Source organism: Acinetobacter pittii, assembly GCF_022449185.1.
GTDB lineage: Bacteria > Pseudomonadota > Gammaproteobacteria > Pseudomonadales > Moraxellaceae > Acinetobacter > Acinetobacter pittii_I.
Map to the genome: position 1 here is coordinate 230,686 of NZ_JAKUKO010000001.1, position 230,686 is coordinate 461,371.

Annotated in this window: 209 protein-coding genes, 9 tRNA genes and 3 pseudogenes (2 of these 221 running past the window's edge); 124 read left to right on the plus strand and 97 right to left on the minus strand. The window is 38.5% G+C overall.

Annotated elements, in window-relative coordinates:
- Positions 1 to 281, minus strand: partial view of an HTH-type transcriptional repressor FabR gene (fabR, locus tag MKX14_RS01045; RefSeq protein WP_032053128.1) — the 5' end (the start) only. It extends 415 nt beyond the left edge of the window; 281 of the gene's 696 nt are visible here — the first part of the coding sequence; its start codon is at positions 279 to 281; its stop codon lies off the left edge, out of view.
- Between the two features lie 140 nt (positions 282 to 421).
- On the opposite strand from fabR, the gene MKX14_RS01050 reads away from it, so the two are divergent.
- Both MKX14_RS01050 and MKX14_RS01055 read left to right on the plus strand, forming a co-directional pair.
- Positions 422 to 1,492 carry a ferredoxin reductase gene (locus tag MKX14_RS01050; protein ID WP_108011358.1) on the plus strand — a complete coding sequence of 357 codons (1,071 nt, stop codon included), beginning with the start codon at positions 422 to 424 and terminating at the stop codon, positions 1,490 to 1,492.
- 12 nt (positions 1,493 to 1,504) lie between these two features.
- Positions 1,505 to 2,599 (plus strand): fatty acid desaturase family protein, encoded by a 1,095-nt coding sequence (locus MKX14_RS01055; RefSeq protein ID WP_002118415.1) that lies wholly within the window; start codon positions 1,505 to 1,507, stop codon positions 2,597 to 2,599.
- A gap of 50 nt (positions 2,600 to 2,649) precedes the next feature.
- Here MKX14_RS01055 and MKX14_RS01060 read toward each other — a convergent pair whose 3' ends face one another.
- Positions 2,650 to 3,351, minus strand: a complete 702-nt coding sequence (locus tag MKX14_RS01060) for an SIMPL domain-containing protein (RefSeq protein ID WP_005803821.1) — start codon at positions 3,349 to 3,351, stop codon at positions 2,650 to 2,652.
- A 467-nt stretch (positions 3,352 to 3,818) separates the two neighbouring features.
- On the opposite strand from MKX14_RS01060, the gene dat reads away from it, so the two are divergent.
- The 3 genes from dat to MKX14_RS01075 all read left to right on the plus strand — a co-directional run bounded on the left by dat (position 3,819) and on the right by MKX14_RS01075 (position 8,445).
- A complete protein-coding gene (gene dat, locus MKX14_RS01065; protein WP_002118718.1) occupies positions 3,819 to 5,192 on the plus strand; it encodes a diaminobutyrate--2-oxoglutarate transaminase in 1,374 nt (457 codons plus the stop codon).
- Between the two features lie 2 nt (positions 5,193 to 5,194).
- Positions 5,195 to 6,727 (plus strand): pyridoxal phosphate-dependent decarboxylase family protein, encoded by a 1,533-nt coding sequence (gene ddc, locus MKX14_RS01070; protein WP_057062827.1) that lies wholly within the window; start codon positions 5,195 to 5,197, stop codon positions 6,725 to 6,727.
- A 287-nt stretch (positions 6,728 to 7,014) separates the two neighbouring features.
- Positions 7,015 to 8,445, plus strand: a complete 1,431-nt coding sequence (locus MKX14_RS01075) for an aldehyde dehydrogenase family protein (protein ID WP_240281546.1) — start codon at positions 7,015 to 7,017, stop codon at positions 8,443 to 8,445.
- Between the two features lie 70 nt (positions 8,446 to 8,515).
- Here MKX14_RS01075 and MKX14_RS01080 read toward each other — a convergent pair whose 3' ends face one another.
- Positions 8,516 to 9,001 carry an Lrp/AsnC family transcriptional regulator gene (locus MKX14_RS01080; protein ID WP_004700117.1) on the minus strand — a complete coding sequence of 162 codons (486 nt, stop codon included), beginning with the start codon at positions 8,999 to 9,001 and terminating at the stop codon, positions 8,516 to 8,518.
- Positions 9,002 to 9,135: 134 nt separating this feature from the next.
- Between MKX14_RS01080 and MKX14_RS01085 the strand changes: the two genes are divergently transcribed.
- The 8 genes from MKX14_RS01085 (at position 9,136) to blp2 (ending at position 21,225) form a co-directional block, all read left to right on the plus strand.
- Positions 9,136 to 10,857, plus strand: coding sequence for an alpha-keto acid decarboxylase family protein (locus MKX14_RS01085; RefSeq protein WP_240281547.1), 1,722 nt, complete (start codon positions 9,136 to 9,138; stop codon positions 10,855 to 10,857).
- 141 nt (positions 10,858 to 10,998) lie between these two features.
- Positions 10,999 to 12,378, plus strand: a complete 1,380-nt coding sequence (locus MKX14_RS01090) for an amino acid permease (RefSeq protein WP_240281548.1) — start codon at positions 10,999 to 11,001, stop codon at positions 12,376 to 12,378.
- Positions 12,379 to 12,856: 478 nt separating this feature from the next.
- Positions 12,857 to 13,888, plus strand: coding sequence for a substrate-binding domain-containing protein (gene sphX / locus MKX14_RS01095; protein ID WP_240281549.1), 1,032 nt, complete (start codon positions 12,857 to 12,859; stop codon positions 13,886 to 13,888).
- A 99-nt stretch (positions 13,889 to 13,987) separates the two neighbouring features.
- Positions 13,988 to 15,367, plus strand: a complete 1,380-nt coding sequence (gene pstC, locus MKX14_RS01100) for a phosphate ABC transporter permease subunit PstC (protein WP_240281550.1) — start codon at positions 13,988 to 13,990, stop codon at positions 15,365 to 15,367.
- Complete coding sequence (gene pstA, locus MKX14_RS01105; protein WP_039759455.1) at positions 15,364 to 16,761, plus strand: phosphate ABC transporter permease PstA; 1,398 nt, start codon at positions 15,364 to 15,366, stop codon at positions 16,759 to 16,761. Before pstC ends, pstA begins: the two co-directional genes overlap by 4 nt.
- A gap of 13 nt (positions 16,762 to 16,774) precedes the next feature.
- Positions 16,775 to 17,677: a phosphate ABC transporter ATP-binding protein PstB gene (gene pstB / locus MKX14_RS01110; protein WP_005067963.1), complete on the plus strand. Its 903-nt coding sequence runs from the start codon at positions 16,775 to 16,777 to the stop codon at positions 17,675 to 17,677.
- A 147-nt stretch (positions 17,678 to 17,824) separates the two neighbouring features.
- Complete coding sequence (gene sohB / locus MKX14_RS01115) at positions 17,825 to 18,787, plus strand: protease SohB (protein WP_002118820.1); 963 nt, start codon at positions 17,825 to 17,827, stop codon at positions 18,785 to 18,787.
- Between the two features lie 254 nt (positions 18,788 to 19,041).
- Positions 19,042 to 21,225, plus strand: coding sequence for an Ig-like repeat protein Blp2 (gene blp2, locus MKX14_RS01120; protein WP_240281551.1), 2,184 nt, complete (start codon positions 19,042 to 19,044; stop codon positions 21,223 to 21,225).
- Between the two features lie 39 nt (positions 21,226 to 21,264).
- Here the strand turns inward: blp2 and yjdF are convergent, their stop codons facing one another.
- The 9 genes from yjdF to MKX14_RS01165 all read right to left on the minus strand — a co-directional run bounded on the left by yjdF (position 21,265) and on the right by MKX14_RS01165 (position 28,807).
- Positions 21,265 to 21,903 (minus strand): DUF2238 domain-containing protein, encoded by a 639-nt coding sequence (yjdF, locus tag MKX14_RS01125; protein ID WP_032035861.1) that lies wholly within the window; start codon positions 21,901 to 21,903, stop codon positions 21,265 to 21,267.
- A gap of 79 nt (positions 21,904 to 21,982) precedes the next feature.
- Positions 21,983 to 23,371 (minus strand): adenylosuccinate lyase, encoded by a 1,389-nt coding sequence (purB, locus tag MKX14_RS01130; protein WP_002118712.1) that lies wholly within the window; start codon positions 23,369 to 23,371, stop codon positions 21,983 to 21,985.
- Positions 23,372 to 23,426: 55 nt separating this feature from the next.
- Positions 23,427 to 24,158 (minus strand): high frequency lysogenization protein HflD, encoded by a 732-nt coding sequence (gene hflD, locus MKX14_RS01135; protein ID WP_068563452.1) that lies wholly within the window; start codon positions 24,156 to 24,158, stop codon positions 23,427 to 23,429.
- A gap of 13 nt (positions 24,159 to 24,171) precedes the next feature.
- Positions 24,172 to 25,305, minus strand: a complete 1,134-nt coding sequence (mnmA, locus tag MKX14_RS01140) for a tRNA 2-thiouridine(34) synthase MnmA (protein WP_005073282.1) — start codon at positions 25,303 to 25,305, stop codon at positions 24,172 to 24,174.
- A 4-nt stretch (positions 25,306 to 25,309) separates the two neighbouring features.
- Positions 25,310 to 25,798: an NUDIX hydrolase gene (nudJ, locus tag MKX14_RS01145; RefSeq protein WP_032063058.1), complete on the minus strand. Its 489-nt coding sequence runs from the start codon at positions 25,796 to 25,798 to the stop codon at positions 25,310 to 25,312.
- A 144-nt stretch (positions 25,799 to 25,942) separates the two neighbouring features.
- Positions 25,943 to 26,494, minus strand: coding sequence for a gamma carbonic anhydrase family protein (gene yrdA, locus MKX14_RS01150; RefSeq protein ID WP_240281552.1), 552 nt, complete (start codon positions 26,492 to 26,494; stop codon positions 25,943 to 25,945).
- A 90-nt stretch (positions 26,495 to 26,584) separates the two neighbouring features.
- Entirely contained in the window at positions 26,585 to 27,733 is a 1,149-nt protein-coding gene (gene dacC / locus MKX14_RS01155; protein WP_046812547.1) for a D-alanyl-D-alanine carboxypeptidase PBP5/6, read from the minus strand.
- A gap of 126 nt (positions 27,734 to 27,859) precedes the next feature.
- Positions 27,860 to 28,282 (minus strand): MCR_0457 family protein, encoded by a 423-nt coding sequence (locus tag MKX14_RS01160; RefSeq protein WP_080947738.1) that lies wholly within the window; start codon positions 28,280 to 28,282, stop codon positions 27,860 to 27,862.
- Between the two features lie 153 nt (positions 28,283 to 28,435).
- Complete coding sequence (locus MKX14_RS01165) at positions 28,436 to 28,807, minus strand: MCR_0457 family protein (protein ID WP_240281553.1); 372 nt, start codon at positions 28,805 to 28,807, stop codon at positions 28,436 to 28,438.
- 101 nt (positions 28,808 to 28,908) lie between these two features.
- Here MKX14_RS01165 and surE point away from each other — a divergent pair, with 101 nt between their 5' ends.
- From surE to aaeR, 3 genes are all read left to right on the plus strand, one after another.
- Positions 28,909 to 29,679, plus strand: coding sequence for a 5'/3'-nucleotidase SurE (gene surE / locus MKX14_RS01170; protein WP_206218159.1), 771 nt, complete (start codon positions 28,909 to 28,911; stop codon positions 29,677 to 29,679).
- A gap of 111 nt (positions 29,680 to 29,790) precedes the next feature.
- On the plus strand, positions 29,791 to 30,618 hold the full coding sequence (gene nlpD, locus MKX14_RS01175; RefSeq protein WP_240281554.1) for a peptidoglycan DD-metalloendopeptidase family protein: 828 nt from the start codon (positions 29,791 to 29,793) through the stop codon (positions 30,616 to 30,618).
- Between the two features lie 102 nt (positions 30,619 to 30,720).
- Positions 30,721 to 31,650 carry a LysR family transcriptional regulator gene (gene aaeR / locus MKX14_RS01180; protein WP_046812550.1) on the plus strand — a complete coding sequence of 310 codons (930 nt, stop codon included), beginning with the start codon at positions 30,721 to 30,723 and terminating at the stop codon, positions 31,648 to 31,650.
- Positions 31,651 to 31,701: 51 nt separating this feature from the next.
- Here aaeR and ycbZ read toward each other — a convergent pair whose 3' ends face one another.
- Positions 31,702 to 34,320 (minus strand): Lon protease family protein, encoded by a 2,619-nt coding sequence (gene ycbZ / locus MKX14_RS01185; RefSeq protein WP_005067989.1) that lies wholly within the window; start codon positions 34,318 to 34,320, stop codon positions 31,702 to 31,704.
- Positions 34,321 to 34,485: 165 nt separating this feature from the next.
- Between ycbZ and MKX14_RS01190 the strand changes: the two genes are divergently transcribed.
- From MKX14_RS01190 to rpmE, 4 genes are all read left to right on the plus strand, one after another.
- On the plus strand, positions 34,486 to 36,678 hold the full coding sequence (locus MKX14_RS01190) for an AmpG family muropeptide MFS transporter (RefSeq protein ID WP_240281555.1): 2,193 nt from the start codon (positions 34,486 to 34,488) through the stop codon (positions 36,676 to 36,678).
- 2 nt (positions 36,679 to 36,680) lie between these two features.
- Positions 36,681 to 37,082 carry a lactoylglutathione lyase gene (gene gloA, locus MKX14_RS01195; protein ID WP_046812552.1) on the plus strand — a complete coding sequence of 134 codons (402 nt, stop codon included), beginning with the start codon at positions 36,681 to 36,683 and terminating at the stop codon, positions 37,080 to 37,082.
- Between the two features lie 134 nt (positions 37,083 to 37,216).
- On the plus strand, positions 37,217 to 38,188 hold the full coding sequence (locus MKX14_RS01200) for a bile acid:sodium symporter family protein (RefSeq protein WP_080947740.1): 972 nt from the start codon (positions 37,217 to 37,219) through the stop codon (positions 38,186 to 38,188).
- 196 nt (positions 38,189 to 38,384) lie between these two features.
- A complete protein-coding gene (gene rpmE / locus MKX14_RS01205) occupies positions 38,385 to 38,609 on the plus strand; it encodes a 50S ribosomal protein L31 (RefSeq protein ID WP_001200845.1) in 225 nt (74 codons plus the stop codon).
- Positions 38,610 to 38,671: 62 nt separating this feature from the next.
- On the opposite strand, the gene MKX14_RS01210 is transcribed toward rpmE, so the two are convergent.
- Genes MKX14_RS01210 through epmB form a run of 3 tightly spaced genes read right to left on the minus strand, consistent with a single transcriptional unit; the run spans position 38,672 to position 43,557 of the window.
- Complete coding sequence (locus MKX14_RS01210; protein WP_240281556.1) at positions 38,672 to 40,783, minus strand: EAL domain-containing protein; 2,112 nt, start codon at positions 40,781 to 40,783, stop codon at positions 38,672 to 38,674.
- Complete coding sequence (locus MKX14_RS01215) at positions 40,780 to 42,525, minus strand: hypothetical protein (protein ID WP_032004504.1); 1,746 nt, start codon at positions 42,523 to 42,525, stop codon at positions 40,780 to 40,782. The genes MKX14_RS01210 and MKX14_RS01215 overlap by 4 nt, the downstream gene beginning before the upstream one ends.
- A 15-nt stretch (positions 42,526 to 42,540) precedes the next feature.
- Positions 42,541 to 43,557 (minus strand): EF-P beta-lysylation protein EpmB, encoded by a 1,017-nt coding sequence (gene epmB, locus MKX14_RS01220; protein ID WP_240281557.1) that lies wholly within the window; start codon positions 43,555 to 43,557, stop codon positions 42,541 to 42,543.
- Positions 43,558 to 43,630: 73 nt separating this feature from the next.
- On the opposite strand from epmB, the gene efp reads away from it, so the two are divergent.
- From efp to MKX14_RS01260, 7 genes are all read left to right on the plus strand, one after another.
- Positions 43,631 to 44,200, plus strand: a complete 570-nt coding sequence (efp, locus tag MKX14_RS01225; protein ID WP_002118666.1) for an elongation factor P — start codon at positions 43,631 to 43,633, stop codon at positions 44,198 to 44,200.
- Positions 44,201 to 44,364: 164 nt separating this feature from the next.
- A complete protein-coding gene (gene cstA, locus MKX14_RS01230) occupies positions 44,365 to 46,461 on the plus strand; it encodes a carbon starvation CstA family protein (RefSeq protein ID WP_240281558.1) in 2,097 nt (698 codons plus the stop codon).
- A 2-nt stretch (positions 46,462 to 46,463) separates the two neighbouring features.
- Positions 46,464 to 46,766, plus strand: a complete 303-nt coding sequence (locus MKX14_RS01235) for a YbdD/YjiX family protein (protein WP_002052430.1) — start codon at positions 46,464 to 46,466, stop codon at positions 46,764 to 46,766.
- A 168-nt stretch (positions 46,767 to 46,934) separates the two neighbouring features.
- Positions 46,935 to 47,011, plus strand: a tRNA-Val gene (locus tag MKX14_RS01240).
- Positions 47,012 to 47,382: 371 nt separating this feature from the next.
- Entirely contained in the window at positions 47,383 to 48,726 is a 1,344-nt protein-coding gene (locus MKX14_RS01245; protein ID WP_240281559.1) for an AAA family ATPase, read from the plus strand.
- A 1-nt stretch (position 48,727) separates the two neighbouring features.
- On the plus strand, positions 48,728 to 49,369 hold the full coding sequence (locus tag MKX14_RS01250) for a hypothetical protein (protein WP_240281560.1): 642 nt from the start codon (positions 48,728 to 48,730) through the stop codon (positions 49,367 to 49,369).
- Positions 49,370 to 50,222: 853 nt separating this feature from the next.
- Positions 50,223 to 50,783: a TetR/AcrR family transcriptional regulator gene (locus MKX14_RS01260; protein ID WP_240281561.1), complete on the plus strand. Its 561-nt coding sequence runs from the start codon at positions 50,223 to 50,225 to the stop codon at positions 50,781 to 50,783.
- A gap of 38 nt (positions 50,784 to 50,821) precedes the next feature.
- Here MKX14_RS01260 and MKX14_RS01265 read toward each other — a convergent pair whose 3' ends face one another.
- Positions 50,822 to 51,688: a LysR family transcriptional regulator gene (locus tag MKX14_RS01265; RefSeq protein ID WP_240281562.1), complete on the minus strand. Its 867-nt coding sequence runs from the start codon at positions 51,686 to 51,688 to the stop codon at positions 50,822 to 50,824.
- A gap of 328 nt (positions 51,689 to 52,016) precedes the next feature.
- On the opposite strand from MKX14_RS01265, the gene MKX14_RS01270 reads away from it, so the two are divergent.
- The 4 genes from MKX14_RS01270 (at position 52,017) to MKX14_RS01285 (ending at position 55,595) form a co-directional block, all read left to right on the plus strand.
- Entirely contained in the window at positions 52,017 to 52,448 is a 432-nt protein-coding gene (locus MKX14_RS01270; RefSeq protein WP_032038770.1) for a DoxX family protein, read from the plus strand.
- A 32-nt stretch (positions 52,449 to 52,480) separates the two neighbouring features.
- On the plus strand, positions 52,481 to 53,395 hold the full coding sequence (locus MKX14_RS01275; RefSeq protein WP_240281563.1) for a VOC family protein: 915 nt from the start codon (positions 52,481 to 52,483) through the stop codon (positions 53,393 to 53,395).
- A 106-nt stretch (positions 53,396 to 53,501) separates the two neighbouring features.
- Complete coding sequence (locus MKX14_RS01280; protein ID WP_240281564.1) at positions 53,502 to 54,962, plus strand: alginate export family protein; 1,461 nt, start codon at positions 53,502 to 53,504, stop codon at positions 54,960 to 54,962.
- Positions 54,963 to 54,980: 18 nt separating this feature from the next.
- A complete protein-coding gene (locus tag MKX14_RS01285) occupies positions 54,981 to 55,595 on the plus strand; it encodes a M17 family peptidase N-terminal domain-containing protein (RefSeq protein ID WP_240281565.1) in 615 nt (204 codons plus the stop codon).
- Between the two features lie 97 nt (positions 55,596 to 55,692).
- Here MKX14_RS01285 and MKX14_RS01290 read toward each other — a convergent pair whose 3' ends face one another.
- A complete protein-coding gene (locus MKX14_RS01290; RefSeq protein WP_240281566.1) occupies positions 55,693 to 56,661 on the minus strand; it encodes a threo-3-hydroxy-L-aspartate ammonia-lyase in 969 nt (322 codons plus the stop codon).
- Between the two features lie 255 nt (positions 56,662 to 56,916).
- On the opposite strand from MKX14_RS01290, the gene MKX14_RS01295 reads away from it, so the two are divergent.
- Positions 56,917 to 57,540, plus strand: coding sequence for a helix-turn-helix transcriptional regulator (locus MKX14_RS01295; RefSeq protein WP_240281567.1), 624 nt, complete (start codon positions 56,917 to 56,919; stop codon positions 57,538 to 57,540).
- Positions 57,541 to 57,645: 105 nt separating this feature from the next.
- The gene (locus tag MKX14_RS18300; protein WP_078225176.1) at positions 57,646 to 57,891 is read left to right on the plus strand and encodes a hypothetical protein; all 246 of its coding nucleotides are present in this window, start codon (positions 57,646 to 57,648) and stop codon (positions 57,889 to 57,891) included.
- Positions 57,892 to 57,925: 34 nt separating this feature from the next.
- Here the strand turns inward: MKX14_RS18300 and MKX14_RS01305 are convergent, their stop codons facing one another.
- Both MKX14_RS01305 and MKX14_RS01310 read right to left on the minus strand, forming a co-directional pair.
- Positions 57,926 to 58,612 carry a pirin family protein gene (locus MKX14_RS01305; protein ID WP_086399833.1) on the minus strand — a complete coding sequence of 229 codons (687 nt, stop codon included), beginning with the start codon at positions 58,610 to 58,612 and terminating at the stop codon, positions 57,926 to 57,928.
- A gap of 187 nt (positions 58,613 to 58,799) precedes the next feature.
- Positions 58,800 to 60,041 carry a L,D-transpeptidase family protein gene (locus MKX14_RS01310; protein WP_046812569.1) on the minus strand — a complete coding sequence of 414 codons (1,242 nt, stop codon included), beginning with the start codon at positions 60,039 to 60,041 and terminating at the stop codon, positions 58,800 to 58,802.
- 301 nt (positions 60,042 to 60,342) lie between these two features.
- Here MKX14_RS01310 and hemE point away from each other — a divergent pair, with 301 nt between their 5' ends.
- The 4 genes from hemE to MKX14_RS01330 all read left to right on the plus strand — a co-directional run bounded on the left by hemE (position 60,343) and on the right by MKX14_RS01330 (position 64,787).
- Positions 60,343 to 61,416 carry a uroporphyrinogen decarboxylase gene (hemE, locus tag MKX14_RS01315; RefSeq protein WP_240281569.1) on the plus strand — a complete coding sequence of 358 codons (1,074 nt, stop codon included), beginning with the start codon at positions 60,343 to 60,345 and terminating at the stop codon, positions 61,414 to 61,416.
- 5 nt (positions 61,417 to 61,421) lie between these two features.
- Positions 61,422 to 62,216 (plus strand): DUF817 family protein, encoded by a 795-nt coding sequence (locus tag MKX14_RS01320; protein WP_240281570.1) that lies wholly within the window; start codon positions 61,422 to 61,424, stop codon positions 62,214 to 62,216.
- Between the two features lie 146 nt (positions 62,217 to 62,362).
- A complete protein-coding gene (locus MKX14_RS01325) occupies positions 62,363 to 62,833 on the plus strand; it encodes a DUF3015 family protein (protein ID WP_002118800.1) in 471 nt (156 codons plus the stop codon).
- A gap of 61 nt (positions 62,834 to 62,894) precedes the next feature.
- On the plus strand, positions 62,895 to 64,787 hold the full coding sequence (locus MKX14_RS01330) for a DUF4105 domain-containing protein (protein ID WP_046812572.1): 1,893 nt from the start codon (positions 62,895 to 62,897) through the stop codon (positions 64,785 to 64,787).
- A gap of 66 nt (positions 64,788 to 64,853) precedes the next feature.
- On the opposite strand, the gene blaADC is transcribed toward MKX14_RS01330, so the two are convergent.
- Positions 64,854 to 66,005, minus strand: coding sequence for an ADC family extended-spectrum class C beta-lactamase (gene blaADC / locus MKX14_RS01335; RefSeq protein WP_108011278.1), 1,152 nt, complete (start codon positions 66,003 to 66,005; stop codon positions 64,854 to 64,856).
- A gap of 150 nt (positions 66,006 to 66,155) precedes the next feature.
- Positions 66,156 to 66,704 carry a GTP cyclohydrolase I FolE gene (gene folE / locus MKX14_RS01340; RefSeq protein ID WP_001187844.1) on the minus strand — a complete coding sequence of 183 codons (549 nt, stop codon included), beginning with the start codon at positions 66,702 to 66,704 and terminating at the stop codon, positions 66,156 to 66,158.
- Between the two features lie 260 nt (positions 66,705 to 66,964).
- Here folE and xdhA point away from each other — a divergent pair, with 260 nt between their 5' ends.
- From xdhA to xdhC, 3 genes and pseudogenes are all read left to right on the plus strand, one after another.
- On the plus strand, positions 66,965 to 68,464 hold the full coding sequence (xdhA, locus tag MKX14_RS01345; RefSeq protein ID WP_240281571.1) for a xanthine dehydrogenase small subunit: 1,500 nt from the start codon (positions 66,965 to 66,967) through the stop codon (positions 68,462 to 68,464).
- Between the two features lies 1 nt (position 68,465).
- Positions 68,466 to 70,841: pseudogene (gene xdhB / locus MKX14_RS01350) on the plus strand (xanthine dehydrogenase molybdopterin binding subunit).
- Positions 70,842 to 70,847: 6 nt separating this feature from the next.
- Positions 70,848 to 71,831 carry a xanthine dehydrogenase accessory protein XdhC gene (gene xdhC / locus MKX14_RS01355; RefSeq protein ID WP_240281572.1) on the plus strand — a complete coding sequence of 328 codons (984 nt, stop codon included), beginning with the start codon at positions 70,848 to 70,850 and terminating at the stop codon, positions 71,829 to 71,831.
- A gap of 10 nt (positions 71,832 to 71,841) precedes the next feature.
- On the opposite strand, the gene MKX14_RS01360 is transcribed toward xdhC, so the two are convergent.
- The 6 genes and pseudogenes from MKX14_RS01360 to MKX14_RS01385 all read right to left on the minus strand — a co-directional run bounded on the left by MKX14_RS01360 (position 71,842) and on the right by MKX14_RS01385 (position 78,664).
- The gene (locus MKX14_RS01360) at positions 71,842 to 72,537 is read right to left on the minus strand and encodes a Smr/MutS family protein (RefSeq protein ID WP_057077362.1); all 696 of its coding nucleotides are present in this window, start codon (positions 72,535 to 72,537) and stop codon (positions 71,842 to 71,844) included.
- Between the two features lie 9 nt (positions 72,538 to 72,546).
- Entirely contained in the window at positions 72,547 to 73,353 is an 807-nt protein-coding gene (gene trpC, locus MKX14_RS01365) for an indole-3-glycerol phosphate synthase TrpC (RefSeq protein ID WP_240281573.1), read from the minus strand.
- Positions 73,354 to 73,362: 9 nt separating this feature from the next.
- A complete protein-coding gene (gene trpD, locus MKX14_RS01370) occupies positions 73,363 to 74,412 on the minus strand; it encodes an anthranilate phosphoribosyltransferase (RefSeq protein WP_240281574.1) in 1,050 nt (349 codons plus the stop codon).
- A gap of 9 nt (positions 74,413 to 74,421) precedes the next feature.
- Complete coding sequence (gene trpG, locus MKX14_RS01375) at positions 74,422 to 75,006, minus strand: anthranilate synthase component II (protein WP_000925673.1); 585 nt, start codon at positions 75,004 to 75,006, stop codon at positions 74,422 to 74,424.
- 297 nt (positions 75,007 to 75,303) lie between these two features.
- Positions 75,304 to 77,106, minus strand: coding sequence for an aminopeptidase P family protein (locus tag MKX14_RS01380; protein WP_240281575.1), 1,803 nt, complete (start codon positions 77,104 to 77,106; stop codon positions 75,304 to 75,306).
- A pseudogene (locus MKX14_RS01385) lies at positions 77,103 to 78,664 on the minus strand (peptide MFS transporter). Before MKX14_RS01385 ends, MKX14_RS01380 begins: the two are co-directional and overlap by 4 nt.
- A 691-nt stretch (positions 78,665 to 79,355) precedes the next feature.
- Here MKX14_RS01385 and glnA point away from each other — a divergent pair.
- From glnA to MKX14_RS01410, 5 genes are all read left to right on the plus strand, one after another.
- Positions 79,356 to 80,771 carry a type I glutamate--ammonia ligase gene (glnA, locus tag MKX14_RS01390; protein WP_002052696.1) on the plus strand — a complete coding sequence of 472 codons (1,416 nt, stop codon included), beginning with the start codon at positions 79,356 to 79,358 and terminating at the stop codon, positions 80,769 to 80,771.
- A gap of 125 nt (positions 80,772 to 80,896) precedes the next feature.
- The gene (gene ubiC, locus MKX14_RS01395) at positions 80,897 to 81,406 is read left to right on the plus strand and encodes a chorismate--pyruvate lyase family protein (protein ID WP_240281577.1); all 510 of its coding nucleotides are present in this window, start codon (positions 80,897 to 80,899) and stop codon (positions 81,404 to 81,406) included.
- On the plus strand, positions 81,403 to 82,281 hold the full coding sequence (gene ubiA, locus MKX14_RS01400) for a 4-hydroxybenzoate octaprenyltransferase (RefSeq protein WP_039210977.1): 879 nt from the start codon (positions 81,403 to 81,405) through the stop codon (positions 82,279 to 82,281). Before ubiC ends, ubiA begins: the two co-directional genes overlap by 4 nt.
- Positions 82,282 to 82,390: 109 nt before the next feature.
- Positions 82,391 to 83,848 (plus strand): lipase family protein, encoded by a 1,458-nt coding sequence (locus MKX14_RS01405; RefSeq protein ID WP_240281578.1) that lies wholly within the window; start codon positions 82,391 to 82,393, stop codon positions 83,846 to 83,848.
- A gap of 112 nt (positions 83,849 to 83,960) precedes the next feature.
- On the plus strand, positions 83,961 to 84,161 hold the full coding sequence (locus MKX14_RS01410) for a hypothetical protein (RefSeq protein WP_240281579.1): 201 nt from the start codon (positions 83,961 to 83,963) through the stop codon (positions 84,159 to 84,161).
- 4 nt (positions 84,162 to 84,165) lie between these two features.
- On the opposite strand, the gene MKX14_RS01415 is transcribed toward MKX14_RS01410, so the two are convergent.
- The 6 genes from MKX14_RS01415 to MKX14_RS01440 all read right to left on the minus strand — a co-directional run bounded on the left by MKX14_RS01415 (position 84,166) and on the right by MKX14_RS01440 (position 86,759).
- The gene (locus tag MKX14_RS01415) at positions 84,166 to 84,609 is read right to left on the minus strand and encodes a DUF2726 domain-containing protein (RefSeq protein ID WP_240281580.1); all 444 of its coding nucleotides are present in this window, start codon (positions 84,607 to 84,609) and stop codon (positions 84,166 to 84,168) included.
- Between the two features lie 56 nt (positions 84,610 to 84,665).
- Positions 84,666 to 84,741, minus strand: a tRNA-Asn gene (locus MKX14_RS01420).
- A 181-nt stretch (positions 84,742 to 84,922) separates the two neighbouring features.
- Positions 84,923 to 84,998 (minus strand) — tRNA-Asn (locus MKX14_RS01425).
- Between the two features lie 8 nt (positions 84,999 to 85,006).
- Positions 85,007 to 85,082 (minus strand) — tRNA-Asn (locus tag MKX14_RS01430).
- A gap of 146 nt (positions 85,083 to 85,228) precedes the next feature.
- Positions 85,229 to 85,855, minus strand: coding sequence for a superoxide dismutase (gene sodB / locus MKX14_RS01435; RefSeq protein ID WP_000208083.1), 627 nt, complete (start codon positions 85,853 to 85,855; stop codon positions 85,229 to 85,231).
- Positions 85,856 to 86,000: 145 nt separating this feature from the next.
- The gene (locus tag MKX14_RS01440) at positions 86,001 to 86,759 is read right to left on the minus strand and encodes a Nif3-like dinuclear metal center hexameric protein (protein WP_240281581.1); all 759 of its coding nucleotides are present in this window, start codon (positions 86,757 to 86,759) and stop codon (positions 86,001 to 86,003) included.
- Positions 86,760 to 86,953: 194 nt separating this feature from the next.
- Here MKX14_RS01440 and algW point away from each other — a divergent pair, with 194 nt between their 5' ends.
- Positions 86,954 to 88,129 (plus strand): S1C family serine protease, encoded by a 1,176-nt coding sequence (gene algW, locus MKX14_RS01445; RefSeq protein WP_005068179.1) that lies wholly within the window; start codon positions 86,954 to 86,956, stop codon positions 88,127 to 88,129.
- Between the two features lie 42 nt (positions 88,130 to 88,171).
- Here the strand turns inward: algW and cca are convergent, their stop codons facing one another.
- The 6 genes from cca to ahcY form a co-directional block, all read right to left on the minus strand.
- The gene (cca, locus tag MKX14_RS01450) at positions 88,172 to 89,410 is read right to left on the minus strand and encodes a multifunctional CCA addition/repair protein (protein WP_017398614.1); all 1,239 of its coding nucleotides are present in this window, start codon (positions 89,408 to 89,410) and stop codon (positions 88,172 to 88,174) included.
- A 91-nt stretch (positions 89,411 to 89,501) separates the two neighbouring features.
- Positions 89,502 to 91,772: an NADP-dependent malic enzyme gene (gene maeB, locus MKX14_RS01455; protein ID WP_002118176.1), complete on the minus strand. Its 2,271-nt coding sequence runs from the start codon at positions 91,770 to 91,772 to the stop codon at positions 89,502 to 89,504.
- 236 nt (positions 91,773 to 92,008) lie between these two features.
- Positions 92,009 to 94,861, minus strand: a complete 2,853-nt coding sequence (locus tag MKX14_RS01460) for a putative bifunctional diguanylate cyclase/phosphodiesterase (RefSeq protein ID WP_240281582.1) — start codon at positions 94,859 to 94,861, stop codon at positions 92,009 to 92,011.
- 134 nt (positions 94,862 to 94,995) lie between these two features.
- Positions 94,996 to 95,718 (minus strand): 16S rRNA (uracil(1498)-N(3))-methyltransferase, encoded by a 723-nt coding sequence (locus MKX14_RS01465; protein WP_108011239.1) that lies wholly within the window; start codon positions 95,716 to 95,718, stop codon positions 94,996 to 94,998.
- A gap of 18 nt (positions 95,719 to 95,736) precedes the next feature.
- The gene (metF, locus tag MKX14_RS01470) at positions 95,737 to 96,573 is read right to left on the minus strand and encodes a methylenetetrahydrofolate reductase [NAD(P)H] (RefSeq protein ID WP_032004580.1); all 837 of its coding nucleotides are present in this window, start codon (positions 96,571 to 96,573) and stop codon (positions 95,737 to 95,739) included.
- Between the two features lie 70 nt (positions 96,574 to 96,643).
- Complete coding sequence (gene ahcY / locus MKX14_RS01475) at positions 96,644 to 98,026, minus strand: adenosylhomocysteinase (protein ID WP_033847673.1); 1,383 nt, start codon at positions 98,024 to 98,026, stop codon at positions 96,644 to 96,646.
- Between the two features lie 221 nt (positions 98,027 to 98,247).
- On the opposite strand from ahcY, the gene MKX14_RS01480 reads away from it, so the two are divergent.
- Complete coding sequence (locus MKX14_RS01480; protein ID WP_240281583.1) at positions 98,248 to 98,784, plus strand: cysteine peptidase family C39 domain-containing protein; 537 nt, start codon at positions 98,248 to 98,250, stop codon at positions 98,782 to 98,784.
- A 37-nt stretch (positions 98,785 to 98,821) separates the two neighbouring features.
- Here the strand turns inward: MKX14_RS01480 and MKX14_RS01485 are convergent, their stop codons facing one another.
- The 3 genes from MKX14_RS01485 to lipA form a co-directional block, all read right to left on the minus strand.
- Positions 98,822 to 99,205, minus strand: a complete 384-nt coding sequence (locus MKX14_RS01485; RefSeq protein ID WP_000043120.1) for a carboxymuconolactone decarboxylase family protein — start codon at positions 99,203 to 99,205, stop codon at positions 98,822 to 98,824.
- 103 nt (positions 99,206 to 99,308) lie between these two features.
- On the minus strand, positions 99,309 to 101,774 hold the full coding sequence (locus MKX14_RS01490) for an acyl-CoA dehydrogenase (protein ID WP_240281584.1): 2,466 nt from the start codon (positions 101,772 to 101,774) through the stop codon (positions 99,309 to 99,311).
- Positions 101,775 to 102,053: 279 nt separating this feature from the next.
- Positions 102,054 to 103,067 (minus strand): lipoyl synthase, encoded by a 1,014-nt coding sequence (gene lipA, locus MKX14_RS01495; RefSeq protein ID WP_002118167.1) that lies wholly within the window; start codon positions 103,065 to 103,067, stop codon positions 102,054 to 102,056.
- Between the two features lie 196 nt (positions 103,068 to 103,263).
- Between lipA and sthA the strand changes: the two genes are divergently transcribed.
- Complete coding sequence (gene sthA / locus MKX14_RS01500; protein WP_002052850.1) at positions 103,264 to 104,676, plus strand: Si-specific NAD(P)(+) transhydrogenase; 1,413 nt, start codon at positions 103,264 to 103,266, stop codon at positions 104,674 to 104,676.
- 243 nt (positions 104,677 to 104,919) lie between these two features.
- On the opposite strand, the gene MKX14_RS01505 is transcribed toward sthA, so the two are convergent.
- From MKX14_RS01505 to map, 4 genes are all read right to left on the minus strand, one after another.
- Positions 104,920 to 106,134 carry an MFS transporter gene (locus MKX14_RS01505; RefSeq protein WP_119685355.1) on the minus strand — a complete coding sequence of 405 codons (1,215 nt, stop codon included), beginning with the start codon at positions 106,132 to 106,134 and terminating at the stop codon, positions 104,920 to 104,922.
- 170 nt (positions 106,135 to 106,304) lie between these two features.
- A complete protein-coding gene (crnA, locus tag MKX14_RS01510; RefSeq protein WP_046811654.1) occupies positions 106,305 to 107,651 on the minus strand; it encodes an MFS transporter in 1,347 nt (448 codons plus the stop codon).
- A gap of 404 nt (positions 107,652 to 108,055) precedes the next feature.
- Positions 108,056 to 109,198 (minus strand): OmpW/AlkL family protein, encoded by a 1,143-nt coding sequence (locus MKX14_RS01515; protein ID WP_002118130.1) that lies wholly within the window; start codon positions 109,196 to 109,198, stop codon positions 108,056 to 108,058.
- 207 nt (positions 109,199 to 109,405) lie between these two features.
- Positions 109,406 to 110,230 (minus strand): type I methionyl aminopeptidase, encoded by an 825-nt coding sequence (gene map, locus MKX14_RS01520; RefSeq protein ID WP_108011233.1) that lies wholly within the window; start codon positions 110,228 to 110,230, stop codon positions 109,406 to 109,408.
- A gap of 210 nt (positions 110,231 to 110,440) precedes the next feature.
- Between map and rpsB the strand changes: the two genes are divergently transcribed.
- The 6 genes from rpsB (at position 110,441) to MKX14_RS01550 (ending at position 114,811) form a co-directional block, all read left to right on the plus strand.
- Entirely contained in the window at positions 110,441 to 111,193 is a 753-nt protein-coding gene (rpsB, locus tag MKX14_RS01525) for a 30S ribosomal protein S2 (RefSeq protein ID WP_002118204.1), read from the plus strand.
- 137 nt (positions 111,194 to 111,330) lie between these two features.
- On the plus strand, positions 111,331 to 112,206 hold the full coding sequence (tsf, locus tag MKX14_RS01530) for a translation elongation factor Ts (protein ID WP_002118238.1): 876 nt from the start codon (positions 111,331 to 111,333) through the stop codon (positions 112,204 to 112,206).
- Positions 112,207 to 112,271: 65 nt separating this feature from the next.
- On the plus strand, positions 112,272 to 112,757 hold the full coding sequence (locus tag MKX14_RS01535; protein ID WP_057070211.1) for a DUF3465 domain-containing protein: 486 nt from the start codon (positions 112,272 to 112,274) through the stop codon (positions 112,755 to 112,757).
- 105 nt (positions 112,758 to 112,862) lie between these two features.
- Positions 112,863 to 113,687 (plus strand): AraC family transcriptional regulator, encoded by an 825-nt coding sequence (locus MKX14_RS01540; protein ID WP_240281585.1) that lies wholly within the window; start codon positions 112,863 to 112,865, stop codon positions 113,685 to 113,687.
- A gap of 88 nt (positions 113,688 to 113,775) precedes the next feature.
- Positions 113,776 to 114,492: an AzlC family ABC transporter permease gene (locus MKX14_RS01545; protein WP_240281586.1), complete on the plus strand. Its 717-nt coding sequence runs from the start codon at positions 113,776 to 113,778 to the stop codon at positions 114,490 to 114,492.
- 1 nt (position 114,493) lies between these two features.
- Positions 114,494 to 114,811: an AzlD domain-containing protein gene (locus MKX14_RS01550; RefSeq protein WP_108011227.1), complete on the plus strand. Its 318-nt coding sequence runs from the start codon at positions 114,494 to 114,496 to the stop codon at positions 114,809 to 114,811.
- Positions 114,812 to 114,854: 43 nt separating this feature from the next.
- Here MKX14_RS01550 and MKX14_RS01555 read toward each other — a convergent pair whose 3' ends face one another.
- The 11 genes from MKX14_RS01555 to exoX form a co-directional block, all read right to left on the minus strand.
- The gene (locus MKX14_RS01555; RefSeq protein WP_002118194.1) at positions 114,855 to 115,304 is read right to left on the minus strand and encodes a DUF962 domain-containing protein; all 450 of its coding nucleotides are present in this window, start codon (positions 115,302 to 115,304) and stop codon (positions 114,855 to 114,857) included.
- A 574-nt stretch (positions 115,305 to 115,878) separates the two neighbouring features.
- Complete coding sequence (locus tag MKX14_RS01560) at positions 115,879 to 116,490, minus strand: septal ring lytic transglycosylase RlpA family protein (protein WP_046811649.1); 612 nt, start codon at positions 116,488 to 116,490, stop codon at positions 115,879 to 115,881.
- A gap of 289 nt (positions 116,491 to 116,779) precedes the next feature.
- On the minus strand, positions 116,780 to 117,781 hold the full coding sequence (mltB, locus tag MKX14_RS01565) for a lytic murein transglycosylase B (RefSeq protein WP_240281587.1): 1,002 nt from the start codon (positions 117,779 to 117,781) through the stop codon (positions 116,780 to 116,782).
- Positions 117,782 to 117,800: 19 nt separating this feature from the next.
- Positions 117,801 to 118,943, minus strand: coding sequence for a rod shape-determining protein RodA (gene rodA / locus MKX14_RS01570; protein WP_046811647.1), 1,143 nt, complete (start codon positions 118,941 to 118,943; stop codon positions 117,801 to 117,803).
- A 126-nt stretch (positions 118,944 to 119,069) separates the two neighbouring features.
- Positions 119,070 to 119,720, minus strand: a complete 651-nt coding sequence (locus MKX14_RS01575) for a hypothetical protein (RefSeq protein ID WP_002118229.1) — start codon at positions 119,718 to 119,720, stop codon at positions 119,070 to 119,072.
- A 23-nt stretch (positions 119,721 to 119,743) separates the two neighbouring features.
- The gene (gene queF, locus MKX14_RS01580) at positions 119,744 to 120,556 is read right to left on the minus strand and encodes an NADPH-dependent 7-cyano-7-deazaguanine reductase QueF (RefSeq protein WP_240281588.1); all 813 of its coding nucleotides are present in this window, start codon (positions 120,554 to 120,556) and stop codon (positions 119,744 to 119,746) included.
- Positions 120,553 to 121,326, minus strand: a complete 774-nt coding sequence (gene yadH / locus MKX14_RS01585) for an ABC transporter permease (protein ID WP_002118099.1) — start codon at positions 121,324 to 121,326, stop codon at positions 120,553 to 120,555. Before yadH ends, queF begins: the two co-directional genes overlap by 4 nt.
- Positions 121,323 to 122,258, minus strand: coding sequence for an ABC transporter ATP-binding protein (yadG, locus tag MKX14_RS01590; RefSeq protein ID WP_017386538.1), 936 nt, complete (start codon positions 122,256 to 122,258; stop codon positions 121,323 to 121,325). The genes yadH and yadG overlap by 4 nt, the downstream gene beginning before the upstream one ends.
- 117 nt (positions 122,259 to 122,375) lie before the next feature.
- A tRNA-Arg gene (locus MKX14_RS01595) sits at positions 122,376 to 122,452 on the minus strand.
- Positions 122,453 to 122,554: 102 nt separating this feature from the next.
- Entirely contained in the window at positions 122,555 to 123,184 is a 630-nt protein-coding gene (locus tag MKX14_RS01600) for a hypothetical protein (protein WP_240281589.1), read from the minus strand.
- 144 nt (positions 123,185 to 123,328) lie between these two features.
- The gene (gene exoX, locus MKX14_RS01605) at positions 123,329 to 124,015 is read right to left on the minus strand and encodes a putative quorum-sensing-regulated virulence factor (protein WP_032004601.1); all 687 of its coding nucleotides are present in this window, start codon (positions 124,013 to 124,015) and stop codon (positions 123,329 to 123,331) included.
- Positions 124,016 to 124,264: 249 nt separating this feature from the next.
- On the opposite strand from exoX, the gene MKX14_RS01610 reads away from it, so the two are divergent.
- Entirely contained in the window at positions 124,265 to 125,494 is a 1,230-nt protein-coding gene (locus MKX14_RS01610; RefSeq protein ID WP_240281590.1) for an alpha/beta hydrolase, read from the plus strand.
- A gap of 23 nt (positions 125,495 to 125,517) precedes the next feature.
- Here MKX14_RS01610 and MKX14_RS01615 read toward each other — a convergent pair whose 3' ends face one another.
- Positions 125,518 to 125,679: a hypothetical protein gene (locus MKX14_RS01615; RefSeq protein ID WP_081312894.1), complete on the minus strand. Its 162-nt coding sequence runs from the start codon at positions 125,677 to 125,679 to the stop codon at positions 125,518 to 125,520.
- Between the two features lie 60 nt (positions 125,680 to 125,739).
- On the opposite strand from MKX14_RS01615, the gene glyA reads away from it, so the two are divergent.
- Positions 125,740 to 126,993, plus strand: coding sequence for a serine hydroxymethyltransferase (gene glyA / locus MKX14_RS01620; RefSeq protein WP_002118126.1), 1,254 nt, complete (start codon positions 125,740 to 125,742; stop codon positions 126,991 to 126,993).
- A gap of 61 nt (positions 126,994 to 127,054) precedes the next feature.
- On the opposite strand, the gene MKX14_RS01625 is transcribed toward glyA, so the two are convergent.
- Genes MKX14_RS01625 through adeF form a run of 3 tightly spaced genes read right to left on the minus strand, consistent with a single transcriptional unit; the run spans position 127,055 to position 132,949 of the window.
- Positions 127,055 to 128,530 (minus strand): efflux transporter outer membrane subunit, encoded by a 1,476-nt coding sequence (locus MKX14_RS01625; protein ID WP_240281591.1) that lies wholly within the window; start codon positions 128,528 to 128,530, stop codon positions 127,055 to 127,057.
- Positions 128,531 to 128,542: 12 nt separating this feature from the next.
- Positions 128,543 to 131,722, minus strand: coding sequence for a multidrug efflux RND transporter permease subunit AdeG (adeG, locus tag MKX14_RS01630; protein WP_240281592.1), 3,180 nt, complete (start codon positions 131,720 to 131,722; stop codon positions 128,543 to 128,545).
- A 6-nt stretch (positions 131,723 to 131,728) separates the two neighbouring features.
- Positions 131,729 to 132,949, minus strand: coding sequence for a multidrug efflux RND transporter periplasmic adaptor subunit AdeF (adeF, locus tag MKX14_RS01635; protein WP_240281593.1), 1,221 nt, complete (start codon positions 132,947 to 132,949; stop codon positions 131,729 to 131,731).
- A 200-nt stretch (positions 132,950 to 133,149) separates the two neighbouring features.
- On the opposite strand from adeF, the gene MKX14_RS01640 reads away from it, so the two are divergent.
- The 5 genes from MKX14_RS01640 (at position 133,150) to hisP (ending at position 137,416) form a co-directional block, all read left to right on the plus strand.
- On the plus strand, positions 133,150 to 134,178 hold the full coding sequence (locus MKX14_RS01640; protein ID WP_240281594.1) for a LysR family transcriptional regulator: 1,029 nt from the start codon (positions 133,150 to 133,152) through the stop codon (positions 134,176 to 134,178).
- A 175-nt stretch (positions 134,179 to 134,353) separates the two neighbouring features.
- Positions 134,354 to 135,139: an ABC transporter substrate-binding protein gene (argT, locus tag MKX14_RS01645; protein ID WP_005068246.1), complete on the plus strand. Its 786-nt coding sequence runs from the start codon at positions 134,354 to 134,356 to the stop codon at positions 135,137 to 135,139.
- Between the two features lie 91 nt (positions 135,140 to 135,230).
- Positions 135,231 to 135,920: an ABC transporter permease gene (gene hisQ / locus MKX14_RS01650; protein WP_005073444.1), complete on the plus strand. Its 690-nt coding sequence runs from the start codon at positions 135,231 to 135,233 to the stop codon at positions 135,918 to 135,920.
- On the plus strand, positions 135,917 to 136,630 hold the full coding sequence (hisM, locus tag MKX14_RS01655; protein WP_044101017.1) for an ABC transporter permease: 714 nt from the start codon (positions 135,917 to 135,919) through the stop codon (positions 136,628 to 136,630). The genes hisQ and hisM overlap by 4 nt, the downstream gene beginning before the upstream one ends.
- Before the next feature lie 9 nt (positions 136,631 to 136,639).
- Positions 136,640 to 137,416, plus strand: coding sequence for an ABC transporter ATP-binding protein (gene hisP / locus MKX14_RS01660; protein ID WP_003650668.1), 777 nt, complete (start codon positions 136,640 to 136,642; stop codon positions 137,414 to 137,416).
- 73 nt (positions 137,417 to 137,489) lie between these two features.
- Here the strand turns inward: hisP and abeS are convergent, their stop codons facing one another.
- From abeS to yjiR, 4 genes are all read right to left on the minus strand, one after another.
- Positions 137,490 to 137,819 carry a multidrug efflux SMR transporter AbeS gene (gene abeS, locus MKX14_RS01665; RefSeq protein ID WP_005307063.1) on the minus strand — a complete coding sequence of 110 codons (330 nt, stop codon included), beginning with the start codon at positions 137,817 to 137,819 and terminating at the stop codon, positions 137,490 to 137,492.
- A gap of 236 nt (positions 137,820 to 138,055) precedes the next feature.
- Positions 138,056 to 138,319 carry a YfhL family 4Fe-4S dicluster ferredoxin gene (locus MKX14_RS01670; RefSeq protein WP_126644906.1) on the minus strand — a complete coding sequence of 88 codons (264 nt, stop codon included), beginning with the start codon at positions 138,317 to 138,319 and terminating at the stop codon, positions 138,056 to 138,058.
- Positions 138,320 to 138,321: 2 nt separating this feature from the next.
- Positions 138,322 to 139,692 (minus strand): tRNA 5-hydroxyuridine modification protein YegQ, encoded by a 1,371-nt coding sequence (gene yegQ / locus MKX14_RS01675; RefSeq protein ID WP_240281595.1) that lies wholly within the window; start codon positions 139,690 to 139,692, stop codon positions 138,322 to 138,324.
- A 56-nt stretch (positions 139,693 to 139,748) separates the two neighbouring features.
- Positions 139,749 to 141,215 carry a PLP-dependent aminotransferase family protein gene (gene yjiR, locus MKX14_RS01680; protein ID WP_240282005.1) on the minus strand — a complete coding sequence of 489 codons (1,467 nt, stop codon included), beginning with the start codon at positions 141,213 to 141,215 and terminating at the stop codon, positions 139,749 to 139,751.
- Positions 141,216 to 141,445: 230 nt separating this feature from the next.
- Here yjiR and MKX14_RS01685 point away from each other — a divergent pair, with 230 nt between their 5' ends.
- Positions 141,446 to 142,315 (plus strand): PhzF family phenazine biosynthesis protein, encoded by an 870-nt coding sequence (locus MKX14_RS01685; RefSeq protein ID WP_240281596.1) that lies wholly within the window; start codon positions 141,446 to 141,448, stop codon positions 142,313 to 142,315.
- Positions 142,316 to 142,371: 56 nt separating this feature from the next.
- Here MKX14_RS01685 and MKX14_RS01690 read toward each other — a convergent pair whose 3' ends face one another.
- Positions 142,372 to 143,151: a ferredoxin--NADP reductase gene (locus tag MKX14_RS01690; RefSeq protein WP_002118187.1), complete on the minus strand. Its 780-nt coding sequence runs from the start codon at positions 143,149 to 143,151 to the stop codon at positions 142,372 to 142,374.
- A 101-nt stretch (positions 143,152 to 143,252) separates the two neighbouring features.
- Between MKX14_RS01690 and tsaA the strand changes: the two genes are divergently transcribed.
- Positions 143,253 to 143,987, plus strand: coding sequence for a tRNA (N6-threonylcarbamoyladenosine(37)-N6)-methyltransferase TrmO (tsaA, locus tag MKX14_RS01695; RefSeq protein WP_240281597.1), 735 nt, complete (start codon positions 143,253 to 143,255; stop codon positions 143,985 to 143,987).
- A 5-nt stretch (positions 143,988 to 143,992) separates the two neighbouring features.
- Here tsaA and MKX14_RS01700 read toward each other — a convergent pair whose 3' ends face one another.
- Positions 143,993 to 145,264 carry an MgtC/SapB family protein gene (locus MKX14_RS01700; protein ID WP_240281598.1) on the minus strand — a complete coding sequence of 424 codons (1,272 nt, stop codon included), beginning with the start codon at positions 145,262 to 145,264 and terminating at the stop codon, positions 143,993 to 143,995.
- Positions 145,265 to 145,523: 259 nt separating this feature from the next.
- Here MKX14_RS01700 and MKX14_RS01705 point away from each other — a divergent pair, with 259 nt between their 5' ends.
- From MKX14_RS01705 to MKX14_RS01720, 4 genes are all read left to right on the plus strand, one after another.
- Positions 145,524 to 147,281: a GspE/PulE family protein gene (locus MKX14_RS01705; protein WP_206231973.1), complete on the plus strand. Its 1,758-nt coding sequence runs from the start codon at positions 145,524 to 145,526 to the stop codon at positions 147,279 to 147,281.
- A gap of 81 nt (positions 147,282 to 147,362) precedes the next feature.
- Positions 147,363 to 147,722 carry a NirD/YgiW/YdeI family stress tolerance protein gene (locus tag MKX14_RS01710; protein WP_240281599.1) on the plus strand — a complete coding sequence of 120 codons (360 nt, stop codon included), beginning with the start codon at positions 147,363 to 147,365 and terminating at the stop codon, positions 147,720 to 147,722.
- A 107-nt stretch (positions 147,723 to 147,829) separates the two neighbouring features.
- On the plus strand, positions 147,830 to 148,492 hold the full coding sequence (locus tag MKX14_RS01715; protein WP_044101005.1) for a response regulator transcription factor: 663 nt from the start codon (positions 147,830 to 147,832) through the stop codon (positions 148,490 to 148,492).
- Positions 148,489 to 149,829 (plus strand): sensor histidine kinase, encoded by a 1,341-nt coding sequence (locus MKX14_RS01720; RefSeq protein ID WP_240281600.1) that lies wholly within the window; start codon positions 148,489 to 148,491, stop codon positions 149,827 to 149,829. The genes MKX14_RS01715 and MKX14_RS01720 overlap by 4 nt, the downstream gene beginning before the upstream one ends.
- A 72-nt stretch (positions 149,830 to 149,901) precedes the next feature.
- On the opposite strand, the gene hemP is transcribed toward MKX14_RS01720, so the two are convergent.
- Entirely contained in the window at positions 149,902 to 150,072 is a 171-nt protein-coding gene (gene hemP / locus MKX14_RS01725) for a hemin uptake protein HemP (protein WP_002118129.1), read from the minus strand.
- 136 nt (positions 150,073 to 150,208) lie between these two features.
- Between hemP and MKX14_RS01730 the strand changes: the two genes are divergently transcribed.
- Positions 150,209 to 151,105, plus strand: coding sequence for an NUDIX domain-containing protein (locus MKX14_RS01730; RefSeq protein WP_240281601.1), 897 nt, complete (start codon positions 150,209 to 150,211; stop codon positions 151,103 to 151,105).
- A gap of 26 nt (positions 151,106 to 151,131) precedes the next feature.
- On the opposite strand, the gene MKX14_RS01735 is transcribed toward MKX14_RS01730, so the two are convergent.
- On the minus strand, positions 151,132 to 151,680 hold the full coding sequence (locus MKX14_RS01735; protein WP_240281602.1) for a tetratricopeptide repeat protein: 549 nt from the start codon (positions 151,678 to 151,680) through the stop codon (positions 151,132 to 151,134).
- A 21-nt stretch (positions 151,681 to 151,701) separates the two neighbouring features.
- Entirely contained in the window at positions 151,702 to 154,098 is a 2,397-nt protein-coding gene (gene mrcB, locus MKX14_RS01740; protein WP_046811626.1) for a penicillin-binding protein 1B, read from the minus strand.
- A 185-nt stretch (positions 154,099 to 154,283) separates the two neighbouring features.
- On the opposite strand from mrcB, the gene MKX14_RS01745 reads away from it, so the two are divergent.
- A complete protein-coding gene (locus MKX14_RS01745; protein WP_005073476.1) occupies positions 154,284 to 155,192 on the plus strand; it encodes an NAD(+) kinase in 909 nt (302 codons plus the stop codon).
- Positions 155,189 to 155,461: a YeaC family protein gene (locus tag MKX14_RS01750; RefSeq protein ID WP_002118245.1), complete on the plus strand. Its 273-nt coding sequence runs from the start codon at positions 155,189 to 155,191 to the stop codon at positions 155,459 to 155,461. The genes MKX14_RS01745 and MKX14_RS01750 overlap by 4 nt, the downstream gene beginning before the upstream one ends.
- Before the next feature lie 198 nt (positions 155,462 to 155,659).
- On the opposite strand, the gene MKX14_RS01755 is transcribed toward MKX14_RS01750, so the two are convergent.
- Positions 155,660 to 156,676 carry a glycosyl transferase family protein gene (locus tag MKX14_RS01755; protein ID WP_240281603.1) on the minus strand — a complete coding sequence of 339 codons (1,017 nt, stop codon included), beginning with the start codon at positions 156,674 to 156,676 and terminating at the stop codon, positions 155,660 to 155,662.
- Positions 156,677 to 157,179: 503 nt separating this feature from the next.
- On the opposite strand from MKX14_RS01755, the gene MKX14_RS01760 reads away from it, so the two are divergent.
- Both MKX14_RS01760 and acadL read left to right on the plus strand, forming a co-directional pair.
- The gene (locus MKX14_RS01760) at positions 157,180 to 158,538 is read left to right on the plus strand and encodes a dicarboxylate/amino acid:cation symporter (protein WP_002118145.1); all 1,359 of its coding nucleotides are present in this window, start codon (positions 157,180 to 157,182) and stop codon (positions 158,536 to 158,538) included.
- A gap of 163 nt (positions 158,539 to 158,701) precedes the next feature.
- A complete protein-coding gene (gene acadL / locus MKX14_RS01765) occupies positions 158,702 to 159,847 on the plus strand; it encodes an acyl-CoA dehydrogenase family protein (protein WP_005073480.1) in 1,146 nt (381 codons plus the stop codon).
- 41 nt (positions 159,848 to 159,888) lie between these two features.
- Here acadL and MKX14_RS01770 read toward each other — a convergent pair whose 3' ends face one another.
- Complete coding sequence (locus tag MKX14_RS01770; protein WP_240281604.1) at positions 159,889 to 160,833, minus strand: alpha/beta hydrolase; 945 nt, start codon at positions 160,831 to 160,833, stop codon at positions 159,889 to 159,891.
- A 183-nt stretch (positions 160,834 to 161,016) separates the two neighbouring features.
- Here MKX14_RS01770 and pheA point away from each other — a divergent pair, with 183 nt between their 5' ends.
- The 4 genes from pheA (at position 161,017) to pepD (ending at position 166,623) form a co-directional block, all read left to right on the plus strand.
- Complete coding sequence (gene pheA / locus MKX14_RS01775) at positions 161,017 to 162,126, plus strand: prephenate dehydratase (protein ID WP_002049199.1); 1,110 nt, start codon at positions 161,017 to 161,019, stop codon at positions 162,124 to 162,126.
- Positions 162,127 to 162,233: 107 nt separating this feature from the next.
- The gene (aroA, locus tag MKX14_RS01780) at positions 162,234 to 164,480 is read left to right on the plus strand and encodes a bifunctional prephenate dehydrogenase/3-phosphoshikimate 1-carboxyvinyltransferase (RefSeq protein ID WP_240281605.1); all 2,247 of its coding nucleotides are present in this window, start codon (positions 162,234 to 162,236) and stop codon (positions 164,478 to 164,480) included.
- 127 nt (positions 164,481 to 164,607) lie between these two features.
- Positions 164,608 to 164,991, plus strand: coding sequence for a hypothetical protein (locus tag MKX14_RS01785; protein WP_005068294.1), 384 nt, complete (start codon positions 164,608 to 164,610; stop codon positions 164,989 to 164,991).
- Between the two features lie 171 nt (positions 164,992 to 165,162).
- A complete protein-coding gene (gene pepD / locus MKX14_RS01790; protein WP_240281606.1) occupies positions 165,163 to 166,623 on the plus strand; it encodes an aminoacyl-histidine dipeptidase in 1,461 nt (486 codons plus the stop codon).
- Between the two features lie 18 nt (positions 166,624 to 166,641).
- On the opposite strand, the gene rtcA is transcribed toward pepD, so the two are convergent.
- From rtcA to rnz, 5 genes are all read right to left on the minus strand, one after another.
- A complete protein-coding gene (rtcA, locus tag MKX14_RS01795) occupies positions 166,642 to 167,703 on the minus strand; it encodes an RNA 3'-terminal phosphate cyclase (RefSeq protein ID WP_240281607.1) in 1,062 nt (353 codons plus the stop codon).
- Between the two features lie 259 nt (positions 167,704 to 167,962).
- Entirely contained in the window at positions 167,963 to 168,421 is a 459-nt protein-coding gene (locus MKX14_RS01800) for a DIP1984 family protein (RefSeq protein WP_240281608.1), read from the minus strand.
- Complete coding sequence (locus tag MKX14_RS01805; RefSeq protein ID WP_046811618.1) at positions 168,418 to 168,867, minus strand: hypothetical protein; 450 nt, start codon at positions 168,865 to 168,867, stop codon at positions 168,418 to 168,420. Before MKX14_RS01805 ends, MKX14_RS01800 begins: the two co-directional genes overlap by 4 nt.
- 4 nt (positions 168,868 to 168,871) lie before the next feature.
- Complete coding sequence (locus MKX14_RS01810) at positions 168,872 to 170,140, minus strand: RtcB family protein (protein WP_046811617.1); 1,269 nt, start codon at positions 170,138 to 170,140, stop codon at positions 168,872 to 168,874.
- A 255-nt stretch (positions 170,141 to 170,395) separates the two neighbouring features.
- Positions 170,396 to 171,370, minus strand: coding sequence for a ribonuclease Z (rnz, locus tag MKX14_RS01815; RefSeq protein ID WP_240281609.1), 975 nt, complete (start codon positions 171,368 to 171,370; stop codon positions 170,396 to 170,398).
- 67 nt (positions 171,371 to 171,437) lie between these two features.
- Between rnz and rtcR the strand changes: the two genes are divergently transcribed.
- Positions 171,438 to 173,039: an RNA repair transcriptional activator RtcR gene (rtcR, locus tag MKX14_RS01820; RefSeq protein WP_240281610.1), complete on the plus strand. Its 1,602-nt coding sequence runs from the start codon at positions 171,438 to 171,440 to the stop codon at positions 173,037 to 173,039.
- Between the two features lie 57 nt (positions 173,040 to 173,096).
- On the opposite strand, the gene MKX14_RS01825 is transcribed toward rtcR, so the two are convergent.
- Complete coding sequence (locus MKX14_RS01825) at positions 173,097 to 173,729, minus strand: alpha/beta hydrolase (protein WP_005068305.1); 633 nt, start codon at positions 173,727 to 173,729, stop codon at positions 173,097 to 173,099.
- Between the two features lie 125 nt (positions 173,730 to 173,854).
- Here MKX14_RS01825 and yaaA point away from each other — a divergent pair, with 125 nt between their 5' ends.
- Both yaaA and MKX14_RS01835 read left to right on the plus strand, forming a co-directional pair.
- Complete coding sequence (gene yaaA / locus MKX14_RS01830; RefSeq protein ID WP_069031023.1) at positions 173,855 to 174,628, plus strand: peroxide stress protein YaaA; 774 nt, start codon at positions 173,855 to 173,857, stop codon at positions 174,626 to 174,628.
- 19 nt (positions 174,629 to 174,647) lie between these two features.
- Positions 174,648 to 175,271 (plus strand): HD domain-containing protein, encoded by a 624-nt coding sequence (locus MKX14_RS01835; protein WP_240281611.1) that lies wholly within the window; start codon positions 174,648 to 174,650, stop codon positions 175,269 to 175,271.
- Between the two features lie 102 nt (positions 175,272 to 175,373).
- Here MKX14_RS01835 and thiG read toward each other — a convergent pair whose 3' ends face one another.
- From thiG to MKX14_RS01860, 5 genes are all read right to left on the minus strand, one after another.
- Complete coding sequence (thiG, locus tag MKX14_RS01840; RefSeq protein WP_001154366.1) at positions 175,374 to 176,159, minus strand: thiazole synthase; 786 nt, start codon at positions 176,157 to 176,159, stop codon at positions 175,374 to 175,376.
- A gap of 13 nt (positions 176,160 to 176,172) precedes the next feature.
- Positions 176,173 to 176,370: a sulfur carrier protein ThiS gene (gene thiS, locus MKX14_RS01845; protein WP_002115323.1), complete on the minus strand. Its 198-nt coding sequence runs from the start codon at positions 176,368 to 176,370 to the stop codon at positions 176,173 to 176,175.
- A 13-nt stretch (positions 176,371 to 176,383) separates the two neighbouring features.
- Positions 176,384 to 176,749, minus strand: coding sequence for a DUF423 domain-containing protein (locus MKX14_RS01850; RefSeq protein ID WP_002115263.1), 366 nt, complete (start codon positions 176,747 to 176,749; stop codon positions 176,384 to 176,386).
- Positions 176,750 to 176,859: 110 nt separating this feature from the next.
- The gene (gene rpoH, locus MKX14_RS01855; protein ID WP_002115267.1) at positions 176,860 to 177,726 is read right to left on the minus strand and encodes an RNA polymerase sigma factor RpoH; all 867 of its coding nucleotides are present in this window, start codon (positions 177,724 to 177,726) and stop codon (positions 176,860 to 176,862) included.
- Positions 177,727 to 177,859: 133 nt separating this feature from the next.
- Positions 177,860 to 178,105 carry a sulfurtransferase TusA family protein gene (locus tag MKX14_RS01860; RefSeq protein WP_005068314.1) on the minus strand — a complete coding sequence of 82 codons (246 nt, stop codon included), beginning with the start codon at positions 178,103 to 178,105 and terminating at the stop codon, positions 177,860 to 177,862.
- A 373-nt stretch (positions 178,106 to 178,478) separates the two neighbouring features.
- Here MKX14_RS01860 and cspG point away from each other — a divergent pair, with 373 nt between their 5' ends.
- Both cspG and rhlB read left to right on the plus strand, forming a co-directional pair.
- Entirely contained in the window at positions 178,479 to 178,691 is a 213-nt protein-coding gene (gene cspG / locus MKX14_RS01870) for a cold-shock protein (protein ID WP_000126912.1), read from the plus strand.
- A gap of 109 nt (positions 178,692 to 178,800) precedes the next feature.
- Positions 178,801 to 179,952, plus strand: coding sequence for an ATP-dependent RNA helicase RhlB (gene rhlB / locus MKX14_RS01875; protein WP_002115257.1), 1,152 nt, complete (start codon positions 178,801 to 178,803; stop codon positions 179,950 to 179,952).
- Positions 179,953 to 179,990: 38 nt separating this feature from the next.
- Here rhlB and MKX14_RS01880 read toward each other — a convergent pair whose 3' ends face one another.
- Entirely contained in the window at positions 179,991 to 180,371 is a 381-nt protein-coding gene (locus tag MKX14_RS01880) for a hypothetical protein (protein ID WP_005073503.1), read from the minus strand.
- Positions 180,372 to 180,575: 204 nt separating this feature from the next.
- On the opposite strand from MKX14_RS01880, the gene MKX14_RS01885 reads away from it, so the two are divergent.
- From MKX14_RS01885 to MKX14_RS01940, 12 genes are all read left to right on the plus strand, one after another.
- Complete coding sequence (locus MKX14_RS01885) at positions 180,576 to 181,151, plus strand: nitroreductase family protein (protein ID WP_240281612.1); 576 nt, start codon at positions 180,576 to 180,578, stop codon at positions 181,149 to 181,151.
- Between the two features lie 34 nt (positions 181,152 to 181,185).
- Positions 181,186 to 182,259, plus strand: coding sequence for an NAD(P)H-dependent glycerol-3-phosphate dehydrogenase (gene gpsA / locus MKX14_RS01890; RefSeq protein WP_002115297.1), 1,074 nt, complete (start codon positions 181,186 to 181,188; stop codon positions 182,257 to 182,259).
- Positions 182,260 to 182,315: 56 nt separating this feature from the next.
- Positions 182,316 to 182,771 carry a SixA phosphatase family protein gene (locus tag MKX14_RS01895; protein ID WP_005068324.1) on the plus strand — a complete coding sequence of 152 codons (456 nt, stop codon included), beginning with the start codon at positions 182,316 to 182,318 and terminating at the stop codon, positions 182,769 to 182,771.
- 23 nt (positions 182,772 to 182,794) lie between these two features.
- A complete protein-coding gene (gspL, locus tag MKX14_RS01900; RefSeq protein WP_240281613.1) occupies positions 182,795 to 183,934 on the plus strand; it encodes a type II secretion system protein GspL in 1,140 nt (379 codons plus the stop codon).
- Positions 183,934 to 184,413, plus strand: coding sequence for a type II secretion system protein GspM (gspM, locus tag MKX14_RS01905; RefSeq protein WP_240281614.1), 480 nt, complete (start codon positions 183,934 to 183,936; stop codon positions 184,411 to 184,413). Before gspL ends, gspM begins: the two co-directional genes overlap by 1 nt.
- An 89-nt stretch (positions 184,414 to 184,502) precedes the next feature.
- The gene (gene pyrD / locus MKX14_RS01910) at positions 184,503 to 185,507 is read left to right on the plus strand and encodes a quinone-dependent dihydroorotate dehydrogenase (protein ID WP_086265864.1); all 1,005 of its coding nucleotides are present in this window, start codon (positions 184,503 to 184,505) and stop codon (positions 185,505 to 185,507) included.
- A 6-nt stretch (positions 185,508 to 185,513) separates the two neighbouring features.
- On the plus strand, positions 185,514 to 186,101 hold the full coding sequence (locus tag MKX14_RS01915) for a CvpA family protein (RefSeq protein ID WP_002115251.1): 588 nt from the start codon (positions 185,514 to 185,516) through the stop codon (positions 186,099 to 186,101).
- Between the two features lie 25 nt (positions 186,102 to 186,126).
- Complete coding sequence (purF, locus tag MKX14_RS01920; protein ID WP_240281615.1) at positions 186,127 to 187,668, plus strand: amidophosphoribosyltransferase; 1,542 nt, start codon at positions 186,127 to 186,129, stop codon at positions 187,666 to 187,668.
- A 78-nt stretch (positions 187,669 to 187,746) separates the two neighbouring features.
- Positions 187,747 to 189,636 carry a M48 family metalloprotease gene (locus tag MKX14_RS01925; protein WP_005068334.1) on the plus strand — a complete coding sequence of 630 codons (1,890 nt, stop codon included), beginning with the start codon at positions 187,747 to 187,749 and terminating at the stop codon, positions 189,634 to 189,636.
- A gap of 100 nt (positions 189,637 to 189,736) precedes the next feature.
- A complete protein-coding gene (locus MKX14_RS01930) occupies positions 189,737 to 190,384 on the plus strand; it encodes a hypothetical protein (RefSeq protein ID WP_032004646.1) in 648 nt (215 codons plus the stop codon).
- 11 nt (positions 190,385 to 190,395) lie between these two features.
- Complete coding sequence (gene tkrA, locus MKX14_RS01935) at positions 190,396 to 191,361, plus strand: 2-hydroxyacid dehydrogenase (protein ID WP_075383631.1); 966 nt, start codon at positions 190,396 to 190,398, stop codon at positions 191,359 to 191,361.
- A gap of 143 nt (positions 191,362 to 191,504) precedes the next feature.
- On the plus strand, positions 191,505 to 192,932 hold the full coding sequence (locus tag MKX14_RS01940) for a M48 family metalloprotease (RefSeq protein WP_240281616.1): 1,428 nt from the start codon (positions 191,505 to 191,507) through the stop codon (positions 192,930 to 192,932).
- 89 nt (positions 192,933 to 193,021) lie between these two features.
- On the opposite strand, the gene MKX14_RS01945 is transcribed toward MKX14_RS01940, so the two are convergent.
- Together MKX14_RS01945 and rpsU are read right to left on the minus strand one after the other, a co-directional pair.
- Positions 193,022 to 193,468: a GatB/YqeY domain-containing protein gene (locus tag MKX14_RS01945; protein WP_240281617.1), complete on the minus strand. Its 447-nt coding sequence runs from the start codon at positions 193,466 to 193,468 to the stop codon at positions 193,022 to 193,024.
- Between the two features lie 25 nt (positions 193,469 to 193,493).
- Positions 193,494 to 193,709: a 30S ribosomal protein S21 gene (rpsU, locus tag MKX14_RS01950; RefSeq protein WP_001136722.1), complete on the minus strand. Its 216-nt coding sequence runs from the start codon at positions 193,707 to 193,709 to the stop codon at positions 193,494 to 193,496.
- Between the two features lie 145 nt (positions 193,710 to 193,854).
- Here rpsU and tsaD point away from each other — a divergent pair, with 145 nt between their 5' ends.
- Positions 193,855 to 194,865 (plus strand): tRNA (adenosine(37)-N6)-threonylcarbamoyltransferase complex transferase subunit TsaD, encoded by a 1,011-nt coding sequence (gene tsaD, locus MKX14_RS01955; protein ID WP_002115326.1) that lies wholly within the window; start codon positions 193,855 to 193,857, stop codon positions 194,863 to 194,865.
- Positions 194,866 to 194,867: 2 nt separating this feature from the next.
- On the opposite strand, the gene MKX14_RS01960 is transcribed toward tsaD, so the two are convergent.
- Together MKX14_RS01960 and MKX14_RS01965 are read right to left on the minus strand one after the other, a co-directional pair.
- Complete coding sequence (locus MKX14_RS01960) at positions 194,868 to 195,971, minus strand: DUF6670 family protein (protein ID WP_240281618.1); 1,104 nt, start codon at positions 195,969 to 195,971, stop codon at positions 194,868 to 194,870.
- Between the two features lie 102 nt (positions 195,972 to 196,073).
- The gene (locus tag MKX14_RS01965) at positions 196,074 to 196,955 is read right to left on the minus strand and encodes an ATP-binding protein (protein WP_002115248.1); all 882 of its coding nucleotides are present in this window, start codon (positions 196,953 to 196,955) and stop codon (positions 196,074 to 196,076) included.
- Between the two features lie 177 nt (positions 196,956 to 197,132).
- On the opposite strand from MKX14_RS01965, the gene MKX14_RS01970 reads away from it, so the two are divergent.
- The 8 genes from MKX14_RS01970 (at position 197,133) to MKX14_RS02005 (ending at position 201,396) form a co-directional block, all read left to right on the plus strand.
- On the plus strand, positions 197,133 to 198,641 hold the full coding sequence (locus MKX14_RS01970; protein WP_240281619.1) for a DUF3336 domain-containing protein: 1,509 nt from the start codon (positions 197,133 to 197,135) through the stop codon (positions 198,639 to 198,641).
- Positions 198,628 to 199,443, plus strand: a complete 816-nt coding sequence (locus MKX14_RS01975) for a protein kinase domain-containing protein (protein WP_240281620.1) — start codon at positions 198,628 to 198,630, stop codon at positions 199,441 to 199,443. Before MKX14_RS01970 ends, MKX14_RS01975 begins: the two co-directional genes overlap by 14 nt.
- 92 nt (positions 199,444 to 199,535) lie before the next feature.
- A tRNA-Leu gene (locus tag MKX14_RS01980) sits at positions 199,536 to 199,620 on the plus strand.
- Between the two features lie 55 nt (positions 199,621 to 199,675).
- Positions 199,676 to 199,749, plus strand: a tRNA-Trp gene (locus MKX14_RS01985).
- A 27-nt stretch (positions 199,750 to 199,776) separates the two neighbouring features.
- A tRNA-Leu gene (locus tag MKX14_RS01990) sits at positions 199,777 to 199,861 on the plus strand.
- A gap of 65 nt (positions 199,862 to 199,926) precedes the next feature.
- Positions 199,927 to 200,000: transfer RNA gene (locus MKX14_RS01995), tRNA-Trp, on the plus strand.
- 437 nt (positions 200,001 to 200,437) lie between these two features.
- Positions 200,438 to 200,647, plus strand: a complete 210-nt coding sequence (cspA, locus tag MKX14_RS02000) for a cold-shock protein (protein ID WP_002115279.1) — start codon at positions 200,438 to 200,440, stop codon at positions 200,645 to 200,647.
- 278 nt (positions 200,648 to 200,925) lie between these two features.
- Complete coding sequence (locus MKX14_RS02005) at positions 200,926 to 201,396, plus strand: AnBLUF65 family BLUF photoreceptors (RefSeq protein ID WP_005073517.1); 471 nt, start codon at positions 200,926 to 200,928, stop codon at positions 201,394 to 201,396.
- Here the strand turns inward: MKX14_RS02005 and MKX14_RS02010 are convergent, their stop codons facing one another.
- Both MKX14_RS02010 and MKX14_RS02015 read right to left on the minus strand, forming a co-directional pair.
- On the minus strand, positions 201,397 to 201,720 hold the full coding sequence (locus MKX14_RS02010; RefSeq protein WP_005073518.1) for a hypothetical protein: 324 nt from the start codon (positions 201,718 to 201,720) through the stop codon (positions 201,397 to 201,399).
- A gap of 707 nt (positions 201,721 to 202,427) precedes the next feature.
- Positions 202,428 to 203,579 (minus strand): alpha/beta fold hydrolase, encoded by a 1,152-nt coding sequence (locus MKX14_RS02015; protein ID WP_240281621.1) that lies wholly within the window; start codon positions 203,577 to 203,579, stop codon positions 202,428 to 202,430.
- A 357-nt stretch (positions 203,580 to 203,936) separates the two neighbouring features.
- Between MKX14_RS02015 and gltS the strand changes: the two genes are divergently transcribed.
- The gene (gene gltS, locus MKX14_RS02020) at positions 203,937 to 205,172 is read left to right on the plus strand and encodes a sodium/glutamate symporter (RefSeq protein WP_046811599.1); all 1,236 of its coding nucleotides are present in this window, start codon (positions 203,937 to 203,939) and stop codon (positions 205,170 to 205,172) included.
- 195 nt (positions 205,173 to 205,367) lie between these two features.
- On the plus strand, positions 205,368 to 207,203 hold the full coding sequence (gene kefBC, locus MKX14_RS02025) for a monovalent cation:proton antiporter-2 (CPA2) family protein (RefSeq protein WP_240281622.1): 1,836 nt from the start codon (positions 205,368 to 205,370) through the stop codon (positions 207,201 to 207,203).
- A gap of 148 nt (positions 207,204 to 207,351) precedes the next feature.
- Here the strand turns inward: kefBC and MKX14_RS02030 are convergent, their stop codons facing one another.
- Entirely contained in the window at positions 207,352 to 207,585 is a 234-nt protein-coding gene (locus MKX14_RS02030; RefSeq protein WP_016806139.1) for a hypothetical protein, read from the minus strand.
- Between the two features lie 413 nt (positions 207,586 to 207,998).
- Here MKX14_RS02030 and MKX14_RS02035 point away from each other — a divergent pair, with 413 nt between their 5' ends.
- From MKX14_RS02035 to MKX14_RS02080, 9 genes and pseudogenes are all read left to right on the plus strand, one after another.
- Positions 207,999 to 209,090 carry a DUF6670 family protein gene (locus tag MKX14_RS02035; RefSeq protein ID WP_133480789.1) on the plus strand — a complete coding sequence of 364 codons (1,092 nt, stop codon included), beginning with the start codon at positions 207,999 to 208,001 and terminating at the stop codon, positions 209,088 to 209,090.
- A 678-nt stretch (positions 209,091 to 209,768) separates the two neighbouring features.
- Complete coding sequence (locus MKX14_RS02045) at positions 209,769 to 210,323, plus strand: TetR/AcrR family transcriptional regulator (RefSeq protein ID WP_240281623.1); 555 nt, start codon at positions 209,769 to 209,771, stop codon at positions 210,321 to 210,323.
- A 25-nt stretch (positions 210,324 to 210,348) separates the two neighbouring features.
- Positions 210,349 to 210,789 (plus strand): annotated as a pseudogene (locus MKX14_RS02050) (DMT family transporter); the annotation flags it as partial.
- Between the two features lie 78 nt (positions 210,790 to 210,867).
- Positions 210,868 to 211,935, plus strand: coding sequence for a bifunctional DNA-binding transcriptional regulator/O6-methylguanine-DNA methyltransferase Ada (gene ada / locus MKX14_RS02055; protein WP_240281624.1), 1,068 nt, complete (start codon positions 210,868 to 210,870; stop codon positions 211,933 to 211,935).
- A 121-nt stretch (positions 211,936 to 212,056) separates the two neighbouring features.
- The gene (locus tag MKX14_RS02060; RefSeq protein ID WP_240281625.1) at positions 212,057 to 212,821 is read left to right on the plus strand and encodes an SDR family oxidoreductase; all 765 of its coding nucleotides are present in this window, start codon (positions 212,057 to 212,059) and stop codon (positions 212,819 to 212,821) included.
- A 317-nt stretch (positions 212,822 to 213,138) separates the two neighbouring features.
- The gene (gene pqiA, locus MKX14_RS02065) at positions 213,139 to 213,747 is read left to right on the plus strand and encodes a paraquat-inducible protein A (RefSeq protein WP_108011126.1); all 609 of its coding nucleotides are present in this window, start codon (positions 213,139 to 213,141) and stop codon (positions 213,745 to 213,747) included.
- Entirely contained in the window at positions 213,744 to 214,553 is an 810-nt protein-coding gene (locus MKX14_RS02070) for a paraquat-inducible protein A (RefSeq protein WP_240281626.1), read from the plus strand. Before pqiA ends, MKX14_RS02070 begins: the two co-directional genes overlap by 4 nt.
- A 7-nt stretch (positions 214,554 to 214,560) precedes the next feature.
- Complete coding sequence (pqiB, locus tag MKX14_RS02075; RefSeq protein ID WP_240281627.1) at positions 214,561 to 216,228, plus strand: intermembrane transport protein PqiB; 1,668 nt, start codon at positions 214,561 to 214,563, stop codon at positions 216,226 to 216,228.
- Positions 216,218 to 216,925: a PqiC family protein gene (locus MKX14_RS02080; RefSeq protein ID WP_025466503.1), complete on the plus strand. Its 708-nt coding sequence runs from the start codon at positions 216,218 to 216,220 to the stop codon at positions 216,923 to 216,925. The genes pqiB and MKX14_RS02080 overlap by 11 nt, the downstream gene beginning before the upstream one ends.
- Positions 216,926 to 216,984: 59 nt before the next feature.
- Here the strand turns inward: MKX14_RS02080 and uraH are convergent, their stop codons facing one another.
- Both uraH and MKX14_RS02090 read right to left on the minus strand, forming a co-directional pair.
- The gene (gene uraH, locus MKX14_RS02085) at positions 216,985 to 217,386 is read right to left on the minus strand and encodes a hydroxyisourate hydrolase (RefSeq protein ID WP_046811591.1); all 402 of its coding nucleotides are present in this window, start codon (positions 217,384 to 217,386) and stop codon (positions 216,985 to 216,987) included.
- A gap of 10 nt (positions 217,387 to 217,396) precedes the next feature.
- Complete coding sequence (locus MKX14_RS02090; RefSeq protein WP_240282006.1) at positions 217,397 to 217,864, minus strand: GlcG/HbpS family heme-binding protein; 468 nt, start codon at positions 217,862 to 217,864, stop codon at positions 217,397 to 217,399.
- Positions 217,865 to 217,989: 125 nt separating this feature from the next.
- Between MKX14_RS02090 and irlR the strand changes: the two genes are divergently transcribed.
- The 10 genes from irlR to colS all read left to right on the plus strand — a co-directional run bounded on the left by irlR (position 217,990) and on the right by colS (position 228,304).
- Positions 217,990 to 218,661 (plus strand): heavy metal response regulator transcription factor, encoded by a 672-nt coding sequence (gene irlR, locus MKX14_RS02095; protein ID WP_240281628.1) that lies wholly within the window; start codon positions 217,990 to 217,992, stop codon positions 218,659 to 218,661.
- Complete coding sequence (czcS, locus tag MKX14_RS02100; protein WP_240281629.1) at positions 218,658 to 220,061, plus strand: heavy metal sensor histidine kinase; 1,404 nt, start codon at positions 218,658 to 218,660, stop codon at positions 220,059 to 220,061. The genes irlR and czcS overlap by 4 nt, the downstream gene beginning before the upstream one ends.
- 96 nt (positions 220,062 to 220,157) lie before the next feature.
- Positions 220,158 to 220,721 carry a lipocalin family protein gene (locus tag MKX14_RS02105; RefSeq protein WP_240281630.1) on the plus strand — a complete coding sequence of 188 codons (564 nt, stop codon included), beginning with the start codon at positions 220,158 to 220,160 and terminating at the stop codon, positions 220,719 to 220,721.
- A gap of 118 nt (positions 220,722 to 220,839) precedes the next feature.
- Positions 220,840 to 221,811: an acyl-CoA desaturase gene (gene desC, locus MKX14_RS02110; protein WP_240281631.1), complete on the plus strand. Its 972-nt coding sequence runs from the start codon at positions 220,840 to 220,842 to the stop codon at positions 221,809 to 221,811.
- Entirely contained in the window at positions 221,808 to 223,070 is a 1,263-nt protein-coding gene (locus MKX14_RS02115) for an NAD(P)/FAD-dependent oxidoreductase (RefSeq protein ID WP_240281632.1), read from the plus strand. The genes desC and MKX14_RS02115 overlap by 4 nt, the downstream gene beginning before the upstream one ends.
- Positions 223,071 to 223,091: 21 nt before the next feature.
- Entirely contained in the window at positions 223,092 to 223,883 is a 792-nt protein-coding gene (locus MKX14_RS02120) for a DUF1365 domain-containing protein (RefSeq protein WP_240281633.1), read from the plus strand.
- The gene (locus tag MKX14_RS02125; RefSeq protein WP_017480813.1) at positions 223,880 to 225,079 is read left to right on the plus strand and encodes an SAM-dependent methyltransferase; all 1,200 of its coding nucleotides are present in this window, start codon (positions 223,880 to 223,882) and stop codon (positions 225,077 to 225,079) included. Before MKX14_RS02120 ends, MKX14_RS02125 begins: the two co-directional genes overlap by 4 nt.
- Before the next feature lie 29 nt (positions 225,080 to 225,108).
- Complete coding sequence (locus tag MKX14_RS02130) at positions 225,109 to 225,888, plus strand: DUF1295 domain-containing protein (RefSeq protein WP_240281634.1); 780 nt, start codon at positions 225,109 to 225,111, stop codon at positions 225,886 to 225,888.
- Between the two features lie 8 nt (positions 225,889 to 225,896).
- The gene (locus tag MKX14_RS02135; RefSeq protein WP_240281635.1) at positions 225,897 to 226,943 is read left to right on the plus strand and encodes an SAM-dependent methyltransferase; all 1,047 of its coding nucleotides are present in this window, start codon (positions 225,897 to 225,899) and stop codon (positions 226,941 to 226,943) included.
- Between the two features lie 32 nt (positions 226,944 to 226,975).
- Positions 226,976 to 228,304 carry a sensor histidine kinase gene (gene colS / locus MKX14_RS02140; protein WP_240281636.1) on the plus strand — a complete coding sequence of 443 codons (1,329 nt, stop codon included), beginning with the start codon at positions 226,976 to 226,978 and terminating at the stop codon, positions 228,302 to 228,304.
- On the opposite strand, the gene cusR is transcribed toward colS, so the two are convergent.
- From cusR to MKX14_RS02155, 3 genes are read right to left on the minus strand one after another with little or no spacing between them, the layout of a single operon-like run.
- Complete coding sequence (gene cusR / locus MKX14_RS02145) at positions 228,301 to 228,996, minus strand: response regulator transcription factor (protein WP_000526530.1); 696 nt, start codon at positions 228,994 to 228,996, stop codon at positions 228,301 to 228,303. The two genes, colS and cusR, sit on opposite strands and share 4 nt — an antisense overlap.
- A 17-nt stretch (positions 228,997 to 229,013) precedes the next feature.
- On the minus strand, positions 229,014 to 229,508 hold the full coding sequence (locus MKX14_RS02150; RefSeq protein WP_240281637.1) for a chalcone isomerase family protein: 495 nt from the start codon (positions 229,506 to 229,508) through the stop codon (positions 229,014 to 229,016).
- Positions 229,475 to 230,047, minus strand: a complete 573-nt coding sequence (locus MKX14_RS02155; RefSeq protein WP_240281638.1) for a nuclear transport factor 2 family protein — start codon at positions 230,045 to 230,047, stop codon at positions 229,475 to 229,477. Before MKX14_RS02155 ends, MKX14_RS02150 begins: the two co-directional genes overlap by 34 nt.
- Before the next feature lie 279 nt (positions 230,048 to 230,326).
- On the opposite strand from MKX14_RS02155, the gene racD reads away from it, so the two are divergent.
- Positions 230,327 to 230,686, plus strand: partial view of an aspartate/glutamate racemase family protein gene (gene racD / locus MKX14_RS02160; RefSeq protein ID WP_240281639.1) — the 5' portion only. 330 nt of this gene lie beyond the right edge of the window; the window shows 360 of its 690 coding nt (coding positions 1–360); its start codon is at positions 230,327 to 230,329; its stop codon lies off the right edge, out of view.

Genomic DNA, 230,686 nt, shown 5'->3' on the forward strand with positions numbered 1-230,686 from the left:
ACGATACCTGCGCGGTCAATTAGAGAAATTGCTAATTCATCGATATCTTTAAAATGTCGATAGAAACTATTTGGGGCAATTCCTGCTTCTCGAGCTACTTCACGTAAACTCAATGAAGCAATACTTTTTTGCGGACCAATGAGGTTTAAAGCGGCCTGAAAAAGTTCTTCTTTAGTAATTGTCGCTTTTCTTCCAACAGAACGCGTAGCTGTTTTAATTTCAATGACATCTTGTTGTTGAGGTGTGTCATTCAGGTTCTGAGAAAGTGAAGATTGGGTCATGCTGTTCAATATATTTGTAAACTCTCAGGATTATAGCCTTAGAAGCTGAACTTGTGAAATTGTAATTAAAAGTACGGGTGTATATACAAATATATATACATGTGTATAATAATTAAAAAAGAGCGACAGAGCCTTCAGTTATGCAAGCAATCGAAAAGAGAAATTCTCTATTCAATTCATTGACACAAGCTATCTTTGATAAAGAAATGGCTAATTTCTGGCTACAAAAAGTTAATCCTTTATGGTCTGTAAAACATGGCCTTGTTCAAATTGTAAAAAAAGAATTTGTCGCTCACGACATGGTGAGCCTGACGCTAAAATGTAACCGCTTAGTGAAAATGGGCGTTGCAGGCCAGCATCATCCTGTAATTGTAGAAATTGCTGGTCGTCGCTATGAACGTACTTATAGTTTGACGCAAATAGATGCGCAGCACTTACGTTTAACCGTAAAAAAAGTTGCTGATGGTATCGTGAGTAACTGGTTTATTTCTGAAAGCAAAATCGGTGATGTTTTTGAGCTTGGTCAACCTTATGGTGACATGCAACAAAACATCAAAACACCGAATTTAATTATGTTGGCTGCGGGTAGTGGTATTACCCCAATGTTGAGCTTGATTACTGCGATTAAACAAAGCCAGCAGTTAGATAAAGTTCAGGTGCAACTTTTATATTGGGTGAAACAACGTTCAGATGCAGCTTTTGTTGAATACTTTGAAAAAGTTGCGCAGCAATATCCGAACTTTAATTATCAGGTTTTCTATACACAAGAAACCCCAAATGATGAACGTTTAAATGCAGAGCATTTAGCATTAGTTGATGATGTAGAAAACAGCACAATTTATGCGTGTGGACCTTCTGGTTTTGTGGCGACTGTTGAGCAACTTTTTGAAAAAGCTCCAGCCGTTTTAACCGAGGCCTTTAGCTTAACAAATGAAAGCTCTGCTGATGATATTGGTTATGTGAATGTCACATTAACCCAGTCTAATAAGGTCATTGCAATTCCTAAAGGCCAGTCAATTCTGGTTAGCCTTGAACATGAAGGCCTTAAACCAACTCATGGTTGCCGTATGGGAATTTGTAATAAATGTGTTTGTAATAAATCACAAGGTTCAACACGTAATTTACTCAACGGTAGTGAAAACACTGAACCAAGCCAATTACTCAAAATTTGTGTGAACTCAGCACAATCCGATCTAGTTATTGATCTTTAAGAGAGAACTCTTATGAATATGCCAGTGAAAGTCGAATATTTTAAAAATCCTAAAAATCGAGATTTGACTCCAGCAGAACTTGATGCATTTGCAAAAGAGCTCGATCAGATCAAACAAGAAGTATTGGATGATTTGGGCGAGAAAGACGCTAAATATATCCGCCGTGTTTATGCTGCAATTCGTTATAGTAGCTTTTTAGGCCGAGCATGTTTGTTTGCAGGTTGGTTCCCACCAGCGTGGATTTTAGGAACAGGCCTATTAGGCTTTTCTAAAATTATGGAAAACATGGAACTCGGTCATAACGTAATGCACGGTCAATATGACTGGATGAACGATCCTAAATTTAATGGTCAAACTTACGAGTGGGATACTGTCGGTACTTCTGATAACTGGCGCCAAACTCATAACTATAAACATCACACCTATACCAACATTAAAGGTATTGATGATGACATCGGTTACGGTTTACTTCGTTTATTCCCAGAGCAACGCTGGAAGCCGGGTTTCTTACTTCAACCTGTTTATAGCATCCCATTCTGTTTATTGTTCCAATGGGGCGTAGCTATTCAGAATCTTGAAATTGGACGTGTTCTTTATAAACGTAAGAGCATGGCAAAATTCTTGGAAGAGTTAAAACCTGTTAATAAAAAGATTGGAAAACAACTTTTTAAAGACTATGTTTTCTTCCCTTTAATTGCAGGCCCAGCAGCTTTACCTGTATTCACTGGTAATTTGGTTGCAAATGGTCTTCGTAATATCTGGACATTTACGATTATCTTCTGTGGTCACTTCACAAAAGATGCAGAAGTATTTCCAAAGTCTGTTTTACAAGAAGAAAGCCGTGGTCACTGGTATATGCGTCAGATTCGTGGTTCTTCTAACTTAAAAGGTTCAGAAGCATTACATATTTTAAGCGGACATTTGAGCCATCAGATTGAGCATCATTTATTCCCAGATATTCCAGCGCGTCGTTATCGCCAAATGGCTCCAAAAGTTGAAGCTGTATGTAAAAAATATGGTCTAAATTATAACAATGCAAGTCTGGCTAAACAGTTTGGACAGGTGGTAGGCCGTATCTTTAAATATGCTTTACCTTTTAAAAAATAAGTCAAAAAAAAAGCCCTGAACTAATCAGGGCTTTTTTTTAGAGAAACAAATTATTTAAACTGAATTGAACCGTTTGCATTCACAGTAATTTTAGACTCACCAGCTGCCATGTCTTGAGCTGGTGCAGCTTCGGCCATAGCAAATTTAGCCATGCTGGCACGCATTACAGGTTGTGGGAAATAGTTATTCGTGTTCAGATTTAGAGTGACCAAAGTATATTGGTTTTTATTCCAAGCTTGGGTCAACATTTGAGCACGTTGTTGGAAGTTTTTAGAGGCTTCTACCATTAACTCATTTTCAACTTTTTTACGCTGTTCATCAGAAACCGTAAAATTAATCGATTGAGTTTGGAAGTTTTGCTGTAATTCGTTTACTAACTGGCTAGCAGCTTTAAAGTCTTTACTTTCAAGACGAATTTCAGCACGGCCACGCCATTCTTTTAACTTATTGCTATCGTTATCGTAAATTGGATAAGTGCTTTGAGCACCAGTTTCCACTTTTACTTGTGGATATTTACGAGAAACATTAAGTGCCTGATTCATCAGCTGATTAATTTGGTTTGAAAGCTCGGCTGGTTGTTTGTTACTTTTTTCAATATATAAAGTTGCATGCATTTCATCATTAGAAACTTGGCGAGAAGCTTCCGCTTGTACATTTACAATATTGTAGTTCAAAGCATTGTCATCCTGAGCAAAAACTAAAGGGCTAAGGAGAGAACCTAAAAGAAGGGTGGACACGGCTAAAGTACGCATAAATTTTTCCTTTAAAAATTAATATAAATTTAATTTTTTTCATTAGGAAATGTTAAACATAACTTATGCATAACTTTTGCAGATTTTGTGGCGTATTTGTAATATTCAGATCAGGTTTTTTTAAATTTTGGTAAATATAAAGTCTTTAAAAATTAAAAGCTTAAAATCAAAGTGTTTCAATGTAACTTAAAAAATCAAAGTAATATAAAAAAAGAATATTTTCTTTAGGTTGTCACATAGTATGATGATAATTCATCATAACTATTGGGATGATACATTTTTTCAATAAGATTAGATGAGTAAAGTACATAAAAGACGTTTTTTTTCTTGTAAAATTAGGTATCATCGCGCTCCTAGTTACAAGATATAAAATAAGTGTCTTTGCTAGTTCTATAAAGCACCGAGTCAAAGGACCAATCGTCACCAGACTTATTTCTTTCTACCCCTATCAGAGATGGTAATCCGATATGAGCGTTACTTCCGTTAACCCTGCCACTAATGCTACTAACGAATATTATTTGACTCGCCAAAGTCAAATGGAATCAAATGTTCGTAGCTATCCACGTAAATTACCGTTAGCGATAGCGAAAGCACAAGGATGCTGGGTTACTGATGTTGAAGGTACACAGTACCTTGATTGTTTAGCTGGGGCAGGTACATTGGCTTTAGGTCATAATCATCCTGCGGTGATTCAAAGTATTCAAGATACATTGGCAAGTGGTTTGCCATTGCATACTTTAGACTTAACCACACCTTTAAAAGATGCATTCACTGAAGCATTGTTAGCATATTTACCTGGTGGTAAAGAAGAATATTGCTTGCAGTTCTGTGGTCCTGCTGGTGCAGACGCAACTGAAGCAGCAATTAAACTTGCTAAGACTTACACTGGCCGTAGTTCAGTGATCAGTTTCTCAGGCGGTTATCATGGTATGACCCATGGTGCGCTTGCTATGACTGGTAACTTAAGTGCAAAAAATGCAGTTAACGGTTTAATGCCAGGCGTACAATTCATGCCATATCCGCATGAATACCGCTGCCCACTTGGTTTAGGTGGTGAAGCTGGTGTTGACGCTTTAACTTACTACTTTGAAAACTTTATTGAAGATGTAGAAAGCGGTGTAACAAAACCGGCTGCTGTTATTCTTGAAGCGATTCAAGGTGAAGGCGGCGTAGTTACAGCTCCAGTAAAATGGTTGCAAAAAATCCGTGAAGTGACTGAAAAGCACAACATCGTTTTAATTTTAGACGAAGTTCAAGCTGGCTTTGCACGTTCAGGCAAAATGTTTGCATTTGAACATGCAGGTATTGAACCTGATGTTGTTGTAATGTCTAAAGCAGTCGGTGGTGGTTTACCACTTGCAGTATTAGGTATTAAACGTAAATTTGATGCTTGGCAACCTGCTGGTCACACGGGTACTTTCCGTGGTAACCAACTCGCTATGGGTACTGGTCTTGTCGTATTAAAAACGATTAGCGAACAAAATCTTGCTCAAAATGCGCAAGAGCGTGGTGACTTCTTACAAGCTGAATTTAAAAAATTAGCTCAAGAATTCCCATGTATAGGTAACGTACGTGGTCGCGGTTTAATGATCGGTGTAGAGATCGTTGACGAGCGTAAACCAGCTGATCGTATTGGTTCACATCCTGCTGATTCACAATTAGCTGCTGCGATTCAAACTGCTTGTTTCAACAATAAATTATTGCTTGAAAAAGGTGGTCGTAATGGTACGGTAATTCGTTTACTTTGCCCGTTAATCATTACTCAAGACGAATGTGTTGAAGTAGTTGCTCGCTTTAAGAAAGCAATTGCAGAAGCATTGGTTGCAGTACGAGGCGCATAAGTATGGTGGATTTTGCAGAACATCGTAAAGCGTTACTCTGCAATGATGCACAATCCATTGCTGACTATGAGTCAGCAATGGGCGAAGCGGTAAAAGCCGTTTCAGCATGGTTGCAAAATGAAAAGATGTACACTGGCGGTAGCATTAAAGAATTGCGTTCAGCAATTTCTTTCCAACCTTCAAAAGAGGGTATGGGTGTACAAGAATCTCTTCAACGTATGATTGAGCTTTTCTTGAATAAAAGCTTGAAAGTACACCATCCACATTCATTAGCACACTTACACTGCCCAACCATGGTGATGAGCCAGATTGCGGAAGTGTTAATCAATGCAACTAACCAATCTATGGACTCATGGGATCAAAGCCCGGCTGGTTCATTAATGGAAGTTCAGCTCATTGATTGGTTGCGTCAAAAAGTAGGTTATGGTTCTGGCCAGGCTGGTGTTTTCACTTCTGGCGGTACTCAATCTAACTTGATGGGTGTATTGCTTGCTCGTGACTGGTGCATCTCGAAAAACTGGAAAGACGAAAATGGTAATCCATGGTCTGTACAGCGTGATGGTATTCCTGCCGATGCAATGAAAAACGTCAAAGTCATTTGTTCTGAAAATGCACATTTCTCTGTGCAAAAGAACATGGCAATGATGGGCATGGGCTTCCAGTCAGTTGTGACTGTTCCTGTGAATGAAAATGCACAAATGGATGTAGATGCTCTCGAAAAAACGATGGCGCATCTTCAGTCTGAAGGTAAAGTCGTTGCTTGTGTCGTTGCGACAGCAGGTACTACAGATGCCGGTGCAATTGATCCATTGAAGAAAATCCGTGAAATTACCAATAAATATGGTTCATGGATGCATATCGATGCGGCATGGGGCGGTGCATTAATTCTTTCAAATGACTATCGTGCAATGCTTGATGGTATTGAGTTGTCTGACTCAATTACTCTCGACTTCCATAAGCATTATTTCCAAAGTATTAGCTGTGGCGCGTTCTTGTTAAAAGACGAAGCGAACTATCGTTTTATGCACTACGAAGCTGAATACTTGAACTCTGCTTATGACGAAGAGCACGGTGTACCAAACCTTGTGTCTAAGTCATTACAAACGACTCGTCGTTTTGATGCATTGAAATTGTGGATGACAATTGAATCACTAGGTGAAGACCTTTATGGTTCAATGATTGACCATGGTGTAAAACTTACTCGTGAAGTTGCAGATTACATCAAGGCAACTGATGGTTTAGAGCTTTTAGTTGAACCACAATTTGCTTCGGTATTGTTCCGCGTTGTGCCACAAGGCTACCCAGTTGAGTTTATCGATAGCTTAAACCAAAACGTAGCAGACGAATTGTTTGCACGTGGTGAAGCAAATATCGGTGTAACAAAAGTTGGTAATGTACAGTCATTGAAGATGACAACATTAAGCCCTGTTGTGACATTTGAAAATGTTAAAAACCTTTTAGGTCAAGTATTGGCTGAAGCTGAACGCATTAAAGATGCAATTGCTTCTGGTAACTATGTACCACCAATTGACTAATTGAGTTGATAATAAAAAAAGCTCGGTTCATTACCGGGCTTTTTTTATTACAGATTATTTTTATTTAAAGTGTGCATCACAAAAGATTGATATGCACAAAACATGCATATTTTCAAAAAACAAAAATAATTATGCATGATTTATGGGGAGCAAATTTCTTATTGTATTGGTATGTCCCCGATATTTTGGGTCGCATTGATATATCAATATCGTACTCACTTTAAATAATCCCGCTTTAACTGAAAAAAGTAAGTGGCTGTAATTACAATTAAGACAAGGAAGAAGAAATGCAACAAGCGAATATGCTCAATGAATTTAAACTCATTATTGGTGGTCAACTTTGTTCAGGTGAACAAGGTGAACTAGAAATTCTTAACCCTGCTACAGGCTTAACTGCTGCACGTTGTGCAAAAGCATCGGTTGCACAGGTAAATCAGGCAGTCAGTGCTGCTAAACAAGCATCTAAAGCTTGGCAGCAAGTTTCTCATGATGAACGTAAGTCGATCTTAAATAAGATTGCAGATGGTATTGAAAAGCATGCTGAAATGCTTGCAGAGTTGGTTGTGCTTGAACAAGGTAAGCCACTCGCACTTGCACAAATGGAAGTGCAGGGTGCAATTGGCTGGACGCGTTATGCGGCTACAATGGATTTACCGGTAGAAGTAATTGAAGACAGTGAAACCAAGCGTATTGAGCGCCATCGCCAACCATTAGGTGTAGTGGCTTCAATTACGCCATGGAACTGGCCACTCATGATTGCGGTTTGGCATATCATGCCTGCTTTACGCGCGGGTAACGTTGTTATTAGCAAACCTTCTGAATACACACCACTATCAACTTTACGTTTATGTGAAATCATTCAGCAAGAAGTTCCTGCTGGTGTTATTTCAATTGTGGTTGGTGCTGGTGAGATTGGCGAAGCGCTATCTTCTCATCCAGATGTACAAAAAGTCGTGTTTACGGGTTCAACTCGAACAGGCCAGCACATTATGGCTGGTGCAGCTCAGCAGTTAAAACACTTAACTTTAGAGTTGGGTGGTAATGATGCGGGTATTGTATTGCCAGATGCAAATATCGATGAAATTGCAGCCAAGATTTTTAACATGTCGTTCTTAAACGCTGGTCAAACATGTGCAGCCTTAAAGCGTCTATACGTGCATGAAAGCCAATATGAAGCTTTATCGCAAAAGTTAGCTGATATTGCCAATGCTCAAGTTGTGGGTGATGGTATGGCGTCTTCTACCACATTTGGCCCAGTACAAAACCAAATGCAATATAACAAGGTAAAAGCGCTTATTGCTGAAGCGATTGAACAGGGTGCAAAAGCACTTTCTGGGCAACAACAGCTACCAGAGCAAGGCTACTTTATTGCACCAACTATTTTGACTGAAGTTTCTGACTCTTGCCGCGTAGTACAAGAAGAGCAATTTGGTCCAGTGTTACCTGTTTTAAAATATACAGATATCAATGATGCAATTGATCGTGCCAATGACAGCGAGTTTGGTTTAGGTGGCTCAATTTGGTCTTCTGATATTAAAGCTGCTCAAACTTATGCTACTCAACTTCAATGCGGTACTGTTTGGATTAATACCCATGCAGAAGTCCTGCCACATGCACCTTTTGGTGGCTGGAAAATGTCTGGTATAGGTGCTGAGTTTGGTTTGGAAGGTTTGCTTGAAAATACGATTGGGCAAACGGTCCATATCAGTAAAGTCTAAATATTAATTTTAAGGCGGATCTAATATCCGCCTTTTATTTTCACTGATAAGGTAGGAAAGCTTGGCTTGCTTATTGTGAGTGATGATAGCTCATACTTTTAGGTTTGATTAAAAAATGATTCTGTTCTTTAATTTTTTTAAGAACAATGTAAGACTTTATGTGACCTATAAAATTATAAGAAAGTAACCTTTCAGTCACAAATTGAGAAAGCTGTTCTAAGTTTTCAGCAACAACTTTTAAAATAAAATCTGCATCACCACTAATTGAAAACGCATCTTGAATATTATCTTCGGCTTCAATCAATTCTTGAAAAGCTTGCTGTGACTTTGCCTCGTGTGTTCTTAAATTAATGTGAATCATTGCTGTCACTTCCAGTCCTAGCGCTTGCTGCTGGATGCGCGCGGTATATCCTAAGATTATGCCTTTTTGCTCGAGTAACTGTCTTCTTCTAGAACACTGCGAAGCAGATAAACCGATTAAATCTCCTATTTCCTGATTGGTGAGCCGTCCATTCTTTTGTAGTGCTTGAATGATTTGCCAGTCGAACTTATCCATTGCATAAAATCCTTTTATGATACACAAATCATGTATTTTTATTAAAATGCGTTTTCATTATGCACGAAATCTAAAAGGTAGATGAAATATTATTTTTCTATGGAATAAAAATTGGTCTCAAAGGATATAGAGCAATGTTCATAGAAATCGGTGACTTTTTAAATCTTCGTTTAAAACAAATGGGTATCCAACATCTCTTTGGTGTACCTGGTGATTTTAACCTCTCATATCTAGAACAAGTTGAAGCAGACCCACAACTCGAATTTATTGGAAATTGTAATGAATTAAACGCTGCCTATGCAGCAGATGGTTATGCACGAATTAACGGTTTTTCTGCCTTGGCAACCACTTATGGTGTAGGTGACTTAAGTGCGATTAATGGTATTGCAGGGGCCTATGCAGAAAATGTACCTCTTATTCATATCTCAGGAATTCCACCGTTACATGCGGTTCAAAAGGGTACTCTCATACACCATACGTTAGTTGATGGTAACTACGACAATATTATGAACTGTATGAAAGAGTTTACAGTTGCCCAAACTCGTTTAACTCCAGCAAATGCAGTCTTTGAAATTGACCGTGTATTACGTCAGTGTTTCCTTGAACGTCGTCCTGTACACATTCAACTACCAGGCGATATTACCCACGTTAAAATTGAAGTATCTGAGCGTTCCCTCGACTTAAGCTATCCAGCTGTTGAACCTGAATTATTACAAACTGTGGTAAAAAAACTCTGTGACATTATTGAGAATGCTAAAAGCCCAGCACTTCTTATTGATAATGAAGCTTCAGTTTTTGGTGTAACATCGCTTTTAAATGATTTATCTCAAAAATGCTCGATTCCATTTGCAGGTATGAATACTGCAAAAAATATTATGGATGAAGGCTCTCCTCGTTATATCGGGACTTATGTGGGTGGTGCAAGCCAACCGCATGTGAAAAATATCATTGAACAATCTGACTGTTTAATTGGTATTGGTGCACGTTTTACCGATGTGGGGTCAGCTGTATTTACTCATCAAATTGAAACCAAGAACTACATCGAAATTAAATCTTATGGCCTAAATATTTTTGGTCAGGATTTTCCAGGTATTGAGATTGGACAATTACTTGTTGAGCTAAATAAAAAAGTTGCGCCACGTAAATCGTCAACACCTCTTCTCGAAAAACAACCTCAGAAAGTAGTTGAAGCTCCAGCTCAACAAAAACTAAGCCAAGATGTGCTTTGGAATTATATTTCAGGATTCTTAAAAGAAGATGATGTGATTATTGGTGAAGTCGGGACATCAAACTCTGCTTTGTCGGGTATAAAGCTGCCTGCTACAGCTAAATATATTGCACAGCCGCTTTGGGGTTCTATTGGTTACACCTTACCAGCTTTGCTTGGTAGTTTGTTGGCAGCCCCAGAACGCCGTCAAATTTTATTTATTGGCGATGGTTCTTTCCAGCTTACGGTACAAGAGCTTTCTACCATTATCCGCCATGGTTTAAAACCAATTATTTTCTTGTTGAACAATGGCGGCTACACCATTGAACGATTAATTATGGGTGAAAATGCTGCCTATAACGACGTGCAAAACTGGAAATATACTGAAATTCCAGCGGTATTTAATGGTAAAAAAGGCCATACCACTTATGTGGTTGAAACCGCAGGGCAGCTAAAGAGCGTTTTAGACAATGTTCATTTAAATGACCAGTTAACTTTTATTGAATTAAAACTACCTGCAATGGATGCGCCGGTAAGTTTGAAAAAATTTGCTTCTGTGATTGCTCGTTTTGACTACGGTGATCGCGGTTACGAAATTTTAAAGGAGCGTTCCCAACCGATTAAATGTAAGGATGCAATCTCGTTTTAAATAGAAGACAGGACAAGTCTTCCCAAAAATTAAATGGACTCACATTACAGCAAACTTATGTCCGAAGATCGGTTCCTGATCTTCGGATGTGGTGCTGAATAAAGGTGTACAGGAAGTGACACCAACATTGGAGATAATGTTATGGATGCAAACAATAAGCACGAGTTAAAACAAGGCTTATCCAATCGGCATATTCAACTCATCGCACTCGGAGGGGCGATTGGTACAGGGTTATTCTTAGGTCTTTCCCAAACGATTAAACTGGCTGGTCCTTCAATTTTATTAGGATATGCAATTGCTGGAATTATTGCCTTTTTAATTATGCGTCATTTAGGTGAAATGGTTGTTGAAGAGCCGGTCAGTGGTTCTTTTAGTTATTTTGCAAACAAGTATTGGGGCAAAATGGCTGGTTTTATGTCTGGCTGGAACTATTGGGTATTATATGTACTCGTCAGCATGGCTGAATTGAGTGCGATTGGGACGTTTATACAGTTTTGGTGGCCTGAAATTCCGACATGGTTGACTGCTTTATTTTTCTTTATTTTAATTAACGGCATTAACTTGGTAAATGTCCGCTTTTTTGGGGAGTCCGAGTTCTTATTTTCATGCATTAAAATTGTTGCCATTTTAAGCATGATTGGTTTCGGTGCTTATCTTTTACTTTCAGGCTCAGCAGGTCCGCAAGCGGGTGTTGCAAATTTATGGCAACACGGTGGTTTCTTCCCGCACGGGATTCACGGTTTTGTCATGGCTTTGGCTGTCATTATGTTTGCATTTGGCGGCTTGGAATTAATTGGTATTGCTGCAGCTGAAACGAAGAAACCTGAAACGACTATTCCTAAAGCAGTAAATCAGATTGTGTACCGCATCTTGATTTTTTATATCGGTGCAATCGGTATTCTTTTATGTCTTTATCCATGGAACATGGTGGCAGAAGGCGGCAGTCCATTTGTTATGATTTTCCAGTCACTCAATAGTAACGGTGTTGCGAACGTTTTGAACTTTGTGGTCTTAATTGCTGCTATTTCAGTTTATAACAGCTGTATCTATTGTAATAGCCGTATGTTGCATGGTTTGGCAGAGCAGGGTAATGCTCCTGCAATTTTGAAAAAAGTAAACAGTCGCGGTATTCCAGTTCCAGCAGCAGTTGTTTCTGCATCTATTACAGCAATATGTGTGGTCGTGAATTATCTGATTCCTGGTCAAGCTTTTCAGCTCTTCATGATGCTTGTGGTGGCTGCACTTGTTATTAACTGGCTCATGATTTCAGTGACGCATTTGAAGTTTACTAAAGCAATGAAATTGCAAAGACGCCAAACTAAATTTCAAAGTATTATGAGTCCTTGGAGTAATTATTTAACCATTAGCTTTGTATGCTTTATTCTTATTATTATGGCGATGACTCCAGATATGAGATTGGCAGTTATTTTAGGACCAATCTGGCTTGCTGTTTTAGCGCTTACGTATTTATTAAAATATCGTAAAAAAATGGTTGCCATGCCAGAAGTACAATCGAATTGATCCTTTAAATTGACAACGATATTGCGGTTATCATCCTTAAGGATGGTAACCCTTTATCTCTTGTCATATTATTTTCATGTTACAAAGAAAAATGAGTTTTTCTAGAAATTTTTAATAATTATTTTAATGACAGAAAATATTTAAATCATAAAATTAATAAATCACTAAATTACCGTTTTTTAATATATTTATAGTATCTTTTGTTTTTATATTTTATAAAAAATAAAAATTTAATATTTTTAGTTAATGTCATAATATAGATTGATATAGAAGGTAAAATAACTTTTATATTTAAAATAACTATTTGATAGTACATAAAAAATAATAATGTGACAGTTAACAATATCGAAATCATTAAAGCGTCATCATACTGTAACTTAATTGTCATATTTTCTATTCACAATGCAGCTATCGAAGAGCGTACAAGCACTCAACAAAAAGTGACGTACAACCTATTGCATTAATGAGAGAGAACAGAATGCGCTTAAATCCACGTCAAATCGCAATTGCGTTAGCAGTAACTGGGGCAGCTGTAACAACGACTGCAAATGCAGCTCGTGATACGATTCAAATTGCTGGTTCTTCAACTGTATTACCGTTTGCCAGCGTTGTAGCTGAAGAGTTTGGTAATACTTTCCCTCAATTTAAAACTCCTGTAGTGGGTTCTGGCGGTTCTTCTGCTGGTTTGAAACAATTCTGTCAAGGTGTTGGCGATAACACAATCGACGTTGCTAACGCTTCTCGTAAAATTAAAAGCACTGAAATCGAAGCTTGTAACAAAGCTGGTGTAAAACAAATTCAAGAAATCAAAATCGGTTACGACGGTATTGTATTCGCGTCTAACTCACACAAAGCAGCTTATAAATTAAAACCTTACCACGTGTTTGCTGCTTTAGCTGCACAGTTACCTTCAAAAGGTAAATTGGTTCCAAACCCATATACGAACTGGAATCAAATTGACAAATCACTTCCAAATGAACCGATTACTCTTGTAATCCCTGCATCTAACCACGGTACTCGTGAAGTTTTCCAAGAGAAAATGGTTGAAGCTGGTTGTGAAGCATATGAATACTTCAAGAGCTTAGATAAAGATGCTCAGAAGAAAGCATGTTCTACTTTCCGTAAAGATGGCCGTGTAATTGAAATTGCTGGCGACTATACAGAAACTCTAGCGCGCCTAAAAACTTCTCCAAGCGCTGTAGGTGTGTTTGGTTTAAGTTTCTATGACATGAACCGTGACAAGTTACGTGTAGCAACAGTAAACAACGTTGTTCCATCTGAGAAGACAGTATTGAATGGTACATACCCTGTATCTCGCCCATTGTACTTCTACGTGAAAGGCGAACACTTAAAATCAGTTAAAGGCTTACCGCAATATGTAGAATATTTCCTAAGCAAGAAAGCAACTGGTAAAGGTTCTAAAGCTGAGCGTGATGGTTTAATCGCGATGTCTGATGCTGAACGTGCAAAAGTTTTGGCTGACTTTAAAGCAGGTAAAACTGTTAAATAAGTTAGTTTGAATGAAGGCTGGTGATCTTAAGAGTTCATCAGCCTTTTTGTCTAACTTGTTTTTCCAAATTATGACAATTGAGAAAACAGTGGAGAGTACATGAATCTGCTACTTATCGGTGTGTTGTTAGCCCTCGTGGCAATTGCATATCAACTTGGGCTGAGAAAGAGCCGTAACATAGCAGGTAAGGGAAGCAACTCGGCGACGTTACATTCTCGTCCTGGTTATTATGGCGCACTGGTTGGTCTTTGGTGCGGTATCCCTGCGTTTTTAATTTTGATCATTTGGAACTTGGTTGAACCAAGTATTTTAAATCATATTATTTTTAATAATATTCCGGCGTCTGTAAGTGCTTCTCTGGATGAAGCGGGTAGAAGTGTATTAGTTGATCGTGTTCAATCAATTGCTTCAGGCTTTGGGGTGAGTGATAAACCAGCAGCTTACGAATTAGCAGCTGCTCAACAGTTTTCCAAATTTCAAACCATTGGCTCTTTTGCCAAATTTGCTGTTGTAATTTGTGCTGCTTTATTGGGGTTGGTTTGGGCAAAGAAAAAAATCAGCCAACAATATCGTGCTCGTAACCAAGTTGAACGTGCTATTAATGTTGGTTTGATTTTATGTTCTGGTGTTGCGATTTTGACAACCATCGGTATCGTAATGTCGATGTTTGGCGAAGCAATGCACTTCTTCCGTTTTGTCAGTCCAATGGATTTTTTCTTTGGTACAGAATGGAATCCGGGCTTTAGTACTTCTGGTAATGCTGAAGGCAGTTATGGTTTATTACCATTGCTATGGGGTACGCTCATGGTCAGTGGTATCGCTCTACTCGTTGCTGTACCAGTTGGATTAATGATCGCAATTTATTTAGCTGAATATGCTTCACCATGGTTCCGCTCATGGGCAAAACCAACAATTGAAGTCTTAGCTGGTATTCCAACAATTGTTTATGGTGTATTTGCCATGATGATTATTGGGCCATTCTTTAAAGTAGCGGGTGCATATGTTGGTTTAGAGATTAATGCGACGAGTGCTTTAACTGCTGGCTTTGTAATGGGAATTATGATTATCCCGTTTGTGTCATCTTTGTCAGATGACATTATTACTCAAGTCCCGCGTGCACTACGTGACGGTTCTTTAGGACTTGGTGCGACTAAGTCTGAAACAATTCGTCAAGTCGTATTACCGGCAGCTTTACCGGGTATTACAGGCGCTTTCTTATTGGCAGTCTCTCGCGCTGTTGGGGAAACCATGATTGTGGTTTTAGCAGCAGGGAACAGTCCACTTTTACACGCAAATCCATTTGAAGCTGTTTCGACAGTGACAGTAACTATTGTAAAACAGTTGACTGGAGATACAGACTTCTCAAGTCCACAAGCATTGGTTGCATTCGCGCTAGGTTTAACACTATTTGTTATTACCTTGGGATTAAATATTGTAGCACTGTACATTGTGCGTAAATACCGTGAGCAATACGAATGAGTACATCGAATACATCGTCTCCTATGGATCAGAACGTATTTGATCCGAAAACTGCTGCCGAAACACGTGAACGACGTAAACAGGTTATTGAAAAATCCTTAGCTAAACGTCATCGTAAAGAAAAAGCTTTCCGTTTTGCGGGTTTCTCGGCAGTCATTATTGGTCTTGCATTCGTTGCTCTCTTGTTCGGTAGTATTTTGGCAAAAGGTTTACCTGCTTTTTGGCAAACCAGTATGAATGTTCCAATTTACTTTGACCCTAAAGTGATTGATGCAGGACCAGTACCTGTACGCACTCAAGGTGAAACACCTGCACATTACCAAGAACGTTATGTTGATTGGCAAACTAAAATGGGTATGGTCGATTGGGATGGCATCATTGTAAATGGAATGATTGCTAAAGATCCTGCACTTGCATCACAACGTGACTACTTGAGCAGCTTATATGCAAGCTCGGAAGCTTATCGTCTACGTGATATGGTTTTTGCAGATCCATCACTTATTGGTAAAAAAGAAAATATTACCTTCTTAGGTGATGCGAACGTCGATGTTTGGTTAAAAGGTAATATTGATCGTTCATTACCAGATGATCAGCAACAACTCGATCCAGAAGTGCGTAAGCTTGCAGATGACTTAAAAGCAAAAGGTGTTCTTGAAAGTACATTTAACTTGAACTTATTTAAGAATCCTGACTCTCGTAGTTCTCCAGCAATTAGTGGTCTTGCAGGTGCATTCATGGGTTCATTATTCATGATGCTCATCGTGATTATCATTGCGATCCCAATTGGTGTTGCCAGCGCAATTTATCTCGAAGAGTTTGCTCCAAAAAATGTTCTGACCGACATTATTGAAGTTAACATCAATAACCTTGCTGCTGTTCCTTCTATCGTATTTGGTTTACTCGGTGCTGCAATTTTCATTGGTTGGATGCATTTGCCTTTATCAGCTCCGTTGGTGGGTGGTTTGGTTTTAAGCTTAATGACACTGCCAACAGTGATTATTACCACGCGTGCTTCATTAAAAGCAGTGCCACCTTCTATTCGACAAGCGGCACTTGGTTTGGGGGCTTCTAAGTTCCAAACGATTTTCCATCATGTTTTACCGTTGGCATTACCGGGCATTATGACAGGTGCAATTATTGGTGTTGCACATGCGCTTGGTGAAACCGCACCTTTACTTTTAATTGGAATGAGTGCATTCGTTGCAAGTATTCCAGCAACTCCATTTGATCAAGCAACTGCTTTACCTGTACAGGTTTATTTATGGCAGGGTAATGAGTTGCGTAACTTCTTCGAAGGCCGTACTGCTGCTGCGATTATCGTACTACTTGCATTAATGATTGGTTTAAACAGTCTTGCAATTTGGTTACGTAAAAAGTTCGAAGTGCGTTGGTAATAGAGGATAAATAATGAATACTATTGATATTACGAATTCCTTAGAAAAGGATAAGTTAGTGAATACTGAACAATCTCAATTTACAGATAAATCGCTGAATCATGGCACTTCGTATGTTTCTCATTTTGAACCACATACTTCAAAAAAGCAGAACTCAAACGAAATCAAAATTAGTGCACAAGATGCCCATGTTTATTATGGTGATTTTGAAGCTATCAAGGGTATTGACCTAGATATTTACCAAAATGAAGTGATCGCATTTATTGGTCCTTCAGGTTGTGGTAAATCAACGTTTCTTCGTACGTTAAACCGTATGAACGATACGATTGATGGTTGCCGCGTAACAGGTAAAATTACCCTCGATAACCACAATATTTATGATCCAAATCTAGACGTTGTATTATTGCGTGCTCAGGTTGGTATGGTGTTCCAAAAGCCAAACCCATTCCCTAAATCTATTTTTGACAACGTGGCTTATGGGCCTAAACTTCACGGTTTAGCGCGTGATAAATATGACCTTGAAGAAATTGTTGAAAATAGCTTACGTAAAGCTGGTTTGTGGGATGAGGTTAAAGACCGTTTGAACCAACCAGGTACAGGTTTATCAGGTGGTCAGCAACAACGTTTATGTATTGCACGTACCATTGCTGTTAGTCCTGAAGTGATTTTAATGGATGAGCCGTGTTCTGCACTCGATCCAATTGCAACAGCAAAAGTAGAAGAACTTATTTCTGAATTGTCGAATCAATACACAATTGTGATTGTGACTCACTCAATGCAACAAGCGGCACGTGTTTCTGATCGTACTGCTTATTTCCATTTAGGTGATTTAATTGAAGTCAACTCAACTGAAAAAGTCTTTACTCAACCTGACCATCAGTTAACGGAAGCGTATATTACTGGTCGCTTCGGTTGATTAGTAAACAATAAAAGAAAAAGAGCCACGTGCTCTTTTTTTATTTTATAAATGAAAATGACTCTATTTTGCAAAATCGCTATTGAATTTTAATCAAAAGGACCACATCTTAAGGCTATAAAGATAAACTTATGAGCTTAGAATTTTATGTTATTCCATTTGCCTAAACTCCCTGCGGAAATACGTGTCAGTCATTTAAATGCACGTGTGAATGAACAGAGAAAAAAAATTGCGCAAACTACGGCAAGCCGTTTAGAACTTTTACAATTAGCTCAACAACTTGCTAAAGAAGCTAAAATTCGCCGTAAAAATAATCAGAAGATTTTTGTTTTAGATTTCAAAGGTGATATTCAAGCTTCGGCAGTTGAAAACTTGCGTGAAGAAATTACTCTGATTTTAGCAACTGCTAAAGCAGGACGTGACCGTATTGTAGTTCGTCTCGAAAGCCCAGGCGGTATGGTTCATGGCTATGGTCTAGCAGCAGCTCAGTTGGTGCGTTTACGCGATGCAGGTTTTCATTTAACAATTTGTGTGGATAAAGTCGCTGCAAGTGGTGGCTATATGATGGCATGTATTGCAAATGAAATTATTGCAGCGCCGTTTGCTATTGTGGGTTCAATTGGTGTGGTTGCTCAAGTTCCAAACTTTAATCGCCTTTTAAAAGAACACAATGTGGATTTTGAGCTTTACACAGCAGGGCAGTATAAGCGCACTGTAACTATGTTTGGTGAAAATACGCCTGAAGGTAAAGCGAAGTTCGAAGAAGAGTTGCAACAAACTCATGTGTTATTTAAGCACTTTGTAGAAAAATATCGCCCACAGCTTAATGTTGATAAGGTGGCGACAGGTGAACATTGGTATGGTGAAGATGCTCTAGATCTGAACCTTGTTGATAAATTACAAACATCTGATGAGTATTTATTAGCTTTATTGCCGCAACATGATGTGTATGTGATTAATACACGTAAAAAAGCGACTTTAGGTGAAAAGCTGGGTTTACAAGCAGCGCAAATGGCAGATAGTTTGATCCCTACTGTCATGAGTAAGGTAATGGAAAGCCTAGCAAAAGCGAACACGACGCTTGTGCAGGTACGTGATCCAAAACTATAAGTTTATATAATTCAAATGTTATAAAAAGACCAGCTTAAATGCTGGTTTTTTTATAAAATTAATATTCAAAATTGTCTGATTAAATGTGCTTAGATTTTTAATGGAAAGTAAAAAATAAATGTTGATAAATATAATTTTTGAATTGTGATAACCACATGGTTTTGATATTTTAAACAGCAATAAAATAGCTTTTAAATGAAATATTTAAAAAGTTAGACATTTAAAAATATAACTGAAATTTAGGACAGGAAATAATGACAAGAATAATTGTAGCATCCAAAGAGGGTTTGGACGTTCTGCAAGATGGTCAGCTCAATAAGGTCGTGTTAAGTAAACCTTCTATTATTCAAATTGGCGTAAGTCAAAAAGATATAGCATCGGTGGAAAAACAAGGTGGAAATCTAGTCGTCCATTTAAAAAATGGAGAGACTATTGTCTTAGAAAATTTCTTTAATGAAGTAACGAATACGACAGAACATTCACTTGTTCTTCCGACTGAGCATGGAAAATTTGTTGAAGCACAATTTGATGCTCAGGGTAAGGTAATCGACTATACAGGTTTAAACCATGTCACAGATTTAGCGTATACCAGCACGAGCCAACCAGCCTCAACAATGGCGGTTGATGATTCCCCAACTTTTTCGATGGGTAACGTGCTAAAAGCAGGTTTAGCGGTTTTAGCCGCTGAAGGTTTATATCTTTGGGCTTTTGATAATGATGACAAAGATGACTCGCCTGTTAATGTTCCAACCACTGCGAAACCAACAGAAGTAAAACTTGCAGATGATGCTGTTACGGTCACTGGTAAAGCCGAAGCTAATGCAAAAATTTATATTAAAGATTTAAGTGGAAATGTAATTGCTTCAGGTAACGCAGATGCAAGTGGTAATTTTACGATTAAGCTCGATAAACCTTTGACAGATGGAAATAAATTAAATGTTTCAGCTCAAAGTGAAGGTGGCAGTGAGTCCACTGCTGCTTCGATTACAGGTACCAAAGATACAATTGCTCCAGATGCTCCCCAAACTCAGCTGAGTGATGATGGCTCATTGGTAACTGGTAAAACTGAAGCAAATGCAAAAATTACTGTTTATGATGCTAGTGGTAATGTACTAGGCACTGTAACTGCGAATAAAGATGGTATTTTTTCTTTAAAGCTTACTCCTCCATTGACGAGTGACGCGGGTGGAAAAGTTATAGCTGAAGATGCTGCAGGCAATAAATCTGAACCAACTAAAATTATTGCCGGAAAGGATACTTTCGCTCCGGATGTTCCTTTAGTTGAAGTCAACAAAGAAGGTACCACGGTTGAAGGTCAAACTGAGCCTAATGCGAAAGTTCAGATAAAAGATGCTGATGGTAAAGTGATTGGTACGGGTACTGCAAACGCTCAAGGCGAATTTCAAATTACGCTTTCTCCGGCATTAAAAGAGTCACAAAAGGCAATAGTTGTTGTTGAAGATGCAGCAGGTAATACCTCTAAACCTTTAGAAGTTTCTCCAAGTTATGACTCTATTGCACCGGATAAACCTACAGCCCAAATTAATACTGATGGCACAACCGTAACAGGTACAACCGAAGCAAATGCAAAAGTTGAAATTAAAGATACGACAGGTAAGGTCATTGGTACGGGAACAGCAGATGCAAATGGAAAATTTACAATTACGATTTCGCCTGCTTTAACTGATAACAAACATGCTTCAGTTTCGGCTATTGATAGTGCAGGAAATAAATCTGAGGTTCTTGATATTATTGGTACTAAGGACACAACACCACCTGCAAAACCTGTTTTAAACAGTGTGGATGATGATGTTGGTGCTCTAAAAGGTGCGATTACTGCTGGTTCAGAAACTGACGATGCAAGACCAAAGCTGACAGGCTCAGGTGAGGCAAATGCAACTTTAACCATTTATGATAATGGTGTTGCTATTGGGATTGTAAATGTAAGTAGTAGTCGATCATGGAGCTTTACACTTGATAAAGACTTAGCAATTGGTAAACATACGATTACTTTAACTCAAACAGATGCAGCAGGCCTTACAAGTGAAGTGAGTTCACCATTTACGTTTTATGTGGTCGCTCCAAAGGTTACAAGTTTAAGTGAGGTAGCTGTTGATACTGCTCATACAGAAACAGTATCTGTTGCTGATAGTGTTGGGTTAAATACATTAAAGTTAGTACAAAGCACAACAAATGAAACGGATAGCCAGCAGCAGAAATCTGTGCCATTAGATGATTTGTTAAAAAGCTCTACGTCTAGTGAACCAGACCCAATTGAAGCTCTTTTGTCTTCAGCGGCAAAGCCTACTCAAGTAAATGATCAGAGTGATATAACTACGAACGCTAGTAATATTACTCCCAATCTTGAGCATGTTTTACCTGATACGACTTCTTCGGTTTTACAAAGCCTTTTAGAACAAACCTATCCTGTTGTCTAAAGTGATCTTAAAAAAAGCGCTCATTGAGCGCTTTTTTATTTATGAGTTATTTGTTTTGGATGGAAGCATCAGCGCAAGAAGTCCATAGAAAATTGCACCAATAGTCGCTAACAGCATATCTTTATGGGCATCCCACATATCGCCTTGTTGCCCATTATAATTTTCGGCTTCTTCCGGAGATAGTCCAATAGCAATTGCCCATTCAATAAGTTCATATAAAACACTTGATGCCATTACAAATTGAACTACTAATAAAAAAAGACTGAATGGCTTTACTGATGGTAACCACACTTGAAACACGCGATAAGTAAGAGGGTAGAGAAAAATACCATAGGCAAGATGAACCAAACGATCATACATATTACGGGACCAACCCATATATTGATCTAAGTTAAAATTGAATGCTTGTTGTATCCAATCATTATATGGAACGTATGAATACAGGTAATGTGCACCAACAATATGGATGAGCAAAAACAGCAGATAGAAAGTAAAACTTAAAAAATCGAGTCCAATCTTCTTAAAAATAACAAAGAGCAAAATCAACATAAAAACAGTGCCCGCTTGGTGAAGTAAATAGGCTTCAAATTCAAGAGGCTGAATAGCTGAAATAACAATTGCAATCAAAAGCAAGCCAAGAGCAATATAGTGTTTAAGTTTGAATTGTTTTTCGATCATTTTATGAGGTCTTTATTGTGATTTATATGAGTGTAATAAAAAAGCGAAGCCTAAGCTCCGCTTTTTGTAAACTTTTTATTTAGATTTTGCTAATTAAATCGTTAATTTGTTTCGCTTGTTCAGCTGCATTACCTGTGTAAGTTGCAGGTGTAAGTTCAGCTAAACGCGCACGTTCTTCGCTTGGTACTTGAGAAAGTTCATCACCATTTACGAAATTAACCATCATGTCACGCGTCATTGCTTGACCACGAGTTAATGCTTTTAACTTTTCGTATGGTTTTTCAATGTTGTAGCGACGCATTACAGTTTGAATTGGTTCAGCTAAAACTTCTTGAGCTTGGTCTAAATCTTCATTTAAACGGTTTGCATTTAACTCAAGTTTACCGACACCTTTTAAGCACGCATCGAAAGCAATTAAGCTTTGCGCAAAACCAACACCCATATTACGTAATACAGTTGAGTCAGTTAAGTCACGCTGCCAGCGAGAAATTGGTAATTTTTCACCTAAGTGAGCTAATACTGCATTTGCAATACCTAAGTTACCTTCAGAGTTTTCAAAGTCAATTGGGTTAACTTTGTGTGGCATTGTTGATGAACCAACTTCGCCTTCTTTCAATTTTTGTTTGAAGTAACCTAGAGAGATGTAACCCCATACGTCACGGTTAAAGTCGATTAAAATCGTATTGAAACGACGTAACGCATCAAACAACTCTGCCATGTAATCATGTGGTTCGATTTGAGTTGTATAAGGGTTGAATGTTAAACCTAAAGATTCAACAAAAGCTTGTGCATGAGCAGCCCAATCAACATCTGGATAAGCAGAAAGGTGAGCATTGTAGTTACCTACAGCACCATTGATTTTGCCAAGTAACTCAACGTTTTCAAATTGTTTGATTTGACGAGCTAAACGGTATGCCACGTTCGCCATTTCTTTACCCAAAGTTGTTGGGCTAGCAGTTTGACCGTGTGTACGAGACAACATTGGTTGTTCAGCGTGAGTCGTTGCCAAAGCAGAGATCGCGTTAAGGATTTGCTTCATGCTTGATACTAAAACTTCACGACCGTTTTTAAGCATAAGCGCATGAGACAAGTTGTTGATGTCTTCAGAAGTACATGCGAAGTGAATGAATTCACCCGCATTTTGTAATTCAGCGATACCAGCAATTTTCTCTTTTAAGAAATACTCAACTGCTTTAACGTCATGGTTAGTCGTACGTTCAATCTCTTTAATGCGATTTGCATCTTCTTCAGAGAAGTTGCTAACAATTGCATCTAAAGCTGCATTTGTTTCATTTGAAAAAGGTGCAACTTCAACAATTTCTGGACGGTTAGAAAGTGCTTGTAACCAACGCACTTCTACAGTGACACGAGCATGGATTAAACCAAACTCAGAAAGAAAAGGGCGTAGCGCATCACATTTGCTGGCATAACGTCCATCTAATGGTGATAGTGCGGTTAAAGCGTTCATAACGATTCCTTAATGTTGGAATAAACATAAAACTAAAAAAATCTCGTTTATAGTCTTAAACGACTTGGTACTGTAAACGAGCAAGTGCTTGAATATCCTGTAGCAATTTACGTTTGCTAAAAATCATGTTCCATGAACTACCGCCGAGTTGTCGCCATAAATGGGCCATTTGCAAGCCAGTAAACAGACAAGCACGGATGCGGTTAGTATGGTTGGTATCTTTAAATGCTTCTGCATTACCACGAACTAAAATGCGTGGATTAATCTGGCCAGCCGTATCAACATAAGTTTGCGCCAAATTAGCTAAAATGCTCGGGTGTAAGTAGTTATTATCAAAAAAAGACAGCTGTTTTAAAATTTTCTGCTGAGCTTTCTCGATGATTGCGACATATTCAGGATTGCTATAAACCTTTTTTTCTAACTGTAAAAGCGACATCGCATAAGACATTGGCAATTTAGCCGTACCCATTTTGGGAAGGCGAGACTTAGGCATGTTTGTAAAAGGTTGAGTAATACAATTTTCGAGTGTTTTAAGACCTAAAGAAATATCTGCCAATTGATTAAAAAAATCTAAAGTTTGAACACCATTATTGACTGTAGGGCGAATATTTAAACTTGCTTTGATTAATAGTTCAAAATAGAAGTTACCACTTTCACCAATACTTTGCTGACCCGTCATTGCTGTCATATGGGTGAGCTGGGTGGCCTGAAATACCCCAGCCAAGGCAAGGGCACGGTTTTGTCGAACATTCAAGGCTTGTGATTGTTGAAATGGTAACTCCACCATGCCATTCATTCCCTTAAATAAAATTTGGTGTAGGGGCATTTGTATGGTGAATAACACCCCCGCCTAAGCAAACTTCATCTGAATAAAATACAACGCTTTGACCCGGTGTAACAGCACGCTGTGGTTCATCAAACTCAACGCGAACACCGTGTTCAGTGTTTTCATCAATAAAAATTGTACATGCCTGATCAGGTTGACGATAACGCGTTTTAGCTGTACAGCGTAATCCTTCAACTGGAATATTTTGTTCACCAGCTACCCAGTCAATTGACTCACTCCACAGTTGAGTACTTTGCATGAGTGGGTGTTCATGTCCCTGACCAACAACGAGACGATTATTGGCAAGATCTTTATGTAGTACGAACCATGCACCTTCCGCTGCACCTTTCAAACCACCTAGACCAATTCCACCACGCTGACCGAGCGTATAGTACATCAGACCGTGATGTTCACCAACTTCTTTACCTGTATCAAGTACAATTTTCCCAGGCTGAGCGGGTAAATATTGTTTAAGGAAGTCATTAAAACGACGTTCCCCAATAAAACAGATTCCTGTTGAGTCCTTTTTCTTAGCTGTAGCAAGATCAAGTTCTTCAGCAATTCGTCGAACTTCAGGTTTTTCGATTTCGCCTACAGGGAATAAAGTTTTATTAATTTCTCTACCATGAACAGCGTGCAAGAAATAGGTTTGGTCTTTATTGTTATCTACACCACGTAATAATGGCGCATATGCTTCGCCTTTAGAGTTATATGCGGTTTCACCACGGCGTGCATAATGACCAGTCGCAATAAAGTCTGCACCTAAAGTCATGGCATGATCTAAAAATGCGCGGAATTTAATTTCTTTATTACATAAAATATCTGGATTTGGCGTACGACCAGCAGCATATTCAGCTAGGAAAAGTTCAAACACTCGATCCCAATATTCCATCGCAAAGTTTGCTGTATGCAGCTTAATACCGATTTTATCAGCTACTGCTTGGGCATCGGCTAAATCTTCCATTGCCGTACAGTATTCCGTGCCGTCGTCTTCCTCCCAGTTCTTCATGAAAAGACCTTCAACTTGATAACCCTGTTGAAGTAAAAGTGCTGCAGAAACAGAAGAGTCTACACCACCAGACATACCGACGATGACACGTTGTTGCATAGGACTAGGCATCCAAATGAGAAGTTAATGAGGGAGAGAAGGGGTGCTCATAAATAAGCGATAAAGGATAATGGTGGCCTTTCATAGCATCTTCAACTGCTTTTAGCACAAGAGGACTACGGGCACGGGCAGATTCTTTGAGTTCATCTGGTGTCATCCACACAGCAGCGATAATACCTGTGTCGAGTTGAGGATCACTTTCAACTTGAGTTACATGTGCGAGAAAACAGAAACGGTAATAAGTGCGATCTGGAAACATTGGCGGGGTATAAGTATAAATACCAAGCAAGGCATCAATTTCAACATGATGACCTGTTTCTTCAAGTGTTTCTCGAATGGCAGCTTCTGTTAATGACTCACCACATTCCACATGACCAGCAGGTTGGTTAAATACTGTGTGTACAAAACCTTCGCTATGCTCTTCTACAAACAGATAGCGTCCGTCTTTTTCTACGACTGTAGCAACAGTGACATGAGGAGTCCATGCGGCCATAAAAAAGCACCATGATTTAAAAGACGTATAATACGAAATTTAGGGGTTTTTGGCTACGGTGATCTGCTAAACGATATGAGCAATACGATAAAACCATATCGTTTAAAAAGCAGAATTTTTATTACTCACAATCAAAATAAACACTTAATCCTGATTTGCTTGTGCAGCTTTATGATTATTTTGTACTTTTACATAATGTCTTGCTGAATAAGGAAGAAACGCCAGTTCTTTTTCAGTCAGTGGTCGCACTTGTTGTACAGGGCTTCCTACATAGAGATAACCGCTTTTTAAGACTTTGCGTGGCGGAACTAAACTTCCTGCACCAATCATCACATCATCTTCAATAATTACGTCATCTAGAATAACGGTGTTGATTCCGACTAAAACACGGTTGCCAATGGTACAGCCATGTAAAGTCACATGGTGTCCAACTGTTACATCTTCACCAATAATCAGAGGTGAGCCATTCGGTTTGGCATCATTTTTGTGGCTTACATGCAACATACAATGGTCTTGTACGTTACTGTTTTTGCTAATTTGAATACTATTTACGTCACCACGGATGACTGCAAAAGGCCAGACAGAAACATTTTCAGCTAAGCTAACGTCACCAACCACAACAGCCATATCATCGATATAACATGTTGTATCTACTTGAGGGTGGTGTTCAAGATAAGGACGAATGTTCTTTGCCATAAGAAGTATCAAAATAAAATTTAGTCGAATTATAAAATAAAAAAGCACTCAGGCTAAATAGCATGAGTGCTTAATTCAACTATTCAAAAATTAGAATAAGTTGCTGAAGAATTGCTTGATATGGTCGATTAAACGAGCAAAGAAACCAGCTTCTTCAACTGGCTTTAATGCAACTAACGGCTTTTCAGCAATTACTTTACCATCTAGGCTAGCAACAAGTTTACCCACAACTTGACCCTTTTGAAGTGGCGCATTTAGGTTAGGTTGAACGACTAATTGAGTTTTAATGCCATCAGCTTTACCTTTAGGCATAGTCACACTAAAGTTTTCAGCCAAACCAACTTGAACTTCATCTTCTTTACCAAACCAAACTTTTGCTTTTGCAAGAACCTGATTTGCTGGTTGAACATTTGCAGTTTCAAAGTTAGCAAAACCCCAAGCCAATAAGGCACGAGTTTGGTTTGCACGCTCAGACATGCTCGGAGTACCAAAAATTACTGAAATTAAACGCATTGGGCCGCGTTTACTTGATGTGGTTAAGCAGTAACCCGCTTCATCTGTATGGCCTGTTTTCAAACCATCTACACTTGGGTCTGTGTAAAGCAAGGCGTTACGGTTACCTTGTTTAATACCATTAAAAGTAAATTCTTTTTCAGAGTAAATAGGATAGTATTTTGAACTATCTTTAATAATATGTTGTGCTAACACAGCCATATCTTTTGCAGATGAATAATGACCTTCAGCAGGCATACCGGTCGAGTTAATAAACTGGGTGTTTACCATGCCGATACGTTTTGCTTCCTGATTCATCATATGAGCAAAAGTGCCTTCATTTCCGGCAATATGCTCAGCCATTGCTTTTGATGCATCATTACCTGACTGGATAATAATACCGCGGAGCATTTCTAGAACAGTCGCTGTACCGTTTAAAGGAACGTACATACATGATTCAGAACTACTGCCTTTACACCATGCAGACTCATTCATACGAACCTGCTCATTTTCAGTGAGTTCACCTTTTAATAATTTTTGTTCAATGATGTAACTAGTCATCATTTTTGTCATAGACGCAGGTGCAAGCTTTTCGTTTTCATTTTTAGAAGCGAGAATTTGGCCTGTCTCATAATCCATTAATACATAAGACTTATTATTTAATTCTGGCGGAGCTGATAAGACAGTTGCTGCATAAGAAAAACTTGGTAAGAGGAGTAGTGCAGCAATAGCGCTTTTTCGAGTCATTCTAGGTAATTCCAATATCTTGTATGAAGCAGAAGAGCCTAGCATTTTAGGATAAAGCAAAGCCGACTTCTATGGGGGAAGCCGGCTTTTTCAAAGAGTATTGTAACTCAAGAGTTTTTTACTAATTTAGTTTTGCGATTGATAGGCTTTCACGTCTTGGCAAACTAGAGTATTTTGCTCATCACCAGCAGCTTTTGCATCGCTACGTGCTTCTTTTAAGTATTTTTTGAAGCCTTTGTCTTTGCTACGTTTTTCTAATGCAGAAACAGCATCAGCTTCATTTGGTAGATAGTCTTTTACTAAACGCTCATAACCTTGAGCAAAATCAGTGTCTTTTTTACCAATTAGGTCGGGGCAAATTTCAGAAAGCACTTGGATTGCAGCTAATTCTTCAGGAGTCGTGCCTTGTTGTGGAGTGACTTCAACAACATTTTCATTTTCGGTTTTCTTTTCAGTTGTTTTCTTCTTATCAGCAGCAAAACCAACTGTTGCCATGCTCATAAGTAAAACCAAAGAGAGCGATTGAACTAAGCTTTTCTTCATAAACATCGATAACCCAAAATAAAATTTTTAAATATGCCGTTAGCTTAACCAATTTAGATTTTAAAAAAATGGAAAAAATGTATTGTTATGTTGGTTTTCTGCTTAATGCTAAACAGAAAACCAAAACGAGTAAATTTCTATATCATAAAAGATTAAGATCTATTCCTTATAATTAACAATCTCTTCACAGAGCTCATGTTGCTCATGATGGTCCATTTGTTTTGCCGCAAGACGTGCTTCATTTAATAAAGTTTTAAATTCAGCATCATTTTGTAGAGTCGCTAAGGTCATTGATTTATTTGAATAACTACTTAGATACATTGCAATTATTTTTTCAGCATTTGAATCAAGTTTTTTATTTGTTCCTACAAAAGCTGGGCAGATTTCCTGCAAAACTTGCGTTGCGGCAATATCATCTTTAATTAAGCTATCAGCCTCTTGTGTTGAGATATCCTCATCTGCAAAAACCGCTTGTATACACAATGTGATACTGATCCCCAATACCTGAAAAAAAGGAGCGAAAGTTTTCATTTTTTCACAATTTTATAATGCTATGGAGGCATAAATATATATAATTCAACAAATAATTCAATTGTGAAAACCTTTAGGTTTATTTTTAGAGAAAGATTTTAGTGAATATTTTAATTGCGAATGATGACGGTGTTTTTGCGCCAGGTATACAGGCTTTAGCTGAAGCATTAAGACCACTTGGACGCGTGGTTGTAGTTGCGCCAGAAAGTGAAAGAAGTGGTTTCTCAAGTGCATTAACATTGGATCGACCATTACGCCCCATTCAAATTGCCGAAGATGTCTGGGCAGTGAATGGTACGCCAGCAGATTGCGTTTATTTATCCATGAATGGTTTGTTTGATTTTGAGTTTGACTTGGTCGTGAGCGGAATCAATAGTGGTGCGAACTTAGGTGATGACGTTTTATATTCGGGAACGGTAGGGGCTGCATTTGAAGGTCGTTTAATGAAGCAACCTGCAATCGCTGTGTCTTTAGCGGGTCCTGATGTACGTGCTTATAACGATAAAGAAGATTATGCTCAGGCTGCTAAATGGGTACATGATTTTATTGCAAGCGGATTACCAGCTTTGCCTCCGCGACATATCTTTAATATCAATATTCCTGACGTGCCGCAGTTAAAAGGGGCGCAGATTACATATCAAGGTCGCCGTGCTCAATCTAAGCCTATTACCAGTCATGTCGATCCACGAGGCCGTCAAGTTTACTGGATTGGACTAGCAGGTGAGGCGGTTACAGATCCAGAGCGTGTTTCTAGCCAGATTCAATCTGATTTCTTTGCGGTTGCAAACGGTTATGTAAGTGTTACTCCTATTCAAATGGATGCAACAAATTACGCTGTTTTAGAAGATTTACAGATCAGTTTGAGCCAATAATTTGCCTCGAATGTTATAACTTTGTGAATAAAGAAAAAGAGGAACGTGTTTCCTCTTACTTTTTTGGTACTCTTAGCCGAAATGATTTGTAGCATTTAGTGAGGGAGATCAATGCATTTAATTGGGCAACAAAGCAGAGTGCATATCCAAAAAGACAAAATAATGAAAATTATGATGCTGTCTGTAGCGGTAGGCTTTACTGCGGTTATGACAGGATGTGCTTCTAAACCACAAATTAATAATAGTTCTCGCTATGCAATGGCCCCTAACTATTACACGGTACGTTCAGGTGATACTTTAAGTGGTATCGCAATGCGTTATGGTCTCGACTATATCAGTATTGCCGAAATGAATGATATTGCTCCGCCATATCGTATTTATGTTAATCAGTCTTTGCGTTTGAAGAAAGGTTCTTCATCAAGAACGGTATCTACGCAAGTCATTACGCAACCTGAGCAAATCAAACGTCAAACTATAGCTCTACCAACTACACAACCTGTTACACCAGTAACTCAGCCTAAAACGACCTCATCGTCAACGAACACGACAGTGACTTCGGTTGCACCAAATTCTAGCTTACGCTGGATAAAACCGAATAATGGGCCAGTGATTCAAGGCTTTAATTTGGCAAATAATGTCAAAGGAATCCGTTATGGTGGAAATCAGGGTGACCCTATTTATGCCGCAGCAGATGGTCAAGTTGTCTACGCAGCAGATGGCTTAAAAGAATACGGTAATCTCGTTTTAATTAAGCATATTGACGGCTATATCAGTGCCTATGCCCACAATAGCAAGATGTTGGTGAAAAGCGGCGACAATGTAACTGCTGGACAAAAAATTGCCGAGATGGGCTCTACCGGGGCTTCTCAGGTCATGCTTGAGTTCCAGATCCGTTTGGATGGAAAACCAATTAATCCTATAAATCTTTTACCAAAATAGCTAATGCATAAAACTTAGGTTTCCTCGTATAATATAATTGGTTGCTTTCATTACAACAATAAGCATTTTTTTATAAATTTAGAATTAGATTTGAGGAAACCTATGTTAGATCAGCTTCGTGCGATGGGTGTTTTTGCTTGTGTGGTTGAAAAAAGTTCATTCAGTGGTGCGGCACGTGAATTAGGAATTACAACAAGTGCGGTGAGCCAGCAAATTCGCTCCCTCGAGCATGAAATGGATGTAATTCTATTACATCGCTCCACGCGTAAACTCAGTTTGACAGAAGCCGGACAGGCTTTTTTTTCAAGCTGTCAAGAAATGTTGGCGGCTGCTGAAAGGGGGAAAATCCGAATTAATGAGTTGAGGGATGACTTAATTGGGGATTTGCGTATCGCAACTACTCCTGATTTAGCAGTTCAGCATCTCATTCCTGCGTTATCTCACTGGATGTCGGCTCATCGCGGTTTATCTGTGCACTTTGAGGTTGGGCATCGTTATATCGACTTAATTGAAGAGCGAATTGATATTGCTGTACGCATGAGTTCTACTCCCGTAGAGGAAAGTAGTTCTGTCATTCCGATGGCCTTTGTCGATCAGATTTTAGTAGCTTCTCCCAGCTATCTGAATCAATCTAGTCCAATTGTGCATCCTAATGATTTAAGAGATCATGAATTATTATCAATTAACGTGATGAATGACGCACGCCATTTCAATTTTCAACATGTAAAAACGGGTGAGACACTGAATATTGAAATGCAAAGCCGTTTGCAGAGCAATCATTTACAAGTTGCAAAAGCGTTATGTCAGCAAGGGCATGGTATTGCACGAATTCTATATTTAGATGCTCAAAAAGAATTGAAAAATGGTTCTTTGATTGAACTCATGCCAGATTGGAAATTACCAACTTTTACTTTGTATGCAGAAGTTGCCAAGCATGATCAACAGCCAATGAAAATTCAGCGCTGTGTTGAAGCACTTAAACAATATTTTAGTCAATTAGCAGGAGGGCGAGCCATTCAGATCGTTCGCTAATTTTGCCACTCTAAAAGTAAAAAGGGCCTGTATTTGACAGGCCCTTTTTTATTATTTCTGTTTTAAGGTTGCAACTTCTTCTACACTTTCTTGTGGTAGATCTTCTGCCGTAAGTTCTTCATGCTTCTTAATTTTTTTCTTATTTTTCTTTTTCTTCTTTGGCTCCTCTTCAATTTCTGCACCATCTTCAATGGCTTGCCAATATTCGAGTTGCTCCATTACAGCAGCATAAATAGAGTGTTTACTGTATTTACCTTTTTTGTCGAGTGTACCGACAGGGCGGGCCATTAGGATTTCAAGCGCTTGATCAATGGTATCAATTGCATGGATATGGAATTGACCACTTTGTACCGCATCAATTACATCTTGGCGTAACATCAAATGCTGCATGTTTTGACGTGGAATAATGACACCTTGTTTGCCAGTTAAACCTTGTAATTTACACGCATCATAGAAGCCTTCAATTTTTGCATTTACACCACCAATTGGTTGAACTTGGCCTAACTGGTTCATAGAACCCGTAATTGCCCATGATTGATCAATTGGTATTTGGCTAATTGCAGAAATTAATGCAGAAAGCTCGGCAACTGTTGCACTGTCGCCGTCTACTTGCCCATAACTTTGTTCAAATGCAAGCGCAGCAGAGAAATGTAAAATCTGTTCACGACCAAAGTGAGCTTTTAAGAAGCTAGACATGAGCAACACGCCTTTGGCATGCAGTGAACCACCAAGTTCTACACTACGTTCAATATCAAGAATATCGCCGCCGCCTTGATAAACTGATGCAGTCAAACGTGAAGGTAAACCAAACTCAACATCTGCATAGTGAATAACAGAGAGGGCATTAATTTGACCTAAACGATGACCAGAAGTTTCGATTAACTGAGTTCCACGTGACAGATCTTGCCAGTAAAGTTCTCTTAAATAGCCTAAGCGATACTGTCTGTGTTGTAGTGCCAAGTTAATGTGCTGGTCAGTTACAAGCTTTTCATTGGCTTTAAAAGCATGGTGATGTGCTTCTCGAATGAGGTCGCCCAAAGTTGAAGCATGTAATGACAGTGAGCTTTGGTCTTCTGCCTGACGACTTGAATCGGTAAGTAAAGCTGCTAAAGCACTGCGGTCAAACGGAAGTAATTTATCCGCTTGTACATAATCAGCAATTAGCTGCATGTAAGCTTGTTCATTTTCGTCATTACGTTGCAGAGTATCGGTAAAATCTGCACGAATTTTAAATACACTGCCAAGCTCTGGTTCTACTTCTAAAATTTCATAATAAATTTCAGGTTCTGCCATAAGAACCACTTTAATATCAAGCGGAACAGCAGCAGGTTCAATCGAGATAGAGCCTGTTAACGTCAGCATATGTTCAAGAGAAGAAAGCTTGAGTTGGCCTGATTTTAAGGCGCGCTTTAAACCTTGCCATGCATAAGGCTGTTCGAGTAATTGCTCGGCCTCAAGCATTAAAAAGCCACCATTCGCTTGATGTAGAGCACCTGGACGAATGAGAGTGAAATCTGTGGTAATTGTGCCGTTGTGAGTAAGTTGTTCAACATGACCAAGCAAGTTGTAGTGCGTTGGGAAATCTTCAAAAATAACCGGTGCACCACTGTTTGGCTTGTTTGAGACAATTACATTGGCCTGATAACGTGCAGGCACACGATTGAACATTGCCGGAGCAAAGTCATCTTCTTCTTGCTCTAAAATGAGTTCAACATTATCAATTACATCTTGCGCATATTGTTTTAAATAATCTTCAAGGCCTTTGACTTGACCATATTTATTTAAAATCAAATCCATGCGTGGCTTAACCACTTGAGTCGCGATGTCTCGATTCAACACAGAGACTTTGTCACGTGCGTCATCTTCTAAATCACCTAAATGCAAACCAAGACGCTCGAGCTTTTTATCCATGTAGCGAACATTCGCTGCAATTTCAGCACGTTGCTTAGTATTTAAAGCATCAATTTCTGTTTGGGTGAGTTCTTGCACCTGATCATCTTTTACTTGCACAGGTACAAAGCCATGCTTTTCATTGCGGGAGATGAGTTTTAAGTCGAGCTCTTCACCTTCTTTGGTTAACTCGACAAGCGCTTGTTGCTGCTCATCTCCAGTTTCCTCACGGATACGCTCAATACGGTTATGATAGGTCTCCGCACTAAAACGGCGTTCAAGCTGTTTTAAAATAATTTGCCAAGTTTGATGAAGGGCATGTTGAAACTTGGTTCCTTGTCCAGCAGGGAAGCGTAGAGCAAGTGGTTGACGTGCTTGCTTAAAATTATAGACATATACCCAGTCATCTGGAGTAGGCATTGTTTTCGCATGTTGTTGGAGTAAACGCTTAATCATGGTGCGTTTGCCCAAGCCTGCTGTTCCTACTGCAAAAATGTTATAGCCAGAGTAGGGTAAAGAAATACCCGCTTCTACCGATGCTTTGGCACGGTCTTGCCCTAAAAAGTTATTAAGCGGTTTTATGCGTTTTGTAGAAGCTGGAATTTTTTCAAAATCTGGAATATGTGTTAGTTGTTCGGGTTTTAAGGCTGTTTTATCCAAAGTCATTTTTATATCAGGTTGCTCAAAAGCTGAAGGAAATGCATTTATTGTGACGTTTGTGGTGTTTGTTTTAGCGAGTGATAAAGTTGAGATGGTCACTTGATCAAGTTTTTGTGTCACTGTTGATATCCAGCAAAAGAAAACGAAGGTTGAAGCTTAAAGGTATACAGGTTTAGCATAAAATATCAAGCAAACTTGCCGTTTTTATCGCCAAAACAAAATTGATTGCATAAAGAATCTTGAAAGCAATTGTAAGAAGGGTTTGAATAGGCACATTTATAATTTATGGAAAATAAAAAACGAATGACCACACAAGCTTCGGGTTGGGTCTCGGCTTTTAAAGCATTTTTAGATCGCCGTGCATTAATTATGCTGTTTCTAGGTTTTTCTGCTGGAATTCCGATTTTATTAATTTTCTCTAGTCTCTCTTTATGGCTTGGAGAGGCGGGCATTGATAAAAGTGCAGTCACTTTTTTTAGTTGGGCTGCCCTAGGTTACTCTTTTAAGTTCGTTTGGGCTCCTCTTATTGATGAGTTACCTGTGCCTGTCTTAACTAAAACATTAGGCCGAAGACGAGCTTGGTTGTTAATTGCACAGTGTTTGATCGTTCTTGCTATTTGTATTATGGCTTTTTCTGATCCTGCTCTAGGTCAAAGTTATCTTATTCAAATGGCGGTAGGTGCTGTATTACTCGGCTTCTCAGCTGCAACCCAAGATATTGTGATTGATGCTTACCGTATTGAATTAGCAGAAACAGAAATGCAAACGGTTTTGGCCTCTACCTATAATGCTGGTTACCGAATTGGCATGATTGTGGCTGGAGCGGGTGCATTATTTCTAGCTGCCCACTTGGGAACTGCTAAAGGTAATTACATTTACGAAGCTTGGAAAACGACTTATTTAACCATGGCAGGCGTTATGTTAGTGGGTATTGTCACGACCCTACTTGTGCGTGAGCCTGTTGTAAATCGAGTTTATAAAAATTATAAGAGTAGTGATTACTACCGTTTGGTTCTCGTATTTTTTATTGCCGTTATTTCATTCGTAGTCACTTATATTTATTCGGGGCAAGTTACCGAAGCCATTTCACAAGCTGGCAATATTAAAGACAGTGCTGCGTTATTTGGTTTAGAGGCTTTAAGATTTTTAACTGCAACTGCTGCTGCGATTTTTGTAGGTTATCTACTCGTTAAAATTGGTGTAGTTAACCAGCAAATGGCGAAAGAGACATGGATTGCACCAATTCTTGATTTCTTTAAACGTTATGGTGTCAAACTCGCATTAGTGTTGTTGCTACTTATTGGTTTCTTCCGTATTTCAGACATTATTGCTGGTGTTATTTCTAATGTGTTCTACCAAGATCTTAACTTTAGCAAAGAGCAAATTGCAGAAGCAGTTAAAATCTATGGGGTGCTATTTAGTTTAGTCGGCGGTTTCTTAGGTGGTCTTTTAGCACAGCGCATCAACATTATGAAACTGATGTTTGTCGGTGCGGTTTTGGCTAGCTCTACCAATTTAATTTTTATTGGACTAGTAAAATCTGGTCAGCCATTAGATATGGTAGACGTAAAAGTTGGTGAACATAGCTATCAAGTCAAACCAGACGAAGTCGGGTTATGGAAGTTAGAAGTACCAAGTTCTGCTTTTAGCGGAACAAAACAAATCGAAGTGAAAGCTGCTTATGCTTCAAATGATGTAGCGCCTGTTACACGTACTCAGCCATTACTGACAACTGATTCAGCTAAATCGCCTCTACAAATTTTACCTGTTATGGGCAATGATCAGGTCTCACTCAAAGATGGTGAGGGAAGTGTTGTGGTTCGAGGGCAATACTTTGGGCAAGCATTAACTCCTACCCAAAAAATTATTATTAGCCTTGATGGGCAAAATTTTGATGCAAAAATGACCGATCAAAAAGGTGTTTTCAGTGCTGCTATTGATGCGAAAAAACTAGTGGCATCGACAAGTAAAGAGCTTAACGTAGCTGTAATGGATGGCGAACAAAAAATACTTTCTGCATCTCATCCATATGCTGTTAGTGCTGTTAGCTCAAATCAAAAAGCAGCAAGTGAACTTGATGTGAATATTGAACCAGTAGCTTATATTGATCCGCTTTCTGGTCAACCAGTGGAAATCAGCGGTAAGGTCATTAAACCATATAGTTCTTTATGGCTTTATTTTGCCATTATTGTCGATAATTTAGCTTCTGGTTTGGCTGGTGCGGCATTTATTGCATTCCTTTCAAGTTTAACGAGTGTCTCATTTACAGCTGTTCAATATGCAATCTTTAGTTCACTCATGACACTTACTCCAAAACTTTTGGGTGGATATTCAGGTACCATAGTCAGTAATATTGGATACCCAAAGTTCTTTTTGATGACAACTCTTATTGGTATTCCAATCTTGATCTTAGTGGTTTGGGTTGGAAAATTGCTAAGAGATCATCAAACACATGAATCAGAAAAGGCAGGTGAATAAACATGCGAATGCTTCATACAATGTTGCGAGTAGGCAATTTAGAACAATCTTTAAAGTTCTATACCGAAGTATTAGGGATGAAGTTACTTCGTAAGCGTGATTATGAAGAAGGGCGCTTTACACTGGCATTTGTTGGCTATGGTGATGAAGAAACCAATACCGTGCTTGAGCTTACACATAACTGGGATACATCAAGTTATGATTTAGGCAATGCCTATGGTCACATTGCCATTGGTGTTGAAGATGCCTATAAAGCGTGTGAAGAAATTAAAGCACGTGGTGGCAAAGTTGTGCGTGAAGCGGGGCCAATGAAGGGTGGTGTTACCGTTATCGCATTTGTTGAAGATCCAGACGGCTACAAAATCGAGCTCATTCAACAAGATGCAAATGCCAGAAATAATTAAGTAAATGACTTAAGTGCTTTAAGATTTAGCTCTTAAAAGCCTAGCTTTATTTTTTTAGCCCAGTATGATGAATGCTTGACCAAATGGTCAATTTATCAACTGGGTTTTTTATTTATCTAAAATAATCATAGGATATGGCTATGCTGAAGTTATTGGCGCTTGATCGATTTACAATTTTATTGGTTGGAATGGTACTACTCGCAACATTCTTTCCAGTCAGTGGTCAAGCAGCGCAATATTTCAATACACTGACCACAGTCGCAATTGCAATCTTATTCTTTTTGCATGGTGCGAAACTATCACGTGAGGCTGTAATTGAAGGTATTTTGCATTGGAAAATGCATTTACTGGTCTTCGCATTTACTTTCTTTATTTTCCCTGTAATTGGTCTGTTGGCTAAGCCAATTTTATTACCTCTGTTAGGTCAACAGCTGTACTGGGGTTTTTTATTTATGTGCTTTTTACCCTCTACAGTTCAATCCTCTATTGCATTTACGTCGGTTGCAAAAGGGAACGTGGCGGGAGCGGTGTGCAGTGCATCTTTTTCAAACTTGATTGGTATGTTTATTACACCAGTCTTGGTGAGCTTTTTTATTTTAGGCCAAAGCCAACATGGATTTGACCCGACGACTTCAATTATACAAATTACATTATTACTGTTAGTGCCATTTATTTTAGGTCAATTATTACGTCCTTATATTTTCCCTTATATGGCAAAAGTTCCGAGTATTGTTAAAGCATTCGATCAAGGCTCGATTTTGATGGTGGTGTATGGCGCATTTAGTGGAGCAGTAGTGGCAGGGCTTTGGCATCAAGTAAGTTGGAAAACTTTACTCATTCTAACAATTTCTTGTTCAGTGCTCTTAACAGTCATTATGCTATTAGCACTTTATCTACCGCGTGCTTTAGGTTTTAACCGAGCAGATCAAATTACAGTTTTCTTTTGTGGCTCCAAAAAGACCTTGGCGAGTGGTGTTCCGATGGCGCAAATCTTATTTATTGGCCAACCATTAGGCATGATCGTGTTACCTATTATGATTTTTCACCAAATACAGTTAATGGTGTGTGGGGTGATCGCAAATTACTTGGCTAAATCCCAAGATTAATTCGCAAAAGAAAATTATTTGACGTATAATGTTGCCCACTTGTTGTGCTTAGCTCTAACCCTAGAGGTTTCGGTGGGCCAAAAGAATGGTCTGTTGTGGTGTTGATCTGCTCATTTTGAGCCTGTCCTCAACTTAGTTGAGAGTGATCAATTGCGATGACAGCTTAAGCCTTTCTTCCAATTAGGAGTAATCGACGATGCGCGCCGATATTCACCCAAAATATGAAAAATTAGTTGCAACTTGTTCTTGCGGTAACGTAATCGAAACTCGTTCTGCTTTAGGTAAAGAAACTATCTACCTTGACGTATGTTCAGCTTGCCACCCATTCTACACTGGTAAGCAAAAGAATGTAGACACTGGTGGTCGTATCGACAAATTCAAACAACGTTTTGCTGGTATGTCTCGCTCTATCAAGCGTTAATACTGCAACACGAAACAAAAAACGGGCTTTATGCCCGTTTTTTGTTTTTCAGTACAAGACCATTATTGGTCTTGTACGTCTGTTAATCGATCAAGTTTTTTCTGGAAATAGCGACCTTGTAAGAAACGCGTTTCCACATTCCAAGCGTTTGCAAATAAGTTCATATCATCTAGATCACTCAGTAAAATCCCTACAGGTTTTACAGTCAAATAGTTCAAAACCTTTTCTTGTAAGCGTGTTAGACCATCATCTGAGTTTAATAGCTCAGTTTTCTTCGATTGCAGTTTTAAATATTGAACGTCTAGTTGTTGCAATATTGATTCGCTATACATAGAAGAGCTGAAATCCCGAATTGAAATTTCTGCGCCGTGTTGACGTAGGCGAGCTATGTGTTGCTGGGCAATTGCAAGATGAGGCTGAATTGCTTGTTCTGAAAATTGTAAAATCAGTGGGCTTTCAAGCTTACTGCCAATAATGGTGAGTAGTTTTGAAATCAGCTCAGGGAAGGATTTATCTTTGAGCAAGATATCAATATTCAGGTTAATAATCAGTTTAGCTTTCGGGTACTGAGTAATAAAGTTATGTAGTTGCTTACATGCCTCAACCAAAATCCAGCGATCTAATTGAATAGAAAGTTCACTGTCTTCTCTTAATTCAGCCAAGTCATTTATGTCATACCATTGATCATCGCTAATAAAACCGCTCGTCACCTCATAGTTATGGGTTTCTTGATCGTGTTTATCGTAGATTTGCTGATATTTTAAATGAATTTCACTTCGAGCTAGCTGCTGCTTTAATTGCTGCAATAACGAAGATTGCAAAGAAGCATCGACTTGCTCAAGACTTAGATCAAGCGATATAGAGGATTTGACAGGCTCGGGAGCGATAATATCGATGGTTGGTGCCAACTCAATTTCCGCCTGCGCCTTAGGTAACTCTTGCTGATTTGTTTGATCAAGTAAGCTTGAAAAGCTATCTTCATTTAAAGGTTCAGTAATTGGGGCATAGCTCAGCTTAAATTGGATCGAGTAATTAAGCTCATTAATCTTTAATAAATGCTCTTTTTGCAAACTTTGCAGACTAGTCAGTTGGGAGTTAAGGACTGTGCTGTTTTCAGCTTGTAAAATGCCAACATATGCACCAAGTTCAATATTAAAAATCGGCATTTGCGCGTGTTCTTTTAAGAAACTGTGCAGCTGATTAAAATATTGTGCAGGAGTTTGCCAATCTTGTTGAAATACTCGCTCTGGGCACTGATTTAATTTAAATAAAATTAAAGCATTGGCTTGAGCAGGGTAGGTCGATAGTTGTCGATTAATTTGTTGCCAAGGCGTTTGTACACCATAATTCTTTTCTGCAAAAAGTGTATTTGCAGGTGTTTTTAAATCCAGTTGGTAGTCAATGGTCAACTGTACGGCATCTTCTTCCTGACTAGGAATAAACTCTAGTTTTAGAGCATTGTTACCTGCGATTGCTGCATGTTGACTCTGAATTTCAAAACGTGCCTGATCAAATTGGCCTAATGAAATTTTCTTAAATCTTTGTTTAAAAATATTTAAATCATCAGGTTGTAAAACATCTAAGATAGGCAGGCCAATAATCTCGTCTTCTTGCTTAAATCCAAAAAGGTTGAGATATTCTGTATTTGCCTTAACATGCATGCCTTCTTGAAAAAGGGCAACTGCTTTATGACTGTTGTTGACCAATGTTTGTGTATGGGAGTGAATTGTTTCTAACTCATTGGTCAGGCGTTGTTCAGTCTGCAATAAGTGGCTATACGACAAGGTCCGAATAAGAGTGATATAGAAATAATCTAATGGTTCTAATGGAACTACATCATAGATACCTTTTTGAATATAAGCCTGATATTGCTGAGGCTGATAATCTTCAGGTTGTAATAATAAAACAGGTAAATTTGGCTGCTCAGATGCTTGAATGAGGGAGAGAGTTTGTTCAATTTTTAGGTCATAAGCACGACCAAAAATAATAGCATCCCACGGCGTATTTAACTGTTTTTCAAAACTTTTTAAGTCATCAAGTAATAATGCCTGAACTTGATAATCATTCCCCAATAATAAATTTAAAATCTGGTTATAACGTAGCTGGTTGTCATCAATAATGAGTAAACGTGTTTCAGTACGTTTTAACTTTTTAGATAATAAAGAGTTTCTCACTTTAGTGCTTCCCATAAATCTTGAGTGCTAGAGTTATTACCCTTTTTCATCATGAACTGATCAAGCAGACCTTGTTGCTGCTCATTTAAAAGCTCGAAATGAAATTGAATAAAACTTTGCGTAATGAGCTGTGCTTTGAGTAGATACACTTTGATTTCTTCTGTCCCCAATCGTAAATGAATTGTTTGTTGCTCTCTAAAAATTTGAGAGCCCGGTAAAATAAGCGTATTTTGTATTTCTTCTAGATTTTGTGTTTGTAGTAGTAGTGCGGGATGATAATTGCGAGTATGACGCTCAGCTTGAATATGCACTGAACAAGGAAACATGGCTTGTGACAAAATCTCTAAACCTAACTCTAGGGATTTTTCGGTCGATTGTTTAATCCAGCGAATTACACCGCCACGCCATTGTCCATGCAAAGTTTCTTTAACTAAAATGTATTCACCAGTTCTTAAGTTTTTCGGTGCTTCGCCAGACCATTTAATACGATATCCATTAACACTAATATCGAGAACGGTGGTTTGATAAATGGTTTTACTCTCACGACTTAAGCGTTGATAAGAGCTGGTTTGTTGTTCTTTTTTCTCTAAGTTGGATAAAACTTTAGCTTCGCTTTGTAAGTTATAGTTATGGTTAAGCTGTAGCGTTTCTTCAAAGTTTTTCGCTTTTGATAGATAGAAATGAGCTGTGCTTAAACCAAAACAAATTTGAAGCTCTGCATTGTATTCATAACGTTCATGACGACGTTGAGCTGTGGTTCCTAAAATCGTTTGAACATGAAATTTTAAAGCTGGGCTTAAATAAAACTTTTCATTCTTAGAAATATATTGAGCATTTTTATGCATGGTTGCAGTGACATGCTCAAGTAAAGCTTGCGTACCGATGAAGATGCTAGGGTTAAAGTTAGAGCTACGCTTTGTATTATAAACAGGCGGATGGTCCTTATTTGGGTCGACCACATATTTCGTTAACGCGGTATCTTTCGGCAAAATATGAATCATTCTTGCCCAGTCAAAACTACATTGAAACAATGCCTGAATTTCTGACTGACGAATCTGGTTCGTATTTAAAATATCCAGCAAAATCAACTGAGCATAAGCTTGGGTAATATTCGCTAAAGGGTGTTGTATACCCTGAATATGGTTGATATTGATCAGATGGTATTTGTGTTGAACTGCGGTTTCATACAGCTGATGCGCAATTAACCATTGTCCTTTTAGAGGTTCGCTATAGAGCATATGCTGCTGATAAAGGAGACTCGTTAATTGTTGTAGCGCATGAAACGTCGATAAAGTACGCGCCGTTTGCAGATTCTTTTTTTGCTTATAGGCAAAGATTGAAAACTTTTGATGCTGGAGTTGTTCATGACTATTTTGCGCAATATTTAAATAAATACTGGCGAAATAGCAGCGGAGCAACATCGCTAATTCAATAATGTGCTCATTACGATCTGTACTAATAACACCCTGATTAAAAAAGTTTTTCTCAAGGCTGGCGAGTACATTATTAATGGTTGGGTGAAGCGTTTGTATAAGATCGAAACGTAAAGTCTCACTACACTTTAATTCATTGAGCTCTAAAATAGCCGTGAATAATGCTTTTGACGTATCGCCGAGTTGCATAATAGAAAGGGTAGTGACCCATTCATTAAGATCTTTAATATTGGCTTCACAAAAGCTTAACCGTTCACGAGTGAGTTCGGTTTGATTGTGAAAAATGTCCGACAGCGCATTATTCATCATCACTTATTATATAACTCAAAAAGTTGTAGCCCCAAAAAGCGGTGTTTTATTCTTTTCGCCCGCAATTTCCCTGACGAGTTTAGGAACCAAATACCCCGGTAGGTTCGCTAACACGTCACGATAGATATCATCTATCTCAGATGATTCTAAATCAAAATGTTGTGCACCTTTTACTTTATCTAAAACATGTAAGTAATAAGGCATAACGCGAGCTTCAAATAAACGATAACTTAAATCAACTAAGGTCTGTGCAGAATCATTGACGCCTTTAAGCAATACTGCCTGATTAAGTACAGTAATGTGGTGGTCAGATAACTGCAACAATTTTGAACAAGTAAAGTCATCTAGTTCAGAAGCATGATTTGAGTGTACCACCAGAACTATACGCAGCCTACTGTTTTTTAATAAAGAAATCAGCTCTTGGTCGATACGGTTAGGAATAACAATTGGGACTCGTGAATGAATTCTCAGAATCTGAATTTGTTTGAGAGATGATAGGCGTTCTAACCAAAGTGCTAATTTACGGTTAGAAAGCGTAAGCGGGTCACCACCACTCAAAATAACCTCGTTAATGTTTGGGTTTGCTTCGATATAATTTTTAATGTTTAGCCAATCGTCATTTTTTGGTAAATTTTCCTGATAGGGAAAGTGACGACGGAAACAGTAACGACAATGAACTGCGCAAGCACCTGTCAAAGTCAGTAAAAAACGCGACTTATATTTGTGTAATACACCCGGCAATTGATTTGCTGCTTCTTCACCTAAAGGGTCGGTTACAAACTCAGGATGTTCTTCAAGTTCTAAATGATGAGGCAATACCTGTAGCAAAAGCGGGTCAAGTGGGTTTTTAGCGTTCATTTTTCCGACGAACGCGCGAGGCACACGTAATTTAAACTTTTCAGAAGCTAGAATCGCACCCGATAATAGCTGTTCTGAGGATAACTCGAGTAGGCTTAGCAATTCCGAAGGATCAGTAATAAGGTCACTCAGTTGAGATTGCCAGTTTTGCTCTTGGTATAAATAGTTTATCATTTGACACGATTAAGATAATGCAACAACGCATTATATCGCATAGTTGACTTGTTAAGTTTGGAGTGTGCCTTTCATGGCCTATTATTCTACAAATGATTTCAAAGCAGGCCTTAAGGTTATGCTTGATGGTAACCCATGTTCAATCATGGAAAACGAATATGTAAAACCAGGTAAAGGTCAAGCGTTCAACCGTGTAAAATTACGTAACCTTAAAACCGGTAAAGTATTAGAAAAAACTTTCAAATCAGGTGACTCTTTAGAAGCAGCTGACATCGTTGAAGTTGAAATGGAATACCTATACAACGATGGTGAAATGTGGAACTTCATGGATCCTGTATCTTTTGAGCAAATCGCAGCAGACAAAATTGCTATGGGCGATGCTGCTAAATGGTTAAAAGACGATTCAAATGAAAAATGTACAATTATGTTGTTCAACGGCGTACCTTTAACAGTAAGCCCACCGAACTTCGTTGTATTGAAAATCGTTGAAACTGATCCGGGTGTACGTGGTGATACATCTGGCGGTGGCGGTAAACCAGCTAAGCTTGAAACAGGTGCGGTTGTTCGTGTTCCGTTATTTGTTCAGCAAGAAGAAAGCGTTCGTGTAGATACTCGTACTGGCGATTATTTAGAGCGTGCATAATAGTTAAAAAATACACTATTATCGAAGGGATGATGTAAATCATCCCTTTTTTTATGCGAAAGTATAAGAGGAAAAAAGAAAAAGGAGGAGTAGAGTCACAGGGATTAAGAGAAACAGTACATAACAATATAAAAATGCTGTAGTTATTTATTGAGAGGTTAAGAATGGACACAATGCAAGCGAAATCTACGCTTCCCTCCAAGCTGGTCTGGAGCCTAGTGGCAATAATAGGTGCAATTTCTTTTGGGATGCTGGCACTCAGTCGTGGTGAACATGTCAATGCGGTTTGGCTTGTACTTGCTGCAGCATGTGTATATAGCATCGCATATCGATTTTATAGTCTATTTATTGCAACTAAAGTATTTGAATTAAACCCAAGACGTTTAACACCAGCACATCGCTTGGCCGATGGTCTGGATTATGTTCCCACCAATAAATACGTGCTTTTCGGTCACCACTTTGCTGCAATTGCAGGAGCGGGGCCATTAGTCGGACCAATTTTGGCTGCACAAATGGGCTTTTTACCAGGAACGATCTGGTTATTGGTCGGTGTAGTTTTGGCGGGCGCGGTACAAGATTTTTTAGTTTTATTTATTTCAACACGTCGAGACGGTCGCTCACTTGGTGAAATGGCAAAACAAGAACTCGGTTCTTTTGCCGGTATTGTGGTCATGCTTGGTGCGCTTGGGGTAATGATTATTATCCTTGCGGTACTGGCATTAGTTGTGGTGAAAGCACTTGCACATAGTCCATGGGGTGTTTTCAGTATTGCAGCAACCATTCCAATTGCATTGTTTATGGGCGTTTACATGCGTTTTATTCGCCCGGGACGTATTGCCGAAGTTTCTATTATCGGCTTCGTTTTAATGATGCTTGCGATTGTCTATGGTGGACAGGTTGCAGCAGATCCTTACTGGGGTGAATTTTTCACCTTAACAGGAACACAGCTGACATGGTGCTTAATCATTTATGGATTTATCGCATCAGTTTTACCAGTCTGGTTATTGTTAGCACCACGTGATTATCTATCAACATTCCTTAAAATTGGTGTCATTCTTGGCTTGGCCGTTGGTATTGTGATTGCATTACCTGAATTGAAAATGCCGGCAATGACTCATTTTATTGACGGTACTGGTCCTGTATTCTCAGGTAGCTTATTTCCATTCCTATTTATTACCATTGCCTGTGGTGCCATTTCTGGTTTCCATGCGCTTGTATCAAGTGGTACAACACCAAAACTTGTTGATAACGAAGCTGACATTCGTGTGATTGGTTATGGCGGCATGCTCATGGAATCTTTCGTCGGTATTATGGCGATGATCTGTGCAACTGTCTTAGACCCGGGTGTGTACTTTGCGATTAATGCTCCTGCGGCTGTACTGGGTACAACTGTAGAAACTGCGGCAGAAGCTGTGCGTAATTTAGGCTTTGTCGTTACGCCTGAAATGTTAACGGTGTTGGCACAGGAAGTTGGAGAGTCTTCGATTTTATCGCGTACGGGTGGTGCGCCTACCTTTGCGATTGGTATGGCACATATCATTTCGGAAATTTTTAACAGCCGTTCAATGATGGCATTCTGGTACCACTTTGCGATTTTATTCGAAGCATTATTCATTTTAACTGCTGTCGATGCGGGTACGCGTGCTTGTCGTTTTATGGTGCAAGACACTGTGGGTATTGTTATTCCTGCGGTTAAATCTTCAAGCTCATTCTTTGGTAACTTGCTAGGTACTGCTGTTGCGGTAGGTGGATGGGGCTTCTTCGTCTATCAAGGTGTGATTGATCCATTAGGTGGTGTCAATTCACTCTGGCCTTTATTTGGTGTGGGTAACCAGATGTTGGCTTCAATGGCGCTCATTTTGGGTACAGTTATTCTGTTTAAAATGAAAAAAGAAAAGTATGTATGGGTGACCATCATCCCAACAATTTTCTTGTTCATCACTTGTATGACTGCGGGCTGGCAAAAGATTTTCCACGAAAACCCAAAAATTGGTTTCTTGGCGCAAGCGCATAAGTTCTCTGACGCGATTGCTCGTGGTGAAATTATTAAACCAGCCAAAACTATTGCTGAGATGCAAAACATTGTGATGTCGAATCAGATTAATGCTGCGCTTTGTGGCTTCTTTATGATTGTATCGATTGTCATGATTATTGCCTCAATTGGTATTGTTCGCCGTGCTTTAGCGAGTCCGAAACCGACTGTAAATGAAGCGCCTGCGGTATATGCCGATCCTGAAGTGGTTACCACTCGAGGAGAATAAAGATGAATTTTAAATTTGCAAAAAATGGAACTGTCATTATTGCGAAAATCATCAAAATGACAGTGCTCTCGCAAAAAGAGCTATTACTTTCTCCAAAGAACTGGTCGCGTATAGCAACCTTGTGGCAACGTTTACAGCAAAGCTTCCGACTGATGGTTGGTGTGCCGGACTATCAAACATATTTGGAGCATATGAAAGCCCATCATCCAGATTTAACACCTATGGATGCAAAGACTTTCTATCGACATTGTGTTGATGTGCGTTATCCATCGGCAGGTGGTACTTTGAAGAAATGCCCATGTTAAGTTGAGCTTGATATTTGGTTAACTAAAGACGGTATGTGGTTGAACCATGTACCGTTTTACTTTTTGGGAAATGAAAAAGAGTTTGCTCAAAGTCTGCTCATTTGTATTTTTTTCAATGGCAAATCTCTTGTTTTGCTTTTGAAAAATGAATATGATGCTTTCCATTCTAGGTGTATAGCTCAGTTGGTTAGAGCGCTACGTTGACATCGTAGAGGTCTCCAGTTCGAGTCTGGATATACCTACCAAGATTTATTAAAGACTTATATGCAATTCAGTTGCTTATAAGTCTTTTTTTATGTCTGTTTGTTACACTCAGAACTTGGCAGAGTTGGAAATTTGGGCAATAAATGGCAATACTTCCAAGCTATTTGAGACAAAACTGCGACAAGATTAAGCTACGAATATTGCGTAAAAGAGATGGAGTAATATCTTTGATTGAGATAAATATCAAAGAGAACATAAACTTTGTCGGAGTACATAGGGTTGGTCATAGCAAACAAGATTATAGTAAATGGTGAATGTAAAAATATTTAAGTAATCACAATACTAAACCCTTAAAAGCAAAGAAGTTGATATAGTATGATGAATTGGAAACATCTAGGGATCGTGTTTAAGCATGCAAATACAAAGCTTTAGTCTAAAAAATATTGGGCAATTCCAAGACCTAAGCGTGTCTTTAGCACCTACACAACACTATCCCTCTAATATCACAGTTTTCATTGGGAATAATGGAAGTGGTAAGACATCTCTATTAAAATCAGTAACGACTGCACTAACATGGTTTGTAGCACGTTTAAAGCATGATAAATCAAATGGTACACCAATCCCTGAAAGTGTGATTTTAAATACAGCAAATTCAGCAGCAGTAGAAATCATTGTTAATGATCAAAACTTACAACAACAAAAACAAGCTTACACATGGCGTATAACTAAAAATCGCACGGCGAGAAAAGTAGAATTTACTACGTATCTAACAGAACTAAACCAGTTAACTGACTACTATAAACAATGGCTTGGGCAAGATGATCAAAGCAGTTTACCTTTAATTGCTTTTTATCCTGTAGAGCGTAGTGTGATTGACATCCCATTAAAAATACGAGAAAAACACCAGTTTTTACAGATCGATGGCTATGATAATGCACTTAATAACGCTGTGGACTTTCGACGTTTTTTTGAATGGTTTAGGGAGCGTGAAGATATTGAGAATGAATTTATAAAAGATCTTATTTTGCAAATTAAGCAAGATTTAGTAGATCAAGACTTGCTTAACAAAATAGATGAATATAATTCTGGTAAGTTTAAAGATGTACAACTTGAAGCGGTTAGACAAGCAATTTATGCTTTTATGCCTGACTTTAAAAATCTACAGGTTAGCCGTAAGCCACGTTTGGCAATGATTATTGATAAGAATGAAAAGACATTAAATGTCAATCAGTTATCACAAGGTGAAAAATCATTAATGGCATTGGTTGGTGATATTGCCCGCCGTTTAGCAATGATGAATCCCAGTCTAGATAATCCATTACTAGGCAAAGGCATTATTTTAATTGACGAAATTGATATGCACTTGCATCCACAATGGCAACGATCAATCATACAACGTCTACAAACGACTTTCCCCAATTGTCAATTTATCTTAACTACACATTCACCATTGGTTATATCGGATACCCAAGACATTTTGGTATATGACTTGGATGGGCAAGATATTACCGCTTTACCATCATTGTATGGTCAAGACGCTAATACAGTATTATTGCAATATATGGATACCAATTACCGTAACCCTAGAGTTGCTGAACAAATTAGCCAAGCAATGGATGCGATCCAAAACAATCAATTTGAACAAGCAATTCAATTAATTGATACTTTGAAATTTGAAATTGGTAGTGATCAATTAGATGTAATGCGACTTGTGGCTATGTTGAAAAAAAGAACTCTAGCCAAGCAGGGGAAATAAGTTGCAACATATTAATAAAGGGGCCGAACCGACTGAATTAACCGAATACAAACGTAAAAATCCGACACATAGATATGATGATTTAGGGGATGATCCTGAAAAAATACGTTTAGTAATTAGGAAGGCATGTTTGGATGAACAAGCTTATTTATGTGCTTATTGTTGTCGGCAAATTGGGATAAAAGACCGCGATTGTATGAATGAGCATATCTTGCCACGACATCGTCATCCACAATATAGTTTTGATTTTAATAATATTGTGGCAAGTTGTACAACTAAAGGTTGTTGTGATGATGCAAAGGAAAATCAGGAAATAGCTATTAATCCATTGTCCGCACGCTGTGAAACGGAATTTAAATTTAATATTAGTGGTACTATTACGGGATTAACTGATGATGCAAAACAAACTATAGATGTACTAAAGCTAGGTGATAGCGTGCAGCAAAATCAAAAGTTAGTTGATATTCGTAAACAAGTAATTGCTAATTTTTTATTCATCCAAGGCACTGATAAAGAGAATTTGATCGAGGATGATGAGTTGTTAACTTTGTTGATTGATGATTTAAAGCAATTAACTGATGGTAAATTACAACCATTTGCGCCAGTTATAAGTAAAGCCTTGCAAAATTGGGTTAATGGTTAAAATAAACTACTTAACTTTTCGATTTATTGGATAACGTACTAATAATATCCTAAAGATTCTTTATGTGGTAACAGTAGTGCTATAGCTACTAAATTTATAAATTCGAATAGAATTACATGACTTAAAAAGCCCTAAACTATAATGGTTTAGGGCTTTTTTATTGGTTTGAGATACAGCAATATATAGAATCCTATAAATTTACTAATTCATTCCTACTTCACAAAACCTACATGCCCCCCTAAAAGCCCCACCTTTATAAACCCCTCTTAAACAATAACTATCTCATTATTTATCCTTACTTTTTAATGATCTAATTTAAAACAAATGTCATTTTGTGTGCTTGACTGCAATAGGGCAGAGCACTATCCTTTGCCTGCTGGCCACATTGCCAGCCGGCTTTGACAGGCTGAATAATAACTCCTGCATCAGAGTCATTCCTTCTGAGGAATAGTCTTGTGTGGTAGCTACTCGTTCCTTTCCCGTAGCGGTAGGACGGGAGAGGGACACTTTCGGGTGTGCTAGTTTGAGTTATTACTAGTCTGTCAACCTTCTTCCGTTCTGCCACCATAATTCTATAAATGTCTGGCAGAACTCCCAATAAAAAGGAGTTGGCTTTGCACATTCATAATTTCTTGGCAGCCTTTGCCAAAAGCTATAACGACACAACTTAAAAATTTAAAGCAGCTTGATGTCCTTTAGGGTTTTCAGGCTTTAAGTCATTACGGCTCAAAAAACTTGCATCAACAATAAAACTTGAGATGTGCCAAGCACAGTCTTATGGCTTTGCTATGCCTTTTTTTCTCCCAAAAAAGTATCTCGTTTAGAAACAACAAGAATTTATAACGGTAAAAATATGCGAAATTTAGTTCTCTCAACACGTGCGATCCAAATCATTAATACATCGATTCATTTGTTTCACCATCACGGATTTCATACAGTGGGTATCGACCGAATCGTGAAAGAATCAGAGATTACAAAAGCGACTTTTTATAATTATTTTCACTCTAAAGAACGATTTATTGAAATCTGTTTGATCGTGCAAAAAGAACGCTTAAAAGAAAAAGTGGATGCAATTGTTGAGTACGATCAAAGTACAAACGTGAAGGATAAACTTAAGAAACTTTATTTCTTACATAGCGATGTAGAAGGGCTATACTATTTATTATTTAAAGCAATTTTTGAAACCAAACTGACCTATCCAAAAGCCTATATCACCGCAGTGAGATATAGAACGTGGCTCATCAATGAAATTTATAGCCAGCTTAGAACACTTAAAAACGATGCGACTTTTCAGGATGCCAAATTATTTTTATATATGATTGAAGGCGCAATTATTCAGCTTTTAAGCTCGGGTGCGGCAATCGAGAGAGAAAAAGTGCTGGATTGTTTTTTCGCGGGGCTGGTTTGTGGCTAATGAAAACCAATAGCTCTATGAGATCGAAAAGTCCTAAGCTATAAAGCTTCAGTAATAGATTGAAAATGTTGTTTTAACGTGTTTAAGAAAAGCTGAACCTTTTTTGGAATTTTTGATCCATAGGGCGTGGTTGCATAAAAATGAAGTTTGGTGGAAAAAATGTCTTGAGAGCAATTAATAATCACTCCCTCATCTTCATATTTTTTAGCCAAAAAATCAGGAATATATAAAATACCTTTATTTTTCTTACATAGATCCAAAAGTATTTCTATATTGTTGCAAATTAATTGAGGTGTCGAATTAATGATTTTATTTTCTAAGTCTGTTCTTGAATATAAAAATATATTATGTTTTCTTAATTCTTCTATACTTTTAGGTTTTCCATATTTTTTTAAAAAGGCAGCTGTTGCATAAAAGTTTCTTTTATAGCTATTTAGAATAAAAATATTTTCTTCTCTAACTTCCTCTTCAATTTTTAAAATAATGTCGAATTTATATCCATTTATTTCCGATGTTTTTTCCGAAAATAATAAATCAATCTCGATATTAGGATATTGAATTAAAAAATTAGAAATAATATCTGAAAAGCAAGTTTGAATAAAAGCATGTGGAGCACTAACTTTTAATATACCCTCTGGGTACTTTTGATCATAGATGAAGTCAGTGGCAGCCAAATCTAATTCTTTAACAATAACTTTACAACGCTGATAAAATTTCTCTCCTGAGCGGGTGAGGTCCATCTTTCGGGTGTTACGCGTAAATAATGACGTACTGAATAGATTTTCTAGATAAAAAATTCTTTTAGAGACTTGATCTCGAGTAATACCTAAATTTCTAGAGGCATTACTAAAATTTCCATTCTCTACGACACTAATGAAAGTATAAATACAGTCTAGTTTATCCATTAAATTTTGAAAGGCTAACTTGGTGTGTCGCTAAACTATATTATGATCTTTTACTTATCAATCATTGTATCTTTTGAGGATACAGTTTGTATTTAAATAGTTATCTAGTAGTTTACGTTTATTTTTGATTTTATATATATTGTCTTTTATTTGGATTTACTTGGTGGTTTATAAAAATATATAGGTGATATTTTTAAAATTAAAAATTTTATCTGGCTTTAAAAAATTATTTTTAAGAGGTTGTTTTTAATTGAATACATAATTTTATTAATACAGGGGTGGGTGTTTATAAATGATTAGAAATAAAGAATATCAATGAGGTAAAGAAATGAGTGGCTTGATTAATAATAATCCAGTATGGGTTAAAAAGATTTTATCAATTCATGGATTGCTTCCACTTCTTCGAGTTGCATTAGTTTCAGCCTATTTAGTCGGTGGAATTAATAAGTTCATCGGTTTTCATGCGGCTATTGAGGAGCAAGCAAGTTTTGGTTTGCAACCTGCTTGGCTCTGGGCAGCCGCAGCGATTGTGATTGAAATTGTGGGTTCACTCTTGGTTATTTTTAATCGTTTTGTCTGGTTAGGAGCAGGAGCTTTAGGCTGCTTAACCGCAATAGCGATGCTAGTTGCCAACGACTTTTGGAATCATACAGGTCCTGCATTTTTTAGTACGTTTAATAGTTTTTTCGAACACCTCGGTCTTATCGCTGCTCTGGTGATGGTCACTATTCTTTCTAATCAACAACCAAACAAACAATAAGCTACAGCATCTAATTCTAATAGGAGTCTTTTATGCGTAAATCATTATCAGCTTTGCTTTTAAGCACAATGCTAGTGGGCACCAATGTTGCCATTGTTCCTCAGGTTTTAGCCAAGACAATAACGAATGTAAAAAGTGAAGTACCCGGCGTAGCTCCTCAATACGATACAACACATGTGTATGTTAACCCCGAAGACTTCGATAAATTTACCGATAGCTTAGTGGCTACATTTGGGGGAACTAAATCTAAACAAGGCGTTTTTCAGGTCACTCCAACACCAAGCCAGACCATTTCCCAACTTGTATTGACCCCAGTAGGAACATTGTCTGTATTCGGTTTTAAAACTCCAGTCCCACATCCTTTTGGCTTGGAAAGAACAGGCTATTTAGTCAAAGATATGGATGCGGCAGTGCAGTCTGCTAAAGCAAATGGCGCTGATGTCATTGTTGAGACATTTCCAGATCCGATCGGGCGTGATGCAGTCATTCAATGGCCGGGTGGCGTGAATATGCAACTTTATTGGCACACCACTAAACCGAGCTATAACAAACTAGAAACTGTGCCAGAAAATCGTATTTATATTTCAAAACAAAGTGCGGATTCTTTTGTTAAAAAATTCGTCAATTTCTCACACGGTAAAGTGGTTTCAGACAACCCTAAAGCGGCTGGTGTAGAAATTGGACGTCCAAATGAAACCTATAGACGTATTCGCGTGGAATCTGATTTCGGCAAAATGACAGTGTTGGTTACCGATGGTCATCTTCCATATCCATATGGGCATGATATGACGGGTTATGAAGTCAAAAACTTATCTGAGACTTTAGATAAAGCGACAAAATCTGGTGCGACAGTCTTGGTGAATACCTATAAATCGGATGGTCGAGAGGCCGCGATGGTACAGTTCCCGGGTGGTTATATTGCTGAAATTCATGCCGCTACAAAGTAATTTATTGCCTTAATGATTGATATAACAACGCTCATATTGCTTAGGGGCAATGTGAGTGTAAACGACTAAGTCTCTGCAATGACCGATTATTACCGTGGAAAACTAGATGGCCCAGCATATTTCTAATGATAGAAAATCTCGAATTAAATGCTCAGAAACTTATCTTAAAATCATTAAAATGAGTGCATTGCTAACGGGTAGCCTATTTCTCTATGAGTTTGCTCATGCGGAACAAGAAGTTTCAAATACAAATGCATGTCCAACTCGTCCAAAAATCTCAACGAATCGCTGGCAAGAAAATTGGGATGTTTTAAAAAATCCATGTGTGCCAAAGAAAATAGGCGATGATTTTAAATATATACCTTTTGGCGATAATAATTATTTATCACTAGGGGCAAATATCCGCGAGCGTTTTGAAGTCAATAATAATGCGAGATTTGGTAGCGGAAATAATCAAGCCGATCGCTATTTAATTCAAAGATTACAAGTTCATGCCGATGCACGTATAGGTGATCATTTACAATTATTTACTCAGCTCAGTGATGCGCGAGCGTTTGATAAAAAGAATATTAGCAGTACCGATCAAAATAGACTTGATATAGAACAAGCCTTTATTGCTTGGGTGAGTCCTTTAAATAATGGAACTTTTAAGTTTAGAGTTGGGCGTCAAGAGATGGCTTTTGACTTGCAGCGATTTATTTCGAATCGCGAAGGGCCAAACGTTAGACAAGCTTTTGATGGCATTTGGTCTGGTTATGAATATGGCGATTGGAGAGTTTTAGGCTATCTCACTAGACCTGTTCAGATTGAAAAAGATTCAACTTTTAATGACCACTCGAAAAGCGATTTAAATTTTAGCGGCTTTCGTGTAGATAAACAAAATGTATGGGGCGGTGAGTTATCTGGTTATTACTCTCGTTATGAACGCGATAATGCATCTTTTACAAGCGTTAAGGGAAATGAGATTCGAGACTTATATGATGCTCGCCATATGGGTAAAAAGAATAATATTGATTGGGATGTTGAAGGTATGTTTCAACATGGAAAGATTGGTGGACAAACTATTCAGGCATGGGGACTCAGTAGCATTACGGGATATACGTTTGCTGAGCAAGCTTGGTCACCACGTTTAGGCATCCAGTTTGATATAGCTACAGGTGATAAAAGCGCTAATGATAAGGAGCTCAATACCTTTAACCAACTCTTTGCAAATGGTTCATATTTTACTTTGGCGGGTTACAGTGGCTACAGCAATATTATTCACATCAAACCATCTCTGACACTTAAGCCTTCCGATAAACTCACCCTATTAACCGCATTAGGTTTTCAATGGCGTGAAACCACCAATGATGCAGTTTATTTCCAAGGCAATAACAGCATGGCGAATACAGCAGGACAAGGTTCAAGCTGGACGGGAGCATATATTCAACTAAGAGCAGATCAAAAAATAAATTCTAATCTATCTGTTGCTGCCGAAGGAGTGCACTTTGAAGTCGGAGACACGATTAAGAGAGCTGGAGGTAAAGACTCAAATTATTTAGGCCTTGAGCTGAAATATGGCTGGTAAAACGAGAAGAGTAAAAATATGAGCACAGATTTAAAGCAAACTAAAATTGGCCACTATCAAAATCTAGATATTGAACTAGTGACTTGGGACTGTACCTCGGCTGAGGTTGAACTTTCCTGTGCTTGTATTTTTGAACATGAAATGAATGACCGTTCTTTTTCGGGCGGTTTGGCACATTTAGATGAAGCTCTAAATGGGAGACTAAATGAAATACGGAAAAATAATTGGTTCAGTGCGAAATTGAACGATGCTCTTTTAATAAATCAAACGCCATCCACGATACAAGCCTCTAAAGTTTTACTGATAGGAATGGGCGCTCCAGAAGAGTTTACGTTAGAGAGAATCAAGACCGCGATAAAAACTGTTGTAAAGACAGCGCATCAACTGGAACTCAAAAGTGTGGCATTTGCCCCTAGTATTTTAGATACAGGTCTGAATCCTCCCTCTGGTTTAAATGAAGTAATGCTGCAAGCTCTCAAAGAGGAATTAGACCGACATCATCAGCTTCATTTGCAAAATTTAGTCAAAAAATCTGAGATTGAAAGATGGATATTTGATTCGGGGTTTCAAAATTATGATGCGAAGGCCGAGCAATATAGAGTGTCTTTTGCCAAAGTTTTTCTTCAAGATTAATACACATTTAAAAAATGAAGTTGTTTTAGCAGAAGATTCAGATTTAATGTCTATCTATGAGATTTTAAACCAATCATAGATAGACTTAAGACTTTTATTAAGCTGATAAAAACTCTGCGTATTTAGAAATATCGACATTGCCACCACTAATAATGATGCCTATACGTTTGCCTTTTAATTCATGTTTTAAGTTACGGGCAGCAGCAAATCCTAGACATCCTGTTGGTTCAACTACCATCTTCATTCTTTCAGCGAAGAACTTCATAGAAGTCACCAGTTCTTCGTCTTTTACAGTCAGAATGTCATCTACATTCTTTTGAATAATAGGGAATGTTAATTTACCTAAATATTGAGTTTGAGCACCATCGGCAATGGTTTGCGGCGTATCAATATGGACAATTTCTCCTTTTCTAAAAGACATTTGTCCATCATTTCCTAGAGTAGGTTCAACACCATATATTTTACAGTTAGGAGAGAGATGGCGAGCAGAAAGGGCCGAACCTGCTAATAAACCCCCACCTCCTAAACATACAAACAAGTAGTCGAGGTCACCTACTTCTTCAAATAACTCTTTTGCTGCCGTTCCTTGACCCGCAATTACATGCGGATGGTCATAAGATGGAATTAAGGTTAGACCATTTTTTTCGGCAATCTCTTTTCCAATTTTTTCTCGATCTTCCGTATAGCGGTCAAATTCAACAATATCGGCGCCGTATTCTCGCGTTGCTGCCATTTTTGCAGCAGGAGCATCTTGAGGCATAACGATTATGGCCGGAATACCAAGAGTTTTTGCTGAAAGTGCAATCGCTTGTGCATGATTTCCCGAAGAGAAAGCAACCACACCAGCTTTTTTTTGAGTGTCATTAAATTGCAAAAGCGCATTCATTGCACCACGAAATTTGAAAGCGCCAACACGCTGAAAATTCTCACATTTAAAAAATACTTCTGCTTCAAATTCATTGTTAACAGTACGTGAAGTTAAAACAGGAGTCTTATTTACAAAACCTTTTATACGTTCAGCAGCGGCCGCTACATCTTCATAAGTGGGAAGGGTTAAATTTTTCATAATTAAACCTAATTCTATTCAATGTTTTTAGATGCAAGATTTCGTATTGCTTAATGAATACACAAAATATTTATCTTGTTTAGATAAAATATATACACCTAGATAAAATGTCTAATTTTATTTTCTAATGTGATAACAATGAGATATAAGATTTTGATTTACATTAAGTTTAAAATTAGATAAAAAGTCTAAATTGCTGTTTACATCCTTTACTCTAGGTTTGAAATAGTAATTAAGTCATTAGGAGGAAATAAATTGGGCAATCGTGATAAACATTTACTCACTCAACTAGATACTATCGCGAAGGGGTTAAGTGAAACCCTATTTCCTTTTTGTGAAGTTGTTGTCCATGACTTAACAAATCCTGAGCATGCCATACTCTCAATACACAATAATTTATCAGGCCGAAAAATTGGAGATCCAGCGACTGAATTAGGGCTGGCTAGAATTATGTCTCCAGAGTTTCCAAATCTTATTTCAAACTATGCAAACCAGTTTGCGGATGGACGTCCTGCAAAAAGTACTTCTATTGGTATTAAAGATGAAGAAGGCGAGTATGTGGCCGCTTTATGTATGAATATTGATTTAACTCTATTTAGAGGAATGCAAAGCGCTTTAGATCAGTTTGCTAAAATTGAAACTAATAACATTATTGAAAATCTGGAACCGAATGGTACAGAAGCAATTCGAAGATATATCGATCAATTTGCATCAAAACATGCCACTACACCGCGCATGTTAAAACTTAATGAGCGAAAACAATTAATCCATGAGTTAAAGAATAATGGCTTATTAGACATTAAAAAGGCTGTGGAGACGGTTGCACAACATTTAGGTATATCCAGAGCGAGTGCTTATCTGTATGTGAAGGAAACTTAAAAGTTATTCTTATCTATCAAAAAATAACTTGTTTATTAAACATGACTCATATAATAAATGGGAACACAACGAGCATCGCTATAGCTTGATCTAGGAGGTCGTTATTTGAAGTTATTTATTATTATATTCATAGTAATTTTTTCTAGTATTGGACTCATTTGTTTAATCGCGCTACTCAGAAATTTAAAAAATTATTCACCATCGGGTGAGCATGATCATTCATCTGCTTCAACACATCATTTTCACGATAATAGTCCGAGTCATCATCATAGCTCTAGTTATTCAAATGACTGTTCATCATCATCTTCAGATTCAGGAGGATGTGATGGCGGTGGTGGCGGGGGAGATTAAAAAAAGCCCTTTTATGCAAAGGGCTTTTGATGATTTAAGGTAAATCGAACCAGATAAATTGACTGTCTTCAGTTGCGTGAATTGTCGCTTTATCTTCAAAAACTAAAGCATCGCCTGCTTTAACTTCTTGATCGCCAATACGAATTACACCTGAAATCACGTGCACATAGTTCACTTTTTTAACCGTATCAACAGTTAACTCATGTCCTTTTTCCAACACGGCAGATTTTACTTCTGCATTTTGGCGAATATGCATTGGTGCATTTGCATCAGGCCCTGCAATTAAATGCCATTTGTTTGGATCTTTACGCGGGTCAAGATTAATTTGCTGGTAATTTGGCTCTGCATCTCTTTCATCAGGAATAATCCAGATTTGTAGTAAATGTACAGGCGTATCAGTGTTGTTGATTTCACTGTGGGCAACACCTGTGCCGGCACTCATGAGCTGCCATTCACCTGCTTTAATCTGGCCTTCATTTCCCATCGTATCACGGTGTGAAATTGCACCATCTAACACACAGGTTAAGATTTCCATGTTGTCATGAGAGTGCGTACCAAAACCATTATGCGCATCAATCTGGTCGTCATTAATTACACGTAGAGCGCTTACACCCATATATTTAGGGTCATACCAGCTACCAAATGAAAAGCTATGATAAGACTCTAACCAGCCTGCTTTTACATGACCTCGATCTTCACTACGATGTAGATAAGCATTCATGATCTAATCTCCCAAATTTTTATTTATCTCTTGAGAAATATCTTAATGTTCTATGTGGGGCTAAAAAATAGGTTAACTGCAACATGTCGTTGCATAATTGATATGGTCGTATAGTTTTATAGTTATAGATGTATGTTGACTCATAAAAAAACCTGCCATGAAGGCAGGTTTTTAATTGAACTATTGATTACTCAAGGAATTTAACAGTTACGCCTGAACGTACTTTATTACCTAAATCGTTAGCATCCCAGTTAGTTAAACGGATACAACCATGTGATGCAGTTTTAGAAATTAAAGACGGGTTTGGTGTACCGTGAATACCAAATGATTTTTTACTTAAACCAATCCAGATATTACCTACAGGAGCATTTGGGCCAGGTGGTAAAGAAAGCGGTTTTAAGTTTTTACCTTGTACGAAATTAGAAGGTGAGTAGCTATACCAAGGGTTACGTGCTACACCAACTACCTTGTAAGTACCGGTCGGAGAAGGCGTATCAGTACTGCCAATTGTTGCAGGAAATGACGCAATCATTTGGTTACGGCTGTTAAATAGGTACAGTTGTTTTGCACCTTTATGCGCAATAATCAAATGAATGTCTTCTGGTAAATCATTGCGTACATTTGGAACAATGATTTTTTCACCCGCTTTTTTGAATGTCGCAGTTGGATTGATTGTTTTTAAGAAAGATTCATCAATATGAAACTTTTCACCCAACATCTCGCTAACACGAGTGTAGTACAAACCTTTCATTTTAGCCTGTAAAGCATAATCAGAAGGAATTGATTGTGCGTATGGGCCTTTTAAGTCAGCATCAGTAATGGTGTATTCAATAAATGCAGGTTTTGTTTGTTTTGCAACTAATGCATCCCAAGTTTCTTTAGTCAGTTCACCAGTGGGTGATAAACCATTCATTTGCTGGAATGAAGAGATTGCTTTTAACGTGTTTTTGCCACTCATACCGTCAATTGCACCTGGCGATGCATGTGCATTATTTAGCATAACATGCGCACGAGCATAAACTGGAAACTGGCCCTTGCCAATATTTTCATACCATTCAGCCGAATTTAAGCTATCTAATGTCCAAGAAACTGCTGGAGCTGAAGTCTTTGCAGTTGTTGTGGTCGTTTTAGCTACGGCTACTGGTGCTGAAGCGGCAATACCTGAATCGGCATTTTGGTCTTCAGTTTTTTGCAAATTTTGTAATGTTGTTGACGCTCGATTTAGGTCATTTTGTTCTTGAGCGGTAATTTGTGTCGAAGCTTGAGCTTTTACAGTTGAAGCTGCATCTACTGCTAAAGGATCAATCGGATCTTCTACAGGAGCTGATACCTTTTTAGGGTTCAGGGGTTGCTCAGTTGTTGAAGCAGCAAAAGCAACATTAGCAATAATACAACTTAAACTCATAGCGAGTAATGAGCGAACAAACATGTAATTCAACCTTAAGAATTTTCATATAAGCAATAGGGGTATGATCTAATCTAAAATTGCATAAAATTACCAATAACTCATCTCTATGAGTCCAAGATTGGCAATTTAGTGGTTAAAAGAATATCAATAGACCCGATGTAACATGTTGCAAGTATTGCAGAAAAGCTTGCTGCTTGCAGTAGACTTTTGTGTAAATATGCATTTTTTAGTAGATTGACGAGTTTTTTGTGTGAAATTGAAATTATAAAAATCTCTATGTTTTTGATATGATGCTGCCACATAAAGAATATAGAGATTGGTAATGACGACTTTGAAAAATGATCGTTTCCTACGAGCTTTGTTGCGCGAAACTGTAGATACCACACCGGTATGGATGATGCGTCAAGCGGGACGTTATTTGCCTGAATATCGTGAAACACGTTCAAAAGCAGGCGACTTTCTATCTCTATGTAAAAATACAGAATTTGCTTGTGAAGTAACTTTGCAGCCTTTACGCCGTTACGATTTAGACGCAGCAATTTTATTTTCAGATATTTTAACAATTCCTGATGCATTAGGCTTAGGGCTTTATTTTGAAACGGGTGAAGGCCCTAAGTTTCAAAAAACGGTTCGTACTGAACAAGAGGTCGCGAATTTACCCAAGCTAAATTCAAAGTCAGACCTTGATTATGTGATGAATGCAGTAAGCACAATTCGCTCTGCTTTAGGTGGCCAAGTTCCACTGATTGGTTTTTCTGGTAGTCCTTGGACGCTTGCAACATATATGGTTGAAGGTGGTTCAAGTAAAGAGTTCCGTTTCACCAAGCAGATGATGTATGCACAACCAGAAGTTTTGCATGCATTACTTGATCATTTAGCAGATTCAGTCATTGATTATTTAAATGCTCAAATTGATGCAGGTGCTCAGGCCATCCAGATCTTTGATAGCTGGGGCGGGGCATTAGCACACCGCGAATACGTCGAATTCTCTTTAAACTACATGAATAAAATCATTGCTGGTTTACAGCGTGAGAAAGATGGCCGCCGTATTCCTGTTATTGTGTTCACCAAAGGTGGCGGTCAATGGTTAGAACCAATGATTACCACTGGTGCGGATGCATTAGGGCTGGACTGGACTACTCCACTTAATACAGCTCGAAATATTGTCTCTGGGCGTGTAGCGTTACAAGGCAATCTTGACCCTGCTGTTTTATATGGCTCGGCTGCTTCAATTGAAAAAGCTGTAAAAGCAATGTTAGACGATGCCTACGAAAACGGTGAAAAAACAGGTTACGTTGCTAACTTAGGTCACGGTATTACACAGTGGGTAGACCCTGCGCAACCAAAAATCTTTGTAGATACAGTGCATGAGTATAGTGCTAAATATCTAGGATAGTTTTTGTGCGCCATCTTACTTTACCAATTCATTTTATCGGCAAGGCTGTTTCGGCAGCCTTGTTTGGTATTCTGCTTTTAATTGCTTTTGCTTTCACAGCACCGATGGGAAGCCATGAATATATGGGTTTTTATCGCTATGATTATTTACTCATCTATGCAGTGCTGATTCAGATCTGTCTTTTATATTTAAAACTTGAATCGTGGGCAGAAGCCAAAGTTATTGCTTTATTTCACGTTATGGCGATGGTCATGGAAATATTCTTGACTCATCCTGCGATTGCGTCATGGCAATATCCACAGCCTGCGGTATTTAAAATTTTAACTGTGCCTTTATTTGCAGGCTTTATGTATTCGGCTGTGGGTAGTTTTTTTGCACGTTCAATTCGACTGTTTCAGGTTTCTTTTGAAAAACTTCCAAGTTTTGCAACGATGCTTTTACTCGCATTTTTCTCATATATAAACTTTATGAGTAAATTTTTTGTACTTGATATTCGCTATATTTTATTTGCGATCAGTATTTTTATTTTTTGGAAGACCAAGCTTTATTTTCAGTTAAATGAGCATAAATTTAAAATTCCGATGTTACCTGTATTATTTACTCTCGCTTTTCTCATCTGGATTGCTGAAAATATTAGTACTTTTTATAAAATATGGCTCTATCCAAGTCAGGTTGATGCTTGGCATATGGTGGGTTGGGGGAAACTTGGGTCATGGTATTTATTATTACTGCTAAGTTTAGTATTAGTTCTTAAAATATTAGGTCATCGAGATAATCAAGGTGATTGGAATTTAAAGTAAAAATTCCTCTTTCAATTTTTATCATATTGTTTATTTTTTAATTGCTAAATGACAAGCTTATCGCTATCTTTGATAGGGTGTAATAATAGTTACACATAACAATACATAAGAAACAAATCAATAATGATTTTTGGAGATATACATCTATGTTAAAAAAATTAGCTTTAGCTGCTTTGTTAGCAGCTGGTTCAAGTGTTGCTATGGCTGATAACGATGTAGGTTGTGGTGTGGGTACGCAAGTATGGGCTGGCCAAAAAGGAGTGGTACCTAAAATTCTTGCTGCAACAACAAACGGCATTTTTACTAACCAATTATTAGGTATTACTTTCGGTACTTTAGGCTGCCGTCAAGGCGGAACAGTAACTGCGCAAGTGGTTACATTCACAAATGAAAATGCTGAAGCTTTAGCACGTGATATGGCCGTAGGCCAAGGTGAAAGCCTGAACGTACTTGCTGAATTAATGCAAATTAAACCTCAAGATAAAGACCGTTTCTTTAAAGTTTCAAAAGCAAACTTTGGTGAAATCTATTCTGCAAACAACCAAAATACGCTTCAAGTATTAGCATCATTACAAACTGTAATGGCTAAAGATGACGTTTTAAAAGCTTACGTATAAGTTTGAAACTGAAAACCCTGTCATATGGCAGGGTTTTTCTTATATTTAATGATAAAAATTGATGAGCTTAATGAAGTCAGTTGTTTTAGTTTTTGCCTCTTTGGCAGTGAATATTGCGTATTCAGCAGATATAAATCCATCTATTCAAAAATATTGGTCAATCGCAGAACAACAAAATCTTGACCAAGATATTACATGGCAAAGGCTCATGTATGCCAATAAAAACCAGAAAAGTGAGGTCACTTACGGTGGCTATTTCCTATCAAAAAATGGAAAAAATAATCTAAAAGAAGAGCTGAAAGCGGATATCTCGGCATTATTTATGCCTGCTCAAGATAATCAGTCGATTCGTTGTAAGTTCCCTGCACGTAGTCAATGGCTCATGCAAAAAGTCGGCATTCAAGAAAATGAATTGCCTCAAGTAAAGTGTACCGAATTTGAAAACTGGATTGGGCAAATTAAGCCCTACAAAGCGACATTAATTTATGCAACCGATTTTATGGGCAATCCTAGCTCCATGTTTGGGCATACTTTATTGCGTTTAGATCCAAAAGATCAACAGCAGTTAAACCTTGTTTCTTACGCCGTAAACTACGCAGCAACTGTGGCAGGCAACGACAACTGGTCATATGCATGGAAAGGTTTAACAGGGCAGTATCCAGGTGAATATTCACTGATGCCTTACTATCGTAAGGTAAAAGAATATGGTGATTTTGAGAGCCGTGATTTGTGGGAATATGAGTTAAATCTATCTCCTGAAGAAACACGCTTTTTAGTGTCTCACATTTGGGAAATGCAACATGTGAGCTTCCCTTATTACTTTGTGAGTGACAACTGCGCCTATCGTTTATTGGGATTGGTTGATTTGGTTAAACCTGAGTCTAACTTACAAGAAAAGTTTAATTACGCTTCTATTCCAATGGAAACCATTAAAGCGATGCAGCAGCAAGGGCTTACTAATGCTCCTGTGTATCGACCAGCTTTAGAGACTCAATTATTAGCTCAAGCTCATCAGCATGGTGCATCTTTAGCTAAAGTGGCTCATCAGTTAGCAATGAAGCCAATTAAAGAGTCTTCGGAAACACTTAAATCATTTAGCCCATCAGATCAGGCCAAAATTCTTGAGATGGCTTACGATGATTTATATCTACAATTCATTAGTCGCAAAGTTGAAGAAAGTTTTGCTCAGCCACAGCTTAGACAGCTTTTAGCACTACGAAGTCAGATTGATTTAGACAAACAACGCCAAGAACCTAAAAGACCATCAACCGAGCCGACTCAAGGTCATAATGCACGTAATGTTTCGCTAAAACTGGGCGAAGTGCAAGGTGATAAGTTTATCGAGATTGGGCATAGACAGGCTTATCATGACTTAATAGATCCGCAGGGCGGATACCGTGCCGGTACTCAATTATTATTTTTAAATGGTAATGCACAGTGGCGAGATGATCATTTAAAGCTAGAACATCTTGATCTACTAGAGGTGAACTCTTATAACCCGATCCAACCATTCAAAACACCTCTTACTTGGGGATTTAACTTAGGTTGGCGTCAAGAAGCAGTTCATGACGGCGTTTATAGTGATGAAAAACAGCATGGGGTAGCGAGTTTTAATACCCAAGTTGGCTATAGTGTTGCGGACTATGACCGTAAACATGTGTGCTATGGGCAAGTCCAAACTTATGTCCAAGCAGGTTCAAATTTAGATAAAGGCTGGCGTGTGGGAGTAGGGCCGACATTAGGATGTATGAATCAGTGGTTTGAAAAATTTAACACTGTGGTGCAAGTTGAACTACCCTATTGGGAAGACCAAAACCAATGGAACTTACGTTTAAATACCCAGTGGCAATATGCCATTAATAGTAATAATGCTATTCGCCTGAATTGGGATTATGAAAAACAAAATCATCTGGACTGGATGAAATCAAGCTTAGGGTATGTCTGGTTCTTTTAAATCGTATATTCATAAAAAAAGAGAAATAGATTTCCTCTATTTCTCTCTTTTTGTTTTAGGGAAAAATTATTTCTTTATCGCATTTAGCACAGCATAAGCCGCCTTAATACGCTCTTCGTTTGGAATACGTTTATTGGTTAACATGACTAAGCCAATATTTTCTTTAGGAATGAACACGACATATGTTCCAAAACCATTGGTTGAACCAGTTTTGTGGAACATCTTAACTGAAGGTTCTTTTGAAATGGCAGTCACTTTATTAGGCTTCATCACAATTTGTTCTGAATTACTGTCTAATAAAGTTTGTAAAGGCGCTGGATAAGAAAATTCTTCCCAACCAAGTGCCTGATACATGGTGCCGACTTGATAGAAACCCTGATGTGTTTCATTAATTGCACGTTGAATATCTTTCGGATATTTCTGTGGGTTGAGGTTGGCATTAATAAACTTAAGCATATCGGGTAGTGTCGATTTGACGCCGTATGCTGGAGCATCTAGCGGACCAGGGTTAACTCGAATTGGCTGATTTTCTTGGTTATAGCCAAATGCATAGTTTTGCATCTGAGTTTTAGGCACATTGACATAGCTATGTTTTAAGCCAAGGTCCGGAAAAATCGTTTTTTCCAAGACCTGACTAAAAGGCTGCTTCATTGATAAACCAACTATTTCCCCAAATAGGCCAATACTTGGGTTTGAATATTGTCTATATTCACCGATTGGGTTTTTAGGTTTCCAATCTTTAAAAAAAGTTAAAACCTGTTGATCTGTTTGTACTTCATCTGGGAATTGCAAGGCGAGGTTACCACTTGTATAGGTGGCAAGTTGAAGTAAATTGACCTGATCAATTGGGGTGTTTTTTAACTCTTTCCAATATTTTCCGGGTGTGTCATTAAAAGAAATTTTTCCTTTTGTTTTTGCATATCCACCTGCTGTTGCGGTAAATAATTTACTGACTGAACCTAGTTCAAAAATGGTACTGCTATTTACGGCTTTTTTATCTTGAACGGATTGTAGGCCGTAATACGTTTCATACTTTTTATTATTTTGAATAACACCCACAGCCATACCCGGCACATCATATTTATCTAATAAAGGTTTAAAGTTTTGATCTACCAGTTTTTTAATTTCTTGTTCTTTTGATGTATTGCCCGCATAAATTGAGGTACTAAAAATAATAAGAGGGGGTAAAAGTAAGTAAGAAATTTTTTTAAATCGCATGATTAACTCTAAATCGTTTAAAAATAAAGATGCGTACTTTTATAACAAAAATCACCTAATTTAATTGTTATGTTTTATTGGTTAAGTGCTTTAAATAGATATAAAAAAAGCCCAACTTCGGCGGGCTTTTATTTTGGCAGTAAAACCAGATTAATAGCTTTCTGGTACTGCACTTAAAAATTCACGACGTGCTTCTTTGTCGGTTTTAAAATCGCCGACAAATGAAACTGTACGGGTTGTAGACTCTTGTTTACCTACACCACGCATCATCATACACATATGTGCTGAATCGATGACTACAGCAACACCGCGAGCACCAGTCACTTCTGCGACAGCTTCTGCGATTTGTTGAGTCAGATTTTCCTGAATTTGCAAACGGCGAGCAAACATCTCGGTAATTCGTGCAAATTTAGATAGGCCGAGAACTTTGCCTTCCGGTAAATAGGCAACATGAACACGACCGTAGAATGGGAGGAGATGATGTTCGCAAAGCGAATAGAATTCAATATTCTTCACCAATACCATTTCATGGTTATCTGATGGGAAAACCGCATTATTGGTGACTTCTTCTAAAGTTTTACTATAGCCAGAAGTTAAATATGAAAAAGCTTTAGCCGCACGCACAGGCGTATCTTTAAGGCCGGGACGATTAAGGTCTTCACCGACGGCAGTCAGAATGTTTGCGTACGATTGCTGCATTGACATAAGGCGTATAAATTTACTCTATTAGACAAGCTCGGCATTGTATCAGAAACATGACCTGATGTTCATAACTCGTCGCACTATATTTATCCTGTTCGGTACGCGTTGGATAAATGGTGAATAAATTTCATGTTTTTTATCGTTAATAGTCAAGTATTTGAACATGAAATGTGCGACTAATACAGTTAAGTTATAAATGATCGCCTCATGGCATCATATTTGCAAATATGCCGTACTATAGAGCATAAGGATAAAAAATGTCAGAACGTCCAATTACCTTTTTTTTTCGTGGCAGTCAGCAACAAGTAGAAAATGTATTACCCACCATGACGGTCTTACAATTTCTCCGAGAATATACCCAAACTGGTAAGACTCGTCAGACTGGTACAAAAGAGGGCTGTGCTGAGGGCGATTGTGGTGCATGTACAGTAGTGATTGGTGAGTTGATTAATGACAACCTGCAATTACGGAGCGTGAATGCCTGTATTCAGTTTTTAGCGACTTTAGATGGTAAAGCTTTATTTACAGTAGAAGATATTCATAATTTATTACCTACACAAGCTGGGACATTGCATCCTGTACAACAGGCGATGGTGGATATGCATGGCTCACAATGTGGTTTTTGCACGCCCGGTTTTATCATGTCGTTATGGGCAATGTATGAAAATGAACAACAGCCACCAAGCAAAGATAAAATCAGTGATTATCTTTCTGGAAATTTGTGCCGCTGTACGGGCTATCGCCCTATTTTAGATGCAGCACAAAAAGCTTATGACTATCCACGTGTTGTATTAGAACGCCAAAAAATAATTGATGTATTAAAAGAGATCAAAACATTACCTGCATTACATTTAAATGATCATGGTCAACAATTCTTTGCACCAAAGATTTTGCTGGATTTTGCCGCATTACGTTTGCAGTTACCGCAAGCACGGATTGTTGCAGGTAGTACAGATGTCGGTTTGTGGGTAACAAAGCAGGGCCGTGATTTAGGCGATATGCTTTATATCGGTCAGGTTGAAGAATTGAAAAATATTGTAGTTACCGACCACGCTTTAACGATTGGGGCAAATGTAAGTCTGAGTGATGCACTCATCAAAATTTCAGATTTTTATCCTGACTTTCAAGAATTACAGCGCCGTTTTGCTTCTATGCCGATTAAAAATGCTGGAACCCTAGGCGGAAATATTGCTAATGGTTCACCTATTGGTGACTCAATGCCAGCATTAATTACGCTAGGTACACGATTGATTTTGCGAGCAGGTGAACAGACTCGTGAAATTGCTTTGGAAGACTTTTATATAGATTATCAAAAAACAGCATTACAACTTGGTGAGTTTGTTGAGGCGATTGTTATTCCGCTTCGTGAAGGGCAGACGCGTTTTAAATTTGCCAGCTATAAAATTGCCAAACGTTTTGAACAAGATATTTCTGCGGTATGTGCAGCCATTTCATGTGAGCTAGATAAAGATAGTGTCGCTCACAATGTCAGAATTGCTTTTGGTGGTATGGCAGCTATTCCCAAACGTGCAAAATATGCAGAAGCCATATTGGAAGGCCAGCAAATTACAGCAGAATTGATCGTTCAGGCAAAAGAGGCTTTATCGCAAGACTATCAGCCTTTAGATGATGGACGTGCTAGCTCGGCATATCGATTACACGTCGCGAAAAACTGTTTACAGCGGTTTTATGTAGAAAAAATCCTGTCTCGGACAATCACTCGAGTAAATGACTTGATTGCTATGGTGGAGATCTGACATGAATCAAAATATTGACTTAAAGATTTCTAAAAAATCCGCTAAAGCAGGTGATTCGATTTCACACGAGAGCGCGCATTTACATGTGACGGGGCAGGCAACTTATATTGATGATTTACCCGAGCTTGAAAATACCATGCATCTAGCGGTCGGATTTTCAAATTGTGCCAAAGGCAAAATCAGTAAGTTTGATTTGGATGCCGTACGTCAGGCTGATGGTGTTTATGCAGTTTTTTCGGCAAAAGATATTGAGGTTGAAAATAATTGGGGACCAATTGTTAAAGATGACCCGATTTTTGCCGAAGATCAGGTCGAATTTTATGGACAAGCCCTGTTTGTGGTTGTTGCTGACAGTTATCAGCAAGCCCGTCAGGCAGTTCGCTTGGCGAAAATTGAGTATGTACCCGAAATTCCGATTTTAACAATTCAAGATGCGATTAAAAAAGAATCGTGGGTGTTACCGCCTGTTGAATTTAGCCACGGTGACGTTGAACAGGCATTTCAAAATGCAGCCCACCAACTTTCAGGTGCTATTGAGCTGGGTGGGCAAGAGCATTTTTACCTAGAGGGACAGATTTCCTATGCTATACCACAAGAAAATGATGGGTTAAAAGTCTATTGCTCGACACAACATCCAACCGAAATGCAGCTGCTGATTTGTCATGCACTAGGCATGAATATGCATCAGGTCAGTGTGGAAAGTCGCCGTATGGGTGGTGGTTTTGGTGGTAAAGAGTCGCAATCGGCGCAGTGGGCATGCATTGCATCTTTGGCAGCACAAAAAACAGGCCGTCCGTGTAAATTACGCTTAGATCGTGATGATGATATGAGCGCTACAGGTAAACGTCACGGTTTTGCTTATGAGTGGTCTGTGGCCTTTGATGACAGTGGTGTTCTGCAAGGCTTAAAGGTGCAACTGGCTTCAAACTGTGGTTTTTCGGCTGATTTATCTGGGCCAGTAAATGAACGAGCAATTTGCCATATTGGCAACGCTTATTATTTAAATGCAGTTGAGCTACGTAACTTACGTTGTAAAACCAATACTGTTTCTAATACAGCATACCGTGGTTTTGGTGGACCACAAGGTATGTTTGTCATTGAAAATATTATTGATGATATTGCTCGTTATTTAGGTTGTGACCCAGTTGAAATTCGTCAACGTAATTTCTTTGCCGAACAGCCGGGTGCTGGACGTGATCGCATGCATTATGGGGCAGAAGTTCGTGATAATGTTGCTCCTCGACTGGTGGCCGAATTATTGCAAGGTAGCGATTACGCGAAACGTAAACAGAGCATTCATGCCTTTAATCAGAGCAATAACATCATTAAGCGTGGTATTGCGTTAACCCCATTAATGTTTGGTATTTCGTTTAACGCCGTGCATTACAATCAGGCAGGTGCACTAGTCTATGTGTACATGGATGGCACTGTTGCGATTACGCACGGTGGTACAGAAATGGGATAGGGGTTATATACCAAAGTACGGCAGGTTGCTGCACATGAGTTGGGTTTACCCATCGATAGTGTTCGTTTAATTGCAACAGACACTTCTCGGGTGCCAAATACTTCGGCAACTGCAGCATCGAGTGGAGCAGATCTAAACGGTAAAGCTGTTCAAAATGCTTGTATTAAGATTCGTGAGCGTCTGGCAAAACTTGCAGCAGACATAAGTGATAGTGACGCAGAGCAAGTCCAGTTTGAAGATAGTATGGTTTCAACAGCGAATGGCCATTCATGGACATTTCCTGACTTGGTTCAACGAGCATATATGGCACGTGTGCAATTATGGGACAGTGGTTTTTATAAAACGCCAGAAATTCACTATGATCAGGTCAACCATTTAGGGCATCCATTTTTCTACTATGCTTATGGCGCAGCGGTCAGCGAGGTCGCAATAGATACGCTAACTGGGGAAATGAAAGTATTACGTGCCGATATTTTGCATGATGTCGGGCAGTCAATTAACCCAGCAATTGATATTGGGCAAATTGAAGGTGGTTTTGTACAAGGGATGGGATGGCTCACGACAGAAGAGTTGTATTGGCAGCCGCAGGGGCCACACATAGGCCGTTTGTTTACCCATGCACCTTCAACTTACAAAATCCCGACCAGTGTAGATATTCCTCATATTTTTAATGTCAAATTGTTTAATAATCAAAATCAGGCAGACACCATCTACCGCTCCAAAGCAGTAGGTGAACCTCCATTTATGCTGGCATTATCTGTTTTCTCGGCAATTCGTCAGGCGGTACAGGCAGCTATTCCAGAAAATGCACCGCTCGTACTCAATGCTCCAGCAACTGCCGAAGAAATTTTACGTGCAATTGCTATTGGACGGGGACAAGCTTTGGCTGACCGACCACAAGCTAAAATGTAGAAGATTATGCAACATTTACAATGGTGGACTGATTTTGTAGCGTGGCAAGTCGATGCTCTGCCTATGGTATTGGTCACAGTAGTCCGCGCTGATGGTTCTACACCGCGAGAGGTTGGTGCAACCATGTTGTTGCGGTTTAATTTGCAACAGCAATGGCAGCAGTCAGATACGATCGGCGGTGGGCATTTAGAGTTTCAGGCGATTGATATTGCTAAAGCAATGTTAAGTGAAACGGGAACTTGTGTGAGGCGTATTGAACGTTTTAACCTTAGTGCTCGGTTGGGGCAGTGTTGTGGCGGAGTGATATGGTTATTGTTTGAAAAAATATCACCCGCTACGGTCACATCGGATTTATCCGTGAGTTTGCAAGCATGGCGAGCTGGAAGGCATATATGGCGTACCGTCTCACATCAATATGCATCCACTTGGCAGATTGTGGATATAGAACAACAGCCGAATTTCGAGTTTCATTCTACAAGTCGTGAAGAATGGCAATTTAGCCAGCAGATTCAGCCTTATGCTATGCAAGTGCTGATTTGTGGCGCCGGGCATGTGGGTGAAGCAATTGTTCGTTGTTTATTGCCTATAGGTGTCATGGTGAAATGGATTGATCCGCGTGATGATATTTTCCCATCCGATTTATTGGAACAGACGCACTGTATAACAACTGATACCTTAGACGCCGAGATTGAGCATTTTGACCGTTCAGGTGCAGTTTTAATTTTAACGCACGATCATCAACTAGATTTGCAACTGTGTTTTACAGCCTTAAAACCTACGGCAAAACCATTTGCTTATGTTGGGATGATTGGCTCAAAAAGTAAAAGGGCCATTTTTGAAAAACGTATGCAGGTGCGAGGTTATACTCAGGAAACTTTACAACGTTTGGTTTGCCCGATCGGGGTAGAAGGAATTTCATCGAAACAACCTGCAATGATTGCCATTGCAGTAGTTGCTCAATTATTGCAGGTGTTTGATGTAAAAAAATGATCCCAAAGGATCATTTTTTTTGTTCGAACTTAGGATTTTTTTCTGCACGTTTAAGCAGTACGAGAACGGCACCTGTACCACCTTGATTTTCAGGGGCACTTACAAAGGCCAAAACATCACGATGCTGACGTAACCATCCGTTGACATAGGTTTTTAAGACCGCTTCTGGGCCTTTACCATGCACAATTTTAATGACATTTTGATTTTCATCTTTTGCCATCTGAATAATTTGTAAAACTGCGTCACGTGCTTGTTCAATGGTACAGCCGTGTAAATCTACAGCTTCAAACCAGCGCATCTTGCCTGCTTTTAAGTCTTCAAAAACCTTATGTTGCAGAGTCGCGATGCGATAGCTTAACGTTGCTTGGCTTGCGACCGGATTTAAAGCAGCTTGCGTATCTGATAACTCGGCATGTTCGGTGTCACGACCACCTTCGGCAGCTGCACGTTTCGCTAGCGTTTGTGCGTCGACTTTTCTGGCACGAGGTGTTTTTACATCGGCAATATTGCTATTGTTGATGCGTTTTACACCTGCAACAGCCTGTTGAAACAGATGGGTATCTTCCAATTCTTCAGACTCAGCCTGAGATTTTTTAGTCTCAGGCTGATTTGTGATTTTGCTTGAATGAGGATTGGAGATTTGCTTTTTAAATTGCTTCAATAACTTCTGTTGCTCTTTAGAAAGCGATGAATCTTTATTACTCATATATCTTCATTAAACCGTTTGAGGTTGTCCAAAAAGGGCAGTAAAAGCTTGATCTGGACGAGGTTGTTTCATAAAACTTTCGCCCACCAAGAAGCTGTGAATATCATGCTCTTGCATCATATGTACATCATCTGGTGTCGCAATACCGCTTTCAGTAATTAATAAACGTGAGGCCGGAAGTAATTTTTTCAAACGGATAGACGTATTTAAATCCACATCAAACGTTTTTAAATTACGGTTATTCACACCTAATAAACATTGCTCAGAAAGCTTTAAAGCGCGTTCCATTTCTTCTTCGTCATGAACTTCAACTAATACATCGAGTTGATGTTCAAACGCAGTTTTTGACATTTCTTCGAGTTGCTGGTCAGATAAACAAGCGACAATTAATAAAATACAGTCAGCATGCAAAGCGCGAGCTTCAACTACATTATATGGATCGATCAGAAAGTCTTTACGTAAAGCAGGTAGGGCACAATGATTGCGAGCAATCGCAATATTTTCATCTGCTCCCTGAAAGAAATCAACATCAGTTAAAACAGACAAACACGCAGCTCCAGCTTGTTCATATTGCTGGGCAATTTCAGCAGGATTAAAGTCTGCGCGAATAACTCCTTTTGATGGAGATGCTTTTTTAATTTCAGCAATCACACCCGGACGTTTATTTTGTAAAGCATTTGCAAAGCCACGTACTGGAGTCGCAGCTTTTGCTAGTTCTTCAACATCTTGCAAATTACGTTGTTTTAAACGCGCAGCAAGTTCCTCATGTTTACGGTCAACAATTTTACCTAAAATGGTATTTTGAATATTAATCATGAGAAATCCTTAATCTGCCTGAGATTGCTTTAATGTTTTGGTAAATTCAGCCAAAACACTCATTTTTTCTAAAGCCTGTCCGCCGTAAATAATATCTTGAGCGAAGGTAACAGCCTGAGCATAAGTTTTGGTAATACCTGACACATAAATACCAGCACCCGCATTAAGCGCAATCATATTTGCTGCTTTTTCACCAATATCAGTTTTATTTTTACCCAATGCATCTTTAATCAGCTTTAAGCTTGCTGCGGCATCCGCAACCACTAAACCGTTTAAAGTTTGTGACTCAATCCCGACATCTTCAGGGGTAAGTGTCCATTCAGTAATTTCACCGTCTTTTAGTTCAGCGACAGTTGTAGGAGCTGCAAGGCTGATTTCATCAAGCCCATCTCTTGAATGAACCACCATCACATGTTCAGCACCAAGTTGCTTCATCACTTCGGCAATTGGACGGCAAAGTTCATCTGAAAATACGCCAATCACAAAGCGTTTTACGCCGGCCGGATTCGTAAGCGGGCCGAGTAAATTGAAAATGCTACGAACACCAAGCTCACGACGTGGTCCAACAGCATATTTCATTGCTTTGTGGTGGTTTGGAGCAAATAAAAACCCTACACCCATCTCACGGATGCAGCGTTCAGTTTGTTGCATGTCTAGATCAAGATTAATACCAGCTTGCTCAAGTAAGTCAGATGAACCTGATTTGCTTGAAACGCCACGGTTACCATGTTTGGCAATGGTTGCACCTGCCGCCGCAATTACAAAGCTTGAAGCGGTAGAGACATTAAATAAGTTTTGACCATCGCCACCCGTGCCGACAATATCAACTAAATATTTGATATCACTGACATCAATTTTGATGGCAAATTCACGCATGACACGCGCAGCAGCAGTAATTTCGTCAATACTTTCGCCTTTCATGCGAAGGCCCATCATCAAAGCACCAATTTGTGCTTCGGTTGCCTCACCCTGCATGATGCTACGCATAATGTCTTCCATTTGCGGCTGAGTCAGGTGAATATTTTTTGTTATATGGTTAAGTGCTTGTTGAATATTCATAGGGATCACTTATGCATAAATATCTAAAAAGTTTTTAAAGATTTGATGGCCATGTTGACTCAAGATTGATTCAGGATGGAACTGCACGCCTTCAACAGGCAATGTCTTATGTTTAACACCCATGATTTCTTCCATTGAGCCATCTGCTTCATTGGTCCAGCACGTTACTTCAAGACAGTCAGGTAGTGTTTCTTGATCAATGACTAATGAATGATAACGAGTCGCCGAGAATGGGCTAGGAAGATTACTGAAAATACCCTTATTGCTATGGTACATATCAGATAAACGTCCATGCATCACCGTTTTGGCTCTTACAATTTTTCCGCCAAAAGCTTGCCCAATACTTTGATGCCCTAAACACACGCCAAGCAAAGGAATTTTTCCGGCAAAATGATTAATTGCAGGAATTGAAATACCAGCTTCACTTGGGGAGCAAGGACCAGGACCAATAACCAGATATTTAGGTTGCCATCGTTCAATATCCTCTAATGTGACTTGATCATTGCGAACTACTTTTACTTCCTGATTCAACTCGCCAAAATACTGGACGATGTTGTAGGTAAAAGAGTCGTAATTGTCGATCATTAGAAGCATGATGAACTTAACCTCATGATAATTAAAATATATTTAATAAGTGACTAAAATAGTTACCCATATTGATACCCGTTTTCAGAAAAGGCTTCTTAGGTTTTAAAATAAGAAGCCGCTTTCTAATGGGCTAATATAGCAAAAAAAGAAGTAACCAGTTTAACTATTTCATTCGTTAGAAATTTGCAGAAAAAAAGGTTTTAAGAAGTGAGCCTTTTGAAATTATAGATAAGTACCAATAAGGCAGAATAAGCTTCTATTGTAAATAAAAAACTATTCTGCCTTACTTAATTAAAAAGAAGATTAAATCTTACGTGTGCTATAAATCAGCCAATCTAAAACATCGCCCGATAAGTGCTCAGCGAGTCTTTCTTGGACAGTTTGATGATAACCATTTAACCAGTCTTTCTCTTCATTCGTTAGCAGATCAACAACGATACAATCTAAATGAATCGGGCAAAGCGTCAGCGTTTCAAACTCCAAAAATTCACCGTAAGTTTTTTCAAATCCAGAGTGAAGTTTGTTTGCAACCAGATTTTCAATGCGAATACCATATTGTCCCTCATGGTATAAGCCCGGCTCGTTAGAAATAATCATTCCCGCGCGTAGTTTGCTATGGGCATGTATTGGTGCGTAATAAGAAAGTACTTGCGGTCCTTCGTGTACGTTAAGCGCAAAGCCTACGCCGTGGCCTGTTCCATGGCGATAATCTAAACCATGTTGCCATAAAGTATGACGACAAATTGAATCGAGTAGTGGTGCAGCTAAACCTTCCGGATAAATCGTTTTTGCCAAAGCAATGTGACATTTTAAAACCAATGTATAGTCACGTTTTTGTTGCCCTGTTGGCGTGCCTACAGGAACAACACGAGTAATATCCGTTGTTCCATCTACATATTGACCACCTGAGTCAATCAGCAATAGACCATCGCCTTCGATAAGTGAATAGTGCTCTTCAGTTGCACGGTAGTGGGGTAGAGCACCATTAGCATTAAAGCCAGCAATCGTTGAAAAACTTGGCCCTATAAAATCCTCTTGCTCAGCGCGGAAGGCTGTAATTTTCTCATCAATAGTCAACTCTGAAATGCTTTTTCCCTGATGAAGTACTTTTTCTAACCAGTGGAAGAAATGGCAAAGCGCGACTCCATCTTTCACCATGGCATGACGGATATGAGCTATTTCACTTTCATGCTTACGCGATTTAAAAAGTGTACTAGGGTTGATGTCGTAGACAACCCGAATATCTTTTGCGATAGCTTGCTCATGAAAAATCGATACTTTGGCGGGATCTAACAGCATAGATGCATTAGAAATATTTGCTAAAAACTGAGCTGAATCTTGATAGTCACGAATCTCAATGCCATCAGCTTTGAAAGCTTGTTGAATAGTTGAATCAACTTTAATGCTATCAATGAATAGAACAGCCTGTTGAGCACTGATATACAAATGTGAAAGGAATACAGGGTTATACTCTACATCTTGTCCACGTGCATTTAGGACCCATGCAATATCATCTAAAGATGAAATAAAATGACCTGCAATATTCTTGTTAGCTAAGCTCTCGCGAATTGCCTGAATTTTTTCTTTACGAGAGAGGGCATTTAATCCTTCAGGCATCAAATGGATTTTTTCTGAGGGAAGTTCTGGACGGTCTAACCAAATCTCTCCAACTAAATCTTGCTGGGTTTCAATTTTATAGTGATTAAGTCGTGCAGTATGTTCGAGCGCCTTAAATTGTTGAATGGATAATGTTTGGCCATTTACTGAAATGACCGAACCAGTTGGTAGATTTTTCTCAATCCACGCGAGATGTGTAGAAGTTTCATCACTGGTCAGCTTTTGTAATTGAAAGCCAGTTCCAGCGAGTTGTTGTTCGGCTTGCACCCAATAGCGGCCATCTGCCCACAGTCCTGCAAAGTTTTGAGTCACAACTAAGGTGCCAACAGAGCCACTAAAACCGCTTAACCACTGCCTTGCTTTCCAGTAGTCAGGTAAATACTCTGACATATGTGGATCTGCACTCATTACAACCAAAGCATCAACGTGTTGAGTGGCCATGAGTTCACGAAGTTTTGCTAGTTTTTCTGGAACAGTTAAGTCGGTCATATTGTTTCCAAATTGGGTTGAACTTTGCTGGTACTTTTGTTCATTAATTTATTCAGGGGGTTCTTTAGTAAAAATAACACGATTGCGCCAATAACCAACGCCAATACGCAGCGCATAAATAAACTAGGTAAATGTTCGATCGCATCTGCTGAAACTTGTCCGCCAATTAGACCTGCCATGAGATTACCTAAAGCAGTACCTGTAAACCATAGTCCCATAATTTGCCCACGAATTACATTTGGTGCAAGTTTGGTCATGGTCGATAAACCAATTGGACTTAGGCAGAGTTCTCCTAGTGTAAGTAAAAATAAACTGCCTACAATCCAAAACGGCGAAACCAAGCCATCACTAATCGCAAAACGGCTAGCAAACGACATTACTAAAAATCCGCCTGCCGCGAGTAAAAGCGCAATAATAAATTTTGAAATGTAATTGGGGTCTTTATTTGATTTGCCTAGTTTTGCCCACAACCATGCGGCAATTGGAGCAAAAATAATGATAAAAAAGGCATTAATAGACTGGAACCATACGGTTGGAATTTCAAAGCCTAAAACATGGCGGTTTGTATAGTCCTGAGCAAATAAATTAAAAGATGTTGGCTTTTGTTCAAAAGCAGACCAAAAAAGAGCGGAAGTGATCAATAGCACAAAACAAATAATAATTTTAAATTTGTCGTTTTGATCTAAATTAAGGAAAAGCAATAAATAAGCAAAGTAAGCAATAATTCCGAGGCCAATTCCTACGGTTAAGTAGGTTGCTACCACGACTGGGTTAATGTGGATGATGCCAAATAAAGTTAATGCAATAATCATTGCAACTACGAATAAAAAGCTAAATACAATTTTGGGTGCATTTTTATTATCTACAACAGGTTTATTACATGTGTTGGTTTCCTGACGTAACTCATTAAAAGTTTGAAGTTGCGGGAGTGCAAAAAAGCGGAAAATTAATAAAGCAATTAACATCCCAATGCCACCAATACCAAAGCCTAAATGCCAGCCATGATTTTGTACCAACAATCCCGTTATGAGTGGGGCAATAAAAGACCCCATGTTAATTCCCATATAAAAGATGGAAAAACCTGCATCACGCCTTGCATCATGGGTTTTATACAGCGTACCTACAATTACTGAAATACAGGTTTTAAATAATCCGGTACCTAAAACAATCAATACTAAACCTAAGTAAAAGAAAGACTGATTAAATAGAGAGCTAAGGGCAATTGATAAATGACCTAAGGCAATAATAATTGATCCATACCAGACAGCACGTGCTTGCCCTAACCAGTTATCTGCAACCCATCCGCCAAAGACGGTCATTAAATACATAGAACCTGCAAATAACCCAACAATAGCGGCAGCTGTTGGTCGATCAAGTGCTAAGCCACCCTCATTGATCATGGCAATCATGTAGAGAATAAGTAAAGGCTGGATACCATAATAAGAAAACCTTTCCCAAAGCTCTGTAAAAAATAGGCCTTGTAACGGCCGAGGATGACCAAAAAATGCTTTATCTGGCTGATCAAGTTCATCTTTCATTATTCAAATCCTTGAATTATTTCTGTTTTTATAAACATAACTTTTGGTTTGATTGTTTATAACTAAAATTTATGTTTTATTTTTTAGTTATTTTTAATAATAAAAGCAAATTTACCTTGTATAAAAAAAGTGAATGAAAAAGAACATGAATAGTGAAATTTATTTTTTAAATTCGTAAACCTAGAATTTACTTTGATAATTTAGCTAACCTAAGACGTATTTATTATCAGTTTATTTAAAGCAATTCATAAAAATGCAAACTATTTGATAGATTGTAAACAGGAGTAATAAACTTAATTCATCAGATAAAGTAATTGGCTGCCATCAACAAAAGTGAGTTAGAAGAATTGCTTTGAAAGATGTGAATATTTTTAATTTGATAAGAATTTCAGCCATTATATATAAGAAAGTATTATGATCATGATGTATTGTTAGAAATTGATGCAATGGATTATATCAGCGCAACAATTTTGCACTAAATTAGGGCAATAATGATCTATTTAAATATGCCATAATTTGAAAATGTCTGAATATGGTGCATTTAACTATGCAAACAGTATAATGGGTTCAAGACAAGGGTCCTAAATCATGAATACTTATAAGCAATTCAATGTTTTAGGTAAGTCTTATAAAGTTGGTATGAGAATTGCTTAATAAATACCAGCAACTAACACGCACTCAACAAGTGCAACAAAATTTCATTGGAGCAAAATGAGCATGGCGAACAAGGTCCTTCAACTCATACAAGAAAGTGGCGCAAAATGGGTCGATTTTCGCTTTACTGATACTAAGGGTAAAGAACAGCACGTAACTTACCCAGCTGATTCTATTGATGAAGATACTTTTGAAGACGGTAAAATGTTTGATGGTTCTTCAATCGCTGGTTGGAAAGGCATTGAAGCATCTGACATGATTTTACGTCCAGATGCGGAAACTGGTTTTATCGACCCGTTCTTTGCTGAGCCAACTGTAGTTGTGACTTGTGACGTTATTGAACCTTCAACTGGTCAAGGTTATGAGCGTGACCCACGTTCGATTGCTCGCCGTGCAGAAGAATACTTAAAATCTACAGGTATCGGTGATACTGCATTCTTTGGTCCAGAACCAGAATTCTTTGTATTTGACGAAGTGAAATGGGACATCGATATGTCTGGCGCTCGTCATACATTAATCGCTGAAGAAGCTGCTTGGTCTACTGGTAAAGACTACGAGTCTGGTAACTCTGGTCACCGTCCACGTGTTAAAGGTGGTTACTTCCCAGTTCCTCCAGTTGATTCTTCACAAGATATGCGTGCAGAAATGTGTGCAAAAATCGAAGACATCATGGGCCCAGGTCGTGTAGAAGTACATCACCACGAAGTTGCTTCTTGCCAGTTAGAAATTGGTGTGAGCTTCAATACACTTGTACGTAAAGCTGACGAAGTTCAACAGTTCAAATATGCTGTTTGGAATGTTGCACATCAATATGCAAAAACAGCTACGTTTATGCCTAAACCAATGGTAGGCGATAACGGTTCTGGTATGCACGTTCACATGTCTATCTCTAAAGATGGCAAGAACTTGTTTGCTGGTGATGAATATGCAGGCCTTTCAGAAATGGCATTGTATTTCATCGGTGGTATCATCAAGCACGCTCGTGCATTGAATGCAATCACAAACCCATCTACAAACTCATACAAGCGTTTGGTTCCTCACTTCGAAGCACCAATTATGCTTGCTTACTCAGCACGTAACCGTTCTGCTTCTATCCGTATTCCATACGTTTCTAGCCCTAAAGGTAAGCGTATCGAAGCTCGTTTCCCAGACCCAATGATGAACCCGTACTTAGGTTTCGCTGCATTGTTAATGGCTGGTATCGACGGTATCCAAAACAAGATCCATCCGGGCGAAGCTGCTGATAAGAACTTGTATGATCTTCCTCCAGAAGAAGAAGCAAAAATCCCAACAGTTGCTCATAGCTTAGATATGGCTCTTGAAGCACTTCAAGCAGATCACGAATTCTTGTTAAAAGGCGGCGTGTTCACTAAAGAAATGCTTGATGCATACATCGAACTTAAAACTGAAGATGTACGTCGTCTTAATACGACTACTCACCCAGTTGAATTCGATATGTACTACAGCTTGTAATACATATTTTGTAAAAAAGCCTGCATATGCAGGCTTTTTTATTGCTTGGAATGTTGATTGAATTCTCTACGTTTTTTATCAAAAAATTGGAGTAAACTAGGTGCGAGTTTTCATGTGAGCAGATTATGCGTAAACGGCAACCAGTACTTAAACAGGAAAAGGCTTTAAATCCTGAGTTGAAAACATGGTTGTATGCTTCTGGCTCTCTGACTCAACAACTCACTGAGCTTGGTGGTGGTCAGTTTAGTGTGAGGCCCTTTAAACAACACTTTCAGCGTTTAACGTTTGCAGACAGTCAATGGATGAACATGTCTCATGCTCATACTTCATGGGTAAGGGAAACCTATTTATATGGCTGTGAAGCAGAGCCGTGGGTGAAAGCAAAAAGTATTTTTCCAATTCAAAGTTTACAAAAAAAAGCACGTATATTTCAGCACATTGGGTCTAAACCGATTGGCTTTTTTCTATTTCAAAGAACGACTCCGCTTTGTGACCGTCGTGTCATTCGTTTGCCAGAAGGCTGGACGCGACAAAGTTGCTATACTTGGCATGGATGTAAATTTATCGTCCAAGAAACATTCTTACCGGCTTTTGAAGCTTTTTTAAATCAGCAGCACGACAAGGAATTACTATGACGACTGCAACAGGCACAACATGGCGTCAGCGTTTAGAGGCTTATTATTATCTATGTCGATTTGATAAGCCAATTGGTACTGAACTGGTGTTTTGGCCAACCATGTGGGCACTTTGGGTTGCATCGAAAGGAATACCTGATTTAGGTATTTTATTTGTCATGATTTTAGGCGTCATTTTTATGCGCGCTGCTGGATGTGCGATTAATGACTTTGCTGATCGTAAAGTAGATGGTCATGTAGAGCGAACAAAAACGCGCCCTTTAGCAACAGGAATGATTCGTGCAAGAGAAGCTGTATATGTATTCTTAGGCCTCGTTTTAGCAAGTGCAGCTTTATTGTTCTTTTTACCGATCGAAACTTTCTACTGGTCATTTGGGGCATTACTTCTAGCGTTTATTTATCCATTTATGAAGCGCTATACCAACTTACCTCAAGTATTTTTAGGCGCAGCATTTTCATGGTCTATTCCTATGGCCTTTACCGCTGTAGGTAAAACTCCAGATTTAACTTGCTGGTTGCTCTATTTTGGTAATTTAGCTTGGACAGTGGCTTATGATACTCAATATGCAATTACAGACCGTGAATATGATTTAAAGATTGGTGTGAAATCTACAGCTATTCTTTTTGGCCGATATGACATCCAGATTATTGCTCTTTTACAAGCAACTAGTCTTGTTTTGATTGGTACTGCACTATATTTAGAAAATATTTTATTCCCATGGGCAATTATTGCTTTAATTGTAGTGGCCTTCGATTTTGTATATCAAACAATTAAAACCAAAGACCGCAACCCTCAAGTATGTTTTTGGGCATTTCGTCACAATCGCTGGGTGGGATTAATCATTTTTCTAGGAATATTTTTAAATTTCATATAGTAAAAATGACCGTGAGGTTGAAAAGTGTTCTATGCAGAGCACTTTTTTTATGTCTTAATATTTGTGCATAAAAATATGCAGAATAAATAACACATAAAAAGGATATTCTATGAAACGGTCAAAAATTGCTTTAGCTATAACATTATCAATTTCAGCATTATTTCTTACAGCGTGTAATGACGATGATGATGACTACACAGGGATAGACACAAATAAAGCTTATGTTTCAGAAAGTAATTACGCTATTGATAAAGTTGATAATGCTTCAACGATCAAAGTAATGACTTATAACATGGCAAATGTTCAAGGAAAAACAGCAACTGCTACAGCAATGGTATTGTTTCCAAAAGCAATACAACCGAAAGATGGTTATCGTGTAGTGGTATGGGAACACGGAACTGTTGGGGTGGGTGATGGTTGTGCGCCAAGCAAAAATGCAATTAATCCGCGGTTTAAAATCCTTGCTGAGTCTTTATTAGCAGCAGGTTATGTGATTGTGGCACCAGATTATGAGGGTTTAGGCACACCAGGGATGCATCCGTACTTAAACTTATCTAGCGAAGCAAAATCAGCGTTAGCTGCAGTTAAAGCAGTAAAAGAGCATTACGGTGCTCAGTTAAAAGGTGACTGGATGTCGATTGGTCAGTCTCAAGGTGGACATGCCTCATTGGGTACTGCTGAGTTTGCCAATACAGATGCAAGTTATAAAGGTGCGGTAGCTGGAGCACCTGCATCAAGCTTAGGAACAATTATTCAGATTTATATTGATCCTGAAATGAATCAAGACAGTAATTTTGCAGTTAGTAAGCTAGATCAAGCGATTATAGCGCGTAGACAAATTGATGCAGCGATTGCAGTAGGTCAAATGTCTCCAAATGATCCGCTAGCACTTGCTGTACCTACAATTGATAAAACTGCAGAAGGATATGCCGAATTATTAGCATATGCAGCATTCGCAAGTGCAGGGATTAAAGCACAGCAACCAGACTATGACTTGAAGGCAATTTTTACTTCAGGAGCGGCTGACATTGCAGAATTGGCTTATGGTCGTACTGGTGACGATGGTGCTTGTTTAAGTTATCCTGCTCCTGATACTGCAAACGGCCTGCAAGAGAAATTTAAAGCGGGAATCTTAGCTTTCTTGGCTGACCCTACACATCAAATTACCCAGTACGGTATTGATCTAAATAAATTTAAAGCAGATCAAGTTGTTCAACGCTTCTTGACTGCTACTCAACCTGCAACGAATGCTACTGCTGAGAAAGTTATTAAAACACCGGTGTTTATTATTCAAGGCGAAAAAGATCAAGCGGTATTGCCTGTGGTAACGCAAGTCTTATTTGATAAAATGAAAGCGAAAGCTGCGGATTTGTTCCCACAAGCAGGCTATGATAAAGGCTATAAGCTAACTATTGTGCCGAATGCGACCCATACTCAAGCAATCATATGTCAAAATGCCAATGCTGTAGATTTCATTCAAGCTAATATGTCAGCGGGTACGGGTATTGTGCTGACTGATGCACAGAAAGATGCCAGCCAAAGTCCACACTGCACAGGTAAATTCTAAGATTTATTTGTTGAATTAGAAAATAGCTTTAAAAAAGAGCCACTTTATAGTGGCTCTTTTTGTTATATTGTTACGCATTCTGAAATCGATAATATTTGAGTTTGAAGAACTTATGAGCCAGCAACCTGTTAAAAAAAAATCTGTTCCTTGGTTATTAATGGGATTAGGTTTACTTATTCCTTTTCTGATTATTGGAATACTTTTCTTGGCTGCAAAAAGTGATGCTAAGAATAAAAAACAATATGAACAGCAGCGTTTAGAGATGGAAAAAAGAATAGCTGAGAAAGAAGCTGCAAATTCTGAAACGAAATAGTTTGTTAATGAATGTCCTTTTGTAATTGACGTACAGTAGGAATATTTGTGTAGCGCTTTACAAGGTAGCCTGCTTCAGTGAGCATTTGATCACGAATACGGTCTTCTTCTACTTTTTCAAGATGGGTAGGGTCATCTAGCTCAATAATGGCCATGACTTCCATCTTGTCGTTTAGCACAACAAAGTCAGTAACTTTACGATTGAACTGACTACGAATTTTATAGTCATTACTGGTAATTAATGCGCTAAAAGCCACTTGTGCTAATACATGATAATTTGGAAAACTTTGTTTTAAACGTATAAACATTTGAGTTTCAAAGTTTGTAATGACAGGACGAGCAAAGAATTTTTGTTTTGGAAATAAATAAGGGCGTAAACATACAAAAAGAAAAATACAGGTACTTACGCAACCTAAAACAATAAAAAATAAGTGACTCGATTCGAACATGTGAAGGCATCATACAAATAAAAACCCACTCATGATGAGTGGGTTTTTAAGAATCTTGGCTCTCCCACCTGGGCTCGAACCAGGGACCTGCGGATTAACAGTCCGTCGCTCTACCGACTGAGCTATGGGAGAATCTGGAAAAGGATTTTAGGCAGGAAAGGGTGCTGGGTCAAGCTTTAATAGCAGAATTAGAGAGAATATCTCATCGTTTGGTTTAAAAATACTCGAAACATTGATTTTATTCAAAATAATGGAAAATTATTAAATGATTAGAAAAAAAACCCACTCATGATGAGTGGGTTTTTAAGAATCTTGGCTCTCCCACCTGGGCTCGAACCAGGGACCTGCGGATTAACAGTCCGTCGCTCTACCGACTGAGCTATGGGAGATTAGTAGATGGCTCTCCAACCTGGGCTCGAACCAGGGACCTGCGGATTAACAGTCCGTCGCTCTACCGACTGAGCTATTGGAGAATCTGATGCGCATTTTATGGATGAAATCTAAAAGCGTCAATAAGAATATTAAAGAAAATGAATCGTTTGCTTGATTAATATGCTTTTGCTGTATTAAAAATAAAAAAACCACCCAAAATAGGGTGGTTTTTCATAAAGAAATAAAATTATTTCTCTACACCAGCTGGTTGGCCTGCAAGTTTTGCATTTGCATAGTCCCAGTTCACAAGGCTTTCTAAGAAAGTTGCGATGTATTTAGGACGTAAGTTACGGAAATCGATGTAGTAAGCATGTTCCCATACGTCAATTGTTAATACAGCAATTTGACCATGTGCAAGTGGAGTGTCTGCATTAGAAGTTTTAGTAATAGATAATTTACCATTTACTTCATCAGCAACTAACCAAGCCCAACCTGAACCAAATTGAGTTGTTGCAGCAGCAGTAAATTCTTCTGCAAACTTTTCGTAGCTACCAAAAGCTTCGTCAATTTTAGCAGCGATTGCGCCAGTAGGCTTACCACCACCATTTGGCTTCATGCTGTTCCAGTAGAAAGTGTGATTCCAAACTTGAGCGGCATTGTTGAAAATACCAGCTTTAGATGCATCACCAGCAGTCGCTTTAATGATTTCTTCTAAAGTTTTACCTTCAAGGTCAGTCCCTTTGATTAAGTTGTTTAAGTTAACAACATAGGTATTGTGGTGTTTATCGTGATGGTATTCTAAAGTTTCTTTACTAATATGTGGCGCTAAATCATCATAGCCATATGGAAGTGCAGGTAAAGTAATGGTTGTCATGTTCCTATTCCTTGCATTTGCTGGGTTATACAATTAAGTGGCTCTATTGTAAATGATTCTGGTAACAATAGGGCATCGTTTTAAAGAACTATACACAATAAAGATCTAATTAATACGCATAACACAGATTGAAAAAAAGACTTAATTAAATCGGATTATTCAATTCAAAATATTCAGCTTCAATTGAAAACTGTTTTGAGATCGCTTGTGCCAAACGCTGAACTCCATAACGCTCAGTAGCATGGTGACCACAGGCGAAATAGTGAACCCCTAATTCTTTTGCTTCATAAAAAGTTCGTTCACTGACTTCACCTGAAATATAAGCATCACAATTTTGCAAAGCAGCTTTAGCAATAAAATCTTGAGCGCCGCCTGTACAGAAGCCTACTTTTTGAATGCTTTGCTTTTCTGCGGGCAAATGAATTACCTTAAAATCAAAACTGTTTTGAAGCTGTGCTTTAAATTCATCCACAGAAATTGCTTGCTCTAAATAACCAATATTGCCAATTGGATGTTTTTCGGTTAAATCGAGTGGTTCTAAATTCTTCAAGTTTAGTTTTTCTGCAATGGCTACATTGTTGCCCAAAGTTGGGTGTGCATCTAAAGGTAGATGATAAGCGACTAATGAAATATTATTTTGAATGAGTTTTTTAATGCGGTTGCCTCGCATTCCAGTAATTGGATACGGTTCGCCCTTCCAAAAATAACCATGATGTACGAGTAACAAATCTGCATTTTGAGCAATTGCTGCATCAATCGCATCTTCAGAAGCAGTAACCGCACAAACGATACGCTTTACTTCAGTTAAACCTTCAATTTGCAGGCCATTTGGTGCGTAATCTTTAAATTCTGCCGCTTTTAAGGTTTGGTCGCACCACTGAATAATTTCATGCAAATTTGCCATGATATTTCCTGAATTGATTAGTAAATAATTGCTAAAGCTATAGAAACATATTTTGTTGTGTAACTAAAGCTAGACAAATCTTTTTTGACTTTTTTATGTATATCGACATATTTAATTTAAAATGCTTAACTGAAAACTCTTTTTGTTCAATATATTAATTTAATTAAAAACTTCTTTGCGTAGAGGATATGAACGTGCGCCGCACCTTTACATGGTTACCTTGGGTGTTACTTATTATTGTAATTGCCAGTTTTATTGCATGGCAAAAATACCATCAGCCGAAACCAACTGTTGCAGTTGATGGGGTGCAAATGCCTGCTGAGAAAGTTGAACCACTCGTTGATACTTCGAGAGCGGGCGGGGTGGTATCTTATAGCGCTGCAGTAAAAGTTGCAGCGCCAGCAGTTGTTAATATTTTTACGACCCAGAAAGTTAAACAAAATCATCCTTTATTAAGTGATCCGGTCTTCCGCGAATTTTTTGGAAATCAGGTTCCAGAGCAACAACAGCAAAATGAAAATAGCTTAGGCTCTGGGGTTATTGTACGAGCTGATGGTTATATTTTGACGAATAATCATGTAATTGCTCAAGCTGATCAGATTGTAGTTGCATTACATGACGGCCGTCGTGCAGAAGCAACGATTGTTGGAACAGACCCTGATACCGATTTAGCCGTAATTAAAATCGATTTAGATAAATTACCTGTGTTGCCATTTAAACTCAGTGGTAATGAAGTAGGTGATGTTGTCTTGGCTATTGGTAACCCATTTGGCGTAGGCCAAACAGTAACTCAAGGTATTATTTCTGCGACTGAACGCTCTGATTTAGGCATTAATACCTATGAAGACTTTATTCAAACGGATGCCGCAATTAACCCAGGTAACTCTGGTGGAGCATTAATTGATGTGGCTGGGAATTTAATTGGTGTAAATACTGCTATTTTCTCTCAGTCAGGTGGTTCTTTAGGAATTGGTTTTGCAATTCCTGCAAAAGTTTGCCAACAAGTACTAAACTCAATTTTGAAAGATGGCCGCGTAGTGCGTGGATGGTTAGGTATTAGTTTAGTACCACCTACACAAGAAGATGTATTAGCACCTAAACAGCAAATTGGGGTGGTGGTTGCAGATGTCTTGAAAAATGGTCCAGCTGCATCAGCAGGTATTAAGATTGGTGATAAAATTATTCAGGTGAATAATCAACAAATCACTTCAGCATCTCATTTGATTAATTATGTTGCATTACAAGCGCCTAACAGCGAAATTAATGTAATGGTCGAGCGAGATGGGAAGCAACAAAACTTTGTGGTGACAGTAGGGGAAAGAAAAAACCAAAATACTCAATCACAATTTATACCGCTGCCTAAACAGTAAAGATAAAAAAGCCTCGTAATGAGGCTTTTTTCTTGGTGTTAATTAAGTATGAGATAGTGCTTGATGCTGATGTTTGAACTCAGTTAAAGCATCAATACGGTACTGAATGAGCATTTCACCAATCTCAGCACCTTTAATGTTTTCAGGTAAATCCTGAACTTTAATAGAGCGAACGATTTGCATCGCATCTAACATGTACTGAGCTTGTGGATAGGGACGATCTTCTAAACCGAGTCTTCCTTTAGCATCACATTCACATGCTTGTACAAAAGCTTCAACTCTCTCAGGACGGCGTAATACATCTAGGCGCTGTAATAGGCGCCATACTGTTCCTGGTTTTAACGACATAATCTGATGACATTTTAGATGTTCTTTACACACCGATAATGCCAACTGTCGAGTTTGAGTTGGAACTTTTAAACGTTCACATAACTCGGTAACAGGTTTTACTCCACGTTCTTCATGCATGATGTGGCGAGGAAGTTCGTTAGCTGGAGTCAATGCTTTACCCAAATCATGTACTAAAACAGCAAATCGAACATCAAGCGAATAGTTTGACTTACAAGCTTGCTGTAAGGACATTAAGGTATGTATACCGCAGTCCACTTCTGGATGATATTCAGGGCGCTGTGGTACACCAAATAATGCGTCAATTTCAGGGAAAAGATGTTTCAATGCCCCACAGTCACGCAATGTCTGAAAATAAACATCTGCATGATCTTCTAAAAGTGCGCGAGAAGTCTCTTTCCACACACGCTCTGGTGTTAAGGCATCAAGCTCACCTGATTCGGCCATGGTTTGCATAAGCTGCATTGTCTCTGGCGCAATCTGAAAACCATATGAAGAATAGCGAGCCGCAAAGCGTGCAACACGTAAAACACGTAAAGGATCTTCAGCAAAAGCTTCTGAAACATGACGCAAAGTTTTATTTTCTAAATCGGTTTGACCGCCATATGGATCGTATAGTTTGCCATCTTGATCCATTGCTATGGCATTGATGGTTAAATCACGGCGGATTAAATCTTCTTCTAAACTTACTGTGGTATCAGTAAAAAATTGAAAGCCGTGGTAGCCTTTACCAGATTTTCTTTCAGTACGTGCAAGTGCATATTCTTCTTTCGTTTCGGGATGAAGAAACACAGGAAAATCTTTGCCTACAGGTTGAAAACCTTGGGCGAGCATGTGTTCCGGCGTTGCACCGACAACAACATAATCTTTTTCTTGATAGGGATGCCCAAGTAAAAAATCACGGACGGCACCGCCTACTAAATACACTTGCATGAAAAAACCTCTATTCTTCAAGCAATCATGCTACAGAATAGAGGTTTTCTCAAGTCATTAGAGATGCTTTTCGTAAAAAGCAGTTTCTAAATTACTTTTCTTGTTGTTGGATTTCAGCAACAGTTAAAGCAGTCATATTGATAAGACGACGAGTTGTTGCTGTCGGTGTCAAAATATGAACAGGTTTTGCTGCACCAAGTAAAATTGGACCAATAGTAACGTTGTTACCAGAAGTCGCTTTCAACAAGTTAAATGAAATATTTGCTGCATCTAGGTTTGGCATAATGAGTAAGTTTGCAGAACCTTTGAAACGTGAGCCAGGGAATGCAAATTGACGAATGTTTTCGTCTAATGCTGCATCACCATGCATTTCACCCTCAACTTCAAGCTCAGGAGCTTGCTCAGATAAAATACGATAAACTTCACGCATTTTTTGAGCACTTGAGTCAGTCTGGTCACTACCAAAACTTGAATGAGAAAGCAGGGCTACACGCGGAGTAATACCAAAACGACGTACTTCTTCAGCTGCTAAAATAGTCATTTCAGCAAGTTGTTCAGCAGTCGGGTTTGTATTTACGTATGTATCAGCAATAAACAAGTTACGATCTTCAAGCATTAATGCATTTAAGGTGAAGAAGTTATTCATACCTTCTTTTAGACCGATGACATTGCGTACAAAGTCAAGGTGAATGTTATAGCTACTGTAAGTACCACATAACATACCATCAGCTTTACCGAATTTAACCAGTAGAGATGCAATTAAAGTTGAACGGCGACGAGCTTCACGTTGAGCATATTCAACAGTAATGCCTTTGCGTTGCATTGTTTGATAGTAGTCTTTCCAAAACTCTTCATACATTGGGTTTTGTTCTTGATCTACAATCTCAATATTTACGCCATGTTGTAAACGTAGGCCTAATTTTTTGATATTAGCTTCAATAACAGCAGTACGACCTACTAAAATTGGTTTAGCTAAATCTTCATCAACTGCGATTTGCACTGCACGTAATACGCGCTCATCTTCACCTTCAGCATATGCGATGCGTTTAGGATCAGTTTTTGCTTGAGCAAAAATCGGTTTCATCAAGAATGCAGAATTATAAACAAACTCAGATAATTTTTGACGGTATGCAGAGAAATCTTCGATTGGACGAGTTGCGACACCTGAGTCCATTGCAGCTTTAGCAACAGCAGGAGCTATTTCTAAAATTAAACGTTGGTCAAGTGGGCGTGGAATTAAATAGTCACGGCCAAATGAAGCAGATTTTTCGCCATAAGTTGCTGCATCTGCTTCTACGTGTGCCATACGTGCAATTGCATGTACACATGCAATTTTCATGTCTTCATTAATCGTTGTTGCACCAACGTCAAGTGCACCACGGAAAATGTAAGGGAAACATAATGCGTTGTTTACTTGGTTTGGATAATCTGAACGACCAGTTGCCATGATTACATCAGGACGTACTTCATGTGCATGTTCAGGTAAAATTTCTGGATCTGGGTTTGCCAAAGCAAAAATAATAGGGTTCTCAGCCATCTGTTTCACCATTTCTTTGGTGAGAATACCAGCAGCAGAAAGACCCAAGAACATATCAGCACCAGCCATTACTTCATGTAACTGAGTCGCTTTAATGTCTTGAACATAACGTTTTTTCGATTCATCCAAGCCTTCACGTGAAGTAGTGAGTAGACCGCGAGAATCGGCAACAATGATATTTTCTTTATTTACGCCTAAAGCACAAAGTAAATCTAAACAAGAAAGGGCAGCAGCGCCTGCACCTGAAGCTACAATTTTGATTTCATCAATTTTCTTATTTACAAGTTGCAATGCATTAAGCAAAGCTGAACCTACAATGATACTTGTACCGTGTTGATCGTCATGGAATACAGGAATTTTCATGCGTTCACGAAGTTTCTTTTCGATATAGAAACATTCTGGCGCTTTAATATCTTCGAGGTTGATACCACCGAAAGTTGGCTCAAGAGAGGCAACAATATCTACAATTTTATCTGGATCGTTTTCTGCAATTTCGATGTCAAATACGTCAACACCAGCAAACTTCTTAAAGAGTACGCCTTTACCTTCCATTACAGGTTTAGACGCTAATGGTCCAATATTACCTAAACCAAGAACAGCTGTACCGTTACTAACTACGGCAACCAAGTTTCCGCGAGCTGTATATTTTGCAGCAGCAGATGGATCACGTTCAATCTCTAAACATGGCGCAGCAACTCCTGGTGAGTAGGCTAGAGCCAAATCTCGTTGGTTGACAAGTTGCTTACTTGGGGTGACGCTGATTTTCCCTGGGTTTGGATATTCATGGTAATTTAAAGCGGCCTGTTTTAAAGATTGATCGTCCATCTGAGTCTCTATTTGATACAAAAAAGCAAACTAGTCAAATTGCTCATTTAGGGAGAGGCAACTCGCTTCTTTGACTATGCTTTAATTTTTACCAATTAAGAGAATAGTAGACGAATTGCCAATAGCCCCGTGGTGAGCTAAATGCTAAAGAATATAACACTACTTCTTTATTTCTCACAGTCAAAAACGCTCATTTTTGGAAAAAGCAGCATAGGTAAAATAGATGATTGGAACAATTAAGAAATATGCGGATTTGTTTGTAGATAAGGAATAATCTGCTCGGAAGGAATAGGGCGACTAAAGAAATAGCCTTGTAAAAAATCACATTGCTGTTTTTGTAGATAGGTGACTTGTTCTTTTGTTTCTACACCTTCAGCAACCAGTTTAAGTCCCATACTTTTACCCATCGCGATCATTGCATTTACAATTGCTTCTTGTTTATGGTCACCAATTTTAGAAATAAAAGCACGATCAATTTTTAATACGTCAATTGGGTATTCTGTTAGATATGCCAAAGAAGAATAACCCGTACCAAAGTCATCTAAGGCAATTGAGATATCTCGTTGTTTTATCGCATGTAATAGCGTTTTTACATTGGCAGTATTGTCTAAAAGGGCTGACTCTGTAATTTCAAGTTCGAGATCTGAACCTTGAATATTATATTTTTGCAAAACCTCATCTAGATCATTGAGTAATAAGCCTCGATGTATCTGTTGAGCGACGATATTTACAGAGACTTGAATATTGAGATAACCCGCATCTTTCCATTCTTGTAGTTGTTTTCCAACTTTATCCAAAACAACTTTACCAATATCTGAAATCAGGCTACTACGCTCAGCAAATGGTATGAACATATTTGGCAGGATTAATCCTTTCTCAGGATGCTGCCAACGAATGAGTGCTTCAAAACCGATAATTGATTGATCGTGTAGATTAATTTTAGGTTGGTAATAAACGACAAATTCATCATTTTGAATGGCTTTACGTAGCTCTTGCTCTAAATCGGCAGTTTTATATGAGTGATTTGTTTTATTGCAGTAATAGCAAATTGTATTACCACCTAAACGTTTTGCCTCGGAAAGCGCTTGCTCTGCATGATTGTTGAGATGATCAATTTGTCTGCCATGTTCAGGGAAACATGCAACACCGATAGATGCCGTAATAAAATATTCGTGATTATCAATGTAAAAAGGTGCATTGAGTGCTTGTAAAATATTTTGGCAATATTGCTCAACATTTGGATGAATTGGCGAAATTTCATAAATGATTGCAAAATCGTCACTATTTAAGTAAGCAACCAAAATTGCATTAATATTGATTAAGCGTAATCTTTGTGCGAACTGTTTAAGTAATTCATCACCACTATCATTATTTAAAAATTCATTGAAAGCTCGGAAGCGGTCAATATTTACCCGTATTAACGCTAAATTTTTAATGTTATATGAAGGATTTACAAGATATTGGTGTAATTGATTGTAGTAGTAAAGACGATTAGGTAGATGGGTGAGGCTATCGTAGTTTTTTAAATAAGATAGGTGTTGCTCTTGACGTTTTTGCTCTGTGAGGTCGCGTGCAAATCCAATATAATGAGTAATTTGATTGAATTCATCTTTGACCACATTGATATGCAACCATAAATATACGCTTTTGCCAGAATTAAATTTTTCATCAAACTGACCCATATATTCTCCTGTCTCAAGGAGTTGTTGTTTTATTGATGTATGAAATTGTTGTTGTAATTCTTTTTGATTAATTGTATTGCTAAATAACTCTTTATTCAGAAGCTCTGATTTCGAAAATCCGGTTAATTTTTCGTAGTAAGGATTAATATCAATATAGTTTAAGTGCTCATCTAGAATAAATATTCCTTCCGCAGCTTGCTCGAGCACAATTGCAGATAGCCTTAGATGTTCTTGGTCCTTTTTCTCTTGATGTATATCGCGGGTCATTCCCACCATACGAAGCGCTTTTTGTGTTTTAGGATCTCTGGTGATGACACGGCCTACATCATGAATCCATCTCCAAGAACCATCTCGACGTAAAATTCGAAAGGTGATATTAAAATGATCTGTAACGCCTTCCAAATGCTGTTTTAAACGTTCTTCAAAGAGTTTTTTATCACTTGGATGAATACGATCTAATATGGTATTGAGATGAATAACGGCGGTTTGAGTTTGTTTTTGTTGATCGAAAAACGTAATTTCTAATCTTTGACTTTCAATATCCCAATCCCAAGGCCGAATACCCGCAGTTTCATGTGCAAAAGTTAAATTATAGTGATGGCTTTCGAGTTGCTCATTCACTTTTGTGAGGTCATAGGTACGTTCACGTACTTTTTGCTCAAGTAAATGATTGTTAAATTGAAGCTGAGCTTCAATATCTTTGGACTTATTCACTTCTTGTTGGAGTTGTACGCATAATTCTTCAGCCCATTGTGTATGCTGGTCTGAAATTTGAACAAGCTGTTTATTTTTTAATAATAATTGAGAGATCTTTTGGTAATTACGTTGAGTTGCATATGCACAAAGCACTGTTGCGACAAAGGTGAGGTTATAGGCGAAATAAAAAGGTAGCTGAGTAATTGGATTATGTGTGAATTGAGCAATTAGTAGAGGGAAGGTGCTAGGAATAAATAAAAGGTAAAAATATCGGGGTTGCTGTGTTAAAAAAGTAAGGCCAATGATATGAGCCGAAGTAATAAATAAAGCAATTAAAATATGTGCATCTGGTAGCGCGACTAAATGAGGAGGAAGATACAAATGAATAATCGTGACATTTATCCCCATTAAAATTCCTGAGAACAAACAAATACTTTGTAAGACACGATCAGCTTTTTTTGTGAAATCAATCGTGCGATAGTGGGTTAAAATGTTTGGAATAAATAATAAAAAGATAAAAGAAGCTATGGTCAGTCCAAGAGACCAGCTAAATACTGTTATTGCAGATGAAAAATAATAAGAAAAAATACCATATGAAATAAGGCATAGTAATATCAGGCTAATCAAATACCAGCGTATATATTGAGTTGAAAGTTTCAGCTGTTCAATTTTTGTTTGATGCTGTAGATATTCTTCCTGAAGCCCAGACATAAGATTTTTCTATCCTATTTTTTTACATATATACAGAAAGAATCTGATTTATCAGTGAAAAAGAATTTGAAATTTTATTCATGCAATAAAAGTAAATTAACTTTAAATAACGATTTAATCAATGTTCAGTGAACTTAGGTGGATAAAAATCGATAATTTAAGATAGACAATGCAACAACAGGAGCTGTTTCTGTACGTAAAACACGGTCACCAATGCACCAATTCACAAATCCAGCTTGATTGGCTTGGGTAATTTCATTTTCACTTAGCCCACCTTCTGGGCCAATCAATAAGGCAAGCTCAGGCTGTATTCCTGCCAATACATCTTTTTGTTCTTTTTCAGGAGCTAAAACAAATTTAGATTGAGGAAGTTCAGAAGAACTTAACCATTCATGAAGAGAAATAGGCGCTAATACTTCTGGAACCAAATTCAAGCCACATTGTTCACATGCTGCAATTGCAACAGCTTGCCAGTGATCTAATTTTTTTTGATCTCGATCGTATTTTAAGCGCATTTCACAACGCTCACTTGTTAGCAATTGAATCTGGCTTACACCCAATTCAGTGGCTTTCTGAATGGCATAATCCATTCGGTCACCTTTACTCATGACCTGACCCAGAACTGCTTTAAATGGGGCATTACGGTTATTAGGGTTGAAATTCTCAATTGTGACAAACGCATTTTTTTTATTAATTTCGCTCAGTGTCGCGAGATATTCGCCACCTTGGCCATTAAAGAGAGTCGCTTGTTCTTGTAGTTGTGCACGTAAAACGCGCACCCAATGATGGAAGACTGATTCTGTCAGTTGAATTGTTGAGCCAACTGTAAGTTCAGTTTCGATAAAAAAACGGTTCATTGGGTACGCCTTACAAAATTAATTTAAACCAAGATCAACAACAAGTTGACGAGTTGGTTCGATTTGATTCATTGAATAGAAGTGTAAGCTTGGCGCACCACCTGCAATAAGGCGTTCACACAACTTAACAACAACTTCATGACCGAAAGCTTTGATACTTTCACTGTCATCACCATAGGCTTGTAATTGCTTACGGATCCAGCGAGGAATTTCAGCACCCGTACCGTCTGCAAAGCGAATTAAGTTGCTTGCGTTGGTAATTGGCATGATTCCCGGAGCCACCGGAATGTTAATTCCAGCTTGCTCTAAGCGCTCTATAAAATAAAAGTAGGAATCTGGATTAAAGAAGAATTGAGTAATTCCTGCATTGGCACCAGCTTGTACTTTTTCAATAAAACGTTGAATATCTGAATCAAGGTTTTCAGCTTGAGGATGCATTTCTGGATAAGCTGCAACTTCAATATGAAAATGGTCACCTGAGTGCTCACGAATAAAACGTACTAAATCCTGTGCGTACGGAAGTTCCCCAAGTCCAACCTGACCAGAAGGTAAGTCACCGCGTAAAGCAACAATACGGTTAATGCCTTGAGCTTTATATAAATCCAGTAACTCAGCAATACGAGCTTTATCATCACCAATACAAGAAAGGTGAGGTGCAACTGGTGTACCTTTACCATTGAAATCATCAATAGCAGCTAGAGTACGTTCGCGAGTAGAACCACCAGCCCCATAAGTAATTGAGAAAAACTCAGGGTTCAGAAGTTGTAATTCTTGGTGAACAATACGAAGTTTTTCAGCACCAGCATCAGTTTTTGGTGGAAAAAACTCAAAAGAAATAGGTGTACGTTTAGTCATGTCAAATCCTTGTAAACAGCGAAACATTTTAGAAAAAAGGGCAGTCGGTTCACCGTCTGCCCTTAAGTTCTTAGTACTTGTAAGCGTCAGACTTGAATGGTCCCTCAACAGCAACACCTAAATAATCGGCTTGCTCTTGAGTTAACTGAGTAAGTACACCACCGAAACCTGCAACCATTGCGGCAGCAACTTCTTCGTCAAGTTTCTTAGGAAGAACTTCTACACGAATTTTTGCAGCTTTTTCATTTGCAGGAAGATCGGCAAATTTCTCTTGGAATAAGTGAATTTGACCTAAAACTTGGTTAGCAAAAGAACCGTCCATTACACGAGATGGGTGACCAGTTGCATTACCTAGGTTTACAAGGCGACCTTCAGAAAGAAGGATAAGGTAGTTATTTTCATCTTCTGAACGATAAACTTGGTGAACTTGTGGCTTAACTTCAACCCATTTGTAACCACGCAAATAAGCCGTGTCGATTTCTGTGTCGAAGTGACCGATGTTACATACAACTGCACCAGCTTTTAAGCTGTCTAACATTGCTGCGTCACACACGTGGTAGTTACCAGTAGTTGTTACAACGAGGTCAGTGTTGCCAAGAAGATCTTGGTTAATATCTTCTTTTTTACCTGTTTGTACGCCGTTTTTGTATGGAGATACAACTTCATAGCCGTCCATACATGCTTGCATTGCACAAATTGGGTCAACTTCAGTTACACGAACGATCATACCTTCTTGACGTAAAGATTGAGCAGAACCTTTACCTACATCACCATAACCAACTACAAGTGCACGGCGACCAGACAAAAGCATGTCAGTTGCACGTTTGATTGCGTCATTTAATGAGTGACGGCAACCATATTTGTTGTCGTTTTTAGATTTAGTAACTGAGTCATTTACGTTAATTGCAGGAACTTTCAAAGAACCGTCTTTCCACATTTCGATAAGACGTTGAACACCTGTTGTAGTTTCTTCTGTAATACCGTGAATACGTTCTAAAAGAGCAGGGTATTTTTCATGAACAAGAGCAGTTAAATCACCGCCATCGTCCAAGATCATGTTGGCATCCCAAGGTTGGCCATTTACATTGATCTGTTGCTCTAAACACCATACGTATTCTTCTTCAGTTTCACCTTTCCAAGCAAAAACTGGAATACCGCGAGCAGCAATTGCAGCAGCAGCGTGGTCTTGAGTAGAGAAAATGTTACATGATGTCCAGCGTACTTCAGCACCTAATTCAACAAGCGTTTCAATAAGAACAGCTGTTTGAATAGTCATGTGAATACAACCAAGAATTTTTGCACCAGCAAGTGGTTTAGAAGCTGCATAGCGTTTACGTAAGCCGATCAAAGCTGGCATTTCTGCTTCAGCAAGTTTGATTTCTTTACGGCCGTAGTCAGCAAGAGAGATGTCAGCAACTTTGTAATCTGTAAATGAAGCATTAACCGCGTTCATCAGGATCTCCTAGGAAAAAATAGTATTGATCATTCTGTTCGCGGATGCCGTTGTTGGTTAAAACGAGTGTTTAACCGATCGTCGAGCCTGGCAAATTGATCTTTAGTGCCGATCAATTGTCGCAGCATCCCTCGACTAGCGAAACATTGTACTTGGAAAAGCTTTTAGTGCCAATCCAGTTTTGTTTATTATCTGCGTAATTATCACTTTAGATTCTAATTATGGCATTAAATATTCCCGAGTCGTTGGCAAGCCTAGAGTCAAACTGTGGCGTTTTTGCAGTTTGGATGGTGCTTCAGCATCATGGAGTACAAATTGATGTGGTTGAGCTGATTAATGTTTGCCGACACGATGAAGGAGGCACCTATACGATTGCCTTAGCTGTTGCTTTAAAAAAACTAGGATTTCAAGTGTCATTTCATTCAGATGAGGATCCTAGCATTAGCCAAAGCGAACGCATGAGCTATAAAGAGGCAAAGGTATTAAGAATTCCAACTGGACCTGCGCTGAGCTATCAAGATATTCAAGATGCAATTCAAAACGGAAAAATGGTGATTGTGTACTACGATACTTTAGAAGGGGTTGGAAACCAGTCGCTCATTTATTCTATAGATCAAAATGAAATCTGCTTTTTTGATAGTTTTGAACCGATGTCAGCGGGAGTTTTTGAAAAGCAGCGTCAAGTAGAGGGGATTTGCCGTCAGGCTATTGTGATTGATGATCGTAATTTTCAGATGCATTCATCCAAATTGAATTAGATAAGAAGAGCCAGTAGAGTGCTGGCTCATATTGAAGTTATTTTTGTTGATATTCTTGAATCACTTCTAAAGCAGCGCGAAAAGCTTCTTGTGTAGCAGGGGCGCCGCAATATGGCAGGCTGTGCAATAGTGTTTCTTGAATCTCTTCAACTGTACAACCATTGTTGAGTGCACCACGAACATGGCCTTTGAGTTCAGTTGGCGATTTAAGTGCGGTTAGCATAGCTAAAGTTATTAATGAGCGATATTTACGTGGAAGTACACCTTCACGTTGCCAAGTCGATCCCCATGCATGTTCGTTAATCCAGTCTTGTAAAGGCTGAGTAAAGGGTACGGTGTTTTCTTGGGCACGTTTTACAAAAGCTTCTCCCATCACTTCTGTGCGAACTTTTAATCCATTTTCGTAATCTTGCTTAGACATTAATTTCTCCTAAAAATAAAAGCGTCGAGTGACGCTTTTATGGTTATTTATTAATTAATGCGAATCAAAAATGATTGCAATAGTGAATTAGTGGAGGCACCAGTCACACTATTTGATGAGGGTTTGACAAAGGAAGATCTTTATTTAAATCTTCATCAAATACATCTGTAAGCATGCTATCGAATCGAATTGCGTTGTATTGCAATAGTTGTTGAGCTTCGCTTTCAGAAATAAAACCTTCTTTTATCGCTTGTTGAATATTCTCTTCGAAAGTCAGTCCTGTAAATTTGCCTTTAGATTCAGCTTTTTTAAACTTATCCCAAAGTGGTTCAAGTGTTCGTAGAATTTGGAATGTATGTTCTAAACGTCCAGTCACATCATCGGCTTTGGTTGAATAAAATACGTGATGCTTAAGCTGCTCTCTAAAAGGATGCTCTTGCATCATAAGTTCAGCGACTTGTTGTTTTAACTCATCATCTGGTTTTGAAATGACACGACCAAAAGGGAAACAGATCCATTTTACAAATGCTGCCGGAAGTTTAGCTGGGAAGTTTTCAAATAATCCCCAAAATGCTTCCTGAATATTCAAGAAAGCTTTTTGTAGCGCTAATTTTGCATGAAGTTGTTCGGCTTCAGTTTTTTGGCCAGCTTCATAAAATTTTAAAATTGCAGTAGAAATAAAGAGGTGCGCGTGAATATCTGCCAAGCGTCCTGATAACATTTCTTTGCGTTTTAAGTCGCCTGCAAGTAAACCAAGTGACATATCCGAAACAAGTGCAAAGTTGGCACTAAAACGGTTAATCGTCTTATAGTAACTGACAGTGAATTGATCTGCTGACTGAGGCGCATCGCTTGAGCCACCTGTCCAACCGTAAGCAAATGATCTTGCACCACGGTTAAAGGTATAGGCTAAATGTTTAAATAACAAATCATCGAATTTTTTGACTGAGTTATTTTTATCTTCAGATTGAAGGAGTTGTAACTCTTCAAATAGATAAGGATGACAACGCATTGAGCCTTGGCCAAAAATCATCAATGAACGGGTCAAAATATTTGCACCTTCTACCGTAATTGCAATTGGAATCGCTTGATAGGTAAGGGCAAGGAAGTTACGTGGTCCAAGTTGAATAGCACGTCCTCCAGCAATATCCATTCCGTGATTGACAACTTTACGCATCGTTTCAGTTGCATAATATTTTGCCATAGCAGTCATCACGGCAGGTGTTCCACCTTGGTTTAGGCCACATGTCACTAAATAACGGAATGCTTCAAGCATATAGGCATCGCTGGCAATTTCGCTGGTTGCTTCTTGTACGCCTTCAAATTTACCTACTGAAATATTGAACTGTTGACGAATTTTTGCAAAAGCACCAACGGTTAAATAACTCATTTCACCTGCAGCTGTTGCTAGAGCTGGAAGGGAAATACCACGGCCCACACCTAAACATTCCATGAGCATACGCCAGCCTTTACCGGCATTTTCTTGACCACCAATAATCCAGTCAATAGGAATAAAAACATCTTCTCCTTCTACTGTTCCATTCATAAATGGAGAACCAGGATAATGTCGTGCTCCAATTTTCACACCTGCATGACTTGCAGGAATTAAGGCACAAGTAATACCGTATTCTGTTTTGTTTTTATCTCCGAGTAGGCCTTCTGGGTCATAAAGTTTAAATGCTAAGCCAACAACGGTGGCAATTGGTGCAAGCGTAATCCAACGTTTAGAGAAATTCATGCGCAGCCCAAGAACTTGAGCACCTTCATATTCACCGTAGCAAACAACACCCGAATCTGGAATGGCGCCTGCATCTGAACCTGCTTCTGGGCTGGTTAAACCAAAGCATGGGATCTCTTCACCTTTAGCAAGGCCCGGTAAATATTGCTGTTTTTGTGCATCGGTACCGTAGTGCATGAGTAGCTCACCCGGTCCTAACGAGTTTGGAACCATACAACTCACAGCTGTGGTGAGTGAGCGGGAAGCAATTTTGCTCATAATACGGCTTTGGGCAAATGAGCTAAATTCTTTGCCACCAAAGGACTTTGGAATAATGAGGCCTAAAAAACCTTTGTCTTTAATAAATTGCCAAACTTCAGGTGGTAGATCTTTTAAGTGATGATGAATCTCCCATTCATCTAGCATGCTACAAAGGAGCTCAACTTCATTGTCGATAAAACTTTGTTCTTCTGCTGACAACGTTGGGTAGGGGTACTTTTCAAATTGTGACCAATCAGGTGCCCCCATAAACAACTCTTTTTCCCACCAACTGGTACCTGCCTCTAAAGCCTCTTGTTCAGTCGTACTGATGCTCGGCATTGAGTTTGCTAAAGTTTTATATGCAGGTTGAGTAATTAGGTTAAAGCGTAATGGTGCAAATAAAATAATGATACTAAGGGCAATAAGGGGAATACCTAAAATGAGAGCCCATGGCGTTAGTATGAGTGCAGAAAGTATGGCTACAGCAATCGTAATAACACTACCAATGGTTCTGTTTAGATTAAAAAAGAAAATTGCCCATATTGCAAAAAGCTGAATGACAACGCTTAAAACAAAGAGTAGGAAAATCATACTTGCTCCTTGCTAGATAAGCCCTCAAGTTATAAGTTACAAAAAAGCGAGGAGAGATTTAAGGCTTAACTAGCTAATTTTTAATGCTGTTTAAATTTAATTTTTTATGTCGCAATTGATGTATATGCTAGAGCAGGGATATATCGTACTTTTAGGTATAAGATATTTTTAAGTGAAAGTGTAATGGGTTGTTTTATCGATTTGTCAAGAAATGTTATTGATTTTCTTATACAAATAAAAAGCCCTCTGAAGTAGAGGGCTTTTACAGATATTTAATTTTTAAGCTTCGACAACTTGAACAGCGATTTTTTTAGCTGGATCTACTTTGCGACGAACTTCTGGTACTGGTTCACCGTGGTATTGACGATCAGCAAAGTAACTTGAACGAACCATTGGTGCAGACCAAATATTTCTAAAGCCAAGTTTACGGCCATGCTCGGCATAACGTTCGAACTCTTCTGGTGTTACAAAGCGGTCAATTGGCGCGTGTTGTTTAGATGGCTGTAAATATTGACCAATAGTCACATAGTCAACATCGTGAGCACGCAAGTCATCAAGCAATGCAATAACTTCTTCTTCAGTTTCACCGATACCCACCATCAAACCACATTTTGTTGGGATATCAGGGCAGTACTCTTTAAACATTTTTAATAAGTTTAAAGAATGTTGATAGTCTGAACCTGGACGCATTGCTTTATATAGACGTGGCACAGTCTCGATGTTGTGGTTAAATACGTCTGGCGGACATTCAGTCATAATGCGTAAAGCAATATCCATACGTCCACGGAAATCTGGTACTAAAATCTCAAGCAATGTATTTGGGCTTAGTGCACGAGCTTCTTTGATACAGTCAACAAAGTGTTGTGCACCGCCGTCAAGTAAGTCATCACGGTCAACCGAAGTAATTACCGCATATTTGAGCTTAAGATTAGCAATTGTCTCTGCCATATGACGAGGTTCATCTGCATCGAGTGCATTTGGACGACCATGTGCTACATCACAGAAAGGGCAACGACGTGTACAAATATCACCCATGATCATGAATGTTGCTGTACCACCACCAAAACATTCTGGTAGGTTTGGACAAGCAGCTTCTTCACAAACGGTATGGAGTTTTTGAGCACGTAAAGTCGTTTTAATACGCTGAACTTCTTCTGGTGCCGTCATCTTGACACGAATCCAGTCAGGTTTACGCGGCACTTCAACCGTAGGTACAACTTTTACAGGAATTCTTGCGACTTTTTCTGCGCCACGAAGTTTTACACCCTGTTCAGGTTTACGGTGTTCTGACATATTTAACTTTTCCACTCGTTTATAGAGACATTGACATTGTATTATAGCGAACTTCTGCAGTTAATAGCGGAAAATAACTATTCATATAATAAATGTGGTTATTCAGAAATATAGGGTTGAGAAATACATAAATTCACCGCATATTAGCCATAATTTATTATAAAATATGGTCATTCAAGTGAGGAAGGAGCTTTCAATGCCACGTAAAAAAGAGGTCGTTAGTGGGAATTTCGTTAAGTACGATACGGTAGTTCTCGGTTCTGGACCTGCAGGTGAAGGCGCGGCAATGAAGCTTGCAAAAGCGGGTAAGCGTGTTGCAATTGTAGATGTGCGTGATCAACTTGGTGGTAACTGTGCTCACGTAGGGACTATTCCAAGTAAAGCATTGCGTCAAACAGTATCTAGTATTATCCGCTATCAACGTGATCCAATGTTTCAAAAAGTAGGTGAATGGAAACAGTTCACCATGAAGCAGGTTTTGCGTAATGCACACAAAGTAATTCAACAACAAGTTGATACACATACACGTTTTTACGATCGTAACAAAATCGGTGTATTCCATGGCCGTGCATATATTCAAGATAAAAATACAGTTTTAGTTTTTAGCCATGAAGGTATTAAAGAAACAATTATCTGTAAGCAAATCGTGATTGCGACAGGTAGTCGTCCTTATCATCCGCAAGGTTTAGACTTTGATCATCCTCGCGTATTCGATTCGGACAAAATCCTTGATCTTGATTATTCAATTCAAAAAATCATTATTTACGGCGCAGGTGTTATTGGCTGTGAATATGCCTCAATCTTTATTGGTCTAGATCATAAAGTTGACTTGATCAATACTCAGCAAAAACTATTAAGTTATTTAGATGATGAAATTGCTGATGCTCTTTCTTATCACTTACGTGAGCAAGGGGTGTTAATTCGCCACAACGAGCAAATGGATCATCTTGAAACGTTTGATGACCATGTTGTTTTACACTTACAAAGTGGTAAAAAGATTAAAGCTGATGCGATTCTTTGGTGTAATGGCCGTTCAGGAAATACAGAAGGTTTGGGTCTTGAAAATGTTGGCTTAGTACCAAATAGTCGTGGTCAACTTTCTGTAAATGATCAGTATCAAACTGAAGTTGAAAACATCTACGCTGCTGGTGATGTTATTGGTTGGCCTTCACTTGCTTCTGCTGCTTATGACCAAGGACGTTGTGCTGGTGCGAACATGAGTGGTGAAGATGCGAAGCCAGTGCGTGATATTCCAACAGGTATCTATACAATTCCTGAAATTTCTTCGATTGGTAAGAATGAACAGGAATTAACGGAAGAGAAAATTCCGTATGAAGTGGGTCAAGCTTCTTTCCGTCATTTGGCTCGTGCACAAATTACGGGTGATACCGTGGGTGAGTTGAAGATACTTTTCCACCGCGACACTTTAGAAGTTTTAGGTATTCACTGTTTTGGTAATAATGCTGCCGAAATTATCCACATTGGGCAGGCAGTTATGCACAGCCCAAACAATACCTTGAAATATTTCGTTGAAACGACATTTAACTATCCAACAATGGCTGAAGCATATCGTGTAGCTGCGCTTAATGGTATGAATCGTTTGTTTTGATTTTAAATAAGTTTTCAATAAAAAAGCCTGCAAATTTGCGGGCTTTTTTATTTTCATTAGACCATAGGTTTTTTATATTTTTATGACAATTTGCAGTATGTGTCTGGTTGTTTGTATCTCTAGTGGGCACAAAATGCTTGATTGAAATATACAAACAAATCAGGAGTTTGTTTCCACAAAATGATTGAACAGGCCAGCAGAGTAATCACGAGCAAAGTCATAATTGTTTTCAAAAGTAAGGCATTATGCGTCATGAATAACAGCCTCCTCATTTACAAAGAAATGTACGATTACCCCTAATATACTCAAAGCTATTGAACATAGCCAAATCGCATTGTAATTACCTGTTAAGTCATGGTTAACACCGCCAAGCCAACCGCCAAAGAAAGAACCGACTTGATGGGTGAAAAACACAATACCACTTAACATTGAAAGGTATTTAACACCGAACATATTCGCGACAATGCCATTGGTAAGTGGAACTGTAGAGAGCCATAAAAGTCCCATAATGACGCCAAAAGCATATACCGTATAAGTGCTTAGAGGTAATAGTAAAAATGCGATGATTGCGATGCCTCGGCTACCGTAAAGCGCCATTAATAATTTAGGTTTTGAGAATCGATCTCCTAGCCAACCTGCTCCATAAGTTCCCACAATATTAAATAGTCCTACTAGTGCCAGAAACACAGTTCCTGTAGCTGCATCAAAGCCGTGATCGATTAAATAGCCTGGTAGATGAACACCTAAGAAGACCACCTGAAATCCGCAAACTAAAAAGCCTAAAGCTAACCACCAGAACGGCTTATGTTTTCTAGCAATATTCAGTACTTGTTTAAATGTGAGCTGAGGTTGAGCAATTGCTTTTGGCGTTTGATTGCTTGGTCCTTTTAGCATCCACGCTAGGGGAATGATAAGCGCAATTAACAGCGCACTCACCATTAAAGCTGACGACCATCCTACTGTTTTAAGCAAGAGAAGGGTGGAAGGTAGCATAATAAACTGACCAAAAGAGCCTGCTGCACTGGCAATACCCATTGCCATACTTCTTTTTTCTGGAGGGGCAGCTCGGCCTACTGCACTCAGTAAAACAGTAAAAGAGGTTGCTGATAAAGCTAAACCAATAATAAGACCTAAGCTTAAATTCAAAATGAGTACACTTGAACTAAAAGCCATTAAAAGTAGGCCTAGGGTATAAAGTAAACCACCAACAGCAACTACAACTTTACTGCCATATTTATCTGCAATTGCTCCAGTAAAAGGCTGAACAGCTCCCCAGATCAGGTTCTGCATGGCTATCGCAAGACTAAAAACATGCTGTCCCCAACCAAATTCATGGCTCATTGGTACAAGGTAGAGACCGAAACCATGACGGACACCTAATGAAAGGGCCAGAATAATTGCACTGCCAATCAGCATATAGATGAGGGACTGAGAAAATTGGTTGCCAGTTTTAGTCATGATTAATGGAAAATTATAATAATGATGATTTATTGTAGAAGATATATCGAAAAATATCGATATAGTTGGAGGGAATATTTAAGAAGAATTAAAAAGTTCTTAAGGATCTTATTTTATGAGAAGAAAATTAAAGAAGCAGACATCATTTTGATCTCTGCTTCTTGTAAAAATTAAGCAGCAGAGTTACGTTCCAGTAATGCTTGTTCAAAAAGGACTTGTTCTTTTTCTTTATGTTCAGTCGTGAAGCGAATTAGAATTACGCTACAGCCTGCGACCATAACCAAACCACCTAAAATAAATAGACAAGTTTGAACATCTAGCAAACCCTTTAATAAGAAACCAGCTGCAACAGCACCCACATTGCCACCTGCGCCAATAATGCCTGCAACACCACCTAAAGCATTACGATCAATAAATGGTACGAGAGCGTATGTCGCGCCACAAGCCATGTGAGTAAACAAGGCAAAAATGGTCATGGAAATAATTGCAAGAGCAACCACATTCATTTGAGAGAAAAGAATTAAGAATAAGCCTTCACCTAAAATCATGAGCACTAGTACTTTAGTGCGGCCATCTAAACCTTTTTTGAGTGCGACTTTATCGGAAATAATACCGCCAAGTGCACGAGCAAAGAGTGCAAGAAGACCAAATATCCCCGCGGTTAAACCAGCAGTTTTTAAATCCATTTTGAATTGGTCGACATAGTACATTGCTGCAACGTTATGGATAAAAATTTCAATCCCGAAACATGCACCGTAAGCCACAAATAAAATCCAGACACGGTAGTTGCGAGCAGCTTGCATTAAAATAGCCATACCACCTTTTTTACCACTGCCAACTTCAATACCTTGTGCGCGGACTTCTTTAAAGTTTCCTTGAGGGCAGTCTTGGGTGAGTTTCCAATAAAGAATACCAACAATGACCATCATTACGCCTGGTACGATTAATGCAACACGCCAGCCCATAGTTTGTTCGACACCGAACATAACAATTGCACCGAGCAATAAAGGCATTAGAGCTTGGGTTGCACCACCACCAGCATTACCCCAACCAGCTGCCGCAGCATTTGCTGTACCTACAACGTTAGGTGCAAACATAACGCTTGTATGGTATTGCGTAATAACAAAGCTTGCGCCAATTGCACCAATTAGTAAGCGGAAGAATAAAAAAGACTCATAACTGTTAGCAGCAGCAACGCCAAATACAGGAATACTGCCAAGCAAGAGAAGAGCTGTATAGGTAATCCTCGGGCCATATTTATCACAAAGTGGACCGACAGCAAGTCGTACTAAAATCGTAATTGCAACGGCGGCAATATTGATATTGGCAATTTGGTCTTTGGTTAAGCCGAACTCACCTTTAATAACAGGCATTAATGGTGCACAAGCAAACCATGCGAAGAAGCACACAAAGAATGCGAGCCAAGTCATGTGGAAAGCGCGCATTGCAGGAGTAGAAAAGCTAAATAATTTTATTTCAGTTGCTTTTTTTGCATCTAGATTGATATTTGAAGACATACGCCGTCCCTCTGAACTGAACGAAATTTTAATTTGCATGGCAATTTATTGCCTATCTGCAGACCGATCAGAGCGGACATCGTTGGCCGTCTTGGTTTATTCATTGAATCATCGTTGACTCATCTTGCTATGAATAAAGCAAAGCTTGTGCCAAAAAATTAATTTTACTAAAAAGGAAAAATTACTTTCTAATTCTATTGAGTTAGTTTATTAAAAATAAAATTAATTAAAAAACAGAAATAAATCAGTAAATGCTCATAAGAGAGGAAGGCAGTAATTTTTTTCAATCGGCTTTATAAAAGTGCTCATTTTTTTAGCATTTTGATTTAAAAAGAAGCAAAATGTGGAAAAAAGAAAGCTATAAAAACATGCATAAGTTTTTATAGCTTTGGGTGACATAAAAATTAGAAGCGATAACCAATACCGGCATAACCTAAAATTGGATTAATTTCGATATCTGCTTTTGCATTAATTAATTCACCATATTTGGCATCATTGACTGTAATGGTCGTATCCGTTTTTAAGTGAGCGTAAGAGACAGAACCAACCGCATACCATTTGTCATTGAAGTCATAGGTGAAACCCAAAGTTGCTACGGGCGCAATTGCGTCAGATGCCTCAAGGTCTACTTTAGGATCACCAGAACTTTTTTTACGGTCAAGAGCAGCCCCAGCTTTACCATCTTTAATATTCACAATCATATGACCTGCATTGATTAAATCATTTTCAATTTCAGGATTCATTTCCAGTTCACTGAAATAGGCATACATCACACCTAGTCCAACATAAGGTCTAAACTTATTTACGCCAGTCTTGCCAAAATGGTACTGAAGTTCAAAAGCTGGTGTCCAGGCACGAGCTGATGCAGCACTTCCATGGGCTTCAAGATCGGTAATAAAAATATTATTTTTAAGCGGTAGGTCTCCGACAATTACACCTAAATCTTCTGGAGTGGCTGTACCCGTAAGAGGGGCATAGATTTTACCTTTACCTTGTAGATCGACTTTAGGCGGAATGCCAGCTTTCACTTCTAATGAAACATTATCTGTAAAGAAATAACTTGTCATTAAACCTAGTGTTGTTACATCATCAGCTTCAAGACCAGTACCAGGATTATCCCAAGAGGAGAGGCCATTAATTACTGCAGAGCCTGCGGTATCTGCTCTTAGATACTGAGCTCCGTCATCACCTTTATAAGATACGATACCAGGCAACCCTAGGTTAAGAAGTGTATTTCTCTCGAAATCTAATACACCTTTGAGTAATGCCTTTTTAGCTGTTGCATTTGGTTGTGATTCATCAATGGAATTTAATACTGAATCACCTTTTACATCTCCTACTCTTGTTTTTGTTCCTTCTGCGATTGCAGTATTTACATGTAAAGGCTGAGCTTTTCCTGTTGGTTTGACATATAAAGGACCAGCAGAGACAGAAAAACGTTTGAAGCCATCGCCATCTTTAAAACTAAAATATGGTGAAGCGGCATAAGTGAATGTTGGCAGAGCAAAAAAGGCAGCTGTCATACAAAATAATGACTTTTTCATCATAAAAGGACTCCATGTCCGACATTTGTTTACTGATTTTTATTGAGCCCACCATACCGTGTTTTATGGAATAGATTGTGTATTAAAAATTAATAATTGTAATTTTTTTTGAAGTATTCGTTTATATTTAGAAAGATTTATTAATAAAGAGTACATAATAAATAATAAAAGGCTACACAAAGTAGCCTTTTATTTAAGTTTGTTAAAATATTAATTGAAGCGAGATAAGTCTTCTTCAGGACGAGCAGTTAAGACTTCAATGCCTGTTTGGGTAACTAAAATGGTATGTTCATACTGAGCTGAAAGTTTATGGTCTTTGGTTACGACAGTCCATTTGTCACCTAACAATTTAGTTTGCCATACGCCAGCATTTACCATAGGTTCAATTGTAAAAGTCATACCTGCTTCCAGACGCATACCTGTACCAGCTTGACCATAATGGAGTACTTGAGGTTCATCATGGAAAACAGTTCCAATACCGTGACCACAATATTCGCGTACTACACTAAAACGTTCTGATTCGACATACTTTTGGATTGCGTGGCCGATATCACCTAAATATGAACCATCTCTAACAGTTGCCATCCCACGATACATCGCTTCTTGAGCAACTTTGCATAGACGGTTGGCTAAAATAGAAGTTTCACCACCAACGACATACATCATGTTGGTATCGCCGTGATAACCATCTTTAATGACAGTAACGTCAATATTAAGGATGTCACCATTTTTTAAAATTTTATTTTCAGAGGGAATACCATGACAGACAACATGGTTAACCGAAGTACAAATAGAGTGTTGAAAAGCAGGGCGCCCAGGAGCTCCACCATAGCCTACACATGCAGGAATAGCATGTTGCACATTTTCAATGTGATTACGACAAATGGTATCAAGTTCAAGTGTATTTACACCTGCCTTAATATGTGGCTTGATCATCTCTAGAACTTCAGCCGCCAGTCGTCCTGCAATGCGCATTTTTTCAATTTCATCTGGAGTTTTGATTAATCGACGTGGAGCTGTATAAGTACTGTTCATGATCTCTAAAAACTTTTGGTAATTTACAAGTGTCTATGGTATAAATAGCCGCCCATTTTATCAAATGCTTTTCGTGAATATCTTTTGCGAACAATTTTGATAGATGGAGTAAAAAATCCGCACATATATCGTCACATTACTCTGGGTGCCCGTAAAAAGGTGGAGAATGCGGATATATGGAGGCCTAACCCAACTTTTAAGGTAAAGAAAATGGCAGATTACAACGTAAGCATGCGCGACCTTCTTCAAGCAGGTGCGCACTTTGGTCACCAAACTCGTTTCTGGAACCCAAAAATGCGTCAATACATTTTTGGCGCGCGCAACAAAATTCACATCATCAACCTTGAGCACACTGTTCCTGCGTTAAATGATGCTTTGAACTTCGCTAACCAATTAGCAAGCAAAAAGAACAAAGTTTTGTTCGTTGGTACAAAACGTGCTGCTTCTAACATCATCCGTGAACAAGCTCAACGCGCTGGTCAACCATATGTAGATCACCGTTGGTTAGGTGGTATGTTGACGAACTGGAAAACACTTCGCCAATCTATCAACCGTTTAAAAGATCTTCAAACTCAATCTCAAGATGGTACTTTTGCTAAGCTTACTAAACGTGAAGCTTTAGAACGTGCTCGTGAGATGGAAAAACTTGAGCGCTCTTTAGGCGGCGTTAAAAACATGGGTGGTTTACCTGACGCATTATTTGTAATCGACGTTGATCACGAAGCGATTGCAATCAAAGAAGCTAAGAACTTAGGTATTCCTGTTATCGGTATCGTTGATACAAACTCTAACCCAGACAACGTTGATTACGTTATTCCTGGTAACGATGATGCGATCCGTGCAGTAACTCTATATGCTTCAGCTATGGCTGACGCAATTCTTGCTGGTAAAGAATACGCTCAATCTCAAGCGAACGCTCAAGCAAAAGGCGATGACGCTGCGAAAGACGCTTCTGAGGCTTAATGCGTTTTGACGCAGGCTTGTCATTTTTGCGACATGTAATGGTGGCAAATTAAGCGTCGAGAGTGCAAACGGCCCAGAGTTTCTTTGGGCCGTTTTTGTTGAAAAGATTTATTTTCTACCGATTTTAGGAGATCAACATGACTGCAATTACTGCAAGCATGGTAAAAGAATTACGTGACCGTACTGGTCTTGCAATGATGGAATGCAAAAAAGCATTAACAGAAGCGAACGGTGACATCGAGCTTGCTATTGATAACCTTCGTAAATCTGGTCAAGCTAAAGCTGCTAAAAAAGCTGGTAACATTGCTGCTGACGGTGCAATCACAATCGTTCAAGAAGGCAACAAAGCAATTTTAGTTGAAGTTAACTGTCAAACTGACTTCGTTGCTAAAGACGAAAACTTCTCTAACTTCTCTAAAGCAGTTGCTACTGCTGCTTTAGCTGCTGGTGAAACTGATGCTGCTAAAATCGCTGAATTAAAATTAGCAGACGGTCAATCAGTTGAAGAAGCTCGTATTGCACTTGTTCAAAAAATCGGTGAAAACATCCAAGTTCGTCGCGCGAAAATCGTTGAAGGCGAAAACTTGGCTATCTACAAACACGGTTTAAAAATCGGTGTTGTAGTTTCTTATACTGGTGATGCTGATACTGGTAAAGGTATTGCAATGCACGTTGCTGCATTCAACCCAGTAGCTGTAAATGCTGAAGCTGTTCCTGCTGACCTTATCGCTAAAGAAAAAGAAATTGCTGAAGCGAAAGCGTTAGAATCTGGTAAGCCAGCTAACATCGTTGAGAAAATGGTAACTGGTTCAGTTGATAAATACTTGAACGAAGTTGCTCTTGATCGTCAAATGTATGTAATCGATAACGACAAGAAAGTTGCTGATGTATTAAAAGCAACTGGTACTACTGTTGCTGAATTCGTACGTTTCGAAGTTGGTGAAGGTATTGAGAAGAAAGCAGAACTTAGCTTCGCTGAAGAAGTTGCTGCTGCTCAAGCTGCTGCGAAGTAATTCGTATCACAATAAAAAAAGCCCCATTGGGGCTTTTTTTATCTCATTTAAAATAAGGGTATACAATGACAAATAAAAAAAATCTCAGTATTGGTGGTGTGATTATTTTATTGATTGCTGCGTATTTTGGTCTGGATTTATCTGGGCATAAGCAAAGTCAATCACCATCATCAACTATACCCGCAGCTCAGCGTAATGAAACTACACTTTCAAATAATGGGGTGGACACTGTAAAAGCTGCTTATGAGCAGAGACAAAGTAATGTTCAAGTGCAGGGAAGTGGTCGAGTCAAAGCAATTTTAAGAGATGATAATGATGGGTCAAGACACCAGAAATTCATTCTAGTATTAAAAAATGGTCTTTCAATTTTGGTTGCACATAATATCGATTTGGCACCTAAAATTTCTAATCTAAATAAAGGTGACATCGTTGAGTTTTATGGCGAATATGAATACAACCCAAAAGGTGGTGTACTACATTGGACTCATCACGATCCACAAGGTCGTCATGAAGGTGGATGGCTTAAACATGACGGACAGATCTATCAATAAAGCTCACTTGAACGTTTAATCAGATTATTTTCATAGAGCAATTTTGTTCTATTCAGTTTATTAAAACATGCTATGGTTTTTTTATTGAATAGATGAGACGTATTTATGCAGCGGGAGCAAGCCGATTATCTGCATGTGCGAGAGTTGGGCGGTTTAGAGTTATTAAAAGCACATTATCACCAAACACAATTTTCAAAACATACTCATGAAGGGTACTGTATTGGTGTGATTGAAGAAGGAGCACAGTCTTTTTTTAGGACGGGAAAGCTACATGTAGCTCCTAAAGGCGATATTATTTTAGTCAATGCTGACGAGATTCATACTGGTTCATCGGCTGTTGAGTCAGGGTGGCGTTATCGAGCGATCTATCCAACACCTGAAATGTTGGCAGAAGTTAGTCAAGATTTTTTTGAAAATCCACATGGCGCACCATGGTTTCCTCAAGCCGTGATTCGCGACCTAGGTTTGGCTCAACAGCTTTGCTTGCTTTTTGATTTATTAGAACAAAAAGATAATTTTCTACTCAAAGAAACGATGTATTTAACAACTTTAGCTTGTCTTATGAAGAGACATGGTAAATCAAATCATACTTTTTGTGAGTTACCAGAAGCATATTCAAAAATATTAAGAGTTAAAGAATTACTTGTAGAAATGCCTGAAACAAACTTTTCTTTACAAGATTTGGCTGACATGGTCGGCTTGAGCGCTTGGCATTTCTTAAGACAATTTAAAAAATATGTAGGTTTGCCACCTCATGCTTGGCTTGTACAAGCACGTTTACAAAAAGCAAGACAGTTATTAAAACAGGGGAACCAAATTGCCATGGTGGCACAACAATGTGGTTTTTCTGATCAAAGCCATTTTAACCGTCACTTTAAAAAAGCAATGGGCGTCACACCCACTCAATATGTAGCAAGTTTGAACATATAAATAAATTAGTTTTAAAGCAATTTTATCCAATATAAGTCAGCACTCATCAAGCATGGTATAGAGATGTTTCTTATATTGGATTTTATATATGAATATTCAGCTTAATCAGCCAGTTGGGTTTTCAAAAAATAAGCCATCCTATTTATTTTTACGTGGTGCAATGGATATTTTACCATTGTCAATTTCTGTTATTCCGTGGGCAATCTTAGCGGGATCTATGGCAATTCATGCAGGATTATCTTTCTATAAAGCACTAGCAATGTCTGGACTCGTCTTTGCTGGAGCTGCTCAGTTGGTTAGCTTAAGCATGGCTATGGAAGGTGCATCTGTTTTTACAATTTATTTGACTATTTTCTTTTTAACGGCTCAGCATTTTATTTATGCATTAACTTTAAGAAATGACATTTCTATTTTGACCCTACCGAAACGATTGAGTTTAGGCTTTTTATTAACAGATGAATTGTTTGCGGTGAGTGCTCCATTTGAAAAAAGAAGTTCGGAATATCTGCTCGGAGCTGGACTGTGTTTTTATTTATTTTGGGTTGCTTTTAGTTTGGTGGGAATACTGCTGGCGACAGTGATACCTGATCTTTTAAATTACCATTTGGATTTTTCGATCATTGCTATTTTTATTGCCATGATTGTGCCGTTATGTAAAGGATTTCCGGTCATAGCTGGTGTGCTAACAACTTGTTTAAGTGGGTTTTTATTTAGATTTTATCAAATTGAGGGTGCGATTTTACTTTCAGGATTGATGGGAATGTTGATTGCTGTTTTAACTGAAAAAATGGGTAAGGAGCAATAATATGTCTTGGTTTATGATTTTAGGCTTGGCAGCAATCGTCTTTTTTAATCGCTATTATTTTTTAGAGCCCCAAGTAAAAATTAAATTGCCTCTTATTCTGAATAAGATGCTTAACTATTCTGCACCTTGTTTGTTAACTGCAATTTGTATTCCAGTTATTTTTTTCGATGGTGATCATTTAAGAGGCATGATAAATAATCCTTATATTTATGCAGCAATCTTTTGTATTGTAATCGCTATGTACCTAAAAAAAGTTCTTTTAAGTGTGATAGCAAGTTTAGGATTTTTTTATTTTATAAATTTTCTAATAAATTACTAACATGCAAAAGCTGAATCGAAAGGATTCAGCTTTAAGTTAATCTTTAAGCAAGAGCTTGTTTTTGTCTGCTTTTCCATTTAGGTAAGATTTTTGAGAGATAAGCATCCATACACCAAACTGGTCCAATTAGTAGGAATTGTAAATCTTTAAAGAACGAGGGCTTTTTGCCTTCGACTTTATGTCCGTAAAATTGTCCAACCCAAGCAATCACAAAAATAGCGATATAAAACCCGACTCCTACAGGTAGGGTATAAATGAGCCATGCCATAACAACAAGTAAAGCAGCCATTGCCACAGCAAGTACAAGATCTAAACGTGCATAAAATACTAAGGTCAACACAAGTAATAAAGCAGTAAGCAATGTGCTGAAATGTGCAATGATTCCAATAATAGAAAATAAAATGGCGGGAACGCAAAGCCAGTGAATTTGTTTATTGGTTGGATTTTGATGACTTTCGCTATATTCATCAAACCATTCAGTAATGGATTTCATTAGTAGCACACTCCTTGTTTTAACTTTGATTTATTTTTTGTGAGTATATTTTAGCCTGTTCTTGAGGATCTCGACAAGAAACTAACACTATTCAACTATAGGGAGCGTTGTATTAAAAATACCTAAGAAAGGGCAAGCGAAAAAATAATGTGACTGTGGTTGAAAAGGTGGTCAATTCGACCTCAATAATGGGACAATTTTTCATAATATTTTTTCTGTGTTGCTAGATGATGAAATCATCTAAAAAAGGGGGATTTTGAGATTGATAGGAAAATTGTATGAAAAAGCTCTACTCATCTACTCTAAAAACGCCATAAATAGCCTTTATTTTGGAAAAATGGTGCTAGGGTAGCGCGAATTTTTAAAAGACGCTCTAAACGCAAATTAGACGTAAAATTGGCTTATATTAAATAAACATAGTTTTTTGCTTAAAAAATATTCAAATTTAGAGCTGGATAAGGGGCAGAAAAAGAGGATTTTTTAACTTTAAGTTAGGAATTATTTTGATAACTTAAAATATAAAAAAGCCGCAGAAAAAATTGCGGCTTTTTACATGAACTCGAGAGGCTATAACTTATGAAGTTGGGCCATCAACACGCTCAATATTTACTTTAGCTGTTCCAGCATTGGTAATACCAAGACGTTTAGCTGCACCGTATGATAGGTCAAGTACACGGTTGCCATGGAAAGGACCACGGTCATTTACTTTTACAACCACACTTTTACCATTGTCTTTATTCGTTACTCGAATATAACAGTTCAACGGTAGGCTACGGTGAGCAGCAGTTAAAGCATTCATGTCGAATGTTTCACCACTTGCAGTTTTGCGACCATGGAATTGGCGGCCATACCAAGACGCCATACCAGTTTGGCTAAACTTACGAACAGTATTTGAAGCTACTGTGTTAAGTTTTTCAATCACTGAAGGCTCATCTTCAGGGATTTCAATTTTTGCTGCGATAGCTTGACGACGGATTTGATCGCCAGAACGTTCAGTGATTGAAAGACTGTTAATGTTAGAAAAACGAGAATTAAAGTTTTGAGTATCTTTACTCAATACACGTGCTGCTAAATTAGGACCATCTACATCACTGTTTAATGATGATGATTGCACCATTTCAGCGTGCAATGGGGCCATAGTTAAACTAGCCGTCAGTGCAAGAACGTATTTCAGCGATAACTGCATTTGTATAAACTCCTGAGAACATGTACTTTTTTCTTCCAGCCATTGACCGAAATTTAAAGTGAACATGCCTTATTATTCACTTTTGCAATTGCTATATTGGGGTGGATAATATTCATCGGTTACGGAGAGTGTCTAGTCTTTAACGAAAAATCTTTACAAAAAGGGCAAAAACTTACAGTTTTAGGTTAAAAAATAATCTAAATTGTAACAAATTATTAAAAATGTATATATTGTGATCTATTTAACAAAAATATTTATTGACTTTTATATAAAGTATAAAAAAGCTAGCCTATCGGCTAGCTACTTCGGTGCCTAATAACCATACAGCAGTAGCATACATGCGGCTCTTGTTATAAGTCGTAATCACTTGAAAATTCGGGTAAGTTAAATAGTAAATTGGACCATTATAGTCTTGTAATTGAATAACATTCACCATATCGAGATCATCAATTTTAACTAAAGGATTCAATGGAGAAATACCGAGTGTCTTTAATGCACCATATGGAAAAGGTTGCGTTAAGTCTTTAGCAATAATACTTTCTGGATTTGACCCAGTGTAACGTGCCATAAATCCAATCGGTTGATCGCGTTGCCAACCTTGTTTTGCTAAGTAGTTTGCAATTGATCCAATAGCATCTTCTGCTGAGTTTCTTAAGTCGATATGTCCATTACCGTCATAATCTACGCCATATTTACTAATATTGCTTGGCATAAATTGTGGATAGCCAATTGCACCTGCATAGGAACCTACAATACTATTTGTTGGATAGCCTTCTTTATAAGTCCATGCAATAAGAGCAGCTAGCTCATCACCAAAATATTCAGCACGGCGAGGGTAGCCAAAAGCAAGGGTAGCTAAAGCATCACGTGTAATAAAAGAACCTTTATTTGCACCATAACCTGTTTCAACGCCCAAAATACCTAAAATGACAGATTGAGCTACACCATATTGTTGTTCTGCGCGATTTAATGTATCTGCATATTGATTTTTAAAACGAACACCACGTTGAATTGTGCCTTCCACCAAGAACATAGAACGATAGTCATACCAAGGCTTACTTTCACCTGGGCGAGTCATAATATTTAGAATGTTTGGTAAATTTTTTGCACCACTCATGGCTGCATCGACTTGGACGCTACTTAAGCCATAAGCATTCATCGTTTTTTGTTTAAAATTCAAATAATCAGGATGTGTGGCAAAATCGTTGGCCTGAGCGAAATGACTTGTACTGATTAAACCAGTACACAAAGCGAGCATTTTTAAAGTTTTATTTAAGTGTTGAGACAACATATCGTTTTAAAATTCCAGATTATCGATGTGTATGAATGGACATGACTAAACCAAAGGTGGCCATTAAAGTAATAATAGCTGTTCCGCCATAACTCATAAAAGGTAAAGGAACACCTACTACAGGTAAAATACCACTGACCATTCCCGCATTTACAAATACATAAACAAAAAAAGACAAACCAAAGGCGCCAGCAACTAAACGTCCATAGTTATGGAAGCTTTGTAAACCGATCTGGAATGTTCTAAAAATAATGGCAAAATAAAGGATTACTAAAATAAGTACACCGATGAGTCCAAATTCTTCGGAGTATGCAGCAATAATAAAGTCAGTATGTCCTTCGGGTAAAAAGTGTAAATGTGATTGGGTGCCTTCAAGGAAGCCTTTACCTGAAAAACCACCAGAACCAATTGCAGTTTTAGATTGAATAATATTCCAACCCGTACCGAGTGCGTCTGCTTCGGGGTCAAGTAAAGTTAAAACCCTTTGGCGTTGATAGTCGTGTAAAAGAAATTCCCACGCAATCGGAATTACGATTGCTGCACATGCGGCAGCTGCCCCAATCATCCCCCATGATAGTCCACTTAAAAATAAGACAAATATACCGCTTGCTAATACTAAAAGTGATGTCCCTAAATCAGGTTGTTCTGCAATCAGTAAAAAGGGAATACCAATTAACATTAATGATAAAACAACTTGTGAAAAACTAGGGGGAAGAGGTTTTCGTGCTAAAAACCATGCAATCATCATCGGCATGCCGATTTTCATGAACTCACTGGGTTGGACACTTCCGAAACCCGGAATATCAATCCAGCGCTGAGCACCCATTCGGACTTCACCGAATACCATAACTGCCACAAGCGAAAATAGGCCGAACAAATAAAAGTAGGGGGAAAACGCTTGATAGACCTTAGGCGGAATTTGTGCTAGACCAAACATCACTAAAAAGCCAATACCAAAACTCATGGCTTGTTTACTGACCAGCCCTACATCCTGCGCCGAAGCACTATATAGTACGGTTAAACCTAATAGCGCATTTAACAGCAAAAATAGACATAACCACGGATCAATGTGGAGTTGTTGCCACCTTGATGGTTGCATAGCGGTGCTAAGACCATCTCGAGGAGCTTGGCGTAAAAACTTATATTGTGGGCTAGGAGACATGCGGCGTTAACTAGGTCAATCAGTGCTTGGCGCATGCTAACATAAACCTGATTAATGGCAATGTATATCAATATTTTGCAATAAAAAAACCTAGCTCTCGCTAGGTTTCCGATAGGCTATTTCTTATTAGTTAAAGAATAGACTTTCGTGATATTCAGCCATCGCTTTTAGTTCAGTGCGATTTAAGCTAGGGATGAGTTTGTCGATCGCAATATGGACTGCTTTTGTTACAGCTGCCGCACCAATATCAGCTGCTTTACGCTTGATCATGCCAAGGTCTAATGTCTTATTAAAATCAGACATAAAATGTTTAACCATAGCATCTCCAAACTGTTTATACAGTTCAGCCAATGCAGCTTTATTGATATCGTTACCCGCCTTAAGCTCAGTGAAGTTATGCTGAAGATTAGTGACTAAACTAGGATCTAGAGTTACACCTACTTTATATTGACCTTGTGGATCTTTAAATAAGCTTTTTTCAGAGAACTCTACTGACTGTTTAACAACATCGTTTGGCGCTTTGCTTAACAATTGTTTTAAAAGAACAGCGACTGTTGATTTGACATAGCCTGCTAGTTTTTCGGCAGTATCGCGCTTTTCACTTGCAGGGAAGTGCTGAACTAACTGAATTAAGACATTATCAATAATCTCTTCATTAAGTTGTAAAGCAATCTTATCGCGAAGTGGGTATAAAGGCTCACTAGAATTTTTGTTCGCAATTCCAGTTTGTATATCGTTCAATAAGCCTTCAGAAGGGGTAAAACCAAAAAACGGCATGGTGTATCCTCAAATTATTCGTTTTATTGTCGTGCCAATCGAATCGGTTTTGGCATCCATGAAAGATCCGATACTCGGCAAGGGTTAATATCAAGTCCGCCGCGACGAGTATAAGTTGCATAAACCATCAGCTTTTCAGGCTGCAAATTTTGCCAAATATCCGCAAAAATCTGCTCGACACACTGTTCGTGAAAGCCGTTATGCTGACGGTACGAGATAATATAAGCTAAAACACTACGATAACAAGGTTTTTTGCCCTTAAAACGGATAAAAACTGTACCCCAATCCGGTTGTCCCGTGACTGGGCAGTTACTTCTTAAAAGATGAGAATATAGTTCAATTTCTACTTCTTCATCAGACGTATCTCGTTTTAAAAGAGTCGCATCTGGATGTTGCTCTAAACGCTCTGGATCTAGGTCATCAATACAAATGCCTTGAGGCTTAGAAATCTCTAAATCATCTACTTGAAATAACGTTAACTCAACTTTTGCACCTGCCGCAGCTGAGAGATCTTTTTCAACCGTTTCAATAAACGACTGTTTAGAGTCAAACTGAGTGAAGTTGAGGCTATTGAAGTAAAGTTTTAATGACTTTGATTCAATCAAATTTGGTGAAGAAGCTGGTAGTGTAATTCTGCCAATAGCAACTTGCGGGATAGCATGAGCGTTTAACCATGAAATTTCAAAAACATGCCACCAATCTTTACCTTGTGTAATACCTTCAATATGCGAGTAGGCTTCACGAGACTGAGCACGAGCAATTGGAAATAAAACATCAGGTTGATAGTTAGTAGGATATTGAGTTTCTTTACCCAATAAAGACTGTTCGACACTCATTCACGCATTCCTGAACCACGAGCAAGTAAATAGTAAGCAATTCCGTAAAGTACAGCACAGCATAATGTCACAATGATTAAAGAGAACGTAACGTTCACGTCACTATGACCTAAAATACCGAAACGGAAAGCGTTAACCATATACACAATAGGATTAATTAAAGAAAGTTTTTGCCAAAAAGGGCCAAGTGCACTAATGGCATAGAACACACCACCTAAATAGGTCAAAGGTGTAAGGACAAATGTTGGAATAATAGAAATATCATCAAATGATTTTGCATAAACTGCATTAATAAAACCACCTAATGAGAAAAGAACCGATGTAATTAAGACTGTATATATAGTTACGAACCAGTTATGTATAAAAAGGTCTGTAAAGAACATACTCATTGTCGTCACAATTGCTCCGACCAATACACCACGGCAAATACCACCAATGACATAGCCCCACAAAATAATATGTAGTGGCACAGGACTCATAATCAGTTCTTCAATGCTCTTTTGGAATTTCACACTAAAGAAACTTGAAGATACGTTAGCATAACTGTTGGTAATAACCGCCATCATAATCAGGCCGGGTACGATAAACTGCATGTAGCTCACGCCGCCCATTTGTCCAATGCGCGAACCAACCAAATTACCAAAAATGACAAAGTACAAACTCATCGTGATTGCAGGTGGTAATAAGGTTTGTGGCCAAATGCGTAGAAATCGGCGTACTTCTTTGCGAACTAGAGTCCAGAGGGCAATTTGCAGTTGGCTAAAATTCATTTTGCCTCTCCTTCAAGATTTTTCTCAACCATTTTGACGAATAGCTCTTCTAGACGGTTCGATTTGTTTCGCATACTACGAACACGAATACCTTGTGATTCTAAAAGTTGGAATAAGTCATTTAATGTATGTGCCTTATCCATCGTCACTTCTAAAGTGCTGCTATCAATTAAGTTGAACTTCACACCAATAATATTTAACTGGAGTGGGGCAATAGGTTCTGCCAAATCAAAAATAAAAGATTCTTCACTCAGCTGGTTTAAAAAACTTTTCATGCTGGTGTCTTCTTTAATGACACCGCGGTCAATGATAGCAATTTGACGACATAACATTTCTGCTTCTTCGAGATAATGTGTAGTCAAAATAATAGAAGTACCGCTTTCGTTCATTTCGGTCAGAAAATCCCACATAGAACGGCGTAACTCAATATCTACACCTGCGGTAGGCTCATCTAAAATAAGAAGTTTAGGCTCATGCATCATGGCACGTGCAATCATGAGGCGACGTTTCATACCACCAGACAGCATGCGTGCTTGTATATTACGCTTTTCCCATAGACCTAGTTTTTCTAAATAATGCTCGGCACGTTTTTCTGCAATCTTTCTATGGATACCGTAATAACCAGCTTGGGTGACTAAAATATCGAACGCTTTTTCAAACTGTCCAAAATTAAATTCTTGAGGGACGACACCAAGTTGTTGTTTTGCCAAGGATGGATGAGTGTCGAGATTATGTCCAAAAATCTCAACTGTTCCTTCGGTTTTTTTCGTGAGGGAACTGATAATACCAATGGTTGTTGATTTGCCGGCACCATTTGGGCCTAACAACGCATAAAATTCACCTTCAGGCACAGTGAGGTTAATACCTTTTAACGCCTGAAAACCATTACGATATGTTTTGGACAAATCTCTTAAAACCAAAGCATCAGTCATGAAATTCTCACATTATGAAAGAGGGGTATATTTTGAGCGATAATGATTAATAAACCAAGTAAAATAGTCGGAATTTTATAAAATTGAGATAAATTTATGAAGTTATTATATATAAACTGGTGCGCTCGGCGGGGATCGAACCCACGACCCCAGGCTTCGGAAACCTGTACTCTATCCAACTGAGCTACGAGCGCACATGTGTGGGCCACATCATAGGAAAAAAACACCCATAGGTAAAGCACGAAATAGGTAACAAGTGAGTTTAATGCTTAATTAAACAGCAGCTTGTTGTTTTTTTAGATGCGTTGTTGAATAAGTTGAATTGAATAATTAATAGAATGAAGCGTATGTGCTAGCTCATGAGGTGGAATACGCGATTCCTGTAAGCTGGTAATCCATTGCATTTGGCACATTTTAAGCTCTTGAAGCGTTTTTATTTGCTCTATTTTCTGAATAAGTGGTTTTGCCATAAGCCCACAATATTGACTCAAGCTTTGCTTCATCAAATATTGTATTTCTTCAAAAGAGAGTGTTTGAACTGGAACTGGTGGCTGGGTAATTTCAGTATGTGAAAGTTGAAAAGATGATGATTGAGTAACCTGAATTTCACTAACTGTATCATCACTTTTATTATCATCTATAGTGCTTTTTTGATGAGCTTCTATTGTAGTTACGGATAATTGTTGGAAAGATATTTGTTCATTTAAGTCTGAATAATTTTCGCCAGAAGGAGCAATGAGTTTTAAGTCGATAAGCTGTTGAATAAGCTCTGGAGATGCAATACGTTTTTTAAATTCGCTATTTAAATTTTGAAAATCTTCGTGATCTATTAATAGTAGTAAACGTCTTTGTTTTGCATTTAAAGTAATGTTGCGTTGTTGAAGCGCGACTCTTCCTAAATTGGTTCGATAAAAACCAGCCATCATTCTTCCCCAAATAAAAAATAAATCAGACTGTCCAATTTTCTTGGTTGAACAGTACTGTTTTTAATAAAATATAAATGGGGTTAACGATAAAACTCAAAAATGACAATATGATGAAGAATTGATGAATATCATCTATTTAAGACTTTAAAATGCGCCTTCTAACGCTTTACGTAAATAGATGTCAAGTTCATCTTGACGTAATAACCATTGAATATAGTCTTTAGGAAGTTCAGCAATTGCTGTGCCTTTATGCTTACCAAAATTAATAGTCGTAGGGATACGTGCTTCTTCAGAAACTCGGTAAAGCTCTTCAATGTCTTGAATATTTAAATGATAGACAATATGCATCAAAATATTAGCAGTCAAAATAATATCCGCATCGGCTCGGTGCGCGCCTTTGAGCAATTCTCGCGCTTTACCGCTGCCTTGAGAAATCATATAGATGAGTGCAGAAATATTATGCGCTTCTGCTTCAGGCCAAGTTTTACGCGCTAAAGCTAGTGTACAAATCGGTTTGATATTCGATACATCCACACCACAACGAGCAATCGCTGCAATATCGTAATCAATATTGTGACCAATAATATAAGTTGTAGTCTCTGGCAATTTAAAAGTTTTATAGTGGGGCTGGTTTTCTAAATCTGACTCTAATATATGGTGAACTGCCATAGCCGCGTAAGAAATAGGGGTACCGACTTGATAGAGCTGATCAAACAATTTGCTCTTATCTAAAGTCAATTTGCCTTCATTAATTTCAATTGGGGCATACGCAATTTCAATAGGCAAACCATTTAGTGTATGTGTTTCTGTATCTAAAATAATGGTTTGCATAACTGGCCCTTTAATCAATCACGAGTAATCAAGAATGTTAACAGTTGGCTACCCACTTTAAAACATGAAGTGAGGCCTGAGAGTAGTGAGAACGTTAATTTATATTAAAAATAAAGTTTTCAGAGATTAATTTCATCCAATAGACCTTGCGGAAAATAAAGATTAGGCGTAAATATTTTTAAGACATTAGGAAATGTTGATTAAAAAACTAAAGCAAAACAAAAATGGAATTTAAGGGAAGATATACCAATGAAAATGAACCTATTAATGACGAGCGTTCTGAGCACGAGTTTATTTTTAGTCGCTTGTGGAGGAGGGAGTAGTGATGATGGCCCAGCTCCTACTAATCCATCTGGGACTCCAACCAATAATATTCAAAATCCAGTCGTTAAGGTCGAGGCTTACACAAGCACCAACTTAGGATCAGTTGCCGCAGAAAGTAGTATTTTGACTTATAAAATGTTGGGTCAAAGTGGTCAAGAAGTGCAGGCAACCAGTTTGGTATTTACACCAAACACTCCACCACCAGTAGGCGGTTGGCCAATTGTAGTCTGGGCGCATGGTACTACGGGTGTGGCAGATGCTTGCGCACCAAGTAAAGCAGCTTTAGCAGAAAGTACAAAAGATTTAATTAGTAAATTACTAACCGCAGGTTATGTTGTGGTCGCACCTGACTATGAAGGTTTAGGTACACCAGGTATACATCCATTTTTAAATGTTAAAAGTGAGGCTTTCTCAATTACAGATGCAGTGGTTGCAGCACGTAACTATTTATCACAACGTAATTTATTAACCTCAAAAAAATGGTTAACAGTAGGACATTCTCAGGGTGGGCATGCTGCATTAGGTGCTGCACAATATGCGAGCCGTGCACAACTAGACTATAAAGGTACAGTAGCGGTAGCACCTGCTTCTAATCTAGGGGGGATTTTAGTAGATGGAGAGGCGCAAGTTGCGAATGCACCGATAGATATTAAAATTGCAACCTATGCACAGCTTGATACATATACAGCTTTGGTTACAGCTGGCATTCGCAACACACAACCTGCCTTTAATTATTCACAAGTCTTTACTTCACAAATTTCAAGTATTGCCGCACAAGCAGAAAACCTTTGTTCAGGACCATTGTATGGAGCCTTTTATGAGGGTATGAGTAATTATGCTAAAGACCATAATGGCACACTAGATGGCTTTACACGTACACAACCTAATTTTATGGCTGTGCCGCTAGTTAAAACGTTTTTGGAAAAAGATTCGCAGCCGTTACAAGTAAAAGTCACGACACCGATCATCATTTATCAAGGGGTAGCAGATTCGACAGTACCTAAATTAGCAACTGATCTATTGATATTTAATGCCACTGTCGTAGGCACTAAAATTAATAGCTATGTGACGGGTAACTGGGATCATGGCACGGTGATGAGCAGTAATGTAGATAATATTGTTGGAAATGTTCAGTCTTTACTGGCAGCTCAATAGAGTTATTGATATTTAAAGACTTTTTAATATTGTTGTAAGTTAAAATTAACGATGGATAAATTTAAAATATAAGCTTTAAACGAGCTTTTTATTTGATTTATAAACAATGGCTCATTTTTTATAAAACTTGAGCCATTTTTATTTAAAACTGAGCTAACTTCATTCTGTTTAATTATAAAGTTCATGCTACAATATGCCGCAATCTTAGCACGGCTTAAAAGCCCTAATTTATAGGACCCCCGCTAATGTTTGCCAATATTTCCATTTCTGAATTTGATCCAGAATTAGCTCAAGCAATTGCTTCTGAAGGTGAGCGTCAAGAAGCACATATCGAGTTAATTGCATCTGAAAACTATTGCTCTCCTGCTGTGATGGAAGCGCAAGGATCAAAACTTACGAACAAATATGCAGAAGGTTATCCAGGCAAACGCTATTATGGCGGTTGCGAGTATGTGGATATCATCGAGCAAATGGCGATTGATCGTGCTAAAGAGCTTTTTGGTGCAGATTACGCAAACGTTCAACCACACGCTGGTTCACAAGCTAACTCTGCTGTTTATTTAGCGCTTCTTAACCCAGGCGATACTGTTTTAGGTATGAGCTTGGCTCACGGTGGTCACTTGACTCACGGTGCTAAAGTAAGCTTCTCTGGTAAAACTTATAATGCAGTTCAATACGGTCTAAACGCTGAAACTGGCGAGATCGATTACGAAGAAGTCGAACGTTTAGCATTAGAGCACAAGCCACGTATGATCGTTGCTGGTTTCTCTGCTTATAGCCGTGTTGTAGATTGGCAACGTTTCCGTGACATCGCGGACAAAGTTGGCGCTTACCTTTTTGTTGATATGGCTCACGTTGCAGGTCTTGTTGCTGCTGGCGTATATCCAAACCCAGTTCAAATTGCTGACGTAACAACAACGACGACTCACAAAACACTTCGTGGTCCACGTTCTGGTTTAATCCTTGCGAAAGCGAATGAAGAAATTGAGAAAAAACTTCAATCAGCTGTATTCCCTGGTAACCAAGGTGGTCCATTAATGCATGCGATTGCTGCTAAAGCAATCTGCTTCAAAGAAGCTATGTCTGATGACTTCAAAGCTTACCAACAACAAGTTGTGAAAAATGCTCAAGCTATGGCTGAAGTATTCATCGCTCGTGGTTATGATGTTGTTTCTGGCGGTACAGACAACCACTTGTTCTTGTTATCTTTAATCAAGCAAGATGTAACTGGTAAAGATGCAGATGCTTGGTTAGGTGCTGCTCACATTACTGTGAACAAAAACTCAGTTCCAAATGACCCACGTTCTCCATTCGTGACTTCTGGTATCCGTATCGGTACTCCAGCTGTAACAACTCGTGGTTTCGGTGAAGCTGAAGTTCGTGAACTTGCTGGTTGGATCGCTGACGTGATTGACAGCAAAGGTGACGAAAAAGTTATTGCTGACGTAAAAGCGAAAGTTGAAACTGTTTGTGCAAAATTCCCTGTATACGCACAATAAGTTGTAAATATAAAAAAAGCGCCGTATGGCGCTTTTTTTTATCAAGTTAATTAGATAAGAATTAACTTTTAGATTTTACCGATGACTCGGCATTATGCCAGCCACCACCTAATGCACGGATTAAATTTACACTAGCCATCATTTTAGTGCCGTTAAGCTGTGCAGAAAGTTGTTCTTGTTGCAAAATAGTCCGATCCGAATCAATCACATCAAGATAGCTAATAGCACCTTCTCGATAACGTAAATGAGACAATTGATTTGCATGACGAGAAGAGGAGAGTGCTTGATTTTGAGCTTGAATTTGCTGATCAAGTATTCTTTGATCTGATAAACCATTTTCAACTTCACGAAATGCATTCAATACAGTTTGGCGATAATTCGCAACGCTTTCTTCATAGGCAGCTCGTGCTTGAGCAACTCCAGCCTTACGTTGTCCGCCGTCAAATAATGGCAAAGACAAAATAGTACCTGCCACCGGGCCAAGTAAGAATGTACGGCTCGACCATTTACCCAACTCACCTAAACTTGATGATTCATAACCGAGTGCACCTGTTAGGTCCAGTTTTGGGAAGAAAGCAGCACGTGCAATTCCAATACGCGCATTATCTGCTGCCATAGCACGCTCGGCAGCCGCAATGTCAGGTCGTCTTTCAAGTAAAGCCGAAGGTAAACCTGCTGGCAGACGAATGCTGTTTGCAGTTAATGGTTGCATTGCCAAGCTAAACTCAGCAGGTGTTTTGCCTAATAATACTGCAAGAGCATGCTCTGCATTGGCTCGGTTACGAGCAATGTTCAGTGCATTGGTCTGGGCGGTAGCCAGTTCAGTCTGTGCGCGAGAAACATCTAATTCACTGACTAAACCATTTCTAAAACGTGTTTGAACTAAGTCTCTTGTCTCACCAAGCAGTTTAATAGTGCGATTATAAATTGCTTGTTCAGCATCTAACTGACGGATCAGGAAATAACCTTGGGCAACATCTGCTTGTAAGGCTAAAAGTGCCGACTGGTATAAAGCTTCTTGTTGCTGTACATCAGCTGTTGCTGCATTGACACTACTGGCAATACGGCCAAATAAATCGAGCTCATATGAAACATTGGCTTGAGCACGCCATAAGGTCTGTGCAGACGTATGGGCATTGTCATCTAAACCCAATGAAGCTGGAGATGGTTTTTGACGAGTTGGTCCAAAGCCAGCACCAATACTTGGCAAGCGTTCAGCTTGTGCTGCGGAACGTAACGCACGTGAAGCCTGAATATTAGCCGCTGCCGCTTTAAGGCTCTGGTTTCCAGAAATAGCTTGTTGTTCGAGCTCATTCAATTGAGCATCATTAAAAACACGCCACCATTCACCTCGAATCTGCTGATCAGCAGGTTGGGCAATTTTCCAGTTATTATCCTCAAGTTTTGGGTCAGACTCTTTAAATTTGACTGGAACTATCACTTTTGCAGGTTGATATTCTGGAGCCAAAGAGCAGCCTGCAAGCAGCAGGCTTCCCATGAGTGAGGACAATAATAAGCTTTGTTTTGCTGTAGCCATCAAATGTCCTCCTTAATGATCATGTGGGGTAGATAAAGGTGCTTCATGAACTGCTGCCGAATGCAATTTATGTTTGCTGTTCAGTGTACGAATCAGGACATAAAAGGCAGGGGTCAGGAACAAACCAAACAACGTTACACCGATCATGCCGAAGAACACTGCAATGCCCATGGCATGACGCATTTCAGACCCTGCACCAGTTGAGGTGACCAGTGGCATAACACCCATAATGAAGGCAATTGACGTCATGAGAATTGGGCGTAAACGTAGACGACTTGCTTCAACAGCAGCTTTGAATGCAGTCGCACCTTGCATTTCGAGTTCCCGCGCAAATTCGACAATTAAGATGGCATTTTTACAAGCCAGCCCGACCAGTACCATCAAACCGATTTGGGTAAAGATGTTGTTATCTCCGCCTGTCAGCCAGACACCTGTCAGAGCTGCCAAGATTCCCATTGGTACAATTAAAATTACAGCTAAAGGCAAAGTTAGACTTTCATATTGAGCAGCTAAAACTAAGAACACCAGTAAGACACTAATTGGGAATACCCAGAGTCCTGCATTACCAGCCAAGATTTTTTGGTAAGTTAAATCTGTCCATTCAAACTTGATACCACGTGGTAGAGTTTGAGCAGCAATACGTTCAACCGCCGCTTCTGCTTGGCTAGATGAATAACCTGGTGCAGGGCCGCCGTTAATATCGGCTGATGTGTAGCCGTTATAACGAACTACCATTTCAGGACCATAGGTTTGAGTTACATTTACCAATGAAGATAACGGCACCATTTGTCCGGCACTGTTTCGGGTTTTAAGCTGCAAAATATCTTCAGGGTTAGCACGGAAAGGCGCATCGGCTTGTGCACGAACCTGATAAACACGTCCAAAGCGGTTAAAGTCGTTAACGTACTGAGAGCCTAAATAAATCTGCATGGTGTTGAAAACATCTGTCACGGCAACACCTTGCTGTTTAGCTTTTACACGGTCCAGATCTACATTTAGTTGAGGTACGTTAATTTGATAACTTGAGAACATTGGACCAAGTTCAGGGGCTGATTGTGCTGCTTTCATAAAGTTTTGTGCAGCATCATTCAAGGCTGAATAGCCTAAGGCACCTCGGTCTTCAAGTTGTAGTTTAAAGCCGCCCATGGTCCCTAAGCCCATCACTGGTGGTGGTGGGAAAACTGCAATATATGCATCTTGAATAGCTGAATATTTCTGGTTAAGAGCACCAGCAATTGCATTTGCAGATAAGTCTTTAGCCTTACGTTCGTCGAATGGCTTTAAAGTCACAAAGACAATACCTGCGCTAGAGCTATTAGTGAAACCATTAATTGAGAGGCCTGGGAAGGCAACAGCACTTTCTACACCAGGCTGTTTAAGAGCAGTATCACTCATTTTACGAATGACAGCTTCAGTACGATCTAAAGACGCGCCGTTTGGTAATTGAGCAAAGCTAATCAAATATTGTTTGTCTTGAGCGGGAACAAAGCCACCCGGAACAATATAAGAAATCCCAACGGTTAAGCCTAACAGTGCTGCATAGACACCCATTGCCGATGCTTTATGGGAGATAACACGACTTACGCCTTTACCATAGTTTTCTGACGCACGTGTAAATACGCGGTTAAACAGTGCAAAGAAACGTCCAAATACACGATTCATTATGCGTGTTAATGCATCAGGTTTAGCATCATGTCCTTTTAGTAACATGGCAGCCAAAGCAGGAGATAGGGTAAGGGAGTTAAATGCCGAAATGACCGTTGAAATGGCAATGGTCATGGCAAATTGTTTATAAAATTGCCCTGTTAAGCCTGTCATAAAGGCAAGTGGAACGAACACGGCAACAAGCGTTAAGGCAATCGCAATAATTGGTCCACTTACTTCTCTCATCGCGCGATAAGTTGCATCTCTTGGGCTTAAGCCTGCTTCAATATTCCTCTCGACATTTTCGACGACTACAATGGCGTCATCGACCACAATGCCGATAGCAAGTACCATCCCGAACAGTGAAAGCGCATTGATTGAGTAACCAAAAGCAAGCATGAGTGCGAAAGTACCAATAATTGAAACCGGTACAGCAAGCAATGGAATGATTGAGGCACGCCATGTTTGCAAGAATAAAATAACGACCACCACAACCAGTGCAATTGCTTCAAGTAAGGTATGAACGACTGCTTTAATACTGGCACGTACGAATTGAGTCGGGTCGTACACAATGTCGTATTTAATTGAAGATGGGAAATCTTTTGAAAGCTCCTTCATTGTGCTACGCACTTGATCGGAAACTTGCAAAGCATTAGCACCCGGAGCTTGGAAAATTGGAATTGCGACTGCTTGTTTATTATCGAGTAATGAACGCAAGCCATATTGAGAGGCTGCAAGTTCAACACGAGCAACATCACCCAATCGGGTGACCGCACCATCTGGTGCAGTTTTTAAAATGATATCTGCGAATTCTTGCTCAGTCGTTAAACGGCCTTGAGCATTGACTGAAAGCTGTAAAGGTGAATTACTTGGTGATGCACCGATTGTACCCGCTGCAACCTGAATATTTTGTTCACGGATTGCATTCACAATTTCGGTCGCGGTGAGGTTACGCTGTGCTACTTTTTGCGGGTCGAGCCATACGCGCATCGCGTAGTCACCAGAACCAAATAATCCGACTTCACCAACCCCTTGTAAGCGCGCCAAACGGTCTTTTACGTTGAGTACCGCATAGTTGCGTAAGTAGGTCATGTCATAACGACTATCTGGTGAGGTCAGATGCACTACCATGGTTAAAGTTGGTGAGCTTTTTAAAGTAGTGACACCTAAACGCTGTACGTCTTCCGGTAAACGAGGCATGGCCTGAGACACACGGTTTTGAACCAGTTGTTGCGCTTTGTCTGGATCAATACCAAGTTTAAAGTTCACCGTAATGGTTAAGTTGCCGTCGCTGTTAGCCTGAGATTGCATGTACAGCATGTCTTCGACGCCGTTGATCGACTCTTCAAGCGGAGAAGCAACTGTTTCAGCAATTACTTTCGGGTTTGCACCCGGATATTGAGCACGTACCACCACAGATGGCGGAACAACTTCTGGATATTCAGAAATCGGTAACTGGAATACCGAAAGCAGACCGGCGAGTAAAATCAGTACTGATAACACACCAGCAAAGATCGGCCGATCAATAAAAAATTTAGAAATATTCATATGTGATTAACCTTTTGCCGGAGTTGATGTTTTATCTGTTGGCTGAGGTTGAGGAGTAGTACTGCTAGCAGTGATTTGTGAATTTGGCATAGGAACGAGGTGCGGGGTCACAGGGTCACCCGGACGAATTCGCTGTAAACCGTTCACCACAATACGATCACCCGCTTTTAGTCCGCTATTCACGATTTGCAAACCATCTTGTTGTGCACCGAGTTTTACTTCACGGTAGGCCGTCTGATTTTTAGCATCAACGACTACGACAAAGCGTTTATCTTGATCGACCCCAACGGCGGTTGGGCTAATCAGAATTGCTGAACGAGGTTGACCACCGCCTAAACGGATTCGTGCATATAAGCCCGGTAATAAAACGCCGTTTGGATTATCAAAAGTCGCGCGAACACGAATCGTACCCGAGGTTGCATCTAGGTTATTGTCAATTGAGTTGATCGTACCTTTGCGAGAGAAACCAGTTTCATTGGCAAGTCCCATATAAACAGGAACTTGTGCTGAGTTGCGCTGATTACTGATATATTTCAGATAAGTTTGTTCATCAACATCGAAAGATGCATAGAGGCGAGAGACAGATACTAAACTTGTTAAGACTTGTGCACCGTTACCCGCAGAGACTACATTGCCGACTGTTACTTCGGCACGGGAAATTCGACCACTAACAGGTGCTGTAATACGAGTGTACTCTAGATTTAAGCGTGCAGATTGAACTGCTGCTCTGGCGGCTTGTAGGTTGGCACTGGCTGAGCGTGCATCATTTTGGGCTAAATCTAGTTCTTGACGTGAGACAGCATTACTTTGAATTAAACGTTGAATACGAGAAAGATTGGAACCTGTATAAGTGACTTGTGCTTCAGCTGAAGCGAGTTGAGCTTGGGCACGATTCAGTTCTGCCTCGAAAGGCCGTGGATCAATTGTAAAAAGTAAGTCGCCTTTTTTTACGAGACTTCCATCTTTGAAGTGAACGGCAATGAGTTTGCCGGAAACTTGGGGTCGAATATCGACTTGATCAATTGCTTCTAAACGACCGGAGTATTCTTGCCAGTCGGTAATGGTTTTGCTGATGACATTAGAAATATCAACAGTTGCAGCTTGTTGGGCTGTGGTCGGTGCAGCTTTTGCATCGGCATTTTCATGTAAAAACATAAAACTGCCTCCTGTTGCTAAGAGGGCAACAAAGATGGCAGACAGTGCGAACTGTTTGCGGGAAAATGACATGAGGTGCTCCTAGTTATTTGGATACCTGTTTTCAGACTTTTAGTTTTGGTCCGTATGGGAGAAACAGGGTTTATGGGATGGACGGAGCATAAAAGTTTGTCAATCACGAATAAATATATTAAATTCGATAACACTATTCGTATTTTTATAACAATTGATGTGTTTGATTAAAAAATGCATTGATTGATAGGAGTGTGCGTGTGGATCTATTTCATGCCATGAAAGTATTTAACAAAGTTGTCGAAACAAATAGTTTCAGTTTAGCGGCTGACAGCTTAGGCCTACCGCGTGCTTCAGTGACGACAACCATTCAGGGTTTAGAGAAACATTTACAAGTTAGGTTGCTTAACCGAACAACCCGTAAACTTAGTTTGACACCGGATGGAGCGGTTTATTATGAGCGTACTTCGCGAATTTTAGCTGATGTCGAAGATGTAGAGTCAACTTTTCATGATTCGGAGCGTGGACCACGAGGAAGACTGCGCATTGATGTTAAAGCTTCAATTGGGCGGCTGATTCTGATTCCGATGCTTTGTGATTTTCATGCCAAGTATCCTGATATTGATTTGGTGATTGGAATGAGTGATCGTCCGGTCGATTTGGTTCAAGATGCGGTGGACTGTGTCATTCGTATTGGTCAACTGAAAGATTCGAGTTTAGTTGCGCGCCGTATCGGAACAATTCAGTGTGTGACGGTTGCTGCACCACGTTATTTGATGGAGCACGGGGAACCCAAAACCATTGAGGATCTACAAAAACATCAGGTCGTGCATTACTTTAACAGCCGTACAGGACGCAATATCGACTGGGATTTCATGGTGAACGGTGAGATTCATAGCGTTGGTGTGAAAGGGCGTGTTTCTGTCAACGATGGTGATTCATATATTGATTTGGCAGTGCAAGGTTTTGGCTTAATTCAATGCCCATATTACATGGTAGCCAAACATTTGGAATCTGGAGCGCTTAGGGAAGTACTGACTGAATGGTTGCCTGCACCTATGCCAATATCAGTCGTTTATCTACAAAATCGTCATTTATCACCTAAAGTTCGAGTCTTCGTAGATTGGGTGGCTGAATTATTTGCAGGTTGTCCTTTGTTGAGTGGCTGCTCAATGTCATTGGATCAAAAATGTGAATTTGCCAGTGCTAAAGAACATAACCATGAATACACCATTCGGACATTGGTTGAAAATGAAAATATGGCGGAAGCTTATACACTCAAAAACTAATTTAAAATTTGAGTGATTTTTCAACATTTAAACAGTTAATACAATCTATTGTTAGAACACCTTCATAAATCCTTAATTTACTGGTATAGAAATTGCAATTATTTCGGCAGAAGAGTAATTTAGAAATTGCTCAAGTTTTTATCACCTTATTAGGATTTTAAGGAGAAGCTTCAAGATGGCAAGCTTTATGAAAAAAATGTTCGTTTCAACAACCTTAGTTTTGGCTGCTGTTGCAACGAATGTTCAAGCAAAGGATTGGAAGGTGATTCGTTTTGGTACTGAGTCGTCTTATGCGCCGTTTGAATATAAAACACCAGATGGCAAGTTAACTGGTTTTGATGTTGATTTGGGTAATGCAATTTGTGCAAAACTCAAAGCCAAATGTGTTTGGGTTGAAAACTCTTTTGATGGGATGATTCCAGCACTTAAAGCGAAAAAATTTGATGGCATTCTTTCATCAATGACCGTTACTGATGAGCGTGCAAAACAAATTGCATTTAGTAGCAAAATCTACAATACACCAACCCGTATGGTTGCAAAAAAAGGCTCGCCTTTATTGCCTACCGCTGCCTCTTTGAAAGGCAAACGTGTCGGTGTACAACAGGGCACAATTCAAGAAACTTATGCCAAAACCTATTGGGCACCAAAAGGTGTAACGGTTGTACCTTATCCAGTCCAAGATTTGATTTATCAAGACATGATGTCAGGTCGTCTGGATGCGACTTTACAAGATGCAATTATGGTTGATGGCGCTTTCTTAAAACAAGCAAAAGGCAAAAACTTCAGTTTTGCTGGTGGCAATGTGGTTGATGCAAAAACACTAGGTGTAGGCGCAGCGATTGGATTACGCAAAGAAGATGCAGATTTAAAAGCCAATATTAATAAAGCACTCGCTGCAATCATTGCAGATGGCACATACAAAAAACTCGAGAAAAAATATTTCTCCTTTAGCATTTACTAATGATGTGAAAAATGTCGGCTTTGCGCCGACATTTTTAAATCTATTCTCATCTCATCAATATTAGATATTGTTTTTAAGGAGAAGATGAGTCATGTTTTTTTCTGGCTTTGGGCCACTCCTGCTCAGCGGGACATGGATGACCATACAGCTTGCGTTGTTGTCACTTTTACTTTCTGTGATTATTGGCTTAATTGGTGCGAGCTCAAAACTCTCTAGTATTAAAATTTTACGTTATATAGCAACAGCTTACACTACGCTCATTCGAAGTGTGCCTGATTTGGTCATTATGCTGCTGTTATTTTATAGCTTGCAGTTGGGGCTTAACCAAATTACTGAAGCACTGCAAATGGACCAAATTGATATCAACCCATTTGTGGCGGGTGTGATTACTTTAGCGTTCATTTATGGTGCATATTTTACCGAGACCTTTCGTGGTGCATTTCAATCGGTTCCAAAAGGCCAAATTGAAGCAGCAATGGCCTATGGAATGACTCCGTGGCAGGTTTTTCACCGTGTATTATTCCCTCAAATGATGCGTTTCGCTTTACCTGGTATTGGTAATAACTGGCAAGTTTTGATTAAGGCGACCGCACTGGTTTCCATTATTGGCCTGACTGATATTGTAAAAATTACGCAAGATGCAGGTAGAAGTACCATGCAACTGTTCTTTTTCAGCATCGTGGCTGCTGCGATTTATCTCGCAATTACCACCGTGTCGAATCTGATTTTAATGTGGCTTGAACGTCGTTATTCTGCTGGTGTAAGGAAGGGACAATTATGATTGAAATCCTTCAACAATATTGGCAGGCATACCTTTGGACCGATGGCTTACAAATGACCGGTGTCGCGATGACTGCTTGGTTATTGGTGCTTTCTATTGGTATTGGTTTTGTGCTTGCTGTGCCTTTATCACTTGCACGAGTATCAGAAAATCTTTGGTTGCGTGGCCCAGTTTGGTTATATACCTATGTTTTCCGTGGCACACCACTTTATATTCAATTGCTGATTATTTACTCAGGTATTTACAGCTTTGATTACATCCATGAACATCAGACACTTGATGCTTTTTTTCGAGAGGGCATAAATTGCACCATTTTGGCATTCGCGCTCAATACTGGTGCATATACAACTGAAATCTTCGCTGGGGCGATTCGTTCTATTCCCCATGGCGAGATTGAGGCTGCACAAGCTTTCGGTATGTCAAAATGGAAACGGTACACTCGCATTATCATTCCGTCGATGTTACGCCGTGCTTTACCATTTTACGGTAATGAAGTCATTTTAATGTTGCATGCGACAACCATTGCGTTTACAGCAACTGTTCCTGACATTTTAAAAATTGCACGTGATGTGAATGCGGCAACCTATGACACTTTCAATGCTTTTGGAATTGCCGCGGTGTTGTATGCAATGCTGGCATTTATTTTGATTTGGATATTTCGTAAGCTTGAAAAACGTTGGTTGGCATTTTTAAAGCCATCGAATCATTAGGAGACATAAATGGAACAAGTTGCAAAACTAGTGATTCGCGATTTACACAAGACATTCGGCGATCATGAAGTGCTTAAAGGGATATCACTTGATGCAAATGCCGGTGATGTGATTAGTATCATTGGCTCATCGGGTTCAGGTAAAAGTACCTTGCTGCGTTGTATTAACTTTTTGGAACAACCAAGCAATGGCACCATTAAGCTCAATGGTGAAAAACTACGCACAGTCTTTGATAAAAAAGGCAATTTAAAAGTAGTTGAACCAAAGCAACTACAAAAAATGCGTACCCAGCTCATGATGGTATTTCAGCATTTTAATTTGTGGTCACACATGACAGTGCTAGAAAATGTCATTGAAGGGCCGATTCACGTACTTGGGGTAAAACGTGCTGAAGCAGAAGAGCGTGCACGCAAATATCTACGCAAAGTTGGTTTGCCTGAAAGTGTTGAAAGTAAATATCCGGCATTTTTATCTGGTGGTCAGCAGCAACGTGTAGCAATTGCTCGTGCTTTGGCTATGGAACCAGAAGTTATGTTGTTCGATGAACCAACCAGCGCGCTTGATCCAGAGTTAGTGGGTGAAGTACTAAAGGTTATGCAGGGCTTGGCTGAAGAAGGGCGGACCATGATTGTGGTGACACATGAAATGGGCTTTGCACGTCATGTATCTAATCAAGTGATTTTTTTACATCAAGGAAAAATTGAGGAACAGGGCCATCCTGATGAAGTACTCAATAACCCGAAAAGTGAGCGTTTAAAGCAATTTTTGACGGGCAGTTTGAAATAAGCTGTTCATACCGAGTAAGGTGAAATTTTTTAAACAAGGATTTGCATCTTACTCGGTTGCTTTTTAATTATATTTATAGATGAGTATTTTTAGAAAACACATTAATAATCACAATACCTGCAATCATTAAAGTAAGACCAATGCACGCTGCTAAGTCTAAATGCTGTTTGTAAAATATCCAGCCAATTGCAGAAATTAAAATAATACCTGCACCCGACCAAATGGCGTATGCAATCCCGATCGGAATTGTTTTTAGCGTCAGAGACAATAAATAAAAAGCAATCGCATAGCCCACAACCGTAACGATGGATGGAATGGGGACAGTAAAACCTTGAGATGCTTTTAAAGCTGAAGTTGCAATGACTTCACAAGCAATCGCAATTGCTAAATAAAGATAAGACATGGGGAGCTACGCCAGAAAGAGTTTTAATCAATCTATATGAAATGTTGAAATGGTTAGACCAGTTTTAACGATTGTGCAATTTTTGGGGTACAAAAATACCAGTAAAACAAACTGAACTGATCATTTGATTTTATCATTAGCAAAGTGGCTTAAGCTATTTATTCATTTATTTAATCATTGATCTGTATAGTCATTTAAGAGGATCAGCAACCTTAGCCTGATCCTCGATAGACTTTTTAAGAGATAGATTCGCCGAGTATATTTAAATCCTTAAATTTCTCTAGCAGTTGCTCTTTATTTTCAATATGTGCAGGGTCTAGTTTTATGCAATCGATAGGGCAAACCGCCTTACATGTGGGTGCATCATAAAAGCCTACACATTCGGTACAACGGTGTGGATCAATTTCATAAACCTTGTTGCCTTCAAAAATAGCTGTATTGGGGCATTCTGGTAAGCACATATCACAATTGATGCAGTCACTTGTAATCAAAAGCGCCATATTTAACTCTCTGAATAAGCTAACGTAGAGGCAGTAATGTTTTCCTTGGCATGAGGCAAATTGCGTATAAGTAAGGCATAACTAACATCAACATCTTGTGAAAGTGGAGTCTCAACAAAATGCCCCGAACCTTTAGCATCGGTAATTGGGTTACCTTTTAAATCGCGCATTTCGGCTAAAGTAAAGGTGATATTACCTTGAGGCGTCATCAGCTCAAGTGAGTCGCCCACCACAAAACGGTTTTTAACTTCAATGCGAATATAATCGCCGTGACGTTCTAAAACCTCTCCACAAAATTGTTGGTAGTCAAAATGTGATGAACCATCAGCATAGTTTTGATATTCGCTATGCACATGACGTCTCAAAAAGCCTTCGGTATAACCACGGTTTGCCAAACCTTCGAGTTGGTTGATTAAGCTTGGGTCAAATGGTTTGCCTGCTAAAGCATCATCAATAGCTTTTCGATAAATTTGGGCGGTACGGGCACAGTAAAAATAGGATTTAGTACGGCCTTCAATTTTTAGTGAGGCAATCCCCATTTTGGTTAAACGATCTACATGTTGTACCGCACGTAAATCTTTAGAGTTCATAAAATAGGTGCCGTGTTCATCTTCTTCGGCAGCAAACATTTCTTCATCATTGCGTTGTACCAGCAGCGTTTGAGCCGAGGTTGTTTCTAATTGTGCTGATGAGCAGCAAGACTTTTCTGACTCATTGATTTGAGTAACTGGAATCACATCACCGTTTGCATCTTCTTGGGTTTTATGCAACTTATAGTCCCAACGGCAAGCATTGGTACAAGCACCTTGGTTGGCATCACGCTTGTTCATATATCCGGAAAGTAAGCAGCGGCCTGAGTAGGCCATGCATAGAGCACCATGTACAAAAACTTCAAGTTCAATATCGGGTACGTGTTGCTGGATTTCTTCTATTTCTTCTAAAGATAACTCACGCGATAAAATCACACGGCTTAGACCGTAGTCTTTCCAAAACTTAACAGTGGCCCAATTAATAGCGTTGGCTTGAACCGATAGATGAATTTGCATTTCTGGAAAATGCTCACGCACCATCATGATTAAGCCCGGATCAGACATAATGAGTGCATCTGGTTGCATAGCTACAATTGGCTCAAGATCACGAATAAAGTTTTTTAATTTGCTGTTATGTGGCTGAATATTCACTACAACATAAAACTTTTTACCCAAAGCGTGGGCTTCATCAATTCCGATTTTTAAATTGTCATGGTCAAAAGCATTATTACGTACACGTAAGCTATAACGTGGTTGTCCTGCATATACGGCATCTGCACCATAGGCAAATGCATAGCGCATGTTTTTAAGTGAACCTGCGGGAGAGAGAAGTTCGGTTTTCATAAAATAAAAGGCATAAAAAATATATGGTTTTATTTTATTAACTCTACATTTGGGATTCAACCTACTGAATTAGTAGGGATTTGACCACTATCCTTTTGTACAGGCAGCATATTTTTTGCTAGCTCTCCTAAGCGCATCAAAGCATTTAACATTTTAGGGTTTAACTCAAAACAAGCTGCAATACGTAAACAATGACTAAATCGTTTATCAGCCGAACACAAAATTCCCGGCATACATAAGATTTTTTCGTCCATTGCTTGGTGAAACAGTTCTAGGGTATCGATAGATTCGGGTAACTCTAACCATAGGATAAATCCCGCTTGTGGACGACTCACACGGGTACCGATTGGGAAAAAGCGACAAATATAAGATTTGATGGTGTTAATTTGGTGTTGATAACGTTTTTTGAGTTGACGTAAATGTAGATCATATCCGCCATTTTCTAAGAAAAGGCCTAACGTTTCTGTGAGTAAAGCTGGCTCGGCAACAGTGGTTGTAAATTTAAGCTGCTGCACAATATTGCGAAAGCGCCCAGCTTCTAGCCAACCAATCCGATAGTCTGGTGCTACAGTCTTTGTATAGCTACCACATACCAAAACCCATCCGTTTTGGTCAAACGCTTTAATGTTGGGCAAGAGGGGCTCGGTGAGTTGCAATTCGGCATACATCGCATCTTCAATAACAGGAACTTGGAACTGATTAGCTAACTCTGCCAAGCGACGACGGTTACTTTCAGACATGCTAAAACCTAGAGGATTGTGTCCTGTCGGAATGGTTAAAATGGCTTGTACACTTTGAGATTTTAAGAGTTCTTCAAGTGCATCAAGGCACATACCTGTATGTGGCGAGGTCGGTACTTCTACAATTTTTCGACCTAAATTATGAAGGAGTGGGTACAGGTTGTGAAATGTAGGAATCTCAAGCGCTATGCTGTCACCTGCTTGAGTTGTTGCCATAATCGCGAGACTTAAAGCCTCCATCGTGCCATGAGTGAGCACAATATCATCTGCTGAAAGAAACATACCGAGTTGTAAGCTTCGCCTAGCAATTTGAGTGCGTAAACGTATAGAACCGGGCGGCAAGGTATAGCTTTTAAAAATATCTGATTGAGAGCGCAGCACCTGTGCAGTTAAGCGTTTTAAGCGTTCAATTGGATAGAAATTTTCCCCAGAAGGGCAAGCTAGGGCCAAATTGACATAGTCGGGGTCCATTTGCTTTTTAACAATTTGTGCGAGAAAACAGCTAATTCCTGAAAGAGATACTTTTTCTTCACTGATATAACGCTCTTCGAGTTCTAATAAGTTTGAAGGTGCATGACAAACATAGTAGCCAGACTGTGGACGAACTGAAATTAAACCTTGATCTTCAAGCTGGCGATAAGCTTCTTTTACGGTATTAATACTGACCTGATAATGCTGGGCACAATCTCGAATTGATGGCAACCGAGAACCAATAGGCTGCCTGCCATTTTGAATTTGTAGGGTGAGGTCATCACTCACTTTTTTATATTTGTACATGTCAATTCATTAAAAAGCCAAAGTAATGGATACACTTTATAGCGATCTCTGATTTATCTCAAATATTGTTATGCATTTAGATTAACCCATTTAATAGGGATATAGTTTTAATAACTGTGTCTATTATTTTTAATATTAACTGATACTGTGACCATTAAAAATAAATCAGTAAGATCAAAAAATGGTAAGGACTTAAAAGCCATATTTTTTAATTTTAAAATCAGTAGGAGAGGTCTATGTCTGTTGTTGCATTTAAACAAGTTGATGTTTTTACTTCACACGCATTTAAAGGTAATCCTGTCGCAGTTATTATGGATGCCAGTACCTTAACATCTGAGCAGATGCAGGAAATTGCGAACTGGACCAATCTTTCTGAAACCACATTTGTGCTCCCTGCGACCGATTCACAAGCTGACTATCAGGTTCGAATCTTTACTCCGCAAAATGAATTGCCATTTGCAGGACATCCTACAATTGGTACTGCCTATGCTTTGCTTGAGGCTGGTCTAATTAAAGCGAAAGAAGGTAAGCTGGTACAGCAGTGCGGTGCTGGTTTAGTGACTCTGACCGTGAGTGAGTCAAGTCATATTTCATTTGAACTCCCTAAGCCTAAAATTACTCCACTAGATGCTATGCATACTGAGAAATTAGCAGAAATTTTAAAATGTGAAATTAATACTCAATGGAACGCTGCATTGGTTGATGTAGGGGCGCGCTGGATTGTATTACAAGCTGTTAATGCTGAGGCTGTTCTAGATAGCCAACCAGACTTTGCCGCTTTAAAAGAACATGATTTAGAAATGAAAGTTACGGGTGCGACAGTTTTTGGTTTTCATGAAAATAATGATGAACAAAAACACATAGAAGTTCGTTCATTTGCCCCTTCATGTGGAATAAATGAAGATCCGGTTTGTGGTAGTGGTAATGGTAGCGTAGCTTCATTTATTCGTTACTATGGGATCCTTCCTGCACAAAATGATGTCGTACTTTCTTCACAAGGTGGGGCGGTAGGTCGAGACGGACAGCTTCAACTTGAATTGTATCAAGATAAAATTTTAGTGGGTGGAACCGCTGTCACCTGTATCGATGGCACCATTAAGTTGTAAAACAGATATAAAAAAAACCGAGGACTTTGCCTCGGTTTTTTTATGTCTAGAAAAAATTATTTTTCTACAAACGCACGTTCAATCACGTAGTCGCCCATTTCACCCATACGAGGTGATTCAACTAAACCGTGTTGGTCAAGTAATGCAGCCACGTCTTTTAAAAATGCAGGGCTACCGCACAGCATTGCACGGTCAGTTTCACGGTTGAAGCGTGGTAAACCGATTTTTTCGAATAAAGCGCCAGTTTCAATTGCGGTTGTTACACGGCCTTGAGTGTGGAAAGGCTCACGAGTAACAGTAGGGTAGTAAACAAGCTTGTCTTTAATACCTAACTCTTCAAAGAATTCATGGTTTGGTAATTCGTTCAAGATAAGGTCTTGATAAGCTAATTCAGAAATATAACGTGTACCGTGAACAACGATTACTTTTTCAAAGCGTTCGTAAGTTTCTGGATCACGAATAATTGATAAGAATGGAGCAAGACCAGTACCAGAAGATAAAAGGTATAAGTTTTTACCTGGTAAAAGGTCATCATGAACCAAAGTACCTGTTGGTTTTTTAGAAACTAAGATTTCATCACCAACTTGTACTTTTTGCAAAATCGAAGTTAAAGGACCGTCTTGTACTTTAATTGAGAAGAATTCTAACTCTTCTTCGTAGTTTGCACTTGCAATCGAATACGCACGCATTAACGGTTTGCCATTCACTTCAAGTCCGATCATTACGAACTGACCATTTTTAAAACGTAAGCTGGTATCGCGTGTAGTTTTAAAACTGAAAAGAGTGTCATTCCAGTGGTGAACATGAGTAATGCGTTCAACGTTAAAAGCAGCCATTAAAGGTCTCGATCACGATTAAAAGAAAACAGATTGCTATTCTAATCTAATTTCATTCCCGATAAACTGAATATATTTAATTGTGTTTATAAGAAAAAGTGATGATCAATTCTGTCACCTTCCCCATCATTGGCTACATGTGCTCTCCCTATCGTGAAAAATTTGGTATTCCACGCCAGCCTAATTTGGTCAATATTGAGTCTTATATTGACATGGTAGAACCATATAATGACTTATTAGCGTTTGAGGGAATTGAGCAATTTAGTCATCTCTGGTTGGTTTGGCAATTTCATGACAATAAAAATCAAGGCAGCGCAGATAAATTCCGCCCACAGGTTCGTCCACCACGTTTAGGTGGCAATGAAAAAATTGGAGTATTTGCTACACGAAGTATGTATAGACCTTCTCCAATCGGGCTTTCAGTCGTAAAACTTAATAATGTGGAAAAGGTGGGGAAGTCCGTTCGTGTCTATGTCACAGGAAGTGATTTGTTAAATGGCACCCCAATTTTAGATATCAAACCCTATATTCAATATTCTGATGCAATTGCGGAGGCTCAAAGTGGTTATGCGCATGCAGAACCTGAACGAAAGGCAGTCATGTGGACTGAAGCTGCATTAACAGCGCAAAAATATTTTCTGCAAAATAAAGAAATAGATTCGCATTACATTAATGAGCTTGAGCAAGTATTAGCTTTAGATCCTCGGCCTGCCTATCAAGAAGACCCTGAAAGAATCTATAAAATGAAATTTTCAGACTTTGATATTCATTTTAAGGTCGATCAATTTGTAGTTACAGTCATTGATATGGTGAAGACTTCTTCGCTTACACAATAGATATTTTAAAACCAGTGGATGTTGAGCCAAAGTAAAGTAATAAAAATAGCCATATGAATGAGCTGGGCGGGAACGAAAGCAAGGGCATAGCGTAGTCCGCCCGAAATTGCAGAGTTCACACTTTTAGCAAGAGCGTGAACTGCAAAACCTCCTAAAAAGGCAATTAATAAAGGTGTCATATGTGCGCTATCAGGTTCACCTTGCACAATGACCGCCGCTATAGCTGCATGTATTTCAAATAAAGAAGCAAGTAACGTTCCCGCAATTAATCCGGCATCGCCTAAAGATATACTTAAACCATAAACACCTGCCTGAATAAGGGTAAGTGTACCCGCAATAATAATGGCTTCTTTTAAGCTGAACATTCTTGAATCAAGCTCGGGTGAAGCCGTACTAGGCTCGGCTTTACGTAATAAAATAAAGGCCCATACTGCTAAAACTATTAAGGCAATAAGTGTAGGAAATATAATCAGCTTGAACCAAGCAAAGCTAATACCGATCACAATAATTAAGGTCTGAATCAGTGTTGAAACGCAAGACATCAATGCAGCCCCTGCATTGGTCTTTGCATTTGCTCGACCAGAACGAACTTCTAAACCTAAACTGGCAATGGTCGCCGTACTTGAAACAAAACCAGAGGCTAAGGAAGAAAGTAATAAAGCATTTTTAGAGGAGAGTAATCGCTTTGCAATATGAGCGAGTGCTTGCACAAATAAAATTAAAGTCAGTAATTTTAAAATGACATGTGGATTTAGAACTGGTCCCCAAAAAGGCTTATTGGGAACTAAAGGCAAAGCAATTAAAAGTAAGGCAAGCAGAAAAATACCATCACGCAATTCCGGTTCAGTAATCCACTGACTGGCAATGCCATGCATAGACTGCTTGGCTATTAAGATAGTTGTCATGATCACAGCTAGGCCAGCAGCGAGCGAAATATTCCAAATACAAAGTGCCCCAATGAAATAAGTCATAATAAAGGCGAGTTCGGTAGTTACGCCCGGGTCATTTGGCTGATTTTTGAGTGAAACAATACTAATAGCACCAATAAGTAAGGCGCCTACAATTCCAATTTCAATACCAAATAAAAAACAGACCGCTCCTAATAATGCACTAATGGCAAAAGATCGAAATCCCGCAAAAGTTTTGTATTCATGTTTCAGTTTACTTCGTTCTCGTTCTAAGCCAATTAACAAGCCGCAACCAAGCGCTGCCGCAATGACTGTAATGAATTCTTCAAATGATGCTGTTTGTAATGACATTGTCATTGGAAGTTCCATATTACTTCCTCTTTGGCTTATTGTTATAAGTAGATTTGAATCAATTTAAAAAAATTATGTATTCACGTTCAGTTTATTCTTTTTATTATAGTGAGCATAGTGTCTTTTTTAGACAAAACTAGGTAGAAAATATTTTTATAAATATGACCTGTAACACAAAAAAATATTAAGTTGAGAATTGGTTTAATTAACTGAAGTTGAAGGATATTTAAATCTAAAACATCTCTGCTATATTATAAAAATATATTGGGGACAATGCATGAATGCACAAGTAGAAATAGATACGTATTGGTGTCTAGAACAACTATTACAAGAAGGTCGTATTACAGACCGAGACAAATTATTGGTACAGTCAAGTCACCGCCAAAAAGACCAGTTAAAGTGGCATCCATTACAGTGGATCGCACATTTTAATTTAAAAGATCAGCAACACACACATGCCCATTTGAGCTTAAACCGCTTGTGTTTATGGTTTGCAGATCGGGTTCAGCTACCTTTATTTGTAATAGATCCTTTAAAGGCAGATGTCAGCGCTTTAACGCAGGTCATGTCACAAGAGTTTGCGATTCGCAATCATATTTTAGCTGTTGAAATTCATGCTGACCGAATCGTGATAGGAACAGATCAGCCCTTTCAAACAGATTGGCTCAATAATCTCGAACGAAGTCTAGCACCTAAAAAAATTGAACGGGTACTGCTTAATCCCGAACAGTTACAGCGTTATTTGCGAGAATATTATCAGGTAAGTCGCGCGGTAAACTCGGCTCAAAAAGATGCGGCTCATGACCGCGACACTAAAAATGTTGAAGCACTTTTGCAGCTTGGCGATAGTCAAAACCCAGATGCGAATGATCAGCATATTGTGAAATTGGTCGACTGGATTTTACAGTTTGCATTTGAGCAGAGTGCCAGTGACATTCACATGGAGCCGCGCAAAGATAACGGTAAAGTCAGGTTCCGTATTGATGGCGTTTTACACACCATTTATAACATGCCTTCAAATACACTGACCGCCGTGATTTCTCGAATTAAAATTTTAGGGCGTTTGAATGTAGCGGAAAAGCGTAAACCACAAGATGGTCGCTTAAAAACACGTACACCAAAAGGGCAAGAAACCGAATTACGTTTATCAACCTTACCAACAGCATTTGGTGAAAAACTGGTTATGCGTATTTTCGATCCTGATGTGTTGGTGCGTTCTTTTCAGCAGTTGGGTTTTGATCAGTCATTGCTGCAACAATGGCAGCGTATTACACAAAATAGTCACGGTATTATTTTAGTCACGGGTCCCACAGGCTCCGGTAAAACCACAACGCTATATTCTTCTTTAAAGCAACTTGCAACTGATCAAGTCAATGTCTGTACTATTGAAGACCCGATTGAAATGCTAGAGCCTAGTTTTAACCAAATGCAGGTCAATAACGCAATTGAATTAGGCTTCGCAGACGGTGTGCGTGCGCTCATGCGTCAAGACCCTGACATTATTATGATTGGGGAAATTCGTGATCAAGATACAGCGAATATGGCCATTCAGGCAGCATTAACAGGTCATTTGGTACTATCAACTTTACATACCAATGACGCACCGTCTAGTCTGACTCGGTTACATGATCTAGGGGTACAGCCATTTCTGACAGCTGCAACCATTTTAGGTGTGCTCGCACAGCGTTTAGTACGGCAGCTTTGCCCACACTGCAAGCAAAAAACTCATATTAATGAGGATGAGTGGGAACATCTAACCTTTGACTACATTATGGAAATGCCTGAAACGGTTTATCAGGCAGTAGGCTGTGAAGAATGTCGTCATACAGGCTATAAAGGGCGAGTCGGTATTTACGAATTTATGCCAGTCAGTCTTGAGCTTAAACATCTTGTTAGTAGTCATGTCACATTAAATGATTTAAGAACTCAAACTAAAAAAGAAGGTATAGAACCTTTAAGAATTGCGGGAGCCCGTAAAGTTATTGAAGGGCTTACAACATTAGAAGAAGTATTGAGGGTTGTGCCATTAAATTAAGTTTTTCTTAAGATTCACCTCATTTATGGTTGATTTAATTGCTTTATCCCAAGAGGAAACCATAAACAGAGGGTTAATTATATGAATATGCTTAAAGTAATATTTATGACTGTTGGTATGACTGCTGCTGGTGTAGTTGTAGCGAATACACCAGTGAATCAGGCTGCAATTGCTCCAGCAACTGTCACCACAGTAAAACAGGCATTAACCTCAAAAGATAATACACCGATCAAATTACATGGTCAGGTTGTAAAATCTTTAGGTGATGAAAAATATCAATTCCGTGACAAGACAGGTAGCATTACAATTGATGTAGATGATGAACTTTGGCAAGGTCGCCCTATTTCAGCCAATACAAATGTGACGTTAATTGGTGAAGTAGACATTGACTATAAACCTTTAAAACGCGTAGAGATTGACGTAGATCAAGTTCAATTCTAATGAATGAATCTCTAGATTTACTACTTTTAGCCGCATTTAAATAATGCGGCTTTGCTTTTTTTATAAAGGCTTGGCAAGATCAAACCAGGATATAACAGGAAAAATAGATGAGAATTTTGCTTGCAGAAGATGATCGCTCTCAAGCTGAAAGCATTCAATCATGGTTAGAGTTAGACGGTTATCAGGTAGATTGGGTCGAAAGAGGGGATTATGCGCTCACGGCAATTGAACAGCATGATTATGACTGTATTTTACTTGATCGGGGACTACCACAACTGGCTGGTGAAAAGGTTTTAACATCAATCCGTCATAAACAAAAAAATGTTCCTGTTATTTTTATTACTGCACGTGACAGTATTCATGATCGGGTAGAGGGACTAGATTTAGGCGCAAATGATTATTTGGTTAAGCCTTTTAGTTTAGAAGAGTTATCCGCCCGAATACGTGCTCAATTACGCAAACAAACTTTGAGTCAACAATCAATTCTAACATGGGGCGACCTACAACTTGATACGCAAGCGAAAGTCGTATTAAGCGCTGGCAAGTCTATCGATTTAACGGCAAAAGAATTCCAAATATTGCGTAAGCTTATGGTGCATCCCGAGCATATTATTACCCGTGATCAATTAGAAGAAGCTCTTTATGCATGGGGCGAGGAAATTGAAAGTAACGCGATCGAAGTGTTTATTTATCAACTTCGAAAAAAAATCGGAAGCAGCAGTATTAAAACCATACGGGGGCTAGGCTACCGTATGGGAGATTTAAAATGAAATCGAATCGCTCATCTTTGCAGTCGCAACTGATTAAAACCACGATGTGGAGTAGTATCGTGGTGGGATTATTGGCTTTAAGCTTACTCACCATATTTTCGATCTATCACAACATGTCAGTGCAAGACGAAATCATGGATGAAATTTCAGATACTTTGCTGGTTTCCGATCTTTCCGAACATTCCATGAAACAGTTTGATGAGCTAAGTGATGAATTTGATATTCAGTATGAGTTATTAAACACAGGCCAAGTCCTTACTCATTCTCATACCTATCAGCATGAACTTTTTGAACAAGGTAACTTATCAGAAGGTTTTTCGTATTTTTGGTTTGATGGACAATTATGGCGTAGTCTAGCTGCACAACAAGAAGACTCTCAACTACAAGTTGAAGTTTTTCAACCAATGAGTACACGTGTGGAAGAGGTACTTAAAGCACTTGCTGGATATAGCGGTCTTATGGTGTTGTTCTGGCTATTACAATGGGTGATTATAAGTTGGCGTACCGAACATGAGTTGGCCGCGTTAAATCTACTCTCTAGACGGATTGCTCAAAAAACTGCATCAAATTTAGAGCCAATTCAAGAACCAGATGTCATTACAGAAATTCAACCTGTTATAGATGCATTAAATCAATTGCTTGCAAGACTGCAAAGAGCTCTTGTTGCTGAACAGCGTTTTACCGCGGATGCTTCGCATGAGCTACGTTCTCCGTTATCTGCCATACAAATGCGTCTTCAGGTTTTACAGCGTAAATACCAACATCTTCCAGAACTTCATCAAGATTTTGAACGCATACAAGAAGATGTTTCTAGAAGTACAAAGATACTCGAAAATTTACTACTGCTTGCTCGTTTGGAACCTAATGAAGCTGAACAGCCCGAACTGCCTAAGACAGTTATCGATTTAAATTATTTGTTGGCAAGAGTGATTGAAACTGTAGATTTAGATGCAAAAGCTAAACAGATGTTGATAGAGGTAAATACCTTATCGACAGAAACTAAAACATATGCGAATGAAGAATTACTGTTTATTGCTTTCAGAAATTTATTTGATAATGCCATTCGTTATAGCCCGAATTTAGGTTCTATTCATGTTGAGATTAGTCAGCATGAACAGCAAATTAAGGTGTCTATTGAAGACACGGGAAATGGGGTAGATGATGAAGTGCTATTACGGTTAGGGCAGCGTTTTTTTCGGGTGCTTGGTACTCAGCAGCAAGGTTCTGGCTTAGGAATTTCAATTACTCGAAAAATTATTGAATTGCATAATGGCAAGTTACGTTTTATGCATGCTGAACAAGGTGGTCTGAGAGCAGAGATTATTCTTCCTTCATAAAAAATAGCATGGTTACCCATGCTATCCATTTTTTGTTTTCCCACGAATATTATTGAAACGCGAGTATGTTTTTTATTTAGTTAAAATTAGGCGATTGTTGCGAGTGAGGCGTAAACGATATTCCTCGCCAGCATGCATAATGCGAATTTCACGGCCTAATGCAAAGAGGTTATTAGAATGTAACATTGGTAAGGCGTGAGCTGTGTCATTGTTACGGGTAAATAAGCTAAAAGGTGCGTTCATTTGTTGTGCTCCGTGGTATGTTCTTGAACGATTTAAATGATAATCATTATCGAATAGATCTGTCAATGAGATTTTTAAGATTTTATAAAATGATAAAATTTGCTTACACTTGAGAAAAGTTTTAGAGAGTAAAAAGATGCCCAAACCAATAGTCGATGTCGCTATAGCAATCTTGATCCATCGTGGAAAAATATTAGTTGGATGGCGCGAAGAGCAGCAGCATCAAGGTGGAAAGCATGAGTTCCCTGGAGGAAAGGTTGAGAAGGGCGAAACACCAGAAGAAGCCTGCCGCCGTGAAATCTATGAAGAAGTGGGTATTGGTTTAAAAGATTGGCACCAATTTGATTATATTCACCATGAATATGATGACATCATTGTTAATTTACATTTATTCCATAGTTATGTGCCTGATGAATTATTAAATCTTATTCATCAACCATGGGCATGGTATACACGTGAACAGTTGCTTCACCTAAACTTTCCAAAAGCCAATAAAGACATCATAAAGAGGCTATACTGGCCTCATCTCATCAAAATTAGCAATACGCTTTCAACGGTAGAAAGTAGTGATGCTTTATTGTACTGGCGTATCGAAGAATTTGAGCCGCAGTATATAGAGCAATTAACTGCTTTAGATGAAGGACAACGATCAAATTTAATTATAAATGTAGATATTTGGCAGCAATTAAGCCCTGAATTACAAAAACAGATTAAGACCGTTCATTTAAAACAATCTCAACTCATGAATTTGCATAAAGGCGATTTAATAGTCGGCGTACGTTATATTGCTGCTTGTCATGATGCGGTTTCTTTAAAACAGGCTCAGCAGATTGGTTGCGATGCCGTTTTTATTAGTCCTGTAAAATCAACAACGACTCATCCAGAAGCTGTGGCATTAGGTTGGGAACGTTTTAGTGATTTCACTCAAAATAGCCAGATTCCGGTTTTTGCATTAGGAGGAGTACATCCGGAAGATTTAGCCACTGCACAGCAGCATGGTGCATATGGCTTAGCAGGTGTTCGTAATTTCTAATGAGAAAATAAAAAAAGCATTAAAAGCTATAGGGCTTTTAATGCTTGTTGTGCTTCTTGAACAGTTTTTTGATTGTTGCGTTGTTGCCCAGCTTTTAAAATAGTTAGCCATAGCTGCTTTTTCATTGGCTGACTTTGGGCAAAACTCAAACCACGTCTTGCTAAAGACTCAGCATTAGAATATTGCTGTTTATGATTTGCCGTAAGTGCAAGAAATAAATAAGTCTCAGCCGCTTGTGGTGCTAAACGCTGTGCTTGAAGTGCATAGCGCTCAGCCTCTGACCATTGCTGATTTTTATAAGCCTGCTGTGTTTTTTGCATTAAAACTTTAAATGCGGGTAACTGGCTACCATCATCACTAAAATGTTGTGGCTTTTTCTGTTGAGGAACAATCACTTGTAAATTTTTACGTTGAATTTCTGGGTGATCATAAGGCGTAATTTTTACACCTGATGGAGTTTCCGTCTTTTTGACTGGAGGAGTAGGTGTTTTCTCTTTGGAGTCGGAATGATCGGGCAGAGTTGTACAGCCGACCATAAGAATAGCACCAATATAAAAAACACCTTTCTTCAACATATCCTAATTTCCTGTTAACGCTTAGTTGTTATAACTACCACTTGAAATTATACGTGAGTTGTTTGACAGATCTTGTTCCATCTGGTTTTCACTTTCACGAATATAACTGTCGGTATTATCATCCTGAGAATCAGGAATTGTGTTATCACTTTGTGGCGTATATGTTGGATCAACTTGATAATAAGGTGCTCCACATAGCGTAGCACGGTGCGGAACCGTATGGGTTAGCATCGGAATATACATAGCACCATCACATGCCTGAGCAGATAAATCACCCGTTGCACGGTCAATCCACTGCCACTGTACAGTGTCTGGTTGACGTAGATTTACAGGCGTTTGACGTAATTGTTTCATTACATTAATCCATACTGGCAATGCACCAGATGAACCTGTTAATCCAGTCACTTTGTTGTCATCTAAACCTAACCACACTACAGCAACGTGGTTGCCTGAGTAACCCGCAAACCATGAGTCACGTGTATCGTTAGTCGTACCTGATTTACCCGCCAATTTTAAAGCTGGAGACAAGCTATTATAAGCTGCGCGACCAGTACCCGAAGACATGACCTGTTGTAGACCATAATTCATAATATAGCCAACAGATGGATCAATCGTTTGTTGAACATTTAAACCATAACGGTCAAGCAGGCGACCATTGGCATCTACCACAGATCGGATCGCACGAGTTGGATATTTAAAGCCACCTGTAGCAAAGTTCTCATAAATTCCAAGGACCTCCATTGGTGACATATTGACTGCCCCAAGGAAAATAGAAGGGTAGGCAGGAATGGTCGACTCAACGCCAAACTTTCTTAAGTTATTGGTAAATGTAGATAAACCAAACTCTTGACCCAAGCGCACAGCAGATAGGTTATATGAATTTGCCAAAGCTTCACTTAAACTCACTACACCATGTCCGCCACCACTGTAGTTTTTAGGTGTCCAGCTTTTGCCCCCATCTACAGGGACACTAATTGGCGCATCTTCAATTTGGGTTGCCCAGTTGTAACGGCCAGATTCAATAGCACTTAAATAAATCACAGGTTTTAATAAAGAACCGACTTGGCGTTTTGCATCCACAGCACGGTTAAAACCAGTAAAGTCTTGTGTAGAACCAACAGCAGCAACGAGCTCGCCGTTTTCAGGATGAGCAACCAGTACAGCACCTTGCAGATTCTTCAAGCGAGCAGGGTTGCTGTTTGCTAAGCGGTCTACTGAAGCTTTAAATGCATTTTGAACTTGAGTTTGAGTAATTGGGTCTAGAGTCGTAAAAATACGTAAACCCTGATTAGTTAAATCACTTTCTTGATATTCTGTGCGTAATTGACGACGCACGATATCTAAAAAGTCAGGGAATTTTGCAGGGCCTAAACTTGGTTTACTTAGTACATTTAAAGGACGTGCAATTTCATCTTCATATTCTGCTTGAGTTAAATAGCCCATTACACGCATGTTATTTAACACGGTATCGCGGCGTTTTTTTGCACCTTCAGGATTTTTCCAAGGGTTATACAAAGAAGGGCCTTGCACTAAACCAACTAAATAAGCTTGCTGTGCAACGCTAAGTTCACGTAACGGTAAACCAAAATAAAATTGAGAAGCCAAACCATAGCCATTAATTGAGTAGCTACCATTTTGGCCTAGATTTACTTCATTTAAGTAGGCTTCTAAAATTTCATCTTTGCTGTAATGCAGCTCAATGAGTAAAGCCATTAATGCTTCATTAACTTTACGTTTTAATGTGCGTTCAGGTGTGAGATAGAAGTTTTTAACTAATTGCTGAGTCAAGGTTGAACCACCTTGACGCTTTCCACCTGTGATATTACTCACTAATGCACGGGCAGTACCACGAATTGAGATACCGTGATGATGATAGAAATTACGGTCTTCTGTTGAAATTAAAGCTTCAATAAGTGGTTTAGGGACATTATTCAGTTTAATGAGAACACGGTCTTCATTATGTTGAGGGTAGATCCCTCCAATCAGAAGTGGCTCTAGTCGTGCAACACCAGTTGAAGAAGGTTTTGTACTTCTAACTTCAGCAACTTGGTCATTTGCAAAACTTAACTCTAGTACTTGTTCGGGTTCAACACTGTCGCCGTAATCAAAACCACGCGTGTGGATATACATATTGCTACCCTGAGCAACATAGGTTCCAGACTTGTCATAATTACTTGAAGTTTTGTAACCCAAGAGTTTTAATTCTTGAGTAAAATTTGCTTGGGTAATAGGTGCGTTATTATAAATTTCCAAAGGACGTGCAAACACTTTGGCGGGAATATCCCACCGTTGTCCTTCAAATTTTTCACGGATAATATTATCTAAACGAATCAGATAGATACTAAGAGCAATAAAAGCACCAATGACCAAAATGGAAAAGATTAGTGCAAAGAAACCGATACCACGTTCAAACTTCATAAAAATGAGATAAAACCCTAACAATGCCTGTAATGATGCGATAGCTTGTCATCAATTTGCAATGATAAAACTGTGAATAATTGGAAAACTTAGATTGAATTTTACAGCATCTTGTTGTTATGTTTTTTTAAATTAATCAGGTTAATGTTATTATAGCCAAGTATCGCAGCGGAGCTTACTCATTCGTGCAAATTTCACATAAGTCCTTCAGAAACGTCGGGTTAATCGGTCGACCAGATAAATCATCAGTTGTAGAAACGCTATGTTTAATTCATGATCATTTGTTGAATCTAGGCTTAAACCCCATTTTTGATCAGGAAACTGCTGAATTAGTGCCTTATGATCATGCACAAATTGTAAGTCGTCATTTATTGGGTGAAGTTGCTGATTTAGTCATAGTTGTTGGAGGTGACGGTTCTTTACTCCACGCGGCAAGAGCTTTAGTTCGTTACAATACACCTGTTATTGGTATTAACCGCGGGCGGTTAGGTTTTTTAACTGATATCAAACCTTCAGAAGCCATTTTCAAACTTGACCAAGTACTTCAAGGGCATTTCCAGCTTGACCGTCGTTTCTTGCTTGAAATGGAAGTACGAACAAATGGTGAAGTCATTTATGACGCGATTGCCTTAAATGATGTGGTTTTGCACTCGGGTAAATCGGTACATATGATTGACTTCGAACTTAATATTGATGGTCAATATGTTTACCGCCAACATAGTGATGGTTTAATTGTTTCGACGCCAACCGGATCAACGGCTTATGCATTGTCAGGTGGTGGACCAATTTTACATCCAAGTATGGATGCTATTGCATTAGTTCCAATGCATCCCCATACATTGTCATCACGTCCCATTGTAGTGGGTGGTCAAAGCGAAATTAAAATCGTTATTCGCGAAAATCGGGTATTACCAATGGTGAGTGCAGATGGACAACATAGTGTCTCGCTGAATGTTGGAGACAGTTTACACATCCGTAAACACCCATTTAAACTAAGTTTATTGCATCCACCAGGTTATGATTTCTATATGGCCTGCCGTACCAAACTTGGTTGGAACCAAGATTTTGAATCTTTTCAAAGAGATGAATCATGAATATTGAACAAATGCTATCTGTTTTAAACCCTGAAATTGTAGAGCGTTTAAAAACAGCAGTAGAAATTGGTAAATGGCCAAACGGCGTTGTTTTAACTAAAGAGCAGCGTGAAACTTGTATGCAAGCTGTAATCGCTTGGGAGTTGAAGAACTTACCAGAAGATCAGCGTAGCGGTTATATTGACCGTGGTACCAAAGAAGAAGGTGAAGAGTGTGATGATGATCATCACAAGCATGAGCCAGAGTTTAAACCGATTCGGTTTGTTTAAAACTGCATTTTAGAATAAAAGAATAAATCGTATTAGCATTTGCTATCGCGTAGGCGACATGGATGTCGCCTGTTGAGCAACAGTACAAGAACGTACTGTTTGCTCAACAAAAGATTTTTGTTACTTTTCATCTTTGAAAAGTAAGTATAGCCTATATGCAACAATATCGAAGAGACTTGGCGTATAAGGCTGTATGAACTAAATTTTATCTTTTAGCTCTGAATTTCGTGTATCCCATAACACTTTTGCTTTTTGCATCGCTTCTTCAAAATTAGCAACAACGCCCATCGTATATAGCGCGATTCCGATGGTTTCTGTTACGGCTATTTCTCCATATTCATGGTGCTGTTGACCAAGCCATACTGCTTTAAACGTTGCTAAATCTAATTCTTCTTCAATTGGGCTTCGTTCAGGTGTGAGCTTTGGCAACTCATGTTCATAGAGCTCACCATTTTTAATACCGCAAATGAGTGTTTTAGCATCTGGGTTTCGTTCAAATTCACCACCTTCGCCTTTAATAACGGCACTATTTTGATAGCCTAAGCGTAATGCGCTATGTTGGTGAGAAGTTCTGTAAGCAGGGTGGAATATTGCTTGTAAGGTAGCCTTAGCGTTAAAAGGATTGATTAAACGGGCCAAAGTATGAATGGGTGAACGCAATCCCATGACATTTCTTAGAGATATCAATTCGCTTAAAACTGGTGAAATCACGTCTAGTGGTAAGTAAGCAAAATTTTGCTCTGCTAATTGTGTACGAACTTCTTGTTCAGAATGACAAATTTGATAACCAAGATATTCTAAGACTTGCTCTGTATAAACACGGTTAAGCGTGTGACCTGACGCACCATGCATAACAATTTTATGGCCATGCTGGGCAAGCGTAAGAGCGGCTAATAAAAACCATGGATAGTGTTTTCGCTTACCTGCATAAGATGACCAATCTAAATCAACATCTAAAGGCTCAAAATGAAGCTGGTCTTTGGTTGCTTGAACGAAACCCGCGAGTTCTTCAATAGATTCTTCTTTAACCCGAAGCAGCATTAAAAATGCGCCTAGCTGCACATCTAACACTTCGCCTTTTAAAATCATGGTAAATGCTTGATAAGCTTCTTCATAGCTTAAAGAGCGAGATCCGGTTTTCCCCTTACCTAAAATACGGACATATTGAGCAAAGGGATGTTCAGCATCTTTATAGATATTACGTTTAGTATTCATCGTAGTTCAAAACAATAAAAATGATGGGATGTAGGCAGCTCAAAATGAAATGTCCACAAGTGTTTAATCAATATGACATAAAAAGCTGCTGAAAAAATATCAAAAGTGTTTCTTATACTAAAGTCTTAGGGCTACCTGAGTGTTTTTTATGCGTATTAGCTAAAAAATTAACCGAATCGTTATTTAATTCGAGTAAACTTTCCCGTGCTTTTTTGAGCACTCATATCATAATTTTATGTGATTCTCCTATATCTTCAGCTTTTTATTGAAAAAGTAAGAGGTTATTTCTAGCTACTCAAAGTGGTTAGAAACTTCAGGTATTCTCCTGTTTTAGAAAACATTGATTTTGTTTTCATTGAGGTAGTAGGAAGGTTTTTTGTTCACAAAAAACCATTTCCCTTTTGCGGTGTTAATGTGAAAGGTTAGGGCTGTGTATTCGTAAAGAATAGACGTTTCATTTTGGTATTTCCAACGGACTTGGAAATATAGATTGAAGTAAAGTTATGGCTAAAAAACCGATTTATAAATCACTTTATTTTCAGGTGATTATTGCGATTATTGCGGGTATCTTGGTAGGGCATTTTTCTCCAAGCTCAACGCAAATTGTCAATGGTGTCGAACAGCATATTCCGGGGTTAGGTGAAAAACTCAAGCCATTAGGTGATGCCTTTATTCGTTTGATCAAGATGATCATTGCTCCAGTTATTTTCTGTACCGTGGTAAGCGGTATTGCTGGCATGGAAAGCATGAAGTCAGTCGGAAAAACTGGCGGCGTTGCGTTGTTATACTTTGAAATCGTTTCAACAATTGCACTTCTAATTGGCCTTGTTGTAATTAACATTGCTAAACCGGGTGTAGGGATGAATGTTGACCCTACCACTCTCGATACTTCGGGCATTCAAAAATACGTCAGTTCTGGTGAGTCACAATCTACCATTGATTTCTTAATGCACATCATCCCTGATACGGTGGTTGGTGCATTTGCAAATGGTGAAATCTTACAAGTCCTTCTTTTTGCAATCCTCTTTGGTTTTGCTTTACATAAGTTAGGTGATGCAGGACGTCCAGTTTTAAAATTTATTGATCAAGTTGCACATGTGTTCTTTAACATTGTGAATATGGTCATGAAATTGGCTCCGATTGGTGCATTCGGTGCAATGGCATTCACTATCGGTAAATATGGCGTTGGTTCACTCGTACAATTAGGGCAGCTCATTATCTGCTTCTATATTACGTGCTTACTCTTTATCTTCTTAATTTTGGGTACAATCAGCCGTATTAGTGGATTCAGTATTCTTAAGATGATTCGCCTGATTCGTGAAGAGTTATTAATTGTACTTGGTACATCTTCTTCTGAATCTGTTTTGCCTCGCATGTTACGTAAACTTGAAATTGCAGGTTGTGAAAAATCTGTAGTTGGTTTGGTTATCCCAACAGGTTATTCATTTAACCTTGATGGTACGTCAATTTATTTGACTATGGCTGCAATCTTTATTGCTCAGGCAACAAATACACAGCTTGATATCCAACATCAGATTACTTTGTTGTTGGTACTCTTAATTTCATCTAAGGGTGCTGCAGGTGTAACAGGCTCTGGCTTTATTGTTATGGCTGCAACTTTATCTGCTGTAGGACATATTCCAGTGGCAGGTTTGGCATTAATTTTAGGTATTGACCGTTTCATGTCAGAAGCCCGTGCATTAACTAACCTTGTTGGTAACTCATTAGCAACGATTGTTGTTGCAAAATGGGTCGGTGCTTTAGATAAAGATAAGCTAAATGATGCTTTAAACAATCCAGATGAAGTCGACAGAAAAATGATGGAGCAAAAAACTCCTCAAGTCGCTGAAGGTTTAGATTAATTCAAATAAACCTATATAAAAAAGGAAGCTTGGGCTTCCTTTTTTATTGGCTGACTGAAAAGTACAGTTTTAATGAGCATCTATGTCATGACAGTAGCTTAAAAAATGATTAGCATGCACAACAATCAGATTAGATAAAACAATAAAGCCGAAGGAAAATATTATGTTGGCATACGATGCAGATTTAGAATTATTCCGTGATAATTTTAAACGTTTTATGAATGAGCATATTGCACCGCAATACGACCAATGGGAACGCGAAGGAATCATGCCACGTGCTGTCTGGAATCAACTGGGCGAAAATGGCTTTTTATGTGTGGATGTTCCAGAAGAATACGGTGGTTATGGCGTGCCAACCTATTATTCATTAATGTTGGTTGAAGAATCTGCACGTGCCGGTTTCTGTGCATTATCAACAGCGATTTCTTGCCACTCTGAAATTGCTGCACCATATATTTTACATATTGGCACAGAAGAGCAAAAACAATATTGGTTGCCGAAAATGGTAACAGGTGAAGTGGTTGGTGCAATTGGTATGACTGAACCTGGAGCAGGCTCGGATTTACAATCAATGCGTACCAGTGCCATTTTGCAAGATGATCATTATTTATTAAATGGCTCAAAAACTTTTATTTCAAATGGACAGCATGCTGATCTTGTTGTGCTTGCAGTAAAAACTGATCCTCAAGCGCGTGCAAAAGGGGTGTCGTTATTATTGGCAGATACTCATCTGGAAGGCTTCAAAAAAGGTACAAATCTAGACAAAATCGGTCTGCATTCTCAAGACACATCTGAGCTATTTTTTGACAATGTTAAGGTTCCTAAAAACCAGTTACTCGGTCAAGCTGGACAAGGCTTTGCTTATTTAATGCAAGAGTTACCGCGAGAACGTACAGCTATTGCATCTACCGCAATTGGCGCTATCCGTGGTGCAATTGATTTGGCAACTGCTTATGTAAAAGAACGTCATGCATTTGGTCAACCTATTTCACAGTTCCAAAATACGCGTTTTGTTTTAGCACAAGCAAAAATTGATGAGCTTGCTACAGCTGCTTTTTACGAGAGAAACGTTGCTCTATATCAAGAAGGTAAACTTGATGTGGAAACTGCTGCAGCGCTTAAAAGCTTCAGCACTGACATGCAAATGAAAGTCGCAGATAACTTGCTGCAACTCTTTGGTGGGTATGGCTATATGACTGAATATCCAATTTCACGTTTCTTTGTAGATGCTCGTATTCAACGTATTTACGGGGGTACAAATGAAATTATGAAAGAAATCGTGGCGCGTGGATTAATTGGCAAAGCTTAATAATAGCTTCAAAAAAGCCTACCTTTGAGTAGGCTTTTTTATTATTTAGCTGTTTTTGGTGAAGGCTCATCAAATAAAGATTTACAGCTTTCTAAATTTTGACAAGAAGCAAACATAAGCGCTTTAGGCAAGCTCGCATACAAATTTGTAATGTGTTGTTCAGCTGGATTATAAAAATGCCAATAACTAAATTGGTTTGAACGTTTATTTTCTAAGGCTTTAAAGAAATCTGTTTCATTAAATTTATTGTTAAGTTGAGTGCGAGGACCACCTTGCTCATGTGTACCGACTGTGGTCATGAGTAAAGGGGAATGATTTGGTTTCTGACTTTGCCAATGATTTAACTGCTGAAATAACATGCCTTGGTCAAACCAGAGGGAAGGGCTTGCAGCAAAGTAACGCTGAAATGCATCTGGCTTTTGAAAAAAATGATAAAGCACAAATAAACCTCCAAAAGAATGTCCATAAAGACTTTGCTGTTGGCTATTAATCGGAAATTGTTTTGCAATTGTAGGCTTGAGTTCGCTATTTAAAAAAGCAATAAACTGATCAGCGCCCCCATATTTATATTTACCTTGTGCTTGAAATTGGGCAGAAGGTTTTGGAGTGTAATCATAAGCACGCTTTTGCACATCAAAGGTTTTTTGCTGAGGGTAACCAACCGCTACTATCATGAGTGGATCTAGTCCTAATTTGGTAGAACCAGCGCCAATCGACTGAGCAATATTGGCAGCACTTGGAAATGTAGCATTTCCATCTAATATATAAAGTACTGGATACCCATGTTGGGGCGGGGCGACAGGTGGTTTATAAATTTGAATAAGATAATCATGGCCTGTATTTTTAGATTTAATTTGAAATTGTGCCTGATTATTTTGAAAAACGATTTTTGGATGATTTTGTATAGGCGTTTGGGCGAAGGTAGAACAGCTTATTAAAGTACTCAATAAAAAACTAGTAGATAAAAGGAAAAATGATCTTTGCATAATGGGCGATAATAAAATTTATTATACAAATGATAAATGAAAATCATTATCAAATAAAGTAATCAAGAAATGGAAGCAAAAAGGTTAATGAAAAAAGCTCTTACAGCTATATTGCCTAACAAATCAAAGCAGACTATTGTTATACTCTCGTTTAAAAGATGATTTTACTGAGGCTGCATTCTAATGATCAACGATGATCAAAACAAAACGACTTCTCTTAGTTTAGAACAAATTCGTGAAGATATTGATAGTGTAGATCAACAGATTCAAGAATTATTAAATCGCCGAGCAAGCCTTGCTGAAGCTGTTGCTAAAGCTAAATTTGCTTCCGAAGAGAATCCTTTGTTTTATCGTCCTGAACGTGAAGCACAAGTTTTACGCAAAGTCATGGAGCGCAACCAAGGTCCTTTGTCTGATGTCACCATGGCGCGTTTGTTCCGTGAAATTATGTCTGCTTGCCTTGCTTTAGAAGCTCCGCAAAGTATTGCATTTTTAGGACCGGAAGGTACTTTTACTCAATCTGCCGTGCTTAAGCATTTTGGTAAAGATGCAGTTGTTCGTCCATTACCAACAATTGATGAAGTGTTCCGTGAAGTAGAAGCAGGTAGTGCACATTACGGCGTAGTGCCAGTTGAAAACTCATCTGAAGGTATTGTGAACCATACTTTAGATTGTTTTAAAACATCGAATTTAAATGTGATTGGTGAAGTTGAATTACGTATTCATCATCAATTCCTTGTCTCTGAAAATACACGTAAAGACAGTATTAAACAGATTTATGCCCACCAGCAGACTTTGGCTCAATGTCGTCAATGGTTAGACGCGCATTATCCGGGTGTTGAACGTGTTGCTTTAAACTCAAATGCAGAAGCTGCACGTCGTATTCGTAACGAATGGCATTCAGCAGCGATTGCATCAGATATTGCAGCAGGTATGTATAACCTTGAAATTTTACATAGTAATATTGAAGATAATCCGGAAAATACTACTCGTTTCTTAGTCATTGGCCGTGAAAAAATTCCACAAAGTGGCAATGACAAAACTTCATTATTAATTTCAGCACATGACCGTGCTGGTGCTTTATTAGAAATTTTAGCGCCGTTTGCAAAACATAATATTAGCTTAACAAGTATTGAGACCCGTCCAGCATTACCTGAAAAATGGGCATATGTATTCTTTATCGATTTAGAAGGTCATATCGATCAAGAGAATGTTGCTGCTGCAATCAATGATATTCGCCCAATGGTAAAAGAGCTTCGTATTTTAGGTTCTTATCCTGCTGCCGTTCTCTAATTACTCATGTTGGAATAATGACATGCATCAAGATGGTCATGTCATTATGCTTAAAAACAAATTGCTCAAAGGTTTAAATAACTTTGAGCAAAAGCAAAGTTGAAGTTATGTCACAACCCCTATTTAAAAAAGTTGCATTTATTGGTTTAGGACTCATCGGGTCGAGTTTGGCACGGGTTATTGTTGCTGAAAAGTTGGCGACAACTATAGTGGCTTCTACACGCTCACAGAAAACTTTAGAAGATGCAAAATCACTTGGCTTAATACAAGAAGGATTTTCTGATCCTGTAGAGGCTGTGAAAGGGGCAGATTTAGTTGTTTTAGCCTTGCCAGTACGTGCGACACAAAAAGTACTTAAACTAATTAAACCTTATTTGACAGAAACCACGATTGTAACTGATGTAGGAAGTACAAAAGGTAATGTCGTCGATGCAGCAAAAGCTGTATTTGGTGAAGATTTACCAGCAGGTTTTGTACCAGGCCATCCTATTGCTGGTAGTGAGCATACGGGCGTTCATGCGGGTAAGGTCGATTTATTTGCAAATCATAAAGTGATTTTAACGCCATTACCCACAAGTGCAGAATGGGCTGTTGATAAACTGATTCAACTTTGGTCTGCTGCTAAAGCTGAAGTCATTTGTATGGACGTTGCCAAGCATGATGAAGTTTTAGCACATACAAGTCATTTACCGCACTTGATGGCATTTAATTTGGTTGAGCAACTTGCAAACCGTGAAGATAACCTTGATATTTTCCGCTATGCAGCAGGTGGCTTTCGTGACTTTTCGCGTATTGCTGCTAGTGATCCACAAATGTGGCATGACATTTTCTTTGCCAATAAAACCGCTATATTAAATGCTGTAGATGGCTTCGAGAAACAACTTACCGTACTTAGAAAATTGATTGAAAACGAAGATTCTCATGCATTAATGGGTTTACTCGGCCATGCTCAGGCAGCACGTCAGCATTTCAATCATATGTTAGCCAAAAAACCTTTAATGGAGAAAAATAAGGTGACACAGCAATTCAGTATCTTACCGGGAAATAAGGCATTTAAAGGTAAATTTACCGTACCGGGTGACAAATCTGTGTCACATCGCTCCATTATGTTTGGTGCTATTGCAGAAGGCACTACGCATGTAACTGGCTTCCTTGAAGGTGAAGATGCTTTAGCAACTTTACAAGCTTTCCGTGATATGGGTGTAAGCATTGAAGGTCCTAAGAATGGGGAAGTGACCATTCATGGCGTGGGTATGCATGGTTTAAAAGCACCAGCGAGTGCCTTGTATATGGGTAACTCTGGAACCAGCATGCGTTTGCTTTCAGGCATGCTATCAGCACAAAAATTTGATTCAGTGATGACAGGCGATGCATCACTTTCTAAACGTCCAATGGAGCGTATTGCTAAGCCATTGCGTTTAATGGGTGCGCAAATCCAGACAACAGGTGAGAAAGGTACACCACCGGTAAGTATTACTGGTGCGCAGCAATTAAAAGGCATTCAATACGACTTGCCAATGGCATCTGCTCAGGTGAAGTCGGGTATTTTACTTGCGGGCCTATGGGCTGAAGGTGAAACTTCGGTAACTGAGCCAGAACCAACTCGTGACCACACAGAGCGTATGCTTCGTGCTTTTGGTTATGATGTTAAAACCGAAGGCAACAAGATTTCTCTTGTTGGTGGCGGGAAATTAATAGGTACTGATATTCAGGTTCCATCTGATATTTCATCTGCTGCTTTCTTTATGGTGGGTGCTGCAATTACTGAGGGTTCTGATGTTATTCTGGAAGCTGTAGGTATTAACCCAACACGTACTGGCGTAATTGAAATTTTAAAACAGATGGGTGCTGACCTGACTGTTGAAAATGAACGTATTGCTGGTGGCGAACCTATTGCTGATATTCATATTAAAGGTTCACGCACGCTTAAAGGCATTCATATGCCAGAAGACCAAGTACCTTTAGCAATTGATGAATTCCCAGCTTTATTTATTGCAGCAGCTTGTGCCGAAGGCCAAACGGTACTAACCGGTGCGGCAGAACTTCGTGTGAAAGAGTCTGACCGTATTCAGGTTATGGCAGATGGCTTAAAAATCATGGGCATTGACTGTACGCCAACTGATGATGGCATCATTATCGAAGGTAAAGGCAAATCTGGCGATTGGTCACCAATCTTTGCTGGTGGTGAAATCGAATCACATCATGACCACCGTATTGCTATGAGTTTTAGTATGGCAGGTCTTCGTAATTCTGGTCCGATTACAATTCATGGTACTGAAACTGTGGCGACAAGCTTCCCGACTTTCACTGAGTTGGCGAATCGTGCAGGCTTAACAATCGAAGTTAGCCAATAACTTTTGACCTGACACATTTTATAATTGCTAACACAATAGCAACGGCAGCAGCGGGCTAAAGGCTTGGCTGCTGTTTGTTTATTGCTTATGCTAAGTGCAGATAATGATAATAGTGTTAGGACAAAGGATGAAAAAATTACAATTTATTGCCAGTTGCCCACAGCATGGGGTGCTTGATCATCCACCAAATGAATGCCATATCACTCAAGAATATGTAGCGGCTTTACTGTTTAAGCAATTGGGGCATTATGGTTTTGATGCGCAGCACATTGTGCATGAACATGAAAAAGTAGAAGTCAGTATAGATAATCATCTTTTGCCATTATCGATTACTTGTCAGAAAACAGACCATGAAGGGCATTTGATGTGTGAAATCTCTGCCAATCCTGATGAAGAACAAGACTGGTTTGAGAAAATCGAAACACAAAGTATTATTCGTCAGCTTGCACAGGCCGTTGAAAATAGTTTAAAGGCCGATCACAGCTTTTCAGCATTTGAATGGAAAAACTAAGCGCACGGCTGTTAAGAGTTATTCATGAAGTACGGCTTTTTAGAAAAGTCGTACAATCTCTTTAGATTAAATATAAAAAATACAAAATCTTTCCCGAAATCCCTACCTATCTTTAATGCATTGTGTATATTGAAATTATTACGATATTTACATAATTAGAGTGTGGTTTTCATGACACAAGTTGATATTGCAGCGTTATCTCCTCAAGTGGTTTGGCAGCATTTTCAAACACTTTGCACTATTCCTCGTCCATCAAAGCATGAACAGCAACTTCGTGAGTTTTTAAGAAACTGGGCCGAAAGTCGAAATTTAGAAACTTACGTAGATAAAGTGGGGAATTTGATTATTCGTAAGAATGCGACTCTGGGTAAAGAACATGTATCTGGCGTTATTCTGCAAGGCCATCTAGATATGGTCACTCAAGCCAATACTGGCACAGTACATGACTTCTTTAAAGACCCGATCCAGCCAGTCCTCGAAGATGGCTGGTTAATTGCTAAAGATACTACTTTAGGTGCTGATAATGGCATTGGGGTAGCATTAGCTTTGGCAGTTTTAGACTCAAATGATATTGCTCATGGGCCAATTGAAGTTCTTTTAACAGTTGATGAAGAAGCAGGGATGAGTGGTGCGCGACTTTTACAGGCAGGTGTACTAAAAGGGAAGTGGTTATTTAATATTGATACAGAAGAGTGGGGCGAGTTGTATCTCGGATGTGCTGGTAGTATTGATGTTGAAGTTGAGCAACCGCTTAATTATGAACCAATTCCTGAAAATTTGAATATTGTGAATATTCAGGTTGCGGGTCTTAAAGGAGGTCATTCTGGCGTAGATATTCATTTAGGACGTGGCAATGCTAACGTTATTTTAGCCCGCTTTTTAAATGAGTATTTAGCAAAGCTTGGTGGACGACTTGTGGAGTTTACCGGTGGTACAGCTCGTAATGCTTTACCTCGAGAAGCAGTGGCAACCATTGCAATTTCATCTAACCAATTGCCTGAATTAGAACAATTACTCGCTGAATATCAAACAGCATGGAAAAAACAGCTACAAGGTATTGATGACAATCTGCAATTAACTATTCAGCCTAATAGTGCTGAAGTGACCGAAGTGATTGCTCAACAACAGCAAAATGAATGGTTGCAAGCTTTAGCAACAAGTCCTTATGGCGTTGCAAGTATGAGTCAGCTTCTATCAGATGTAGTTGAGACTTCAAATAATATTGGAGTGGTGAGACTAAATAGAGAAGGCGGAAAAGCTGTCTTAATGGTCCGTTCAATGGTGAACCAAGAAGCTCAAGACTTTGCAGAAAAAATTCAAAAACATTTCAGTCAATTTAATATCGGCTCTACACTTACGCCGTTAGTGTCGGGTTGGACACCAAATCCAGATTCGCCTGCTCTAAAGTGCTTACAGCAGGCCTATCAAAATGCATTTAATATTGAGCCAAATCTAAAAGTAATTCATGCAGGCTTAGAGTGTGGGATTATTGCCGAGCATTATCCACATTTACAAATGGTTTCTTTTGGACCAGATATTCAGGGGGCACATGCACCGGGTGAACGAGTCAAAGTTGATACTGTAGAGAAATGCTGGAAGCTGCTGGTAACAGCTTTAGCATCTGTAGAGTAGTTTTTACAAATAAGAAGCTCAATTGTGAGCTTCTAAAACTTTAACTTTTACATGAAAATGATGTGGATTTAACTCGATAAACTCGATTCCACAATCAATAAATTTTTCAATCATGGCTGCTTGAGTACGAGTGTGTTCGCTAATACATTGTGCGGTGAATTCACCACCTTGACCTAGAGCTAAAGGTAGAAGCAATTGATCTGCCAAATACTCATCTACAACAGCCTGCGAAGATAAATATAGATTTACATCTTTTGCTAAATGCTCAGCTATTTGCTCTGCACTTTTGCGCATCTCACCTAAAGCCGTAAACAGTTGAGTGTGATATTGATGAGTAACTTTCACATAGACTGTATTGCCTTGGCTAATTCCATTTAAATGAAATTGCTGCTGAGAGCTTAAGTTTAGTTTTTTACTTAATGTGGTTAATTCACGTTGTGCTATCTGTGCTTCTTCTGAAAGATTTAATACAGCTGCAAAGGCCTCATTACTTTGCAAAGCACCGCGATCTAATAAATTTAGCTTGTTTCGATGTTGCCATGGTTGAACGGTAACCTGAATTTCACCTGCACCAATTGGAAAGAAGCCGGCTTTACTTAATTTAAAATCTACGTTAATTCCAATTTGAGCTAGAGCAGGTAAAAAGCAGTGTTCAATAAAATCTGCTGTTGGTGCAAGTGGGTTATGTGTACCCCCTGAAATGGTGAGTTCAGTAGCTTCATTTTGTAATAACAAAACAGGTAGAAGCGTTTGTAAAACCAGTGTTGTACTACCCGCTGAACCGATTTGAAATTGATATTTACCACTTTGAACATGCTGAGGTGCGAAATATAAACGTTGGCTATGTAATTCAGCACCCTCTACATAAGCTTGGCTAATTTGTTGAGATGCTTGTACACAAACCAAATGTTGACGCATTAAACCTGGTTTTTTACGCCCAGCACGTATATTAATTAATTCAAACGGCTGGCCTGTAATCATTGAAAGGGCAAGGGCGGTTCTTAAAATCTGTCCACCACCTTCACCTTGTGAGCCATCAATTTGAATGGCTTTTGGCATATTTGCCAAAACTGTCTTCACTTATATTTTCCTTATTTTCTAATTTAATGAACATACTGTCAGTACATGGTAATGCGAAGTAACGTGTGACTTTGCTTTTGACAAAGGTTTACTAGGTGCATAGTGCTGAGCCTGATAAGTGAATATCGATGCACGGCTCACATGCTGCCATAGCCGCCTGAATTATTTTCAATCCCTCAGATCGGAGTAATGCAGGATCTTGTACTCGCCCAGTATGCCCAAACTTTGATTGTGAAAATAATTTCACAAAATCTATTGTTTAATCGATTAGATCAATTTGCCAATTAGCAGCCTGAATTTTTACGTTTAAGTCACGGAGTTTCGCACTGATATCATCCGCCTGCTTTTGTAAGCCAGAAACAGGAATGACTTTCTTCCACTTAATTTCACGTGAGCTATAACGATCAGGTTCTCGATGTGTATTAGCAATCGCATCGATTAAAATCTTATGCTGTTCAGCATAACTATCGCGCAAGCTTAATAGAGACAATAATACTTTGCCATCTTCCAGTTTTGCTTGTGCATTGGTCAAATGAATACGACAAATCAATTGATTGCTTTCTTGAGTTAAAGCAAATATCTGCTTGATGAGTTCATTTGGATCTTCACTTGGTTCATCACCGTCTTGTACCAATACATTCGCATTGATTCGTTGTTTTAACGAAGCGAGCTTTTTTTGTTGATCGCTTCGAACTAAAAGTGCTTCTGCGAGTTTCATTCTTCTATCTCTATTTTATTCCAGTCAAAATTATCATCGGGTAGGAAATCTGAATAATGGGTTTGAGTATGCTGCATAAATTTAATAAACAAATTACTCATGTAATCAGGTTTTAAATGAATTAAGGCTGTTGCAGCAATAATGATTCGACTGATTGCAGCCTCTGTAAACTCTTGCTCACTTAGCTCGGTAAATGATTGATGACAACTCCCATGCTTTAACCAATTTCTGACTTTATTAATTTCTTTAGAAACTAGTTTTACTTGTAAGTTGTTTTTTATGGCAATATTTTCACTGACTTGATGAAATATATAGCCACTTTTAATTTCACCAAAAATACCTTCCGCAGCACCAGCTAAAGTAATAGCTGGTACAAATGCATTTTCATATAAATAGAGTTTTATTGCCCATTCAAATTGCAAAATTCCAGTTTCAATTTGGTTCATTAGATCACCCTTTAACACACACCACTTGTCTTAATGTATAAACCACTTCAACCAAATCGCTTTGGGCTTTCATTACATCTTCAATTGGTTTATATGCCGATGGAATTTCATCAATAACTGCGGCATCTTTACGGCATTCTACACCTTCAGTTTGTGCAATCTGATCTTCCACAGTAAAACGTCGTTTTGCTTCAGTACGGCTCATAACACGGCCTGCACCATGTGAACATGAACAAAAAGCCTCCTGATTTCCAAGTCCACGGACAATAAACGACTTCGCACCCATTGAACCTGGAATAATACCGTATTCACCTAGGCGTGCACGGACTGCACCTTTGCGAGTAACCATTACTTCTTCACCGTAATGTTCTTCCTTTTCCACATAGTTATGGTGACAGTTCACTGCTTCCAAACGTGCCTGAAAAGGCTTTGGTACAATAGTCGCCAAGGCTTTAATCGCAGATTGCATCATAATTTCTCGGTTCTTCATCGCAAAGCGTTGAGCCCAACCTACAGCAAACCAGTAATCATCAAAGTGTTCAGTTCCTTCCACTAGGTATGCTAAATCTTTATTTGGCAAATTAATAAAATGTTTCTGCATATCTTTACGGGCAAGTTCGATAAAATGATTACCTATAGCATTTCCTACACCACGAGAACCTGAGTGCAACATAATCCAAACATGATCATGCTCATCTAAACAGATTTCGACAAAGTGGTTTCCAGTACCTAAAGTTCCTAAATGTTTGCGGTTGTTAGTGTTTTTTAAACGTGGGTGTTTTGCACAAATATATTCAAAATCTGCAACCAGATCGGTCCAAGCTTGATCTACCATTTCTGGTGGAGTTTCCCATGAACCACGATCACGTCCGCGCTTTGTCATTCCATGTGGAATTAATCGTTCAAGTTCAGTACGTAGAGCATGTAAGCTATCTGGTAAATCTGAAGCAGTTAAGCTTGTACGGGTTGCCATCATTCCACAACCAATATCTACACCCACAGCAGCAGGAATAATTGCCCCTTTAGTTGGAATCACGCTACCAATAGTTGCTCCTAAACCGAAGTGTACATCTGGCATTACAGCCATCCATTTATAAATAAAAGGCATTTGAGCAGTTTGCAATAATTGTTGTTTTGAGTTGTCATCAACAAGCACGCCTTTAGTCCACATTTTGACTGGCATACTTTTTTCATTTTGCAGAACTTGATAAGAACGTTCTTGCTGCTTTTGTTCAAACTGAGCTTGTTGGTTAATTTCTTCAATGACAGACATTTTCTTTTCCTTTCAAAGCCTGCCTGCCAAGCGTTTGCAGGCAGGTGTTATTCACAATATTCGAATGATGTTGTGTGCTTTGTACTATTGCACTGAATGTGCCAACTTTTAAAAATACACTTAATTAGAAATATAAGTTATTGAAAATAATGTATAAAAATAATTATTCTTTCTGCGTAACTAATTTCTGTTGGAAATTTTAATATTTAAAAGATATCTAAAAATATATTTAAATATCTTTTGGGATATATTTGTTTAATGGGTCTTCCCGTTTTTATCGACTTTTAAAAGCTGTCCAGCTTCATTTAAAGTAAATTCATCAAAATCATTTGCTAAATAAAAATGACCTTTATAAAACTGGCGAACTTCTTCGGTAATAGCTTGCTGCCCAGCTTTATCCTGATGTCTAGGGCTAAAATGCGTCAGAATTAAATTACTTAAAGATTGCTCTTCTGCAAATTCAGCCACCATTTTTGCTGAGCTATGCATTGGACCTTTGCCGACTTTATCTAAAACCGTTTGCAAGTATGTTGATTCGTGAATAAGGAGTTGGGCATCTTTGCAAGCGTCAGCTAATAGTTCTGGTTGGTCATTATCACCACCTATAATTGCATGAACTTGGTGATTTTGAATTTTGATAAAGTCTTGAGCTTTTAAAGTTTGTCCCTCAAATTCAATATTGTAGCCTCGTTTTAAATGGCCCCACATATCGCCTTGAGGTATGCCAAGCTGAGTTAGAGCTTGGGTATCTAACTTCTTCTGAATAGATTTGATATAAATGCTAAAAGCAAAACTTGGAACACGATGGCTTAGAGGGTGTGCTTGAACAATGAATTCGTCAGTGATCTGTTGTGGCTGTGTTGCTTCATTTACATCAATAAATTGAAGGGAATAGGGCAAATGTAAGTCTGTAAGCTGGGCAGTGATTTCAAACCATTGCTGAATTTCTTTCGGTGCAATCACGATTAAGGGCTTGCTACGGGCATTCATGCCTGCACTTGCCAATAAACCAACTAGACCATAACAATGGTCGCCGTGAACATGTGTAATACAAATGGCAACTAGGTTTTGTAGTGAAAGTTTGGCTTGTTGAATGCGATGCTGTGTCCCTTCGCCAGCATCAATTAAAATCCAGTCCTTATTTTTGCTGTTACGAACTGCTAATCCTGAAACATTACGTGTCAGGGTCGGTACACCTGAAGACGTGCCTAAAAAAGTAAAATGAAGCATATTCTTGGAATTGTTTGGTCAAATGCGTATTGTATATTATAGACACTTATAAAATTTTATAGAAATTATGAAGGATGCAAAGAAAACAGTCGTTATTGGCTTTGTCGGTTCTACACTTGATCAGGGGAGAAAGCCAGATCGATGGCAACGTTGGCGTCCTACGATTAGCCTGTTAATGCATGAAGATTTGCTTGTAGATGAATTGGTGCTTTTACATGATCGACAACATCATAATTTAGTTAAATCTATAGCAGTAGACGCGAAAGAAATTTCTCCACAAACTGAGGTTTCTGGACATAGGGTCAGCATTAAAGATCCTTGGGATTTTGCTGAAGTTTATGGTGCACTCTATGACTTTGTAAAAACCTATCCGTTTGATGTCGAAAAAAATAACTATTTACTGCATATCACGACAGGAACGCATGTTGCTCAAATTTGTTGGTACTTATTGGTAGATGCGCATTATTTGCCAGCTCAACTCATTCAAAGTTCACCTAACCAACACAAGACATCAGAAGGTGAATATAGAATTATTGATCTGGACTTGTCTCGATACGATGTTTTAAAACAGCGCTTCGATGATGAACAAAAACAAAATTGGCAACAACTTAAAGCCAATATTTCTACTCATAATAAAGCGTTTAATCAGCTTATTGAGGAAGTTGAATTAGTTGCAACCCGCTCTAGTGCGCCTATTTTAATTATGGGGGCAACAGGGGTTGGTAAGTCTCATTTGGCAAAACAAATTTTTCAGTTAAAGAAAGATAAATTTCAATTAAGCGGCCGTTTTATTGATGTTAACTGTGCAACTTTGCGTGGTGATAGTGCCATGTCAACTTTATTTGGTCATATAAAAGGTGCATTTACAGGAGCAGCTGCATCTCGTGCTGGTTTATTAAGAAGTGCTGACCAAGGCATTTTGTTTTTAGATGAAATTGGTGAATTGGGACTTGATGAACAAGCTATGCTGCTAAAAGCGCTAGAAGACAAAAGCTTTTTTCCCGTTGGAAGTGATAAAGAAATTCAGGCCGACTTTCAGCTAATTGCAGGTACTAACCGTGATTTACGTAATGAAGTTCAAGCTGGTCGATTCCGTGAAGATTTATGGGCCCGTTTGAATACGTGGACGTTCTTTTTACCAAATTTAAAAGACCGTGTAGAAGATATTGCGCCCAATATTGATTTCGAGCTCCAGCGTTTTGCTGCAATTCATCAAAGACAATTACGTTTTCAATGTGATGCCTTAGAAACATATTTAAAGTTTGCTAAATCGGCAGATGCATCATGGCAAGGTAATTTTAGAGATTTGGCAGCAAGCGTAACTCGGTTGGCAACTTTATCGCATGGTGAGTTAATTCGCCGTGAAGCTGTAGAAAAAGAAATTCAACGTCTAAAGCAGCTTTGGCTTATTCAGGATGAATCTTACAATGATAAAGATGAAGATATTCTTTTGAACTATTTGAGTCCTGAGCAGCTAGAACAAATAGATGAATTTGATCAGATTCAATTGCGAGGTGTGCTCAAAGTCTGTGAAAATTCAAAATCAATGGCAGAGGCGGGAAGACAACTCTTTTCGGTATCTCGCCAACAACGTAATACAACAAACGATAGTGACAGAGTGAAAAAATATTTAGCCCGTTTTGGGTTAAGTTGGAATAATTTTCAATAATGACATGGCTTATAAAATGATGGGCATACTCTCAAGTTATGCCCAACAAGTTACCGTTTATTTCATGATAATAAAACGTGTAATGATTTGGCGAAGCTGCTTTAAATAGCCTGTAAAGAAGTGGTTAGCACCCGGTAAAATTGTGATTGGATGTTTTTGTGGTTTTGCCCACTCAATTGCATCTGAAAGTAAAGTAATATCATCTTGCTCACCATGAATGAGTAGAATATCACCTTGAATTTCAGGAGTTTTATAGTGACGTAAACCTACTACAGTAGCTGTTGGTAAACCACATAAAATTAACTGTACAGGCCGTAATTCAGGTGCAAGCTGTGCAAAGCATTTTGCTAAAACATGTGAGCCAAAGCTAAAACCGCCTGCATAAAATGGTAGGCCCTCATGAAGCTTACGAACATGTTCAATGACAGCTAAGATATCTTCAGTTTCACCATGGCCTTCATCATGAATGCCTTCACTGCCACCTAGGCCGCGGAAACTTGGGCGGTAAACAATGCAACCATATTCATTAAAGATTTGGGTTAAAAGGGCAGGGACTTTATGTTGAGGGGTTCCACCTTGCAATGGGTGCGGATGACAAACAACCGCAAAGCCTTTGATTTCACCTTCAGGGCGGTCAACGAAAAGTTCAATTTTACCTACTGGACCCTGGATGAAAGTTTGCTCAGACATATAAGAACCGCTAAATAACAATACGTGATGCTATTTTACCGATAGTCGTCATTGAAAACACGAGTTAGCATTAAAAAATATCTACTGTTATAGTTGGTATTAAGAATAATTTTTTCAGGTTGTCTATGCTTGCTTTAATTTCTCCTGCAAAAACTTTAGATTATGAATCAGCGTTACCTACAGATGAGTTTACTCAGCCTCGCTTGTTAGAAAACTCAGCACAATTAATTGATGTTTGTCGCAAACTTTCTGCTTCGGAAATTGCGAGTTTAATGAGTGTCAGTGAAAAAATTGCCACACTAAATGCAGATCGATTTAGGGATTGGAATCCCGAATTTAATTTCTCAAATGCTCGCCAAGCAATCTATGCATTTAAAGGAGATGTTTACACCGGTTTAGATGCTTATCATTTAAAAGATAAAGATATTGATTTTGCACAGCAGCATTTACGTATGCTATCTGGTCTATATGGTTTATTGCGTCCTTTGGATTTAATGATGCCTTATCGTTTAGAGATGGGTACTAAATTAAAAAATACTCGCGGTCAGAATTTGTATGAATTCTGGGGTGATATCATCACTAACCAAATTAATGAAGACTTGGCAACAATTAAATCTGAATTGCTGGTAAATCTAGCTTCAGATGAATATTACAAGTCTGTCAATGAAAAGAAAATTAAGGCTGAAATCGTGAAGCCTATTTTTCTTGACCAGAAAAATGGCAAATATAAAGTCATTAGTTTCTATGCGAAAAAAGCACGCGGTTTAATGGCTCGTTTTATTGTTGAAAACCAATTAAATAAAGCTGAAGACATCAAAGCGTTTAATACCGAGGGTTATTACTTTGATGCTGATAACTCATCGGCAAAAGAGTTGGTATTTAAACGTGATGAGCAATAATTTTAAGCGTGGTTAATAGATGATAATGCAGCTTTATTTATCAAAACTAAAGCATGTTTGGTTTGAGCTGCATCAGCATTATGATTTTTCTGAACCGCAGAAAATCTATGATGAACTTATTGCGGCTTATAGTGAAAAACAGCGAGCCTACCATACCGTCCAACATTTATGTGAATGTTTGAGTTTAATGGAGGTGGTTCAATACGAATTAAATGATCCGTATGCTGTTGCATTGGCTCTCTGGTTTCATGATGTTATCTATGATCCTCAAGCACCAGATAATGAGCTTAAAAGTGCTGAGTTATTTGAACAATTGATGGCGCAAGATTTATCATCCGATACTCTAGAGAAAATAAAGCGTTGGATTCTTGCGACTCAAAAGCATGCATTAACTGATGAAACAGATTTGCAATTTTTATTGGATATTGATTTAGCTATTTTGGCAGTAACACCTGAACGTTTTATCCAGTATGAACAGCAAATTCAGCAGGAGTATTCTTGGGTTGATCCAGAAGTATATTCAATTAAGAGAAAACAAGTTTTAATACATTTTTATCAGTCTGAGCCACTTTATCAAACTGTATATTTCCAAAAGAATTTTGAGTTAAACGCCAAGGATAATTTAAGACGAATATTGGAATAGCCTAAGTATATTAGAATAAAGCGATATATTTTTAAAAGATAAAATGGTTATACGTTAGGAGAAAGGAATCACTGGAAAAAGCAGTGATTCCTTGGAAATAAATTACTTAAAGAAATAACCTGTTTCTGGCGAGCTTGCATTTGCCATGCGTTTGCGTGGCATACGCCCAGCTAAAAATGCTTCACGTCCTGCTTCAACAGCTTTCTTCATTGCAGAAGCCATCAAAATAGGATTTTGAGCAGCTGCAATCGCTGTGTTCATCAATACACCATCACAACCAAGTTCCATTGCAATAGCAGCGTCACTTGCTGTACCAACACCTGCATCTACTAAAACCGGTACTTTGGCATTTTCTTTAATAATTGAAATGGTATGCGGGTTTAAAATACCTAGGCCTGAACCAATCAAACTACCTAAAGGCATAATTGCAACACAGCCCATACTTTCAAGTTCTTGAGCAATGATTGGGTCGTCAGAGGTATAGACCATAATCTCAAAACCGTCATCAATCAAAGTGCGAGCGGCTTTTAAAGTCTCGGTTACATTTGGATATAAAGTTTTTTCATCACCCAACACTTCAAGTTTTACTAGGTTATGACCATCAAGTAGTTCGCGCGCTAGCATACACGTGCGTACTGCGCTGTCAGCGTCAAAACAACCTGCAGTATTTGGCAAGATTGTATATTTTTCTGGTGGAATGACCGAAAGTAAATTCGGCTGATCTGGATTTTGTCCAATATTTACACGGCGGATTGCGACGGTTACGATTTCTGCACCACTGGCTTGAATAGCTAAATCCGTTTCATTTAAGTCTTTATATTTGCCAGTTCCGACCAATAAACGAGATTGAAAAGAACGTGAACCAATAATGAGAGGGGTGTCTTGCATGGATAACTCCGACTTAGCCGCCGCCAACAGCGTGAATAATTTCGATACGGTCATGTTGAGCAATAGAAATTTGCTCTAATTTGCTTTTAGAAACGATTTGCTGATTGTGCTCAACAGCAAAACGTTTTCCTTCAAGTGCCAACTCCTGAATGAGTTGCAACAGGTTTTGGCTAGGCGTGTCCGTTAATTCGCCATTTAAATAAATTTGCATGATCACATTCCGATTATTTTGCGTATTTGAAAGCATTCCAAGCCAAGACTAGCCATCCCGCAATCATTAAGGCTCCACCGATTGGCGTAATTGCGCCTAATATTCGTGGTAAACCTAGCGCCATGATGTAAAGCGAACCACAAAAAAATAGAATACCAATCTGGATAAGCAAGAAAGATAACTTGATTGGGAAATGAGGAAGAACCTTACTTAAAATACCAAGAGCTAATAGGCCAAGCGCATGATAAAAAAAGTAGTCGGTTGCAGTCTGCCACCAAGCAAGTTGCTCAGGACCCGCGTGAGCTTTAAGACCATGTGCTCCAAAAGCACCCAACATGACTGCAAAAGCAAGATTAAGGGCTGAAATGGCGATCCACATAACAAAAAACGCAACTGAATAATGAAAGGCAACGTTAACATAGATTGGGTTGGCTAAACATAGCCAGATAAAACAAAAGGGCGATTCGCCCTTTTATTTTTTCATTTATTTTAGCTTGCTGACATGGCAGTTTTGATTTTTTCCATCGCATTCTTTTCAAGCTGACGAATACGTTCTGCCGAAACATTATATTCAGCTGCTAACTCGTGAAGAGTAGATTTGTCATCATCTAACCAGCGGCGTTGTAAAATATTACGCGAACGGTCATCTAACTGGTCCATTGCATCATGCAAGGCTGAAGTACTTTGCTCTTCCCAGTCTTCGTTCTCGACTAAACGGGCAGGGTCGTAGCGGTTATCTTCAAGATACAACGCAGGCGCTGTGTGTGGAGTATCGTCGTCGTCATCGCCTTGTGCTTCAAAAGCAGCATCATAAGCAGTTAAACGACCTTCCATTTCCAGAACTTGTTCTGGAGTTACATTTAAGTCATTAGCAATCGATTGAGCTTCTTCGAGCGTTAATTTTTTACTCGATTTTTTTAAGCTACGTAAATTGAAAAATAATTTACGCTGAGCTTTTGTCGTTGCAATTTTGACGATACGCCAGTTGCGAATAACGTATTCATGAATTTCTGCCTTAATCCAGTGGACGGCGAAAGATACTAGACGCACGCCCATATTTGGGTCGAAACGTTTCACGGCTTTCATTAAGCCTAAATTACCTTCTTGAATAAGGTCGCCTTGTGGTAGGCCATAACCTGCATAGCTGCGCGCAATATGAACGACAAAACGTAAATGCGACATTACCAGCATTTTTGCGGCATCAAGATCTTGGTCATAATAATAACGTTCAGCAAGTTCTTTTTCTTGCTCGGCCGTTAAAATAGGAATCTGATTGACAGTACTGATATATGCACCAAGGTTTACACCGGGCGCAGACAATGACAGGGGCATCAATTGATTGCTGCTGTCACTCATGAGTTCTCCTTATAGGATCGAATGGGATAACCAATAAATTCATCTTAATTTGAATCAGCTTCATAATTAAGGAAAATTGGGTAGAGAAATGTAAAATTTTATGCAATTTCTAATCTTTTAGTTTAGCAAAGAATTATTGAGTTTCAATTAAATAGTGAAATTCTCTTTCCGATATGTGTGTAGTTTGACATGTAAAATGATGTAAACCACAGTAACGAGTTACATCAATTTCACTATGAGGATCTGAAGATTTTAATAAAAATTGTTGTTTGCCTGACGCTTTTTTAAGTTCACGTTTTAGCATTAACAATGGCATTGGGCAGGGTTGTCCAAGGGCATTAATTTCAATGGGTGCTGTATTAGAAGAAGTATTGCTCATTCATCATCAAAACAACTGAAAAAAATATTCTAACAAATTTTTAATAAATACAGCATATTTTATGAAAGAAGATGCAGGGAATTTCTATAAAAAATATTGTAATAAGCTGTTTAAAAAAAGAACTAAAAATAGGGGAAATATTTGAAAAAAATTCTATTAATTGTCATAAACCCGTGTTAAGCTCGAACCGTTTTAGGATTTACCACACAATCAAATTGATTTAATAACCCTATAACAAATGGATGTAACCGGAAATTGTTGATAGTTTTACAGAATGATTACAAGCTTTAAGATTATAAATATTTTAAAACCTTGTTTGCTCTGCTGTTTGCAACACCGGAAGGTCCTTTTTTCAACATCTGAGGATTGACTTATGACAGCTCGTGAACAAGGCGTAGTAAAGTGGTTTAATGACACTAAAGGCTTTGGTTTTATTCAACGTAACGGCGGCGACGATGTATTCGTTCACTTCCGTGCAATCGTAGGTGACGGTCACCGTTCTCTACGTGATGGTCAACGCGTAGAGTTTAGCGTTGTACAAGGTCAAAAAGGTTTTCAAGCTGAAAACGTTCAGCCTTTAGACTAAGACTAATTCATCTTTTTGATGAATGATGGACGCTCCAATTTTTGAATTGGGGCGTTTTTGTTTATAATGATCTTCTCATTCGAGAGATTGTTTGTTAGAGCGCGTATTTATGACATCTGGTTTTGAAACCTTGAATTTACATCCGCAACTTAAAAAGGCGATTGATGCTTTAGGGTTTACTCAAATGACCCCAATTCAGCAAAAGGTTTTAAAATATACATTAGCCGGGCATGATGCAATTGGGCGAGCACAAACAGGAACAGGTAAGACAGCTGCCTTTCTGATTAGTGTAATTAATGATTTACTCAATAATCCGATTCAAGAGCAACGCTTCCGTGGCGAGCCTCGTGCTTTAATCTTGGCGCCTACTCGTGAGTTGGCATTGCAAATTGAAAGTGATGCGAAATTTCTCACAAAATTCTCTAATTTACATTTAGTGACCCTATTGGGTGGTGTTGATTTCGATAAGCAGAAGAAGCAACTTGATGCTAATTTTGTCGATATCATGGTAGCTACACCTGGGCGTTTAATCGATTTTGTAGAACAAAAAGAAGTCTGGCTCGATCAAATTGAATTTTTAGTCATTGATGAAGCTGACCGTTTATTAGATATGGGCTTTATTCCTTCGGTAAAACGTATTGTTCGTTATTCACCACGCAAGGAACAACGTCAAACACTCATGTTCTCAGCGACGTTTAGTTATGACGTCTTGAATTTGGCGAGACAATGGTTATTTGAACCTGTAACTGTTGAAATTGAGCCTGAACAAAAGACCAATAACGATGTAGAGCAACGTGTTTATGTTGTAGCTAAACAAGATAAATATCGTTTGCTGCAAGATATCTTGCGTGAAGAGCCAATCGATAAGGTCATGATTTTTGCTAATCGACGTGACCAAGTCCGCCGTCTTTATGATCATTTAAAGAAAGATGGATATAGAGTTGGTATGCTTTCAGGTGAGATTGCTCAAGATAAACGTTTAAAAATGTTAGAGCAATTTAAGCAAGGTAAACATAATATTATGATTGCGACAGATGTTGCTGGTCGTGGTATTCATGTGGATGGCGTGTCGCATGTCATCAACTTTACATTGCCTGAACAATCTGATGATTATGTACACCGTATTGGTCGTACAGGTCGTGCTGGCTCACAAGGGGTAAGTATTAGTTTCTTATCTGAAGATGATGCCTTTTATTTACCCGAAATTGAAAAAGCAATTGGTAAAAAATTACCACTGACCAGATTAGATGGTTATTGCTAATAAAAAAATCCCAATCATTTGATTGGGATTTTTTTTGATTAATTAATTTTACAATAGAAAGTAAGCGTTGTTTGGTAGTCATCATCTTTTGCTAAAGATGCATTTTTACCAGTTAATGTACCAATAACACCTGCCGCAGCTTCAACCATTTGACCGGTTTTTTCACTTACAACATCTTTTAATACACCGTTATATGTTGTTTTTTCATCTACAACGACTGGTGTGGTGTTTTTTGAGCAAGTTTTTTGAGCTGCAGTAATTGCATTATTTTTCGCAATTAAATTGGTTTTACCAATACCTGTAACTTCAAACTGATTATTTTCTTTTTGAACTGCTAAAGTATTTTTAGGAGTAGTTGCGCAAGCACCAAGTAATAAAACAACACCGCTCATTGCGCTCGCTAAAATTATTTTTTTCATAATGCACCTAAAGTTAATCGCTAAAAGATATTGCTATTTGAACATAAGTTTTCTATTTGATTTTGAAGACGTTGTATGAGTTTTGATGTTTTGTATTAAAAAATGTCAAAGTGAGAGTTCGCTAATTTTATAAGCTAGATTCAATGGTGGATTAACGGTAGATTATGCTAATCTATTTTGAATTTTTGAGTTAGATCAATATTAATGACGGAATCAGCAATACAAATAATTCACCAAAATATTCATCAGCGTCAGTCTATTGGCCAATTAATTGAACCCGCTCCAAACTCAGATCAATTAGAGTTGGCTTTTCAGGCTGCTTTAACAGCTCCAGATCATCATAGACTTAAGCCAACACGTTTTGTAATTGTTTCTGGCGAACAACGTGGAGCTTTTGGTGAGGTTCTAGCAAAAGCTTTGGCAGATTTAGGTGAAACTGATCCTGCTCAACTTGAACGCGTTAAGCAACATCCTTTTCGCGCACCATTACTCATTTTAGCGCTTACACAACTACAAGATCATCCGAAAGTACCGCATTTCGAACAAATCTTAAGTACGGGTGCTGCAGTACAAAATCTTTTATTATCTCTGCAAGCTCAAGGTTTTTCGACCATGTGGCGTAGTGGTGCAGTTGTCGAATCAAATTGGTTAAAACAGCATTTAGGTCTGCAATCTCGTGATTTAATTTCAGGTATTATTTACGTCGGCACAGCAGCTAAAGTAATTGCACCGCGTGCAGATATTGAAAGTAAAGAATTCGTAAAAGTTTGGCAGGCTTAAACGTCTGTAAAAGTAAGAAATAGGATAATAAAAGATGGCTGAATTTAAGTTTACAGATTTGGTGGAACCTGTTGCGGTTGATAAAAAAACTGCTTTACGTATTACCGTTCTAGGGGGAGGAAGCTTTGGAACGGCTATGGCAAATTTAGCTGCACGTAATGGTTGCGATACCATGATCTGGATTCGTGACGCCGAAACAGCTGAGGAAATTAATAAAACCCACATTAATAAACGTTATTTGCCAGATTTTATTTTAGAGTCATCATTACGTGCTGTGTCTGATCTTGAGCAAGCTGTATGTGACCGAGATATTATTTTAGTCGCAATTCCAAGTCATTCATTCCGTGATGTTTTAAAACAAATCGCTCCTTATATTACTGCACAAGCGGTTGTGTCTTTAACCAAAGGTGTTGAAGCTAAAACTTTCAGCTTCATGAGCGATATCATTCGTGAAGAATTACCTGAAGTTCCTTATGGTGTGCTATCAGGTCCAAACCTTGCAAAAGAAATTATGGCGGGCATGCCGTCCGGCACCGTTATTGCCAGTGACTCCGAATTAGTTCGTTATGCTGTGCAACATGCCTTACATAGTGCTTTATTCCGTGTTTTTGGTAGCGATGATGTGCACGGTGTAGAGTTAGGTGGTGCGCTTAAAAATATTTATGCGGTTGCAATGGGAATTGGTGCTGCTTACAAAATTGGTGAAAATACCAAGAGTATGATTTTAACGCGTGCTTTGGCCGAGATGAGCCGTTTTGCAGTAAAACAAGGTGCAAATCCGCTTACATTCTTGGGATTGTCAGGTGTTGGTGATTTATTCGCGACTTGTAATAGCCCTTTAAGCCGTAATTATCAGATTGGTTATGCTTTAGGTTCGGGTAAAACGCTGGATCAGGCGAGTAAAGAGTTGGGGCAGACAGCAGAAGGCATCAATACAATTGTTCAGGTGCGTGGTAAAGCAGAAGAACTAGATGTTTATATGCCTATCACTAACGCTTTATATGAAGTTATTTTTGAAGGGGCGCCTCCTTTAAATATTGCATTATCTCTTATGAAAAACGGACACCGTAGTGATGTTGAATTTGTTTTACCTCATCACGAAGTCTGAAGAAGAAATGTCATAAATTGTGGTTATAATGCAGGAATTATTAACAAGGAAAATTTATGCAACTGACATTGGTTCGCCATGGGGAAGCCGCTCCACCTGTAAATGGTAACGACACTAAACGCCCTCTTACTGCTCGTGGACATGCTCAAGCAGAACAGACAGCAACATTTTTAAAAGATATTGTTAAGCCTGATATTTTTGTAGTTAGTCCTTTGTTACGTGCTCAAGAGACATTGGCACATATTCAAGCGTATTTTAAAGATGTGCCTGTGTTGTTATGCGATAAAATTAAACCAGATGATAACGCCAAAGAGGCAGTCGAGTGGTTATCTCAGATTCCTTATGAGTCAATTGTGGTCGTGTGTCATATGAATGTAGTAGGGCATATTGCTGAACTGCTGACCCATGAAAACTTTAATCCATTTGCACTGGCTGAAGCTCGAATTTATGATCAGGCTGTGATTGCAACTGGTTTATCAACACAAAAAAATAGTTTTATACCCACAATATAAATAAAAAGGTTATTTAGCCCATTATGCTGTATTTATGGATGCCTGAAACCAATGGAATATGGCATTGGTCTAACGGAGAAAACTGGTTGCAGGCTGAAAGCCTCGATCAATTAATACAAGACCTACAATTGCACCAAGGAAAAGAGGCTGTCGTCTTTTTTCCTAGTCGTCATGCTCAGGTATTCCAGCAACAAATAGCAAAGTCTCATTACAAGCAACTCGGAGCAGATGGTGTTAAATATTTGCTTGAAGAGTTTGTAACTTTGCCTATTGATCACATGAAAGTAGTTCATCATTTTCATGCTGATCAATTAACAATATTGGGCGTTGCAAAAACTACTGTGGAAACATGGCAACATGCGATGAATTTGTTGCCAATCAAGCTGGTTGCTTTGTTGCCAGACTTTTTGATTTTGCCAGAACCACAAGAACAGCAAGTTATCCTGTGTAATATTGACCAAAAATTACTGGCGCGTGAAAGTAAATGGGTCGGTAATTCACTAGATGATTTGGGATTGTTTTTGGAATTCCAGCCAGTTGAAACAAACTATCAATATAGTGGATTAACGACAGAACAATTAGAAAGCTTAGAAGCAGCTTCTAGTGTTGAGCAACGTTCAGAGTTTTTTTATCAATTTCAGGGTTTAGATAAACCTAAACAGCATCCTTTTAATGTTTTACCGAAAGCCAAAGGACAAGAGCAAACTGTCTCAGGTTACTGGAAAGCATGTGCTGTTATTCTTTTAGCAATCATTGTGGTTCAGTTTAGCTATGATTTATTGCGTTGGGTAAAATTAAGAAATGTAGCGAATCAAACAGCTGAACAGACGATTGAACAATATAAATATTGGTTTGGTCCTTCTAGTCGCGTAAATGAACAAAATATAAAAAGCCAATTTGAAAGTCATTTAAGAATGAGTAAACAAGGCGATACACAAGCACTTTCTTTATTGAGCCGTGTTGGACCTATTTTGATGCAAAGACAAATTTTAGCTCAGCAATTAAATTATGATGCTTCTACACTAACCATGGCCTTGAAAGCAAAATCGGGAGATGATTTGCAAGCTTTAACACAGCAGCTTAATCAGCAAGGATTTAAGGCGGAGTTAGGTAATGTTCAAGCCGATGGTGGTGGGGCAATTGGGGTGGTGAAAATACAATAATGAAAATGTTAGCTCAATTGCAGAACCGCTTTGATCAGTGGATCGAACAAGTTAATCAATATTTAGATCGTTTAACTGTGCGTGAACGTATTATGGTGGTCTTTACTACAATTTTTGTTGTAGTGGCTATTATTGGGGCTTCACTTTGGAAAATGCATTCCTTAGCAGAACAACAGCAACAGCGCTTAAATGATTTAAAAGATTTGATGGTGTGGATGCAAAGTAATGCAGTTACTATGAAACCTGCGAGTGAGCTTGAGCTAGGGCAAGCAGAAAAAATACAACGTGTAGCTCAACAACAAGGTTTAACTGTTACTTCTCAACAAAATGGCGAGCAGTTACAAATTATTGTTACTCATCAGAATTATGCAATTTTAGCGAACTTTTTAACCCAACTGGCACAAATGGGCTTAAATATTGAAAAAATGGAAATGGTTTCAAGTGAAGGACAGATTAAATTAACAGCGACGGTTCAATAACATATTAAAATATGCTGGTCTTAAGCATGGTGTTTTGTGCTCCCTGTGCCTATAATATGCCTACCTAAAATCAGTAGATTGTGATTGGTATGTTATATTCACTTGCTCGCCCAATGTTGTTTAGTTTAGCACCAGAGCGTGCCCATGAATTAACATTATCTATGCTTGATAAAGCACATAAGTTCGGCCTACTACGTCAGAGCGTAGAAGCGAAACCAACAACTTGTATGGGAATTGAATTTCCAAATCCGGTAGGGTTGGCGGCTGGTCTTGATAAAAATGGTGCACACATTGATGCTTTAGCTGGGTTAGGGTTCGGTTTTATTGAAATTGGAACAATTACACCGCGTCCTCAATCGGGTAATCCGCAGCCACGCTTATTCCGAATTCCAGAAGCTCAAGCCATTATTAACCGTATGGGGTTTAATAATGATGGTGTTGATAAGCTGATTGAAAATGTCAAAGCTTCAAAGTTTAAAGGAATTTTAGGCATCAATATTGGTAAGAATGCTGATACGCCTGTAGAAAAAGCTGTTGATGACTACTTGATTTGCCTTGAGAAAGTGTATAACTACGCTTCTTATATTACCGTTAATATTTCATCTCCAAATACTAAGAACTTAAGAAGTTTACAAAGTGGCGATGCATTAACTGAATTGTTGCAAACCTTAAAAGAAAGACAACTTGAGCTAGCTGAACAAAATAACCACTATGTTCCTTTGGTTTTAAAAGTTGCACCTGATTTAACAGCTGAAGATGTTGAGTTTATTGCAGCTCAATTAGTGCAGTTTAAAATTGATGGCTTGATCGTTACTAATACGACCTTATCAAGAGAAGGTGTAGAAAATCTACCTAATGGTAATGAGTCGGGTGGTTTATCTGGTGCACCTGTTTTTGAAAAAAGTACAGAATGCTTACGTTTGTTTGCTCAAACATTGAAAGGACAAATCCCATTAATTGGTGTGGGCGGAATTTTGTCGGGTGAACAAGCAGCAGTCAAACAGCAAGCTGGAGCAACATTAGTTCAAATCTATAGCGGGCTGATTTATACCGGTCCTGTTCTAGTGAAACAATGTGTTGCAGCCATGACTTAAGTGAATATGAACACAATTGATATCATTATTCTGATACTTTTGCTCATTGGGGGGCTAAACGGTTTGCGACAAGGATTTATTAAAGCCTTTGCGAACTTGGTAGGATGGGTCATTGCATTAATTATGGGTGCAAAATATGCTGTCCTTCTTGCGCCGTCTATGTCGGGTTTAAGTCATGATCCAGTTGTTCAAAAAATTGCAGCTTTTGCATTTATAGCACTTTTGATCATTGTTTTAACATGGATCGTCTCTGCATTTTTAAATGGCCTCTTGAAAAGTCTGAAATTGGGGCCATTAAATCGTTTAGCAGGTGGTGCTTTTGGTTCTTTAAAGGGTTTGCTGGTAGTGCTGATTACAATGCAGGGCGTAGGGCCTTGGGTTGAAAGCTCACCACACTGGAAGCAGTCCAAATTTATACAGTTTTTATTGCCTTATGCACCTCTAGCTACAGAGTTGTCTAAAGATGCAGCAAGTGAGGCATTTCATCAAATAACATCTGGAGGTAGTGCATCAGGCACTCCTTCAAAACCAATGGACGAATCGGAAGATTTAGAAAACCGATCCGACCATTCGACAAAGAATCCTTTTTATTAATTCCTAGCTTGTCTGCGAGGTTGCTATGTGTGGAGTTGTTGGTATAGCCGGTAAATCGCCAGTGAACCAAATGTTGTTTGATGCTTTAACGATGTTGCAACATCGTGGGCAAGATGCAGCTGGAATAGTAACCTGCCATGAAGGCCGTCTTTTCCTTCGTAAGGATAACGGTATGGTGCGTGATGTCTTTCATACTCGTCATATGAGAGCATTACTTGGTAATTATGGTATTGGCCATGTACGTTACCCAACTGCTGGTTCTGCGAGCAGTGCTGAAGCACAACCATTTTATGTAAACTCACCTTACGGTATTACGCTTGCACATAATGGTAACTTGACCAATGCAGAAGAAATTCATGATGACCTGTTTAAAACAGATTTACGTCATATGAATACTGATTCTGACTCAGAAGTTCTTTTAAACGTATTCGCGCATGAATTACAGAAAAAAGGCACTTTAAATCCTACCCCTGATGATATTTTTCGCACGGTTTCTCGTGTGCATGAGCGTTGCCAAGGTGCGTATGGTGTAGTAGCAATGATTACTGGTCATGGTTTGGTTGGCTTCCGTGATCCGAATGGTATTCGCCCACTTATTTACGGTTCGCGTGTAACTGAACAAGGTGAGATGGAATACATTATTGCTTCTGAATCGGTTGCTATTACTGCTCTTGGTTTCAAAATTGAGCGTGATATTGAACCGGGTGAAGCAATTTTCATTAATGCAAATGGCGAGTTGTTCTCTAAACAATGTGCTGCTAATCCGAAATACCGTCCATGTATTTTTGAATATGTTTATTTTGCTCGTCCTGATGCGATTATTGACGGAATTTCGGTTTATAAAGCACGTTTAAAAATGGGTGAAAAGCTTGCTCATAAAATTTTACGTGACTGGGGCGAGGACCACGATATTGATGTGGTGATTCCAATTCCAGATACGAGCCGTACTTCAGCTTTAGAACTTGCAAATATTCTAGGTGTGAAGTTCCGTGAAGGTTTTATGAAAAACCGTTATATCGGTCGTACCTTTATTATGCCGGGTCAACAGCAACGTAAAAAATCTGTACGTCAGAAATTAAACCCTGTTGAGTTAGAATTCAAAGGTAAGAACGTTCTATTGGTGGATGACTCTATTGTACGTGGTACAACGTGTAATGAGATTATTCAGATGGCACGTGATTCTGGTGCAAAAAAAGTATACTTTGCGTCAGCAGCGCCAAAAGTAATGTATCCAAACGTTTACGGTATTGATATGCCTGCTAAAGCTGAGCTTATTGCTTCAGAACGCAGCGTTGAAGAGATCCAAGAAATTATTGGTGCTGATCGTTTGGTTTTCCAAGATTTGGAAGACTTGAAAAATGCTGTACGTACCAGCAAAGTGCCTGACTTAACTGAGTTCGATTGCTCAGTATTTGATGGAATCTATGTAACAGGTGATATTGATGTTAACTATCTAAATAATTTGGAGCAGAAACGTAATGATTCTGCTAAGAAGAAAAAAGATGGTTATATTGACGTTAATGTCGATGCTGCTTCTGTAGATTTAACAGGCATCAAAGAAGAATAGAAATAGCCGAAAAAAGCGGGTATTTCCCGCTTTTTTCTTTTATGATGAAACCTAACAATGTAATTGGGAATATTTACATTGAAAGAAGTAAGCCACTATCTCATCGAAAATAAAAATATGGCATGGTCCATCACTATGTGTTTGGTTGCTGTGCTGCTTACTATTTTTATCTTAAATTTAATTTTAGGTTTACTCGTTCATTTTTTTGATTATAGCCAGCCAATTTGGTGGCATACCTTAAGTCCTTACTTCGTTGCACTATTACTTTTTATTATGGTTTGGTCGGTAGTTACCGAACTTTATATCCTGCGTAAAGGTGGGCACTCTTTAGCAAAACAACTTAAAGCACGTCGTTTGGTGAAAGAGGAGAGTACTCCCGAAGAACTCGCGGCATTAAAAATTACAGAACACTTAGCCCAAAATTTTTCACTTAAAGTTCCAACAGTATATGTATTACCTGATGAAGTTGGTGTAAATGCACTTACGGCAGGTTTTCATCCCAAAGATATTGTAATTATTCTGACATGGGGTGCTTTACAGAATCTGGATAAGCTTGAGTTATATGGTTTATTGGGCCATGAGTTTAATCAGATTTTATCAGGTGAGGCTGTTGAGAATACTAAATTAAAGATTTTATATAGCGGCTTAACAACTTTTAGTCAGTGGGGCAGTAAATTAGCCAAGCAGGGTTTTAAGCGCTATAGCCCTGGCTATAAACATAAATTTGAAACAGTTTTTGTTGCAGTGGGTGGAGTCATTTGGTTGGCTGGAAGTCTAGGTGTACTGATTACTCGTTTTATTAAATATTTGACTTTGAGTGGGCGTACCTTTCGTAATGACCAAAAAACAGTACGACTATTAAAAAATAATGCTAATACACAAACCTTGTTGCGTATTTATGTTCACCACTCTGGTTCGCAAATTCATAGTGCTTATTCCGAATCAATCGCACATATGTGTTTTGCTAACTCACTAAGCCCGCAGAGCTGGATGAATATTCACCCGAGTATTCGTGAACGTATTTATGAGCTAAATCCCACTTTGCTACAAGATTTACAATTAGAAAATTTAAAGAAGCTTCGAAACCGTCCGTTGTTTAGCTTATTTCATTTCTTGGAAGAATCTGAGAAAGAAATTTATATTCCGTGGTCATCTCCACAGCCTCTACCTTTATTAAGGTTGTCACCAATTAGTTTTGCATTAAATGATGCCATTAAGCCCCTGAGTAGTGATGTACGCCGGAATAAAAAGCGTCCTGAATTAATTCAGCGAGCATTACAAACTGCGACTGGTTCACGTGAAGTGATGGTTGCTATTTTGATGATTCGTCAATATCGGGAATTCATTCCAAAAGATGCACCTGTGAGTCATGCCATTATCGATGCATTATTGAATTTGGATGGGCGTATCCATATTCAGATATTTCATGATGCTTGTAAAAATATTGGGCATATACCCGCAAGTATTGCGCGGCAATTTCTTACTAAGTTGGCCCTCATTATCCAAGAAGATGGTGAGATTGGGTTATTAGATGCACTTTTACTGGAGCGTGTTAAACATGAGTTGAACTTGATGCCGTTGCATCTACCGACTGCATTTGAAGAAGTGAAGCCTCAAATTGTTCGTTTGATTGATGCTTTACTTCATGTTCAGCAAATTAATAGCCCAAATCAATTAGAAGTACGTGAGCGTATTTTACGTTCGCTGCTCAATCCCGATGAAATGTATATCTATGATGAAATTTCAGATGAGCCATTAGATCTAGCTGAAATTTTAAATGATATTGCTGGTTTATTATTACGTGACCGTCTAAGTATTCTAGCTATTGCAGAGATGTGTTTGTGGAGCGACCGTATTATCACGCAAGATGAGCTGGATGTGCTTGAATTGCTTTATTGGCGTTTTGGCTTTGAGACAGAAGAAATTGTGGATCAAATGCAAAAGAGAAATAGTGTGATGATTATTTAAAAGACATCTACGATTATAAAAACATCTGAATGAAATAAAACACTGAAAAAAAAACTGAAGCCCGTTAGAATGTAGATAGAGTAGAGGTATTGATTTACAGATGATTGGGCAGCAAAGAAATATATTGGCAACTTTAGGAATTGATGTATGGATTCCTAAGACACAGGTGTGCCAAAAAAATAATGCTCAAAGTCTCTGGCGAGATCAAGCTGCTCCAGAAGGTGAGCCAATTATATTACCTTCTAAGAACAATCCAGTTCTTGAGCAGCCGACAAAACCGCAAGTTAATGAAGTTCCAAAAGTTGAATCTGAAATTGCGGTACCACTTCCAGTAGCAGTTCCGCCTGTTGTGTCGCCTCGTACTGAAGTACAAGCTCCAGTGGTTACGATTGCTTCATTTGAGTTGCAGGCTTTTGCACTTGAAAAATGCGTTATTTTTTTAGATGTTACCAATTTAAGTGAAGAAGAAAAGCAGCTTTGGAATAACATTCAAAAAGCAAAAATAGGGCAATATGCTGAACTAAAATGGCCGTTCCCTTTAGCTAACTATCAAGACCAACGTGGTGCAGGTTCATATATTCAAGGCTTTTTAGATGCTGTCGCAGCAGACAAGAAAATCTTGTGTCTTGGGGAATGTTCTTATATTCAACATGCCAATATTATTCATTTGGCGAGTTTAAAAGAAATGTTGGAGAAACCACTCCTTAAAAAAAGGTTATGGCAATTAATGCAAGATAACAACGAGTAGTAGGGATTTACATGAAAAAAGTTGTAGTTTTTAGCCAAATTGATGAAGAAATTTTGTCTCGATTACAACAGGATTATCATGTTGTAGTTCTTAATCCAAAACTGGGTGATATTAATGAGCAAATACGCCAACAAGTTGTAGATGCTGATGGAATGATTGGTGCTGGTCGACTTCTTAATGAAAGTAATCTTGCGCCTGCTCAAAAACTCAAAATTATTTCATCTGTAACAGTTGGTTATGATAATTATGATGTGGCTTATCTAAACCAAAGAAAAATCTGGTTATCAAATACACCTCATGTTTTAACTGAAACAACGGCTGATCTTGCTTTTACATTATTACTAAGCGCTGCTAGAAAAGTTCCTTTTCTTGATCATTGGACGAAACAAGGTGAATGGAAAAGAACTGTTGGGCTTCAGCAGTTTGGTTTAGATGTTTTTGGAAAGACGCTAGGAATTATTGGACTTGGTAATATTGGTGCTGCAATTGCACGACGTGGTTTTTATGGATTTAACATGAATATTGTTTACCATAACCGCCGTGAAAAGCCTGAATTGGCAGAGCCTTTAAAAGCACAATATCTTGGTTTAGATGAGTTATTGCAACAGTCTGATTTTGTAGTAACCGCAGTTGATTTAAATAATGAATCGAAAGCTTTGATGGGGAAAGCTCAATTTGAGCTTATGCAAAAGCACGCTATTTTTATAAATATTGCGCGTGGTTCAGTAGTTGATGAGCAAGCTTTGATTGAAGCCTTACAAAGCGGAGAAATCTTTGGAGCTGGTTTAGATGTATACGAAAAAGAACCATTACAAGATTCAGAGCTTTTTAAACTGCCAAATGTTGTTACTTTGCCTCATGTAGGATCTGCGACTGCAGAGACCCGTAAAAAAATGGCAAATCTTGCTTATAAAAATCTGGTTGAAGCTTTAGAGGATAAAACTCCTAGATATTTGGTAAACCCAAACTTTGCATAAATGATTAATAACACTTCATTGCAAAACTAAGCGATCTCGAGTGATATATTAAAAGTCTATTGATTGAACATAATTTTTTATGTTTTATATCAGTAGACTTTTTTTGATGGTTTAATTTTACTAGAGAAAAACTTTTGAGATTTTTGCCAATTATTTTAAGTACGGCTTTTATAACAAATGCTTCGTACGCACAGCCTTTCGATCCTCAGCCTTCTGCAAATCAAGTAGAAATTCCAAATATTGGAAGTGGGATTGGTTTGCTTGATCAACAAAAAGAAAAATTTATTGGCGAAAAAGTTTTTCGTGAAGTACACAAACAAATGCCTGTTATTCAGGATGTTTGGTTAGAAGATCAATTTTTTCAGGTATTTTCGAGTATTTTAAGTGAAACTCAGCTTGGGCAGCCGATTGGTCTAGTCGTGATTAAAGACCCACAAATTAATGCTTTTGCTGTTCCAGGTGGCTTATTTGCACTCAATACAGGGCTTATTGCCTCAGCACGAAATATTGATGAAATTGCTGGGGTTATGGCGCATGAAATTGCCCATGTATCGCAAAGACATTTTAGTCGCTCTGAAGAAGCCTTTAAAGGTCAAACCTTGTTAAGTTTAGCGGGGCTTTTAGCAGGGGTGGCTATAGCTGCGCAGGGTGGTGGTGATGCGGGTGCAGCAGTGATGCTTGGTACCCAAGCTGCGCTCATGGATAAGCAATTAACATATAGTCGAAATCAAGAGCGTGAAGCAGACCGTATTGGTATGCAATATATGTATGCAGCGGGTTATAACCCTCAAAGTATGGCTGATTACTTTGAAACAATGCATAGAGCTACAAGTCGAGTAAGTTTTTTACCGGATTTCTGGTTGACTCATCCATTGACGACTGAGCGTATGAGTGAAGCTAGGCTCCGTGCAAACCAGCTACCTAGAGTTAAAAATCGTATATATGATGCAGATTTTGAGATTTTAAAATGGTACACCATGGTAGTTGCCAATCAAGCAACTGAAAACCAACTACAAAGTTTAGCATCCCAAAAAAATATTGCTGGTTTGATTGCTTTAGCAGCATTTTACACAAGACAAGGTGATTATGTACAAGCGCAGTCTACTCTAGATCAAGCGAAATCTAGTGGAAAGCCTCTTGTCACATTATTGCAGACAGATATTTATCTTGGCCAAAACAAGTTAGATCAAGCTTATACAACAATTGCTTCTACACAAATGACGATGCCTGAAAATAAAGCTTTTAGTTATAAGTTGGCTGAGGTGCTGCTACGCCAAGGTAAGTTTGCGCAAGTTCAAACTTTGGTTCAAAGATTTATTAATAAGAATCCAAGAGATATACAAGGTTGGCAATTTTTACAGCAAGCTGCGAATTTGGATAAGAATGGACCTTTAAGAGCGGTTAATGTTCTACGCTATCGGGCTGAAGCAGAATATTGGTCAGGTAGTGAGGAAAATGCAATTAAATCAATGTTGCATGCTCAGCGATTGGCAAAAGATAATCAAGCAATGTCGGCAAGAATAGACAGTCGTTTGAAACAAATGCAAGATGAGCGACGAATGAAGATTTAAAAGTTATATCTTACTTAATTTGCAGATGTGCAAATATATACAAACTAAAGAAGCTTGATTGGAAGAAATATAAAATTTAAAAAGGGGAATTAAGCTAACTTAGCTTTAATTTTTGCTGAAACTTGAGCAGAATCGGCACGCCCGGCTATGATCGGACGTAGAGAATTCATCACCTTACCCATATCTTTCATGCTAGTTGCTTCTTGAGCAGCAATCGTTTGCTCAATGATAGAATCAAGCTCTTCCTCAGTCATAGCTTCTGGTAGAAACTGAGAGATAATCTCAGCTTCGGCTTGTTCTTTACTAGCTAAATCATTACGACCAGCACCTTCAAAGGCTTTGATCGATTCTTTACGTTGTTTAATTTGCTTTTCAATGACCGCAAGAACCTGAGCGTCGTCAAGCTCTTTGCGCTCATCGACTTCGATTTGCTTAATTGCCGCTTGTAGACTACGCAAAACCGTCACTGTTGCCATATCTTTGGCACGCATAGAAGTTTTTAATGCATCAGTAATTTGGTTTTTTAAAGTAGTCATAATTCAGCAGTCAATCACAAATTAATTAGTAAAGGCGAGTAGTACGTACAGATTCGCGAGCCAATTTCTTTTGGTAGCGTTTAACTGCTGCAGCTTTTTTGCGCTTACGTTCTTGAGTTGGTTTTTCGTAGAATTCGCGTTTACGAACGTCAGCTAAAACACCAGCTTTTTCGCATGAACGTTTGAAACGACGGATAGCTACGTCAACTGGTTCGCCTTCTTTCAACTTAACTTGTGGCATGTAAAATCCTCTAGATTATGGATAAGATCAGGCACACCATTGCGCCGGATCACAAGTGAAGGTCAGTATTTTACTCATTTACAACTCATATCACAAGTCTATAATAGCGATTGCAATATTTTGACTCATATAAAAGGCAGTTTTGATGATTGTTTTAGGCTTGGAAACTTCTTGTGATGAAACAGGGTTGGCACTTTATGATAGCGAACTCGGCTTACGGGGACAGGTTCTTTATAGCCAGATTAAACTTCATGCCGAATATGGTGGCGTAGTACCTGAACTTGCTTCTCGTGACCATGTTCGTAAATTAATTCCTTTAATGAATCAATTGCTTGAACAAAGTGGTGTAAAAAAACAAGAGATTGATGCGGTTGCTTATACGCGTGGTCCTGGCTTAATGGGAGCATTAATGACAGGCGCCTTATTTGGACGAACTTTAGCTTTTTCTTTAAATAAGCCTGCAATTGGTGTTCATCATATGGAAGGTCACATGCTGGCCCCATTACTTTCAAGTCAACCACCTGAATTTCCGTTTGTCGCATTGTTAGTTTCAGGTGGGCATACACAATTGATGGCAGCCCACGCTATTGGTCAATATGAGCTATTGGGTGAGTCTATTGATGATGCTGCGGGCGAAGCTTTTGATAAAGTTGCAAAAATGATGAGCTTGCCATATCCAGGTGGGCCAAATATCGCAAAACTTGCATTATCTGGTGATCCATTAGCTTTTGAGTTTCCAAGACCTATGCTTCATCAGGGCTTAGATTTTTCTTTTAGTGGTTTAAAAACAGCAGTTTCTGTTCAATTGAAAAAATTGAATGGTGAAAACCGTGACGCTGATATTGCTGCTTCATTCCAAGAAGCAATTGTAGATACTTTGGTAAAAAAATCAGTAAAAGCTTTAAAGCAAACTGGACTTAAACGTTTAGTGATTGCAGGTGGAGTTAGCGCAAATTTAAGACTACGCGAGCAATTAGAAACCTCTTTGGCGAAAATTAAAGCGCAAGTTTATTATGCCGAGCCTGCTTTATGTACTGATAATGGGGCAATGATTGCTTTTGCTGGTTATCAACGTTTAAAAGCAGGTCAGCATGATGGGTTGGCGGTAACGACCACACCAAGATGGCCAATGACTGAACTCACTATTCCTGAGTAAAATTATTCATCTTCAAAAGCCTGTTGGTTTTCGATATCAATATATTCGATGTAACCACGGCCTTGAACTTCATTACCAAAATAATGACCTGTAAATATATAGCTACTCGCATAACCTCGCCCATGACCATAGCGGAATGGGCAGTCAATTTCTGCCTGAATGTTTAAGATAATTTGCTTTGCCTCATTTCTAGCGATCCAAGAAAAATATTTTGGAAGTCGCATTTTTTGCCCACTAGGTGAAACAAAGTCATCAACTTGATGTGAAATAATATCAAAGCTTACATCTGTATAAATTTCAGCTGGCTGGTCCAGATGTCTAATATGTAGGGTGTATGCAGCTGTTTGTCCTGCAATATCGGCTTTGGTAAGAAGAAGTTGGGTGGTTTCGTTTAAATTGATGATTTGATAAGTGAAAAAATCAAGTGGCAGTTTATATGCATCAGGAATAAGTTTGTTTGTAATGGAGTGAGGACCAACTGCTCGAGCATATTCGTAAGTGCAAAGTCCTTGGCTTTCAATGCGTTCTGCTTGATAGTTTAAAAAACCTTTAAACTTTGCCAATAAACTAAAGTGATCATAGATTGGTGTTTTTATAAACCATGAAACATGTGAAGTAATATTGATATCAAAGTCGAAATCAAATCCATCATAATGACCATTAATGTGAATTTGAGGGAATTTACCTTGAATTGAAATTTCTTGACCTAGTTCTATTAAGCTCCCATCTTTATTAATTTTTGTATCTTCGGGAATGACATAGGCCTTCAATAAAGCTTGTTCCAGAGCAGCTGTGCTTGAAAAGAATGTAGCTGTTTTTCTAGGATTTCCAGTGATGATGTCATCATGGTCAAAAGCAAGTGCACCTGGTGTACCGATTAAAATCATAATATTTAAGTAATGATGCTGCTCTGGTAAAAGTGGGAAAAAGATACCGTAATGTGTCCAGCTATAATATTTTTCGTCAACTCGTGGACGGATGATATGGGCTTGAGTAAAAGGAAGAGTTGAATATTTTTTTGCTTTGTCTAAAACACCTTGTGCAAGTAATAAACTTTTACCAAGCGCTTTACTTGTTGTAGAAATTTTTGGCAATTGCTTTTTCATATATAAACCTAAAGAAGGGCATCTTTGTTTTAGGTTATGAAAAACAACTGCCAAAGCTAAGCGGTTTATAGGCCAAAGCTAAGGCTTTGCGGGACATTTTATTTAATTGTTAGACAAATCTTTTAATGCGTTTAAACCAATCCAATGCTTAGAAAACTGATAAGCAGCTCGACCAGAGCGCTGACCCCGCATCTGACACCAACGTAAACTTTCAGCACGAACCTCATCATTGAAAGGCATGTTTGCTTTATCAAGATAATGCTCAACGATTTCCAAATATAGATTTTGATCCATTGGATAAAAAGATAACCATAAACCAAACCGATCTGACAAAGAGATCTTTTCTTCAATCGCTTCTTGTGGATGTAGTTCAGTATATTGGGGAACGTCCACCTTAGTTACAGGTGTATTTTCATGCATGAATTCTGGTAACAGGTGGCGACGGTTACTTGTTGCATAAATAATGAAATTGCTTGAACCTGATTGTAATGAACCATCCAATACACTTTTTAAACTACGGTAATTTTCATCTTCGGCATTAAAAGCCAAGTCATCACAATAGACGATGTATTTTTCAGGACGATTTTGAATGAGTTTTTGAATTTTAGGTAAGTCTGATAAATCATCACGTTCAATTTCAATTAAACGTAATCCCTGAGGGGCATACTCAGTGAGTAAAGCACGAACAATAGATGATTTTCCTGTACCACGCGAGCCTGTTAACAGCACATCATTTGCTGGTAGGCCATTTAAAAATTGCAAAGTATTTTGAATAATTTTTTCTTTTTGACGCTCAATGCCTTTTAAGTCATCAAGATAAATATTTTTTGGCTTATAGATGGCATTAAGTTGCTGATTTTCCCATCTAAAAGCAGGTGCAGTAAAATCTGTTTCTTGTCGAGGCTCAGGCAAGACTTGCTGTAACTGATTTAATACAAGTGATAATGTTTGAACTAAATTGTCCGGTAAATCAATGGTAGCCATGGTAAGTCAATCATGTTAAACAGTGTTTGATAGGATACTAACACCGAAATTAATAGGCTGACAAAAAACTTATTGCCTATACACTTTATCGGTTTTGCAATTGATTGAAATGTTCAGACCGAGCATAGTGTTGTGATGTCTATTCAGTAAAATCATCTGTGAAGATGAGGACGAAATATGTTTGAAAAAATACGAAGTGATATGAATCCACATCAGGCTTACCGTATCAAAAAATTACAACGTCAATTAGACATGGCTGAATCTTATGAGGAATGGAAGTCTTTTGCATTAAAACTAGATGAAGAAACAGGTGTGCAAGAGTGGAAGTTTGATAATAGTTCACCTTACTTCGATGCCGAACTCATTTCTTATCGATACACTTTGCTCAAAAGATATCGTCAGCAACATCGCACATTAGACCTCATCTATTTACTTAAAGAGGGTCTAACCTACGATATTGCAAATATTGGTCATCCAATGCTTTTTGCTGCAACACATGTCGGTACAAAAAAGTTAATTGAAGACTATATTGAAGAAGTTAGCCAAAGCTTGGCTTATATCGCTTCAAGTGAATGTATTACGTTTCAAAGAAAAGAAAAAATAGAGTTTTTTGAAAACTGTGAAAAGGCGTATGGACAACCTGCACTTATGTTTTCGGGCGGCGCAACTTTAGGACTTTTTCATACGGGAGTATGTAAGGCTTTAATTGAACAAGACTTAATGCCTAAAGTGCTCTCTGGCTCAAGTGCAGGGGCAATTATGACAGGTATGCTTGGAACCTCTGCTAGTGAAGATATCCAAAACTTATTAAATGGTGAGCAATTTTTTAGTGATGCTTTTCATTTTAGGAAATTCCGTGAACTCATTAAAGGCAATGGTGGAATTGCCGATGTTCAGTATTTGAAAAAATTCCTCATTGAGAATTTAGGCGATCTTACGTTTGAAGAGGCTTTTAAAAAATCAGGTTTAAATATTAATGTGGCTGTAGCGCCGTATGATGCAACAGAAAACCCAAGAATTATGAACGCCATTATGACACCGAATGTTTTGGTGTGGAGTGCTGTATTGGCTTCATGTGCTGTGCCAATTTTATTCCCACCGGTGCGTTTAACCAGTAAACGTTATGACGGTGAACATACACCTTATATGGCAAATACAAAGTGGGTAGATGGAAGTGTAAGAAGTGATTTCCCGCAAGAAAGAATGGCGCGGCTTTATAATTTAAACTACACCATTGCGAGTCAGGTTAACCCACATATTGTTCCATTTATGCAAAATGATGCGGATCGCTTCCGTAAAGACGTTTTAAGCTGGCCTGAAAGGATTCTAAGACGCCAAGGTAAAGTACTATCAATGGGTATCATGGATTTTACGCGTCAACGACTTGGTTCTATTTCTCCCGTCAGAAGATTGTTGGATCATGGATATGGCGTAATGGGACAGCGTTATTATGGTGATGTAAATATCATTGCTAAATATAGCCTAAGTCACTATACCTATACTTTGCAAAACCCGCGTCCGCATCTGTTTAAACGTTTGCAAAGAGAAGGGGAACATGCAACTTGGCCAAAAATTTCTTCAATTGAAACCCATGCTCGTATTGGTAAGACGATTCAGCATTGTTTAGAAGTTTTGCGCTTTGAAGAAAAGAAACAACAGCCTGAGTCTTACTATGCTGAAGCATGATTTTGCTTCGCATATAGAAAACTTAACATGTGTAACAAAGCCAACAAGTGCAGCGTTAGGGCGGTGTTTATGGACATGTACCATAGATACCGAAAATTACTGGTTAAAATATCATTTGCCTGAAACCCATGCTCAAAGTGAGCAAGATTTCATGCATGAGCAATTATTTTACGAAGAAATTCACTTTAAAAAACCTGCATGGCTTTTACCTTATAAATTGATTGAGGGCAGTTTAATTCCTCAGCTAGATCATTCTTTGGGTAAGGTTTTAATTTTACCTAATAGTGACGTGTGGTTCGGTTCATTGGTTCATGAAAGTGGTTTAACTGATGTATATCGTAAGATTTGGTTAGCAATAAATAAGCTTGCAGAACTTCATGAACTTGGCTGGATTCATGGAGACGTTAAGGCAGAGCATTTTAGAAAGTTTCAGCAAAAGCCTTGTTTAATTGATTTTGAGAAAACGAGACCGATCTCAAGTTGCGATACAGTCATGGATGCAACACCTCGTTATATGGCTCCTGAGCTATTTAGAGGAGGGCATAAGGGAATACAAAGTGATTTATATGCTTTTGGCATCGTTCTATATGAATGGTTGACTCAAACTCGCTTAGAAGCAAGTAGTTATCGTGATTGGGCAGTCTTACACTGTCAAAATTTAACCATTCAATTACCCACGCAGTTTTTGATTTTTTTACCCTTACTTGTAGGTTTATTACAAAAACAGCAGCAAAATCGGTTTTCAAATGCTGATGAAGCAATAAATTGCTTAAAACAGATTCAAATTGATAAAAATCATTGATCTAGTATCTGTATACAATTTACACGGTTAGTTTTTTTTAGAAAAAAAACACTTGTCACTGTCAGATCTTATCGCTAATATACACAGCCATCGGGGGCGTGGCGAAATTGGTAGACGCACTGGATTTAGGTTCCAGCGCCGCAAGGTGTAAGAGTTCGAGTCTCTTCGCCCCCACCACTTTAAGTTAATAACTTAAAGTTTGATGTAGATGTTAGGTCATCTAGATCTTGGAAGAGGATTGGTGTAATGGTAGCATGACGGTCTCCAAAACCGTTCGTCAAGGTTCGAGTCCTTGATCCTCTGCCACATTTATTTTAAATAAATGTCCCAGATGGGGGCGTGGCGAAATTGGTAGACGCACTGGATTTAGGTTCCAGCGCCGCAAGGTGTAAGAGTTCGAGTCTCTTCGCCCCCACCATAAAAGAGCAAGATTATGATCTTGCTTTTTTTGTGATTAAATCTTGAGTGTTTAATCATAAATATAGAGGATTGGTGTAATGGTAGCATGACGGTCTCCAAAACCGTTCGTCAAGGTTCGAGTCCTTGATCCTCTGCCATAAAATAAGGCTCCTAATCAGGAGTTTTTTTATTATCTAAAGTTTTTAAAAATAACTTTTCATTCGTGCTCAAGCAATTTTCTAAACAGATATTTTTATAGCTGTTGCTTTTCAATGTTTTTATCACATCATAGATTGTTTTTTAATTAAGCAATATACTGAATTTCTTAATCTTTTTATTAAGCTATTGTTTTATATTTATTTAACTTAAGTTTTGGAAATTATTTATATAAAAGCCTTGAATACAATTTTATTTCATGTATGATGCTGTTAACTAGAAAAAAGACTTGTTAGTAAATCTTCTTTTAAGTATCGTAGTTTTAGTCATAATCCTTCGTTTTTTAAGATATTAAGCTCAATTTGTTATTCTTTTTTCAAAGTTATGATAGGGTCATTATTTAATGATTCTAAAATATTAGAAATCAGTAGGATATATTATGTCTAATACAGTAAGTGGTACAGTAAAGTGGTTTAACGAAACTAAAGGTTTTGGTTTCATTCAACAAGACAACGGTCCAGATGTGTTTGCTCACTTCAAAGAAATCGCAGGTTCTGGTTTCAAAACTTTGCATGAAGGTCAACGCGTAACATTTACCGTTACTCAAGGGCAAAAAGGCCCAAATGCTGTAAATATTATTCCACAATAATATAACAGCAAGTAAAAAAAGCACTTTTTAGTGCTTTTTTTTATTTTAGCTTTTAAAGCAATTTATTGTTCTTTTAGAGCATTAGAAGCCCTCAATAGTAGGGCTTTTTATTTTCTTGTTAATATAAATCATTAGTTATTAAGCTCTTATAATTAATAATCGAACATATTTTTAAAATAAACTTTAGAATATGTGTGAAATATAAATTATTAGTAATAAAGATATGGTAGATTAAAAAATCTTTAAATAAAGAAATTTTATATTTCACGGAACTGCTAATGAACGTTCGCCTGTGTTATGCCAGTCAACGTAACGAAAAAAATGAAGATTTGTTGCAAGATTTACGTGATATTTTGACAGAAGCACGAGATTTCAATGATTTGAATCAGATCTGTGGGGTGCTCTATTATGCCGATAATGCTTTCTTTCAATGCTTGGAAGGTGAGCGAGAGGTGGTTGAACGATTATTTGAAAAAATTACAAATGATGAAAGACACCACAATGTTAAATGGTTGTGTACATATTCCATTGAACAAAACTCGTTTCAACGATGGTCAATGAAATATGTACAACGTAATACAAATATCGAATCTTTCTTTCTAAAAATGGGAGAAAGTACTTTTAATCCTATTCGTCTTGATGAGCAAAACTTAAAAGCTTTCATCAATGAATTAGTCATTGCCGAACAAACTAAAATTAACACAGTTAAGAAAGTGGGTATGGTGAATCGTGGGGTGAAACCGTTTTAGCTATTTGGCTATCACGCCAATATGGATGGTCTTGAGTTTAGGTAATATTTTAGTCATGACTAAATATACAATAACTGAACTTGCGAGCATCCATATCACTTCTAAACTTTGACTAATGACAAACATAGCCCAATAAAAAAAGCTAAATAGGGCGAGACAGAGTCCACTACCTTTAAAATACCAAGTAATAAATATTCCAAACAGTGCAGAAGAGAGAAGAAGATTAATCGTCTCGTTCATTCCTATGTAATTAAAGAAAATAATCAGTAAGCATAAAGCTAACATTGATAGTAAATATACAAATATATTTTTTGCAATAAACATTTTCTATACCCTATCTGATGATTAAAAAAGTATCTTTCCTCTGTTTCCAGAGGAAAGATAGTACATATTAGTTTTTGAGATTCTTTTTCTATTATTGAGAGTTTTTATATTAATAAAGATGACTTTATCATTTTCTCCAGATCTCTTTATTAATATTCAGCTTTCTATTTAATAGTAAAGAGTGCTTATATGTACTGAAATTAATTATAAGAAAAACAATCATTTGGGTTGTAAGCTTTGGCTTACATAATTGTGAGAGATTACCTACATTTGTATAAATAATGATCAAATTTTACAAAATTAAATTTATAAAAAAATTTGTTTAACAATGACTTAAGTAAATATATTGTTTAGACAAGCTTTACATAAATAACAAAAAGTAACATCAACTTTAGGAGGTAATTTTCTTAAAATTTATAAATATTAATAAGAGAAAATTAATCTATTTAAAAAATTTTAACATTTGATAAAATATTGTTTTATTAAGTGGTGTTTCCAATAAATAAAATTTATGTTTTGAAGGGTTTTTAATGTGATTAATAGTGAGGAAATTATATTTATATTTTTGAGTCATCTAGTAATGAGCTGCTTTTGAATTAAGACAAAAAACTACTGCAATATAAATGAAACTAGAATATCAGACTTATAAAATTTAAATTTTGGCCAGCATAGAACTGACTACACTGGCTTTACTGCTTTTGAATTAATTATTCTGAACGAGTAGCTAACCAAGTACTCACTTCTGGCCAGACCGTAGTGGGTGCTTGACTACCAGAAACTACGCCCATATGACCCCCTGGTACCACCTTAAATGTTTTGTCTTGGCTACTAATTAAATCCATGAGTGGTTTAACAGCATCAGCTGTGACAATAATATCTGTGTTGCCACCAATAGCTAACACAGAGCATTTAATATCTTTTAGATAGGCGGTAAGTTCACCAAATTTAACTACACCTTTAGACAGTTCATTATCAATCCAGAAACGGAGGATAATATCGCGCATGACACCGCCTGGATAGGCCAACATATTATCGATAAATGAGCTTGAGGTTGCATGATCGACAATAAACTCTCGGTTATCTAGATTTTTAAAAAGTTCCCAATATGTTTTCAAATTTCCAATCGGATCCGTTAACTTAAAGCCAAGCGTGTTTTGCCAGCCATGAATATGAAATGCTTCACTTGGTACATGATGGCGAATACGAAACGGCGTATGTTTGCGAACCCATTCGGCGGGTTTGGTAAGACTACCGTATAGTTTCCCCATATAACCTGCTTTGTGAGTGTCGATAGGGGACGCGAGAATAATTAGATTTTTAATATCTTTATCTTTAAACAATGCGGTATAGCAGAGCGAAAGTGCGCCGCCTAAACTCCAACCATGTAAAGAAAGCTGTTGCTGACCGCTGTGCAAGCGAACTTGCTTTAACATCTCTGGCATGAAAACTTTAATATAAGTACCGAAGTTATATTTTGCTTGGTATCGGGTTGGTACGCCCCAGTCAATTAAGTAAACATCAAACCCTTGGGTTAAAAAGAAACGTACAAAACTGCGAGTAGGGAACAGATCGTAAATGAGCATGTTCACTGCTAATGGAGGAACAATAACTAAAGGTACACGGTGTTTATGTGTAGATGAGCCAGTCTCATTTTTATAATGGCGTAAGGTAATAATTTCATGCTTATGAATTACATCAAATGGTGTTTTTCCTGATAAGGCAATTTGAGGGCCTCGGAAAAATAGATCTGATGCATTGATCAGCATGTGAGGTATTTTTTGACCAGCACGTGTCTGAAGAGATTTTTTAATAGATTGTAGCTGCGGAACGTTCTGACGAACTTTAAGCAATAAACTCATTGAATATAAAACCTATAAAGATGTTGCCCAGAGCAATAAAGAGCTGGTCTTTGAAGGATATTAAAGTGAATGATGGAGAAGTTCAGTGACCCAAAAGACAGGATTTTCTGTTTAAGATATCAAAGTGGGGTTATTTTTAATTAAGAGTGTATTTATATAAGCATATGATATTAAAATAAAAATTTATGTCTGGTCAGAATTGTACATTAAATATTCAAATTTAAATTATTCTTAATAATGGTTGAAAAATATTGGTAGAGTATTTTTGTAAAGTTTGTTTATATTTTTTTTACATATTAAAAATAAAAATATAATTATTTTACAATCCAATAGGAATGTAATCAGAAAGTAGTATATATGGAATTTACTTTTAATGCTTTTTATACGCTAATTTCGGCGGTTATTGTTTTGCTTTTAGGCCGATTTCTAGTTAATCGTATTAGTTTTTTACAGCGTTATAACATTCCTGAGCCCGTAGCAGGTGGTTTGGTTGCTGCTCTAGTTTCCTTGCTTATTCACTCTGTATGGGGGTATAGCATTGTTTTTGCTAGTGAATTACAAACCAGCTTTATGCTTGTGTTCTTTGCTTCAATTGGTTTAAGTGCCAATTTTATGAAGCTTAGACAAGGTGGGACTGCTTTAATCATCTTTTTAATTTGTGTTGCCTCCTTTATTGTTGTGCAAGATGCAGTAGGTATGAGTCTTGCGACTTTACTTGGTCTTGATCCACTCATCGGTTTAATTGCAGGTTCAATTACTTTAACAGGTGGACATGGTACAGCTGGGGCATGGGGTGAAATTTTAGAAACTCAACATGGTATTCAAGGTGCTTTAGCGTTAGGGATGGCGAGTGCTACCTTTGGTTTGATTATTGGCGGTGTGATAGGTGGCCCTTTAGCAAAATTGCTTATCAATCGTTACAGTCTTGCTCAACCAAAAACCAATGATGAAATTCATTATAGAGATACGCATGTTGAGCAACATGCAGATGACCTTGCGCCGTTTGAAAATCCTCATCAAGTTCGTTTAATTACTGCCGATAATGCAATTACTACGCTTGGTATGTTTGCAGCGTGTTTAGCATTTGCTGAATTTATGACTGGCTTTAGTAAGGGAACTTGGTTTGAATTACCAACTTTCGTTTGGGCACTCGGTGGCGGTGTAATCTTAAGAAACATTTTAGAAAGCGTGTTGAAAATTGATATTTTCGACCGTGCGATTGATGTATTTGGTAACGCATCTTTATCGCTTTATTTAGCAATGGCATTGCTTTCATTAAAGCTTTGGCAACTTGCTGACTTAGCTGGTCCGCTTGTGGTTATTTTGGGTGCTCAAACACTGACTATGGCTTTATATGCAGCATTTGTGACTTTCCGAGTAATGGGTAAAAATTACGATGCGGCAGTATTGGCAGCAGGTCATTGTGGTTTCGGTATGGGTGCAACACCAACAGCCGTGGCAAATATGCAGGCGATTACCAATATGTATGGTCCATCACATAAGGCTTTCTTGATTGTTCCGCTTTGTGGTGCATTCTTTGTCGACTTAATTAATGCGACAGTCATTCAGCTCATGTTGAAATTTATTGCCTAATATAAAAAAAGCCCGTTAGGGCTTTTTTTTATGGGTGTTTGTCCGTGAAGATTTATTCCTATTTATAGGCCCAATTTTTATTGTCGGATCATTTAAACCATTTTATTTTTAGGATGCTTTTTTCTTAAAACTAATAATCGCCCTTAAACCTCGTTTCACATAGAATAAATTGCAGATAAATAAAATGAGAAATGTATGAGCTCAGAAGCACATTCAATTAGCTTGGCTGCCCCTGTAGTTTTATTGGCAGCTGCTGTCATTGCAGTTCCTATTTTTAAACGTATTGGTTTAGGCTCAGTATTAGGTTATTTAATTGCGGGTCTAATTATTGGCCCATTCGGTTTTGCTTTTTTTCAAGATTCTGCCGCAATTTTGCATATTGCCGAGTTAGGAATTGTGATGTACCTCTTTGTGATTGGTTTGGAAATGCAACCATCACATTTGTGGAGCCTTAGACGCGAAATTTTTGGTCTTGGTACGCTACAGATTATTATTTGCGCGCTGACTTTGACTGGTGTTGGGCTTTTATTTGGTTTTACGTGGCAAGTCGCTTTTATTGGTGCGGCAGGGTTTGTCTTAACCTCGACTGCAATTGTGATGCAGCTCTTGGGTGATCGGGGGGATTTGACTCAACCCCGAGGACAAAAAATTGTAGCCATCTTACTATTTGAAGATTTACTCATTGTGCCATTGCTGGCTATTGTTGCTTTTATGGCACCGAATCATGTGGTCGAAAGCACATCGGTACGTCTAGAAAATATAGGAATTGGTTTACTCGCAATTGCGGGGCTTATTGCGGCAGGGTATTGGTTACTGAACCCATTATTTAGACTCTTGGCCGCTGCTAAAGCCCGAGAAGTCATGACTGCGGCGGCATTATTGGTTGTGTTGGGTGCGGCATTACTCATGCAAGTCAGCGGTTTGACTATGGCAATGGGTGCTTTTTTGGCGGGTGTACTTTTATCTGAATCGACCTTTAGACATCAAATTGAAGCGGATATTGAACCGTTCCGAGGAATATTACTGGGCCTGTTTTTCCTTGGGGTCGGCATGTCATTGGACTTATCGGTAGTTGCTCAGAACTGGCGACTTATTGTGAGTGGCGTAATGGCGCTGATGCTTGCCAAAGCGCTCATGATTTATATAGTCGCTCGAGTAACGAAAAGCTCTCATACTGAAGCGTTGGATCGTGCCTTACTTATGGCTCAAGGAGGTGAGTTTGCCTTTGTGCTTTTCTCGGCTGCGCTTAGTGCACAAGTTATTGATAGTACCGTTAAATCTAACTTAACTGCCATTGTTGTGCTTTCAATGGTGTTGACCCCAATTGTTGGTATTATTTTCAAACGTTTTACTCAAGCAAAAACGAAGGTTTCATTAGAAAACATCGACATTGCTAACGGGCTAAGCGGTAGTGTTTTAATGATCGGTTTTGGACGCTTTGGACAGGTTACTAGTCAATTGTTGTTAGCAAGAGGTGTCGATGTCACCATTATTGATAATAATACCGACATGATTCGAAACGCCGAAAAATTTGGTTTTAAAATTTATTATGGCGATGGCTGCCGTCTAGATATTCTGCATGCGTCTGGCGCCGCAACAGCACAAGCGATTGTGGTGTGTGTAGATAGTAAGGAAACGACCAATCGAATTGTAGAACTCGTGACCCATGAATTTCCTTTGGCAAAACTATTAGTCCGTTCATATGACCGTGAACATTCACTACATTTAGTCAAACAAAAAGTGGACTTTATGATTCGTGAAACGTTTGAATCAGCAATTAAGTTTGGCGGCGTGATTTTGCAAGAACTTGGTGTGGATGAAGATGAGGTAGAAAGAATTACCGAGGAAATTCGAGATTTAGATAATGAGCGTTTTGAAACTGAAATCGCAGCAGATGATGTAAATGCAGGAGTAGGTATGCAATATACACATACTCATCATCCAAGACCGACTGCACCATTGATTCGACCAAAACAAGAAGGGCGGATTTTAAATAAGGAAGATACCTCAGATAATGAAAGTCTCAATTAGTATAAAAATATCTGTAGAAGTTCTGTTTAGAAGAGCTTTTACGGAATGACTATAAATACTCTACGGCTGTGCCTTTGACTGGATTGTTATATAAATAAAATCGCAAATAGGAGAGGTGAAGAACTTTTTATTTTGAACTCTTAAAAATTTACTCAAGTTCCAACTGATTATCATCTTTTGTAATTTTAATTTTTAACTTTTTATATTTTCGCTTATTGGGATCTAGGGCTGAGTTCATCACTTCATCTGCAAAAGGCGGGCACTGCATCAGTTTTGCATATGCTCTATAGCCGATGCGTATTCGAGTAGGCGGGCAATCGGTTCTTTTTGAGTAGTATTCAATGAGTGAGTTCAGTTCTTGTAATAAAGTTTGCTGTTCCATCATACATACTTAACAATTAGATGACTTAAGCATAATAGACTTATTCATTTAGTGAAATATGCCTTTAAAATATGCAGCCCTATAAATTGTGATGTAGTTCTCTAAAACACATATTTTATGTATGAAGTTTGTTTAGGAGAGATTTTGGATGTTTTTTTAATCGGATTGTCATAAAGAAAGGCTAATTTAGACTCATAACAAAAATGATGAAGATTGTTGCGAACAATAAAATCAAAAGCAATTTTCACAGACGTGGTCGTGAGGTAATTAGGGCTAATTCGAAAGAGTTGGCTTTTTTGTTTTAGTGCATTTGCTTACATCAAGATGTCCTTTATTAACATTCAATTGCAAATAATCAAGTTCTAATATGGAACTTCATTTTTTTAAGTAGATAAAAATAAAGGATCTTAAAAATGCTAATCTCAAGCGATAGATTGCCAAAGAGTTTTAAGGACAAGATCAATCAAAAAGTTGCCAAACTTTCAGGCTCATTGTTGGGAGCTGTTACACCAGAGCGACAAGCAACATTGCCAAAAGAGTTTGAACTCAGTCCTCATACGCTTTATAAGCGCTTTGGTAGTACACATTACGGGGTCATGATTCCTGACTTACCTGAACCATTTCGATATTTATCTTGGGCTTCGGTATTAGGTTATGTTGGATTTACGATTACAGATACCAACTATCAAATGTCTAAAGATGGAAAAGGGGATACAGCTTCTTTGGTACATGGAACAGCATTATCGACAACGCCTGAGGCCTACAGAACATTTTCAATCAAAAATGATATCAAGTTTAACCAAACGCCGTTCGCTATTAATTTTGACAATCAGAGTGTCATGCATGAGGATGGTGACGGATTTACATTAATTACCAAAAGAGAAGATTTAGAACTAGAACTTCATTTAAAGCCTACCAAAGCTATTTCATGGTTTGCCTATAGTGCTTTTTATAAGCATTTTAGTGTCTTGATGCATTATGACGGCTATATTAAACAAAAAGGCAATAGTGAGAGTATTAAGGGGCTTTGTACGCTTGAGTCTTGGAAAGCTGTAGCGACCTCAATGCTCAAAAACAAATGGTTAGTTGAGAATATTCAACTTCCTGTAAAAGTCTTTAGCTATCAAGTTATTAATATTGACCATGAACAGCAGTTATTACTGGCTTTTATTTGCTATGAAGACCAACCCATTTTGACTTCTGTTTACTACCGTCATATTGATGGAACATCAATTCAATACAACGGAGATATACTTTTTGAAGTAACCAGTCTTCAAGAAAAACCACAGATTACACCTGATGGTTTTCCAATGAATTTACCAAATACTTTTCGCTGGGCTGCTTATCACAACAATCAAAAGGTTCTAGATATTTCAGCACAAGTAGACACTCCATATTGTTTTGGATTGGCTGCTGGTTTCGTTTCTTCATATACATGGCAAGGCGAATTCTATGATCAGCCATTAGTAGGAAGGGGCTATCTGGAATATATTGACCGAAGATAAAATCGTTTAAAACTTAGTTGTTTATCTACAGCTTCAAGCGAACTAGAAAATATCTGTTTTATAAACTCAATTTAACAATAGATTTTAATTATTTATCCTTACTTTTTAATGATCTATTTTAAAACAGATGTCATTTTGTGTGCTTGACTGAAATAGGGTTGGGCACTATCCTTTGCCTGCTGACCTACATTGTCAGCCGGCTTTGACAGGCTGATTTAGACCGCATCAGAATTATTTCTTCTGAGGAATAGTTTTGTGTGTAAGCTTCTCGTCTCCTCCCGTTGCGGTAGGACGGGAGAGGGACACCTTCGGGTGTGCTGGCGTCTAACCAGTCTGTCAACCTTCTCTCGTTCTGCCACCATAATTATTTGACAGTAATTCGGTAGAACTTCTTTAGACATGAGGAGTCCTCTATGCGTACTAATTCTTTTTCTTTATTGGCTTTTGCCAAATTCTCTCTACCCATACCGCTTAAACAGTCTTTAAAACGATGTAATCGACTTTAGGTTTCTACATCTTAAGAATCTTTACGACTAAAACATAGCAACAATAAACCAGAGATAGGCGAGCACACCATTATTGTGCAGCTTTCGCATGCCTGTATTTAGCACTCATTTTAAGAGTGACGGCATTTCTATCTCTTCTATTTACAACAAAAAATTATTTTAAGCGGTATCCATGAAAAATTTAGAAGTTTCATTTAGAACAACGCGAGCGCTTTATACAGCAGCAGATTTATTTAAACAATACGGCTTTAACAAGGTCGGAGTGGACCGAATTGTTAGTGAGGCCAAGATGACTAAAGCCACCTTTTACAACTACTTTCACTCCAAAGAAAGATTAATTGAAATGTGTTTATTAGTTCAAAAAGAACACTTAAAAGAAAAAGTGAGAGCGGTAAGTGAATCTCGTCAATATCCAGATTTGTCTCTTACGCTTAGACAAATTTACCTTTTACATGCTGACTTAAAAGGTGCGTATTATCTGTTGTTTAAAGCGATTTTTGAAATTAAACAGCTTTATCCAAATGCATACCAAACCGCAATTCGCTATAGGCAATGGCTTAAAAATGAAATTTTCTGGGTTCTGCGAGAATCTAAAAAAAGGGCTACGTATGAAGAGTCAGATATTTTTGTATTTATGATTGATGGGGCGATTTTGGGGCTTTTGACTTCAGATAGCGTTGAAGAGAAAACCAAATTGTTAGATTACTTTTTGGTGAGGGTTGCCTAAATTTATTTAACTAAAGAATCACTATAATGAGTTAGCAGGTTTAGGCTTGGTTCTTATTGCTACTAGTCTGTATTCGATATCTGTTCTAATGACTAAAAAACTAACTAACATACCGCCGTTATTAAGTGTGCTTATACAGACTTTAAGTGGGGCCATTGTTACGACTCCGTTTATATCGGTTTTTGTAAACCCACCGATAGGTCAACAATGGTTCTTTGTAATCGGGTTAGGGGTTCTACATACGGCATTTCTTTATTATTTAATGTATTCGGCAATTAAGAAAATACCTTTAAATAACATTGCGATTTTATCTTTTATTTATCCTATATCGACCATCGTAATTGATTATTTATTCTTTGATCATATGCTGACTAGTACTCAAATTTTAGGTGCAAGTTTAATTTTATTGGGTGTGCTCGGAGTAAAGTTGCATTGGAATGTTTTTGCTTTGAAAAGATTAAAATAGCAATACCAAGAGTTTTGCTTATCAACAAAGTTGCGAAAATAAGTCATTAGATATTAAATTGCAATTGAGGTGAGCAAAATGAAAAATCAGTGGATAACAGACGAAGATAGATGGCAAGCAATTGTTGATCGAAATGCGGAAGCTGATGCATATTTTGTTTATGGCGTGAAATCCTCAGGTATGTACTGTCTGCCATCAAGTACAAAAAGACTACCTAAAAAAGAAAATGTAGTGTTCTTTGAGAGTGCCGTGCAAGCCGAGAAAAATGGTTATCGAGCAACTCAAAAAATACAAAATAGACTCTCAAATGCACACGATCCAAAGCTTGTAGAAAAAATCGAGAAAGCTTGTAGATACATTGAACTACATGAAGAAAACTTGTCTCTATCAGATGTGGCTGATCATGTAGGAATGAGCGCATATCATTTTCACCGAGTTTTTAAGCAAATTACTGGCCTGACACCCAAAGGCTATGCTGATGCGCATAAAAGTAAAAAGCTAAGAGAAAACCTAGATGAAAATATCAGTGTGACTGATGCAATATTTAATGCAGGTTTTAATTCAAATAGTCAGTTCTATGAAAATTCAAATTCGCTATTAGGTATGACTGCGAAAGAATGGAAATCTGGTGGTAAGGGTGTGCGTATCTTTTTCGCCCTAGGAGCGTGTTCTTTAGGAGATATTTTAGTTGCTCAAAGCCAGAAAGGAATTTGTGCAATTTTGCTAGGCGATGATCCTGAAAAGCTTTTAAATGATTTACAAGATAAATTTCCGGAAGCCGATTTGATCGGGTGTGATGATGAGTTTGAGCAACTGATTGCGCATATTGTCGGGTTTATTGAAGCGCCACAAATCGGATTAGATTTACCTCTAGATATTCAAGGGACTGCATTTCAACAAAGAGTATGGCAAGCCTTAAAAGAAATTCCTGCGGGGCAGACAGCCAGTTATTCCGATATAGCCCAAAAAATAGGTTCACCTAAAGCCGTTCGTGCTGTGGCAGGGGCATGTGCTGCAAATATGTTAGCTGTTGCCATTCCATGTCATCGTGTCGTTCGAAATGATGGTTTTATTTCTGGTTATCGTTGGGGCGTTGAGCGTAAACGTGCATTATTAGAGAAAGAAGCAGAACTGGCACGGAACTAAAATTGTTTTAGTTGGCTGTTTTATAGAGTTAATTTTTTCAAAATAGCAAGAATCAGAGAGTCTATTTTCTTCGGGTTACTCAAAATATATCCATCAATTTAATAAAGATGGAATTGTAAGTATGAGCAGATTAAAAGACAAAGTGGCTATTATTACAGGTGCAAGTTCAGGTATAGGTTTAAGTGCCGCATCGCTATTTGTAGCGGAAGGCGCGAAAGTTATTCTGGTTGCACGCCGTGAGCGTGTTTTAAAAGAACTTTGCGATAGTTTGAATCAAGATGGCGTCGTTGCGCACTTTATTGCAGGGGATCTTAATGACCCTACAATCATGCAAAAAGCGATTGATATGGCTACGCAATATTATGGAAGGTTAGATATTGCATTTAATAATGCTGGTATGTTGGGAGAATACCAGCTTACTCACGTCACAACCGATGAAAATTGGAATCATGTTATTCAGAGCAATTTAACCAGTGCGTTTCAGTCGGCTAGAGAGCAGCTTAAAGTGATGTTAAAGCAAGGCTATGGCTCAATAGTGTTTACATCCTCTTTTGTTGGTCATCATATCGGGTTCCCTCAAATGGCGGCTTATGCTGCAAGCAAAGCAGGACTTATTGGTTTAACCAAAGTGATGGCAGCAGAGTATGCAACATCAGGCATTCGAGTAAATGCACTTTTACCTGGGGGAACAAATACTTCAATGGGCCAAGAAGCAGCACCTTCTCCAGAAGTTCTAGAGTTTATAAAAAGTATACATGCGATGAAACGTTTAGCTGAGCCTGATGAAATTGCGAAAGCAGCGCTCTTTTTAGTGAGTGATGATGCAAGCTTTATTACAGGAAGTGCTTTACTCGCTGATGGTGGAGTGACTATTTGTAAAAGCTAGATTGAGAATTAATAGATAAGTAATAAAAAAGTGAGGCTGCTAGAGCCTCACTTTTTTATTTGGAGATTTTAAACTTATTTAATTGTGTTATCTCAGCTTAAACCTTTAAATTTTGGTCTCTATTTCAATTCCACCACACAATCTGTACATATTATTCAGCAGTTTCAACAATATATTGAACAGCACCTACGGTAATTTTCATTTCAAAATTTATGATGACTTGGATAGTTTTTCGATTGATTTATATTTTAATTTACCTTAGTAATAAAAAGAGTTTTGTGTGACACAGTTAAAACTATAAATCTCAGAGTATAACTATGAAGCTTAAAGAATTAGCAGGTTGTGAGGAATGCGATACTGTCTATCGTAGAACCCCGCTTGCTTATGGAAAAAGAGCTTATTGCTTATGCTGCGGTGCTGAACTCTATCGGCACACCAAACCTTTTTCGACACTGTTGGCTTTAATCTTAACGGCGTTGATCGTATTTGTTATTGCCAATAGCTTTCCTATTGTAAAAATTGAATTGCAGGGCAATATCTCTGAAACCACCTTACTGGGTGCTGTCTGGGTGATGTTCCATTATGATCGGGCTTTTGTTGGTATTCTTATTTTAATCACCACTTTTATTGTGCCACTTTCCTATCTGTTATTACTTTCCTATGTGTTGGGCACAGTAAGTGTATTGAAGAAAAGACCCGCATTTTTGGTATTTGCCTTACGTACACTTTATTTTATGAGAGTGTGGGGAATGGTTGAGGTATTCTTAATTGGAATCTTGGTCACGCTTGTGAAGTTAATGGGAATGGTGTTGGTGATTCCCGAGATTGCGTTATGGGCATTTGCGATTTTAAGTGTATTGTTGGTCTATATTACTTCCATAAAGGTGAGTGATATATGGAACGAAATTGATAGGTCACTGCCATGAAAACGATAAAAAATGTGACCCAAACACAAAGCTTGCAGCAAGGGTCAATGCTTAAGCAATACCCTAGAGCCAAAGATCTCTCATTAATCGTGTGTCACTGCTGTGGCGTCGTAAATTTTGCTCAAAATGGAAAAAAACGACGAGATAAAAGCCATCAAGTTTTACATTGTATTCGGTGTAATAGCGTCTTGCATGCACGTAAGCCAGCGAGTTTAAACCGAACTTTTGCCTTAGTGGTGGCTGCGACCATTCTCTATATTCCAGCCAATGTACTTCCAATGACGGTGACTGACTCACTGTTGGGTAGCCAGCAAGATACCATCATGAGTGGGGTCATTTACTTTTGGCAAAGTGGAGACTATCTGGTTTCAGCGGTCATTTTCATGGCTAGTATTTTTATTCCGATGTTGAAGTTACTGATTTTGTATTTTTTATTGGTCGCGGTATATCTTCAACAATCGTCAGCTTGGAAATTTTTACCTGAGCAATGCGTTAAATTATATCGAGTTGTCGAGTTTATCGGCCGTTGGTCAATGATTGACGTATTTGTGGTGGCACTCTTAACAGCGCTCATTCAGATTCAGTCGCTTGCTACGATTTTAGCAGGGCCGGGTTCGATCGCTTTTGGTGCGGTTGTCGTGTTAACCATGTTTGCATCTTTAAGTTTTGACCCACGACTTATTTGGGATAACTTCTACGCATCTCAAAATACAAATAAACCTTCTACTTTTGCCTCAAACAAAACTAAGATTATTCAGGCAGAACACCCGCCGTTGAATAATGATTCCATTAATCCCAGTCAATAAAAGAACAATGAGTATGTCTGAAAATGAAATAACCCCTGGTAACTCAGATCATCGTGATCCAGATGTTGAACTGGATAGCATGAATGATTTACCAGAACCCCAAGAAAAGAAAAGTCGGTGGAAGCCTCTTTTAATTTGGCTCATTCCATTGATTGCTCTTTTAATCGCGCTTTCATTAGCGATAAAAGCGCTCTTGTCTCATGGCCCGACCATTGACGTATCTTTTAGGACGGCTGAGGGATTGGTCGCAGGTAAAACAACGGTCCGTTATAAACAGGTGGATATTGGTGTAGTACGGCAGATTGATCTTTCAGAGGACCGTTCACACGTGATTGCCAGAATCGATTTGCGTAAAGATGCGAGTAACTTTGCCGCAAAAGATTCACGATTTTGGGTTGTGCGACCACGGATTGGGACGAGTGGGGTTTCAGGAATAGACACATTATTGTCAGGTTCATATATTGAAGTGGATGGTGGTAAGTCGGAAGAGAAAAAGCTCGAATTTACTGGCTTAGAGGTACCTCCAGTGATTACTTCCGATGTACCGGGCAAAGAATTTTTCTTAAATGCAGATGACTTGGGGTCTTTAGATGTCGGTTCTCCAATTTATTATCGTCGAATTAATGTGGGCCAAATTACAGCCTATAAATTGTCTAACGATGGTAAAACTGTAGAGCTGCAAACTTTTATCCGTGCACCATATGACAAGTTTGTCACCACCGATGCACGTTTTTGGCAGGCAAGTGGTATTGATGTGAGCTTGAATGCTTCAGGATTTAGTTTAGATACTCAATCGCTGGCAAGTATTGTCGCAGGCGGTATTGCTTTTGGAATTCCTGAAAGCTCTCGTGCTACTACAGCGGCAAATCATAGTCGCTTTAATCTATGGGACTCGAAATCTGAGGCATTAAAAGACCCTGACGGGCAACCTCGCGGTGTGATTATGTACTTTGATCATTCATTACGTGGACTATCTGTTGGCGCGCCAATTGATTTCATGGGCATTGAAATTGGTAATGTTAAATCGATTAATGCAGAGTTTTATAACAACTATAAGCAGATGCGTATGCGTGTTGAGGCGGTTATTTATCCGTCACGCGTTGAGAATGGACAGGCACTCAATCCAAACAGCAATATTTTCAAAGATTTTGTTGAACATGGATGGCGTGCTCAAATGAGAACAGGCAACCTTCTCACGGGCCAAAACTATATTGCCCTAGATAAGTTCCCTAAAGCTAAACCAGCCACATTACAAATTTTGAGTGATGACCGTGTGGTGATTCCAACTACACCAACTGAACTGAGTGGCTTACAAGCACAAGTTTCTCAGATTGCTGACAAGTTAACCAAATTCCCGTTAGTTGAGATTGGGCAAGATGTACGTAAAACGCTCAACAATATGAACACAGCCATTGAGTCTACCGACAAACTGGTTAAACAGTTAGATGGAAAAGTTGCACCTGGTTTACAAGCAACCTTAGACGATGTTCGTAAAACTGTAAGATCGTCAGAGTCTATTTTGTCGAGTGATGCGCCGTTACAGCAAGACGTACGTAAAGCATTGCAACAAATGACACGTGCGGCTGCTTCATTACAGTTAATGGCAGACTATATTGAGCAACATCCTGAATCAATTATTCGTGGTAAAACACCAGAGACCGATGATGAAAAATAAAAACACTCTATCTTTTCAGCATCCTAAAGCAGCCAAATGGCTGCTTGGGAGTGGCCTGTTTTTAACGGCTGTTGCCATGACGGCATGTTCGAGTTCGCCAACGCCAAATTATTATACGATGTCCCCTAAAATTACTGCGGCTACAAAATCAACTGTGCAGGTGATTGAGGTATTACCTGTCGGGATTCCAGACCGATTGGACCGTGCGCCTTTGGTGCTCCAAGATAGTAGTGGTAAGTCTACGGTGTTAAATAATGAACGCTGGACATCAACCATGGGTACGCAATTACGCGATACCTTGTCGGCGGGTTTACAGCAAAAATTAGGGGCAATTGACAGTTATAGCAGTGGCCTAGCTGGAAACAATCAGCCTTTATATCGAGTTTCTACAGACTTTTCTCATTTTGATATTGTAGATAAAAGCTATATTAATATTGCGGTGTCTTGGGTAGTGAAGCGTCAAATACCGCCCACTCAATTAGAGTCAAATAATGCAAAAGTCATCACGAATGCAGGATCTCAGCTCAATTGTCGAATTGCTTTTAAGCAGCCGATTGATCAGAAAGCTAAAAAGATGGATGCGATTGTGAATGCTTCAAGTGAAGCAATGACTCAAATCATTAATACGGTTTCTTCTTCAATTGTGGCGCTAGATTCAAACAAAAAATCGGTTATTAGCAATGGTGTTTGTTCGTAAAACGCATCGTTTTTAATCAACCCCTTTATTTGTGTACAACAGATAAAGGGGTTTTATTTTTAGTTGCCTCTATAGGTTGAATAACCGTAATGGCTAAGTAGTAACGGAATATGGTAGTGATTTACGCTTCCATCGACTTTAAAAATTACAGGAACCTCGGCAAAAAAAGTTTGTTGTTTGTTCTTCTTAAACCAGTCTTCAGTTTTAAAGGTAACTTTATAAACTCCTTGCTCTAGTTTTTTATTTTCTGGATAGAGCGCAGTAATACGACCATTTGAATCGGTCACTTGCTGGTTGAGTTTAACCCACTGGTTATTGGTGTTTTTCTCTAAAACGACTTCAACCTGAGAAGAGGGTAAACCCGTTTCTAGATTTAACACGTGCACACTTAGCGGATTAGTTTGTGCAAATGTAGCCGAAGCTATAAATAACGAAGATAAAGCAATAAATGATTTAGTCATGGTGAACTCCTTATGAATGAAAAATGGTTTCAATGGCTTTGCTTGCGCATTGATTGTCATTTTGTGCACCGCCAGCACCTGCAACCCCAATCGCGCCGATCACTTGGTTCTCAAAACGAACAGGTACTCCGCCACCTAACAAAAGTAAATTTGCTACGGTAGTTAAATTTTTTGCATCGGGGTTTTGGTTACTGTTTTGGCTTAAAACTAAGGTCGATGTTTTGGTAGATAACGCGGTATAGGCTTTTTTCTCGGCAGCCATTAAGTTATGCGGGCCCACCAACTCATGCCGTTCGGCAGTTAATGGATTACCGCCGCGATCTACAACAACAACCGCAATATTTTGATTTAATTTTTTGCATGCCGCTTTAGCACTGTCAGCTAACAGATGGGCAGTTTTTAGATCTAACGAATAAACTTGATTCAAAGCAGGGGGCTGTGCAAAAGTACTATTACCGAATAGCACGGCTGTTAACATCAGCCAGTTCAATTTTTTCATAATGATCGCCTCTATGTCGCTTTGAAAATCTTAAACAAATTGCTTAATTTCAAGCATGACAATCACATTACAAAGTTGTCATCTTTCCAATGAGTCTCTACAAAATGCGTATCCTTATTATTGAAGACGAGATCAAGATCGCCACTTATTTGGTCAAAGGATTAAAAGAGTCTGGATATCAAGCGGAGTGTGTTCACTTAGGGCTGCAAGGTTTGGAAATGCTAAAGAGAGATCAATATGACTTGCTTATTCTTGATGTCATGCTGCCAGACATAGACGGCTGGAGCGTATTACAGGTCCTACGCCAGTTTTCAAAAATTCCGGTGATTTTTTTAACGGCAAAAGATCAGGTGATAGATAGAGTGAAAGGGTTAGAGTTGGGTGCAGATGATTACTTGGCTAAGCCTTTTTCCTATATTGAACTGTTGGCACGTATCAAAAGTCTGTTAAGACGACAGCAATATTTGCAAGAAAACGAGTTGTCTATTAGCGATTTAAAAATGGATTTGGTTGCTCATAAAGTATGGCGTAGTGGCAACTTAATTGAGCTGAGTAAGACCGAATTTAATTTGTTGCGTTACATGTTACTCAACAAAGAGCAAATTGTGACGCGCAGACAAATTGGCTCCGAAGTTTGGAACATTAACTTTGACACCGATACTAATTTTATTGACGTTGCAGTACGCCGTTTACGAAGCAAAATTGATGAGGGATATGAGTTAAAACTCATTCATACCATACGTGGCTTGGGCTATAAAATTTCGGTTAGCTTATGAACTTTAAATTTCTACGTTCTCTTGAAGTCCGTATTACATTACTGGTCACGCTTTGTTCTGCCTTAATTTTATGTTCAGTCGGCTTTATGACCTATTTGGGTATTAACCAGATTTTATTAAAGCAGCAAGATAAGGCTTTAGCAGACAGAATTAATCGTTTGGAAATTTTGCTGCAAGATAGCGAAAATGTAGAGCAAATCATTGCGCGGCCTAAGCTATATCAAAACATGCTTGGCAATCAAGACAACTTGTTTCTGCTCATCCATAAAGACAAAACTTTAATTAATATCAATCCGCTCCATATTCAGTTACCTCAGCTTGCAAAGCACGACAATCTTCAATTTCAAGATTTAGCCAATAATCCATATCCAACACGAATTGCATGGAAAACCATAAAGATTAATAACGAACCTTATCTGCTCATTGCAGGTAAACAGTGGTCGGAACGCATTAATATTCTTTTACCTTTTCAAGAAAGTCTCTTGATGTATGTGGTCGGGGGCGTGCTTGCAATCTTTGTGCTTTGTATTTTAGCGTGTCATTTTGGTTTACGGTCGCTACAACAGCTTCGCAAGCAAACTCATTCTATTAATGCAAATCAGCTACAGAACCGATTAAACCTCCCAAATTCACCTTTAGAAGTTGATCTGCTTTCCAAAGATATAAACCACATGCTTGAGCGTATTGAAAAGGGCTATACGCAGCTCAACCGTTTTTCTGAAGATATCGCACATGAGTTCCGCACACCTTTAAATAATCTGATTGGGCAAACCGAGATTGCTTTAACTGGCGAACGTTCGGTTGAACAATATGAAGATTTGCTAGTGTCCCATTTAGACGACTACCAGAGATTAAAACGCATGATTGATAGCATGCTTTTCTTGGCAAGAGCCGATCAGAAAATGGTTCTTGTAAACAAACAAGAAATAAACCTCAAAGATGTTATAGATGGGCTATGCCAGATTTTTGAATATCAAGCCGAGGAACAAGACTGTCATTTTAGTTTTAACTTAGAAGCTAAAACGTTATTTACAGATCCAGAGTTATTTCAAAGAGCCGTTTATAACCTTGTGTTAAATGCGTTGGTTCACGGTGGTAACAAGCGAACTATTTATATCGCAACTAAACATAAGATGATTGAGCATACGCAATGGGTCAGCCTAACTGTGGTAACGGGTGGGGGTTCAATTGCTGAGCATCAACTTGAGCATCTTTTTGAAAGATTCTACCAATGCCACTCAAGTCGAAGTGATCAGAATCAAACAGGTGGATTAGGCTTATCGATTGTTGCTTCAATTATGGATCTACATGATGGCCGCTATCGAGTTTATAACACAGTCGAGGGTGTGTGCTTTGAACTTGATTTTCCAGTTGCCGATGCTCTAAAGAAATACAATTAAATCCTTATTAATGTTGCTTAATTTTTAAAATTCACACTTTGTTCACAGCCCTCTGGCGTATGTTTAAACGTATGAAATAAACAGAAGAGGGCAATCATGAAATTATTATTTAAATCACTTGTCATCAGCAGTAGCCTTGCAGCGGTCAGTTTAATGCTTCCTTTGAGCACCTTTGCCGACACCAATACTAAACCTGTCGCTGTTGATTCTATCGATATTAATAAATACGCAGGTAAGTGGTATGAAATTGCGCATTTACCTATGTTTTTTCAGCGTAATTGTGTAGCCAATACAACTGCAAACTATTCTATTAACGCGGACAAAACTGTTGGTGTTCTAAATAGTTGTACGACTAAAAAAGGCGAAATGATCTCATCTGAAGGAGTTGCTTATCCACAAAATGAAGGCAACAGTAAATTGAAGGTGAGCTTTTTACCTTCTGGCCTTAGATGGATTCCTTTTACAAAAGGCGATTATTGGGTTTTAAGAGTTGACCCAAATTATCAGGTTGCTTTAGTGGGTGGCCCAAGCCATAAATATTTATGGATTCTTTCTCGTAGCCCTCAACTTGATGAGGCGACATATCAGTCTTATCTGCAAACCGCAAAAAGCTATGGCTACGACGTTTCTAAACTCGTTAAAACAATACAGTCTAAATAGTGAAATGCTGGTGCATAGATGCTTATATTTATCTCGTAACCGAGTGAACTTCACATAAAATTCATTGCGCATTTTCTAAATTAGAACCAAAAGAAATGCTTTAGATCAGGAAGAATCAATGTCTAAATTTTTTCTGCGCTGGATCGATAGCTGGTCAGATTCAGAAAATACGCAAGTGGGTGCTTCTAGCGAATATGTCATTGAAAAGAAAATTCAATGGTTAAGAATTATTCCTTTTATTTTACTGCATATCGCTTGTTTAGCTGCGTTTTGGGTGGGCGTATCTTGGTTCGCTGTGTTCTTCATGCTGGGGTTTTATTTTCTTCGCATGTTTGCAATTACTGCTTTTTTCCACCGCTATCTTTCGCATAAAACTTTTCAGACATCACGTCTTGTTCAATTCATTTTTGTACTGATCGGGACCATGAGTGCGCAGCGCGGACCTCTATGGTGGGCAGCCCATCACCGTTATCACCATCACTTTACCGACACCGATCAGGACCCGCATTCAGCGAAAGCAGGCTTTTGGTATTCGCATGTAGGCTGGTTTTTAAATGAGCAGAATTTTGCTACTCGAAAAAAAGTCATTAAAGACTGGTTGAAATATCCTGAGCTGATTTGGCTAGACCGATTTAGTTTGCCTATTGTGATTTTGACGGCCTTAGCAATTTATGGTTTAGGTTCATGGCTTGCACAACATTTTCCTGGGTTGGGCACTAATGGCTTACAGCTTTTGGTGTGGGGATTTGTGATTTCCACTGTTCTGTTAACGCATGCAACCTTGTGTATTAACTCGCTTGCTCATCGCTATGGCTCACGTGAGTTTAATACCCCAGATGATAGTCGTAATAACTTCCTACTTTCTTTAATTACCTTGGGTGAAGGATGGCACAACAACCATCACTTTTACGCTGGCAGTGTGCGTCAAGGTTTTTATTGGTGGCAGATTGATATCACCTTTTATGTACTCAAAATGATGTCTTTATTTGGTTTGGTGTGGGGGCTAAAGCCCGTACCAGACAAGGTTTATCAATATAAAAAGATTAAAGACTTATCGATAGAGAAAATTGAAAACGGTGAAGTGTTATGAAAATTGCCATTATTGGTTCGGGTATATCTGGACTTTACGCGGCTTGGAGATTGTCAGAACAACACGAGGTCACTGTGTATGAAAAAAATAACTATTTTGGCGGTCATACTGACACTCACGAGCTAGAGATAGAAGGCACTAAAGTCGCGGTAGATAGTGGTTTTATTGTATTTAATGACTATAACTATCCGTTATTTACCGACATGCTTAAAAAATTAGGCGTAGAAACTCAAAGCAGCGATATGAGTTTTTCTGTGAATAATCTGGTCAGTGGACTTCAATATAATCCTTCAAAAAAATGGTCGCTCTTTGCCCGTCCGCAGAACTTTTTAAACCGAAAATTTCTGCAAATGCTCTCAGATTTGCTGCGTTTTTATGATGACAATAAAGATATAGATGTGGCGGATATTGATCCTAATTTATCGATTGAAGACTATTTGGACCTTCACAAATATAGTCATGAGTTCCGTTATGAGCATCTTTATCCGATGTGCGGTGCCTTATGGTCGGCACCCGTTGAGCAGGTAGGCCAAATTCCATATCGATTTGTGGTTAGCTTTTTTCAGCATCACCGCATGTTGCAGTTAAAAGACCGCCCACAATGGCAAACAGTTAAACATGGTTCGACAAGCTATATTCAAGCTATTCAAAAAAATTGCTCATCCATTGAATGGAAATTTGCAGAAGTAAAAGCTGTGAGCCGTTCACCAGAAACAGTTTTGATCGAAACCGTTGAAGGGCAAGCGCAATATGACTGGGTGATTTTTGCGAGCCACGCTGACGATAGCCTAAGTTTAATTAAAGATGCATCGGAGCTTGAACAAGAAATATTAAGCCAATTTGGTTATCAAGATAATCGAATGGTCGTCCATCGCGATTTTTCAATTATGCCTAAAAGCCGTTTGCAGTGGGCAAGCTGGCATGTACATGTAACACCAACTTCTCAAATTCAAAACGATGAGTCCGACATACATTATGGTTTTACCTACTGGATGAATAATCTGCAGAATTTATCCTGCGCTACGCAAATTTTTTCTACTTTAAATCCGAACATGAAAATCAAAGCTGAAGACATTTTGGTTGAGCGTAAATATCGTCATCCCGTATTTGATGCAAAAGCGATTCAAGCTCAATCTCGTTGGCACGAAATTAATGGGCAAAATCGGACTTCATTTTGTGGAGCATATTGGGGCTGGGGCTTTCATGAAGACGGCGCCCGCAGTGCAGCACGTGTTGTTGAGCAACTCTTAGTGTTATAAGAATAAATAAGGAGCTTTCAAATGTTGTTAAATAAACTTGCTATCGCTCCTGCGTTTATTCGTCATCGGCGTTATAGCCCTAAACTGCATGAGTTTAGATCGACCTTAAATTATTTATGGTTCGATCCAGATCAATTAGTTGATATCACAAAAGATTGTTCACTGTGGTCGACCGATCACTGGAATCTATTAAAACTATCTAAAAATGATTTTTTAAATATATATCGCGGTTCTATAAGGGACAGGGTAGAAAAAGCGATACTACAAAATAATAATTTACACCTTCGGCCAGACTGGCAAATCCGAGTGTTGGCTTTGCCTCGCTGTTTAGGTTTTATGTTTAACTCGGTCGTATTTTATTTTGTTTTAAGTAAAACCGGAAAACCCTTATTTATTATTAGTGAAATCACCAATACCCCGTGGAATGAACGCAAAGTCTATACACACGATTGTAGAAAACAACAAGGTCAGGTGGGTGATTATCAGAGTTTCGATTTTAATTTTGAAAAATCATTTCATGTTTCGCCGTTCATGCCTATGCAGTTGACTTACCGTTGGCGATTTAGTTTTTCAGATCAGCAAAATATCATTCACATGCAGCTCTTTGAAGAGCAAAATCAAGTCTTTGATGCCACTATGCGCTTTGAACTTATACCCATCACATTTCCTTCACAACAATATCGATATGCTCTTAATAACAGCTTGGCGCCTTTTAAAATGCTGTTTTCAATATATTTAGAGGCATTTAAGTTGTGGCGAAAAAAAATTCCATTTTATCGTCATCCTAAAAAGATCAAGGTAGATAAGACATGATAAAAACATTTCTTTATGGTGAAGATGACTCACTACCGTTATTGCTCAAGAGTCTTCTCAAACTACGTCATGGACAGATCACTTTTCAGGGCGCGTGGAATGGGACGGTCGGTGAAGTTTCAGACTTACATGCTGTGATTGAAGTTCACAATCCTTTATTAATGGATCTTATTTTAAAAAATGGTGTTTTGGGAGCAGCAGAAGGCTACATTCGTGGTGACTGGAGCAGCGAGCACCTTGTCGAGTTGATTCAGATCTTGGCACGTAACCGAGCTGTATTGGACCAAATCAACCAGAATGTTATTGCTCAAGCGAGCCAGTTTTTTCTTAAAGCTTGGTATCAAAATCGAAAGAATTCTATAAGTGGTAGCCGTAAAAATATTGCCGAGCACTACGACTTAAGCAACGACTTTTTTAAATTATTTTTAGATCCGTCTTTAATGTATTCGAGCGCAGTTTTTGAAAATGAAAGCATGACCCTCGAAGAAGCATCTGATTTAAAAAAAGAGATCATTTGTAAAAAGTTAGATTTAAAACCGCTAGATCATTTGGTTGAAATTGGAAGTGGGTGGGGTGGTTTTGCCATTTATGCAGCTCAACATTATGGCTGTAGAGTAACCACCATTACCATTTCACAAGCTCAATATGATGAAGCCGTTACTCGTGTAAATGAAGCTGGCTTGGCACATCGAATTGATGTGCAACTTAAAGACTACCGTTTGCTCGAAGGTAAGTTCGATAAGCTGGTTTCAATTGAAATGGTTGAGGCGGTTGGTGCGCAATATTTATCGACATACTTTGATCAATGTAAAGCACTATTAAAACCGAAAGGGTTGGCATTTATTCAAGCTATTACCATTGAAGATTTCCGATATAAAAAAGCATTAAATACAGTTGATTATATTAAGCGCTATATTTTCCCGGGTAGCTTCATTCCTAGCATAAGTGTATTAACTCAAACTGCTTCTGAAAGTGGTTTAAGGTTAAAACATTTAAATGATATTGGTTTAAGTTATGCACAAACACTTCATCACTGGCGAGCGCGTTTTTTAGCAGCGCGGGAACAAGTATTGGCTCTAGGTTTCGATGAAAACTTTATTCGCATGTGGGATTTCTATTTATGTTATTGCGAAGGTGGTTTTAAAGAAGGCGTGATAAGCAATGTTCACTTGTTGTTTGAAAGTACCAGTTACTAGCTCAAACAGCTCAAGTAAGGAGACTGCTCATGTTTTGGAATTTACTGATTCTAGATTTAATGATCATGTTGGTGAGCTGGCTACTTGCCACTCTAAATGGCCGAGCTGGAATAGTAGATGCTGCATGGAGTTTCTGTCTGGCAGTAAACATTATTGTGTCTTCTTTACTCATTTCAGTTGCCCCAGTTGAAGTGCGTCTTTTTATCGGTATTTTTAGCGGCTTATGGTTTTTAAGATTATTTTGGCACCTGTTAAGACGTTATCAATCTGAACAAAAAGAAGATGGACGTTACGCGAGCATGCGTAAAGCGATGGGTAAGTTTCAGCATATTGGCTTTTTATTATTTTTTATCTTTCAAACACTTTTAGTGCTTTTGTTCTTTTTGCCGATGTGGATGCTCCTCAATGTAGAGACAACTGAATGGAGTAGTGGATATAAAGTCGCTTTAGTAATTGCTGCTGTTATCATGGCAATTGCTTTCATTGGAGAGCAGCTCGCTGATCAGCAGTTATACCGATTTAAATTAAATCCAGATCATCATGGCAAAACGATGGATCAGGGTTTATGGCGTTATTCACGTCACCCCAATTATTTTTTTGAATGGTTACACTGGTTTGTCTATCCAATTATTGGTTTAGCGGCAGGCCAATATGTATTGTGGATTTATCCGTTACTGATGTGGCTATTTTTATATTACGTCACGGGTATTCCATTTAGTGAAAAACAAGCAATTAAAAGTCGCGGTCAAAATTATCTTGATTATCAACAAAAAACATCAATGTTTATTCCGCGAAAACCCAAAAAATAGGTGCGCATATGGATTTTATTGTTCATCAGTCTTTGAAAATTGTTGAAAGTGGTGTGATTCCAGATCATGCAATTCGAGCTGCAATTCGTGCTTTAAGTAAAAAGCGCTTAATCCAAGAAGGCCGTTATGACCCTGAACAAGGGGCGCAGCGCTACATGGATGTGCTTAATATGCTGAAGAAGAGCGAAATCGCGGTTGAAACGGATAAGGCAAACGAGCAGCACTATGAATTGCCGACCGAGTTTTTTCAGGCGGTGCTTGGAAAAAGACTTAAATATAGTGCGTGCTATTTCCCGACTAAAACCACAACTTTAGATGAGGCAGAAGAGTTAGCTCTTCAGCTTTATTGTGAAAGAGCACAACTTAAAAACGGTCAACACATTTTAGAGTTAGGCTGTGGATGGGGCTCTTTAACTTTGTGGATGGCAGAAAACTATCCACACTCACAGATTACGGCTGTTTCAAATTCTACAACGCAGAAAAAGCATATTCTTCGGCAAGCAGAGTTGAGAGGTTTAACCAATGTTGAAGTGCTTACCTGTGATGTGAATGTACTTGAATTAGACCAAGACAAGTTTGATCGTGTTGTATCGGTCGAAATGTTTGAACACGTACGTAATTACCAACGTCTTTTTGAAAAAATTCAGGGCTGGTTAAAAGCAGACGGCTTACTTTGGTGTCATATTTTTTGCCATCGCTTTTTACATTATCCTTTTGAAGTGAAATCAGATTATGATTGGATGTCCAAGTATTTCTTTACTGGCGGTTTAATGCCTTCGACTTCGACTTTTTTGCATTTCCAAGAGCATTTAGAGTTGGCTCAACAGTGGCAGTGGTCCGGTGAGCACTATATGAGAACGGCAAATGCTTGGCTTGATAACATGGATAACCAAGAAGTCGAACTGAAGCCACTGTTTAAAAAAATCTATGGAAAAGATGCCAATATTTGGTGGCAACGCTGGCGTATTTTCTTTATGGCTTGTGCTGAGTTATTTGGTTTTGAGCAAGGTCAAGAATGGGTCATTGGTCACTTTTTATTTAAAAAGCGATCATAGTAATTTCTATAGCCTATCCCGGCGATAAAGATATGATAAAAACTCGACATGATGGTAAAGCGAGTCATCCATTAGCCCAAATGTTCAATCGATATTACTGGTTGCAGATTGGTCTGATTGCATTATCGATCGTGGTCGGGTTGGCTTGTAGTGCTTGGGTGATTAAGGGCTCTTTACTTAAAACCGCTTTAGAACAGGAAATGGAGCATTACTGGTTACGCATAGAACGTAATCCAAATGCTGATTTACCAGATACTAAAAATTTATATGGATATCGGTGGAATACACAGGTCGCGCCTCAACCTTTTCGGGGAATGCATTTAGAAAGTGGCGTGCACCGAGTATTCGTTGATGGTAAAGAAAGAATGACGGTCTATGGTGAGCGTAATGGTCAGCACGTTCTGTTGGTATTTGGCGAAAGCAATGTTAATAAGCTGATCTGGTTATTTGGCCTTGCTCCACTGATGTTCAGCTTATCTGTTTTATATAGCTTTTTGTGGTGGTCAAATCGAAGAGCAAGACGCTATTTTTCCCCGATTACGCGCTTAGCGAATGCTTTAGAAAATATTGATTGGGCACATCAAGATACTCAGGCATCTCCTTTTAGAGATATTAATACTAATGGCAATATGGAAGCCGAATATCTCAAACAAGCTTTAGAAAAATATCATCAGGTTTTAAGTGATTTTATTCGACGCGAAAGAGAATTTACTGGAGATGTGAGTCATGAGTTACGCACTCCACTCACCATCTTGAAAGGTAATGTGCAACTGTGTCAGGCGAAATATGGAGACGATAAATCCCTAGTCCGTCTTCACAATACAATTGAAGATATGCAGCTGCTCGTTGATACCTTACTTGCGATTGCACGTAATACGGTACAGAGCTTGCCATCTGAGAAAAATTTATTATCCAAAACAGTAAAGGATTTAGTTGAAAGTTTAGAAGCGGTGAGTGCAGGTAAAGGAATACATATTAGTATTCATCCAGACTCAGCTGAACAGCCACGCTGGTTATATCCTTCTATGACTCAAATGGTTTTAGGTAATATTTTACGTAATGCGCTTAATTATTCTCAAGGTTCACAAATCGACATCATTCAACAAAAAAACAGCCTGATTATTGCAGATAATGGAATTGGAATTTCTTTACCTAACGATGTAAAGGTGCAAGAGCTCAGCGACACACAACTTTCCTTAAAGGCTAAAGGTCATGGCATTGGTTTGCAATTGGTACAAAAGCTTTGCAAGCAATTAGGATGGCGAGTGGAGCTGTTTGATCGGCAGTACTATTTAACCACTCATCCTGAACTCGATTTGGAGCCAACCACAGGCTTAATTGTTGTGGTGTATTTAAGTTAAGTCGCGGAATCTTCCAAAGCAATTTTTAAACCGACACCTGCCACTGTATGTAATAGTTTAGGATCAAAAGGTTTATCAACCATTTTTCTTAGGTTATAGATGTGACTGCGCAACGCATCGCTTTCAGGTTCTTCGTCACCCCATAATTCCATCATCAGTTCTTGCTTAGTCACTACTTTTGGAGACTGGCGCATCAAAATTTTTAATAGTTTAAATTGAATAGGGGGTAACTCGATATTATTTCCGGCACGAACCACGGTTTGAGTTGCGCTATCAAGAATTAAGTCGTGAATTTGAATTTTATGGTGAGTAACTTCGCCAGCTGCTCTTTTGATTAATGCACGAATCCGCATTACTAGTTCATTAAAATCAAAAGGTTTTACCAAATAATCATCTGTGCCAGCAGTAAAACCTTTAAGTTTGTCATCTAAAGTATCTCTTGCTGTGAGCATAAGAACGGGAATATCAACGCCTTGTTCGGTACGTAGCCAGTTGCATAGGTCATAACCCGAGCCATCGGGCAAATTTATATCGAGCAACAAAAGATGATAATGCTGAGATTTGAGAAAAGTCCGTGCAGCATCTAAATTACGTGCATGATCGACGACATAACCATGCACTTCAAGAAATTCGCAGACCGTTGCTGCGAGTTCAAAATGGTCCTCAACCATGAGGATAAAGTGATTACCCATGAGATTTTATTAAGCCATTAATTTAATAATTGTTGTTTTAATTTAGCATTAAACGGTTCGTTACCAAACCAGATTTTAAAATATTGATTTGCATTCGGATTGTTTAAAGAGCCGAGTAGCTTCTGGTTTAATTTTAATTCTAGTTTTTGATTTTCATGTTGATAGTAGAGACTATAGAGATCTCCACTCTTAATTGGCCTATATAGTTCATTAATATGATTAAGCGGGGATTTCGTATCAAAGCCGCTAACATTTTTCTTCAAAAAGTGGGTGGCTGCGCGTTTAAATGCCCACTCGGGAATATCGCGGTTATAGCTAAAGTCCATTTTGATGCTTTGGCTTTGCCAATTTTTTTGGCAATCTTCAGCAAAGTAACTGACATTTCCCACTTTTTTACTTGTAACCATTAAAGGTGCTGAACTGCATTTTTTCAATTCAGCCGCATTGGCTTGAGATACGATTAAGATTCCTAGAAATATCAAGATTCGACTTTTTTGAATGGCAATATCCATTTATATACTCCTCCAAATATGGGTAAAGAACGGTAGAGGCCATTTGCCGGATCCCAATAATCTTGCTGGAAAATAATTTTTTGTTGGTCATTAATCTTAATTTGACTAATTCCATAAGAAGCCATCGTTTTTGAGCGACCTAACATTTTAAAGTCATAGGTCATGTACCAATGAATGTAGGCTGTATCTTGGTGATGAGTTGCACTAATGAGTTTTACAGTGACATTACTCACTCGGGCATTCATGCCTTCAAAATGCTTAATCAGATCTTTCTTTTGAGAGAACTGCGAGAGTGTATCGTTGATATAGAGCTGATCAGCGTAAAGATTGCTAGCATTATTTACAAAAGAAGGAGTACCGAGCGTATTAAATGCAGCGACAAAACGATTGCCGACATCTAGCGCCTGTTGATCATCTAATTCTATACCAGTAATTTTTTGTTCAGCTTTGCCATAGTCACCTGAGTAACTAGGCACACTTTTACACGCCGTTAAACCTACCAAAGTAACCAACCCTAGGGCTGTAGTTATAATTTTCATGTCGATATCCAAGCCAACTTTATAAGATCAAATTAAAGAGTTGGTCGTGAATTTTGCGTGAATTCTTATGTTTTAGAGTTTGGGATTTATGGGGGAGTTTTCTGTTTTGGGAAGTTCATAAATAAGGTCTATTGAACTTAGAAATTTCTTGGGACTCCACAGCGTTTAAGATTAATAAATAAGATAAGCAAGAAAAAATTTTAGAAAGCAATTTTATTCTAGCTGTGCTTTACCCATAAGAGATATAGATAAGTTTTGCATAAATAGAAGGGTTCAATAATGAAAACAATCGGCTTATTAGGCGGAATGAGTTGGGAATCTACAGCGCTTTATTATCAACAAATCAATAAAATGGTTCATCGTAAATTAGGAAAATTGCACTCTGCTAAGGTCATTATTAATAGTGTCGATTTTGAGGAAATAGCAGCCTTGCAAGCGAAGGGTTTATGGCAAGAGGCTGGCGCATATTTAGCTGAGCAAGCACAAAATTTAGAAAAAGCAGGAGCAGATTGTATTTTGGTGTGCACTAACACCATGCATAAAGTTGCTGCACAGATTGAAGATTCAATTACCGTTCCTTTCTTACACATCGCTGACGCAACGGCAAAAGAAATTTTGAGTCAAAACATTGGTAAAGTT

Bases quoted from the DNA above. Each gene is read 5' to 3' on its own strand.
- MKX14_RS01880 (WP_005073503.1), bottom strand. From the start codon at position 180,371: ATGAAAAAAATAATTTTAGCGAGCGCAATGAGCGGTGTTGTTTTATTA.
- ada (WP_240281624.1), top strand. From the start codon at position 210,868: ATGAAAAATCAGTGGATAACAGACGAAGATAGATGGCAAGCAATTGTT.
- ubiC (WP_240281577.1), top strand. From the start codon at position 80,897: ATGCGTAAACGGCAACCAGTACTTAAACAGGAAAAGGCTTTAAATCCT.
- mnmA (WP_005073282.1), bottom strand. From the start codon at position 25,305: ATGCAACAACGTGTCATCGTCGGTATGTCTGGTGGTGTAGACTCTTCT.
- tkrA (WP_075383631.1), top strand. From the start codon at position 190,396: ATGAAAAAAGTTGTAGTTTTTAGCCAAATTGATGAAGAAATTTTGTCT.
- MKX14_RS01165 (WP_240281553.1), bottom strand. From the start codon at position 28,807: ATGAAAACTTTCGCTCCTTTTTTTCAGGTATTGGGGATCAGTATCACA.
- MKX14_RS01785 (WP_005068294.1), top strand. From the start codon at position 164,608: ATGAAAAAATTACAATTTATTGCCAGTTGCCCACAGCATGGGGTGCTT.
- acadL (WP_005073480.1), top strand. From the start codon at position 158,702: ATGTTGGCATACGATGCAGATTTAGAATTATTCCGTGATAATTTTAAA.
- MKX14_RS02120 (WP_240281633.1), top strand. From the start codon at position 223,092: ATGTTGTTAAATAAACTTGCTATCGCTCCTGCGTTTATTCGTCATCGG.
- MKX14_RS01730 (WP_240281601.1), top strand. From the start codon at position 150,209: ATGCCCAAACCAATAGTCGATGTCGCTATAGCAATCTTGATCCATCGT.
- yaaA (WP_069031023.1), top strand. From the start codon at position 173,855: ATGCTTGCTTTAATTTCTCCTGCAAAAACTTTAGATTATGAATCAGCG.
- nudJ (WP_032063058.1), bottom strand. From the start codon at position 25,798: ATGGCCGCATGGACTCCTCATGTCACTGTTGCTACAGTCGTAGAAAAA.
- gpsA (WP_002115297.1), top strand. From the start codon at position 181,186: ATGGCTGAATTTAAGTTTACAGATTTGGTGGAACCTGTTGCGGTTGAT.
- cspA (WP_002115279.1), top strand. From the start codon at position 200,438: ATGTCTAATACAGTAAGTGGTACAGTAAAGTGGTTTAACGAAACTAAA.
- MKX14_RS01280 (WP_240281564.1), top strand. From the start codon at position 53,502: ATGGCCCAGCATATTTCTAATGATAGAAAATCTCGAATTAAATGCTCA.
- MKX14_RS02105 (WP_240281630.1), top strand. From the start codon at position 220,158: ATGAAATTATTATTTAAATCACTTGTCATCAGCAGTAGCCTTGCAGCG.
- folE (WP_001187844.1), bottom strand. From the start codon at position 66,704: ATGCAGCAATCGTACGCAAACATTCTGACTGCCGTCGGTGAAGACCTT.
- MKX14_RS02130 (WP_240281634.1), top strand. From the start codon at position 225,109: ATGTTTTGGAATTTACTGATTCTAGATTTAATGATCATGTTGGTGAGC.
- MKX14_RS01245 (WP_240281559.1), top strand. From the start codon at position 47,383: ATGCAAATACAAAGCTTTAGTCTAAAAAATATTGGGCAATTCCAAGAC.
- MKX14_RS01060 (WP_005803821.1), bottom strand. From the start codon at position 3,351: ATGCGTACTTTAGCCGTGTCCACCCTTCTTTTAGGTTCTCTCCTTAGC.
- adeG (WP_240281592.1), bottom strand. From the start codon at position 131,722: ATGAATATTTCTAAATTTTTTATTGATCGGCCGATCTTTGCTGGTGTG.
- pqiA (WP_108011126.1), top strand. From the start codon at position 213,139: ATGAAGCTTAAAGAATTAGCAGGTTGTGAGGAATGCGATACTGTCTAT.
- sthA (WP_002052850.1), top strand. From the start codon at position 103,264: ATGCCACGTAAAAAAGAGGTCGTTAGTGGGAATTTCGTTAAGTACGAT.
- yadH (WP_002118099.1), bottom strand. From the start codon at position 121,326: ATGAATTTTAGCCAACTGCAAATTGCCCTCTGGACTCTAGTTCGCAAA.
- MKX14_RS02150 (WP_240281637.1), bottom strand. From the start codon at position 229,508: ATGGATATTGCCATTCAAAAAAGTCGAATCTTGATATTTCTAGGAATC.
- dat (WP_002118718.1), top strand. From the start codon at position 3,819: ATGAGCGTTACTTCCGTTAACCCTGCCACTAATGCTACTAACGAATAT.
- adeF (WP_240281593.1), bottom strand. From the start codon at position 132,949: ATGTCATTTTCCCGCAAACAGTTCGCACTGTCTGCCATCTTTGTTGCC.
- MKX14_RS01360 (WP_057077362.1), bottom strand. From the start codon at position 72,537: ATGAGTAATAAAGATTCATCGCTTTCTAAAGAGCAACAGAAGTTATTG.
- MKX14_RS01800 (WP_240281608.1), bottom strand. From the start codon at position 168,421: ATGAAACTCGCAGAAGCACTTTTAGTTCGAAGCGATCAACAAAAAAAG.
- rpoH (WP_002115267.1), bottom strand. From the start codon at position 177,726: ATGAGTGACAGCAGCAATCAATTGATGCCCCTGTCATTGTCTGCGCCC.
- crnA (WP_046811654.1), bottom strand. From the start codon at position 107,651: ATGTCTTCAAATATCAATCTAGATGCAAAAAAAGCAACTGAAATAAAA.
- trpD (WP_240281574.1), bottom strand. From the start codon at position 74,412: ATGAATATTCAACAAGCACTTAACCATATAACAAAAAATATTCACCTG.
- MKX14_RS01460 (WP_240281582.1), bottom strand. From the start codon at position 94,861: ATGTCTGGGCTTCAGGAAGAATATCTACAGCATCAAACAAAAATTGAA.
- uraH (WP_046811591.1), bottom strand. From the start codon at position 217,386: ATGACTAAATCATTTATTGCTTTATCTTCGTTATTTATAGCTTCGGCT.
- MKX14_RS02060 (WP_240281625.1), top strand. From the start codon at position 212,057: ATGAGCAGATTAAAAGACAAAGTGGCTATTATTACAGGTGCAAGTTCA.
- glyA (WP_002118126.1), top strand. From the start codon at position 125,740: ATGTTTGCCAATATTTCCATTTCTGAATTTGATCCAGAATTAGCTCAA.
- MKX14_RS01285 (WP_240281565.1), top strand. From the start codon at position 54,981: ATGAGCACAGATTTAAAGCAAACTAAAATTGGCCACTATCAAAATCTA.
- hflD (WP_068563452.1), bottom strand. From the start codon at position 24,158: ATGGTGGAGTTACCATTTCAACAATCACAAGCCTTGAATGTTCGACAA.
- pstC (WP_240281550.1), top strand. From the start codon at position 13,988: ATGAATCTGCTACTTATCGGTGTGTTGTTAGCCCTCGTGGCAATTGCA.
- MKX14_RS01545 (WP_240281586.1), top strand. From the start codon at position 113,776: ATGAATATTCAGCTTAATCAGCCAGTTGGGTTTTCAAAAAATAAGCCA.
- map (WP_108011233.1), bottom strand. From the start codon at position 110,230: ATGAACAGTACTTATACAGCTCCACGTCGATTAATCAAAACTCCAGAT.
- MKX14_RS02005 (WP_005073517.1), top strand. From the start codon at position 200,926: ATGAACGTTCGCCTGTGTTATGCCAGTCAACGTAACGAAAAAAATGAA.
- mrcB (WP_046811626.1), bottom strand. From the start codon at position 154,098: ATGAAGTTTGAACGTGGTATCGGTTTCTTTGCACTAATCTTTTCCATT.
- MKX14_RS01750 (WP_002118245.1), top strand. From the start codon at position 155,189: ATGAATATTGAACAAATGCTATCTGTTTTAAACCCTGAAATTGTAGAG.
- MKX14_RS01575 (WP_002118229.1), bottom strand. From the start codon at position 119,720: ATGCCGTTTTTTGGTTTTACCCCTTCTGAAGGCTTATTGAACGATATA.
- rpsB (WP_002118204.1), top strand. From the start codon at position 110,441: ATGGCAGATTACAACGTAAGCATGCGCGACCTTCTTCAAGCAGGTGCG.
- MKX14_RS01895 (WP_005068324.1), top strand. From the start codon at position 182,316: ATGCAACTGACATTGGTTCGCCATGGGGAAGCCGCTCCACCTGTAAAT.
- yjdF (WP_032035861.1), bottom strand. From the start codon at position 21,903: ATGATCGAAAAACAATTCAAACTTAAACACTATATTGCTCTTGGCTTG.
- rhlB (WP_002115257.1), top strand. From the start codon at position 178,801: ATGACATCTGGTTTTGAAACCTTGAATTTACATCCGCAACTTAAAAAG.
- MKX14_RS02070 (WP_240281626.1), top strand. From the start codon at position 213,744: ATGAAAACGATAAAAAATGTGACCCAAACACAAAGCTTGCAGCAAGGG.
- sohB (WP_002118820.1), top strand. From the start codon at position 17,825: ATGTTATTCCATTTGCCTAAACTCCCTGCGGAAATACGTGTCAGTCAT.
- ubiA (WP_039210977.1), top strand. From the start codon at position 81,403: ATGACGACTGCAACAGGCACAACATGGCGTCAGCGTTTAGAGGCTTAT.
- MKX14_RS01560 (WP_046811649.1), bottom strand. From the start codon at position 116,490: ATGCAGTTATCGCTGAAATACGTTCTTGCACTGACGGCTAGTTTAACT.
- MKX14_RS01440 (WP_240281581.1), bottom strand. From the start codon at position 86,759: ATGGCAAATTTGCATGAAATTATTCAGTGGTGCGACCAAACCTTAAAA.
- pheA (WP_002049199.1), top strand. From the start codon at position 161,017: ATGATCAACGATGATCAAAACAAAACGACTTCTCTTAGTTTAGAACAA.
- MKX14_RS01885 (WP_240281612.1), top strand. From the start codon at position 180,576: ATGACGGAATCAGCAATACAAATAATTCACCAAAATATTCATCAGCGT.
- MKX14_RS01080 (WP_004700117.1), bottom strand. From the start codon at position 9,001: ATGGATAAGTTCGACTGGCAAATCATTCAAGCACTACAAAAGAATGGA.
- MKX14_RS01770 (WP_240281604.1), bottom strand. From the start codon at position 160,833: ATGCAAAGATCATTTTTCCTTTTATCTACTAGTTTTTTATTGAGTACT.
- MKX14_RS01755 (WP_240281603.1), bottom strand. From the start codon at position 156,676: ATGAATACTAAACGTAATATCTATAAAGATGCTGAACATCCCTTTGCT.
- MKX14_RS02135 (WP_240281635.1), top strand. From the start codon at position 225,897: ATGGATTTTATTGTTCATCAGTCTTTGAAAATTGTTGAAAGTGGTGTG.
- purF (WP_240281615.1), top strand. From the start codon at position 186,127: ATGTGTGGAGTTGTTGGTATAGCCGGTAAATCGCCAGTGAACCAAATG.
- MKX14_RS01850 (WP_002115263.1), bottom strand. From the start codon at position 176,749: ATGTGGATCGCCATTTCAGCCCTTAATCTTGCTTTTGCAGTCATGTTG.
- trpC (WP_240281573.1), bottom strand. From the start codon at position 73,353: ATGATTAATATTCAAAATACCATTTTAGGTAAAATTGTTGACCGTAAA.
- sodB (WP_000208083.1), bottom strand. From the start codon at position 85,855: ATGACAACCATTACTTTACCTGCACTTCCATATGGCTATGATGATTTA.
- MKX14_RS01610 (WP_240281590.1), top strand. From the start codon at position 124,265: ATGAAAATGAACCTATTAATGACGAGCGTTCTGAGCACGAGTTTATTT.
- MKX14_RS02030 (WP_016806139.1), bottom strand. From the start codon at position 207,585: ATGGAACAGCAAACTTTATTACAAGAACTGAACTCACTCATTGAATAC.
- gloA (WP_046812552.1), top strand. From the start codon at position 36,681: ATGCGAATGCTTCATACAATGTTGCGAGTAGGCAATTTAGAACAATCT.
- MKX14_RS01715 (WP_044101005.1), top strand. From the start codon at position 147,830: ATGAGAATTTTGCTTGCAGAAGATGATCGCTCTCAAGCTGAAAGCATT.
- MKX14_RS02155 (WP_240281638.1), bottom strand. From the start codon at position 230,047: ATGAAAATTATAACTACAGCCCTAGGGTTGGTTACTTTGGTAGGTTTA.
- trpG (WP_000925673.1), bottom strand. From the start codon at position 75,006: ATGCTTCTAATGATCGACAATTACGACTCTTTTACCTACAACATCGTC.
- yadG (WP_017386538.1), bottom strand. From the start codon at position 122,258: ATGACTGATGCTTTGGTTTTAAGAGATTTGTCCAAAACATATCGTAAT.
- hemE (WP_240281569.1), top strand. From the start codon at position 60,343: ATGACGACTTTGAAAAATGATCGTTTCCTACGAGCTTTGTTGCGCGAA.
- nlpD (WP_240281554.1), top strand. From the start codon at position 29,791: ATGCATTTAATTGGGCAACAAAGCAGAGTGCATATCCAAAAAGACAAA.
- MKX14_RS02090 (WP_240282006.1), bottom strand. From the start codon at position 217,864: ATGTTAACAGCCGTGCTATTCGGTAATAGTACTTTTGCACAGCCCCCT.
- yegQ (WP_240281595.1), bottom strand. From the start codon at position 139,692: ATGAAAACCGAACTTCTCTCTCCCGCAGGTTCACTTAAAAACATGCGC.
- MKX14_RS01760 (WP_002118145.1), top strand. From the start codon at position 157,180: ATGGCTAAAAAACCGATTTATAAATCACTTTATTTTCAGGTGATTATT.
- MKX14_RS01055 (WP_002118415.1), top strand. From the start codon at position 1,505: ATGAATATGCCAGTGAAAGTCGAATATTTTAAAAATCCTAAAAATCGA.
- hisQ (WP_005073444.1), top strand. From the start codon at position 135,231: ATGTTTTTTTCTGGCTTTGGGCCACTCCTGCTCAGCGGGACATGGATG.
- MKX14_RS02035 (WP_133480789.1), top strand. From the start codon at position 207,999: ATGCTAATCTCAAGCGATAGATTGCCAAAGAGTTTTAAGGACAAGATC.
- MKX14_RS01720 (WP_240281600.1), top strand. From the start codon at position 148,489: ATGAAATCGAATCGCTCATCTTTGCAGTCGCAACTGATTAAAACCACG.
- MKX14_RS01075 (WP_240281546.1), top strand. From the start codon at position 7,015: ATGCAACAAGCGAATATGCTCAATGAATTTAAACTCATTATTGGTGGT.
- MKX14_RS01515 (WP_002118130.1), bottom strand. From the start codon at position 109,198: ATGATGAAAAAGTCATTATTTTGTATGACAGCTGCCTTTTTTGCTCTG.
- MKX14_RS01505 (WP_119685355.1), bottom strand. From the start codon at position 106,134: ATGACTAAAACTGGCAACCAATTTTCTCAGTCCCTCATCTATATGCTG.
- ahcY (WP_033847673.1), bottom strand. From the start codon at position 98,026: ATGAACGCGGTTAATGCTTCATTTACAGATTACAAAGTTGCTGACATC.
- desC (WP_240281631.1), top strand. From the start codon at position 220,840: ATGTCTAAATTTTTTCTGCGCTGGATCGATAGCTGGTCAGATTCAGAA.
- gspL (WP_240281613.1), top strand. From the start codon at position 182,795: ATGCTGTATTTATGGATGCCTGAAACCAATGGAATATGGCATTGGTCT.
- MKX14_RS01625 (WP_240281591.1), bottom strand. From the start codon at position 128,530: ATGGCTACAGCAAAACAAAGCTTATTATTGTCCTCACTCATGGGAAGC.
- MKX14_RS01160 (WP_080947738.1), bottom strand. From the start codon at position 28,282: ATGTTTATGAAGAAAAGCTTAGTTCAATCGCTCTCTTTGGTTTTACTT.
- hemP (WP_002118129.1), bottom strand. From the start codon at position 150,072: ATGAACGCACCTTTTAGCTTATTTACCCGTAACAATGACACAGCTCAC.
- blp2 (WP_240281551.1), top strand. From the start codon at position 19,042: ATGACAAGAATAATTGTAGCATCCAAAGAGGGTTTGGACGTTCTGCAA.
- efp (WP_002118666.1), top strand. From the start codon at position 43,631: ATGGCCTATTATTCTACAAATGATTTCAAAGCAGGCCTTAAGGTTATG.
- MKX14_RS02010 (WP_005073518.1), bottom strand. From the start codon at position 201,720: ATGTTTATTGCAAAAAATATATTTGTATATTTACTATCAATGTTAGCT.
- tsf (WP_002118238.1), top strand. From the start codon at position 111,331: ATGACTGCAATTACTGCAAGCATGGTAAAAGAATTACGTGACCGTACT.
- MKX14_RS01480 (WP_240281583.1), top strand. From the start codon at position 98,248: ATGGCATTAAATATTCCCGAGTCGTTGGCAAGCCTAGAGTCAAACTGT.
- MKX14_RS01690 (WP_002118187.1), bottom strand. From the start codon at position 143,151: ATGGCTGCTTTTAACGTTGAACGCATTACTCATGTTCACCACTGGAAT.
- MKX14_RS01975 (WP_240281620.1), top strand. From the start codon at position 198,628: ATGCTGAAGCATGATTTTGCTTCGCATATAGAAAACTTAACATGTGTA.
- irlR (WP_240281628.1), top strand. From the start codon at position 217,990: ATGCGTATCCTTATTATTGAAGACGAGATCAAGATCGCCACTTATTTG.
- MKX14_RS01735 (WP_240281602.1), bottom strand. From the start codon at position 151,680: ATGTTGAAGAAAGGTGTTTTTTATATTGGTGCTATTCTTATGGTCGGC.
- glnA (WP_002052696.1), top strand. From the start codon at position 79,356: ATGAGCATGGCGAACAAGGTCCTTCAACTCATACAAGAAAGTGGCGCA.
- rodA (WP_046811647.1), bottom strand. From the start codon at position 118,943: ATGTCTCCTAGCCCACAATATAAGTTTTTACGCCAAGCTCCTCGAGAT.
- MKX14_RS01290 (WP_240281566.1), bottom strand. From the start codon at position 56,661: ATGAAAAATTTAACCCTTCCCACTTATGAAGATGTAGCGGCCGCTGCT.
- MKX14_RS01325 (WP_002118800.1), top strand. From the start codon at position 62,363: ATGTTAAAAAAATTAGCTTTAGCTGCTTTGTTAGCAGCTGGTTCAAGT.
- cusR (WP_000526530.1), bottom strand. From the start codon at position 228,996: ATGGGTAATCACTTTATCCTCATGGTTGAGGACCATTTTGAACTCGCA.
- MKX14_RS01825 (WP_005068305.1), bottom strand. From the start codon at position 173,729: ATGTCTGAGCAAACTTTCATCCAGGGTCCAGTAGGTAAAATTGAACTT.
- xdhC (WP_240281572.1), top strand. From the start codon at position 70,848: ATGCAACATTTACAATGGTGGACTGATTTTGTAGCGTGGCAAGTCGAT.
- MKX14_RS01265 (WP_240281562.1), bottom strand. From the start codon at position 51,688: ATGGATAAACTAGACTGTATTTATACTTTCATTAGTGTCGTAGAGAAT.
- MKX14_RS01705 (WP_206231973.1), top strand. From the start codon at position 145,524: ATGAATGCACAAGTAGAAATAGATACGTATTGGTGTCTAGAACAACTA.
- MKX14_RS01490 (WP_240281584.1), bottom strand. From the start codon at position 101,774: ATGATTTTCCTACTCTTTGTTTTAAGCGTTGTCATTCAGCTTTTTGCA.
- thiG (WP_001154366.1), bottom strand. From the start codon at position 176,159: ATGCAAGACACCCCTCTCATTATTGGTTCACGTTCTTTTCAATCTCGT.
- cspG (WP_000126912.1), top strand. From the start codon at position 178,479: ATGACAGCTCGTGAACAAGGCGTAGTAAAGTGGTTTAATGACACTAAA.
- MKX14_RS01540 (WP_240281585.1), top strand. From the start codon at position 112,863: ATGCAGCGGGAGCAAGCCGATTATCTGCATGTGCGAGAGTTGGGCGGT.
- MKX14_RS02080 (WP_025466503.1), top strand. From the start codon at position 216,218: ATGAAAAATAAAAACACTCTATCTTTTCAGCATCCTAAAGCAGCCAAA.
- aroA (WP_240281605.1), top strand. From the start codon at position 162,234: ATGTCACAACCCCTATTTAAAAAAGTTGCATTTATTGGTTTAGGACTC.
- xdhA (WP_240281571.1), top strand. From the start codon at position 66,965: ATGTCAGAACGTCCAATTACCTTTTTTTTTCGTGGCAGTCAGCAACAA.
- MKX14_RS02115 (WP_240281632.1), top strand. From the start codon at position 221,808: ATGAAAATTGCCATTATTGGTTCGGGTATATCTGGACTTTACGCGGCT.
- MKX14_RS01615 (WP_081312894.1), bottom strand. From the start codon at position 125,679: ATGAACTTTATAATTAAACAGAATGAAGTTAGCTCAGTTTTAAATAAA.
- MKX14_RS01600 (WP_240281589.1), bottom strand. From the start codon at position 123,184: ATGATGGCTGGTTTTTATCGAACCAATTTAGGAAGAGTCGCGCTTCAA.
- pstB (WP_005067963.1), top strand. From the start codon at position 16,775: ATGAATACTATTGATATTACGAATTCCTTAGAAAAGGATAAGTTAGTG.
- aaeR (WP_046812550.1), top strand. From the start codon at position 30,721: ATGTTAGATCAGCTTCGTGCGATGGGTGTTTTTGCTTGTGTGGTTGAA.
- rpmE (WP_001200845.1), top strand. From the start codon at position 38,385: ATGCGCGCCGATATTCACCCAAAATATGAAAAATTAGTTGCAACTTGT.
- pstA (WP_039759455.1), top strand. From the start codon at position 15,364: ATGAGTACATCGAATACATCGTCTCCTATGGATCAGAACGTATTTGAT.
- MKX14_RS01085 (WP_240281547.1), top strand. From the start codon at position 9,136: ATGTTCATAGAAATCGGTGACTTTTTAAATCTTCGTTTAAAACAAATG.
- hisP (WP_003650668.1), top strand. From the start codon at position 136,640: ATGGAACAAGTTGCAAAACTAGTGATTCGCGATTTACACAAGACATTC.
- mltB (WP_240281587.1), bottom strand. From the start codon at position 117,781: ATGTTGTCTCAACACTTAAATAAAACTTTAAAAATGCTCGCTTTGTGT.
- lipA (WP_002118167.1), bottom strand. From the start codon at position 103,067: ATGTCAGAACACCGTAAACCTGAACAGGGTGTAAAACTTCGTGGCGCA.
- MKX14_RS01965 (WP_002115248.1), bottom strand. From the start codon at position 196,955: ATGGCTACCATTGATTTACCGGACAATTTAGTTCAAACATTATCACTT.
- rnz (WP_240281609.1), bottom strand. From the start codon at position 171,370: ATGCTTCATTTTACTTTTTTAGGCACGTCTTCAGGTGTACCGACCCTG.
- dacC (WP_046812547.1), bottom strand. From the start codon at position 27,733: ATGACTCGAAAAAGCGCTATTGCTGCACTACTCCTCTTACCAAGTTTT.
- MKX14_RS01270 (WP_032038770.1), top strand. From the start codon at position 52,017: ATGAGTGGCTTGATTAATAATAATCCAGTATGGGTTAAAAAGATTTTA.
- MKX14_RS01915 (WP_002115251.1), top strand. From the start codon at position 185,514: ATGAACACAATTGATATCATTATTCTGATACTTTTGCTCATTGGGGGG.
- metF (WP_032004580.1), bottom strand. From the start codon at position 96,573: ATGACTAAACGTACACCTATTTCTTTTGAGTTTTTTCCACCAAAAACT.
- argT (WP_005068246.1), top strand. From the start codon at position 134,354: ATGGCAAGCTTTATGAAAAAAATGTTCGTTTCAACAACCTTAGTTTTG.
- rtcR (WP_240281610.1), top strand. From the start codon at position 171,438: ATGAAGGATGCAAAGAAAACAGTCGTTATTGGCTTTGTCGGTTCTACA.
- tsaA (WP_240281597.1), top strand. From the start codon at position 143,253: ATGATCAATTCTGTCACCTTCCCCATCATTGGCTACATGTGCTCTCCC.
- MKX14_RS01670 (WP_126644906.1), bottom strand. From the start codon at position 138,319: ATGGCGCTTTTGATTACAAGTGACTGCATCAATTGTGATATGTGCTTA.
- maeB (WP_002118176.1), bottom strand. From the start codon at position 91,772: ATGGACGATCAATCTTTAAAACAGGCCGCTTTAAATTACCATGAATAT.
- sphX (WP_240281549.1), top strand. From the start codon at position 12,857: ATGCGCTTAAATCCACGTCAAATCGCAATTGCGTTAGCAGTAACTGGG.
- cstA (WP_240281558.1), top strand. From the start codon at position 44,365: ATGGACACAATGCAAGCGAAATCTACGCTTCCCTCCAAGCTGGTCTGG.
- colS (WP_240281636.1), top strand. From the start codon at position 226,976: ATGATAAAAACTCGACATGATGGTAAAGCGAGTCATCCATTAGCCCAA.
- MKX14_RS01305 (WP_086399833.1), bottom strand. From the start codon at position 58,612: ATGAATGCTTATCTACATCGTAGTGAAGATCGAGGTCATGTAAAAGCA.
- kefBC (WP_240281622.1), top strand. From the start codon at position 205,368: ATGAGCTCAGAAGCACATTCAATTAGCTTGGCTGCCCCTGTAGTTTTA.
- MKX14_RS01050 (WP_108011358.1), top strand. From the start codon at position 422: ATGCAAGCAATCGAAAAGAGAAATTCTCTATTCAATTCATTGACACAA.
- MKX14_RS01275 (WP_240281563.1), top strand. From the start codon at position 52,481: ATGCGTAAATCATTATCAGCTTTGCTTTTAAGCACAATGCTAGTGGGC.
- MKX14_RS01710 (WP_240281599.1), top strand. From the start codon at position 147,363: ATGAATATGCTTAAAGTAATATTTATGACTGTTGGTATGACTGCTGCT.
- MKX14_RS01970 (WP_240281619.1), top strand. From the start codon at position 197,133: ATGTTTGAAAAAATACGAAGTGATATGAATCCACATCAGGCTTACCGT.
- MKX14_RS02045 (WP_240281623.1), top strand. From the start codon at position 209,769: ATGAAAAATTTAGAAGTTTCATTTAGAACAACGCGAGCGCTTTATACA.
- MKX14_RS01485 (WP_000043120.1), bottom strand. From the start codon at position 99,205: ATGTCTAAGCAAGATTACGAAAATGGATTAAAAGTTCGCACAGAAGTG.
- MKX14_RS01260 (WP_240281561.1), top strand. From the start codon at position 50,223: ATGCGAAATTTAGTTCTCTCAACACGTGCGATCCAAATCATTAATACA.
- pqiB (WP_240281627.1), top strand. From the start codon at position 214,561: ATGAGTATGTCTGAAAATGAAATAACCCCTGGTAACTCAGATCATCGT.
- MKX14_RS01235 (WP_002052430.1), top strand. From the start codon at position 46,464: ATGAATTTTAAATTTGCAAAAAATGGAACTGTCATTATTGCGAAAATC.
- MKX14_RS01805 (WP_046811618.1), bottom strand. From the start codon at position 168,867: ATGAACCAAATTGAAACTGGAATTTTGCAATTTGAATGGGCAATAAAA.
- MKX14_RS01090 (WP_240281548.1), top strand. From the start codon at position 10,999: ATGGATGCAAACAATAAGCACGAGTTAAAACAAGGCTTATCCAATCGG.
- blaADC (WP_108011278.1), bottom strand. From the start codon at position 66,005: ATGCGATTTAAAAAAATTTCTTACTTACTTTTACCCCCTCTTATTATT.
- MKX14_RS02015 (WP_240281621.1), bottom strand. From the start codon at position 203,579: ATGAGTTTATTGCTTAAAGTTCGTCAGAACGTTCCGCAGCTACAATCT.
- MKX14_RS01410 (WP_240281579.1), top strand. From the start codon at position 83,961: ATGAGCCAGCAACCTGTTAAAAAAAAATCTGTTCCTTGGTTATTAATG.
- MKX14_RS01330 (WP_046812572.1), top strand. From the start codon at position 62,895: ATGAGCTTAATGAAGTCAGTTGTTTTAGTTTTTGCCTCTTTGGCAGTG.
- MKX14_RS01555 (WP_002118194.1), bottom strand. From the start codon at position 115,304: ATGAAATCCATTACTGAATGGTTTGATGAATATAGCGAAAGTCATCAA.
- rpsU (WP_001136722.1), bottom strand. From the start codon at position 193,709: ATGCCACAAGTTAAGTTGAAAGAAGGCGAACCAGTTGACGTAGCTATC.
- MKX14_RS01700 (WP_240281598.1), bottom strand. From the start codon at position 145,264: ATGGAACTTCCAATGACAATGTCATTACAAACAGCATCATTTGAAGAA.
- hisM (WP_044101017.1), top strand. From the start codon at position 135,917: ATGATTGAAATCCTTCAACAATATTGGCAGGCATACCTTTGGACCGAT.
- MKX14_RS02125 (WP_017480813.1), top strand. From the start codon at position 223,880: ATGATAAAAACATTTCTTTATGGTGAAGATGACTCACTACCGTTATTG.
- ddc (WP_057062827.1), top strand. From the start codon at position 5,195: ATGGTGGATTTTGCAGAACATCGTAAAGCGTTACTCTGCAATGATGCA.
- czcS (WP_240281629.1), top strand. From the start codon at position 218,658: ATGAACTTTAAATTTCTACGTTCTCTTGAAGTCCGTATTACATTACTG.
- MKX14_RS01415 (WP_240281580.1), bottom strand. From the start codon at position 84,609: ATGTTCGAATCGAGTCACTTATTTTTTATTGTTTTAGGTTGCGTAAGT.
- MKX14_RS01945 (WP_240281617.1), bottom strand. From the start codon at position 193,468: ATGACTACTTTAAAAAACCAAATTACTGATGCATTAAAAACTTCTATG.
- MKX14_RS01535 (WP_057070211.1), top strand. From the start codon at position 112,272: ATGACAAATAAAAAAAATCTCAGTATTGGTGGTGTGATTATTTTATTG.
- MKX14_RS01215 (WP_032004504.1), bottom strand. From the start codon at position 42,525: ATGATGAATAATGCGCTGTCGGACATTTTTCACAATCAAACCGAACTC.
- yrdA (WP_240281552.1), bottom strand. From the start codon at position 26,494: ATGGCAAAGAACATTCGTCCTTATCTTGAACACCACCCTCAAGTAGAT.
- MKX14_RS01190 (WP_240281555.1), top strand. From the start codon at position 34,486: ATGGAAAATAAAAAACGAATGACCACACAAGCTTCGGGTTGGGTCTCG.
- tsaD (WP_002115326.1), top strand. From the start codon at position 193,855: ATGATTGTTTTAGGCTTGGAAACTTCTTGTGATGAAACAGGGTTGGCA.
- purB (WP_002118712.1), bottom strand. From the start codon at position 23,371: ATGAACGCTTTAACCGCACTATCACCATTAGATGGACGTTATGCCAGC.
- cca (WP_017398614.1), bottom strand. From the start codon at position 89,410: ATGCAAGTGTATTTAGTAGGCGGTGCCGTCCGTGATTTTTTACTTGGG.
- epmB (WP_240281557.1), bottom strand. From the start codon at position 43,557: ATGATAAACTATTTATACCAAGAGCAAAACTGGCAATCTCAACTGAGT.
- MKX14_RS01200 (WP_080947740.1), top strand. From the start codon at position 37,217: ATGGCTATGCTGAAGTTATTGGCGCTTGATCGATTTACAATTTTATTG.
- MKX14_RS01310 (WP_046812569.1), bottom strand. From the start codon at position 60,041: ATGTTTGTTCGCTCATTACTCGCTATGAGTTTAAGTTGTATTATTGCT.
- gltS (WP_046811599.1), top strand. From the start codon at position 203,937: ATGGAATTTACTTTTAATGCTTTTTATACGCTAATTTCGGCGGTTATT.
- MKX14_RS01810 (WP_046811617.1), bottom strand. From the start codon at position 170,140: ATGTCTGTCATTGAAGAAATTAACCAACAAGCTCAGTTTGAACAAAAG.
- pepD (WP_240281606.1), top strand. From the start codon at position 165,163: ATGACACAAGTTGATATTGCAGCGTTATCTCCTCAAGTGGTTTGGCAG.
- exoX (WP_032004601.1), bottom strand. From the start codon at position 124,015: ATGCAAACCATTATTTTAGATACAGAAACACATACACTAAATGGTTTG.
- MKX14_RS01380 (WP_240281575.1), bottom strand. From the start codon at position 77,106: ATGACCGACTTAACTGTTCCAGAAAAACTAGCAAAACTTCGTGAACTC.
- MKX14_RS01685 (WP_240281596.1), top strand. From the start codon at position 141,446: ATGTCTGTTGTTGCATTTAAACAAGTTGATGTTTTTACTTCACACGCA.
- queF (WP_240281588.1), bottom strand. From the start codon at position 120,556: ATGAGTGTCGAACAGTCTTTATTGGGTAAAGAAACTCAATATCCTACT.
- gspM (WP_240281614.1), top strand. From the start codon at position 183,934: ATGAAAATGTTAGCTCAATTGCAGAACCGCTTTGATCAGTGGATCGAA.
- abeS (WP_005307063.1), bottom strand. From the start codon at position 137,819: ATGTCTTATCTTTATTTAGCAATTGCGATTGCTTGTGAAGTCATTGCA.
- pyrD (WP_086265864.1), top strand. From the start codon at position 184,503: ATGTTATATTCACTTGCTCGCCCAATGTTGTTTAGTTTAGCACCAGAG.
- MKX14_RS01550 (WP_108011227.1), top strand. From the start codon at position 114,494: ATGTCTTGGTTTATGATTTTAGGCTTGGCAGCAATCGTCTTTTTTAAT.
- MKX14_RS01405 (WP_240281578.1), top strand. From the start codon at position 82,391: ATGAAACGGTCAAAAATTGCTTTAGCTATAACATTATCAATTTCAGCA.
- thiS (WP_002115323.1), bottom strand. From the start codon at position 176,370: ATGCAAATTTATTTAAATGGCGAATTAACGGACACGCCTAGCCAAAAC.
- MKX14_RS01930 (WP_032004646.1), top strand. From the start codon at position 189,737: ATGATTGGGCAGCAAAGAAATATATTGGCAACTTTAGGAATTGATGTA.
- MKX14_RS01465 (WP_108011239.1), bottom strand. From the start codon at position 95,718: ATGAACCGTTTTTTTATCGAAACTGAACTTACAGTTGGCTCAACAATT.
- MKX14_RS01835 (WP_240281611.1), top strand. From the start codon at position 174,648: ATGATAATGCAGCTTTATTTATCAAAACTAAAGCATGTTTGGTTTGAG.
- MKX14_RS01960 (WP_240281618.1), bottom strand. From the start codon at position 195,971: ATGAAAAAGCAATTGCCAAAAATTTCTACAACAAGTAAAGCGCTTGGT.
- MKX14_RS01860 (WP_005068314.1), bottom strand. From the start codon at position 178,105: ATGAGCAATACTTCTTCTAATACAGCACCCATTGAAATTAATGCCCTT.